Genomic DNA, 226,679 nt, shown 5'->3' on the forward strand with positions numbered 1-226,679 from the left:
GAGTACTTTGCCGAGCGTGGCGACGCGCGCCGGCGCAAGGCCTTTGCCCGCTTTGGCGCGTTGACGGTGGCGCTGCTGTTTGCACTCATTTGCGTGCTCAGCATCCGCGTGGTGGTTGATGACTACCGCTACGAAGAGACCTCGCCGGGCATTGGCGTGCCGCAGTGGTGGTACTCCATCTGGCTGCCGGTGTTCTCGGCGCTGATCACCGTGCGCGCACTGGGCCTGTTCCTGCGCCAGGGCCGGGCCAGCTTCGCCCATGTGTTCTCCGAAGACAGCGACGCTGCCTCCAAGGAGCACGCATGATTGCCACCCTGCTCTTTATCGGCTTTATCGCGCTGATGCTGCTGGGCGTGCCCATTGGCGCTGCGCTGGGCCTGGCCGGCGCCGTCGCCATTGCGCTGGCCAATGCCGACGCGCAATGGTTTGGCCTGCTGGCCATTCCGCAGAACTTCTACGCCGGCCTGGGCAAGTACCCGCTTCTGGCCATTCCGATGTTCGTTCTGGTGGGCTCGATCTTCGACCGCTCCGGCGTGGCGCTGCGGCTGGTCAACTTTGCGATTGCCATCGTTGGACGCGGCCCGGGCATGCTGCCGCTGGTGGCCATTGCCGTGGCCATGTTCCTGGGCGGCATCTCGGGCTCGGGCCCCGCCAATGCGGCAGCAGTAGGCGGCGTGATGATTGCCGCAATGAGCCGCGCCGGCTACCCGGGCAGCTTTTCGGCCAGCGTGGTCGGGGCCGCAGCTGCCACCGATATCCTGATCCCGCCGTCGGTGGCCTTCATCATCTACTCGGTGCTGGTGCCCGGTGCCTCGGTGCCGGCGCTGTTTGCCGCGGGCATGATACCGGGCATTCTGGCGGGCCTGGCGCTGATCGTGCCGGCGGTCTGGATGTCGCGCAAGCACAAGATGGGCGCGCTGGAAGCGAGCCTGCCCCGCCCCGAATTCTGGAAGAGCCTGCGCGAAGCGGCCTGGGGCCTGGCCGCGCCGGTGCTGATCCTGGGCGGCATGCGCATGGGCTGGTTCACGCCGACCGAAGCGGCCGTGGTCGCGGTGTTCTACGGCCTGTTTGTCGGCATGGTCGTGCACCGCACCATCGGTGTGCGCGATCTGTTTCCGATCCTGCGCGAAGCTGGTGAGCTCTCGGCCGTGATCCTGATCGTCGTGTCGCTCGCGGGTATCTTCGCGTTCTCGCTGTCGACCCTGGGCGTGATCGACCCGATCACCAACGCCATCGTCAACTCGGGCCTGGGCGAATGGGGTGTGATGGCCCTGCTGATCCTGATGCTGATCACCGTGGGCATGTTCCTCGACGGCATCTCCATCTTCCTGATCTTTGTGCCGCTGTTGATGCCCATCATGCAGCACTACCACTGGGACCCGGTCTGGTTTGGCGTGATCCTGACCCTGAAGGTGGCGCTGGGCCAGTTCACTCCGCCGCTGGCGGTCAACCTGATGGTCAGCTGCCGCATTGCCGGCGTGCGCATGGAATCGACCGTGCGCTGGGTCGGCTGGATGCTGTTTGCGATGTTCTGCGTGATGGTGCTGGTCATCGCCTTCCCGCAACTCGCACTGTGGCTACCTGCCAAGCTGGGCTACTGATTGGAGCCCGGGTCGGGTACAGGCGCACAGCCCTGCACCCGGCTCCTGGATTTGCAAAAATTTCCCCTTGAACCACCCGGAGACAACACCATGAAAACCCGTCAATTCCTTGCCACTGCCTTGGCTGCTGCTGCGGCGCTGAGCTTTGCCGCGCCCGCCGTGCAAGCCCAGAGCAACTACAAAAGCGAGTACCGCATGTCGCTGGTACTGGGCACGGCCTTCCCCTGGGGCAAGGGCGGCGAGATCTGGGCCAACAAGGTGCGCGAGCGCACGCAGGGCCGAATCAACATCAAGCTCTACCCCGGGGTGTCGCTGGTGCAGGGCGACCAGACGCGCGAGTTTTCGGCACTGCGCCAGGGCGTGATCGACATGGCCGTTGGCTCCACCCTGAACTGGTCGCCTCAGATCAAGGAGCTGAACCTGTTTGCGCTGCCGTTTCTGATGCCCGACTATGCAGCGGCCGACGCGCTGACCCAGGGCGAGCCCGGCAAGCGCCTGTTTGCCCGCCTGGAAAAAGCTGGCGTGGTGCCACTGGCCTGGGGCGAGAACGGCTACCGCGAAATCTCCAACTCCAAGCATGCGATCAAGACCCCTGCCGACATGAAGGGCCTCAAGATCCGCGTAGTCGGCTCGCCGCTGTTTGTCGACACCTTCAGCGCGCTGGGCGCCAACCCCACGCAGATGAGCTGGGCCGATGCGCAGCCGGCGATGGCCAGCGGCGCCGTCGACGGCCAGGAAAACCCGGTGGCTGTCTACCAGGCGGCCAAGCTCAACACTGTGGGCCAGAAGTACCTGACCCTGTGGGGCTACATCAACGACCCGCTGATCTTTGTCGTGAACAAAGACATCTGGGCGAGCTGGAGCAAGGCCGACCAGGACATCGTACGCCAGGCCGCCATCGAAGCCGGCCAGGAAGAGATCGCCATTGCCCGCAAAGGCATGATCGAGGCGGGCAAGCCGCTGGTCAAGGAGCTGAGCGCCAATGGCGTCACCGTCACTGAGCTCAGCGCTGCCGAGCGCGAAGCCTTTGTGAAAGCCACCCGCCCGGTGTATGACAAATGGAAGCAGCAAGTGGGCGCCGACCTGGTGACCGCCGCCGAGAAAGCGATTGCGGCCCGCAAGCAGTAAGAGCAGCACCCTCCAAAAGCAAAACCACCGGGGTTGCGCCGGTGGTTTTTTTGTGGGCGCTGCTACAGAGCACCCCTGCGCACTGGCGCTAACGCCACTGTGTTTATTCGATCTTGAAGCCGGTCGTCTTGACCACCTGCTTCCAGCGGTCGGTCTCGGCCTGGATCTCCTGCGCAAAGCTCTCGGGGCTGGTCTTTACCGGGATGTAGTCGTACTGCTTGAGCTTGGCCAGCACATCGGGCATCTGCATGACCTTGTCGATGTTCTGCGACAGGGCCGCGACGATCTCCTTGGGGGTACCCTTGGGCGCAAGCAAGCCGGCCCAGGAGCTGAACTCCATGTCCTTGATGCCCAGCTCGACCAAGGTCGGCACATCGGGGAAGGACGCGGCGCGCTGGGGCAGCACCACGGCCAAGGCCTTGACCTTGCCGGCCTTGATCATCTCCACGGCAGCAAAGGAGTCGAACGAGAAATCCACCTCGCCGGAGACGACGGCCTGCATCTGCGGACTGGTGCCCTTGTACTGCGCATTGATGATCTGCGGCGCCTTGATCACCTGCTTGAACTGCTCGGTGATCAGGTTAATGATGGCGCTGCCCGACGAGGCCGTCAGCGGCTTGTCCTTGTTTTGCGCCAGCGCGATCAGCTCTTGCAGCGTGTTGGCGGGCAAATCCTTGCGGGCAATGATGATGAAGCCCACCGAGCAGACCTTGGCCACCGGCGCAAAGCTGGCGGCCGCCTCATAGGGCGCCTTGTAGATCACCGGGCTCAGCGTCTGGGCACCCGCGGTATTGAACAGCAAGGTGTATCCATCGGCCTGGGCGCGGGCCACTTCGCCGGTGCCGATCATGCCGTTGGCGCCGCCCCGGTTGTCGATGACAAAGGAGGCCTTCATCAGCTCGCCCATCTTCTGCATCACCAGCCGGGCCACCACATCGGTGGTGCCGCCTGCGGCAAACGGCACAATCACGCGCACGGGCTTGTTGGGATAGGCCGCTTGCGCCTGGGCCCACTGGGGCACGCTGGCGGCGCCCGCAGCGGCGGCGAGGGTGGTGAGGAAATGGCGGCGCGCAATCATGTCCATGCAATGTCTCCTGTGGCTGTCCTATTGTTGTCGGCCCATTGTGGGCAGCACCGCGCGGGCTGTCTAATACTTGCCAGCAATGCCACCATTCGCAGGCGCTATCGCGGCATGGTTGCACAGCGTGGACGGGCTGCTGCCCAGCAGGGGCTCCCGCCTGTCTCCCAGGCGTCTTGGCCAGGGCCCGCGCGGGCCTTGCCACGGCGCCAGCAACTGACGGCCTAACGAGCCGGCCATTAGTGCCGATATCAGCACTGCAACGGAGTCAAGGCATCCGCACGGCAGGGCATCACCGCCCCCCCTGGGTGGCGCCCACCTGGCCGCTCATGCCCAAGGCGCTCTTGATAGATTTTTATAATAGTTTTTCTCTACTTTATCTCAAAAAAACATAGCCAATTTATACCCCTGGTAAATACCCTAATCTAGGGTTAACACCAGGGTTAGCTGTCACATATTTGTAAAAGTTCCAAGCTAATTCACATTGATTTCGGAACAATCAGTTTGATTTTTGGCTATTTATCGAAGATAGATACCAATATAAACTTCATTCCATCGTTAAACAAAAGCGGTATGGCCAGCAAACAAGTTGGCCGATACCGCAAAAGACGACGCGAGTCGACCACCAGGCCGAACGCAATCCCAAAGGAAAGAAAAATGAACGCACGTATTTTCGCTATCGCCGCTACTCTCGCCCTGGGTGCTTCCGTTGCCCAAGCCAATCCTTTTGAAGGCGACCAAGCCATCACCCCCCAAGCGGCTGCGACCAGCGCCGTGAGCCGCGCCGATGTGCAAGCCCAGCTGGCTGAAGCCCGCAAGACCAACACGATGATTGCCCAAGGCAACCAGTCGACCGTGAACGCCTACGAACTGGGCAAGGGCCAACTGAGCCGCGCCGAAGTGACCCAGGCTGCCCGCCAAGCGCTGGCCAACGGCTCGATCCTGGAAGGCGAATAAGCTTTTCCCCCTTGCCGGCAGCCACTGAGCCGGTAGGGCATCCACGGGACGGCGCACACACTCACCGCCCCTTGGGAACAGGCCACTGCGATGCAGTGGCCTTTTTTGCGTCTGTGCGTTGGGGCTGCGGTGCTGGCACCCAGCGGCTTCCAGGCCGCTACCAGCGAGCAAGCCGCTCAGGTTCTATGATGCGGGAACCTCTCCACGTATCTGTCCTCTCACCGCCAGACAAACAGGTACCACGCGATATGCCCCATGCTTTCCTGCGCCGCTCGATAGGAGCGCTTTTTTTTACACTGCTGGCCCTCGTGCTGAGCGGCACGGCGCTGCATGCCCAGGCCCAGATCAAGCTCCAGATCGGCAGCGGCGCCAGCGCTCCCGCGATGGACACGGCCTCCGGCCCCGCGTCGAGCAGCGTGGTGACCACGCCGCGTGTGCGCGCAGAGCTGGTGGCACTGGCGCCGCAGGGCATCGAGCCGGGCAAAAGCATTGAACTGGGCCTGCTGCTGGACCACCAGCCCGACTGGCATACCTACTGGACCAATCCCGGCGACTCGGGCCTGCCCACGCAGTTGCAATGGCAGCTGCCGCCGGGCTGGGATGCCGGCGAAATCGCCTGGCCCACGCCCCACCCGATTCGGGTCGGTACCCTCGTCAACTACGGCTATGAAGGCCAGGTGCTGCTGCCCGTTACCGTGCAGATCCCCAGCCATTTCTCGGCCGATGCGCGCGATGTGACGGTGCGCCTGCACGCGAACTGGCTGATCTGCCGCGTCGAGTGCATTCCTGAAGAAGGCCAGTTCAGCCTGACCATCCCGACCAAGAGCAGCACCGCGCTGCTGGCGGATAGCTTTGCAAAAGCCCATGCCCAGGCGCCGGTCGCACTGCAAGGCAGCAGCCAGGCCACGGTCGATGGCGAGACGCTGCAGCTGCGCGTCTCCGGCCTGCCCGCTGCTCTGCAGGGCCAGAGCCTGCAGGTACTCAGCGAGAGCCCCGACACCTTGCACCATGCGATGCAGGACGGCAAGGATTTCCACCAGCAATGGCAAGGCGCGGACTGGACGGCCGTGGTGCCGCTGTCGGCCAACCGGGGCCAGACGCCGCAAGACATTCCGCTGGTGCTGACCACCGACCAGCACCGCGCCGTCGATGGCGCCATCGGCTGGCGTACCGTGGCGCCCCTCAGCGGCCAATGGCAGGCCGCTGCCGTGGCCCAGGTCTCACCAGAGCTGGCCGCTGCGCTGGCCAAGAATGCCCAGGCATCCGCCCCCGCCGCGCCGGCCTCTTCGGGCAGCCTGTGGCTGGCGCTGCTGGGCGCGCTCATCGGCGGCCTGATCCTGAACCTGATGCCCTGCGTGTTCCCGATCCTCGCGCTCAAGGTGCTGGGCTTTACCGCGCACGGCAGCCAGCTGCGCGAGCAGCGCCATGCCGGCCTGGCCTATACCGCGGGCGTGGTGCTGTCGTTCCTGGCCCTGGGCGCGCTGCTGCTGGCGCTGCGCTCGGCCGGCCAGCAGCTGGGCTGGGGTTTCCAGCTGCAGTCGCCGCTGGTCATTGCGGCGCTGGCGGCGCTCTTCACCGTGATCGGCCTCAACCTGGCGGGCATGTTCGAGTTTGGCAGCTTTGTACCCAGCAGCTTGGCGGGCAAGCAGGCCAAGAGCCCGATCAGCAATGCCTTTTTGAGCGGCGTGCTGGCCGTGGCCATTGCCTCGCCCTGCACCGCCCCGTTCATGGGCGCGTCGATGGGCCTGGCCGTGAGCCTGCCGGCCGCCGAGGCCCTGCTGGTGTTTGCCGCGCTGGGCGTGGGCATGGCCACCCCCTATCTGCTGGCCAGCTGGATCCCTGCGGTGGTGCGCTGGCTGCCGCGCCCGGGCGCCTGGATGGACACCTTCCGCCGTGCGATGGCCTTTCCGATGTTTGCCACCGTGGTCTGGCTGGTCTGGGTGCTGGGCCAGCAAAGCGGTATCGATGGCGCAGCCACCTTGCTGGCGATGCTGGTGCTGCTGGCCGCGCTCGTCTGGGCGCTGGGCCTGCAAGGGCGCGCGCGCTGGGGCTTTGCGGTGCTGTCGCTGGCCGGTGGCCTCTACCTGGCCACCGCCATGGGCCACAACCTGACCACGCCTGCGCCTGCGCCCGGCCAACAGGCCAGCGGCGCGCTGTGGCAGCCCTGGTCGGCGCAGAAGGTGGGCGAGATCAATGCCACCGGCAAGCCGGTGTTTGTCGATTTCACCGCCGCCTGGTGCGTCACCTGCCAGTACAACAAGCGCACTACCCTGAGCGACAGCCAGGTGCTCGCCGCCTTCGAAGGCAAACAGGTGAGCTTGCTGCGCGCCGACTGGACCCGCCAGGACCCTGCCATCACGCAGGCGCTCAATCAGCTGGGCCGCAGCGGCGTGCCGGTCTATGTGCTGTATGCACCGGGCAAGGCGCCGCAGATCCTGTCCGAGGTGCTGAGCGTCAAGGAAGTGGTGGACGCGATCACACAGCTTTAAGACCTCTCCCAATGAGAAAAGCGCCGGTTGTGCCCGGCGCTTTTCGTTTCTGCAACGCAGAACAAGCTGCCGATCAGCGCCGCTGCGCCGCCAGCTTGCGCACCTCGCGCACCAGCTGGTCGACCTCGTCAAAGGTGTTGTAGAAGGCCAGCGAGGGCCGCACGGCGGTCTCGACCCCAAAGCGGCGCAGGATGGGCTGCGCGCAATGGTGGCCGGTGCGCACGGCAATGCCTTCGGCGTTGAGCGCCTGGCCCACCTCGTCGGTGCTGTAGCCCTCCTGCGTAAATGCCAGCACGCTGGCCTTGCCCGGCACGGTGCCGATCAGGCGCAGCCCCGGGACGCGGGCCAGCTGCGCCATGCCATAGTCCACCAGCGCATGCTCGTAGCGGCTGATCTGCGCGATGCCGATGCGCTCCACATATTCGAGCGCCGCGCCCAGGCCCACCGCATCGGCGATGTTGCCGGTGCCCGCTTCAAAGGTATTGGGCAGCGGCTGGTAGACGGTTTTCTCAAAGGTCACATCGGCAATCATGTTGCCGCCGCCCTGCCAGGGCGGCATGGCCTCCAGCACCTCGCGCCGGCCCCAGAGCACACCAATGCCGGTGGGTGCAAAGATCTTGTGGCCTGAGAAGACAAAGAAATCCGCGCCCAGCTCCTGCACATCGACAGGGGTGTGCGCAATCGACTGCGCGCCATCAATCAAGGTCGTGATGCCCCGGCGCTTGGCGATCTCCACCACCTGCTTGACGGGCACCACTGTGCCCAGCACGTTGGAGACATGGCCGATGGCGACGATCTTGGTGCGGTCGTTGATCAGCTTCTGGTACTCATCGAGCCGGATCTGGCCCTGGTCGTCGACCGGTATCACCCGCAGCCGGGCGCCCTTGGCTGCGGCCAGCTGCTGCCAGGGGACGATGTTCGCATGGTGCTCCAGGTGGCTGATGATGATCTCATCGCCCTCGCCCACATTCGCCCCGCCCCAGGCCTTGGCCACCAGGTTGATGGCCTCGGTGGTGCCGCGCACAAAGACCACCTCGCGCGCCTCGGGGGCGTTGATGAAGCGCCGCACCACCTCACGGGCATGCTCATAGGCATCGGTCGCCCGCGCGGCCAGCGTATGGGCTGCGCGATGGATGTTCGAGTTCTCATGCGCATAGAAATGGCTGATGCGCTCGATCACCTGGCGCGGCTTGTGCGTGGTGGCCGCATTGTCCAGCCAGACCAGTGGCTTGCCGTTGATGCGCTCGGCCAGGATCGGAAAGTCGCGCCGCACCGCCTGAATGTCAAAACCGGGATGGCGGTCCTGCTGCGCAGCCACAGGCGCCGCATCGGCATGCGGATGCGGCTTGGCTGGCGTCACAAAGCCACTGGGCAGCGGCACGGCATGCACAAAGTAGTACTGCGGCGCAGCGCCCGGCACCGGAGCGGGGTGGGCCTGGTGGCCCAGAGGCGCCACGTCGGCACCACGTGGCCCACGCAAATCGATGCCGTTCAGATGGCTATCGGGCGCAGTACGGCGGGCCTGGTCGGCCAGCGCCTGCAACGATGCACCACTGCTGTCCGCAGGTGCAGCTGCAGCTGACGGTGGCTCCAGAAAATAATAACCAGCGCCAGGGGTAGAAGCAGAAACGGGTGCTGCCACCGCCTGGGATGCACTGGCTTGCGGTGCAGCCGCATGGGGCACCCCTTGCACCAACCCGCCCAGGCGCGGCTCATAGGCGGGCAGCGTGGCCAGCACGCTATCGGGCACCCCATTGCCGGCTGCGGCATGGGGCAGCAAGGCCGGGGCGCGGTGGGCCAGCGACAGCACCGGTGTGGGCGATGCGGGCAACAAGTTGCTGCCCGGCAGCACGCCCGCAGAGATGGGGGTGCCCGGCACGCTGGGCCCCAGGCCCGCCGGGCTGGCCAGCGGCGAGCCCGGCGGAGCAATGTTCACCGGCGCCTGCACACCCGGCGGCAAGCCGGGCGCGCCGGGCCGCTCGGCAAACAGCGCGGTGGCCAGCTGCGCGAGCAGCTCGGTGGAGATGGGCGCGCCCGATGGCTCGGGCAGGCCGGATACGGCGGAAACCATGGCGGCTCCTTTGCTCACTTGTAGGTATCGGGGTAGTCGTGGTACTTGTTGATCTCCACGTCATCGAGCACAGCCAATGCATCGGGCGTGTGCACCGCCAGCGAGCAGTACAGCGAGATCAGGTACGAGGCAATCGCATGGTTGTTGATGCCCATGAAGCGCACCGACAGGCCCGGGCCCTGCTCGCCGGGCAGGCCGGGCTGGAACAGGCCAACAACGCCCTGGCGCTTGTCACCCACGCGCAGCAGCAGGATCTTGGATTTGCCGTCCGCCACCGGCACCTTGTCCGAGGGGATCAGCGGCACACCACGCCAGGTGATGAACTGCGAGCCAAACAGGCTGACCGTGGGCGGTGGCGTGCCGCGGCGCGTGGCCTCGCGGCCAAAGGCGGCAATGGTGAGCGGGTGGGCCAGGAAAAATGCCGGCTCCTTCCAGACCTTGGTCAGCAGCTCATCGAGGTCATCGGGCGTGGGCGCGCCGGTCAGCGGGAAGATGCGCTGGTCTTCCGCCACCTGGGCCAGCAGGCCGTAGTCGGGGTTGTTGATCAGCTCGCTTTCCTGGTTCTCCTTGATGGTCTCGATGGTCAGGCGCAGTTGCTCCTTGATCTGGTCATGCGGGCTGCTGTAGAGGTCGGAGACCCGGGTGTGCACATCCAGCACGGTGCTGACGGCGTTGAGGAAGAACTCGCGCGGCTGCGCGTCGTACTCGACAAAGGTGCGCGGCAGCTGGTTCTCATGCGTCTTGGCGGTGCAGGCCACCCGGATGTCCTCGGGGTTTTTGACTCGGTTGAGGCGGTAAATACCCGCCTCGACCGGCACCCATTGCAGCAGATGCGTCAGCCAGCGCGGGCTGATCGTGGAAAGCTGGGGAACGGTCTTGGTGGCGTTGGCTAACTGCCGTGCAGCACTGTCGCCCAATGCGGTCGTGCCGCCTACATTCGCTGTCATATTTCTCTCCGGTTGCGCGTGTGAATGAACAGGAAAATCATCGCTGGCGGGCGCTGGCGCCTCAACCGGCTATCGCCGCCAAGCGCCGCATGTGCTGCGCGCGCACCAGGTAGTGCTGGTGCAGCTCCTCGCCGCGCAGTACCAAGGTGGACTGGGGCACCTGCAGCGCCTGGGCCAGCTTGCCGATGGTGGCCAGCGACACTGCCACCTGGCCGCGCTCGACCTCACCGACATAGGAGCGGTTCAGATCGGCCTGCGCAGCCAGCTGCTCCTGCGACCAGCCCATGGCCTCGCGCGAGCGGCGCACGGCCAGACCGAAATGGTGGGAGAAATCATTCATAGCGCAGCCTCCTCGGCGGGCAAGGCGGGCTCGCTCCGGGTGTGCTGTGCGAGGGTCTGCGCAGCGGCCTGCAGCGACGCTTGGGTCACATGGGCACCGGCGGCCACGCTCTGGGTCAGCCAAACATTGCCGCCAATGACGGCGCCAGCGCCCAGCGTGACGCGGCCCAGAATGGTCGCACCCGCGTAGATCACCACGCCGTCTTCGACGATCGGATGGCGCGGCTGGCCCTTTTGCAGATGGCCCTGCTCGGTCTGCACAAAGCGCTTGGCGCCCAGGGTGACGGCCTGGTAGATGCGCACCTTGCGGCCGATCACCGCCGTCTCGCCCACCACCACGCCGGTGCCGTGGTCGATGAAAAAGCCCTCGCCAATCTGCGCGCCGGGGTGGATGTCGATGCCCGTCTCGCTGTGCGCGAGCTCGGCCACGATGCGGGCGAGCAGCGGCAGCTGCAGTGCATAGAGCTGGTGCGCAATGCGGTGGTGGATCAGCGCCAGCACGCCGGGGTAGCACAGCAGCACCTCGTCGACGGTGCGGGCAGCCGGGTCGCCCTCATAGGCGGCCTGCACATCGCTGTCGAGCAGGCGGCGAATGCCGGGCAAGGCGAGGGCAAACTGGCGCGTCAAGGTCTGGGCCTGCTCCTCGGTGCCCGCCGGGCTGCGCTGGGTGTAGCGCAGCTCCAGCGCAATCTGGGTCTGCAGCCGGTGCAAGGCGGCATCGAGCGCATGGGCGACATAAAAGTCCTCGCTCTCCTGCAGCAAATCGTGCGGGCCCAGCCGCATCGGGAACAGCACGCCTTTGAGAAGACCCAGGGTCTGGTCCAGCGCATCGCGCGAGGGAAACTCGCGCCCGCCGGGCTCCTGGCTGCGCTGGTGGGACTCGCGCCACTGGCGTCGCTGCTCGGCCAACTGTGCGGCCACTTCTTGGATGGGAAAAGGGGTGGTCATGGGGTGCCTTCTTAGGGGATCAACGCGCGCTCATGGAGAGGGGCAGGGTTTCAGTCCTGCACCCAGGGCAGCTGGTGGAAGCGCCAGCCATCGCCGTGGCCGCGCTGCTGCAGCGCATCCAGCTCGCCTTCAAAGCCCTCTTGCACGTTGAAGACATGGCGAAAGCCCGCCGCCTCGGCCGCCTGGGCAGCCAGCACCGAGCGCTTGCCGCTGCGGCAAAGCAGCAGCGCCACGGCGTCCTTGCCGCGGTGGGCGGCCAGGCGCGCTTCGAGCTCGCGCACAAAGCGCGGGTTGCGGGTCAGCGCCGTACCCGTCGCCCAGGGGACATGGATGCTGCCGGGCACATGGCCGACAAAATGGCGCTCCTCGGCGGAGCGCACATCGACCAGCACCGCCAGCTGCTGCTGCACCAGTTGCCAGGCCGCCACCGGCGGCACGCTGCCGGCATAGCCCAACGCCTGCTCCTGCGCCGCTCTCCAGGCTGCCTCCAGTACATCGGGCAGGCTGATATCGGTTGTTGTCATAAAACGCCTCTAAGGTCAAATGGATGGGGATAGCCACCAATTTAGGCCGCTGGACGCCGTTGGAACAGGAATATAAATGCGCTTGTACATGCGTTTTTCACATATACGAGGCCCACCGCCTGCGGCCTGCGCCTATAGATCTATGTGCTGAATAAGGCTATATTGAAACCAGGGTTAAGCAGTGGACTGCTGCCATTCAGCCACGGTCTGCTGTGCACCTCTGCTGCCGCAGTGCAACAGGCCAAGTGCTGCGGTCCTTCCTCAAAACAGGGCTGCAATGCCCGCTGTTGGCACCCTGCACGGTGCTGGCAACCGGCAATGACAGCCTCCTATAGGAGACAAAGATGGCTGTCATTACCCATTCCCATGATCTGCATTCGTCCACCCAGGCCGGGAGCCCCCACCGGCGCCATGTCAGCGCCAAACGCGTGTGTCTGGGGATCGTGCTGCTGTGCGTGGCCATCGCCGCGCTGGCCCTGCCGCTGGTGCGCGACGGACTGCAGCTGATCCAGACCCAGCTGCACTGGCCCGCGCTGTCTGGCTGGCTCGCCCAGGCGCCCATGGCCAGCTGGCTGATGATGTTTGTCTGGGGTGCGCTGGTGCCGCTGTCCTTGATCGCGATGCTGCGCCACCACCGCAATGCGCTGGGTGTCGTCGTCGCGCTGGCCTTTGCCGCCGTGGCCGTCGTCTGGTATGTGCACATGCCCGCCCAATCGGGGTGCGCCGCGCAGTACAAGGACAGCATCTGGTGCTCGGTCATCGCCTGGGGCTACAGCCTGAGCCTGGGTATCAGCAACGCCGTCTACCTGTTTGCCCTGGTGATGGCCTTGCTCGGCGGCATCAGTGTGGCCGCGATTCCTGAGGACGATGAAGAAGACACGGGGCCCCAAGCGGGCCGCCCATGACAAGTTGAAGTGAGGGGCTCTCAAGGTCCAGCAAACCGCAGGTTTGCGGAGGAGACCAGGCGCCGCGCCGCAGGCAGTACAAAAGTACGACCAGGCGCCGCAACGGCCTCTCAAGGGCTTTGTGAATCCCTCAGCGCTGGGGCATGTCGGCGTCGGTGTAGCACAGGCTCACCGTCGCATCGCCCGGTATCGGCGGCATGCTGGCGTTCCAGGCTTCCCAGGCGGCCACCATCGCTTGCAGGCGCTCGGGCAGCACGCTGGCCAGGTTGGCGCGCTCGCGCTCATCGGCGTGCAGGTTGAACAAATAGTCCACGCCATCGACCCGCAGGTATTTCCAGTCGCCATCGCGCATCGCGCGCTGGCCCCGGTGGTTCATGCGCCAGAACAGGGGCTGATCCTGGTGCCAGGCCGGGTCCTGCAGCAGCGGCAGCAGCGACTGCCCATCCCAGGGGTAGCCGGTAGCGGGCTGGGCCCCGCCAATGTCCAGCATCGTGGCGCTCCAATCCATCGTCATGCAGGTCTGGCGGCTCTCGCCCGCAGGGGCGATGACGCGTGGCCAATGGGCCACCCAGGGCACGCGGATGCCGCCCTCGGTCAGGTCCATCTTGCCGCCCACCAGCGGCCAGTTGTCCGAGAAGCGCTCGCCGCCGTTGTCGCTGGTGAACACGATCAGCGTGTCGTCTGCCAGCCCATGCGCTTGCAGGCGCTCCACCAGGCGGCCAATGCCTTCGTCCATGTGGTGAATCATGCGCTGGTAGCTCTCGATATTGCCGCCATGCAGGTGGTAGATGGCCTGCTTGTTCTCCACCAGCTCGCGCGACAATGCCTCGTCGTCCCGGGTTTCCCAGGGCCAGTGCGGGGCGGTGTAGTGCACGCTCAAAAAGAAGGGTGTGTCCTGCTGCGCACCGGCTGCCATGCGGTCGATATAGTCCACCGCATAGTCGCTGATCAGGTCGGTCAGGTAGCCCGGCTGCGCGCGCTCGGCCTCGCCAAACCAGAGGTCATGCTGGCCATTGGCACCGCAGTGGCTGAAGTAATCCACGCCGCCCGACATGGGCCCAAAGAACTCCTCATAGCCCGATTGGAGCGGGCTGAAATGCGGCGGGTAGCCCAGGTGCCACTTGCCCATCAAGGCGGTGCGGTAGCCTGCTTCTCGCAGCAGCGATGGCAAGGTCGGGTGGCTGGGCGGCAGGCCCAGGTCAGGGTTGCCGCGCGTGGCGGTGCGGATCGGCTCCTCGGCCGCGCCGCGCAGGCGGTACTGGTAGCGCGCCGTCATCAGCGCAAAGCGCGTGGGCGAGCAGACCGGCGAGTTGGAATAGCCTTGCGTGAGCTTGAGGCCCCCGGCAGCGAGCGCATCGATATGCGGCGACACGGCGCCAAATCGGGCGTTGCGGCCGCCATAGCAGCCCAGATCGGCGTAGCCCAGGTCATCGGCCACGATAAAGATGATGTTCGGTCGTTTCAACACGGGGTCTCACTCACAGTCATGGCGGGCCGGCACCCGGTGGGCGCGCGGCCTGCGTCTGGCATGTCAAGGGGCAACAGATCAGGGCTTGTAGCCCGAGGCCTGGATCACTGGGACCCACTGCTTTTTGTAGGCCTGCAGCGCCTTGGCGGTCCGCTCGGCGGTGCTGGCCACCGGGTCCAGGTAGTTGGTCGCAAACTGTTTGTGCACATCCGGGTCCTGCATCAGCTTGTGGATGGCGGCAGCGTAGCGCTGCACCTGCGCGGCGGGCATGGACTTGGGCGCAAAGAAGGTGTTCCAGCCAGCGGCAGACAGGTTCACGCCGGCCTCCTTCAAGGTCGGCACATCGGGCACGGCGGCGTTGCGGGCATCGCCACTGACGGCCAGCAGGCGCAGCTTGCCCGCCTGGTGCTGCTGCACCAGCGTGTCGAGCGTATCAACGGCGACCGGCACCTGGCCGCCCATCAGATCGGTGAGCAGCGGGGCCGAGCCCTTGTAGCCCACCGCCTCGGCTTCGACGCCGGCTTGCTGGCCAAGCATCAGCGCAAAGAAGTGCGGCAGGCTGCCAGTGGCAGGCACGCCGATATTGGCCTTGGCCGGGTTGGCCTTGAGCCAGGCGAGCAGGTGCTGCATTTCCCTGACCGGCACGGCGCTGGACACCGCCACGCCAAACACATAGCGGTTGACCTCGCTGACCGGCACAAAATCCTGCTCGGCGTCATAGCCCAGATTGCTCACCACCAGCGGCGCCACCACCATGACGGCGGGGTTGGCCAGCATCAGCACCGGCTGGTTGGCCGGCGCATTCTTCACAAACTGCGCAGCCACGCGGCCGCCGGCGCCCACCTTGTTGTCCACAATCACGGTGCTGCCCAGGCTGGCCTGCAGCTTGTCGGCCACGATGCGCGCAACGCGGTCCGTCGCGCCACCGGGCGGGTAGCCCACGATGATGCGCAGCACCCCGTCCTGGGCCTGCGCGGGCAAGGCCCACAGCGACGAGGAGGTGGTCAGCACCGAGGCAGCCATGGCTGCGGACTGGCCGAGAAAATGACGACGTTGAACCATGGGGAGAGTCTCCGATGCTTATGAACAAGGCCGCATGGACGGCCGATGCCCTCTATGTTGCCGCGTTTGATCTAGCCCAAAGGCATAAGCTTTTTCAGCCTCCGCACATGCGCCCGCGCAGCATGCCTGCACTGTAGAAAACCAGGGCACAATTGTTCTAATCAACCATCGCCCGGATTTACCCGCAGTGCCGCCCAACCCCCTTGCCGATCCGCAGCAGCCCAGCGACCTGCTGCTCTACCGCCTGGCCAAGCTCACTGCGTCGGCGGGCCGGCTGGTGACGCGGTTGTGCGAGCGCCACTACGGCATCACCCGGCGCGAATGGGGCGTGCTGATGTGGCTTGCGCGCCAGCCCGGTCTGCAGCCTTCGCAACTGGCCGATCTGCTCGAGCTTGACCGGGCCCGCATCTCGCGCGCGATCGCCTCGATGCAGGCCAAGGGCCTGCTGCACAAATCCACCGAGACAGGCAACCGGCGCCGCGCAGCGCTGCAACTGAGCCCTGCCGGCCAGCGCCTGCATGATGCGCTGCTGCCCCAGGTGCGGCGCATCAACACCGACCTGGTGGCCGCGCTCGATGCCGATGCGCTGGCGCAATTGGACCAGAGCCTGCACCAGCTGCAACAGCAGGCCAACCGGTCCGCGCAGGACGAGGCCAGCGATGCGGCCTTTCCGCCGCGCCAGTCCGGCCACCGCCAAAACCACCTGGGCTGAGCCACCGCCGGGGGGCGATCTGCGCGGACTTTGCTCCATACCCTACCCGGGCAAACCGGCATCGCTGCCCAGGCATCGGCAACTGCGCGACAATCCCTGCCCATGAGCACGACATTTGCACCGCTGAGCAACGACACCTTCTTGCGCGCCTGCCGCCGCCAGGCCACCGACTACACCCCGCTGTGGCTGATGCGCCAAGCCGGGCGCTACCTGCCCGAGTACAAGGCCACGCGCGCGCGCGCCGGCAGCTTCATGGGGCTGGCAACGAATGTGGACTACGCCACCGAGGTGACCTTGCAGCCGCTCGAGCGCTTTGCGCTCGATGCTGCGATCCTCTTTAGCGACATCCTGACGGTGCCCGATGCGATGGGCCTGGGCCTGTCGTTTGCCGAAGGCGAAGGCCCGCGCTTTGCCCAGGTGGTGCGCGACGAGGCCGCCGTGCAGGCGCTGGCCGTGCCCGACATGGACAAGCTGCGCTATGTGTTCGACGCGGTGACCAGCATCCGCCGTGCGCTGGGTGGCCGTGTGCCGCTGATCGGTTTTTCCGGCAGCCCCTGGACCCTCGCCTGCTACATGGTCGAAGGCAAGGGCAGCGATGACTACCGCCAGGTCAAGTCGCTGATGTACAGCCGCCCCGATCTGATGCACCGCATCCTGGAGGTGAATGCCGACAGCGTGGCCGCCTACCTCAACGCCCAGATCGATGCCGGCGCGCAGGCCGTGATGATTTTTGACAGCTGGGGCGGTGTGCTGGCCGATGGCGCCTTCCAGCAGTTCAGCCTGGCCTACACCAGGCGCGTGCTCAGCCAGCTCAAGCGCACCGGCGTGGACGGTACCGATGTGCCCCGCATCGTGTTCACCAAGGGTGGCGGCATCTGGCTGCCCGAGATGCGCGATCTCGACTGCGAGGTGCTGGGCCTCGATTGGACCGCCAACCTCGGCAAGGCCCGTGCCATCGTCGGCGGCGAAGCTGGCGGCCCGGGCAAGGCGCTGCAAGGCAATATCGACCCCAATGTGCTGTTTGCCCCGCCCGAGCGCATTGCCGAGCAGGTGCGCCATGTGCTCGAGAGCTTTGGCACGCCCCATACCGACACCAGCCGCCCCGGCCCCACGCATATCTTCAACCTGGGCCATGGCATCAGCCAGTTCACACCGCCCGAGCATGTGGCCGCGCTGGTCGAAGCGGTGCACAGCCAGTCGCGTGCGATGCGTGCTTGATCGAGGCGGCTGAGCGCTGCGATATCGCCCAAGCAAAAGCCCTGCCGTTTTACATGGCAGGGCTTTTCATGGGGCAGAGCACGTCGCTTCTCAGCCCTGCGGCGGCCGATTCGCGATGGTCTGCAGCAAGTGCTCGATGCACTGGACCATGCTGGCGTGTTGCTGCGCCTCTTCGGAGGGGCACAGCGCCGTCTCGGCATCCGGCCCACCGGGCACGGAGACCCAGTGCAGGCGTGCGCCCAGGCTGGCGGCGGCCTGCAGCAAGCTGGCGCTGCGGGCGATCACCGCGACCTTGCCCGCTTCCATGTTGAAGCGGTCCAGGATCTGGCGCAGCAGCGTGGCCTGGGCATCCAGGCAGTCGCAGTGGTCATCGGGCGGATGGGGACAGAAGAACACCGCATCGACCTTGGCGCCGACGGTGGCCAGCTCCTTGTACATCTGGCGGTGGTAGTCATTGAGTGCGGCGCAGTCGTAGAGACCCCGGCCCAGACCGGGCTGGTTGGCCACCAGCACCACATGCCAGCCAGACAGGTTGAGCCGGGCGATGCTGATCGCCGCATCGGGCATGCTCTGCCAGTCCTGGTGGCCGCTCAGCTGGCCCAGCACCGGCTGGCCAACAATACCGTCACGCTCGAGAATCGCAAGTTTCATCACAGGCTCCCTCCGAAGACAGGCTGGGGCACGCGGCCCTGGCGGGCGGCAGCCATGCACGATGGCTGCGCGCCCATCCAGCTTATCAGGCAGCGACCAGGCGCGACAGATCGGCGATGCGGTTCATCGCCTCATGCAGGGTCGCCAGCAGGCCCAGGCGGTTGGCCTTGAGCGCCGGGTCTTCGGCATTGACCATCACATGCTCAAAGAAGGCATCGACCGACGTGCGCAACGCCGCCAGGGTCTGCAGGCTGGCGGTGTAATCGCCTTCGGCAAACTGGGCATCAGCCTTGGGTGCGACGGTCTGCAGCGCGGCAAACAGGTCCTTCTCGGCCTGTTCTTGCAGCAGGGCTTCGTCCACGCGGGCGCGTACCGGGCCATCGGCCTTCTTCAGGATATTGCCCACGCGCTTGTTGGCAGCGGCCAGCGCCGGTGCCTCGGGCAGCGCGGCAAAGGCACGCACCGCTTCGAGGCGCTTTTGCACATCGGCCAGGCGCTGGGGGCGGTAGGCCAGCACGGCCTCCACTTCCTGGGCGCCAAAGCCTTGCTCACGCAGGCTGCCGGCCAGGCGGTCATAGATGAAGTCGGACAGCGCTGCGCTCGCGTCTTCGATCTTGTCGCCAAAGGCGGGCAAGGTGCTGACCAGCAAGGTGTCCAGGTCCAGCGGCAGGTCCTTTTCGACCAGCATGCGGATGACGCCCAGCGCATGGCGGCGCAGCGCAAACGGGTCGCGGTCGCCGGTGGGCAGGTTGCCGATGCCGAACATGCCCACCAGGGTTTCGAGCTTGTCGGCCAGCGCGACGATCACGCCCACCTCGCCGCGTGGCAGCACATCGCCGGCAAAGCGCGGCTTGTAGTGGTCTTCGATCGCATCGGCCACTGCGGCATCGAGCTGGTCGTTGAGCGCGTAGTAGCGGCCCATCGTGCCCTGCAGTTCTGGGAACTCACCCACCATGTCGGTGATCAGGTCGGTCTTGGCCAGCTGGGCGGCCTGGTCCACCTGCTTGCCCAGTTGGGTGGCGCCCAACTGCTGCGCAATGCTCTTGGCAATGGCACGCACGCGCTGCACGCGCTCACCCTGGGTGCCTAGCTTGTTGTGGTAGACCACCTTGTCCAGCGCCTCGACGCGCGAGGCCAGGGTCTTCTTGCGGTCCTGGTCAAAGAAGAACTTGGCATCGGCCAGGCGCGGGCGCACCACGCGCTCATTGCCACCAGTCACGGCCGATGCGTCAGCGGGGCTGATGTTGCTCACCACCAGGAACTGGTTGGTCAGCGCGCCATCGGCAGCGAGCAGCGGGAAGTACTTCTGGTTGGCCTTCATCGTCAGGATCAGGCACTCCTGCGGCACACCCAGGAATTCCTTCTCGAACGCGCAGACCAGCACATGGGGGCGCTCGACCAGCGCAGTCACTTCATCGAGCAGTGCTTCGTCGTCGATCGGCTTGACGCCGCCGCCCACACGCTCGGCCGCTGCCTGCAGCTGGCGCACGATCTCGGCCTTGCGCTCGTCAAAGCTGGCAATCACCGCGCCCTGCTCGGCCAGGGTCTTGGCGTAGCTGTCGGCATCAGTGATCAGCAGCGGATCGACCAGCGCTTCAAAGCGGTGGCCGTGCGTGGTGTTGCCGGCCTTCAGACCCAGCGCTTCGATCGACAGCAGCACCTCGGTGCCGTGCAAAGCCACCAGGCCATGGGCCGGGCGCACAAACTGCACGCTGCTCCAGCCGGGCAATTCGCAGTTGCCTTCGAGCTGGTAGGTCATGACCTTGGGGATGGGCAGCTTGGCGATGCTCTCGGTCAGCGCCTTTTGCAGGCCCTCGGCCAGGCTGACGCCAGCGGCCGTGCTGTCGTAGAACAGCGCTTCGGCCTTGCCGTCCTGGGCCCGCTTGAGCTGCGGCACCACCGAGGCATCGGCGCCCAGCGCGGCCAGCTTCTTGAGCAGGGCCGGCGTTGGCTGGCCATCGGCCGACAGGCCGACTGCCACGGGCATCAGCTTTTGCGACACCTGCTTGTCAGCGGCGCGCGGCAGCACGTCGGTGATCAGCGCGGCCAGGCGGCGCGGCGAGGCATAGGCCGTCAGCTGCGAGCCGTCACCGGCCAGGCCCTGCGCGCGCAGTTGCTGCAGCAGCACCTGGGCAAAGGCATCGCCCAGCTTTTTGAGCGCCTTGGGAGGCAGCTCTTCAACAAACAGTTCAACCAGAAGATTGGGAGAGGAAGTCATCAGGATTTCCGGGTATGGCGCAGCGCGAAGATGGACAGGCCCAGGGTCAGCAGCGGGAACCATACGTTGTAGAGTTCACTGACCAGGACCTGCACACCGCGCTGCGAGAAAAAGCGGTCTGCAGCAATGGGCGAGACGGCAATCGGTCGCCAAGGGCTGAAAAAACGTTCGGAGCTCAAAGGCCACAGCAGGGCAATGCCGCTGCCGCCGCTGGTCATCATGTCCAGCAAGGGGTGCGACAAGGTGCAGAAAAACACCCAGGCAAAGCCGGCCAGGCGCGGCACCTTCCACCAGCGCGCCAGCCATAGGCCCAGCAGGCCCATCAGCAGTGCAAACAAGGCCGTGTGGGTGATGCCACGGTGGGCCCAGATGCCGCTGCCGGCGCTGCCGAACTGGTAGGGAATGCCGTCGAAATCAGGCGCAATCGCGGCCAGCGCGCCCACCAGCAGCATGCTGGGCGGCACACGGCGGCTGCCCAGCGCCAGCGCTGCGGCGACCGGTACGGCGACATGCGTGAAGATCGTGGGCATGGGCAGCGCGGCGGGGGTGTTTAGGCAGCAGCCTTCGGGGGGATCTGCGCGACCCACTCGCGCGGAGCCATCGGAAAGCCCAGGCGCTCGCGGCTGTCGTAGTAGCTCTGCGCCACGGCGCGCGCGAGGTTGCGGATGCGGCCAATGTAGGCTGCGCGCTCGGTCACGCTGATCGCGCCACGCGCATCGAGCAGGTTGAAGGTGTGGCCGGCCTTGAGCACCTGCTCATAGGCGGGCAAGGCCAGCTGCTGCTCCATCAGGAGCTTGGCCTGCTTTTCATGCGCGCCAAAGGCCTGGAACAGGAACTCCGCATCGGAATGCTCGAAGTTGTAGGTGGACTGCTCGACCTCGTTTTGGTGGTAGACATCGCCATAGGTCAGGCCATCGGTCCACTGCAGGTTGTAGACGTTGTCCACGCCTTGCAGGTACATCGCCAGGCGCTCCAGGCCGTAGGTGATCTCGCCGGTCGCGGGCTTGCAATCGATGCCGCCCACTTGCTGGAAATAGGTGAACTGTGTCACTTCCATGCCGTTGAGCCAGACTTCCCAGCCCAGGCCCCAGGCGCCCAGGGTCGGGTTTTCCCAGTCGTCTTCGACAAAGCGGATGTCGTTTTTCTTCAGGTCAAAGCCCAGCGCTTCGAGCGAGCCCAGGTACAGATCGAGGATGTTGGCAGGCGCTGGCTTGAGCACCACCTGGAACTGGTAGTAGTGCTGCAGGCGGTTGGGGTTCTCGCCATAGCGGCCATCCTTGGGGCGGCGGCTGGGCTGCACATAGGCCGCTTTCCAGGGCTCGGGACCGATGGCGCGCAGGAAGGTGGCGGTGTGCGAGGTACCTGCACCCACCTCCATGTCATAAGGTTGCAATAGCGCGCAGCCCTGGTCGGCCCAGTACTGCTGCAGCTTCAAAATGATTTGTTGGAAATTCAACATGGAGAGTCTGGTGGTGGACGCAGCCTGCTGCTGGCGGCCCGCAATGGGGCGCACAGCGACAAGATCGGACTGCATGCATGCCTTGCTGCCTGTCTGCACCAGCAAAGCGGTCAAAAACATTTGATTTTAGTGCTTTCAGCCGCCCCATGGGTGGCGATAGCCGAGCGCGCCAGCGGCAAGGGCAGGCACGCATGGCTGCCAGCCCGCAACAGCGCGCGTTGGCGCCGCGCCTGCACTGCAACAGCGGTCTCATTTTGATAGCACTCCTGCTGCGGTTACGAGAGCAAAAGAAAAGCGCCCGAAGGCGCTTTGTCAGTGGGAGCGGAGGGTAGTGCCGATCAAGCCGCTTCCCAGCGCTTGAGCACCAGGCAGGCATTGGTGCCGCCAAAGCCAAAGCTGTTGGACAGCACCTGCTTCAACTCCGCCACGCGCGCCTTGGTGACCAGCGGCATATCGCCCACCGCAGGATCGGGATGGTCCACATTGGCCGAGCCGGCGATGAAGCCCTTCATCAGCATGATGAGGCTGTAGATCGCTTCCTGCACGCCGGTGGCGCCTTGCGAGTGGCCGGTCAGCGACTTGGTCGACGAGAACGGCGGAATGCGGTCGCCAAACACCTTGCGGATCGCATGCAGCTCAGGCACATCGCCCACCGGGGTGGAGGTGCCATGGGTGTTGATGTAGTCGATCGGTGCGTCCAGGCCTTCGATAGCCTGGGACATCGCGGCGACCGCGCCTTCGCCCGAAGGCGCGACCATGTCTTCACCGTCCGACGAGATGCCAAAACCGACGATCTCGCCCAGGATGGTGGCGCCGCGCGCCTGGGCATGCTCCAGGCTCTCGAGCACCAGCGCGCCGCCGCCGCCGGCAATGACAAAACCATCGCGGTCCGTGTCATAGGGGCGCGAGGCCTTGGTCGGGTCGTCGTTGTATTTGCTGGACATCGCGCCCATGCCATCGAACAAGATGGCCAGACCCCAGGACAGCTCTTCGCCGCCGCCGGCAAACATCACATCCTGCATGCCCCAGGAGATCTGCTGGGCGGCCGCGCCCACGCAGTGCGCCGAGGTCGAGCAGGCCGAGGTGATCGAGTAGTTGATGCCCTTGATCTTGAAGTTGGTCGCCAGGTTGGCCGACACGGTCGAGCCCATGCAGCGCGTGACCTGGTAGGGTCCCACGCGGCGAATGCCTTTTTCACGCAGCGTGTCGGCAGCTTCAATCTGGTTGGCCGGCGAGCCGCCGCCCGAGCCCATGATCAATCCGGTACGCGGGTGGCTGATTTGTTCGGGTGACAGGCCTGCCTGGGCAATCGCTTGCTGCAGCGAGATCTGCGCGTAAGCGGCAGCATCTCCCATGAAGCGCAGTTGCTTGCGATCAATGAACTCTTCGACATTGATGCGCGGAATGCCAGCGACCTGGCTGCGCAGGCCCATTTCCTTGAACACCGGCATATGGGCGATGCCGGAGCGGCCTTCGCGCAGCGAAGTCTCCACGGCTTCCAGCCCCACACCGATACAGGAGACGATACCGGCCCCTGTAATAACCACCCGACGCTTCATGCTGCGTTTTCCTTGCCATCGCCCTCGCGCAGGAACAACCCCACACGCAGGTCATTGGCGACATAGATTTCCTTGCCGTCAGCGAGCAGTCGCGCATCGCCAATGGCCATGTTCAGTTTGCGCTTGATCACGCGCTTGATGTCGATTTCGTAGGTTACCAGCTTCACGTCGGGGCCGACTTCGCCGGTGAACTTGACCTCACCGGCACCCAGGGCGCGCCCGCGTCCTGGCAGGCGCAGCCAGGTCAGGTAAAAACCGATCAGTTGCCACATGGCGTCCAGCCCCAGGCAGCCGGGCATCACGGGGTCACCCTGGAAGTGGCACTTGAAGAACCACAGATCGGGGTTGACATCGAGCTCAGCGACAATTTTTCCCAGCCCGTGCGAGCCGCCGTTTTCGTCGATTTCGGTGATGCGGTCAAACATCAGCATCGGCGGCAGTGGCAAACGGCCACTTTCAGGGGTAAACAACTTGCCCTCACCGGAGGCGATCAGTTGTTCATAGGAAAAAGATTCAGCCATTGTCAGTCCAACTTCTGGTGGCGGTCACTCCGCCGCATTTCTCTGATGGTGCCCAGGCACCATTACCTGCAGGTACACATTATCCCGCTTCTGGGCCCGAACGTGCGAGACAAAGCCGTGGAGTGCGCTGTGCTTTGTGCGCCAAACCCAGGCTATCTGCGTTTTTTAACAGCAGTTACATTTGCCGATGGTGGACGCTCGCCAAGCAGCCGCATGGGGCGAGCACGGTGCTGCGGCCGTCATCTGCCGGCAATTTGTCCGTTTAAGACGGCATCTGCACCGGCAGCTGCGCCGGGTGGTCAGCGCCGCCGGCCCAGCCAGGCCCCGACCAGTACCAGTGCTCCCAGGCCCCACAGCGGCCAAAGCCCCCAGCGACCAGCCCACTGGGCAAACCAGGTCGGGCCCGCATCCACGCCCTGCACCTGCGCCTGCAGCACCGCGCGGGCTTGGTGCGGCAGGATCTGCTGCACCACACCGTCCCGGTCGATCACCGCGGTGGCGCCGGTATTGGTGGCGCGCAGCATGGGCCGCGCCAGCTCCAGGGTCCGCATGCGGCTGATCTGCAAATGCTGGTCGATCGCAATCGAATCGCCAAACCAGGCGATATTGCTGGCATTGACCATGATCGTCGGCGATTGCGCACTGTCCACAAAGCGGCTGGCCAGTTCTTCGCCAAACAGATCCTCGTAACAGATATTGGGCGCCCAGCGCTCCCCCGCCCAGGCCAGCGAGGGCTGGTTCATGCCGCCGCGGTTGAAATCGCCCAGCGGAATCTGCATCAAATCGGTGAACCAGCGGAACATTGGCGGGATGAACTCGCCAAAGGGCACGAGGTGGTGCTTGTCATAGCGGTAGGCCTCGGCACTGCCGGGCACCAGGCCCACCATCGAGTTGGTATAGCCCTGCTCAAAATCGCCCAGCGGCACGCCGACCAGCGCCGCCTGCTGGCCGCTGGCAAAGCGCTGCTGCAGCTCTTGCCAGTAGCCATGCGGGGTTTGCTGCAGCAGCACGGGGATGGCAGTCTCGGGCGCAATCACCATGTCCGCCTGGCTTTGCTGCAGCTGCTGGGCATACCAGGCCAGCGCCATCGGGATGCCCGAGCTGGCCTGGAACTTCTCGCCCTGCGAGATATTGCCTTGCAGCAAGGCGACGGATACCGGCTTGTTGGGCGCCGCGGCCACCGAGGCCTGGGGCAGGTGCTGGGCCAGCCAGAGCACGGCAGCCACCGCCAGCAGCGCGACATAGCCCGGCCAACGCGCCACATGCGCGCCGCGCAGCCCCGCCAGCCACATCGCAGCGGCCGATGCGACGGCGCCAATGCCGTAGACACCGATCCAGGGTGCCAGGCTTGCGAGCGGCCCATCGACATGGGCGTAGCCGCCTGCGCCCCAGGGGAAACCGGTCCACCACTGGCCACGCGCCAGCTCGGCGAGCAGCCACAGCGCGGCAAACAGCAGCACGGCGCCGCTCAGGCGCTCGCCTCGCCAGGCCACAAACAGGCCGCAGACGACGGCGTAGTACAGCCCCAGAAATGCCGCCAGCCCCAGCACCGCCAAAACCGCCAGCGGCGCGGGCAGTCCGCCATAGGTGTGCATGGAGATAAACAGCCACCAGAAGGTGGCGCAGAGCCAGGCGCAGGCAAAGGCCCAGCCGATCAGCACCCCGTGCCAGGGCCGCTGCACGCGCATGAGTGCCGCGGGCAGCACCGCCAGCGACAGCAGCTGCAGCCACCACAGCGGCTGGCCATAGCTGGCCGGAAAACCATCGCTATGCCAGGGCCAAGCCAGCGACCAGGCTTGCAGAACCCCGGCGACCAGTGCCAGGCAGGCCCACAGCCAGGGAAAGCGGCGGGGTGACTCAAACAGGGAATAAGAAGAATAGGACGCGGGCACAGGTCAATCAGGGTTTGGCAGGGGAAACCACCGCGCGCTCTTTGGGCACGGCCGCTGGGCGCACTATACGCGATCCCCCTCTGGGGCGCTGAGCGGCGCGGGCGGCCCAGCGCAACTGGCAGCTACGTCGGGCAATGGTCGATAGAAAATAACAAATGCAGCAAATTCGCTACAAAAGAGAATGCATTTGAGAACAATTATCGATTGCAATATAAAATTACAAACTAGTTATCCATTCCATTCGTCCCACTTCTCCCCCACCCTCACCATGCAATACGCACGCTACACCCCGGTGGTCCAGGCCGTTGTGCTGGCCATCGGCGCGATCGGCTTTGCTGCCCCTGCGCTGGCACAAACCGCTGACACCAACACCACCGACAAGGCTGAAGCCGCCAGCACGACGCTGGAAACCGTGACGGTGATCGGCTCGGTCAACGATCTGCAGAGGCTGGACTTCTACGCGCCCAACTCCAGCGCCGTGCTGCAAAAGGACCAGATCGACGCGCTGGGCGCGCGCAAGCTGGACCAGGCCCTGCAGTACCAGGCCGGCGTAGTCAGCGAGCCCTTTGGCGCGGACAACAAGGTCGAGTGGTTCAAGATCCGCGGCTTTGATGCCTCCGTGTCGCTGGACGGCACCCCCACCTCGCCCAATGGTTACTTTGTCTGGAAGCCTGAAATCTTTGGCGTGGAAACGGTGGAAGTCGTCAAGGGCGCCAACTCGCTGATCTTTGGCGCCTCGGAATCCGGCGGCGTCGTCAACCTGGTCACCAAGCGCCCCAAGAAGGAGCGCGCACTGCAGCTGAACACCGAGGTCGGCAACCAAAAGCGCCTGGGCGCTGGCATCGACTACAACGACATCGCCAATGCCGATGGCACCGTGTACTACCGCCTGGTGGCGCAGGCACGCCGCGAAGACGGCATGCAGCGCGAAACCAATATGAAGAGCTACTACCTGGCGCCCAGCGTCACGATGGAGTTCACGCCCCAAACCTCGCTGACCCTGCTGGGCAGCGTGCAGCGCGAAGATGGCCGCCCCACCAACGGCTTCCTGCCCGCCTACGGCACGATCACCGATACGCCTTATGGCCGCATCGACCGCCGCTTGAACGCGGGCGAGCCCGGTGTGGACCACCTCAAGCGCACCCAGTCCAGCCTGGGCTGGCTGCTGAGCCACCAGATCAACAGCGACTGGAAGTTCACGCAGAACTACAAGTACACCCACCTCGATCTGGACCAGGTCAACACCTTTGCCTATGGCTCGGACGGTGACCGGACGCTCTCGCGCGGCTACACCTACACCGATGGCACCTCCAAGAGTCATTACCTGGACAACCGCATCACCGGCAAGCTCAAGCTGTCCGACAGCATCCAGCTGCTGCCCACCTTCGGTATCGACTACCTCAAGTCCGACACCGATGGCCTGAACAACGGCTTCGGCTTTGTGCCGGGTCTGGACATGTTCAATCCCGTCTACGGCGCGCCTTTCGACATCACCGGCACGCCTTATGGCCTGCACTCCAAGCAGTGGGGCGCCTATGCCTCCACCCAGCTGCGCGTGGGCAGCCACTGGAACTTCAACGCCGGCATCCGCCATGACAGCGCCAAGAACACGGGCTCGGTCAGCGGCTCCGACGCTGCCTACGATGTGAGCAAGAACAGCGTCAACCTGGGCGCGATGTACATCACCGACTTCGGTGTCTCGCCCTACATCAGCTATTCGGAATCGTTCAAGCCCATCGCCGGCGTGGACAGCACAGGCATGGCCTACAAGCCCTACGAAGGCAAGCAAAGCGAAATCGGTCTGAAGATGGAGCCCACCTGGCTCAACGGCACGCTGACCCTCGCCTACTTTGACATCAAGGAAAAGAACGCGCTGATCTCGGACGCCTCCAACATCCAGACGCAATCGGGCAAGCGCACCAACAAGGGCATCGAGCTGCAGGGCGACTTCAAGCTGGGCGCGGCGACTGCCATCAAGGCAGCCTACACGCACAACAACTCCAAGCAGGACATCTCGACCACGCAGACCGTGCGCACGCCGCTGATCCCGGACAACCAGGTCAGCCTGTGGCTGAGCCACAGCCTGAGCCTGGCCAACAGCCAGAAGCTGACGGTGGCTGCCGGTGCCCGCTACAACGGCCAGACCGAAGACCAGCGCTACAGCCCCGGCAAGCGCATCTCCGGCTACACCTTGCTGGACCTGATGGTGCGCTACGACCTGAGCCGCGAATGGGCGCTGCAACTCAATGCCCGCAACCTGACCGACAAGACCTATGTCAGCGGCTGTGACTTCTACTGCTACTACGGCGGTGGCCGCACGGTGGATGTGCAGCTGCAGTACCAGTGGAAGTAAGCCACTAAGATCGAAAGCCTAGCGCCCATACTGCGGCAGTGTCCGCAGCAGGGGATATGGCTTTTTCTCGGACTGCAATTCCATGACGACTTCTTCCGGCAGTGCCGCCCCCTCTGCCGCAGACACCGGACCGGCGCAGTGGTCCGTGCGCGCTTTGCTGACGGTTGTTTTTCTGGGTCTCACCGCCGGGGTGCAGATGAGCGACTACGGTCTGCAGGCCATCTCGCTGTCGGCCATCCAGAAAAGCTTTGCGATCAGCGATGCCGCCATTGGCGCCTTGCAGGGCCTGGCCGGCGTGCTGGTGGGCAGCGCGCTGGCCATTCCGCTGGCGCGGTTTGCCGATCGCTTCTCGCGTAAGCGCGTGCTGCTGTGCCTGATTGCGGCCTCCACCGCGATGATGGTGCTGAGCGCGCTGGCGCCCAACTTTCCCCTCTTCTTTCTGGGCCGCTCGGCCGCCGGCATCAGCGAGTTTGCAATGGTCCCGCTGGTGTATTCGATGATTCCCGACCTGGCTCCGCAGCGCCACCGCGTGCTGGCCAACCTGGGCTTTGCGGCCCTGGTCTCGAGCGGCGCCAGTGCTGGCTTTTATTTTGCAGGCGATATTCAGAGCACAGCCGTCGCACTGATCCCGGGCGACATGGATGCCTGGCGCAAGGCCTTCTTGCTGCTGTCGGTCGCCGGCCTGCCCTTGCTGCTGGCGGGCCTGTTCACCGCCGATCCACCGCGCTACATTGCCAGCAGCGATGGCGCGAGCGGCGCCTCGCTGCGCCAGTTTCTGCGCGCGCGCTGGCAGCCCATTGCGCTGTTTGTCGGCATCGCCGGCAGCCTGATGGTTGCCGTGCAAGGCTTGAACCAGCTGATCGCCTTGGCGCTGGAGCGCCGCTTTGAGGCCACGCCCGCCCATATTGGCGAGGTGATGGGCCCGATCCTGCTGGTCAGCACGCTGGGCTGCCTGCCGGTGGTGGCCTGGCTCGACCGCTGGCTCGCCCAGCGCCTGGGCCAGGCGGTGCGCCCGCTCATCATGGGCGTCTGCGCACTGCTGGCCATCCCTGCCATCCTGATGCTGTTCTCCACCGCGTCGCTGCCGCAGGCCTTTGTCGTGGTGGGGCTCTTTCTCTTCATCACCTGCACCGCCAATGCGCTGGTGCCAACGATGCTGCAGGACCTCACCCCCGCCGCGTTGCGCGCCCGCATCTTTGCGCTGTGGAGCTTTGTCGTATCGGTGTTCAGCGCACTGGGCCCGCTGCTGGCGGGTTTTATCTCCACCTGGGTGGTGCAGGGCCATTTGCTCAGCGCCATCACCGTGACGGCGGTGCCAGCCCTGCTGGTGTCGGCCTGGTGCGCCTGGGGGCTGTTCCAGCGCAGCCGCCCCCAGGCTGCTCACGCGATTTAAACCGCTGGCGGCTTGCCGGCCGTGGCGCAGTACTGGGCAAAGGCCCACAGGCGCGAGGCCTGGCCCAACACGCTCTCCTGCTGGTCGCTTTCCTGGTGGCCGCTGTCCGGGTTCAGCAGCAACAAGGCGGGCGCGGCGCTGGTGGAGCGGCGGCGCACATTGGCCATCAGTTTGGCCGGCTCCCAGTACGGCACGCGGTCATCCTTCAAGCCGGCCGTGCACAGCAGCGGCGGGTAGGCCGCCTCACGCACATTCTCGTAGGGCGACAGCGCCGCGATGTAGTCGTAGGCGACCGGATCGGCCAGCGGATCGCCCCAGTCCGGGCGCAGCAGCGGCACCAGCGGGTGGTCGGCATCGCTCATGGTGTTGAGCATGTCGACAAAGGGCACCTGCGCGATCACCCCCGCCCAGTGCTGGGGCTGCATGTTCATCGCGCCGCAGACCAGCAGGCCGCCGGCCGATGTGCCGTGGGCCACCGTCTGCTGCGGCGTGCTGTAGCCCAGCTGCTGCAGATGCTGGGCGCAGGCGATGAAGTCGGTCATCGAGTTGCGTTTGTGCTCGCGGCAGCCGCCCTGGTACCAGTCATGGCCCTTTTCCGAGCCCCCGCGCACATGGGCAATCGCATAGCGGTAGCCGGCATCGACCCAGGCGAGAGCCGGCAGCGAGAACGAGGCCTCGTGCGCAATGCCATAGGCGCCATAGCCGGTCAGCAGCAGCGGCTGGGGCTGGCTGCTATCGATGTCCTTGCGCGAGAGCACCGTCAGCGGCACCCACTGGCCATCGGCCGCGCGCGCCTGCAGGCGCTCGATGCGGTAGTTGGCCGGGTCCAGCCCACTCCAGGTCTCGCGCCCCACCTCGGTCATCTGGCCGTCGGCCAGGCGGATGTCCAGCCAGCGCGGCGGCTGGGCCGGCGTCTGGTGTTTCACGCGCACATGGCTGGCATCCCAGTGCTGGCCGGGCAGCAGGTCCAAGGTGTAGGCGGGCTCGTCAAAGCGGATGGTGGTTTGCGCCCCGTCGCGCTGCAGCAGCACCAGCTGGTGCAGGCCATCGACGCGCTCAAGCCGCACCAGCGTGCTGGCAAAGGGCTGCATCTTGATGATGGGCACACCGTGGCGGTGGGCGGCCAGCGTTTGCTGGGGCTGCAGGTCGGGGCCCAGCCGCAGGATCTGGCGGTCGGTGGCACCCCCGGCATTGGTCAGCGCGATCAGGCTGCCATTCCATTCGTTGACTTCGTAGCGGATGCCGCGCTCGCGCGGGCGCAGCAGCCGGGGCGCGGCATCCTCCTGGCCGGCGGCGATCAGGTGCAGCTCGCTGGTGTCGGGCCCGAACAGGCTCAGCACCACAAAGCCATTAGCCGCCGTGCGCGCCACGCGCATAAAAAGCGCCGGGTCGCTCTCCTCATGCACCAGCACCGGCTGCCCGCCCTGCAGCGCACTGCGGTACAGGCGCGAGGGCCGGCTGTGCGCATCGCGCCAGATCCAAAACAGGTCCTGCGACGACGGCGAAAAGGTCAGCCCACCATAGCCAAAGGCGTCGCCCTCCACCAGCACTTGGGTCTGGCCGGTTTCGGTATCAAGCACGCAGATGCGGTGGCGGTCATTGCCGATCAGGTCTTCGGCCCAGGCATAGTAGCGGTCATCGGGGCTGGCCTGGTGGTCGGTGGCGCGGTAGTACCGATGGCCCTGCGATTGCACGGCCTCGTCGACCAGGGTCTGCACCCGGCCATCCGAATGGCTGCGCACAAACACCCGCTGGCCGCCCGCCCCTGGCTGGCTGCTGTAAGCCCAGCCTTGCAGTGCGGCAGGCGGTGCCAGCTCGGTGCTGCAGACATGGGCGGCCATCGCATCGTAGAAGCGCTGCGCCGATGCGGCCTGCGGCGCCAGCATCTGCTGCGCATAGTCGCGCTCAGCCTGCAGCAGGCTGCCCAGGGGCTCGGGCAGGTTGTCCATGCTGCGCGTGCCGGTCTCGGGGATGTATTTGAGCCAGGCAAAGTCATCATTGCGCCGGCGGCCCAGCTGCTCAATCCAGTGGTCCTGGGGGGCCGCATGCGGGGCGGTGATGGCCGGCCAGGCTGGCTGGTGAGCCGTGGTTGCGCTATCAGCGGCAGGTGCCGGGGTCGGGGCTTGTGGAATCGTGGGCATGGAGCAGCATTTTAGGGAGGCTGCGCTACCGCCCTGCCGACAAGGCCAAACGCCAGGCAGGCGCAGCGCGTGCCCATAAAAAAGGCAGCGAACCGCGTGATTCGCTGCCATGGCTTGCCGCTCAGAGGCAGGCGGTATGGGCGCCTATCGGGCGCTGCCTCAAGCGTCTGCTGCCGGGTCCGACACCGGCGCGGCCCGCTGCACGCGGAACCAGCGCACCGCGCCGCCCTTGGTCAGCAGCACCTCAAAGTGCAGGCCACCCAGCATGATGTGGGCGCCGCGCTTGGGCACATGGCCCAGCTCGTGGGCAATCAGGCCACCGATGGTTTCGAACGACTCATCGGGGTCACTGCTCTCGAGCACCACGTTGAACTCGTCGGCCACCCGCTCGACGGGCGTGTCGCCCGAGATGCGGAAGGTGTCATCGGCCAGCGCAAAGATATCGCCCTCGTCTTCGGGCAGATCGAACTCGTCCTCGATCTCGCCGACGATCTGTTCGAGCACATCCTCAATCGTGACCAGGCCCGCCACGCGGCCAAACTCATCGATGACGATGGCCAGGTGGTTGCGGTTGCCCCGGAACTCACGCAGCAGGTCGTTGAGGCCCTTGCTCTCGGGCACAAACACGGCCGGGCGCAGGAGGGCGCGCAGATTGAGTTGGGGGGAGCGTTGCAGCTTGAGCAGGTCCTTGGCCATCAAGATGCCAATGATGTTTTCCTGCTCACCCTGGAACACCGGGAATCGCGAATGGGCGGTGTTGATGACGGTGTGCAGCACCGACTCGTAGTCGGCTTCGATGTCCACCAGGTCCATGCGGGGCGCGGCGACCATCACATCGCCAGCGGTCATGTCTTCCATACGGATGACCCGCTCCAGCATCACGCGGGAGTCCGCGTTGATGACATCGTTGCTTTCGGCTTCCGCCAGGGTTTCGATCAACTCGTCCGCAGAGTCCGGGGCCGGGTGAATCAGTTCAGCGACCTTCTGGAAAAAGGTGCGTTTGTCTTCCTTGTCAGGGAAGCGCGAGGGATGGGGGTCTGACACTGTCTTGGAATGCAGGACGTGCGGTAGTGAAACAAGCGATCAGGATATCAAATTGCGGATTTCCTCCGAAATCGCTGCTGAATTCTTCAGCAACGCCCTGCTGCACATCCACGGCTCATTGGCCCGACTTGTGCCGGCCTTCCTGCACATCACGCCGCACTTCCTGCACGGTGGACAGGAAATCCCAGAACTGGCGCGCCTGCTTCTTGAACTGGTAGTCCATCTCGCCCATCTGGTCCTCGACCAGGTCGGCCATGCGGGTGTCAAAACCTGCGGGCGGCAACTTCAGGTAGGCCTCGGATTCGGAGCCATCGCGCTCGACCGTGGCTCCCGCCTTGCGCGCGATCTTGAGCATCGCGGTGTTCTCGGACAGTGCATGGATGAACAGCATCTGCACGCCTTTGGTGCGCGCGTCCATCGCGGCGCGCTCGAACAGACGGCTGCCCAGGCCCTTGCCCCGGCCGGACTTGAGCACGGACACGCCAAACTCGGCGCAGCTGGCCATGTTCGACGACGGCGGCGCATAGGCCACATGGGCCATCGCAATCAGCTTGAGGCTGCGGTTATAGATACCAAAGATCTCGTCACGCTCGAAATTCAGGCTCTCGACATAGCGCGCGATCTGCGCGTCGCTCGCCTGGTAGCCAAAGCGCAAATAGCGGTCCTGCGCATCGAGCGCCAGCAGATGGGCGAGGATGCGCGGGCGGTGACGCTCACTGAGGGCGCGGATAGGAACCATAGAGGCGGAAGGTCGTGGCTTCTTGCCGTCGGGCTGCTGCGGGCTCTCGCCCAACCGGCCAAAGAAGGGGAAAAACGCCATCATGCCGTTGGCAACGGATGAAGGGAACCATTCTTTCGTCGTGATCATGGGGTAAATATACGGGTTAACCCGCGTATTATCAATCATGCTGCGATGCAGCATATTTCGTGCCTATGGCTTACCCCGCGCTTACAAAGGGTATTCAAAGCCCCCGGCCATGCGGCTTTGCGCCGCAAGTGGGCACTCGGGCGTGCGGTTTGAAGGGCCTGTGAGCGGCCCAGCAATCGCAGGCCGTTTGCGCTGGCGCAACATCGGCTGTGGTTCAGACCCCGGGCAATACCGGCAGCGCTGTGGTGAGCTTGACACGGTCCAGCACAAAGCTGGTCTTGCAGTCCTGCACCGCAGGGTGGCGCAGCAAGGTATCCATCACAAAGCGGCTGTAGTGGGCCATGTCGGCGACGACCACGCGCAGCAGATAATCCATGTCCCCGGTCAGCGCCACGCATTCGACCACCTCGGGCCAGCTTTGCACGCTGGCGCGGAAAAGATCGAGCGGGTTGCGCTTGCTCGCCTCGGTGAACTTCTCCAGCCGCACATTGAGGTAGGCCGTCATCGACAGGCCCACGGCCTCGGGCTTAACTAGGGCCACATAGCGCTCGATCACGCCCACCTCTTCGAGACGCTTGACCCGGCGCAGCACCGCACTGGACGACAGGCCGACCTGCTCGCCCACGACGTCATAGGTTTCGCGGCCGTTGTGCTGCAGGCGCTGCAAGATGGCACGGTCGAGCTTGTCCAGGGGGTAGGCAGAGGTGGTCATGGCAGAGGTCCAGAATATTTTTGCTGCACCGCAGCAGCGCGACACAACAGGATCACGCAATTTTAATGCTTGATTTTTAGCAAGAACACATAAATCAGGCTTTGCCAGCGATTGGAGTGGGATAAATCGCCAAAATGCTGCGCACCAAGATCGGTACAGTGGAGGCACAGCAGCCAGCCGACGCTGGCGCCACCCGAGACGATCCACAGGAGACCTGCGATGACAGCCGCCATTCCCCACCAGACCACCGAATTCACGACCTGGGACAACCCCATGGGCACCGACGGCTTCGAGTTCATCGAATATGCCGCGCCCGATCCGGTCGCCATGGGCAAGGTTTTCACGGCCATGGGCTTCAAGCCCGTCGCGCGCCACCGCCACAAGAACGTCACCCTGTACCGCCAGGGCGAGATCAACTTCATCATCAATGCCGAGCCCGACAGCTTTGCCCAGCGTTTTGCCCGCCTGCACGGCCCCAGCGTCTGCGCCATCGCCTTCCGCGTGCAGGACGCCAAGGCCGCCTACGAGCGTGCCCTGGGCCTGGGCGCCTGGGGCTATGCCGGCCAGGCCGGCCCAGGCGAGCTGAATATCCCCGCGATCAAGGGCATTGGCGACAGCCTGATCTACCTGGTGGACCGCTGGCGCGGCAAGAACGGTGCCCAAGCTGGCGACATCGGCAACATCGGCTTCTTCGATGTGGACTTCGAGCCGCTGCCCGGCGTCAGTGCCGAAGAGGCGCTGAACCCGCACGGCCACGGCCTGACCTATATCGACCACCTGACCCACAACGTGCACCGGGGCCGCATGGACGAATGGGCGGGCTTCTACGAGCGCCTGTTCAACTTCCGCGAGATCAAGTACTTCGACATCGAAGGCCAGGTCACCGGCGTCAAGAGCAAGGCCATGACCAGCCCCTGCGGCAAGATCCGCATCCCCATCAATGAAGAGGGCAAGGAAAAGGCCGGCCAGATCCAGGAGTACCTGGACATGTACAACGGTGAAGGCATCCAGCACATCGCGATGGGCTCGGACAACCTCTACGAAACAGTGGACCAGTTGCGCGCCGGCGGCGTCAAGCTGCTCGACACCATCGACACCTACTACGAGCTGGTGGACAAGCGCCTGCCCGACCATGGCGAGGATGTGGCCGAGCTGAAAAAGCGCAAGATCCTGATCGATGGCACCGGCCAGAAACTGCTGCTGCAGATCTTCAGCGAGAACCAGCTGGGCCCCATCTTCTTCGAGTTCATCCAGCGCAAGGGCGATGATGGTTTTGGCAATGGCAACTTCAAGGCGCTGTTCGAGAGCATTGAGCTCGATCAGATGCGCCGTGGGGTGCTATAGGAAAAATTGAACGGCTGCGGCTTTGATATTCCTCAATTTGCCATGCGGCCTCTCTATACTGCGGAGCGATTTATCAATCTGGAAACAATTGTGAAACGCTCCGTCACCCTCGCCGCCGTTCTGTCTGGTTTCATGTTGGCTGCCAGCGCGCAGAACGCCAGCCAACCGCTGACCTTTGTGGTCCCCTACCCCGCCGGCGGCCCGCTGGACACCTCAGCCCACCTGCTGGCCCAGGGCGCCGAAAAGCAACTGGGCACCATCACGGTGGCCAACAAGCCGGGGGCCGGCGGTGCCACAGGCGCGACCTTGGTGGCCCAGGCCAAGCCCCAGGAGAACATGGTGCTGATGGGCGCGGTGGCCACACACGCGGTGCTGCCCTACCTGGGCACACCACCGCAGTACGATGCACAAAAGGACTTCAAGCCCTTGATCCTGGTGGCGCGCGTGCCCAACGTGCTGGTGATGAAAAAGAGCCGCGCGGACCAATTGGGTATCAAGTCCACCTCGGAGATGGTCAGCTATATCAAGGGCCACCCCGGCAGCTTGAAGATGGGCTCGGGCGGCAACGGCAGTATCGGCCATATCTCGGGCGAGATGCTCAAGTCGCTGGCCAATCTGCAGATGCCCAGCGTGCCCTACGCCGGTGCGGCCCCGGCCCAGAAGGCGCTGCTGAGCGGCGATATCGATGTGGTGTTCGACAACCTGGCCTCGGCCCTGCCGCTGATCAAGTCCGGCGAGCTGCTGGCGCTGGCCGTGACCACATCGGACCGCAATGTGGCCCTGCCCCAGGTGCCGCCGGTGAACGAGTCCGTGCCCGGTTTTGATGTCTCTACCTGGTTTGGCGTGTTTGCGCCCGCCAGCCTGCCCGACCAGGAAGCGCAGAAGTACGCCTACGCCTTCCAGGGCGCGCTGACCGACCCGCGCTTCAAGGCCGAGTACCTGAAGATGGGCATCGCCCCCGAAGACATGCGCCTCAAGGAGCTGTCGCACTTTGTATCGCAGGAAGCACGCAAGTTTCAGTTTCTGATCAACACGATCAAGATCAAGACCAACTGAGCGCCTGCAGCCCATCAACTGCGGGTGCCCGGCTGGTCTTTATAAGAGCCGGTAACACGACCCAGCAAACCGAAGGTTTGCGGTTGAGACTAGGCGTCAAGCCGCAGGCAGTACAGACGTACGACCAGGCTTGGCAACGACGTATCAAGGGTTGTGTTGGCGGCTCCACAATGTAAGGAGCACAGCATGGGACAAGCACCCGTGGTTTATGGACAATCGGACCGGCCGCCCCGCGGCGACTACAGCCGCGCGCAGGACGACTACACCTGCGCGCAGGACTACGCCGCCTACACCGAGGCCGACCACGACACCTACCGGCGCCTGTATGCGCGCCAAAAGGCCTTGCTGCCGGGGCTGGCGAGCCAGGCCTTCATCGATGCGCTGCCATCGCTGGGCGTCGAAGACCGCATCCCCCGCTTTGAAGACATCAACCAGCGCCTGCGCCAGGCCACCGGCTGGGAGATCGTCGCGGTGCCGGGCCTGATCCCGGAGGTGCCTTTTTTCAGCCTGCTGGCCAACCGAAAATTCCCGGTCACCGACTGGATCCGCAAGCCCGAGGAGTTCGACTATGTGGTCGAGCCCGATATCTTCCACGACCTGTTCGGCCATGTGCCGCTGCTGTTCAACCCGGTGATTGCCGACTATGTGCAGCGCTACGGCCAGGGCGGCCTCAAGGCCGAGCGCCTGGGTGCCTGCGAGATGCTCAGCCGCCTCTACTGGTACACGATCGAGTTCGGCCTCATCCGTGAGCAGGGCGAGATCCGTGCCTATGGCGCCGGCATCCTGAGCTCATCGGGCGAGCTGCAGCACGCCGTCACCAGCCCGCTGCCCCAACGCCTGCCGTTGTCCTTGGAGCGCACCATGCGCACCCGCTACAAGATCGACAGCTACCAGCAGACCTACTTCGTCATTGACGATTTCCAGCAGCTGTTTGACATGACCGAGGGCGACTTCACCCCCGTGTATGCCGCATTGCGCGGCCTGCCGGAGCTGGCGGCAGACGCCCAGGATTAAAAGTTGCGCGCAGCGCTCAGCGGTAGCGCTTGCAGGTATGGGAGGGCAGCTCGGCAAACAAAGCCTTGTACTCCTGCGCAAAGCGGCCAAAGTGCCAGAAGCCCCAGGCCAGCGCGGCGTCCGAGACGCTGCTGCCCTGCTTGATCGCGCGGCGTGCACCATTGAGGCGCACGGCGCGCAGATAGCTTTGCGGCGAGATGCCCAGCACTTCCTGGAACGAGTACTGCAAGGCGCGACGGCTCACCGCCAGCGCCTGGCACAGGTCTTCGACCGTCAATGAGCCATCGGCGCCCGTCGCCACCACCCGCTCCCGCGCCATGCTGACGATATGCGCGCGCCGCTGGTAGGACAGCTGCTCATCGGCCTCGCTTCCCACGCCGTCGCGCAGCACCGCAGCAATGGCGGCAAGCACATCGCTGGCCATCTCGTCGAGCTGCTGGGGCGGCAGGGTGTCTGGCGTGGTATCGGCCAGGCACTGCTGCATGTCGGACAGCAGAATCGGCAGGCGCCAGCGCTCATGGGCCGAGACTGGCCGCAGATGCGGCTGCGCCAGCTGGGCCTGCAGCTGCTCGCGTTCGCTGGCCGTCAGATAGGGGTCCAGGCTGCCCCGGTCCACGACAAAATCGATGATCTCCAGGCCGCCGGGCGAGACAAACTCGAACGGGCCATCGCCCGAGAACACAATCGCATGCCCCTCGCTGCAGGAGCGGTTGCAGAACATGGTGTTGCCCGGAATGCTGCTGGGCAGGCCGATGGCCAATTGCCCGGCGCGCAAGGCACCGGTCTGGTGCAGCGCCTGGCTGGAGAACTCGCGCCAGGCCTGGATAGGCCCCAGGTGCAGGCTGGTCACCCGGCCCTCAAAGCTGCCGGCCGACAGCTGCTCATAGCGCTGGTTCCAGCCCTGCAGCAAGGCCGCCTGCTCATCGACATCACAGGTCTGCGCCACCTGCGCAGCCGGGCCGCGCACCGCTGGGCCGCGCACCGCTGGGCCGCGCGCCGCTGCGCCGCGCTCAGCACGGGAGCTGCTCAGCGCGGGCGATGGACAAGGGGCGCTCAGGGACATGGCGGCGCAATGGCGTGGCTAGGCATACAGGCATGGTCATGCAAAAAGCGCACCAAGGTCAACCCAGCCTTCCCCTTAGCCAGATTTGCCGAAATCGGATAGAGCGTGCGCGCCATTCTTGCCACCATCGGGGACACCACAGACAACAAGGCAGGCCATGGCCCATCACCCCAATCCCGCAGGCGCCAGCGCCGCGCACCCAAGCAACTATTTCGAACAGCGCCAGCTCAAGCGCGGTGCCGCCGGCTGGCTGCTGCTGGTCGGCCTGGGCGTGGCCTATGTCATCTCGGGCGACTATGCCGGCTGGAACTTCGGCCTCAAGACTGGTGGCTGGGGCGGTCTGCTGGTCGCCTCGGCGCTGATGGCGACGATGTACACCTGCATGTGCTTTGCGCTCGCTGAACTCGCCACCATCGCGCCCACGGCCGGCGGCGGCTATGGCTTTGCCCGGCGCGCCTTTGGGCCCTGGGGCGGTTTTTTATGTGGCGTCGCCATCCTGATGGAATACGCGATTGCACCGGCGGCGATTGCCACCTTTATCGGCGCCTACTGCCAGTCGCTGTTCGGCATCGATGGCTGGATGGTCTACCTGGGCTTTTATGCCGTGTTTCTGGGCATCCACATCTATGGCGCGGGTGAAGCCCTGCGCCTCATCTTTGCCGTCACCGCGCTGGCAGTCGTTGCGCTCGTGGTCTTCATCGTCGCGATGGTGCCGCATTTCCAGCTCAGCAACCTGTTCGACATTGCGCCTACCGACGCCTGGGGCGCCAGCAGCTTTCTGCCCTTTGGCTACATCGGTATCTGGGCCTGCATCCCCTATGGCATCTGGTTCTTTCTCGCGGTAGAAGGCGTGCCCTTGGCCGCCGAAGAAGCGCAGGACCCACGCCGCGATCTGCCGCGCGGCCTGATTGGCGCCATCGCCGTGCTGGTGCTGTTCTGCGGCCTGATCCTGGTGCTGGCGCCAGGCGGCGCGGGGGCTGCGGCCTTGATGAACTCGGGCAACCCGCTGGTCGAGGCGCTCGAATCCAGCAAGGTGCTGGGTGGCCCCACCTGGATCAGCCGCTTTGTGAACTTTGTCGGCCTGGCCGGCCTCATTGCCAGCTTCTTCTCGATCATCTATGGCTACTCGCGCCTGGTGTTTGCGATGTCGCGCGCCGGCTACCTGCCCCGGGGCCTGTCGTTGACCACGCAGCGCAAGACCCCCTACCTCGCGCTGCTGGTGCCCGGCGCGATCGGCTTTGCGCTGTCGCTGACCGGCCAGGGCGATCTGCTGATCCTGGTCGCCGTGTTTGGCGCCACGATCTCCTACGTGATGATGATGGCCTCGCACATCTGGCTGCGCATCAAGGAGCCGAACCTGCCGCGCGCCTACCGCACGCCGGGCGGCGTCTTCACCTCGGGCATCGCGCTGGTGCTGGCCTGCATCGCGGTAGTGGCCGGCTTTCTGGTGGACCCCCGGGTTCTCATCGGCGCGGTCATCGTTTACGCTGTCTTCGTGGCCTACTTTGCGCTGTACAGCCGCCACCACCTGGTGGCCGACGCCCCCGGCGAGACAACCCCTTGAGGAGGCGCTGCGACCATGCCCTATTCCCATACCGTTGGCGCCGAGCGCCATCTGTTTGCCTCCTTGCGCGAGCTGATGGCCAAGGCCACACCGGCCCGCTCGGGCGACCAACTGGCCGGCGTTGCGGCCCGCCATGACACCGAGCGCGTTGCCGCACAGATGGCGCTGGCCGATCTGCCGCTCGCCCACTTTCTGCAAGAGGCGCTGGTGCCCTATGAGAGCGACGAGGTCACCCGCCTGATCATCGACAGCCATGACCGTGCCGCCTTTGCGCCGGTGGCGCACCTGACGGTGGGCGGCTTTCGCGACTGGCTGCTGTCCGATGCCGCCAACGAGGCGAGCTTGCGCGCGCTGGCGCCCGGCCTGACCCCGGAGATGGTAGCTGCCACCTCCAAGCTCTGCCGCAACCAGGACCTGATTTTGATCGCGCAGAAATGCCGCGTCATCACCCGCTTTCGCAACACCATCGGCCTGCCCGGCCGCATGTCCACCCGGCTGCAGCCCAACCACCCCACCGACGACCCTTCGGGCATTGCTGCCAGCCTGCTCGACGGCCTGATGTACGGCAATGGCGACGCGGTCATCGGCATCAACCCGGCCAGCGACAGCATCGCCGCCGTCAGCACCTTGCTCTTCATGCTCGACGAGGTGATCCAGCAGTACCAGATCCCCACCCAGTCCTGCGTGCTCACCCATGTGACCACCAGCATCGAGGCCATTGGCCGGGGCGTGCCGGTGGACCTGGTGTTCCAGTCCATCGCCGGCACCGAGGCTGCCAACCGCAGTTTTGGCCTGGACCTGGCCCTGCTGCAAGAGGGCTATGACGCGGCGCAGAGCCTCTCTCGCGGCAGCATCGGCAACAACGCCATGTACTTTGAGACCGGCCAGGGCAGCGCGCTGTCGGCCGGCGCCCACCATGGATTGGACCAGCAGACCTGCGAGGCGCGCGCCTATGCGGTGGCGCGCAAGTTCGAGCCACTGCTGGTCAACACCGTGGTCGGCTTTATCGGCCCCGAGTACCTCTACGACGGCAAGCAGATCATCCGCGCCGGGCTCGAAGACCATTTCTGCGGCAAGCTGCTGGGCCTGCCGATGGGCTGCGACATCTGCTACACCAACCATGCGCAGGCCGACCAGAACGACATGGATGTGCTGCTGACCTTGTTTGGCGTGGCTGGCATCAATTTCATCATGGGCATTCCGGGCTCGGACGACATCATGCTGAACTACCAGACCACGTCCTTCCACGATGCGCTCTACCTGCGCAAGACCCTGGGCCTGCGGCCCACGCCGGAGTTCGAGGCCTGGCTGCAGACCATGGGCATTGCCCAGGCCGCAGGCTCGGGCCCGGGCCCGGGCCTGCGCCTGGCCACTGACCTGCCCGCGCCTTTCTCGCAAGCGCTGGCCCAGCTCAACTGAAGCTCCCCATGTCCCCACGCCCTTCTGCTCCAGCCGCCCTGCCCGACCCAGCCGAGCCCGCGAGCGCCGCCGTCACCCCCAACCCCTGGGAGCGCCTGCGCCAGTTCACCAGCGCCCGCATTGCGTTGGGCCGCGCCGGCACCAGCCTGCCCACGCGCGCGCACCTGGACTTTGCCCTCGCCCATGCCCAGGCACGCATGGCCGTGCATACCGAGCTTGACATGGACCCGCTCGCGGGCGAACTACAAGCGCTGCACACCCAGCCGGTGCTGCGCCTGCACAGCGCCGCCCAAGACCGCCCCACCTACCTGCAGCGCCCGGATCTGGGCCGGCGCCTGAGCGCCGAGTCGCGGGCTCTGCTCCAGGGCCTGCCCCCTGCCCAGGCCGATGTGGTGTTTGTCGTCGCCGATGGCCTGTCCTCGTTGGCCATCGAGCGCAATGCCTTGCCTTTTCTGCGCCAGATGCTGCCGGCGCTGGCCGAGCAGTGGCGCGTCGGCCCGATCACTGTGGTGCGCCATGCCCGGGTGGCGCTGGGCGACGAGATTGGTGCGGCACTGGGCGCCTCGCTGGTGGTGGTGCTGATTGGTGAGCGCCCGGGCCTGAGCTCCCCGGACAGCATGGGCCTGTACATGACCTGGCAGCCCCGCCCGGGCATGACCGATGAGTCGCGCAACTGCATCTCGAATGTGCGCGAGCAGGGGCTGAGCTATGCGCAGGCCGTCCACAAGCTGCACTACCTGATGCAGCAGGCGCGCCAGCGCAAGCTCTCGGGCGTGCAGCTCAAGGACGAATCCGACACGCTGGCCGCGCCCCAAGAGGCCCGCCAGGCCTTCATGCTGGGCAGCAGCGGCCCGCAAACGCCCCGCTGACACCTGGGTGCCAGCGCCAGACATGCCGCGTCTGCTAGGCTGGCGGTCTTGCCCCTTCGCCTGCGCCACCATGTCCGCCTCCACCGCTTCGCTGCCCGCCGATCTCCAGTTCATCGAGCGCGGCTGGCTGTCGGCCAACAACACGGTGTTTGTGCGCGGCACCACGGCGGTGGTCGATACCGGCTACTGCAGCCATGCCGCGCAGACCGTGGGCCTCATCGAGGCCAGCCTGCAAGGCGCGCCGCTGCAGCGCATCGTCAACACCCATTTGCACAGCGACCACTGCGGCGGCAATGCCGCTTTGCAGCGGCGCTGGCCCCAGGCCCGCACCAGCATTGCGCCCGGCCATGCGCAGGCGGTCACCGATTGGGACGAGAACCAGCTGAGCTACCGCCCCACCGGCCAGGACTGCCCGCGCTTTCAGATGGACGAGCTGCTGCAGCCGGGCACAGAGATCACGCTCGGTGAGCAGCCTTGGCAGATCCATGCCGCGCCCGGCCATGACCCGCATTCGGTGATTCTGTTTGAGCCCGCCTCCGGCATCCTGATCTCGGCCGACGCGCTCTGGGAAAGCGGCTTTGGCGTGGTCTTTCCGGAGATCGAAGGCACGGCGGCCTTTGACGAGGTGGCCGCCACCCTGGATGTGATCGAGCGCCTGCAGCCGCGCCTGGTGCTGCCCGGCCACGGCAGTGCGTTCAGCGATGTGGGAAGTGCCTTGCACACCGCCCGCCAGCGGCTGGAGCGCTTTGTGCAAAGCCCCGAGCGCCATGCGCTCTATGCCGCCAAGGTACTGCTCAAGTACAAGCTGCTGGAATGGCAGCAGCTGCCCTTGGTGCAAGTGCAGGCCTGGCTGGCCGCCACGCCCTACTACGGCTTGCTGCACCAGCGCTACTTTGCAGGCCAGGACCTGGCGCAGTGGCATGCATCGTTGGTGGCCGACCTGGAGCGCTCGGGCGCCGCGCGGCGTGAGGGCGCGCTGCTGGTTAACCAGTAAGCGCGCTTACGTCACCATCCGCCCGATCAGGGCAGCTCTTTGGAAAGATCCGGCTCGCCCTCGGGCTTGGGCCCCACCGAGCCCAGGCGTGCGCGCAGCGACTGGGGCTGACCGGTCAGAATGGCTGCATAGCTGGTGGTGTTGGAGAGCACCTTTTTGACATAGTCGCGCGTCTCGGCAAAGGGTACGTTCTCGGCCCAGATGGCGCCGTCCAGCACCGGGCCATTGCGCCAGTTGCGCGGCCGGCCGGGGCCGGCGTTGTAGCCGGCAGCCGCCAGCGCCATCGAGCCGTCAAAATCATCCAGCGCGAGTTTGAGGTAGGCGGTGCCCAGGGTGATGTTGGTGTCGCGGTCATTGATGCTGGCCGGTGTGAAATCGGTCATGCCGATCTTGCGGGCGGTCCAGCGGGCGGTGGCCGGCATGATCTGCATCAGGCCCGAGGCGCCGACGCCCGAGCGCGCATCCATGATGAAGCGGCTTTCCTGGCGGATCAGACCATAGACATACGCAGGGTCCAGGCCAATCTCGCGCGAGCGGTTCACCACCGCATCCTTGAACGGCATAGGGTAGCGCTGGCCCACATCGACCACGGTCTTGGTGCGCTCGCTGGTGTTGATGCAGCGGTCCCAGATCTGGCGCTGGCAGGCCAGCTCGGCCGCGGCCAGCAGCTGGGCATCGTCCATGCCGCCGCGCTGGTGCAGGTTGGTCATGTAGTTCCACTCGCGCACCCCTTCGCTGCGCAGCCCCAGCTGGATCGCATAGAGCGCACGTGCCAGGCCCGCACTGCTGCGCACCGCCTGGCGCGCCTGCTCGTCGATGGCCACCGGCTGCGACGGGATGACGATGGGCTGGCCCAGCTCCTCCTGCGCCAGCTGCTCATAAAAGCCCTGTGTGCCGGCAATCTTTTGCAGCAACTGGCGCGACTGCTGAGTCTGCGCCTCGCTGATGCGGCCCGCCTGCAAGGCCTTGGCCTGCCAGTACATCCAGGTCGGGTCTTCGCGCTCCTCGGCGCTCATCGCCTCGATGCTCTTGCGCACCTGCTGCCACTGGCCGGCGCGCAGTGCCGCGCGCGTCTTCCAGGCCAGCAGGTCGTCACTCAGGTGGGAGTCCTTGCTCACCTTGGCAAAGCTGGCCATCGCATCGGGTGACAGGCGCGTGGCCTGCGTCTTGCCGATGACGCCCCAGACCCAGTCGCGGCGCGGCTGGGTCAGCAGCTCGTTCCAACGGCCTTCCATCAAGGTGGCGGCGCCATCGGGGTTGTCTGCGGCGATCTTGATCAGCGCCAAGGTGGCCAGCTCCTGCTGCTCCTTGGAGGACGTCTTGGCCTGGGCCGTCAAAAACTTGCTGGGCGACTGCAGCATGGTCGCAAAGGCGGGCAGCTGCATCGGGGCCACCACCTCCACCGCAGCGCGGGCGGCACGCGGGCGCCCCGCTTCCATGGTCTGGCGCGCTCTGCGCCAGATATCGTCGGCCTGCAGGCCACCGGCCGAGAACAGCTCCGAGGCCGCCAGGTTGCAGCCGTCTTCCGAGTCGCGCTGCGCATACCAGTTGCTCTTGACCGTGCTGGCCAGCGGTTCGCGCTCGCCGCCCTTGGCCAGATCGATCACCGCCGCGTAGCAGCGCAGCTCGCGGTCGTCGCCCATGCGGAATGCCGGGTACATCGCATCGAAATTGCTCCAGTCGCGGCGCTGGCCCAGGAGGCGCAGCCAGTCGTTGCGCAGCCGGTCTTCCTGGTAGGTACCGGCCCAGCGAGTCAAAAAGGCCTGCACTTCGTCCTGCGTGGCCTCGCTCAGGCGCGCGCGCAGCTCCCAGTACGCCGCCCAGGGCTCGAGCACATGGCCGCGCGCGCCGGGCAGCAGCTGGGTGAGTTTGCTTTTCTCGCGCTTGCGAAAGGCCTGCTGCATGTCAACGATCACATCGTCGTTGACCATGCCGCTGCTGACCGAGGGGCTGGACTGCAGCTGCACGGGCGTCTGCACCGAGGCGGGCGCGGCCGTTGCGCCCTGCAAAATCGTCTGGGCGGCCAGCGGCAGCGCGCTACAGGCCAACAAGGCCGCCATCAAGGGGGTGAAAACATTCCAAGGCATAGCCGATCCAGGTTGTGAGACAGCGGCGCTATAGAGCGGCGCCCAGGTGATCCCTAAAATCATACACATCGCCCAGCGTGCCCGCGGTCCCAAAGGCTGCAATACCAGGCTTCCTCTTACATGCCCTTACCGAAACAGCCCCAATATGTAAAAAAGGTACCTGGTTTTCACCGTACCCAATTTGCTGGGAGCGTCACTTTTGGCTGTCAGAATGGTTGACCCAGCGTGTTTCTGTAGGGATATTTGCAATGGATAAAAAAGCCGTGCGCCAAGCGCTCATTGAACAGCGTCTGCATATGCCCGATCGTCTGGAGCGCGCCGAACAGCTCCAGCAAGTCCTGCGTTTTTGGCTGATGGAGCGCCAGGATGCGGTGATCGGCGCCTACTGGCCGATCAAGGGCGAGTTCGACCCGCTGCCAGCGCTGCACCGCTGGAAGGAAGACGGTGCGCTGATGGACGAGCCCAAGCTGCGCCGCATTGCGCTGCCGGTGGTGAACAAGCAGCACAAGACCTTGAGCTTCCACGCCTGGTACCCCGGCTGCCCGATGGAGATGGATGCCTACGACATCCCCAAGCCGCAAAATACCGAGCTGGTCGTGCCCACCTTGCTGTTTGTGCCCTGCGTGGGCTATGGTCCGGGCGGCTACCGCCTGGGTTACGGCGGCGGTTTTTATGACCGCACCCTGGCCGCGCTGGAGCCGCGCCCCTTCACCGTCGGCCTGGGCTTTACGAATGGCTTTGTCGATGATTTCGAGCCCGAAGCGCATGACCTGCCGCTCGACGCCATCCTCAATGACAATGGCGTGGTCTGGCCCCTGGGCGATTCGTAGCCGCTGGCGAGCCCATTTTGGGGCGCGTGCAGACGGTATTAATGACCCGATACCTTCATTCATCAATCGGTTGAGATCATGCTGCAGCTTTATATCGGCAACAAAAATTATTCATCCTGGTCCATGCGCGCCTGGGTGCTGCTGCGCCAGGCGGGCATTCCTTTTGAAGAGAAGTTTGTCCGCTTCGACGGTTTCGACAGCCAGTCCGAGTTCAAGCGCACGATGACCGCCATCAGCCCCACCGGCACGGTGCCGCTGCTGCGCGATGGCGACATCAGCGTCTGGGACAGCCTGGCGATTGCCGAATATGCGGCGGAGCAATTCCCTGACAAGCAGCTGTGGCCCAAGGACAAGGCAGCCCGCGCCAGCGCCCGCAGCATCTGCGCCGAGATGCATGGCGGCTTCACCGCCCTGCGCAGTGCCTGCCCGATGAACATCGAGGCCGACCTGGCCGAGGTGGGCCGCATCGTCTGGCGCGACAACGCCGCTGTGCGCAAGAATGTCGAGCGCCTGTGCAGCATGTGGAGCCACCTGCTGGCCCAGCATGGCGGGCCCATGCTGTTTGACCAGTTCAGCATTGCCGATGCCTACTACGCGCCGGTGTGCTCGCGCCTCAAGACCTACCAGCTGCCCATCCCTGGCGAGATCGCCGCCTATATCGAGCGCGTGCACCAGTTGCCCGGCGTCAAAGCCTGGATCGATGCGGCGCTGGCCGAGCAGGACTTTGTCGCAGTGGACGAGCCCTACCGCGCAGAGCGTTAAGCGCTAAGCTTCGTCGACCTGTCCGCAGCTTCGGGCACCTTGGTGTGCCAGAGCACGGGCATCTGCCGCCTCGCAATCAGAGCGCTTGCGGCCGGTACACCCGCGCATCCAGCGGCGCATCGATGCTGATCAGGTAGACAAAGCGCTCGTCCTCGGGCAGCAGGCCCTGGATCGCTTCAAACAGCTCGGCATGCGCCAGGTTCTGGCGCAGCAGCGCTTCGACCTGGGGCGCATCCGCCGTCCAGGCGCTGCGCCGCAGTGCGCGCTCTGCGACCTCTTCTGCGCCGAGGAGCGCATGCACATAGACCAGCTCATGCGCCATCGCCTGCCACTGCGCGGCAGACACCTGCCCGCTGCGCAGCACATGGTCCTGCAGGGCGTCTTCGGTGGCCGTCTGCTGGCTCTGCCTTTGCGCATCGTAGGCGGCCTGCCATTGCGGCTCGGTCAAGGTCGGCAGGGCACTTCCCAAGGCGGCGGCATCCTGCAAAGCCATGCGCTTCCAGGCCTCCAGGCTGGGCATGGGCTGCGACAGCTGAAAGTCCATCATCTCCGCGTACATGCGCGCATTGAGCTGGCGCAGATTCCTGGGCGTGGCCGCCACCACCGCAGACTGCAAGGGCCGCGCCTCCAGCCACTGGGCCAGGTCCTGCATGGCCGTATCGCGTGGAAATTGGCGGTACTGCACATGGCTGGGGTAGTGCTCGGCATGGAACACCGGGTTGGTGCCCGCGCCCAGCGCTGCACCATTGTCATAAAAACGGACCACATCTGCGGAGAAGTAGCGGTCCGCCAGCTCCAGCACCAGGGCCAGACTGCCGTTTTGCGAATGCGTGCCCGCCCAGATCTTGACACCGGGCATTTCGTCAATCGTGTAGCGCCCGGCCGATGCATAGCCCAGCGCCTTGAACTCCTGCATCACCCGGCGCACCTGCGGGTCGCTGAACTGCAGCTTGTCCAACTGCATCGTGATGCGAGCCGCCACGCCTTGCTGCGCACTACCCAGCGCCTGCACATGCCCAAGCATGCGCGAAAAATACCAGCGAATGCCGAACTTGAGCAGCACAAACAGACCGACAAACGTCAATGCGATGGTCACCAATACCACGCCCATGGTTGTCCACATAAATCCCTCCCTCTTTGTATTATTTCGAATCAGCCCATCGGGCCAACCGAGCAGCATAGCGAGGAAGTGCGGCTGGTGCAAAGCGCTGGGAAGCTGTGGGCGGCCGCTACGCAGCCTTCGCCCGACGTCAGGCCAAGCCTGGAATTGGCTGGCGGGCCCGGTCCAGGCTGGCCTGCAGAGCCTGGCTCAGCTGCTGGGCCACCAGCTTGACCACCGGGCCTGGCGGGCGCGTGGCATCGACGGCCACGCTGATGCTCTGGGGCTCGGCGCCCTGGTCGCGGATGGGGATGAACTCCAGCGTACCGGCCGCCAGCTCAGGGGCCACATCGAGCTGCGAGGTAAAGATCAGGCGCTGCCCGCCCAGCGCCAGCTGTTTGACCAGCTGCAGCGAATTGCTCTCGACAAAGCCGCGCGCATCCTTAAACAGCCAGCTGAACTGCGCCTCCAGCAGGCGGCGGATGGTGATGGCGCGGCTTTGCAGTGCGATCGGATAGGCGGTCGCCTCCTGGAAACTGACGCTCTTGCGACCGGCCAGCGCATGGCCCGGCGCCACAACGCAGCCCAGCGGCAGCTGGGCTTGCCACAGCACCAGCAGCTCACGGCGCGGCGCCAGGTTGAAGATGGCGGCCAGGTCGGCCTTGCCGGTCATCAGCGCCGTCTCGGCATCGTCGGGGGTGCTCAGCTCTACCGACAGGCTGACCAGGGGGTGCTGGGCATTGAGTGCCTCGATCAGCGCGGGCAACACGCCGGTGGCATGGCTGTCCATCGCGACCAGCGACACATGGCCCTGGTGGATGCCCTGGATGCGCCGCACCTCGGCCACCATGCGGGTCTCATCCTGGCGCCAACGCCGGGCCATCGTGATCAGCGCATCGCCCGAGGCCGTCAGCCGCATGCCCCTGGGCATGCGCTCGAACAGCGGCACGCCCAGCTCTTCTTCCAGCGCCAGAATCTGGCGGTTGATCGCCGATGCGGCCACATGCAGCTCGCGCGCGGCTTTCTGGATCGAGCCCGAGCGGGCCACCTGGTCGGCATAGCGCAAAGCGGTAGGGACAAGCGAATGGCGCATCGGGTGGGACCTCCGGAATGCGGCGATTGTACTAATTTTTCGTATGCAGCATTGCCAAACCTATGATGGACGGCAATGGTCTGCAGGCCTAGCATGGCCTGCATGACGCCTGCCCAACGCCTCGACCACCTCAACCATTGCAGCCCTGACGACTTCTGCGCGGCCCTGGCCGACATCTGGGAGCATGCGCCCTGGGTGGCGGCGCAGACCGTGGCGCTGCGCCCCTTTGCCAGCGCCGATGCCCTGCACAGCGCCATGCTGGCCGTAGTCGCCGGGCTTGATGAACCGGCGCGCATCCGTTTTTACGCCGGCCACCCGGAGCTGGGTGGCGCGCTGGCCCGGCAGGGGGCGATGAATGCCGCATCCACCGACGAGCAGGCCAGCCTGGGCCTGGGCCAGCTGCAGGCGGCCGAGGCCCAGCGCTGGGATGACCTCAACCGCGCCTACCGCGAACGCTTTGGCTTTCCCTTCATTCTCTGCATCCGCCAGCACAGCCTGGCATCGGCCTTGCTTGTGTTCGAGCAGCGCCTGGGCCACACGCGGCCGATGGAGCTGCGACTGGCGCTGAACGAGATTGCCGCCATCAGCCGCCTGCGGCTGGCGCGCTACCTGCAGGCCAGCGATCCCGCCCCGGCCCCCAGCCATTGATTTTTCAGGAGTGTTCATCATGCATCGTCGTCACTGCTTTTTCAGCCTGGCCGCCGCGCTGGGTCTCCTGGCCTTCAGTGCCCAGGCGCAGACCGCCAGCTACCCCAACCACCCGGTCAAAGTGATGGTGGCCCTGCCCGCGGGGGGCGGTGTGGACATGATTGCGCGCCTGGTGGGCCAGCAGCTGCAGGCCAGCACCGGCCAGCCGTTCATCGTCGACAACCGCGCCGGCGCCTCCGGCCGCATTGGCCTGCCGGTGGTCGCCAAGGCCAGCCCCGATGGCTACACCTTGATGGCCTCGCCCGCGTCCTTTTTGACCACCAACAAAAGCATCTTCAAGGACCTGCCCTATGACCCGCAGGCCGACTTTGCGCCCATCACCAAGCTCGCCAACCAGGCCATGGTGCTAGTGGTCAAGGACCGCAAGAAATTCCCCAACGCCGCGGCCGTGCTGGCCGCCGCCAAGGCCCAGCCGACCCTCGTGACCTATGCCAGCTCGGGCGAAGGCAGTCCCCAGCACCTGGCAGCGTTGATGTTCGAGACCCGGGGCCATCTGCAGATGACGCATGTGCCCTACAAAGGCGGTGCCCTCGCCATCAACGACATGCTGGGCGGCAATGTGGACCTGCTGTTTGCGCCGCTGCCCGAGGCCCTGCCCCACCTCAAGTCCGGCAAGCTCAGCGCGCTGGCGCTGATGAGCGACAAGCGCTCACCCTTGATTGCCGAGGTGCCGACCATGGCCGAGGCCGGTATCCCCGACATGGTGATGCAGACCTGGATCGGCCTGCTGGCCCCGGCGCGCACACCGCGCCCCATCGTCGATGCGCTCAACCGCCAGGTGCAGGCCATCTTGCTGCGCGACGACATCCGGCAGCAGCTGCAGGACGTGGGCATGGAAGTGGCGCCCACCACGCCGGAGCAGTTCCAGCAAACCATTGCGCAGGAGATCAGCCTGCATGCGCAGCTGGTCAAGGCCGCCGGCCTGGTGCCGCAATAAAGCAAAGACCAGGGGCTGGCCCCTGGTCCTGGTCACTTTGCGGCGTGGCTGCCTGGCTGCCGGTGTTCAGCGGGCTGTGCGCAATCGGCGCTCAGATCCCTTTGGACGAGGGGTTGGCAAAGGCATCGCGCGTTTCGGCGTTCAGCGGGTAGTTGATATTGATGCCCTTGGGCGCAATCGGTGACATGAACCAGCGCTGGTAGAGCTTTTCCATCTCGCCCGATTGCATCAGGCCCGAGACGGTCTCGTCCACCAGCTGCTTGAAGGCCGGGTCGTCATTGCGCAGCATCAGCGCCTGGTTCTCGGTGCGCAGGCTCTCGCCAACGATCTCGTAGTTCTGCGGGTCACGCGCGTTGGCGATCTGGCCGGCCAGCAGGATGTCGTCCAGTACAAAGGCGGCGGCCTTGTCGCCCTGCACCAGCAGGAAGGACTCGGTGTGGTCCTTGCCCGGCACATTGGTGATGTCGAGCTTGCTGGCCCGGTCGGCCTGGCGCAGCAGGCGGAACGAGGTGGTGCCGGTGGTGGTGGCGACCGACTTGCCCTGCAGATCGGCAATGCCCTTGATGCCCGAGCTCTTCTTGACCAGCATGCGCACGTTGTAGCGGAAGATGTCCGGCGAGAAGGCCACCTGCTTTTGGCGCTCCACCAGGTTGGTGGTCGAGCCGCATTCCAGATCGACGGTGCCGTTTTGCACCAGCGGAATGCGGTTGGCCGAGGTGACCGCCTGGTAGTTCACCTTCAGCTCCGGCAACTGCAGCTTGGCTTTGATCGCGTCCAGAATATGCGCGCAGATATCGATGCTGTAGCCGATCGGCTTGAGGTTGGCGTCCAGGTAGGAGAAGCCGAACGAGGCCTCGCGGTAACCCAGCGTGATGGCGCCCGAGCTCTTGATCTTGTCCAGCGTGCTGCTGCTTTGCGCCATCGCGCCCGCAGAGGCACACACCAGGGCAGCCAGAGCCACCGCACGCTTCACATCCATTTTTCCTTGCATATCCATGATCCTCTGGCACCCCGTCGGTACCGGCCAATGCCTTGCGGCGTTTTAGAACTTTTGCTCCTTTTTTATTTTTTTCGGATCATATGATCCATGCCGCACAATGGCTACCCGTGATTTCCCTCAATCTGAAGAAAGACCCGCCGCCATGGGCGTAATCGACCAATTGCGAGACCGCTTTGCCTCCCTGAGCCCGTCGCTGCAGCAAGTGGCGCGCTATGTGCTCGACCACCCCAATGAGGTGGTGACGCAATCGATGCGCAGCGTGGGCCAGCATGCCCAGGTGCCCCCCACCACCTTGGTGCGCTTTGCCCAGACCTGTGGTTTTGAGGGCTGGAACCCGTTCAAGCAGGCGCTGACCGCCGACATGGGCCTGACCGGAGAAGTGGCCAACGCATACGGCGAGCGCGCCCGCAGCCTGCTGGGCCGCGCGCAGGACCAGCAGCTCACCGCCGAGATGTTTGCGATGCAGCGCAGCAACCTGGACCTGACCGAGCAGCACAGCGCAGCGCGCCTGACCGCCGCCGCCCAGCTGCTGGAGACGGCCGACCAGGTGCATGTGATGGGCATGCGCGCCTGCTTTCCGGTGGCCTTCTCGCTGGTCTATGTCTATCGTTTGTTCCGCCGCTCGGTGCACCTGCTCGAAGGCATGGGCGGCGTGCGCGAGATGCAGCTGCGCGCCATCGATGCGGGCGATGCACTGGTCGCCATCAGCTTTGCCCCCTACTCGCAGGAAACCGTGCATGCGGTGGAGCTGGCCCGCGCGCGCGGCTGCAAGGTGCTGGCCTTGACCGACAGCCTGGCCTCGCCCCTGTCGCTGGCGGCCGATGAAACCCTGCTGTTTGCCGTCAACAGCCCGTCCTTCTTCCCCTCGGTCACCGCCGCCCAGGCACTGTCCGAGTCGCTGCTGGAAGTGCTGGTCAGCCGCGCTGGCCCGCAGGCGGTGGCCCGCATCGAGTCGGCCGAAGGCGAACTGCACGACAGCGGCATCTATGTGCAGCCGGTACGCAAGTAAACTCGCACGATGAAAACTTACATGGTCGGCGGCGCAGTGCGGGACCGCCTCTTGGGTTTGCCGGTGAATGACCACGACTGGGTGGTGGTGGGTGCCACGCCCGAGGCCATGCTGGCCCAGGGCTTTGTGCCGGTCGGCAAGGATTTCCCGGTGTTTCTGCACCCGCGCACGCATGAGGAATATGCGCTGGCCCGCACCGAGCGCAAGTCCGGCCGGGGCTACCGGGGTTTCAGCATCGCCACCTCGCCCGATGTGACGCTGGAGCAGGACTTGGCCCGGCGTGACCTGACCATCAATGCCATGGCCGCGCCAGTGAACTGGAATGGCAGCGACCCGGTGACCGACCCCTATGGCGGCCAGGCCGATCTGCAGGCCCGGGTGCTGCGCCATGTGACCGACGCCTTCCGCGAAGACCCGGTGCGCATCCTGCGCCTGGCGCGCTTTGCGGCGCGCTTCCAGGATTTTTCCGTCGCGCCGGAAACGGTTGCGCTGATGCGCCAGATGGTCGCCGATGGCGAGGTCGATGCGCTGGTGCCCGAGCGCGTCTGGCAGGAACTGGCACGCGGCCTGATGGAGGCCCGGCCCTCACGCATGTTCGAGGTGCTGCGCGACTGCGGCGCCCTCGCCCGCCTGCTGCCCGAGCTGGACTGCCTCTGGGGCGTGCCCCAGCGCGCCGACTACCACCCCGAGGTGGATACCGGCATCCACGTGATGATGGTGCTGGACCGCGCCGCCGAGCTGGACGCCGCGCTGCCCGTGCGCTGGGCCTGCCTGGCGCATGACCTGGGCAAGGGCACGACCCCGGCCGATGTGCTGCCCCGCCATATCGGCCATGAGGAGCGCAGTGTGGAGCTGGCCCGCAAGCTGCAGCAGCGCCTGCGCGTGCCCAGCGACTGCGCCGAGCTGGCGTTGGTGGTGGCCGCCGAACACGGCAATATCCACCGCAGCCCGGGCATTGCGCCCGCTGCCGTCGTGCGCCTGCTCGAGCGCTGCGACGCCTTTCGCAAACCCGAACGCTTTGGCCAGGCGCTGCTGGCCTGCCAGTGCGATGCGCAGGGGCGGCTGGGCCTGCAAGACAAGCCCTACCCGCAACGCGCGCAGCTGCTGCGCCTACTGGCCGCCGCGCAGGCCGTCAGCACCAAGGAGGTGGCAGAACGCGCCGCCCGCAGCGGCCGCCAAGGTGCCGAGATTGGCGCGATGGTGCATGATGCGCGCTGCCAGGCGGTGGCACAGATGGTGGCAGCCGACGCCGCCGCAGGCCCTGCTACCGGGCAGCCTTGAGCAGCTGCGGCGCCGGGTCAGGCACCGCCAAGTCAAGCTGGCGGCGCCGCCACCGAATGCAGCAACACCGGCACCGTGCCATCGCCGTTCACACTTTCGAGCTGCACGCCAAAGCCCCAGAGGCGCGCGGCGTGCTTGAGCACCTCCTGCACATCGTCGGACAGCGGGCGGCCCTGGTACTGGGTGTGGCGCAAGGTCAGGCAGCGGTCGCCGCGCAGGTTCACGTTCCAGACCTGGATATTGGGCTCGCGCGCGCCCAGGTCGTACTGCTGTGACAGGGTCTGGCGCAGGTTGCGGTAACCGTCTTCGTTGTGGATGGCGCTGACCAGCAGCTCGCGCTCGCTGGCGTCGTCATGGATGGAGAACAGGCGCATGTCGCGCATCAGCTTGGGGCTCAGGTACTGGCCGATAAAGCTCTCGTCCTTGTAGTTCTGCATCGCATGGTGCAGCGCCGGCAGCCAGGGCGTGCCGGCCAGATCGGGAAACCAGCGCCGGTCTTCGTCAGTGGGGTGCTCGCAGATGCGCTGGATGTCGCGGTACATCGCAAAGCCCAGTGCATAGGGGTTGATGCCGCTGTAGGCACGGTGGCCGGCGGGCGGCTGGTAGATGACATTGGTATGCGATGACAGCCATTCAATCATTACCCCGTCGGTGAGCCAGCCCTCGTCGTACAAGGTGTTGAGCAGGGTGTAGTGCCAGAAGGTGGCCCAGCCCTCGTTCATCACCTGGGTCTGGCGCTGCGGGTAGAAGTACTGGGCAATCTTGCGCACAATGCGCACCACCTCGCGCTGCCAGGGCTCCAGCAGCGGCGCGTTCTTCTCGATGAAGTACAGCAGGTTCTCTTCGGGCTCCTTGGGAAAGCGCTCATGGTGCTGGGCCGGACTGTTCTTGTCGGGGCGCGCCGGCAGGGTGCGCCACAGCTCGTTGACCTGCTGCTGGGCATAGGCCTCGCGCTGCTCGCGCTCGGCGCGCTCGCGCGCCAGCGTCTTCTTGGACGGGCGGCGGTATCGGTCCACCCCCAGGTTGGCCAGCGCGTGGCAGGAATCGAGCCACTGCTCCACGGTATCGATACCGTGCTTCTCTTCGCACTGGGAGATGAAGTCGCGGGCATAGACCAGGTAATCGATGATGCTGCCCGCATCGGTCCACATGCCAAACAGGTAATTGCCTTTGAAAAAGCTGTTGTGCCCGTAGGCCGCATGGGCAATCACCAGCGCCTGCATCGCGGTGGTGTTCTCCTCCATCAGGTAGCTGATGCAGGGGTTGGAGTTGATGACGATCTCGTAGGCCAGGCCCATGTGGCCGCGGCGGTAGCGGCGCTCGGTGGCCAGAAACTCCTTGCCATAGCTCCAGTGCCGGTAGCCCACGGGCATGCCGACGCTGGCATAGGCGTCCATCATCTGCTCGGCCGATATCACCTCGAGCTGGTTGGGGTAGGTGTCCAGTCCGTAGCGCTCGGCCGTCGCGGCAATGGCGGCGTGGTAGCGCTCGATCAGCTCGAAGGTCCAGTCGCTGGGGTCGGGCAAGGGCTGGTTCGGGCGCTGGCCAGCAGGCCGGGGCGTGGCGGGCACGTCGCGCTGGGAACGGTCACCGGAGAAGGGCACTTTCCAATGCGGAGAGCCTTTGCGCCGTGCCAGCACGGGGTATTGCGACGGGTTCATACCGGTACCCCCTCCTTCTTGAACAGATCGCGGAACACCGGGTAGATATCCCCGGGCTCGGCCACCTTGCGCATCGCGAAATGCGAGAACAGCGGCAACAGCTGGCTGTATTCCTGCCAGAGGCTTTGCTCGTCCGGTGCCACCTGCACATAGGCAAAGTAGCGCGCCAGCGGCAGGATCTTGTCAGCGAGCAGGCTGCGGCAGTTGCCGCCGTCGTCGCCAAAGTTGTCGCCATCGCTCGCCTGGGCCACGTAGATGTTCCAGTCGGCTGCCGGGTAGCGTGCGCGGATGACCTGGTCGAGCAGCACCAGCGCGCTGCTCACCACGGTGCCACCGCTTTCGGTGGAATGGAAGAACTCATCCTCGCCCACCTCGGCCGCCTGGGTGTGGTGGCGGATGAAGACGATCTCGATCTTCTCGTAGTGGCGCGTGAGAAACAGGTACAGCAGGATGAAAAAGCGCTTGGCCAGGTCCTTGCGCGACTGGTCCATCGAGCCCGAGACATCCATCACGCAGAACATCACCGCCTGGCTGCTGGGCTCGGGCACCTTGGTGCGGCTGCGAAAGCGCAGGTCCAGCGGATCGAGAAAGGCCACCTTGCCCATGCGCGCCTGCAGCACGGCGATGCGCTGCTGCAGCTCGGCCACTGCTTCGCTGGTGCCGTCATCCTGCGCCATGAGCTCTGCCAGCGCGTCTTCCAGCGCCTTGAGCTCACGGTGCGGCGCCTTGGTCAGCGCAATGCGCCGGCCCAGCGCGCCGCGCATGGTGCGCAGCACGGCCAGATTGTGTGGCGTGCCGTCGTGGCTGTAACCGGCGCGGCGCGTCTTGTACTGCAAGGTGCTGGCGATGTGGGTGCGCAACAGGCGCGGCAGCGCCAGGTCTTCAAAGAACAGCTCCATGAACTCTTCCTTGGTCAACGTGAAGGTGAAGTCGTCCTCACCCTCGCCGCTGTCACTGGCCTGCGAGCCTCCGCCCCCGCCCGAACCACCCTGGGGCCGCGCAATGCGGTCGCCCCGCACATGCTCGGTATTGCCCGGGTGTACGGTGTCGCGCACGCCCCCTTGCCCATGGTGGAAGACGGGCTCCTGGATGTCCTTGCGCGGAATGGTGATGTTCTCGGCCTGCTCGATGTGGCGGATATCGCGCTTGGCCACCGCGCGGCGCACCGCCTCGGCAATCTGCGTCTTGTAGCGGCGCACAAAGCGCTCGCGGTTGCCCACCGACTTGTTCTTGCCGGCGAGCCTGCGGTCGATGATTTGCAATGCCATCTATGCCCCCATCCATGACCCGGCGCGTTCGGTGCCGGCGCGCCGTTATCTTTGCTTCAGCTGCTCTTGCGCACACGCAGGTACCACTCGCACAGCAGGCGCACCTGCTTGGGCGTGTAGCCCTTGGCCTCCATGCGGGTGACAAAGTCCTCGTGCTTGCGTGCATCCTCGGCACTGGCCTTGGCGTTGAAGCTGATGACGGGCAGCAGCTCTTCGGTGTTGGAGAACATCTTCTTCTCGATCACCAGGCGCAGCTTCTCGTAGCTGGTCCAGCTGGGGTTCTTGCCCTGGTTGTTGGCACGCGCACGCAGCACGAAGTTGACGATCTCGTTGCGGAAGTCTTTCGCATTGGCAATGCCGGCGGGCTTTTCTACCTTCTCCAGCTCGGCATTGAGCGCATTGCGGTCGAACACCTCGCCGGTGTCGGTGTCGCGGTACTCGCTGTCCTGGATCCAGTAGTCGGCGTAGGTCACGTAGCGGTCAAAGATGTTCTGGCCGTACTCGCTGTAGCTCTCCAGATACGCGGTCTGGATTTCCTTGCCGATGAACTCGGCGTAGTGCGGCGACAGGTATTCCTTGATGTAGCCGGTGTACTTGGTCTCCAGCTCGGCGGGGAACTGCTCGCGCTCGATCTGCTGCTCCAGCACATACATCAGGTGCACTGGGTTGGCCGCCACCTCGGTGCTGTCGTAGTTGAACACCTTGGACAGGATCTTGAAGGCAAAGCGGGTGGAGATGCCCGACATGCCCTCGTCCACGCCGGCATAGTCGCGGTACTCCTGGTAGCTTTTGGCGCGCGGGTCGGTGTCTTTCAAGCTCTCGCCGTCGTAGACCTGCATCTTGCTGAAGATGCTGGAGTTCTCGGGCTCCTTGAGCCGTGTGAGCACGGCAAACTGCGCCATCATCTTGAGCGTGCCGGGCGCGCAGACCGCGCTGGCGAGCGACGATTCCCGGATCAGCTTTTCGTAGATGCGTACCTCCTCCGAGACCCGCAGGCAGTATGGCACCTTGACGATGTAGACCCGGTCCAAAAATGCCTCGTTGTTGCGGTTGTTGCGGAAGGCCTTCCACTCGCTCTCGTTGCTGTGGGCCAGCACGATGCCATCAAAGGGGATGGCGCCAAAGCCTTCGGTGCCCTTGTAATTGCCCTCCTGCGTTGCGGTCAGCAACGGGTGCAGCACCTTGATGGGCGCCTTGAACATTTCGACAAACTCCAGCAGGCCCTGGTTGGCCAGGCACAGGCCGCCCGAGTAGCTGTAGGCGTCGGTATCGTCCTGGGCGTAGTTCTCCAGCTTGCGGATGTCGACCTTGCCCACCAGGCTGGAAATGTCTTGGTTGTTCTCATCGCCCGGCTCGGTCTTGGCCACGCCCACCTGGCGCGAGATGCTGGGGTAGCGCTTGACAACGCGGAACTGGCGGATATCGCCCCCGTATTCATCGAGGCGCTTGACAGCCCAGGGCGAGAGCACATGGTTGAGGCAGCGACGCGGAATACCGAACTGCTCCTCGAGCACCGGGCCGTCTTCGATGGGGTCGAACAGCGCCAGCGGTGACTCGTTCACCGGCGAGCCCTTGAGCGCGTAGAACGGCACCTTCTGCATCAGGTACTTCAGGCGCTCGGCGATGGAGCTCTTGCCGCCCCCGACGGGGCCAAGCAGGTAGAGGATCTGCTTGCGCTCTTCCAGGCCCTGGGCGGCATGGCGGAAGAAGCTCACCACCTGCTCGATGGAGTCTTCCATGCCATAGAACTCGGCAAACGCCGGGTAGCGGCGGATCATCTTGTTGGCAAACAGACGCGAGAGGTGCGGATCGTTGCGCGTGTCGATCATCTCGGGCTCGCCAATCGCGGCCAGCATGCGGTGTGCCGCTCCCTCGTAGACCATCGGGTCGCGCTGGCACAAAGCAAGAAACTCGTCGAGCGACATTTCCTCTTCGCGCAGGCGCACGTAGCGGGCGGCAGAGTTGCTGATCACATCCATACGACCTCCGTGGCGGCACCCAAGGGGCAGACCGTGCCGCAAACTTGTTAGGACCCCTCTGCAAAACTCCCTGCCATGGCGAAAATGCGGCCATACCATTTGGCGAGGGTTTTGCAGAGCCTCCCTAGGCAACCGTTATCGTGACTTGGTTTTAGCACCTTAGCGGCGCTTTGACCAGATCACATGTCCTACACACGGATGACCACAATGCAGGCAATATTTCTGTTTACCGCGCTAGCCGCCGCGCTGGCCTCGGAAACACGCCCCTCCCCCTCGAAGGGCGGTGCGCCAACGCGTGCCGCACACCGGCGCAGCACCTGACTTGGGTGGCGCAAGACGGCAACACGCCTTGACTTCATCGTCATAAAAACGACACAGCAGCGTCACGCCTCTGCCACGGTCGCCGCCGATACTCCGTGCGCACCACAGAGTATGTTGGCCTGGATCTCTCATGGGCCTCTGTGGTGCATCCAAACACTACATAACACCCCACGGAGTTACCGATATGAGCGCAGTGCTGACCTCGCGTCGCCGTCTTTTGCAATTTCTGGGCAGCGCACCATTGCTGCCCTTGTCCGGCTCCCTGTCTGCAGCAGGCCTGCTGACCGCCTGCGGCGGCGGTGGTGATGACGATGGCCCGACGGCGGCCTTCAAGTCGGTGAGCTTCTCCAACATGGCAGCGCCCAACCTGACCAACCCCGCAGCGATGGCGACCACCTCGACCACCGCGGTGATGACCATCCTCTACGCCGACGACAGCAAGCGCGAAGTGGCGCTAGCCTACCAATCCTTCTTTGTCACCGGCGACATGGTGGCGGACGGCAAGGGCGGCAAGATCCTGGCGGGTGGCTACTACGACATCAACAACCAGCCCATCATGGACAAGTCCGTGGCCGGCAGCGAGCGGCAGTTTTTCTCTGACTGCCCCGATGGCTCCTCGATCATCCAGGTCGCCGATGCCAAGGTCGACGGCGTCAAGGGCAAGCCCGTGTTTGCCGTGGTGCAGTTCGAGTACACCTCCAAGGACCAGTCGGGCGCCGATGCCTATGGCACCCTGCCCTCGCCCATCGCCGTGCTGACCCTGGACCAGGACCAGGACACCGGCAAGCTGAGCCTGGTCAAGTACCACAACGTCGACATGTCCAAGGCCCATGGCCTGTGGATCACCTGCGGCGCCAGCCTCTCGCCGTGGAACACCCATTTGTCCAGCGAAGAGTACGAGCCCGATGCCTTCACCGCTGCCAGCTCGGCCCAGTTCAAGGCCTTCAGCAAGCACGTGTACGGCAACGAGACCACGGCCAACCCTTACCACTACGGCCACCTGCCCGAGATCACCGTCAACAAGGACGGCACCGGCACGGTCAAGAAGCACTACTGCCTGGGTCGCATCTCGCACGAGCTGATCCATGTGATGCCCGACAACCGCACCGCGCTGATGGGCGATGACTACACCAACGGCGGCCTGTTCATGTTCGTGGCCGACAAGGAAAAAGACCTGTCCGCTGGCAACCTGTACGTCGCGCATTACACCGAAGTGCTGACCGACACCTCGACCGCCAAGATGGAGTGGATCCACCTGGGCCACGCCACCAGCGCCGAGATCGAAGCGCTGGCGAACAGCCTCAAGCCGGCCGACATCATGGAGTCGCTGACCACCGACCCGCAGGATGCCAGCTACACCGCGGTGTTCCTGGACGGCAAGGCCGCCTGGCTCAAGCTCAAGCCCGGCATGGAAAAGGCAGCCGCTTTCCTCGAAACCCACCGCTATGCCAACCTGGTGGGCGGCTCGATGGCGTTCACCAAGATGGAAGGCACCACCGTCAACATCAAGGACAAGGTGGCCTACTCGGCACTGGCCAACATCCAGACCTCGATGATCAACGGTGACAAGGCCTGGAATGCCAAGCACAACGTGACCTTCCCCAAGACCGTGAAGGCCGGCGGCGTGCTGGCCCACAACCTGGGCGGCGGCATCAAGGACCGCCAGGGCGCCCCCATCAACAGCGAATGGGTGCCACAGCAATCGCATATGCTGATGATGGGCGAGGACATTGCCGCCGACGCACTGGGCAACACCTCCAACCCCGACAAGATCGCCAGCCCGGACAACCTCAAGTTCTCCGAAAAGATGCGCACCCTGTTCATCGGCGAAGACAGCGGCAACCATGTGAACAACTTCCTGTGGGCCTACAACGCCGACACCAAGCAGCTCTCGCGCATCCTGTCGACCCCTGCCGGCGCGGAATCGACCGGCCTGCACGCGGTGGACGAGGCCAACGGCTGGACCTACATCATGAGCAACTTCCAGCACCCTGGTGACTGGAGCGCGCTGCACGCCAAGATCAAGGACCAGCTCGATCCGCTGATCAATGCGAACTACAAGAACAAGTTTGGCGCCTCGGTGGGTTACCTGACCGGTACGCCGCAAGCTGTGAAGCTGTAAAACGGTTCAGAGAGCGTGTGGCCACTCACGCGCTCGCTTCAAAAAGAAAATGCCATCCCGACGGATGGCATTTTTTCGTGGCGCAGTGCGTTTACAAGACCGACTGCAGCCAGCGCACGATCTCAGCGGGCGGCAACGCGCCGGAGATGCGGGCCGCCTCCTGGCCGCCCTTGAACACCACCATGGTCGGAATGCTGCGGATATTGAAGGGCTGGGCCACATGCGGGTAAGCCTCGGTATCGAGCTTGGCAAAGCGCAGCCGGGGTTCGAGCTGCTTGGCAGCCAGCGCATACCCCGGCGCCATCTGCAGACAGGGGCCGCACCAGGGCGCCCAGAAGTCCACGACCACGGGAATGTGGTTGCGCCCCAGCTGCTTGGCAAAGCTGTCGGCATCCAGCGCGACAGGCTCGCCCGTGAACAAGGGCTGGTGGCAGCTGCCGCAATCGGGCTGCTGGGCCAGCTGCGCGCGCTGCACGCGGTTGGTGGTATGGCAATGGGGGCACACAATGTGCAGGCTGTCTTCGGTCATGGGGCACTCTCCTGCTGCCCATCATAGGCAGCGATGCAAACGCCAGTTGCAGGCCGGTGCCGCATATTTCAAGTCAGCGTGATCAGCACCGGCTGGTGGTCGGACAGCTGCGTGGTGCTGTCGCTGTGCCAGGCCCGCACATGGCTGCGCAGGCTGTCGCTGACCAGCGCAAAATCGCAGGCCACCGGCGTGGGGCCCCAGCTGCGGTCAAACACACAGAAGGTGGCCGGCTGCGGCGCGCTGCCATGCAGCAGCGGCCAGCTGTCATGCCACAGCGGCGTGCCATCGTCCTGCAAGGCCACGAGCGCGGCATAGGCCGCCTCACCGGCGTGCAGGTTGAAATCGCCACACAACACCGCGTGCGGCGTGTGCACCGGCGTGGTGTAGGGCGTGGCAGCCGATGCCGCAGCGGGCAGCGCCTGCAGCTGCGCCAGAGCCTGGGCATGGATCGCCCGCAAGGCCTGCACCTGCGCCAGGCGCTGGCTGGCGCTGTGGTATTCCAGATGCGTGCACATCACGCGCACCAGCCCCAGCGCCGGGTCACGCACCGTCACCACCAAGCAGCCCCGGGGCATGCTCACCACACCCACCTCGGCCAGCCAGGGCAGCCGGTGCTGCGCCACCTCGGCCACCGGCAGGCGGCTGGCCACCAGATTGCCAAAGCTGCGGCGCTGGCCGCTGGCATCAAAGCCATCGGTGGTGGCGGCAAAAAACAGCTGCCACCCCGGCAGCAACGCCTGCAGCTGCGCCACCTGGTCACCCGGCGCGCCCGCCAACGCGCCGTGGCCCACCGCGACCTCCTGCAGGCACAGCACATCGATGCCGCCCTCGCCCATCGCCAACGCATGGCGCACGATGCGCGCCGGATCGGCCAGGCCATCGAGGCCGCAGCACCATTGCACATTCCAGCTCAGTATTTGCATGTGGGAAACTCTGTGGATAGCCGCGCCCGCTGGCGCAGTTGCCGGTGATTGTGCAGCAGCGGCGATGCGTTTGCCATGCCTGCAGCCAAAGCCAGCCCCTGCGCGCTTATAGTCGGGCGATGCGCAACCCCCAGCCAGATTCCTTTCAAATCCGCCCTGCCACCGTGGGCGACGTCGACGCCATGTTCCAGGTGCGCCTGGCGGTCACGGAAAACAGCATGACCAGCGCAGAACTGGCCGCCGCCGGCATCACGCCCGCCTCCATTGCCGAGGCTATTCGCAGCGCCCCTTGCGCCTGGGTCGCCACCATCGATGGCGAGGTCGCCGGCTTTGCGATGGTGGACCTGCGCAGTGCCTGCCTGTTTGCACTGTTTGTGCGCAGCGGCTGCGAAGGCCGGGGTCTGGGCACCGCGCTGTGCCGGGCCGGCGAGCAGGCCTTGTTGGCGCAGCATGAAGCAGCCTGGCTGGAGACAGCCAAAGCCAGCCGCGCCGCGCGCCTCTACCGCCACCTGGGCTGGGGCGATGAGCGCGATGTGGGCGATGGCGATATCCGCCTGACCAAGCGGCGCGCCTGACGCTACGCAGCGCTGCACGCTGTCCGGCCTTCTGTTCTTACTTCTGCTACATTGCGCAGATGGCCCTGTGCACCACCCCCCGAATTATTCGCATCGTCATACCGACGGTGGGATAGCGCGCGGCCAGGTCACCATGCAACCCACCCTGGAGGTGGGTTTTCCGTCTCTGGGGTTTCCTCGAAGGAGACGGAATGAACACTAGCCAAGCGCCTGATACATTTGCCGATAGAGACCCAGATGCCGGCACCCTGCACCTGCTCTGCGGAAAGATCGCCTCCGGCAAGTCCACCCTGGCCCGGCAGCTCGCGGCGCAGCCCCGCACGGTACTGGTCAGCGAAGACGCCTGGCTCGCCCAGCTCTACCCGGATGCGCTGGTCTCGGTCCAGGACTACGTCCGATTGTCTGAACGACTGCGGGGCGCGATGCAGCCCCACATCGTGGCGCTGCTCCAGGCCGGCACCTCGGTGGTGCTGGATTTTCCATCGAACACCCCCGCCACCCGCGCCTGGGCGCGCCGCATTTTTGAGGCAGCCGGTGCCCCGCATGCGCTGCACTGGCTCCAGGTGCCCGAGGAGGAATGCAAGCGCCGCCTGCGGGTGCGCAATGCGTCTGGCGAGCATCCATTTGAAACCAGCGATGCGCAGTTTGAGCTGATCAGCCAGCACTTTGCAGCGCCTTCAGCGTCAGAAGGCTTTCAGCTGGTGCTGCACCGCTGATAGGCGCTGCCGGTGGCCAGAGCTTAAGAACGCTGCGGCAGATAGCTCGGCCGATCCGCCGTCATCCCGCGCTTGACTTGCTGCGTCAGGTCATCGGCCAGCACCTCGTCCAGCCCCGCTTCGAGCGCATCGAGCGTGCGGCTGACAATGTCGGCCGGGCTGGACTTGGGGGCATCCAGCCCCCGTGTCAGGTCGGTATCGACATAGGCCATGTGCAGGCCCAGCACCTGCGTCTTCTGGGCGGCCAGTTCGTAGCGCAGCGAATTGGTCAGCGACCAGGCGGCCGATTTGCTCGCCGAATAGGCGGCCAGTTCGCTGCCATTCACCCAGGAGGCAATCGACAAGACATTGAGCAAGCCACCACCGCCATTGGCCGCCAGCACCGGCGCAAAGGCCTTGCTCATGCGCAGCACCGCGAAGAAATTGGTCTCGAAGATGCGGCGAGCCACCGCTTCGCTGTCTTCGGCGAGAAAGCCTCCCGGCTGGGCGATGCCGGCGTTGTTGATCACCAGGGTCACATCGGGCGCCTGCGCCACGGCCGCCGCCACATCCTCGGGGTTATTGACATCCAGCCGCAGCGGATGCACCCCCGCTTGGGGGCTGATATTGGCGGGATCGCGTGAACCGGCGTAGACCTTGCGGGCACCGCGGGCGAGCAACTCGCGCACAAAGGCCTGGCCGATGCCACGGTTGGCACCTGAGACAAGAACGACAGCGTTAGCAATTTTCATGGGAATCTCCACGTTTACCGAGGTTGAAAGAGCGCTCACGGGCGCTTAATAACGACTTTGCCTTTGGCATGACCGGCCTCGACATAGGCCAGCGCTTCAGGGGTGCATTCGAAGGGAAAAACGCGATCCACCACCGGACGGACCGCGCCCGACTCGATCAGCGCGGCGATCTCGCGCAACTGCTCGCCACTGGCTTGCATGAAGAGGAACGAATAGCCCACACCCCGCTCCTTGGCTTTTGCGCGGATGCCTGCGCTCAGCCACCGCATCACCCACGTCAAAAGACGGGGTGCAGCGATCGCCTTGCCAAAGTCGGGATCGGGGGGGCCTGAGAGGGAGATGAGCTGTCCACCGCTGCGCAGCACGCGCAGCGATGCACCGAGCGCCTGCCGGGGCTGGCTGTGCAGCACCACGTCGTAGCCGTGCAGGACGTCTTCGAACTTCTGGGCTCTGTAGTCGATGACGGTATCCGCACCCAGGCCTTTGACGAACGCTGCATTGGCGGCACTGGCGGTGGTTGCCACTGTGGCGCCCAGGTGCTTGGCCAGCTGGATGGCGAAGCTGCCCACCCCGCCTGCGCCTGCCTGGATGAACACCTTCTGCCCAGGACGCAACGCCGCTTTGTCAACCAAGGCCTGCCATGCCGTCAAACCCACCAAGGGGATGGAAGCCGCTTCCTCCATCGTGATGCCTTGGGGCTTATGGGCCAACGATGCCTCTTTGACGGCAACCCACTGCGCAAAACCGCCGATGTGCAAATCATCGAGCCGCGCATAGACCGCATCGCCGCGCTTGAACTTCTGCACCCGGGATCCCACCTCGACCACCTCCCCAGCGATGTCGTGGCCCAGGATGAGTGGCAGGGGATAAGGCAGGATGCGCTTGAACTCACCGCTTCGGATCTTGGCGTCCAGCGGGTTGACGCCAGCGGCATGCACCTCCACCAGCACCTCATCCTCGCGCGGCTGCGTCTTGTCGACATGCGCCAACCGCAACCGGCTCTTTTTGCCATAGCGATCCAGCACAAACGCTTGCATGGTCTTATCTCGCATGATGTTCATCATATTAAAAATCAAAAAAAAGCAGCGCGCTGCTAGGCGCTGCTGCCGGGTGCGAGGTCTGCCGCCCGATCGGCGGGCAGCAGATGCTGAAGCGCCGCTTCGCGCAAGCTGTCCGACAGCGCCGCGTCGTCCACCGCGCGGGCCAGCAGCAGGCTGCCCACCATCGTGGACAAGGCCACCATAGCGCGCTCATGCGCTTGCGCCTGCCCCCAATCGGGCGATTGGCGGGCGATGAGATCCACCATGCCCTTGATGTGCTGGGTGGTCACGCGGCGCACTTCCGGCGCCTGGCGTGCGGTCTCGGACCCCAAGGCCACCAGCGGGCAGCCTTGCTCGGCATGCTGCACATGGGCTTTCGAGAGGTAAGCGCGCAGCACGGCATCCCAGGCCTGGTCAGGGGTTGCCTGGGTCGCAACCTCGGCCACCGCGGCAGCAGACTCTGCACACGCCAGCTGCGCAGCTTCTGCCAGCATTGCCTCGCGCGAGGCGAAATGCGCGTAGAAGGCCCCATGCGTCAGGCCCGCCTCTTTCATGATGTCGGCCACCCCCGTGCCGCCATAGCCGCTGCGGCGGATGGCGCGGGCAGCAACGGACACAATGCGCTCATGCGTCGCTTGCTTGGCGGCAGCCCGGGTGTTGGAAGTTTCATTTCGCATGATTCTCATCATACATAATTTTCAGACCCTGCGCATCGCAGGGTAAATGCCTCGCACCATTGGCGCAGCACCGGGCACACGGTCACCGTGGTTGGCCTTGCGCGCCCAGCCACTGGAAGACCTGCGCAACCATGTCCGAACGGGCGGGCCCAGACACGCCCGACAGCCACCAGGTGGTGCCCGGCAAGCGCGGGTAGCCTGGCAGCAGCTGCAGCCGCCCGCTTGCCACGCTCCCTTCCACCAACAGGCTGGGCAAGCAAGCGATGCCCTGCGCGGCTAGCACGGCATCGAGCACCAGCCGCGCATCGTCATACATGGCGCGCTTGCGGAACTGCGCCAGCGGCCCCAGGAAAAGCGGCGCCGTGGCTTCGGAAGTAAGGCTTTCTTCCAGGCACACCAGATCGGCATGCAGGTGTTGCTGCTCCTGCGGGATGCGGCCCAGCTTCTGGGCGATACCCGCATCGGCCACCAGCAGCCATTCGTCCTGCAGCAGAGGCCGCTCATCCAAGCCCGGCTGCAACAGCGGCCTGCGGCTGATGGCAATGTCCACATCGATCTCATCGACAAAGCGGGCGCTCTCGTCGGCCGACAGCACCAGGCTCAGCCCGGGCAGCAGCGCATGCAACGCGGGCAGCCGGGGCTGCAGCCAGCCGCGCAACAGCGGCGCGGGGCAGACCAGGGACACCAGGCCCGGATCGAGGTAGGTGCCAATGCGCTCCATGCCGCTGCGCAGCACGGTGAGCGAGCGCTGAACGCTGCGCAGCAGCACCTCGCCTGCGATGGTCAACTCCACACCGCGCCCCGCACGCCGAAACAGCGGCTGCATCAGCTGCGCTTCGAGCTGCTGCACCTGGTGGCTGATCGCAGACTGGGTCACATGCAGCTCATCGGCTGCGCGTGAAAAGCTGCCATGCCGGGCGGCGGCCTCAAACCCCATCAACAGCTTCAACGAAGGGATACGCGGCTCTGACATATGAGAGATATTAATGAATTAGCACAAATCTTATCATTTAATCTCATACCTAACGCGATCCACAATGCGACCTCGTCCGACTATTCGGCAACGCAACGGCTCCGAACAGGAGCCATTGGAAAAGTGATGAAGACAGGTCAAGATGTGATGCGCGATGGCGCGAACGACCCCATGGGAGCCACCACCATGCAACGACGACAATTTCTCTCGGCCGGCGCCACCTTGGTCGCCGGAAGCGCGGTGGGCATGCCAGCGCAGTCGGCGCCCGCTGCAGACCGCCAAGGGCGCATGCCCGATGAAGGCGAGCGCCATGCTGCCACCTGGATGGCCTTTGGTGCCAGTAACGCGATCTGGGGCCGGCGGCTGAAGGCGGGCGCACAGGCCAACCTGGCACTGATTGCCCAGACCATTGCCCAGATGGAGCCGGTGCAGATGCTGGTCAACGCCCAGGACTACGACCTGGCCGCGCGCCTGTGCGGCAGCAAGGTCAAGCTGCTGGTTCAAGACATCGATGACCTGTGGATGCGGGACACCGGCCCGGTATTTGTGAAGACGGCAGGCGGCGGTCTCGCCGGGGTGGATTTCAACTTCAATGGCTGGGGCCGCAAGCAATCCCACCGCCATGACGCCCTGGTCGCGGCCTTTGTGGCCGGTACGGCAGGGGTGCCCTTGCTGAAAAGCAGCCTGGTCCTGGAAGGCGGCGGCATTGAAGTGGATGGCCAGGGCACCGCCATCATCACCGAGAGCTGCGTGCTCAACGCCAACCGCAATCCCGGCGTCAGCAAGGCGCAGTGCGAGCAGGAATTACACCGGGTGCTGGGGATAGACAAGGTGATCTGGCTGCCCGGCATTGCCGGCCACGACATCACCGATGGCCACACCGACTTTTATGCCCGCTTCTGCGCGCCCGGGGTCGTGGTTGCCGGTGTTGACAACGACCGGTCCTCGCCAGAATATGCGGTCACCCAGCGCCACCTGGCCATCTTGCGCAAGGCGGCGGACGCGCGTGGCCGCCCCTTGCAGGTGCTGCGCATGCCGGGGCCTGACGAAGTCCGGCCGCAGTATGAGAGCAAGGATTTTGCGGCAGGCTATATCAACTTCTACGTCTGCAACGGCGCGGTGATCAGCGCGGAGTTTGGCGATACCCGCGCTGACCGCAACAGCCGCGCCCTCTTGCGCGAGCAGTTCCCGGGGCGCGAGATTGTGCAGCTCAATATCGATGCCATCGCGGCGGGCGGCGGCGGCATCCACTGCACCACGCAGCAGCAACCGGCCTGAGCGGAAACTGCGGCTCAGCAGGCCGCGGGGACAGGGTGACCCGTTACTGGGCAGCAGCGCACCGCCCAGGCTTTCTGTCACAGCGCCCGCATCGGCCAGTGAAGGGACAGCCGCAAAGAACTTCAGCGCCACATTCTCGCGGCGCTGTGGTGGCGTGCTGATGCCTTCCGCTATTTGATCCCTGCCCGCATAAAGCTCTGCACAAACTGGCGCTGGAACAGGATAAAGCCGACGAGCAGCGGCGCCGAGGTCATCAAGGTGGCGGCAGTGATGGTGGACCAGTCCACGCCCTGCTCCACGCTGGAGAACACCTGCAGCCCGACGGTGAGCGGGCGCGATTCCACGCTGTTGGTGATGATCAGCGGCCAGAGAAAGTTGTTCCAGTGAAAGCTCACGGAGACCAGCGCAAAGGCGGTGTAGACGGGCCGGGCCAGCGGCACATAGACACGCCAGAGAATCTGCAAGGTGCTGGCCCCTTCGACACGCGCGGCGTCGTCCAGCTCCTTGGGGATGCCCATGAAGGTCTGGCGCAGCAAAAAGATCGCAAAGGCCGAGGCAAAGTACGGCAGGCCAATCGCAAACAAGGTATCGACCAGGCCCAGCCGGGCCATGGTCTGGTAGTTCTCCACCAGCAGGATGTCGGGCATGATCATCAGCTGCACCAGCACCAGCGCGAAGGCGATGTTCTTGCCCCGGAACTGGTAGCGCGCAAAGGCAAAGGCCGCCAGGGTGGACAGCACCAGCTGCGCCGCCAAAATCATGGCCACCAGCAGGCTGGTGTTCAAAAAGTAGCGCGCAAAAGGCGCCGCGTCCCAGGCCTTGCGGAAGTTCTGCAAGGTCCAGGGCGCAGCCAGGTCAAAGCGGATCGCGTAGTCGCTGGGGTGGAAGGCCGTCCAGAACGCATAGGCCAGCGGCAGAATCCACAGCAGCGCCAGCAGCCAGGCGGCAACGGTGTCCAGCCAGGTGTGGCGGTAGATGACGGCAGGGGCTTGGCTGCGGCTCATTGGTAGTGCACCTTCTTGTCCAGCACAAAGAACTGGAACAGCGCCACGCTGGAGAGCACCACCACCAGCACCACGGTGATGGCCGCTGCATAGGCCGTATCCCAGAACTTGAAGCCCACCTCATACAGATGGTAGAGCAGCAAGGTGGTGGCATTGTCCGGCCCGCCCCGGGTCAGGATAAACACATGGTCGACCAGGCGGAAGGCATTGATCACCGCATTGACCAGCACAAACACCGTGGTCGGCATCAGCAGCGGCCACTGCACCCGGCGGAAAAAGTACCAGCGCGATGCGCCCTCAATGGCGGCGGCCTCCTTCAGGCTGGGGTTGAGCGTTTGCAGCGCAGCCAGGTAGAAGATCATGAAAAAGCCCGCTTCCTTCCACACTGCCACCAAGGTGATGGCCCCCAGCGCGGTCGAGGGGCTGCCCAGCCAGTTGTGCGAGGGCAGGCCCAGCGCGCCGGTGACCTGCTCCAGCAGGCCGTACTGCGGCGTATAGAAGAACAACCAGATATTGGCCACCGCAATCATCGGCAGCACCGTGGGCGTGAAATACGCCATGCGCACAAAGGTGCGGCCTGCGATGCGCTCGTTCACCCAGACCGCCATCAAGAGCGCCAGGCCGATGGACGCGGGAATCGTGGCCGCCGCAAACCACAGATTGTTGCGCACCGCCTGCCAGAACACCGGGTCATCGGCCATCGCCTGGTAATTCTCGACACCCACCCACACCGCCGCACGCGCGCCCTTGGGGGTGGAATAAAAACTGTCGATGAAGGTGGCTACGGCCGGCCAATGGGTGAATGCCACCAGCAGCACCAGCGCAGGCAGCAGCAGCAACCAGGCGTGGATGCTGCGCTGGCCGCTGCCGGCAATGGACGAGGAAGAGGCGCTCATGCGTTGGGTTCTCTCAACCGGGCTGGGGCCTTGCCCCAGCCCTGGCCCGGCATGGTCTGCAAGCAGGCCACGCCGGGTACGGCTTTACTGGTAGCTGCGCAGGATGCGGTCCGCTTCCTTCTGCGCATCCTTCATCGCCTGCGCCGAGGTCTTGGTGCCGTTCAGCGCGGCCTGCACGGCATCGTTCAGCACCTTGGTCACGCGCTGGTTGTCATGCGTGGAGAACTCGGCCACCGAGACGGGCAGCTGGTCGCGGGCCACCAGCGCCTGCGGGAAATCCTGGCCGTACTGCTTCAGGATCGGCGTGTCATAGGCGGCAGGCGATACGGCCACATAGCCGCTGTCCATGCTCCACTGCGCAGCGCGCTCGGGCTGGGTCACCCACTTGGCAAATTCGAAGGCGGCCTGCTGCTGCTCTTTGGGTGCCTTCTTGAAGATGTAGAAATTGCCGCCACCGGTGGGCGAGCCCCCCTTGCGCACATGGCCGGCAATCTGGCCGACCCCGAAATCAAACTTGGCGTTGGCCTTGATATTGGTCAGGTTGCCGGTGGTGGTGACGATGATCGCGGCCTTCTTTTCCATGAAGTCCTTGGGCGTCGTGCCCCACTCGACCACGCCCTTGGGGTGCAGGCCTTCCTTGGCCAGGTTGACCCAGAAGTCCAGCGCCTCAATCACCTTGGGGTTGTCGAAATTCACCTTGGTGCCTGCCTCGTTGGCCAGCAGCACATCGTTGGGGGTGGTCAGGGTCTGCAGCATCCAGTAGGCAAAGCCGGTCGACGGGATCTGAATGCCGTACTGGGTCACATTGCCGCTGGCGTCTTTCTTGGTGAGCTTCTTGGCCGCCTCGCTCAGCTCCTTCCAGGTGGCGGGCGCCTTGTTCGGGTCCAGGCCGGCTTCCTTGAAGGCGTCCTTGTTGTAGTACATCACCACTGTGGAGCGCTGGAAAGGCACGCCCCAGGTCTTGCCACCCGTCTGGCTGTTGGCCATGAAGGCGGGGTAGAAGCCCTTGAGCCAGGCCTTGTCGGCATCGGTCTTGGCAAAGTCGTCGATCGGCACGATCGCGTCTTCGTCGATCAGCGTGAACATGTCGGTCGACAGCAGCACCGAAGTGGCCGGCGCCTTGCCCGCCTTGTTGGCGGTGAGCGCCTTGACGATGGTCTCCTGGTAGGTGCCCGCATAGATCGGCGTGATCTTGTACTGCGGATGCGCCTTGTTGAAGTCATTCGCATAGCCGTCGATCACCTTGGTGATCGGGCCGCCCACAGCCACAGGGTAGTAGAACGGCACTTCCAGCGGATCGGCGGCATGCGCGAGGCCCGCACCCAGGCCCAGCATGGCGACGGCCGATACGGCAAGGGTCTTCAAAAAGATATTGCGTTGCACGGAATCACTCCTCGGGTTATGCGCCTGCCTGCAGGCGCTGCACAAACAGTTCAGTCAAAGAAAAAGGGCTTGCATCAGGCCATGCGCCGACCATCGGCATCGAAGAAATGCATGTCTTCCGCGCGCCAGGCCAGGCGCAGCGCCTGGCCCACGGCCACTGCCTGCTGGCCGGGTGCGCGCACGGTGATCTGCTCGCTGCCAATCGCGCAGCGCAGCACCATATCGGCGCCCAGGTATTCCGTGCCGATGACTTGCGCATCCACGCCCTCAGCCCCCAGGCAATGCAGCGCCTCGGGTCGCAGACCCAGCAATGCCGCGCCAGCTGGCACCGGTAGCTGCACCTGGCTGCCGGCAATGGCGCCTTCGCTGAGCCGCAGCAAGTTCATCGCCGGTGTGCCAATAAAGCGCGCCGCAAAGGTGCTGGCCGGACGCGCATACATCTCGCGCGGGGTCGCACATTGCTCGACCCGGCCCTGGTGCAGCAGCACCACCTGGTCGGCCATGCTCATCGCTTCGGTCTGGTCATGGGTGACATAGACCACCGTGAGCCCCAGGCGCTGCTGCAGCTCGCGCAGCTCGGCTCGCATCTCCTGGCGCAGCTGCGCGTCCAGGTTCGACAGCGGCTCATCCATCAGGCAGACATGGGCCTGGGCTACCAGCGCCCGGCCCAGCGCCACGCGCTGCTGCTGGCCGCCCGAGAGCTGGCCTGGCTTGCGCTCCAGCAGCTGCGACAGGCCCAGCAGCTCGGCTGCATCCTTCAAACGTTTGTCGGCCTCGGCCTTGGGCACCTTGCGCACTGCCAGGCCAAAGCTGATGTTCTCGGCCACCGACAGATGCGGAAACAGCGCATAGTTCTGGAACACCATCGCAATGCCGCGCTGTGCTGGCGGCAGCTGCGTCACATCGCGCCCCCCAATCAGCACCTGGCCGGCGCTGGCGGTCTCCAGCCCTGCAATGATGCGCAGGGTCGTCGATTTGCCGCAGCCCGAGGGGCCCAGCAGCACGCAAAAGCTGCCCGGCGCGATCTGCAGATCGACCGCATGCAGCGCCGTGGTGCTGCCCCAGGATTTGGCAACCTGCCGTAACTCAATGCTTGACATCGCGCCAGTGTATGAAAGCACGGTGACAATTTGTTTACAAGCTTTCCCTTAGCTGACAAGGCGCTCCAGGGGCGGCGGGTCTATCCACCCCCGAGATTTGCTTACAACCATGACAGATGCTGCGGTGCAGCAGTGGTCGGCGCTCCCTGGGCTTACAGCCAGCGCGCAATCCCGGCCGCCAGCAGGCTCAGCACCACGGTCGTCGCAATCGGCAGCCACAGGGTTCTGCCAAACAGCCGAATCTCGAAATCCCCCGGCAGCCGCCCCAGCCCCAGTTTGCGCAGCAGCGCGGCAAAGCCGTTGAGCAGCAGCAGCGCGAGGAAAATGACAATCAGCCAGCGGATCATCGCAGCGCCTCCGGCAGGTGAATGGGTCGCGAAGCCATCATGCGGCGCAGTAGACCTGCTCGCCGGCAATCCAGGTGGCTTGCACGCGCAGGCTGCCAATATCGGCAACCGGCACGGTGAAGATATCGCGGTCCAGCACCGCAAAGCTGGCCTCAAAGCCGGGGGCGATCTGGCCCAGTTGGCCCTCAAACGGCGACAGGCTGGCCGCGCGTGCGGTGTAGAGCAGCAGGGCCTGGGGCACCGTCAGCGCCTGGCTGTCCACAATCGGGGCGCCGTTGTAGGCGCGGCGCTGCACGGCAGCCTGGATGGAGACAAAGACATTGTCCGGATCGGCCCAGGTGGTGGCCGGCGCGTCGGACGACAGCGCCACATGGTCGATCTCGTCATAAAAGGTCTTGAGCGCGTAGGACTGGTCAAACTCGGAATCGACCAGGTTCTCGGTATACGCCTCGTACTCGGCAAACATAAAGATGATCTGCGTGGCCACGCCCCACTGCATCGGCATCGCATTCATCTGCGCAATCTGCGCGGGCTTGAGCAAGGTGGCGTGCTCCAAGCGCACCGAAGGCACGCCCGCAGGCAGCCAGGGCTTTTTATCGGCAAAGAAGTCAATCACCAGCTGCAGGGCCGCATCGCCCATCGCATGCACCGCCATTTGCGCGCCATTGGCCACTGACCATGCATAGGCCTGCGCCAGCGCCGCGCTGCTGAGCAAGGACATGCCAAACAGGCTGCCCGTGTGCTTGTAGGCGCAGCTGCACCAGGCCGTCTTGCCAGAGATGGAGCCATCGGCAAACAGCTTGATACCGGCAATCTTGATGCGGCCCTCCTTTTGCGCGGCCTGCAGCCCCGCCAACAAGTCGCCCTTGCAGGGCTCCCAGGAGAAATACAGCGCTGCCTGCTGCTTGAAGCCGGCCTGGGCGGCATCGCGGTAGACATCGAGGTGGTGGAAAGGCTGGGTGAAGGCCATCATGTCGGTCACCGCGACAATGCCGCGCTCGCTAAAGCGCTGCGAGGTGCGCGCGAGGCTCCCCAACGCCTGCGCGTAGTCCAGCACCGCCTTGGCGCGCTGCACCACACTGTTGGCGGCCAGCTCGGTCAGCACGCCATTGGGCGAGCCATCGGCATCGCGGCCAAAGTGGCCGCCGATGGGGTCGGGCGTATCCTTGCCAATGCCCGCCAGCGCCAGCGCGCGGCTGTTGCAAATGCCCGAATGGCAGTCGGAGCGGCCCACATAGACCGGCTGCGTGGTCGATACCAGATCCAGGTCATGGCGCGTGGGCGTGCGCCCTTCCTTCAGCTTGGACTCGTCATAGCCCCAGCCCTCAATCCAGTCGTTGGGCCCCAGCCCCGCCTTGGGGTGGCTCTTCAACGCCGCAATCAGCCCCGGAATGTCTTCAACCAGCGGCACCGTGCAAGGCACTGCATCGACGATCTGCGACAAAAAGGTGGGATGCGTATGCACATCAATAAAGCCCGGCACCACTGTGCGCCCCTGCAAATCCACCTGCTGGTCGGCCGCCGGCTGCGACGCATCGCCCACATGCCCCACCCAGGCAATCTTGCCGTCTGCGACCACAAAAGCCGAGGCGAAATCGCTCTCGCTGCGACCGGTAAAAACATGGGCGTTGGTGAACAGACAAGAAGGCATGACAGAGGCTGCAAAAAGCAAAGGCGGCAAAGAAGCCGCCATTGTCGGCGATTGCAGGAACCACCCAAAGAACCTAACGCGCTGGCTGTTCAAAACAGCCACCCATGCAGCGAGCGCAGCGTCCGAACCACCACCACCAATGGCGAGATGGGCGCGTAGGCGCAACGTCGGGGGCGCAGACAATACGCCTGTATGGCAAGCCCCCGCAACAAAGCCTACGCGCCCATATCGCCACCCCAGTACAAAGACTGCCAACGCTACCAACCAAGTCAAAGACGCCAGGGCGAGGAATGAACCCACCGCGTCGCAGTTCATAACAAGCAATCAGGCAGCAAGCGCAGCGCCTGAACCGCCAACATCCATGGCGAGATGGGCGCGTAGGCGCGGCGTCGGGGGCGCAGACAATACGCCTGTATGGCAAGCCCCCGCAACAAAGCCTACGCGCCCATATCGCCACCCCAATACGAAGACTGCCAGCGCCCCAGCCAAAGTCAGCAGCGCCAGAGCATTCACCCCCCAGCGCATAACCAGACAAGACACAAAAAGAAAAAGCCACCCGAAGGTGGCCACAAAAAACTTACACCGGATCCGTATGCCCTGGTGCCCGGTTCAAGAGTTGCGTTCGCTTGTCTGCGCTGAGGGACAGATAGCGCTCGTACTGGCGCAGGATGTCGGCGATGAGCTCCTCGCTGCGCAAGTACTGCACGTCATAGCCCGAGCGCCCATCTTCGAAGAAAGTCACCGGCTCATACATATAGCGGCGCGCGTTGCTGCCGGCGCTCTCGCGCACGGTGAACGTGGGCATGGTGCGGCGCACGGCGCGCACGCCGTAGACAAAGTCGCGCAGCTGCTCGACCGGCACGACCAGGCGTGCTTCGCTGTCGGCATCGCCCTCCAGGCTGTCTTGCACATGCGCCTGCAAGCCCCGCTTTTGCATTTCTGCAGCCACCTCGTTCATCGCAGGCAGCACGGTGGTGCTGAGGAAGCGCTGCACATCGTCCTTGTGCGGCTGGTGCACGATCTGCTCGAGGCGCTTGCGCCAGTGCTGGCCGCTCCAGAAGTTGGTGGCGGGCGCCAGGTCGGGCGAGTAATGGGCCAGGTCGGCCACCATGCCGCGCCACAGCCCCACGCACAGCACCAGCATGATGAAGGCCACCGGCAAGGCGGTCACCAGGGTCACCGCCTGCAGGGCGCCCAGGCCGCCGGCGAGCAGCAGCACGATGGAGGTCAGGCCCAGCAGCACGCACCAGAACAGGCGCTGCCAGACGGGCGACTCGTGGTTGCCGCGCGAAGCGATGGAGTTGACCACCAGCGCGCCCGAGTCCGCCGAGGTGATGAAGAACACGCCAATCAGCAGCACCGCCAGCCACGAGACCGGCTTGACCCAGGGCAGGTACTCGAAGAAGCGGAACAGCAAGGCGTCCACATTGGTGGCAGTCTGCGCCAGTGCAGCAGCGGCCACATGGCTGTCGGTCCAGATCGCGCTGTTGCCAAAGGCCGTCATCCACAGCAGGTTGAACGCGGTGGGCACCAGCAGCACGCCGATGACGAACTCGCGCACCGTGCGGCCGCGCGAGATGCGCGCGATGAACAGGCCGACAAAGGGCGACCAGCTCACCCACCAGGCCCAGTACAGAATCGTCCAGCCACCAAACCAGCCCTCCTCGCGCGACGGCGCATAGGCGAAGGTGCGCAGCGACATTCCCACCAGGCCCTGCAGGTAGTTGCCGATGTTCTCGCTCAAGGCCTTGAAGATATGCGCGGTGGGGCCGGCGATGATGACAAAGCTCAGCAGCAGCACCGACAGGAGCATGTTGAATTCGCTCAGTCGCCGCACGCCCTTGTCCACGCCCAGCAGCGCAGACAGGCTGGCCAGGGTCACCACCACGACGATGACGGCCACCAGGAACCCGGAGGTCTCGGTTTCCCAGCCGGTCAAGGTGTGGATGCCGGCGGCGATCTGGCGCGCGCCATAGCCCAAGGTGGTGGCAATACCGGCAATGGTGCCCACCAGCGCAAACGCATCGACGCCGTGGCCAATGGGCCCGTTGATGCGCTCGCGCAGCAGCGGATACAGGCCCGAGCGCATCGTCAGCGGCAGGTTGTAGCGAAAGCCGAAATAGGCCAGCACCAGGCCCATGGTGCCGTAGACCGCCCAGGCATGAAAGCCCCAGTGGAAGAACGTGGCCTCCATCGCCTCGCGCGCGGCGGCGGGCGTGCCCGGCTCCTGTGTGGCCGGGTTGAGGAAATGCTGCAGCGGCTCGCCCACGCCAAAGTACATCAGGCCAATGCCCATGCCGGCGGCAAACAGCATCGATGACCAGGAGACAAAGCTGAACTCGGGCTTGGCGTCATCGGGCCCCAGGCGGATATCGCCATAGCGGCTGGCCGCCAGCACCACCAAAAACAGCAAGAAGGCGCTCAGCGCCATCACATAGAACCAGTCAAAACTGGCCACCACCCAGCGCTGCGCGCCAGAGAACAGGCGGTCTGCGGCATCGGGCGCCAGCACGCACACGAGCAGCAGGACGCCGAGCACCAGCAGTGCAGGCACCACCACCGGCAGCGACATGGTCGAGCGCTGGCTGGCCTGCGGCGCCTGCGCAGCCGGCTCCGGGGCCGCGGCGTCGGCCTCGGGCGACACCGCAGTATCTGAAGAAGAATTGGTCATAGGTACACCCCTGTTGGGAGCACGCCCCGTCTGTCACAGGCGAGCCGCAGCAGCCCGCCGGCCCCCAATGGGCACGATCAGGCACCGCAAAACCTATCAGTATGCAATAAATGATTGCAAAAATGCTATGCCCAACATCCAGCAATCTTTAACAATCGCCAATGTCCTACATTTCCAGCGCTGCCGGCGCGCGGCCGTTTGTTGGAGGGCGGCCACAGCAGCCGCATCGCACAAGCCGCGTCAGCGCTGCACACCCCAGCGCTTGACGGTGACCCTCTCCAACGGGTGAAAGCCCAGGTTCTCGACCAAGAGGCCAATGATGATCACCAGGGCCAGCCCGGCAAACACCTGGTCGGTATAGAGCTCGTTGCGGCTTTGGAAGATGTACCAGCCCAGGCCCCCCTTGCCCGACGAGGCGCCAAACACCAGCTCGGCGGCAATCAGGGTGCGCCAGGCAAAGGCCCAGCCAATCTTCAGGCCCGACAGGATGGACGGCAGCGCCGCAGGAACCAGGATTTGCAGCACATAGCGCGCGCCGCGCAGGCCGTAGTTGCGGCCGGCCATGCGCAAGGTCTCGGGCACGCCCTGAAAACCGGCATAGGTGGCCAGCGCCAGCGGCCAGAGCACCGAATGCACCAGCACCGCCAGCAAACTGGCCTGCCCCAGGCCCAGCCACAGCAAGGCCAGGGGCAACAGCGCAATTGCAGGCAGAGGGTTGAACATGCTGGTCAAGGTGGTCAGCACATCGCGCCCCCACTGGCTCGATACCGCCAGCAGCGTCAGCAGCAAGGCCCCGGCCACGCCCAGCAGATAGCCTTGCAGCAAGATGCCCAACGATATCGCCGCCTTGCCCAGCAGCGCGCCATTGCCCAGCTCGCGCAGCAAGGTCGCAGCCGTCTGGCTGAAGGTGGGCAGGAGCAGGTCGTTGTTCTGCCAGCGCGCTGCCAGCTCCCACAGGGTGGCCAGCACCACCAGAATGATGGCCTTGCGCAAGGCCGGATGCTGGAGCAAGCGTTTGGCCAGCGGCAAGCGGCGCACCGCCAGGTGTGCCGGGGCATCGGGCAGCGAGTATTCGGCCTCGGGCCGCAGCGGTGGCAGGGCCTTGGCAGCGCCAGGCCAGGCCGTCAGGGGGGTGGATGCCATAGCGGGTCTCGTTTCTCGTATCAGGCCACGCGGCGCAAGCCAGTGGTTGCGCTGCTGTCCAGGCTAGCGGCGGTGGGCGCGCCAGCACGGTCTTCGTCAAACAGTAGCCGGTGGATGCGCTGGTGCGCGGCCTCGAACTCGGCGCTGCCGCCGCTCGCCAGGCCAAAGGCATGGGCGTTGATCTCGGCCCGCAAGCGCCCGGGGTGGGGCGAGAGAATGGCCACGCGGCTGCCCACGACCAGCGCCTCCTCGATCGAATGGGTGACAAAGACCAGCGTGAAGCGCAGCTCGTCCCACAGCGCCAGCAGCTCTTCCTGCATGCGCCGGCGTGTCAGCGCATCGAGGGCCGCAAAGGGCTCGTCCATCAGCAGCACCTGCGGGTGCATGGCCAGCGCACGGGCAATGGCCACGCGCTGCTTCATGCCACCTGATAGCTGGTGCGGGTGCACATCGGCAAAGCGGCTCAGCCCCACCTTGTCCAGGTAGAGGTCGGCGCGCTCGCGCGCCTCGGCCTTGCTGCAGCGGCGCGAGGCCAGCAGCGGGAACATCACGTTCTCACGCACCGTCTTCCAAGGCGGCAGCTGGTCAAACTCCTGGAACACCATCACCCGGTCTGGCCCGGGGCCCTCGACCGGTTGGCCAGCCAGGCGGATCGCCCCTTCGCTGACCGGCACAAAACCGGCCATGGCCTTGAGCAGGGTTGATTTGCCGCAGCCAGACGCCCCCAGCAGCACAAAGCGCTCGGCCGCATGCACCTGCAGGCTGACCTGGTGGGTGGCACGCAGCACGCGCTCGTTGGTCACATAGTCGATGCTGACCTGGTCGACTTCCAGCAAGGCGCCGCCCGCCTGCGCAGCCTGGCTGTGCAAGGTCTGGCTGGGTGCCGCTGATGGGATGGGGTGGGCACGGCTGACCAGGCGGTCGGCCAGCTCGGCCTCGGCCAGGCTGGCATAGGGCTCGGCAGCGCTGCGCAGCCAACTGCCGCGCGACAGCGCAACATCACCCTCCTGCGCAAAAACGTGGGGCCAGCGCATCTCAGCTCCCCCCGGAGATGCGCGGGTCGTCAAAGAAATAGTCGCGCACCGATTCGGGCTTGGTCTTGATCACCCCCACCCGCTGCAGGAACTGGCCCAGGCCCACGGTGTTCTGCGGCTGGATCGTGAACTGCACCTGCGGGTTCTTGATGATCTGCAGGATCAGGTTGCGATCGACCTTGCCGCCGCCACCGCTCTTCAAAAAAATATCGGCCGCCTGCTCGGGGTTGGCCTGCACGAAGCGGGCCGATTCATCGAGCGCATCGAGGAAGGCCCGGTAGGTCTTGGGGCTTTCCTGGCGGAACTTCTCGGTGGCGTAGAGCACGGTGGACGAGGCCGGCCCACCCAGCACCTCATAGCTGTTGAGCACAATGCGCGCATTGGGGTTGCCAGCCAGCTCCACCTCCTGGAACGGCGGGTTGCCAAAGTGCGCGGTAATCTCGGTGCCGCCCTTGAGGATGGCCGCTGCCGCATCGGGGTGCGGCAAGGCCACCTGCAGCTTGTCAAGCCGCTGGTAGTGCTGCTCGCCCCAGAGCTTGGCCGAGGCATACTGCAGCACGCGCGACTGCACCGAGACGCCGACGGCCGGCGTGGCAATGCGGTCCTTGTCGCTGAAGTCGGCAATCGTCTTGACCTGCGGGTTGTTGCTGACCAGGTAGTAGGGGAAGTTGCCCAGCGACGCCACGCCCTTGACGTTCTGCTTGCCCTTGGTGCGGTCCCAGAGCGTAAAGAGCGGCGCAACGCCGGCGCCGCCAATATCGACATTGCCCGAGAGCAGCGCATCGTTGACCGCCGGGCCGCCGGAGAACTGCAGGTAGCTGACCTTGATGTCCACCCCCTGGGCCTTGCCCTGCTTTTCGATGAACTGCTGGTCCTGCGCCACATTGAGCAGCAGATAGACGATGCCGTACTGCTGCGCAATGCGCAGCTGGCCTTCGGCCGCCTGCGCGCCGCCTAAAGCCACGCCCCAGAGCGCAGCGGTGGCGGCCAGCACGGCTGCCGCATGCTTGCTGGCAGAGCCGAGGCTGGCGCCATGGGCGGCGGCAGCGGGACGACTGGAAGATGTGGTGGACTGTTTGCCGGGCGGCTGGCTGCGCAGCGCCCAAGGATTGCGGATGTTCATAGTGCGTCAAGAGGTATGGCTGGAATCGTTTGGCCGCAGCGCAGCACCACCGCGCTGTGGGAGCGGGTGGGCAGGCACTGGTGATGGGCGTCAATCGCCGTTGTCAGGAGCGGGCAGCGCCGCCGCAATGGCGGGCGCTGGCGATCAACAACAGGCGGCGGCCAGGCGCAGCGACAGCAGAAACAGCGGTTGGTGGCGTTGCGGGCCGGGCAGCCCGGTCGCGCGCAAGGTTTGGGAGGGGGCGTTCATACCGGAACATCCCCTTCGATCGTGGTGCGGTAGAGCTTGCGGCGCTGGCCGGCCGGCACGCCGGTGGCCAGGTGCAGCACCGCGCGGTTGTCCCAGAACACCATATCCCGGTCACGCCAGTGGTGGCGGTAGACAAACTGCGGCTGGGTGCTGTGGGCAAACAGCTCGGCCAGCAGCGCGGCCGAGCGGCCCTCGGGCAGGCCCAGGATGCGGGTAGTGAAATGCTCGCTGACAAACAAGGACTTGCGGCCAGTCTGCGGATCGGTGCGCACCACCGGGTGTACGGCGGGCTTGACCTCGGCCACCTGCGCAGCAGTGAGCGCAGGGCGGAAGGCATTGCGCTCGCGCAGTGCCTCATATTTGAGCAAATAGCTGTGTTCGGCCAGCAAGCCCACCAGCTGCTGCTTGAGGGTATAGGGCAGCGCCTCGTAGGCCGCGACCTGGTCGGCAAACAAGGTGTCACCACCGACCTCGGGCAGCTCTTGCGCATGCAACAGCGACCCCATCGCAGGCTGGGGCTTGTAGGACAGGTCGGAGTGCCAGTAGGCCCCGGCGTCGCCCAAGCCCACGGGCTGGCCGTTTTCGATGATGTTGGAGACGATCAGGATCTCGTCATGGCCCGGCAACTGGTAGTTGCGCAGCACATGGCGCTGCAGCGGCCCAAAGCGGCGGCTGAAGGCAATCTGCTCGGCCGGGCTGATGCGCTGGTTGCGGTAGACCACGACGCTGTGGTCCTGGTGCGCCTGCTGCAGCCGGGCAAAGTCGTCCGGGCCCAGCGGGCGGGACAGGTCCAGGCCTACCACCTCCACTCCCAGGCGGGTCTGGGCGCCAGCGGGCTGCTGGATGGGGCGCAGGCTGAAGGCCTGCGCGGTGCCCGCGCCGCTGCCCACCGGGCTGGCGCTGTCGGGCACCGGGCGGCGGAAGAAGAACGGGTGGGCAGTCAGAACATCGAACAGCGCGGACATGGCAGCTTTCCTTGGCGGACCAGTGATAGGCCCACTGTAGAAGGCGCGCTGCAATCAGAAAACGAATGAAAACGCGTATCTTTATGCGCAAACCGATGAAGGGCGCTACGGCGCTGCTGTGTTGTTGCGCTGTCATCAGGCCGTCATGCAGCGCAGCCATGATGGCAGTCTGTCGGTGCAGCACAAGCCAGCCTGCATGCCCCGTGCCGGGCGCGACCAGATCGGACGCACCGGGCGGCGGGCATGTGTCAGGGCTTGGCACCGGCAGCCATCTTTTGTCGGCCCAGCCGGGCCGGTTCAGCCCACGCCACACTGCGCACCCCTTGCGCCCGCCTTGTGCCCACTGCGCATCTGTCGCCCGCGACGGAGCCTACAGCCGGTGCATGCGGTCACCCTGTACGAAGCCGGCTGGCTCCCAGACAGCCACGCCCTTGCTCAGCAGGATGGCCTTGAAAAACTCGCCCATCTCATGCTCCATCATCAGCTTGGCCGCCTTGCTGCGGGCAATCACTTCGAGCTGGTCCAGCTTGGCACCCAGGCCGCAGTTGATCAGGAAATGGGCCTGGCTGGTGTAGCCCAGCACATCCATGCCGGCTTCCTGCGCGGCCACGGCAATGCCAGTGAAGTTCACATGCGCGGTGATGTCTTTCAGCCCCACCAGCACCAGTGGGTCGCTGTCGACCTGGTGCAGATGGTGGCAGACCAGGGTGCCCATGTGGCGCTGCGGGTGGTAGTACTCGGATTCGCCAAAGCCATAGTCGATCAGCAGCACCGCGCCGCGCGTGATGCGGTCGGCCAGCGTCGCGACAAAGGCTTCGCCCTGCGGGTGGATCTCGGTCAGGTACTCGGCCTCGAGCGGTAGGTCCGGCTCCACCGGCGGGCGCAATGGGGTCGGGCGCTCGGCCCAGCCAAAGCGGATGTCGCCGCCATCGGCCCTGGCCACCACCACGCCGCGCTCCTGCCACACACCCTGCTGGCGCAGCACAAGCTTGACCGGCATGGCGTCAAGCACCTCGTTGCCGACGACCACCCCCTGCATCTGCGCGGGCAGGCTGTCGGCCCACTGCACCTGGTCGCCAAAGCGGGCCAGGCGCTCTTGCTGGCGCAGGCGCAGGCTGCCCGAGACATCGACAATCGTGTAGCGCGTGCAGGCGGGGCCCAGGGTGGAAAGCAGCTGCTCGGCCAGGGCGCCGGTGCCGGCGCCAAACTCCCAGACCTCGCTGGTCTGGGTGTGGGCAAAGGCATCCTGCACCTGGGCGGCGACCAGTTCACCAAACACCGGCGAGAGCTCGGGCGCGGTGACAAAGTCGCTGCCCTCTTCGGGCATGACGCCAAACTTGCTGCGGTCATTGGCGTAGTAGCCCAGGCCGGGCTCGTACAGCGCCATGCGCATGAAGTCATCAAACGGGATCCAACCGCCGGCCTGGGCAATAGCCTCAGCCATGCGCTTGGCCAGCACAGTCGTTAAACTAGAGGGTTCTGTATTCACCCCCCTATTGTCGCCGCTTGCTGAGCGCTTGCCATGCCCCTGCCTTCTTCGACCCCACGCACCGTACTGGTCACCGGCGCTGCCAAGCGCCTGGGCCGGGTGATTGCGCTTGGGCTGGCCCGCCATGGCTGGCAGGTGGCGGTGCACTACCGGGGCTCGGCCGCCGAGGCCGCGCAGACCGCCGCCGAGTGCGCCGCGATGTCGGGCCTGAGCGGCCATTTTGACGCCGATTTCGACGACGAGGCTGCGGTGCGCGGTTTGCTGCCCCGGGTGGTGGCCCATTTCGGCCAGGTCGATGCGGTGGTCAACAGCGCCTCGCTGTTCGAGCACGACGGCGCCGCCGACTTTGGCTATGCCGCGCTGGAGCGCCACCTGCGCAGCAACACGGCCGCGCCCATTGTGCTGGCCCAGCTGCTGCACCAGCATATCTGCCAGCGGGGCGACCCGGCCCAGGGCGTGGTGGTGAACCTGCTCGACCAGAAGCTGTGGAACATGAACCCCGACTTTGTCAGCTACACCTTGAGCAAGGCGGCGCTGGAAGCGGCCAACACCTTGCTGGCCCAGGCGCTGGCGCCGCGTCTGCGGGTGGTCGGTGTGGCGCCGGGTTTGACCCTGACCAGCGACTACCTGAGCGACGAGAAGTTCGAGGCCCTGCACCGCATGAGCCCGCTGGGGCGCTCGTCCACCGCAGACGATGTGGCCGCCACGGTGCGCTTTGCGCTGGACAACAGCTCCATCACAGGCACCAGCCTGCTGGTGGACGGCGGCCAGCACCTGATGCGGTTTGACCGCGATTTTTCGATGATGTAGCGATTCTTCGCTGCCTTGCTGTTTTTATGACGACATTTGACACCGGGTTGCAAACCCTGAGCTTGACGGGCCTGCGTTTTGATGCCAATTTAGGCATCCTCGCCCACGAGAAGACTGCGCCGCAACCCATCTTGGTGGATGCGGAAATCAACATGGGCCAGCAGCCCCTGGCGCCCAGTGATGACGACATCATGCATGTGCTGGATTACCGCAAGGTGCGCCAGATCATCATCGATGAATGCACGGCAGAGCACGTCAACCTGCTCGAGACCCTGATCGGCAAGGTCGCCCAGCGGCTGATGCAGTTGCCCAATGTGCGTGGCGTTCGCGTGAAGATCGCCAAGCTAGAGATTTTTGACGATTGCGAAGTTGCAATCCGCACCGAAACCGGACAATGGTGAACCTATGAACGCCCCCACCGATACCGCACTCCTCCAGCCCCAGCCCGCCGCCGCGAACGGATGGGACTTTGACGACGCCAGCGACGATGCGCAGGCATCGGCCTCCAACGAAAAGCGCCTGAAGATCCAGCGCGAGAACCACAAGCTGGAAAAGCGCCTGTGCCGTGAGGTGGCGCGCGCCATTGGCGACTACAACATGATCGAGGACGGCGACAAGGTGATGGTCTGCATGTCCGGCGGCAAGGACAGCTACACCCTGCTCGACATCCTGATGAAGCTGCGCGCCCGCGCGCCCATCAAGTTCGACCTGGTGGCCGTGAACCTGGACCAGAAGCAGCCCGGCTTTCCCGAGCATGTGCTGCCCGAGTACCTGCAAAGCGTGGGGGTCGACTTCCACATCGAGAACCAGGACACCTACAGCGTCGTCAAGCGTGTGGTGCCCGAGGGCAAGACCACCTGCGGTCTGTGCTCGCGCCTGCGCCGCGCCATTTTGTACAAGGTGGCCGACCAGCTGGGCTGCAACAAGGTGGCGCTGGGCCACCACCGCGATGACATCGTGCAGACCTTGATGCTCAACATGTTCCACGGCGGCATCATGAAGGCCATGCCCCCGAAGCTGGTCAGTGACGACGGCAAGCATGTGGTAATCCGCCCGCTGGCCTATGTGCCCGAGAAGGACACCGAGCGCTGGGCCCAGTACCGCGACTTCCCCATCATCCCCTGCAACCTCTGCGGCAGCCAGGAAAACCTGCAGCGCCAGATGATTGGTGACATGCTGCGCGAGTGGGACCGCAAGCACCCCGGCCGCGTGAACAACATGTTCCGCGCGCTGCAGCATGTGGTGCCCACCCACCTGGCTGACCCCAAGCTGTTCGACTTCCAGAACGCCAAGCCCACCGGCATTGCCGACGAAAACGGTGACAAGGCCTTTGACCACGATGACCTGCCCAGCAACCCCTCGCTGCCCGCGGGCATGCAGGTGGTGCAATTGGGCTGATCCACGTTTGCTTGAGCCATGCAGCCCTGCTTGTCGCCCCTGACTGACAGCCGCTGCCGCTCCAAGCGTTTATCGTTGAGCGCATGCGCTGTGTCCTTATGGCGCAGCGCTTTTTTTTCGGGAGACGGCACCATGTATCGTTCTTTTGACCGGGCAGCCCTGCCTGGCATGCCCCAGTGGCGTCGCATCGCCGGCATGGCCGCGCTGGCCTGCGCCAGCCTCTGGCTGGCCGGTTGCGCCGGCGTGCGCACCATCGACAGCGATGTGCAAAGCTACTCCACCTTGCAGCAAATACCTGCGCCACCCACCTACCGGCTGCAGTTGCTCCCCTCCCAGGTCGCAATGGGTCCACAATTTGATACCGTCGTGCAACAGGCCCAGGCATCCTTGGCCGGTGTGGGTCTGCGCCGCGACGATAGCCAGGGCAGCGTGATCGCGCAGATCGACGTACAAGCTCGTTACATTCCCGACAGCTGGCTGCTGCCCGGCAGCCCCTATAACCCCTATGGCGGTTTGGGCTGGGGACCCGGCTGGGGTTGGGGCTGGCGCGGTGGCATCGCCTGGCGCGACACCGGCCCCTCGCTGCACTACCGCGCCGTGCAGTTGACCTTGCGCGATGTCCAGACCCAGCAGGTGGTCTATGAGACCTCGGCCCGCTACGAGGATGTCTGGGTCGATGACCAGGTGATCTACCGCATCTTGTTCGACTCGGCACTCAACGGGTTTCCCAAGCCGCCGCAAGGCCCGCGCCGCGTCAGCACCACGGTCGGTGCGCCCGCCGCTGCCCAGCCCGCATCCACTCCAGCTGCAACCGCTGCACCTGCCACTGTCAGTCCCGCTACGCCCGCCGCCAAACCCCAATAACAAGGAACGCATGCACAGCACCCAGATCATTGCCATTCGACACGGGGAGACCGATTGGAATCTTGCCGCACGCATCCAGGGACATACCGATATACCGCTGAACGCCACCGGCGAGCGTCAGGCCCGGCAACTGGCCCAGGCGCTGGCCGAGACCCCGCTGGCCCATATCTACAGCAGTGATCTGCAGCGCGCGCTGCGCACCGCCCAGGCGCTGGCGCTGGCCAATGGCGCGCCGCTCGCCACCCACAGTGCCTTGCGCGAGCGCAGCTTTGGCGACTATGAAGGCTCCCGCTTTGCCGACATCGAGGTGTCAGACCCGCCCTCGGCCCTGCGCTGGCGCAAGCGTGACCCGGTCTTTGCCCCGCCCCAGGGCGAGTCACTGCAGACGCTGCAGGCGCGCGTATCCCAAGTGGTGGCCGAACTGGCCGCCAACCACCTGGGCCAGCAGATCGCGCTGGTAGCCCATGGCGGCGTGCTCGACTGCCTCTACCGCCTGGCCACGCGCCAGGACATACAGGCCCCCCGCACCTGGGAGTTGGCCAATACCAGCGTCAACCGGCTGCTGTGGACGCCGGACAGCGGCCTGACCCTGGTGGGCTGGGGCGACACCAGCCACCTGCAGACCATCGGGCTGGACGAAACCATCTAACAGCGGCGGTCAGCGGCCCTCCATCCAGTAGTCAGCCTCGTTCAGCCTGTTCTCTCCACTTTTTGTGACTTTTTTGCATCAGCCCCGTGGCGCCGCCTGGGCCGTGCAGGTCCCCGTCTGCCCGCCCCACCAATGTCGCCCTGGGCCCGCTGCGATGACACAAACAAATGAAACGCAATGCCTCATAGAGCCGATAAAATACCAAGGTATGTCAGCGTTCACTCCGACCCCTCGCGATCAAGTGACATTTAATTACTTTTAGAATTCACTAATTGCTTGATCATTATTGATAGTAGTGAGACCATCTATAGACGAGTTCAATGACTCCTCTGTTTGATTACTAAAAAGGTATTGACCGTTATATGCCAGACGCCGAGCTGACCCGAAAACCCCTGCCGACGCCGTCGCTGCGCCAGCTCAGCTGCTTCAAGGAAGTGGCCACGCACCGCAGCTTCAGCCGTGCCGCGCAGGCGCTGTCCATGAGCCAGCCCGCACTGTCTTCGGCCATCCGTGAGCTGGAGACGCTGCTGGGCACCGCCTTGTTTGACCGCAGCACGCACCATGTCCGCCTGACATCGGCCGGCGAAGCCGTGCGCCCGCAGGTGGAATGGATGATCAACAACTTTGTGCAAGGCGTGCAGGATCTGCAGCAGTTGCTCAAATACCAGGCCGACACCGTGCGCATCAGCTGCATCCCCTCCACCACCCACCTGCTGGCGCCGTGGCTCGCCCTCTGGCAGCAGTCCCACCCGATGGTGGACCTGCAGCTGCACGACATGCGCAATGACGACCTGCTGGCCTCGGTGGCCAACGGCAGCTCGGACATCGGCCTGGGCCTGGAGTTCACCGTGCCCCCGTCGGTGGAGACGCAGTTCGTGACCGAGGACGAGGTCATGGCCGTCATCCCCGCCAAGCACCGCCTGGCACAAAAGACCGATCTGCGATGGTCGGACCTCAGCGATGAACCGCTGGTCGTGCTCTCGCGCGGCAGCACCTACGAGATGATTGTCTCGGTGCTGGAGCAGCAAGGCGTGGGCACCAGCCACACCGAGACGCTGAGCTATACCGAATCGCTCTACGCGCTGGTGCAAAGCGGCCTGCGCATCGGTCTGCTCTCGCGCCTGTACACACAGGGCCACCACAGCGATGACTGGGTGACCGTGCCGCTCAAAGGCCCGTTGCTGTCGCGCCGCATCTGCCTGATGACGCGCGCGGCCAATGGCAGCCGCCGCGCCATCGTGCAGGAATGCTGGGACTACCTGTGCGAGAACATGGGCAACGAATCGCCGCCCACCAAGCGCGCCGCCAAGGCCGCTTGAATGGGAGCCACGCGGGGGGCCACGCGCACCTGTCTGGCACCAAACTCTCAAGCCCCAGCGATGGGGCTTTACGTTTTACACCAATGCCGCCTGCCCAGGCCCACCGCCCACCAGGCCCAAGTGGCGGTAGGCCGCCTGGGTGGCCATCCGGCCGCGCGGCGTGCGCTGCAAAAATCCCTGTTGGATCAGGTACGGCTCGATCACATCCTCGATCGTGCCGGGCTCCTCGCCAATGCTGGCGGCAATATTGTCCAGCCCCACCGGCCCGCCATCAAAGCGGTGCACCACCGCCTCGAGCAGCTTGCGGTCCATGATGTCAAAGCCGAGGGGATCGACATCCAGCATCGCCAGCGCGCGGCTGGCCATCTCCTGCGTGATGCGGCCATTGCCTTTGACATCGGCGTAATCGCGCACCCGGCGCAGCAAGCGGTTGGCAATACGGGGCGTGCCGCGTGAGCGGCGTGCAATCTCCAGCCCGCCTTCATCATCGATGGGCGTGTTCAACAGACCTGCACTGCGCATCACGATCTTGGTCAGCTCTTCGGTCGTGTAGAACTCCAGGCGCGCGACGATGCCAAAGCGGTCGCGCAGCGGGTTGGTGAGCATGCCCGCGCGCGTGGTGGCCCCCACCAGCGTGAAGGGCTGCAAATCCAGCTTGATGGACCTTGCCGCCGGGCCCTCGCCGATCATGATGTCGATTTGGTAGTCCTCCAGCGCCGGGTAGAGGATTTCCTCGACCACCGGCGAGAGGCGGTGGATCTCGTCGATGAAGAGCACATCGTTGCGCTCCAGATTGGTCAGCAGTGCCGCCAGGTCCTTGGGCTTTTCCAGCACCGGACCGCTGGTCTGGCGCAGATTCACGCCCAACTCCGAGGCGATGATGTGCGAGAGCGTCGTTTTGCCCAGCCCGGGGGGACCAAACAGCAGCACATGGTCCAGAGCCTCGCTGCGCTTTTTGGCCGCGCCAATGAAGATCTCCAGCTGCTCGCGCGCCTTGACCTGGCCCACATACTCCTGGAGCTGCTTGGGGCGCAGCGCGCGCTCGAGCACCTCCTCCTGTGGCGAGGACTGGCTGGCGGAAATCACGCGGTTGTCAGGACGGGGGACTGGCGCAGCGGCGAAGGAATCGGTATGGATAGTCATGGATCAGTGCAGGCATGGCCAGGGAGGTGTGCAGCGCATCCCGGGGATCTCTAAGGCGCATCCCACACATAATAAGCCAGTCCGTCATACAAAAGCCCCGCATTGGCCAGCCAGGCATCGCGCGCCTGGACTTGCAGGCTGTAGTGGTGCACCCCCGGCACATACTGGTAGGCTCGGTAGACGGCGCCCACCCCGTCACCGGGCTGCGCGGGCGACCACCAGGCAATGCCGTCGTAGTTCCAGCTGGGGTGGTAGGTCTGCACAAACTGCCGCTCGGCATCGCTGGCCGTGTAGAAATGGGCGACGACCTCGGGGTTGAAATAGCGGTGGACGGGCACCAGGCGGGCATGTGCGCGGCCTGCGGCATAGAACGCAATGCCGTCAAAGACCAGGTCGTTGGGGAAGCTCGCGATCACATGGTCACGCTCAGTGGCAGACAAGGTATAAAACTCCCCGCCCGAGCGCAGCACCAGGAAGCGGTAGACGGGCATGTGCATATCGCTGTTCATCGCCTTGTCGGCCCCCAGCCAAGCCGCAAAGCTGGCGATCGCCTGGTCCAGCCGGCCATAGACGACGCGGCCATCCTTGGCGGCACACCACTGGTCTCCCCCGGTCAAGGTCCCGGCGACACGCCCCCTGAAAAACAATGCCGATCCGCTGGAGCCTCCTTCGATCCCTCCTAGGCTCCAGATGACCCGGTAAAAGCCACCATCGGATTGCGTTTGCGGCGCACAATCCAAGGCGCGGCTGCTGGCATCGACCGAGCAGGCTGTGCGATCTTCCAACACGCCAGAGGCGAGCATCATCAGGTCCCCGTGCGGATGGTGCAGACCGGCCACCGCCCCGCCCGGAGGCAGTGCGCCCGCATCCCAGCCTGCAAACAAGGCTCCCGGCGGAGGCGCCTCATCCAGCAGCAGCAGCGTCATATCAGTCGCCATGCTCGTTGCCAGCCAGCGCGCCGCACTGAAGCGCTCCGCATGGCCGGCATACAGTTGCGCGCTGTCGCAATACTGCGAGTAGTAAAACCAGGACGTTTGCAACGTCGATGCCGTCGCTTGGTCTTTCACACAATGCGCAGCCGTCAACACATAGGGGGTGAGATCCTGGCGTGCGTTATTGAGGAGGGTTCCGGTGCACTGGAAAGTACGGCCCTGGCTCACATAGAACATGCGGATGACGGCATCACGCTGGTCCAGCAAGGTCTGCTGACAATTCACATCCAGCTGGCAAGCGTTATAACGGCGCTTTTCAGACAATGCAGCCATGTCCGCCGCCTTCATGGGCTCCGCCACACTGGGCGGCACGACGATCTGCGAGAGCTGGGGCATGGACCATTGCAGACTGCTGGTCGCCAGCGCTGCGGGCAGCAGGATCTCCAGCACGGGCGTGGGCCCCACATCGGGCGTCCACCAGGTGCGCTGGCCCGTCTGCGCATCGGCAGCCAGGCGCTCAAGCAGTGCAGCACCGGTCACTTCGTAGCTGGCAGCGGCTTGAGGCGATGCATAGAGCCGGAACACCGCCACCGGCGGCAAGGCAGCAAACTCCAGGCCCAGGCGCAGTCCATAGGCATCGTCCGCCCGCCATTGCAAGGCGGCCACCTGCTGGCCCGAGGGCAGGGTCTGCCATTGCAACAGAGGGGCCACTTTGTCGGCAGTGTCCATGGCCTCCAAAGCGCGCGCTACGCCAATCTGGCGGACGCCGCCCTCATCGGGGGCCAGTGCCTTGCTGTCCTGCCAGGGCGGCAGCACGATGGGCACAACAGCCATCGCCGAGAGCCCTACCGCATCCTTGGCCTCCACAGTGCTGGGGCTGGCCGGCATCCTGCGTGCATCGACCTGCCAACTGGCCTGGGCCCAACCACAGCTGCCAGCCACGATGAGCGTGGTGACCCAACGCAGCCCATCACCACCAAGCGCCGAACTCCAGCTGGACACAGTGCGACAAGACATGATGGACTCCTCGCGGTTGCAACAAGAAAAGCGCCGCCGATCAACACAAACTACTGACCGGATACAGGCAATCTAGAGCAAGCACTCACATCAAGCAAGCTTATCGACTAGTACAAATACAAAACATTGGTTAACTGGGCAAAGAAAAGGGCCTGCGAACAGGCCCTGCGAGGGCGGCGGCTGTGCGGCTGCCGATCCGGCTGTGAGCGATCAGTTGCCCAGCCAGTGCGAGGCACCGTCTGCAAAAAACTTGTCAAAGCGGCCGTAGTAGCTCAGGCCCCGTGGCGCCTGGCAGCGGCTGGAGCCGCCATACAAGGTGCCAATGACCCGGCCATCATTGAACAGCGCCGATCCGCTGCTGCCGCCCTCGGTCCTCCCCTGGCTCCAGCTGACGCTGTAGAAGCCACCGTTCGCATCTCCCCCGCTGCAGCTGAAGGTGGAGCTGCCGGTGGACTGGCAGCGGGCATGGTTCGCTACGGCGCCCACGCTGTACTTGAGCAGGTCGCCACCGGGATGGTGCAGGCCGTAGATGGCCTGGCCCTTCGGGGCCAGGTTGCTGGCATCCCAGCCTGCATAGCTCACCCCCGCCGGAGGCATGTCATTGAGCCGGAGCAATGCGGAGTCCGTGGTGGCCGTGGCGTGCAGCAAGGTGGCACCTGCACTGCGCCGGGCGCTTTGGGCACTCGGCACGCCGGAATTGCAACTGCTGGCGTGGTAGAACCAGCGGGTCTGCAGCGTCGAGGCTACCGATTGGGTAGAGATACAGTGGTTGGCCGTCAGAAAGTAAGGCACAAAATCCGCCTTGGGGTTGTTCAGCAAGGTGCCGGTGCACAGGTAGGACTGGCCGTTCTCCCGGGTGTAGACCATTTGGGCCACGGCATTGCGCTCGCTCTGGTAGTTGCTGGTGCAGGACACATTCATGCGGCAACTCTCCAGCGGATTGGCTTGGGTAGTTCCTGCCAGGTCCATGTCAGCCGCTCCCACGGCGGCCGCTTCCACGGTGGCCGCTTCCACATCGGTGGGCAGGGACAGGTTGTAGAAGATGTGCGAAACCAGGGGGATCGAGATGCGCAATGCCTCCGCAGGCATCCCTGCGGGCAGCACGACTTCAACGGTGGTGTCACCCGCACCCACATCGGGCGTCCACCAGGTGCTGGCAGGCGCGCCGCTCTCTCCTGCGCCCTGGTTCTGCGCCAGCACTGCATTGATCTGCGCGCCGCTGCGCTCGACGATCGCATCGGGATGCTCCTGGCTGTAGATACGCAGCAGCGCATCATCGGGCAGGCGCTCCACCAGCACACCGGCACGCAGGCCATAGGCACCCGTCGCCTGGATATTGATGGCGGCCACCTGCTGCCCACTGGGCAGCGCCGTCCACTGCATGGCCAACTGGGTTTGCGCCACCGATGCGGTGGCATCCACGGCGCGTGCGGCGCCAATCTGCAGCGCCGGGCCACTCGTCTCCTCGGCAGCCAAAGACTGTTGCATTTCCAGCTCGGGCAGCACCACAAAATGTGTTTGCACCCGAGTGCCTAAAGGCACGGGCACCAGAGGGGAAGATTTGGTGGCTGACTCCGGCAATACCACCGGGTCCAGGATATAGGTCGTAGGCTGGGCCACTACCATGCCGGTGGTCCATAACAGACCGAACACTGCATATTTTAGGTATCTCATGATGGATTCACTCCAAGTCAAAATGCTATTTAAAAGCCTGCAAATCACCAAATTGCGGTTTGCATTTTTATTTTGAAGATAATCAAGTGAGCAGCCACCTGCAAAAGTAAAGCACATATCGACCGGTAACATCGAGAATGCGATGAATCTCTCCCACACCCTCTACGCCAGATGCCCACAAAAAGAAACTCATCCACTAGTTTTATTTATTATTTCTTTCATTAGATATTAATAAAATCCAGACCCCATTCATTTTGCACAGCAAGCCAAAGAATGCCTATATTTACTCGCTTTCTGACAAAGTGAGTGGTGTTATTAAAATCCTTTTATAAAAGCCGGCAATTTACAAATCCGCTATCGTGCAGCAGCTCAGGTTTCCTCAGCAGAACATCGCATACCGGGAATACAAAGTGAACCTGCGTTGGTATTTATGAATTCCAGACATCGGGACACTTTCCGGTATCGGAGCGATGACCCAGCACTGCAGCAGGGCGGTGGCCGGAACCCACTCCCCCAGACGTAAAAAAACCTGCCGTTTGACGGGCAGGTTTGTCAGCGCTGGAAGGACTGCGGCACAAAAGCCGCAATCAGCGGTGCACCGGTCAGCTGGCCAGCCAGCTCCAGATGCGGTCGCTGAACACCTTGTCAAAACGGCCGTAGTAGTCGGACGCATTGGGCGCCAGGCAGCTAGCGCCGCCGCCGTAGAGGTTGCCGACCACGCGGCCATTGCGGAACAGCGACGAGCCGCTGCTGCCGCCTTCGGTCGTGCCCTGGCTCCAACGCACGCTGTAGAAGCCGCTGTTCGAGTCACCGGTGCTGCAGGTGATGGAAGTGCCACTGCCTGCGGTGCAGTTCATATAGCCCACGACCGCGCCCACGCTGTACTTGAGCAGGTTGCCGCCAGGGTGGTGCAGGCCATAGACCGCATCGCCCACTTGGCCGGCGGTGCGCGCATCCCAGCCTGCCAAGGTCACGCCCACAGGAGGCATTTCGTTGAGCTTGAGCAGCGCCGAATCGGTGTTGCTGGTGGCGTAGAGCAAGGTCGCGCCGGCACTGCGCAGTGCAGCATTGGCGCCAGGTACGCCGGAGTTGCAGCTGCTCGAGCGGTAGAACCAGGACGTCTGCATCGACGAGGCCGAGGACTGGGTCGAGATGCAGTGGTTGCCCGTCAGGAAGTACGGTGCAAAGTCACCCTTGGTGTTGTTCAGCAAGGTGCCGGTACACAGGTAGGACTTGCCGTCCGAGCGGGTGAACACCATGCGCGCCACCGCATTGCGCTCGGTTTGGTAGTTGGTAGTACAAGAGGCATCCAGGTTGCAGGAAGCCGAAGTGTCGGCCTTGGCCGCGTCTGCCAGCTCGGCCTCGGTGGGCAGCGACAGGTTCTGGTAGATGTGCGAGACCACAGGGATCGAGATGCGCAGGGCATCGGCGCCGGTACCGGCTGGCAGCACCACTTCGAGCGTGGTGTCGCCAGCGCCTACATCGGGCGTCCACCAGGTGTTGGCGGCCGCACCGGTCTCACCCGCCTTGCGGTTTTGCGCCAGCAACGCATTCACCTCAGCACCGCTGCGCTCGACGATCGCATTGGGGTGCTCCTGGCTGTAGACGCGTAGCTGCGCGCCATCGGGCAGGCTGTCCACCAGCACGCCAGCACGCAAGCCATAGGCGCCGGTCGATTGGATGTTGATGGCCGCGACCTGCTGGCCATTGGCCAGCGTGCTCCACTGCAGCGCCGCCTGCGTCTGCCCCACCGTGCTGGTGGCCGCCACCGCGCGCTGCGTGCCAATCTGCTGGGCCGGGCCGTTGTCGCTGTCCACGGTCTTTTCCGCCTCCAGCTCGGGCAGCACGACAAAGCGGGTCTGCACCGCAGCGCCCAAGGACACAGGCGCCACTGCGGCCGATTTGATGGCCGATGCGGGCAGCACGACCGAGTCCAGCACATAGGCCGTGGGCTGGGTCACATTGCCGTTGTCGTCGTCGGAACCTGAGCCGCCGCCGCAGCCCGCCAAAGCCAGGGCCGCAGCCACGCCGGTGGTCCACAACAGACCGGGCACTGCATACTTGGGATATTTCATGGATTCGTCCACTCCGTGTTGGTTGGTATAGATGGTGATACCCGGTCGGGCTGCTGCCCGGCCGCCTCTGCGCGGGCTATTTTGCCAGCGCTTTCAGCGCCTGCTTGATACCGTCGGTTACGCTGATGTCGGCAGGTAACAGTTTCAGAGCGGCAGCTGCGTCCTTGTCGCTGTAACCCAGGGCCACCAGCGCTTGCAAAATGTCGACCTGGGCATCGCTGGTGGCAGCGGTTCTGGCACCCATGTCTGCGCCCAGCTTGCCTTTGAGCTCCAGCAGCAGGCGCTCGGCGGTCTTCTTGCCGATGCCCGGCACCTTCACCAGGCGCCCTGCCTCCTGCAAGGACACGGCCTGCGCCAGATCGCTCACGCCCATGCCGCTCAGGATGGACAGCGCCGTACGCGGGCCCACGCCGGTGATCTTGATCAGCTCGCGGAAAGTCTGGCGCTCTTCGGCCGTGCCAAACCCGTACAGCAGCTGCGCATCCTCCCGCACGATAAACTGCGTCAGCAGCGTGATGGTGTCGCCCACGGCAGGCAGGTTGTAGAAGGTGCTCATGGGCACCTGCACCTCATAGCCCACACCATGGCAATCCACCAGTACTTCGGGTGGGTTCTTTTCCACCAGGGTTCCGCTCAATCGGCCTATCATTTGTATCTTTCCTTGTAGCTTGTGTGCGGCCGCCCTGTGTGCGTCGCTTGCCGCCTGCAAGCATACTGAATTTTTCACTGGAATTTACCGCGTGATCCTGCGCCACACCTTTACGCCCCACAACAACAACCGCATTGCCAATTTGTGCGGACCGGCCGACGCGCATCTGCGCCAGATCGAGAACCATCTGGGCGTCAAGATTGCCCACCGCCACGAACAGTTCAAGATCGACGGCCCCAAGGCCGTGGCCAACGACGCGCTGGAGCTGCTCGAGGCGCTGTACGAGATGGCCGATACGCCCATCAGCGAAGACCAGATCCAGCTGATGATGGCCGGCGACAGCGAGCTGATGGCCGCGCCCGAGGACGCCATCGTGCTGAACACGCGCCGCGCCGACCTGCGCGCGCGCACGCCCAACCAGGCCGGCTACCTGGAGAACATCGCCGCGCACGACATCACCTTTGGCATTGGCCCGGCCGGCACCGGCAAGACCTACCTGGCCGTGGCCTGCGCCGTCGATGCGCTCGAGCGCAGCCAGGTGCAGCGCATTGTGCTGACCCGCCCGGCGGTCGAAGCCGGCGAACGCCTGGGCTTTCTGCCCGGCGATCTGTCGCAAAAGGTCGACCCCTATCTGCGCCCGCTCTACGACGCACTCTACGACCTGATGGGCTACGACAAGGTGCAAAAGGCCTTTGAGCGCAATGCCATCGAGATCGCGCCACTGGCCTTCATGCGCGGCCGCACGCTCAACAACGCCTTCATCATCCTCGACGAAGCCCAGAACACCACGCCTGAGCAGATGAAGATGTTCCTCACCCGCATCGGTTTTGGCGCCAAGGCCGTGGTGACCGGCGACGTGAGCCAGATCGACCTGCCCAAGGGCCAGCTGAGCGGCCTGATCGACGCCGAGCGCGTGCTCAAGCGCGTCAAGGGCATTGCGGTCAACCGCTTTACCAGCGCCGATGTGGTGCGCCACCCGCTGGTGGCGCGCATTGTTGACGCTTACGACAAGCAGCGCCGCCCCGCGCGCGAAGACTGAGCCCCGCCCGCACACCCCCACCTGTGCCACCCCGCCGATAAAAACCATATGGCATTGAACCAACTCACGCTCTCGCTGCAATTTGCCCGTTTTGACGGCGTGGCCGAGCACCGTGCCGCCCTGCCCCGCAGCCAGGTGACGCGCTGGATTCGCCACGCGCTGGCCGATGACGCCGAAATCACCGTGCGCATTGTCGATACCGAAGAAGGCCAGGCACTCAACCGCGAGTACCGGCACAAGGACTACGCCACCAATGTGCTGACCTTTGACTACCAGCAGGAGCCCACCGTGCTGGCCGACCTGGTGCTGTGCGCGCCCGTGGTGGCGCGTGAAGCCCAGGAGCAGAACAAGTCGCTGCAGGAGCACTATGCCCACCTGCTGGTGCATGGCACTTTGCACGCCCAGGGCTGGGACCATGAAACCAGCGAGCAGGATGCCCAGGAGATGGAAGCCTACGAGACGGCCATCCTGCAAGAGCTGGGCTTTGCCGACCCATACCAGAAGTAAGGCACGGGGCCCGCAGCCCGCCCATTGGGCGCGCCCGCCTCAAGGCAATGATGACTTTTGAGCGACTAATCGAGCCGCTTCTTTGCGCCATTACTACCTAGAATCCTTCTCATAAAGGCCGTGCTGGCTGCGGCACCCCGCAACCGCCGGCGCATAACAGGAGGAGACATGCTCGACACCGCCATCTTGCTGGCCGCTGCCCTGGTGGCCGGCGCGCTCAATGCCGTCGCCGGAGGCGGCAGCTTTCTGACCCTGCCTGCGCTGGTGTTTACCGGTGTGCCGCCGGTCGTTGCCAATGCCACCGGCACGGTCGCGCTGCTGCCGGGCTATGCGGCTGGCGCCTGGGGTTTCAAGGACGATATGCAGGCCCCGCCCGGCCTGTCGATGAAGGCGGTGATGCTGCTCGCGCTCGTCGGCGGCGCAGCGGGGGCTGCCCTGCTGCTGGTCACGCCCGAGGCGGCCTTCCGCAAGATCGTGCCCTGGCTGCTGCTGGCAGCGACTGCCATGTTTGCCTTTGGCCCGCAGCTGCGCCAGTGGGCCATGGGCGCGCAGCACGGCGCCACGCCCTCACGCGGCAAGGCCGCGCTGGGCATGCTGGCGGTTTCTGTTTATGGCGGCTACTTCAATGGCGGCCTGGGCATCTTGCTGCTCGCACTGCTGGGCTTGCTGGGCCAGACCAACCTGCATGCGATGAATGGCACCAAGAACCTGGTCTCCGCACTGCTGACCGCCATTGCCGTCGCCATCTATGCCGCTGGCGGCGTCGTGCAGTGGCAGCCCGCCTTGCTGATGATGGTCGCTGCCACCTTGGGCGGCTACCTGGGCGCCCGGGTGGCGCGCAAGATTGCGCCGCAGTGGTTGCGTGCCGGCATTGTGCTGACGGGTTTGGTGATGGCGGTGCTGTTTTTCTTGAAAGCCTAGTTGGGGGCGCCCAGCTGGCCGTGCCTAGCCGGGGGCGCCTAGCCGGGGGCGCCTAGCTGGCCGTACCTAGCCGGCTGCACCTAGCCGGCCGCACCTGTCCTCGGCGCCTTGATCACCTCGATCAGCGCATCCAGCGCCGCCGAGCGGCTTTGCGGGTGCCAGACAAAGGCACCGGCGGTCAGCGCCGTCTGGCCATGGTTGCTGTGCAGCGGCACATAGCGCACACCGGCCATGCCGGCCCGCTGCATGCACGAGGGCACCAGCGCCACGCCCTGGCCAATGGCAACCAGCGAAATAACGGCCAGCCACTGGCGCACCGCGTGGCTGGTGCGCGGGTGGATGCCAGCGTTGTGCAGGCAGGCGATCACATTGTCGTAATTGGCCGGGCTGACATCGCGCACAAACATCACAAAGCGCTCATGGGCCAGGCTGCGCAAATCCAGGCTGGCTTGCTGCGCCTGGGGGTGGTTTTCCGGCAGGCAGCAAACGAGGGTATCGGGCGCCAGCGGCCAGAGCGCCAGCCCCGGCGCGGGCGTGATGATGTTGACAAAACCGCCTTGGAGCTGGCCGCGCAGAATGGCCGCCTGCTGCTCGGTGGTGGACATCTCATGCAAGGTGATGTCGATATCGGGCCGCTGCTGGGCAAAGGCCTGCATCACATGGGGCAGGTCGCGGTAGATCATCGAGCCAGTCACGCCAATGTCCAGCTGGCCCTGGCGCCCCTGGGCCACATTGCGCGCCACGTCCGCTGCGCGCTGTATCTGGCTGAGCACCTGGCGCGCCTCGATCAAAAAGGCGGCGCCGGCATCGGTCAGCCGCACCTGCTTGGCATCGCGCTCGAGCAGCCGCACACCCAAATCTTCTTCGAGCGATTTGATGGCCACCGACAGCGGAGGCTGGGTAATGGCCAGGCGCTGGGCGGCGCGGCCAAAATGCAGCTCCTCGGCCAGCACCACAAAATAACGCAGCAAATGGGTCTTCATCTGCGTATCATGCCCCAGCCAGTGCGGGCTGGCCGCACGGCGAGGGGCATGGCCCGGCAGCGCACTGCGCATGGCGCCGCCTAGTAGGACTTGGGCAGGCCCAGCACCTTCTCTGCGATAAAGCACAGAATCAGTTGCGGGCTCACCGGCGCCAGGCGCGGAATCCAGCTCTCGCGCATCAGCCGCTCGACATGGAACTCCTTGGCGTAACCCATGCCGCCATGGGTGAAGATGGCCGTCTCGCAGGCCTTGAAGCCCGCCTCCGCCCCCAGGAACTTGGCCGCATTGGCCTCGGCCGCGCAAGGCTGGTGGCGGTCATACAGCCAGGCCGCCTTCATCGCCAGCAAAAAGGCCGCTTCCAGCTCCATCCAGCGCTCGGCCAGCGGGTGCTGGATGCCCTGGTTCTGCCCAATCGGGCGGTTGAACACCTCGCGCTCGCGGGCGTACTGCGTGGCGCGGCCCAGCGCCGCACGGCCCAGGCCAATCGCTTCGCAGGCAATCAGAATGCGCTCGGGGTTCATGCCATGCAGGATGTATTCAAAGCCCCGGTTCTCCTCGCCAATGCGGTCCTCTACCGGGATGCGCAGCCCATCGATGAACAGCTGGTTGGTGTCCACGCATTTGCGGCCCATCTTGGCGATCTCATGCACCTCGATCTTGCTGCGGTCAAAGTCAGTGTAGAACAGCGACAGGCCTTCGGTGCCCTTGCATTCCTCCACCGGCTTGGTGCGCGCCAGCAGCAAGATCTTGCTGGCCTGCTGCGCAGTCGAGATGAAGACCTTCTGCCCATGCACCACATAGTGGTCGCCATCGCGCACCGCGCGGGTCTTGAGCTTGAGCGTGTTCAGCCCCGTGTTGGGCTCGGTCACGCCAAAGCAGGCCTTGTCCTTGCCGGCAATCAGTGGCGGCAGCATGCGTGCCTTTTGTTCTTCGGTGCCATAGACCACCACCGGGTGCAGGCCAAAGATGTTCATGTGCACCGCAGACGCGCCCGACAGGCCCGCGCCGGTGGCCGAGATCGTGTGCATCATCAAGGCCGCCTCGGTGATGCCCAGGCCGGCCCCGCCATAGGCCTCGGGCATCGCAATGCCCAGCCAGCCGGCATCGGCCAGCGCGCGGTAAAAATCTTCAGGAAAAGCGCCATCGTTGTCACGGGCATGCCAGTAGTCGGCATCAAACGGCGCGCAGACTTTCTCGATGGCATCGATGATCTGTTGCTGCTCTTCGGTCAGGGCGAAATCCATGGTGTTGCGGTCCTCAATACTCAATCAGTGGCGCGGTGCCGTGCACGGCGCAGGGTCACATCGCCGCTCAGGCCGGCCGGCGCACCCGCTCTGGGTTCTCGCCATAAGGCGGGCTGTAGATCACCAGCAGCTTGGCCGGCGTATCGCTGGTGGTCTGGAAGATATGCATCTTGTCGGCCGGAAAAAAGCAGGTATCGCCCGGCAGCATCTCAAAGCTTTCGCCCTCCACCTCCACATGGGCCGTGCCCTCCAGCAGGTAGCAGGCCTGCTCCATGCCGGGGTGGGCATGGGGCAGCGCGCCCCCGCCCTTGGCAATCTCGCCGAGCACCACTTCCATGTGCTGGGCGCCCACATTGGCCTGGCTCACCAGGCGGCGGTTGATGGTTCCGGTATGGTTGGCCGGGCTGTAAGCCTCTACCTCGGAGGCTCGGATCAGGTAGCGCGAAGTCATCGTGGAGCAGTCATTCTGTAAGGGTTAACAAAGACGTCGGGGGCAGAGCCCAGACCTATTGCGCCGGGATATCGGCCTGTTTGACCAGGCGCCCCCAGTACGCCAGCTGCTCGCTCACATACTGCGCAAACTCCTGCGGCGTCTTCGTGGGCCAGACTTCAAAACCGATCTGCTCGAGCTGCTTTTGCACCGCCTCATCGGCCAGCACGGCCTGCAAGGCGCCATTGATCTTGTTGACCACCTCCGGGGGCGTGCCCGCTGGCGCAAAAATGCCGTTCCAGGAGGTGATGTCAAAGCCGGGCAAGGTCTTGCCGATGGGCGGCACATTGGGCAGGATCTTGCTGCCCTTGGCGGCGGTCACAGCCAGGGTGCGCACCCGGTCGGTCTTGAGCATGCTCCAGCCCGAGCCCAGGTCCACCACATACATCTGCACCTGGTTGCCCATCAGGTCGGTCAGCGCCTGCGGGCTGGATTTGTAGGGAACGCCGACGATATCGGTCTTGGACAGAAAACGCAGCGTCTCGGACGCCACCAGCGACGTGCTGTTCGGTGTCGCGTACGAAAGTTTGCCTGGGTTGGCCTTGGCGTAGTCGATCAGCGCCTGCACAGAATCGGCCGGCACGGAAGGGTGCACCGCCAGCGCAAACGGCAGCTCGCCCACGCGGGCGATCGGCGTGAAATCCTTGATCGGGTCGTACTTCAGGCTTTTGACCAGCCAGGGGTTGGCCGAATGCGAGGTGTTGGTGGTCATGAACAAGGTGTAGCCATCGGGCTTGGCCTTCGCCACCAGGCCGGCCGCAATCTGCGCATTGGCGCCTGCGCGGTTGTCCACAATCACCGGCTGCTGCAGGCGCTCGCCCAGCTTCTGGCCCACCGCCCGGGCCACCGCATCGGTGCCGCTGCCTGCGGCAAAGGGCACGATCATCGTGATCGGTGCATTCGGGTAGTTGCCCTGCGCTGTGCTGGCATAAGCAGTGCTTGTTACGGTGGCTATCGCGGTCAGGGCCAGCGTGGCCCACCATTGGCGTCGTTGCATGCTTTTGTCTCCTTTTTTAGTGAAACCTCTATGGGTCCGTAGCTGGCATGGTGCAGCTGTCAACGATTCGCGTCCAATGTTTTATGTGGATGGTTTGATATACAAATCGAATTCTTAAACGCAGGCAATGAGCACTGTGAAAAAAACAGGTATTTAACCCACCAGACCTTCGCCCTCTACTTAGAATTCAAGGCTTGGCCCATGATTTTCACCAGGACATCCCCATGCAATGCAGCAGCTTTATCGCCACCAGCCTGGACGGTTTTATCGCCAAAACCGATGGCAGCCTGGACTGGCTCAATGCCGCCAATGCCACCGTGCCTGAAGGGGAAGACTGCGGCTATGCGCAGTACATGGCCGGTGTCGATGTGATCCTGATGGGGCGCAAAACCTTTGAGACGGTGCTGTCGTTTGGCGCCTGGCCGTATGACAAGCCGGTCTATGTGCTCTCCCGCCAGTGGAACGCCCTGCCCGCTGGCGCGCCCGCCACCGCCCAGCTGTGGAAGGGCAGCCTGCCCGCCCTCAGCGCCCATCTGGCCGCCAGCGGCGTGCGCGCCGCCTATGTCGATGGCGGACAGCTGATCCAGTCCTTTATCAATGCGCAGCTGCTCGACGCGATCACGATCACCCGCATCCCCGTGCTGCTGGGCAGCGGGCTGCCGCTGTTCGGCCCGCTGGCGGATGGCTGCAGCACCGTGGCTGCCCAGCATCTGCAGACGCGCAGCTATGACTTTGGCTTTGTGCAGAGCGATTACCGGCTGCACTATGCGGCAGCCGGTCAGTCACAGGACGAGACGCAAGCGGAAATCTAAGCCGGCACCGCCCGCCGCACAAACCGCCCAGCCCGCGCAGGCAAAGCACCCGCCTCTTCCGTGTAGCTGAGCACGCCATTGACCCAGACGGCTTCCACGCCCACACTGCGCTGCTTGGGGTTTTCAAAGGTGGCCTGGTCCTGGATGCGCGCAGGGTCAAACACGACCACATCGGCGGCCTTGCCGGCGGCCAGCAGGCCGCGGTCGGCCATGCGAAAGCGCTGGGCCGACATGCCCGTCATCTTGTGCACCGCCTGGGAGAGGCTCAGCACACCCTTGTCGCGCCAGTACATGGCCAGCACGCGGGGGAAGGCGCCCCAAAGCCGGGGGTGGGGGCGCTCGTCGTTGGGCAGGCCGTCCGAGCCGATCATGGCCAGCGGGTGGCGGATGACCCGCTCCACATCGTCTTCGCGCATCTGGAAATAGCAGGCATTGCCGGGCTTGAGGCGCACGCAGGCCTCGTACTCGCCGATGCCCCAATCGGCCGCAATATCGCGCAGGTAGCGACCGCCCACCTCGGGGTGGGGCTCGCTGCGGGTGATCAGGATATCGATGACGCCATCGACCAGGTCCTCGCGCAGCACCGTCGACCCTGCGGTGTACGGATAGACGTCCATAGCCAGCTCTTGCTGCTGGGCCAGTTTGTCGACCAGCGGCAAGGTTTGCAGGGTGCGGCCCCAGTTGGCCGAGCCCGCGCATTTGTGGTGCGACAGCACCAGCGGCAGGCCCGATTGCTGGGCCGTGCCAGCCGCTTCCAGCATGGCCTCCAGAATGCCTTCGAGCTCGTCGCGGATATGCGTGGCATAGACGCCGCCATGCCGGGCTGCCACGGTGGCCACGGCCACCAGCTCCTGCATGTCGGCGGCGTAGGCCTCGCGGTAGAAGATGCCGCTGGACAGGCCCAGCGCGCCGGCCTGCATGGCCTCATGCATGTCCTGGGCCATCGCTTCGCGCTCGGTGGCATTGGCCGGGCGGCTCAGATCGGCCATGTGCTTGATGCGCAGCGAGGTGTGGCCCAGCAGCGCCGCAATATTGATCGAGGGCTGCGCCGCATCGACGGCGGCTGCGTAGTCCCGCATGCTGCCAAAGCGGAACTGCTGGTCGCCCAGCAGCGACAACGGCGCGGGCGGGTGCGCCGTGACCACCGGCGCCAGCGAGATGCCGCAGTTGCCGGCGATCACCGTGGTCACCCCTTGCGAGAGCTTGGGCAGCATGGCCGGGCTGTTCAGCGCAGCGGCATCGTCATGGGTGTGTACATCGATAAAGCCCGGGGCGATCACCTTGGCCGTGCAATCGATCTGCAGCGGGTCCTGCGCCTTCCAGCCATCCAACGCGGCCTGCTGGGCGGCATCCACCGCGCCATCGCGGGCAAACACGCCAACGATGCGCCCGCCCTGCAGCCAGACATCCCCGACAAACTCCGACAGGCCGGTGCCATCCACCACCGTGCCATTGCTCAACCACACTCTGCGTTCCATTGTTGTATCTCCAGGCGCTGCTGCCGGCTGCCATCAGCCGGCGGTTTTGCCTTGTTGCTGGCTGGGGGCTGCTGCATCCGGCACGGGGCCCCCTTTGCGCTGCTGCGCGGGCTGCTGAAAGCCCATGTATTCATAACTGTCAAAGCCATGGGTCTCCAGCAGCCGCTTGTACTGCTGCATGCCGGTGACCACGCGTGGCCCCAGAATCTGCGCCAGGCGCACCATCATGATTTCGATCACCACCAGGTGCGCCAGGTAGGCCTCGGTGCCCACGCGCATCACCGCGTCCTGGGGCACGGTCACCGCCAGCACATGGTCGGCCATCTCGGCCAGCGGCGTGTCCGGCTGGGTCAGCGCCACGACGGTGGCGCCCTGCTGCTTGGCAAACTGCGCCGCCTCCAAGGTGTAGGGCATGCGCCCCACATGCGAGATCACAAAGGCCACGCCGTGCTTGCCCAGGGTCGAGGCCGACACCAGCTGCTGGTGCGCATCAAAGATGGCATTGGACGTGAGGCCCAGGCGGAACAAGCGGCTTTGCAGCTCTTGCGCCATAAAGGACGAAGCCGCCCCGACCGAATAGCAATCGATGCGCGAGGCCTTGGCCATCTTGCTGGCCACCTCGTCGATCAGCGCTGCATCCAGGCGCTGGCCCAGGTTGGCAATCGCGCCGGCTGCCGCATGCACGATCTTGCTGACCACCTCGGCGGTGGAGTCGTCCTGCTGCACGCTGCGGTGCAGGTGCGAGCCCGACACCGCCAAGGTCTGCGCCAGCGCCACCATGAACTCGCGCACCGAGGCATAGCCAAAGCGGCGGCACATGCGCACGATCGTCGGCATGGACACATTCGCCTGCAGCGCCAGCTGCTCGACGGTGGCCAGCACCGCAGCGCCGGGGTCGCGCAGGATCACATCGATCACCTGGCGCTGGGCCAGCGGCAGCGCGGCCTGCTGCTGCTGCAGCACCTGCAGGCTCAGCGCTGTTTTCAGGCTGGCCATTTCAGAACCTTGTCTCGATCGCATCGACCAGGTTCCAGGCATCGTCCACCACCGGGATCCAACGCCACTTGTCAAACGTGGTGCAAGGGTGGGAGATGCCCAGCGCAATGCGGTCACCGACGGCCGGCGCGCCCTGCGCCGGGTCAAAGCGCAGATAGGCATGCTGGTCGTTCAGGGCCGAGATGGTCCAGCCGGCAGGGGCGGTCTGCGCCTCTTGGCTGCCGCGCGGCGCATGGCGCTGCACGGAGGGCATCTCCAGGTCGTAGGAGATATCGCGGCGGCCGCAGGTGAGCAAGGCCAGGCCCGGCTCAGGCACAGACTGCACCATGGCCCAGACCTCGAGCGCGGCCTGCAGCGATGTATCCACGCCTTCGCGCTGTTCGACGAGCTTGAGCAGGCGCCGGTAGTTGCCATGGTCATGCGTGATGTAGCAGCCCGAGCGCAGCACGCCGGTAAAAGCACGCGACAAGCCCGCGCCCTGCAGCAGCGGCACCACCAGGTCAAAAATGGCCGAGCCGCCGGCACTCAGAATCGGCGCCTCCTCAGGCAGCAGGCCCTGGGCATCGCAAGCCTTGGCAATCTCGACCACGCGGCGCACCAGCTCGGCCACGGCGGGGATGTCATGCGCGCTGTCGCACTGGGTCAGGCCCCCTTCATAGCATTCGATGCCGCCCAGCTGGGCACTGCTGCTGGCATGGATGGCCTGGGCCAGCGCCAGCGCGTCTTCCTGGCTGCGCACACCGGTGCGCTGGCCAGGAATGCCGACCTCGATCAGCACATCAAAGCGGCGGGCGCTGTTGCGTGCGCGGCTCCAGTCCTCGATGCAGCGCAGCTGGCTGATCGAGTCGACCAGGAACCAGACGCGCAGATCGGCATGCAGGCTCAGCAACGCGTCCAGCCCATCCAGATCAGCAGGCGCCACCACCTGGTTGGCAATGATGGCGCGGCGTGCACCGGCTTCCACGCCGACCGCCAGCTGAAAGATGGTCGCAAAGGTCAGGCCCCAGGCGCCGCCCTTCAGCTGCAGATCAAACAGCTGGGGCGACATGGTGGTCTTGCCGTGCGGCGCAAACTGGATCTGGCGGCGCGCTGCATAGTCCTGCATCCAGCGGGCGTTGTGGGCCAGCGCCGACTGGCGGATGACGGCCAGCGGGTACGGCAGGTCATCGCGCAGCACATTCCAGCCGCGTGCGGCCAGGTTGGAGGCCTGGGTGGGGGCAGCGGCCAGCGGGTAGCTCTTGCTGCGCGCGTCAATCAAAAAATCGGGTTGCATGGTTCACTCTCTCAATCTTGGACTTTCCAGCAGGCCTGCAGATGGCCATCGGCCACGGGGCGCAGCTGCATGTCAGCCTGGGCGCAGCGCGCCTCGGCCTGCGGGCAACGGGTACGAAAGACGCAACCACTGGGCGGGTTCTTGGGGCTGGGCAGGTCTCCCGTCAAGAGCGGGATCGTGCGCCGCTGGGCCGGGTCCGGAATCGGCGCGGCTGCCAGCAAGGCCTGGGTGTAGGGGTGGCGCGGCCGGGCATACAAGGCCTCGGTCGGTGCCACCTCCACCACGCGGCCCAGATACAGGACCACCACGCGATCGCAGAGGTATTCCACCACATCCAAATCGTGCGAGATGAACAGCAAGGTCAAACCAAGGCGGTCTTTGAGGTCGCCCAGCAAATTGACCACCTGCGCCTGGATGGATACGTCGAGCGCCGACAGCGGCTCATCGGCCACGATAAAGCGCGGCTGCACTGCCAGCGCCCGGGCAATGCCGATGCGCTGGCGCTGCCCACCCGAGAACTCATGCGGAAAGCGCTCGGCATGCTCAGGGCGCAGACCCACCTGGTCCAGCAGCTCGGCAATGCGCGGCTGGCGGGCTGCGCCCGGTGCCAGCCCGTGGGTGGACAGCGCCTCGCCCAGCACGTCGCGGATGCGCATGCGCGGGTTCAGGCTCGCATACGGGTCCTGAAAGATGATCTGGATATCGGCGCGCAGCGGCCGCATCGCGCTCGCGCCCAGGTGCGCCAGGTCCACGGTCTCGCCGCCCTGCTTGCGAAAATGCAGCTGGCCGCCCGTCGGCTCGATCAAGCGCGTCAGCAGCCGGCCGATGGTGCTTTTGCCCGAGCCGGACTCGCCCACCAGGCCCAGGGTCTCGCCCGGGAAGATATCAAACGAGACATCCTGCACCGCGCGCACCGGGTGGGCGCCGCTGCCAAACTGCTTGCTCAAATGCTGGATGCGCACCAGCGGCTCGGCCGCTGCGGTGGCGCCAGTCGCTGCCGTGGCCCGCTCGGCCGGGCGCTCCAGGGTGTCGGTCGTGCTCATGCGGCTTCTCCTGCGCGAATGCAGCGCACCTGGCGCTCGCTGTGTGGGGCCTCGTTGCCGCTGCGCCATGTCTCCAGGCCGGGCATGGCCTGCTCGCACGCGTTCAGGCGCTTGCTGCAGCGCGGCGCAAAGGCGCAGCCGGGCGGCGGGCTCAAGGGGCTGGAGACCTGGCCGGGGATGGCATCCAGGCGGCGCCGGCCCACAAAGGCGGGTTTGCCACCGGCGCGCAGCTCGGCGGCCTCGGCCAGCTCGCGCTGGCGCGCCATGCCGGGCAGGCAGCCCAGCAGGCCCTGGGTGTAGGGGTGCTGGGGTGCGGCAAACAGCGCATGCACACTGGCGGTTTCCACAATGCGGCCGGCATACATCACGGCAATCGCATCGGCGTACTGCGCCACCACGCCCAGGTTGTGGGTCACAAACAGAATGCTCATGCCCGTCTCCTTTTGCAGCCGGCCCATCAAGGCCAGGATCTGCGCCTGGATGGTCACATCCAATGCGGTGGTGGGCTCATCGGCTATCAGCAGGCTCGGGTCGCAGGCCATGGCCAGCGCAATCATCACCCGCTGGCGCATGCCGCCAGACAGCTGGTGCGGGTACTCATGCACGCGCTGGGCGGCTGCTGGTATTTCCACCAGCTCGAGCATGCGCTGGGCATGGGCCAAGGCTGCGGCCTTGCCCAGGCCCTTGTGCAGGCGCACCGATTCGGCAATCTGCTCGCCCACGGTCAGCACCGGGTTCAGGCTGGTCATCGGCTCCTGGAACACCATCGCCAGCTCATTGCCGCGCAACGCACGCAAAGCCTTGGCGTCGAGCGAGAGCAGATCGACGGTGCAGCCATCGCGCTGCACAAACCGGGCCTGACCCTGCACCTGGGCCTGCGAGGTCTTGGCATGCAGGCCCATCAGCGACAGGCTGGTGACTGACTTGCCCGAGCCCGACTCGCCCACCAGGGCCAGGGTCTGGCCCGGCAGAATCTGAAAGCTCACATCGGAGACGCTCTGGATGCGCCCGCCTTCGGTGGCGAACGAGGTGGACAGCGAGCGCACATCCAGGCGAGGCGCGGCCATGTCGGCAGCCGCTGCAGGGGTGGCGGTGTTCATCATGATTTGTTCTTCAGCTTGGGGTCGAGCAGATCGCGCACACCGTCGCCCAGGAGCTGCAGCGACAGCGCCGTCAGCACAATGGCCACGCCCGGGGTCAGAATGGTCCAGAAGGCCTTGTCGGCATACTCCAGGCTGCCGGCAATCATCGTGCCCCAGGTGGGGATATCGGGCGGCACGCCCACACCAAGAAAGGACAGGCCCGCCTCGGCCAGGATGGCATAGGCAAAGATAAAGGTGACCTGCACCAGCACCGGCGAGAGCAGGTTGGGCAGGATATGGCGCCACAGAATCAGCGGCGTGCGCACGCCCAGCGCCTTGGCGGCATCGACAAACAGCAGCTCGCGCAGCACCAGGGTGGAGGCGCGCACCACACGGGCCACGCGCGGCGTGTAGACAATGGTCAGCGCCAGAATCACATTCCACAGCGAAGCCCCCAGGATCGACACCAGCGCAATGCCCAGCAGGATGTCGGGGAAGGCCATCATCGCGTCCACCAGGCGCATCAGCGGCGCATCGAGCCGGCGAAAGTAACCGGCCAGCATGCCCAGCAAGGTGCCCAGCACCACGGCGCCCAGCGCGGTGAAAAAGCCGATCATCAGCGAGTAGCGTGCGCCGTAGATGATGCGCGCCATCACGTCGCGCCCCAGCTCATCGTTGCCGGCCCAGTGCGCCCAGGAAGGCGCATGCAGACGCATGCTGATGTTCATGCCATTGGGGTCGGAGTCGGTCAGCAGCGGGTAGAGCAAGGCGGTCGCTGCAATCAACAGCAGCACCACGGCGCTCGCCAGAACCACCTTGCGCGCAAACAGCCGGCGCAGGATTTTGAACCAGGGGGACTGGCCCCAGCCGCCGCGCGCGGGCAGCGGCAATGCTGTTGGGGCGGCGTTCATCATTGGCCCTCCAGACGAATGCGGGGATCGACCACCGTGTAGAGCAGGTCGATCGCGAGGTTGATGAAAACGTAGATGGCGGCAATGACGAGCAAGGTGCCCTGGATGACGGGATAGTCGCGCCGCAGCACGGCCCGCACCACCAGGTTGCCCACGCCGGGCAGGTTGAACACGGTCTCGGTCACGACGGTGCCGCCAATCATCAAGGCCAGGGTCAGGCCCAGCACGGTGACGACGGGCACCAGCGCATTGCGCAGCACATGCTTGACGAGCACCACCGACTCGCCCAGGCCCTTGGCCCGGGCCGTGCGCACATAGTCCTCGCCCAGAATGTCGAGCACCGAGGCGCGCGTGAAGCGGATGATCAGCGCCGAGTTGAGCACGCCCAGCACCAAGGCGGGCAGCAGCAGATGCTGCAGGCGGTCGCCAAAGCTCGCGTCCGGATCGCCATAGCCCGAAGCCGGAAACCAGCCCAGGTGCACGGCAAACACCTGGATCAGGATCAGACCAAACCAGAAGCTGGGAATGCTGGCGCCCAGCATCGCAATGGTGCTGAGCACCTGGTCGATCCAGCTGCCGCGCCACACGGCCGCTGCCATGCCGCAGGGCACGCCGATCAAGGCGGCAATCGACACGGCGAACAGCGCCAGAAACATGGTGGGCTCAGCGCGCTCCAGCAGCGCATGGGTGACCGGCATCTGCAAGAACAGCGACTGGCCCAGGTTGCCTTGCAGCACCTGGCCAATCCACAGCACAAACTGGGTGGCCAAGGGCTTGTCCAGCCCGTACTGCACGCGCGCGGCAGCAATATCGGCGGCAGTGGCCTGGTCACCCAGCAGCAGCGCCACCGGATCGCCCGAGGCCAGGCGCGTGAGCAGGAACACCAGCACGGCCACCAGGGCGAGCACCACCACTGCGCCGCCCAGGCGCTTGACTAAAAAATGCAGCATGGCTGAACTCGAGAAACGCTGGGGCTTACTGGCTCAGCGAGGTGTTCCAGAAGAAGGGCCAGGGCATGGGCTGGTAGCCCTGCAGCTTGGACGAACGCGCCGACAGGGCATTGAACTTGCCCACTTCGACAAAAGGCACCTCGTCATAGACGAGCGCCTGCACCTGGCCCCAGAGCGGGCCGCGCTTGGCCACATCGGGCTCGCCATTGAAGGCGGCAAGCGCGGCCTTCTTGGTCTCGGTCTCCCACCAGCCGGGGGCGCCGCTGCCCATCTGCGGTGGCGACAGCATCGGCTCAGGGAACAGGCCCGAGTGGGTCATATAGACATCCCAGAGCTTGGCATCGTTGCGGCGCTGCACCAGCGTGGCCCAGTCCACCACCTGCAGCTCGGTCTTGAAGCCGGCGCGCTTGAGGTGCTCGGCCATCACCAGCGCCATGTTGTAGTGGAACTCATACTGGCGGCTGGCCATGATGCGGATGGGCTCGGACTTGTAGCCGGCCTTGGCCGCCTGGTCCTTGGCCAGCTGCGGGTTCTTCTGGTTGTAGAGCTTGGCGCCGGCATCCGAGTAGTACGGCGTGCCCTTGGCAAAGAAGTTGGGCTCGGCAGCAAAAAAGCGCTTGTCGCCAAAGCCGGCCTGCAGCATCTCGGCCGGGCCCATGGCCGTCTGCACCGCCTGGCGCAGTTCCTTCTTGGCCAGCACGCCTTCCTTGGTGTTGAAGACGATATAGGGGAAGCCAAAGTTCTGCGTGACGATCGGCACGACATGGGGCGCGGCCTTTTCCAGGCGGCCTACCGATTCGACCTGCAGCAGATCGGCGTACTGGAACTGGCCCGAGAGCACGCCCTCGACCCGCGTCGTCGCATTGGGCACCGGCACAAAGCGCAGCTCATCGAGCTGGGCCTCGCGCTTGCCGGCATAGCCACTGGCGGGCTCGCTGCGCGCGGCGTACTGGTCAAAACGTGCCAGCACGGTGAACTGGTCGGGCTTGCGCTCCTTGAGCTGGTAGGGGCCGGTGCCGATGAAATCCTTGAGCACCGGTGCCACCACCTCCTTGGGCATGATGCCGGCCATGCCGCTGGGCATCGCCAGGTGGGCCAGCAGCGGTGCATACACCGCCTTGAGCTTGATCTCCACCGTCTGCGGGTTCTTGGCGCTCATGCTGGCAATCTCCTGGCCCACGGCCTTGCCGCGTGCCGACACGTCCATCCAGCGCTGCAGCGAGGCGACCACGTCATCGGCCACCATCTCCTTGCCGTTGTGGAACTTGACGCCCTTGCGCAGGCTGATGGTGTAGGTCAGGCCATCGGCAGAGATGACCGGCATGGCCTGGGCCAGCATCGGCTGGATGCGCCACTGCGCATCAAAGGTGAAGAGCGGCTCGTAGACATGCTGCATGATGGTGCCCACCAGGTCGGTGGAGCTGACCATCGGGTCCAGGCTCTGGGGCTCGCCAATCATGGCCAGGTTGGCCGCCCCGCCCTTGTGGGCCGCCTGGGCCCAGGCACTGCCCGCTGGCAGGCCTACGCAACCGGCAGCCAACAGGGCTGCGGCAAGCAGTTGGCGACGGGAGGTGCGGACACGCAAGGCAAGGGCGTTCATGGGGCAGGCTTTCATCGAAGGGGGTGAAGAAATTTTTTTACACCACAACCGCTAAAAACTGCCTTCAAATCGTCTTATTGACAGATTTATGGGTTGTTGATGTAATATCTTTACATACAGGAGCCCACCCCCATGACAGTAATTACCCTAGGCCAACCCCCTCTCGCATCGGACCGTCTGGCCCGTCCGCTCTCGCCCGCCGTGCGCGCTGGCGACTTTGTTTTTGTCTCGGGCACCGTGCCCACCGATGACCAGGGCCAGGTAGTGCCCGGCGGCATCGAGGCGCAGACGCGCGCCGTGTTCAAGCGCCTGGAAGAGGCCTTGGCCCTGGGCGGCTGCACCCTGGCCGATGTTGCCAAGGTCAATGTCTGGCTGGATGACCCACGTGATTTCGGCAGCTTCAACCGCGTCTACATGGAGTGCTTTGGTGAGCACCGCCCGGCCCGCTCGACCGTGGAATCGCGCCTGATGATCGACGCCAAGGTCGAGATCGACGTGACGGCCTACAAGCCGCTGTAAACCATAGTCGCTCGGCGCAACGGGCGCGTGCAACAGGCGCGTGCAACAGGCGCGTGCAACAGGCGCGCGCAGCAGGCGCGACAGTTGCCCGCTGCAGGCGCTTCTACAATGGCCCGCGCAGACTTGGTCTGCGCTTTTTTTCGCCCTTCTCACCGCCATGCCCAAGCCTCCGATCTTTTCCGCCCGCGCGCCGTCAGACCCGCGCCCCCGCATGCTCGCCATCGACTGGGGCACCACCTCGCTCAGGGGCGTGCGCATCGATGCGCAGGGCCAGATCAGCGAGCGGCGCGCCCTGCCCCAAGGCATCTTGCAAGTGGCGCCCGGCGGCTTTGCCGATGCGTTTGCACAGCACTTTGGAGACTGGCTGGCCGAAGGGCCCCAGCTGTGCCTGCTGTCGGGCATGGTGGGCAGCCGCCAGGGCTGGCAGGAAGCGCCTTACTGCCCCTGCCCGGCCGATTTTTCTGCGCTCTGCCAGCAGCTGCTCTGGCTCGATCTTCCCCAGGGCGTGCCCACGGCCATCGTGCCGGGCATGAGCAGCCTGGCGCAGAGCCAGGTCGATGCCGTCCACGGCGTGCCCGATGTGATGCGTGGCGAAGAAATCCAGGTGATTGGCGCGCTGCGGCTGATGGACAGCCGCGACGGCCTGCTGGTGCTGCCGGGCACGCACAGCAAATGGGTGCAGGCGCAAAACAGCACCATCACCGGCTTCAAGACCTTCATGACCGGCGAGCTGTTTGCACTGCTGGCCCAGCACTCCATCCTGGGCAAGACCTTGGACAGCAGCGCCGCGCTGGACGAGGCTGCCTTCATACAAGGGCTGGAGCGGGCGCAGAGCCCCGACAGCCTGAGCCACCTGCTGTTTGGCACGCGTGCGCTGTCGCTGTTTGGCGCGCTCGACCCGGCCCAGTCGGCCAGCTACCTGTCTGGCCTGCTGATTGGCCAGGAGCTGCGCGCGATGCCGACGGCAGCGGGCAGCCGCGTCGCCGTCATCGGCTCCAGCACCCTGGTGCAGCGCTACAGCCTGGCACTGCGCCATGCAGGCGGCGAGCCCATTGCCTTTGGCGACGAAGCCACCTGGGCCGGCCACCAGGCCATTTACGAACACCTGACCCAAGGCTGAACACGCCATCCAATCCGCGCCACCCCCTGCCCTCTTCGTACCGCCCTCCATCCAGAACACCGCCATGAACCTGCTCCAACAATTCCAGGCCCTGCAGGCCAAGCTGCCGCTGATCGCCATCCTGCGTGGCCTCACCCCCAGCGAGGCCGTGCCCGTGGGTGCTGCCTTGCAATCGGCCGGTTTTGGCCTGTGGGAAGTACCGCTGAACTCGCCCGAGCCACTGGAGAGCATTGCCGCGATGCGCGAGGCCTACCCGCATGTGCTGGTGGGCGCGGGCACGGTGCTGATGCCCCAGCAGGTGCGCGATGTGCATGCCGCCGGCGGCCAGCTGATCATCTCGCCCAACTGCAACCCGGCCGTGATCGATGAGGCCGTCAAGCTCGGCCTCATCAGCCTGCCCGGCGTCTTCACCCCCACCGAGGCATTCATGGCGCTGGAGCATGGCGCCCATGGCCTCAAGATCTTCCCAGCGGAGCTGGCCTCGCCCGCCGTCATCAAGGCCCTGCTGGCCGTGCTGCCCAAGGGCAGCAACATCTACCCCGTGGGCGGCATTGCCCCCGACAACATGGCCCCCTGGCTGCAAGCGGGCGCAGCCGGCTTTGGCATTGGCTCGGCACTGTTCAAACCCGGCAAGACGGCGGCGCAGGTGCGTGTGGATGCACTGGCGTTTGCGGAGAACTTTCAGGCGGCAAAAGCGGGCTGAGCAAGACATCGCCACGCCGTAAAAAAAGGCCTGCCCCCGTCTTGGGAGCAGGCCTTTTGCTTGGGGCCAAAGCCTGGTGCTTATTGCATCTGTTGCAGGTTGCCGATGCGCACCAGCATCTCGGTAAACATCTGCATATCGGCCTGCAGGTCCGGCACTTCCTTGTACTCCAGCGCGTTGTGCGCGGTGTACTTCTTGCCCGGCATCGCGGGGCCAAAGTTGATGGCATTGGGCATCAGCTTGGCGGTGGTGCTGCCGGCAGTCGGCACGGGCTTGGCATCGAGGCCCGTGGTGTCGCCAAAGATGTTCAGCAAGGTCGAGAGCCAGGCGCCCTTGGGGTCGCGGGCCATCCAGTTGCCTTGGCTGTAGTCGATCTTGACGGGCACCTTGGCGGCAGCGCTCCAGTTGGCTATGCCCTTTTCCACCTCGGCCTTGAGCTGCTCGGGCGATTTGCCGCGCGGCATGCGGGCATTGGCGGTCACTTCCAGCTGGCCATTGCCGGGCTTGATCAGGTTGGGCGAGATGGTCAGCGGGCCCATGAAGTCATCGGCGTAGGCGACGTTCAGGCCCTTGCCAAAATAGTCCATGCCAAACACGCCATTGATGTAGCGCACCGCTTCGCTGTACTGGTTCTGTTGCACCAGCGGCTGGCCCTGGGCGGGCATCAGCGCCGATTGCAGCAGCAGGGCCAGGCGCGGCACGGGGTTCACGCCTTCTTCAGGGCGCGAGCCGTGGGCAGAGGTGCCGGTTACCTTGATATCGATCTTGTTGGCGCTGGTCACCAGGTCCACGCTGAATTGGCCAAACTGCTGGTTGCTGGCCACAAAGCCATCCTTGGCGGCCTGCAGTTTTTCGGCCACGGCGGCCAGCGCAGCGGCATTGCCGGCCTCGATGGTGGCAGTGGCCGTCTGGGCAATGGCGTTGGCCGATGCGGCACCCGCCATCGCGGTGATCGCCGGTTGCTGCGGGTCGTTCTTCATATCAGCAAAGCTGGCCTTGATGGCGCCCGTGCCTTTTTCGGCCACCACGGCCGGGTACTTGCTGTCGAGCACGATGTTGTAGTCGGGCAGCTTGGTCTTGTCGCGGTAGTACTTCATCGCGTCGCCACCGGTCTCTTCGGTGGTCTCGATCATCAGGCGAATGCTGCGCTGCAGCGGCAGCTTGGATTGCTTGACGGCCTTCATCGCATACAGCACCGTGGCGATCGAGCCCTTGTCGTCGATGGTGCCGCGACCGTAGAGCTTGTCGCCCACGCGGGTGACCTTGAAGGGGTCGAGCTGCTGGCCATCCACCACCCATTCGGCGGGCACCACCGGCACCACATCCGCATGGGTCAGAATGCCGAACTCTTCTGCGCTCGTGCCCGGCAAGGTCACTTCAAAAATGCGGTTGTCCACATTGCGGTACTGCAGGCCAAAGTCCTGGGCCATCTTTTCCACCATGCGGCCAAAGTCGATGATGGCGGGGCTCTCATGCGGCGGCACCTTGGGGTCGCGCACCGTTGGCAGCGCCACCATCTGGGTGATGCTGCTGAGCACCTGGTGCTCTTGCGTCAGACGGGTATAGAGGCCCAGCAGGCGGGCCACATTGGCCAGGTCATCGCCTTGCAGTTGCTGGCCTTGCGTGTAGCGCTGCACGGCAGGCGCCAGGCGCGCATCCTGCTTGGCGGCGTTTTGCAGAAACTGCGCAAAGGTCGCAGGCGCCTTCACGGCCTCGGCGGCAATCGCATCGAGCGCCGGCTTTTGCAGCAGCTGGGCCTGGGCGCTGGCTGCCGCCAGGGCAATACCCAGGGCGATGGCGGTGTGGCGGAATACGGTCTTCATGGCAAACCTCGGTGTCATATTTTTGGAAAGACAAAAGAATAGCCGTTTTCCGCCTCGTCCAGCGCCAGATAACTTCGCCAGCGCCACACAGGACATGCCGAACCTGCCCGCTTGGTATCGGATGCAGACAGCGTGTGGGCATACCTGCTGTCAAACGCTGTGCTGCGCCTGGATCAGGCGTACTTCTTGGCCCCCGCCACGCAGACCACCGCCACCAGGGTCACCACCAGCATCGACCCGCTGACCTGCTCATGCAGCAGCACAGCCGCCAGTGCCAAACCCATAAAGGGCTGCAGCAACTGCAGCTGGCCGACGGCAGCAATGCCGCCTTGTGCCAACCCCCGGTACCAAAACACAAAACCGATGAGCTGGCTAAAAACCGCCACATAGACAAAGCTGAGCCAGGTGGCGTTGCTGACATGCGCCAAGGCCGCAGGGGCCAGCCACAGCGCCAACGGCAGCATCAGCGGCAGCGCCAAAACCAACGCCCAGCTGATGACCTGCCAGCCGCCCAGCTTGCGCGACAGGCGCGCGCCCTCGGCGTAGCCCATGCCGCAGACCAGCACGGCGGCCAGCATCAGCACATCGCCGCTCAGCGAGCCTTGCCCGCCGCCCAGGGCGGCATAGCCCGCCACCACGGCAGCCCCCGCCAACGAGAAGACCCAGAACAGCCCCTGGGGCCGCTCACCTCCGCGCAACACCGCAAACAGGGCGGTGGACAGCGGCAGCAAGCCTATAAAGACAATGGAATAGGCCGAAGTCATGCGCTGCAGCGCCAAGGCCGTCAGCAGCGGAAAACCCACCACCACGCCCAAGGCCGCCACCGCGAGCGACGGCACATCGGCCGCGGCAGGCCGGCGCGCACGCTGGGCCAGCAAAAAGGCCCCCCCCAGCAGCGCCGCCACTACAGCACGGGCACAGGTCAGAAAACTGGGGTTCAAATCTGCCACCGCCACCCGCGTGGCCGGCAGCGAACCGGCAAAAATCGCCACCCCCACCAGGCCATTGAGCCACCCGCCCGTACTTTTCTCCATGCCAGACTCCTTGATCGAGCCCGCAGTACAGCATGCCGCCTGCCCTCTGCACCAGACACAGTGCAGTACAGTTCAAAGAAACTGTTATCAATAAAAGACCATACAGTGGGCAGCCAAGCGGGCCGCAGATCCTGCAGTTAGCGGCCTTGTGTCCCGGCAGTAGCTTGCCTCAAGGCCCGGTCCAGCACCGCAAACACCCGCTCATCGGCGCACTGCGACACGTTGAAGCGCAAAAAGTCGCCCGCCGACTGCGACTGGCTGAATGAGTTGCCGGGCGCCAGCACCACCCCTTCTTGCAGACAAGCCCGCGCCACCGCTGCCGCATCGGCGCCTTGCGGCAGGCGGCACCACAAAAACATGCCGGCCTGCGGCACCAAGGCGGGCTCCACCCGCAGCTTGCGCAGCCGCTGGGCCACTTTGTCCATGTTCTTGGCCAGGCGCTGGCGCACCAGGTCCATGTGCTTGCGGTAGCCGCTGTCGGTCAGGGTTTTCAGGATGATGTCCTGCGCCAGCCGCCCGGCGCCAAAGGTGGTGGCCAGCTTCAGGTCGACCAGGCCCTCGATCCAGTCGGGGCGGGCCGCCAGGTAGCCGCAGCGCACGGAGGCCGAGACGGTCTTGGAAAAGCTGCCGATCTGGATCACACGCGCCAGCCCGTCAAACGCGGCCAGCCGGGGCGCATGCTGGTTCTCGAAGTCGGCAAAGATATCGTCCTCCACAATCACCAGGTCCGAGCCCTCCACCAGCTTGAGCAGCCGGTGCGCCACCAGCGGCGACAGCGCGGCACCCGTGGGGTTGTGGATGCCGGCATTGGTGATGTAGAGCCGGGGCTGGTGCGCTTGCAGGGCCTTCTCAAACTGCTGCACATCGGGGCCCTGCGGCGTGTAGCGCACGCCCACGGCCTGCACCTGGTGTGCCTTGAGCAGCGCATGGAAGTTGAAATAGCAGGGGTCATCGACCAGCACCGTGTCGCCGGGCTTGAGCAAGAAGCGGCACACCAGGTCAATGGCCTGGGTGCCCGACTCGGTCAGCATCACCTGCTCGGGCGATACCTCAATGCCAGTGGCCGCCATGCGCCTGGCCAGCAACTGGCGCAGTCCCGGGCTGCCCAGCGGCGTGGCGTATTCCGTCAACCCATCCAGCGGCCCGCGCGCCTGCGCGCGCAAAGCTCGACGAATGCCCTCTTCAAACATCCACTCTGGCGGCAGCCAGCCACAGCCCGGGCGCAGCGTGGCGTGGTCGCTCTCCAGCGACTGGCGCGACACCCAGAGCGGATCGACGACCCGGTCCAGCTTGGGCCCCAGCTTCAGCAGCGCCAGCGGTGCCACCGGCCCGTTGACATAAAAACCCGCCCCCGGCCGCGCCACCACCAGGCCCTCTGCGGCCAGCCTTTCATAGGCCTCCACCACCGTCGAGACCGACATGCCCAGCAGCCCCGCCTGCTGCCGCACCGATGGCAGCCGCGTGCCCGGCAAATAGCTGCGCGATGCCATGCCGGCACGCACATGGGCCATCACCTGCTGAATAAGGGTACCGTTGCGCGCCATCATCAGCTCCACTGTTCTGCTAAAAATTCCATAACGGTTGAGCTTAATTGTTATTGGATGCGGATGCCAGTCATGGGCTATCTGAAGCCCCTCCGCACCCGCACCGTGCGCGCCTGGCTGCCCCGCACAGCAGGCCTGTGCATAATTCCGCGATGACCACCATTCGCCCCTCCCGCCCCAAAGATGGCCCACGCGCCGTCGAGATCTGGCGCCAGGCCGTGGACGCCACCCACCACTTTCTGCTGCCAGAAGACCGCGCGGCCCTTGATGCGCTGGTCAGCAGCTTCCTGCCCCAGGCGCCGCTCTGGCTGGCCGTTGATGCGCAGGACCACCCACTCGCCTTCATGCTTATCGACAACGGCCACATGAAAGCCCTGTTTGTAGACCCCGCCGCCCGAGGCCAAGGCCTGGGCGCCGCACTGGTGCGCCATGGGCTGTCAATGCATGCGGAGATGCGCACCGATGTCAACGAGCAGAATGCGCAGGCGGTCGGCTTTTACGAAAAGATGGGATTTCGGCGCACCGGGCGTTCGGAGGTGGATGGGCAGGGGCGACCTTATCCGCTGATCCATTTGACGTACGGCGGTGCTGGATAACACAGGCAAGCCCCAGCGTAGCGCGCATCGTTAGGGCGCTTCGCTGGACATAATCTGCGCCAACGCCGGATGCCCCGGCAGCACCTCCAGCAAATAGTCCACAAAGCTGCGCACCTTGGCTGGCACATACTGCCGGTCGCGGAAGCAGGCAAAAAAGTCCAGGGTCACATCCTCCAGCAGCAGCGGGCCCGGTGCGGCTTTGCGGCCCTTGCGCGCGGGCTCCAGCACCAGCGGCACCAACCGTCCCTCCTGCACATGGCGCTGGGTGATAAAGCTGCCGGCCCAGACAATGCCGCCACCGGCAACTGCCAGCTCCACCAGCGCATCGATATCGGTGCCAATGGCGGCAACACGCAGACCAGGGTCGACCCGCCGGCCATCGCGCACAAAGGGCCAGCGCATAAAGCGCCCGTCCCGCTCGCGGCGGTACAGCAAGCAGGCATGCTGCAGCAGATCCTCGGCCACCTGCGGGCGGCCATGCTTTTCCAGGTATGCAGGCGAGGCATACAAAAAGCGCGGCATGGCTGCGAGTGGCCGCACGGACATGCCGGGCTCCAGCACATCGCGGTAGCGGATGCTTACGTCCACATCCTCCTTGAGCACATCGACATCGCGGTCGGTTACGAGCAATTCCAGCTCCAGCTGCGGGTGGCGCGCCTGAAAAGCCGGCAGCAAGGGTGCCAGCACATGGCGGCCAAAGGCAGCCATGCAGGCCACCCGCAGCCGCCCCTGCACAACCCCATGCACCAGCGACACATCGGCCTGCGCCCGCGCCAGTGCATCCAGCACCGGCGCCACCCGGGCCAGGTAGCGCTCGCCCGCTTCGGTCAACGCCATCGAGCGCGTGGTGCGCGTGAGCAAGCGCGTGCCCAGCTCGCGCTCCAAGCGCGCAATGTTCTGGCTGGCCGCAGCCGGAGAAATACCCAGCTGGCGTGCAGCCGAGGCGATGGAGCCACCTTCCAGGGCTTTGACAAAGATATCGATAGCGCGCAGATTCGTCATGAATGTGAATGTATCCCCAAACCCATTCGTAAATCTGGATTACGAGTTCTGCAAGCCGGCGCCCTCTACCGCAGCGGCTGCCGCATGCGTACAGTGCCCCCTAAGGCAGCGGGCCAAGGGGCCCGGCCACGATGGATTTGGAGCCAGCGATGCAGAATGTGATCGAAGCGGTGACGCCCCAGGGCGATGTGGTTTTTAGGGCAGCGGATGGGAGCTATATCGTCGCCCAGCAGATTGATGCCAAGCCTTTGAAGCAGGCGCAGATCCTGGAGGGCGCGTTGGAGACCATCGGCATCGAGACTGCGACGGATGTGGCTACGGGGCTGAGCTACGAGTTCTTTATCGCCGGCTATGGGCTGTCGCGAGAAGGGGCGTTTGGGGCGCCGGAGTGAGCAGAGCATTCCAGGCATCCCTGGGAACGTACCCACGCTGCCCTTTTCCTCAGGCGTGTTGAAACCTCATGCCACCCTTTACGTCCTTGACGCCCAATGACCGATTGAAGGATGGAAAGGGTGGATTGATTCCCGTTGCGGTCTTAGAACCTGTTCAAAGTCTCTACGCAGCCGCGCTGGAGTGCAATCGGGATGAGTTCGAAGGGCTGGTTCGCAGCTTGCACCGGGGTGCAAGCAAGAGCCAGCGCGAAGAAATCGCCCGATTTCACTCCAACCCTTCGGGACAGTGGCTTTACGGGCGGTCTGCGTCGTTGCCAATCCTCGCAATAGCTGGGCTATTGCTGCGGTATGGCGCCTAGCATCCCATCCCGCAAAGACACTGTCGCGGCGCGAGGAGACTTTGAACAGGTTCTTAGGTCGAAGATGCCGTGGAGCTCGTCATTCGCCTACTGCTGCAGGCGGTTTACAGCGCCATCTTGAAAACTATCATTCGTCGCCTGCCGGCGCCAACTTCTCCCGCAATGTAGCCAAAATCTCCTCCGACAGCCCCGGATTGCCCGCCGCCGTAGCGCGGGCCAGCACCAGAGCCCCCACCATGCTGCTGAGCGTCCCGATGGTCTGGGCGCGCTTGGCAGGCCCATCGCCCGGCACGACTTCCATAAAGCGCTGGATATTGCGCTCCACCCCCAGCGCAAATACCTCGGACATCTCCGGCCCGGCGCGGGCCGCATCGGTGGCCAAGGCGGCGGCGGGACAGCCTTCGCCCGGATGGTCGCGGTGGTTGGCCGACAGGTAGCCATGCACCAAGGCGCGCAGCCGGGCGGGCGGCGCATCATCGGCAGCAGCGGCATCCAGACCTTCGAGCGGCGTGATGGTCCAGTCAAAGGCGCGCAGGCAGGCCTCTCTGGCGAGGGCATCCTTGGACGCAAAGTGGCGGTAGAGCCCGCCATGCGTCAGGCCCGCATCACGCGTGATCTCGGCCACGCCCACGCCCTCCAGGCCCTTTTCACGGTAGAGGCGCGCAGCGGCATCCACGATGCCTTCGCGGTTTTCGGCGGCTTGTGCTTTGCTGACTTTCATTCGTTAGATGATACCCATCATCAAAACTCATTTATGATGACGCCCATCATCAATAAGGGTGGGCGCCCGTTTTTCCGCGACGGCGTCCAACCGCGAAAGCTGCCATATGGATCGTCGCGTCGTCATCACCGGCCTGGGCCTGGTGTCTCCCCTGGGTTGCAATGTGGAGCTGGCCTGGCAGCGCTTGCTGGCAGGCCAGTCGGGCGTGCGTGCGCTGGCTGCCGAGGTCGGTGCAGGCACTGGCGTCACGGTGGCTGGCCGCGTGCCCAGTATGGAAGAGGACCCGCAAGCCGGCTGGAGCGCCGAGGCCATCATCGCCGCCAAAGAGCTGCGCCGCATGGACCGCTTTATCGCCTTTGCGCTGGGCGCCGCAGACCAGGCGCTGGCGCATGCGCAGTGGGGCCAAGCCAGCGCCGAACAGTTGGAGCGTGCAGCCACCGTCATCGGCTCCGGGGTCGGCGGCTTCGGCACCATCACCGACGCGGTACGCACCACCGATGGCAAGGGCCCGCAGCGCCTCTCGCCTTTCACCGTACCGGCTTTTCTGGCCAATCTGGCTGCCGGCCAGGTGTCTATTCGCCACCAGCTCAAGGGCCCGCTGGGCGCGCCGGTCACCGCCTGCGCCGCCAGCATCCAGGCGATTGGCGATGCGGCACGCTTGATCCGCAACAACGAGGCGGACATGGCGCTGTGCGGCGGCAGCGAGGCCACCATTGACCGGGTGGCGCTGGGCAGCTTTGCAGCAGCCAAGGCCGTCGCCACCGGCGGCGAGGACCATCCCGGCCAGGTGTCCCGGCCTTTTGACATGGCGCGCGAAGGCTTTGTGATGGCCGAAGGCGCAGGCCTTCTGGTGCTTGAGGCTTTGGACCATGCGCTGGCGCGCGGCGCCACACCGCTGGCTGAAGTTGTGGGCTATGGCACCTCGGCCGATGCCTACCATGTCACCTCCGGCCCCGAGGACGGATCGGGCGCCGCCCGCTCCATGCGCGCCGCCTTGCGCCAGGCGCAACTCCAGCCCGGCGATATCCAGCACCTCAATGCCCATGCCACCTCTACCCCGGTCGGCGATCGCGGCGAGCTCGCTGCCATCCGCCAGGTGTTTGGCGCCGGCACGGGCCCCTCCATCACCGCCACCAAGTCAGCCCTGGGGCATATGCTGGGCGCCGCCGGCGGGGCTGCTGCGATCTTTACCGTCTTGGCTTTGCGCGACCAGATGGCGCCGCCTGTGCTCAATCTGGACAACCCGGACCCTTTAGCCGACGGTCTGGATCTGATTCGCGGCAGTGCGCGGGCGCATGCGATCGAGCATGCGATGCTCAACGGGTTTGGGTTTGGGGGGGTGAATGCTTCGTTGGTGTTGAAGCGGTATGGGGGCTGATCGGCACTTCAGCCATGTCAAGCAGCCACCCACCGGGTCGTTTGCTCAAATTTCATAGGCATAGCTACACCGAAGCTCAGCCGCTTTCAGCGCGGCTTGAAAGGGCTCCGGAGCCTCTTGGATTGTGGCCACAAAGCTGGCCTTGAGTTTGCCGCCCCCCATGCTGCCCTTGTACTTGATGCTCTTGGGTTGGGCCTGAAGCTGCAGCCGGTTGGCCCCCGACAGGGCCACATCCAACTTGAAGATGCCACGGCGAAAATCCGTGCGCTCAGTGGCCTCTGCCTGCGGCGACGCCAAGCCCAGGGTTTGCGCACCGTAGGAAAGCTGCAGATCGATATCCACGATGGAGGCGGGAATAGCGCCCACCAGGCTTACCGCCTGCCCGGCACGGCTGCCAGTGCAATTCAGTTGCGCAGTATTGGCACCGGCGATGGCCTGGCCGGTGAGAGCGAATGGCAACACCAGGGCGCAGAGCGGCAAGAATTTTTTCATCGGTTTTCCTTCAGCAGCAGGACAGGGGTTGCGCAGCATGGGCTGCATCAGATCGGCGGCATCGATAGGACCATCTGGGCCCGGTTCATGGCGGTGTCCCCCAACTGGTCATAGATTGTCGTCGGCCTATGTTCATGGATGCAACTGGCGTCCAGCCAGCCGATAACGGCACCATGCGCGCTGTTGGATTCGTTTGCTGGTAGCCTCCCATGCCAGGCAGAATCTCTGCCAGCCCCACCACGGCCATCTTGCCATTTCAAAAAAGTGAACCCTCTATGACCAGCCCGCTGTACACCGCCTCCATTCCCGTCATGCAGCAGATGTTGCATGCCCTGTCAGAGGTGCTCAAGAAGGCCGAAGACCATGCGGCGCAACGCAACATCGATCCCAACGCGCTGCTGCAGGCACGGCTGTTTCCCGACATGTTTCCGCTGGTTCGCCAGGTGCAGATCGCCTCGGACTTTTCCAAGGGCATCGCCTCCCGCCTGGCCGGTGCCGAAGTGCCATCCTGGCCCGACACAGAGACCAGCTTCGCTGACCTGCAAGCCTTGATCGCCAAGGCGCTGGCCCATCTCGAATCCTTCCCAGCCGCGCAGTTTGATCTGAGCGAAAGCCGCGACATCGTATTGCGCCCCGGCACGCCCAAGGAAAAGAAGCTGACCGCCAGTGCCTATCTGCTGCACTATGGTCTGCCGCAGTTCTTCTTCCATGTGACCACCGCCTATGCCATCCTGCGCCACAACGGTGTGGAGGTTGGCAAGCGCGACTATATGGGCACCTATTAACAGGGGGGGGCGCCATCCGCTCATGGCGATCAGCGCCTCAATGACTACCCATTTTTCACTTGGCGATTCGGAAGAACGCGTGCAGCGTGTGGAGCGTTGACCGCTCGGAACATCGTAATAGCTCAGTGGGGCCTCTGCGCCGCAAGCAGAAATACCTTGGTGGAGCTTGCCAATTGGTCACTTCAAGCGACAATCTACGAACTGTGTAGCTGACTATTCCCGCGCAAACGCAGCATACGAATGGCTCGCCGAACCTCATCAGGTACCTGGTGATAGATTCGCTGAGTCTTCCGGTCCGGGGCATATCTAGCAAACTCGGAATGAATACGCTCAAGCGCAGCCAGAAGCTGATCTCGAATTTCCCTGCTATCCCAACCTGTTTCCATGATTTCATGTGCGATGCGGGTCAAGCCCGAGGCCGCATCGGTATCACCTCGGGAGTCCTCCGAAGCCAGATACTGCAAATAGGCCGGCAAATAGAAAACACGTGCCTTGGGGCCCATATCGGCTAGCGCTTCGGCGCATTGGATGGAATGCGTCCGGAACATCGCTGAAACCTCGGCGATGCTCTTCCCCAAGAACATCTGGGCGGCGAAACGCTCATCCAGCGAATCATGGATGTTGATTTCTTCTAGGGTAGGAAGGCACATGGCTGCCAAGTCTATCAATCTTGCATCCTGACTGATTGGAGCCTCGCCACGAGAGAACCGCAGTCCCATTCTTGGGAATCGATGCTCAGGAAGCGGCGGCCATCTCACGAAGAACCTGGATCGCCAGCGCCCCGTAGCCTGCACCAAAGCCGGGGTTTCTGATGCTGATGTTTTGTGCAGATGTGACGTCTTCCCACTTCAGCATTGTTTCCACCGAAGTGTGGTGCTCATTCGTTTCAATCTCGAAAGCAATGAACCGTGCTTCAACGGTGAGCAACATGCCGAAGTGGCCTGGCATTCCTGGCTCATCAATGCCCAGTTTCAGAACGATGGCGGTGCTCCAATCAATGCCTCGGGCTAAGGCGCAGTCCTTGAGCGCTTGTGGCCAAGGATGCTCTCTCCAGTAACGCGCGCTTCTGCGAATCATGTCTACAGACACATCGTTTTGCTGACGAACATCTCTTTGTTTCATGTGGTTCAAGAGTCTGCATCCAATCAATGTCGCAGGCTTGGGAGTCAGTCACCCCAAAAGCCACGGTTAAAGGGCTGAAAGTCGAGCGCGTCAGCCTTGCTAATGCCGATACAAGACATAACCTCAACATAGGTCATTTCAACGGTCTCAAGATTGGAGTCGTCAATAGGACCAAATGGTTGGCCTTGGAATGAGCCGAAGGCGTACACCGCGTCAATACCTCCCCAGGTTACATAGTCGATGTACAGCCATGAATCTGCAACAGCGATTCCCAACTGCTCGGCAAGTGCCAACAGCTCTTGCGCGGATGGATGTTTTCCACCCAAAGATGGCAAAGCTATTCCAGTGCCTGAGAACGGTACATGAATGGCCCGAACTATGGCATCGGCTGGCAGCTCCGCTGACTTCTCAAATGTGCTCAACAAAGGTACTAGAAAGCCGGTAAATCGATAGGCCATAAATCACGACGCCTGAATTGTTGAAGGCTTGAAAGAAACGGGCATTGTGCAGGGTAAAACCAGGGTCTGCAGACCCAGAGAATATGTTGTGATGCGGCTGAAACTCTGGATATGCCGACCCTGGCAGGCAAGCTTGCCAGCTAGCCAGCTGCCCAGAAGTGCCCTATTTCCCACCACGCAACAACCGCAGCCCATTGAACACCACCAACAAGCTCGCTCCCATATCGGCAAACACCGCCATCCACATGGAGGCATTGCCAAACACGGCCAGCGCGAAGAACACCACTTTGATGCCCAGCGCGAAGATGATGTTCTGCCACAGGATGGCGTAGGTGCGTTTGGAGAGTTGCACGGTTTCCGGCACGCGGCGCAGGTCGTCGTTCATGATGAGGATGTCGGCGGCTTCCTTGGCGATGTCGGTGCCGGCGCCGCCCATCGAGAAGCCGATGGAGGCGGCGGCCAGGCTGGGCGAGTCGTTGACGCCGTCGCCCACCATGCCGGTGGGCTGCTGGGCCACGAGGCCGTTGATGACCTGGAGCTTGTCCTCGGGCAGCAGGTTGGCCTTGACCTCGTCGATGCCCACCTGCGCGGCAATGGCGCGGGCGGTGGCTTCGTTGTCTCCCGTCAGCATCACGGTGCGGATGCCCAGGGCCTTCAGCTCGGCAATGGCCTGCTTGCTCGATTCCTTGGTGGTGTCGGCCACCGCAAACAGCCCCAGCACGCCTTGTTCACTGGCCAGCACCGAGACGGTCTGGCCCTGCTCCTCCATCGCCAGCATCAGCGCCTCCACCTCGGCAGAGCACTGGCCGCGCTCATGGATCCAGCGGTGGTTGCCCAGCACATAGCTGAGGCCGCCGATATCGCCCTTGACGCCACGGCCCAGCTCGGCGGCAAAGTTGCCCACCTCCAGCACCTCACCATCGATACCGGCGGCCACCGCCTTCGATACCGGATGGTCCGAGCGCGCGGCCAGGCTTTTAGCAATGCGCTCGATCTGCACGGCATCGGTACTGGTCGACAGCATGCGGGTCTGCACCAGCTGGGGGGTGCCAGCGGTGATGGTGCCGGTTTTGTCCAGGGCGACGACGCGCAGCTTGCGCGCCTCTTCCAGGTAGGCGCCGCCCTTGACCAGAATGCCCCGGCGGGCGGCGGCCGACAGGCCGCTGACAACGGTCACTGGCGTGGAGATCACCAGCGCGCAAGGGCAGGCGATGACCAGCAGCACCAAGGCCTTGTAGATCGCAGTCAGCCAGGGCCAGTCCAGCATCAGCGGCGGCAGCACGGCGACTGCCACAGCCAGCACAAATACCGCGGGGGTGTAGATGCGGGCAAAGCGGTCCACAAAACGCTGCGTTGGTGCGCGCTGGCCCTGGGCCTGCTCCACCGCATGGATGATGCGGGCCAGCACGGTGTCGGTCGACAGCTTGCTGACCTCGAACTCCAGCGAGCCACTTTGGTTGATGGTGCCGGCAAACACCGGGTCGCCCGGTGCCTTGTCCACCGGAATGCTCTCGCCGGTCACGGAGGACTGGTCCACCGCGCTTTGGCCGCTGGTCACCACACCATCCAGCGCAAAGCGCTCGCCGGGCTTGACCCGCGCCAGCGTGCCGACCGCCACCGTCTTGGCGTCCTGGATCTGCCAGCTGCCATCGGCCTGCCTGGCTTCGATCTGCGGTGGTGACAGCGCCAGCAACTGGGCAATCGCATTGCGCGCGCGGTCCACCGAGCGCGCCTCAATCAGCTCGGCCAGCGAGTACAGCGCCATCACCATGGCCGCCTCAGGCCACTGGCCAATGACAAAGGCGCCGATCACCGCCACGCTCATCAGCGCATTGATACCCAGCTGGCCGCGCAGCAAGGCCGACAGGCCTTTCTTGAACACGCCCAGGCCGGACAGCGCAATGGCCAGTGCGGCGACCGCCATCCCGACCATGCGCCAGACCGAGGTCTCGGGTGTCAGCAGGTGCAGCAGCTCGGCCGTCGCGGCCACCACCAGCGCGGCGATCAGGCGGTAGAGCTCCCGGCGTTGCGCCTTTTGCACATCGGCCGCAGCCGGCGGGGCGGACAGCGTCTCGGTGCGAAAGCCTGCAGCCTGGATTTTTTCCGTCACGGCCGTCCATTGCTGTGGGTCGGCTTCGACCCGCAAGGTGCGGGCAGGCAGGTCAAACTGCAGCAGCTTGACCCCTGCAGCCCCTTCCAGAATCTGGCGAATCTGCCCCTCTTCCACGGGGCAGTCCATCGCGGGAATGCGCAGCAGCAAGGCGCCGTCATCGGCCTTCAAGGCCGAGCTGGCCTGGGCAGCAGCGCCCAGGTCGGGGCTGCAGCAGTCACTATGCGCATGCGCGGCAGCCGTTGCGGCTGGGGCATGGGAATGTGAATGCGCATGGTCGTGGCCATGGCTGTGATCGTGACCCTTGTCGTGGCTATGGCCGTGGTCGTGCGTATGGTCGTGCGTTTGGCCGTGCCCCTTGGCGGCCACGGCAGCGGACTGGTGGTCTTTGCCGGCGCAGCAGGATGCCGCTGCATGGCCATGGGAATGGCGCTGCGCGGTGTCGGAATGGGCGGTGACTGGGTTGGAATTCGTTTGGGTCATAAAGCGTGCTCCCTGTTGCTTCGATTAAAAACCCTGTAGTAACTACAATGTCAAGCCTAAATCGCTAGACTCCGTATGGACATGGGGGCAATGACATGAAAATCGGTGAACTGGCCACGGCCTCGGCGACGCCCGTGGAAACCATCCGCTACTACGAGCGCGAAGGCCTGCTGCCGCAGCCCACGCGCACCGCCAGCAACTACCGCATCTATGAAGAGCAACACCTGGAGCGCCTGCAGTTCATCCGCAACTGCCGAGGGCTGCAGATGTCGCTGGACGAAGTGCGCGAGCTGCTGCGTTACAAGGACGAACCCGCCCAGGACTGCGCCGAAACGGTGGACAAGCTGCTTGAAGCGCATATCGGCCATGTCGCCCTGCGCATCCAGGAGCTGCGCGGGCTGGAGGCCCAGCTGATCGCGTTGCGTGACCGCTGCCGGGGCACCCAGGATGTGGAGCACTGCGGCATTCTGGCGGGCCTGGCCGAGACGCCTGTGGCGCCGGCCGTCAAACAGCATCTGCATGTGCGCTAGGCATAAGGCGCCGAGTGGTTGGAAAGTCAAACGGCGCAAAAAAGGTGGCGCACTGCGCCACCTTCTAGAGCCACGCCGCGTTTAGCCACGGAACATTTGCAAGCGCGCCTTTCTCTGCGCCGGCGTCTCGCTGGTGTAGGCATCGATCACCTGCTGGCGCGTCTTGCCTGGACCGGAAGCAACAGGCGCGGGCGGGTAGTTGCTGCTGCGCAAGGCGTTCGGCCCGCGCTTTTGCAGCGCCTCGATGGTCTCCGCCTGCACCTGGGCGCGGCTCTTGCCCGGCTGGGCATGTTCGGGATAGAGCTCGTAGCCCTTTTCCGTCGGTGCCGAGTGCAAGGTGGCGCTGGCCGATGCGTTGCCCAGCATGCCCAGCGACAGGGCTGCGAACGCCAGGGACAACAAGGTGGAGGTGCGTGTCTTTTGCATGGTTGCAATGCCTTTCATAGGAGTGGAAATACTCTCGCTGCAGGTGCATTCGAGATGGCTCCATTGTTGAAAAAACACGCTGACCAAAGCCCCACAGCAAGATGACATTGCTGCAATGCGCGCTGCGCGCCTGGGGCAGAAGCCACAAAGCCATGGCAGCGGGCCATGGCTTTGTGTTCAGTGCCTGCCGGCCCCCTTAGGCCGGGTGCGGCACAGCGCCCTCGGAGGTCTTGCGCTCCTCCAGCTCGTCCTCGGAGAGATCACGCCGGTGCACCAGCCGGTATAACAGCGGCAGCACCAGCAAGGTGAGCACCGTCGACGACAGAATGCCGCCAATCACCACGGTGGCCAAGGGGCGCTGCACCTCGGCACCGGTGCCCGTCGCAATGGCCATAGGCACAAAGCCCAGCGATGCGACCAGCGCCGTCATCAGCACGGGCCGCAGGCGCGACAGCGCTCCGGTGTGCACGGCATCGGGCACAGCCAGCCCACCCTCGCGCAGCGCGCGGATCGACGAGATCATCACCAAGCCGTTCAGCACGGCCACGCCGGACAGCGCAATAAAGCCAATGGCCGCCGAGATGGACAGCGGGATACCGCGCAGCCACAGTGCCAGAATGCCGCCGGTCAGCGCAAACGGGATGCCGGTAAAGACGATCAGGCCATCGCGCACGTTGTTGAACATCGCAAACAGCAGGGTGAACACCAGCAGCAGCGCGACGGGCACGACTATCTGCAGCCGCTGCTGGGCCGATTGCAAGTTCTCGAAGGTGCCGCCCCAGCGCGTCCAGTAGCCGCTGGGCAGGGCCATCGCGCCCAGGTCCTGCTGCGCCTGCTCGACAAAGGAGCCGATATCGCGGCCCCGCACATTGGCGCTCACCACAATGCGGCGCTTGCCATCCTCACGGCTGACCTGGTTGGGCCCGGGCGACAGCGCAAAGCTGGCCACCGCTGACAAGGGCACAAAGCCCAGGCGGCTGCCCTCCTGCTGCGGCAGCGCAATGGGCAGGCGCTCCAGCGCGGCCAGGTCGCTGCGCACCGCCTCAGGCAAGCGCACCTGTATGTCAAAGCGCCGGTCGCCTTCAAACACCGTGCCTGCCTCCTGTCCGCCCACGGCCGTGGCAATGGTCTGCTGCACATCGCCCATGTTCAGGCCATAGCGCGATGCCTTTTCCCGGTCCACCTGCACCGTCAGCATCGGCAGGCCGGTAGTCTGCTCCACCTTCACTTCGGAGGCGCCGGGCACCTTCTGCAGCATCGCGGCAATCGACTGCGCGGTGCGTTCGAGCACCTGCATATCGTCGCCAAACACCTTGACCGCCACATCGCTGCGCACGCCCGAGATCAGCTCGTTAAAGCGCAGTTGGATCGGTTGCGAAAACTCGTAGTTGCTGCCCGGTATCGCCTCGACCACCTCCTGCACCTGGGCGAGCAAGTCCTCGCGACTGCGCTGCGGATCCGGCCATTGCGCACGCGGCTTGAGCATGATGTAGCCATCCGAGATATTGGGCGGCATCGGGTCCGAGGCAATCTCGGCCGTGCCGGTGCGGGCAAACACGCGCTCGATCTCGGGCACCTGGTCCTTGAGCGCGCGCTCGATCTGCATCTGCATCTCCAGCGATTGCGTCAGACTCGTGCCCGGCACCCGCAGCGCCTGGATCGCGAAGTCGCCCTCGTTCAGGTTGGGCGCAAACTCGCTGCCCAGGCGTGATGCGAGCAGCAGGCTCAGGGCCACCGAAACGACAGCCGCCGTCAGAACCACCACCGGCATGCGCATCACCCGCGCCAGCAAGGGCTCATAGGCCTGGCGCGCCCAGGTCATCAGGCGGTTTTCCTTCTCGCCCACCTTGCTGCCAATGAACAAGGCAATGGCCGCCGGGATAAAGGTGATGGACAGAACCATCGCGCCCACCAAGGCCAGCACCACGGTCAGCGCCATCGGGTGGAACATCTTGCCCTCCACCCCCGTCAGCGCAAAGATCGGCAGGTAGACCACCATGATGATCAGCTGGCCAAACAGCAGCGGACGGCGCGATTCCTTGGCGGCGGCAAACACCTCATGGAAGCGCTCGCTGCGCGACAGCGGGCTGCCCTTGCGCTCCTGCGCATGCGCCAGGCGCCGCACGCAGTTCTCCACAATCACCACCGCCCCGTCGATGATGATGCCAAAGTCCAGCGCGCCCAGGCTCATCAGGTTGGCGCTGATGCCCCACTTGACCATGCCGCTGAAGGTGAACAGCATCGACAGCGGAATGATCAGCGCCGTGATCAGCGCAGCGCGGATATTGCCGAGGAACAGAAACAGCACCACCACCACCAGCGCCGCGCCTTCGACCAGGTTTTTCTTCACTGTCGCAATGGCTTTTTCCACCAAGGTCGTGCGGTCGTAGACGGTCACGATCTTCACGCCCTCGGGCAAGGTCTTGCGGATCGACTCCATGCGCGCATCCACTGCCTTGGAGACGATGCGGCTGTTCTCGCCGATCAGCATGAACACGGTGCCCAGCACCACCTCGCGGCCGTTGTCGGTGGCTGCACCCGTGCGCAGCTCGCGGCCCAGGCTCACCTCAGCCAGGTCGCGCACGCGCACCGGCTGGCCTTGGGTGCTGCCCACAATCACTTCCTGGATGTCCGCAATGCCCTTGACCTGGCCGGGCGCGCGGATCAGGTATTGCTCGCCTTCGCGCTCGATATAGCCCGCCCCCACATTGGTGTTGTTGCTCTGCAGTGCTGCAACCAGCTTGTCCATCGAGATGCCATAGGACGCGAGCTTGTCCGGCCGGGGCGCCACCAGGTATTCCTTGGCAAAGCCGCCGATGGAGTTGATCTCGGTCACGCCGGGCACGTTGCGCAGCTGGGGTTTGATGACCCAGTCCTGGATCTCGCGCAGGTCCATGGGGGTGTAGGGCGTGCCATCAGGCTTTTTGGCGCTATCTTCCGCCTCCACCGTCCACAGGTAGATTTCGCCCAGGCCCGTGGAGATGGGGCCGATGCTCGGTGCAATACCGGGCGGCAGCTTCTCACGCGCTTCCTGGATACGCTCATTGACCAACTGGCGGGCAAAGTAGATGTCGGTGCCGTCCTTGAAGATCACCGTCACCTGCGACAGCCCGTAGCGTGACAGCGAACGGGTCTGCTCCAGGTGCGGCAGGCCGGCCATCACGGTCTCGATGGGGTAGGTGATGCGCTGCTCGGTCTCCAGCGGCGAGTAGCCCGGCGCCTGGGTGTTGATCTGTACCTGCACATTGGTGATGTCGGGCACGGCATCGATGGACAGGCGCTGGTAGCTGAATACGCCCAGCGCAGCCATGGCGAACACCGCCAGGATGACCAGCCAGCGCTGCTCGATGGAAAAACGGATGATGCGTTCAAACATGCGGGCTCCCGATCAATGCGCGTGCTCGGCAGAGGCCTTGCCCAGCTCGGCCCGCAGCATGAAGGAGCCCTGCTTGACATAGCGCTGCCCGGCCTGCAGGCCCGATGTGACTTCGGTGGTTTTGCCATCCGTCGCACCCAGCTCAACCACCTGGGCCCGGTAGCCGCCCTCGGCCGGCACAAACACCACGCTCTCTTTGCCATCGGGCCGCTGGATGGCCTTGGCGTCCACCGCAATGGGGACAGGCGATTCACCGGCCAGCACCGCCACATCGACAAACAGGCCCGGGCGCCACACCCCTTGCGGATTGGCCAGCGCCACGCGGGCCGGTGCCGTGCGGGTTTGCGCGCCAATCAACGCACCCACGTAGGCGATCCGGCCTTCGGCCTCGGAATCAAACGCCGTGGCGCGCACGACGACCGGCGCGCCCATGCGCACATCGGGCAGCTGCGGGGCGGCCACGCTGATCTCCGCCCAGACCGAGCGCAGATCGGAGACGGTGAACGAGGCCGTGCTGTCGGTCACCGATTCGCCCACGGTCAGGTGCTTCTCCACCACCATGCCAGCCAGCGGCGCACGCAGCTCATAGCGGCTGGCACCAGCCACGCCCGCCCCAATGGCGGACAGCTTTTGCGCGGCATTGGCCACGGCAATCTCGGCCTCCTGCAGCGCTTGGCGCGCTGCCTGGTAATCCTGCTCGGCAGAGATCCGCTCCTGCCACAGCTGCTTTTCGCGCTCGTAGCTGCTCTTGGCAAAGGCCAGCCGCCGCTGCGCCGTTTGCAGCTCGCTGCGCTGGTCCGACACCGCCGGGCTCTGGATGACAGCCAGCAGCTGCCCCTTGGCCACCTGCTCACCGAGCTGGGCGTGGACCGAGGCCACCACACCGGCCACCCTGGGCACCACGTGCGCCGTGCGGTCTTCGTCAAAACGGATCTCGCCGGGCAGCAGCACCTGCTTTTGGATGGACGCCGGCCCCGCCTGGTCCACCACCACACCGGCCGCCTTGGCCTGCGCTGCGCTCAGCTTGACGAGGCCCTCGCCCGCTTCTTCGCCTTCGGCATGGCCGCCGGCGGCATTGCCGTGCGCGTCCTTGCTGCTGGCATCGGTTTTGTTGTCATGGTGCTCACCATCGCCATGCTGGTCGGCTTCCTGGTGCGCATCGGCGCCCGCCTTGGCACCGGTTTTGGCAGCAGCTTCGCCATGGTGCTCGCCATCCTGGTGGGATGGCGCATCGCCATGGCCTGCTGCCGCTGCAGCGGGGGCTGCGGCCACCGTGCCTGGGCCGCGCAACAAATAGGCGCCGCCGGCCACACCGGCAGCGGCCATCACCGCCGCGGCGATCCACTGTTTGGATGAGCTCAGCGAAGTATCAAATGGGGTTTTCTCGGACATGGGATCAGGTTCCTGTAGCGGCCGCCAGCGCTGGCGTGCCAAAGATGCGTTCAATCTCCGCACGGGCGCGGTGCGAGGCCATCAGCTGGTCCAGCAGTTGGCGCTGGCTGTCAAACAGGCTGCGCTGGGCGTCGAGCACATCCAGAAAGCTGAACTTGCCCAGCGAGAAGCCGCGCACGGCCAGGTCATAGGCCGATTGCGCCGTGGGGATCACTTGGCTTTGCAGCAGCGCCACCTGCTGGTTGCTGCTGAGCCACTGCTGGCGGGCGGCAAACACCTGGGCCTGCAGTTGCAGCCGTTGGTCCTGCAGCTGCTGCTCGGCCTGGTCCACCTTGCGCAGTGCCTGCAGCTGGTTGCCGGCATTGCTGTCAAACAGAGGCAGGGGAATGCTCACCCCGACAAACACCTGGTTGCGCCCTACATCCCGGGCGCGCTTGACGCCCAGGCTCAACGTCGGGTCCTGCACGCGCTTGGCGCGCTCCACCGCAGAGACGGCGTGGCTTTGCTCCAGCGCGCGCCGTGCCAGCAGCATCGCAGGCGCATCGTCCAGGCGCTGGTCCAGCTGCTCGGCCGTGGGGGCCTGCACGGTGGCCGAGAAATCACCACTGGCCAGCCCCAGCTCTGCACCGCGCCCGCCCCAGAGCGAGGCCAGGTTCTGCTGCGCCACGCCGGTCAATGAGCGGGCCTGCGCCAGCTCCAGGGCCGCATTGGCCTGCGCCACTTGCGCACGGCTGGCCTCCAGCGGCGGCACCTTGCCTGCCTGCACGCGCTTGTTGGCGGCATCCAGCGCCTGCGTGGCCAGCGCATGGGTCTTGGTCGCAAAGTCCACCCGCTGCTGCGCCAGCAGCAACTCGTTGAAGTTGACCAGCACCTGGTAGCGCAATGCCGCCTGGGTGGCCACGACGCTCGCCTGCGCTGCCGCCTTCTCGCTGTCGGCCAGCTGCATGCGCGCCTCGCGCTTGCCGCCCAGCTCAATCAGCTGGCTGATCTGCACGGTGTTGGTACGCGTCTCGGGGCGGGTGTCTTCGACGTTGAGAGAGACCTCGGGATTGGGGCGTGCCTGGCTTTGCATGACCAGGCCGTCGGCCGCAGCCGCGCCGAAGCGGGCGGCCTGCAAACCGGGGTTGGCCGCCAGGGCCTTGTCCCAAGCGGCGGCCAGCGTGATAGAGGGAGTCACCCCTGCAGGCAGGGTGGCGGTCGCCGTAGCAGGGTCTTGCACAGGTATCGGCTCTGCATGAGCCAGCGGCCCCAAGGCGCTGGCCAAGGCAGCCCCCAGCAACCATGCGGGCCAGGCAGGCCCTAGCGGCCGTGGAGGATGGGTGCCTGCCCGCATGGGGCTCGGCAACGGGGTGGTCATAGCTACTTCTCCTGTGGTGGCAGATAGCGCCCAGGACGGCCTTGGCAGTGCCGGGCCAAACAGGGGCGGCAGCACCGCAGCGGCCCCCATGCAGGCGGTATCCATATGCGATGCAACGGACTGTAGAAAGCAGCAACGAACACAATGCCGTCGGGAAAATGACAAATTTGTAATCGCCGCCAGCCGGCACCATCAGGGACAATGGCGGCCATGAGACTGCTGCTGATTGAAGACGAAGCCAAGCTCGGCGAGTACCTGCGCAAAGGTCTGGCCGAGGAGAGCTACACGGTCGATGTCGCCACCAACGGCATCGATGGCCTGCACCTGGCCATGGAGCTGGACTACGACCTGATCGTGCTCGATGGCATGCTCCCGGGCATCGATGGCTTTGCGGTGCTGGCCGCGCTGCGCCAGGCCAAGTCCACCCCGGTGCTGATGCTGACCGCCCGCAGCGATGTGCAGGACCGGGTGCGCGGCCTGCAAAGCGGCGCCGATGACTACCTGATCAAGCCCTTTGCGTTTTCCGAGCTGGTGGCCCGCATCCAGGTGCTGCTGCGCCGCGCGCAGGCCCACCCGGCGTCGCCCGAGCCCACAGTGCTGCGCCAGGCTGATCTGGAGCTTGACCTGATCCGGCGCAAGGCGGTGCGCGCTGGCGTGCGGCTCGATCTGACGGCCAAGGAGTTCAACCTGCTCGCCTTGCTGCTGCGCCGCCAGGGTGAGGTGCTCTCGCGCACCGAGCTGGCCTCGCAGGTCTGGGACATGAACTTTGACAGCGAGACCAATGTGGTCGAAGTGGCCGTGCGGCGCCTGCGCATGAAGGTGGACCAGCCTTTTGCCGCGCCCTTGATCCACACCGTGCGCGGCATGGGCTATGTGCTGGAGAGCCGGGCCCAGCCATGAACCCGACTACCGCCGTACCGCATCTGGGGCGCCGGCTCTCACGCTGGATGGCGCTGCTGTCGATGCTGGGCCTGGGCGCCGTCAGCCTGGTGGTGTTTCTGGTGTTCGACAACACCTTGTCGGCCCGCCAAAAGGAGATGCTCGACCAAAAGCAGCAGTCGCTGATGCATGTGCTGCGCGATGACAGCACGGCCCACCGCGACAAGGCGCTGGACCACCTGCTGACCGATTTTCTGGCCGGCCACGGCGACTACGCGATCCGCGTGGTGGACGACCAGGGCCATGTGCTGTTCGACAGCATCCCGCCCGACTGGAGCGGCCACCACACCCTGCAGCGCAGTTTTGCCGTTGGCATCACCGCGCCCCAGTACCACCAGGCGCGCGCAGCCACCGCCACCTTGGTGATGGACCTGCGCCCCGACGAGGCCTTGCTGCGCGGCCTGGGCTGGACCTTGTTTGCAGCCATGGTGGCCGGCTCCTTGCTGCTGGCGCTGTTTGGCGGCCTGCTGGTGCAGCGCAGCCTGCAGCCCATCGCCTCACTGGTCTCGCAGATCAGCCTGCTGTCGGCCCGCGACTTTGAGCGCCGGCTCGACGGCAGCGGCCTGCCCCAGGAACTGCAGCCCATCGTCACGCAGTTCAATGCCCTGCTCGACCGCCTGGCCGATGCCTACCGCCAGCTCGAAGCCTTCAACGCCGACGTGGCGCACGAGCTCAACACGCCGCTGGCCACCCTGATCTCCAGCACCGAAGTGGTCTTGCGCAAGCCCCGCTCGGTGGATGAGCTGCGCGATGTGCTGGAGTCCAACCTGGAGGACCTGCGCCGCATCGCCGCGATGGTGGGCGACATGCTGTTCCTCTCGCGTGCCGACCAGGGCGTGGGCGCGCGCGAGACCGGGGTCGTCAGCCTGGCCGCCGTTGCCCAGGATGTGGTCGAGTTCTATGAAGCGGTCGCGCTCGATGCCGACCTGCGCCTGGAAGTGCTGGGTGACGCGCAGGCCCAGGTCGATGCGCCGCTGATGCGGCGCGCGCTGTCCAACCTGCTGAGCAATGCCACCCGCTATGCGCTGGCGGGCTCTGCGATCCGCATCGACATACGCTCGCGCTGGCAGCACGAGCATGCCCATGCGGTCATCTCCGTGACCAACACCGGGCCCGACATTGCGCCCGAACACCTGCGCCACCTGTTTGACCGCTTCTACCGCGCCGATGCCTCGCGCCACAACGCCGAGCGCCACCATGGCCTGGGCCTGGCCATTGTCAAAGCCATCGCCAAGATGCATGGCGGCTCGGTGTTTGCCCAGTCGCAGGGCGGCGAGACGACGTTTGGGCTGATTCTGCCGGTGGCGCCCGTCCTGTGACGGAGCGCTGCTTCTAGCCACGCAGTGCGTTCGCCAACCGCCATCCCCATGGCATGCCACCAGGCAGCATGCTTTGTGCATATAATTAGCCACCTCACTATAAGCCGCCATCATGCAACTCGCCCAAAAATACAACGCCCTGCTGGACGAAGCCCAGCGGCGCGGCATGCCCGATGTGGCAGGGATTCGCCTTTGCTTCCAGACGCTCACGCTGGCAGCAGATATTGACCGCGACTGCGCCCGCTTGCTGGCCCCGAATGGCCTGTCGGAAGGGCGCTTTGTGCTGCTGTTCCTGCTGGACGCCGCGGCCGATGGCCTGGCGCCCAATACCTTGGCCGAGCGTGCGGGCGTGACCCGGGCCACCGTCACCGGTCTGCTCGATGGCCTGGAGCGCGAAGGCCTGGTCGCCCGCCATGCCGAGGCCAGCGACCGCCGCGCGCTGCGCATACGGCTCACCGGCAAAGGCCGGCAGCTGGCCCAACAGGTGTTTGCCCAGCACAGCCACTGGATCGCCGGGTTGTACGGCGGGCTGTCGGCCAGCGAGCGCCAGCAGCTGGCCCAACTGCTGGATAAGGTGGCCCGCAACCTGGGCGAAGCAGCGCTATGAACAGCCCACGCAAAGGCGCCAGCCGCGCGGCCGATATCCCTGCCGATGTGCTGCAAGCGCTGTCCAGAGGCGAGATCGCCACCGCCACGCTGGCTGAATGCACGGCGCTGGACCAGGCGCAGCTGCTGCGCACCGTCTTTCCCGGTCTCTCTGCCCAGACCTTGCAGCAAGCCGATGCCGCTTGCACGCTGGGTATTCTGGGGCGCATGGGCCGCATCGGCGAGCTGCTGCTGAATGCCCTGGGCGCCGAGGGCATCGCGCAGTGCCGCAACCACCCGGCAGACACCGTGCGCGGCTGGGCCTGCTTTATGGTTGGCGCCCAGCCCGGGCTGGCACTGCCGGTGCGTCTTTCCGCGATCCGCAGCCTGGCCGACGATGGGCATTTTGGCGTGCGCGAATGGGCCTGGATGGCCTTGCGCCCGCATCTGGCCAGCGCTCTGCACGAGGCCATCGCACAGCTGCTGCCCTGGACGGCATCGCCGTCCGACAAGCTGCGCCGCTTTGCCTGCGAGGCACTGCGCCCACGTGGCGTCTGGTGTGCGCACATCGCCGCGCTCAAAAAGACGCCCGCGCAGGCCCTGCCGCTGCTGCAAGCGCTGCGTGCTGACCCCTCCATCTATGTGCAGGATTCCGTCGCCAACTGGCTCAACGACGCCGCCAAGGACCAGCCCGACTGGGTGCGCGAGATCTGCAGCCAGTGGCTGGGCGATACACCATCGCCCAACACCGCACGTATCTGTCAACGCGCGCTGCGCAGTATTCGCTGAAAGAAGCCCCAGCCATGTTTTGCTACCTTGTCGAGCTCTATACCCCGAATGCCGCCTGGCAGGCGCTGCCCGCCGCGCAGCGCCTGTCGTTTCTGTCCGCCATCGGCCAGGGCCTGGGCCAGCTCTCCAGCCAGGGCATCGAGCTGCTCTCTCTGGCAGAGACCGATACCGCCATTGCACAAGCCAGCCAGCACCAGTTTCTAGGCATTTGGCGCTTTCCCAACCCGCAGGCACGCGATGCCTTGCTGGCCGCGATAGAGGCCAGCGGCTGGTACCAGTACTTTGCGCATATGAATGCAGCCAGCGGCGCGGGGACGGTGGACACCCACCTGGCAGCGCTGGCGGCGGTCTGAGCGCGACGCGACACCTCAGGCGTAGGCCTGCGCATCCTTGTCGGTGATGGCCCGCAGCACACGCGCCGGGTTGCCGGCACTCACCACGCCTTCGGGCACATCCTTGGTGACGATGGCACCGGCCGCAATCACGCTGCCGGCACCGATGTTGACGCCAGGCAGCACCTGCACGCCCGCCCCGATCCAGACGTTGTCGCCAATGGTGATGGGCAGGGCGAATTCCAGCCCCTGGTTGCGCCGCGCGGCATCGAGCGGGTGGCCGGAGGTGTAGAGGCCGACATTGGGCGCGATAAAGACGTTGTTGCCGATGCGGACCTTGGCGGCATCGAGGATGACCAGGTTCACATTGGTGTAGAAGTGGTCGCCAATCTCGATGTTGAAGCCGTAGTCACACAGGAAGGGGCCATCGAACACCGGGTTGCGGCCCAGCTTGCCCAGCAGGCCGCGCAGAATCACTTCGCGCTCGGCACGCAGGTGCGCGCCGATCTGCTGGAAGGCAAACAGCTTTTCCTTGGCGGCATCGCGCAGCTGCAGCACGCTGGGGTCATGGTTGGCGTCGTACAGCAGGCCGGCAGCGGCTTTTTCCATCTCGGTCATCGGTGTCTCTCGTCCTCTCGGTGGCAAAAGGACTGAGTCTAGCTGCTGCTTGTCGAGCTCCAGATGACGTGGCTGGGTGGATAGGCTTCAGGCCCCCGTCGCAGCAACGGGCGCAATGCGCAGCGGAATCGTCACCGGCCCGTCATTCATCAGGTAGACCTTCATGTCGGCGCCAAAACGGCCAGTCGCCACCTCGGGGTGCAGCGCGCGCGCCTGCGCCACGACATAGTCGTACAGGCGCTCGCCATCGGCCGGGGGCGCGGCCTGGGTAAAGCTGGGGCGGTTGCCACCGCTGGTGTCTGCGGCCAGGGTGAACTGGCTCACGATCAGCAGGCCGCCGGCCACATCGACGACGCTCTTGTTCATCTTGCCGGCCTCGTCCTGGAAGATGCGCAGCTTGAGCATCTTGGCCAGCCACTTGTCGGCTTCTGCCTGGCTGTCGCCGCGCTCGGCGCAGACGAGGGCCAGCAGGCCATGGCCAATCTGGCCAATCACTTGGCCATCCACTTCAACTCGTGCTTCGCGCACCCGTTGCAATACGCTGATCATCGGAGATTCTTGCTTCCGGAAAGGCGGCAGGCCAGGGCGCTGCAGCCGGGGTTCATGGTTCAGGGGCTGGGTGCATCGCCGTGCAGCTGCACGGCCTCGGTCTGGGTTTGTACGCCCAGCGGCAGTACTTCCATGCTGATGCGCGCCTGCGGCAGCTCCTGCAGCAAAGCGGCCTCCAGCTGCATGCGCAGTTGGGTGGCATGGGCCAGGGTCCAGTCGCCGGGCATGTGCAGGTGCATGTCGATAAAGTGCAGCGCGCCGGCGCGCCGGGTGCTGAGCTTGTCGCAATGCACGGCGCCGCCGGTTTGCGCCTCAAAGCTGCGCACGCAGTGCTCGATCTTGGCAAGGGTCTCGGCATCGATGGACTCGTCCATCAGGCCCTGCGAAGAGCGCCAGACCAGCTGGCCACCTTCTTTGAAGATATGCAGCGCCACCGCAATGCCCAGCACCGCATCGAGCCAATGCCAGCCGGTCAGCATCGCCAGCAGCAAGCCGCCGACCACGCCGACCGAGGTCCAGACATCGGTCATCAGGTGGCGGCCATCGCCTTCCAGCGCCATCGAATGGTGCGCGCGTGCCGCCCGCAGCATGACAAACGCCAGCCCGCCGTTGAGCGCCGTGCTGAGCATGGACAGCGCAATGCCCCAGCCCAGCTGCTCGAGCGGCTGGGGGTGTAGGAGGCGGTCCACCGAGGCCCAGACAATGGCCATGGCCGCGCCAAAGATCAGCAGGCCCTCAAAGCCGGCAGAGAAGTACTCCGCCTTGGTGTGGCCATAGGGGTGGCCCTCGTCAGCCGGGCGCTTGGCAATGGTGACCATGCCCAGCGCAAACAGCGCGCCCACCAGGTTGACCAGCGATTCCAGCGCATCGGACAGCAGGCCCACCGAGCCGCTGACGGCCCAGGCACTGGTCTTGAGGGCAATGGTGGCAATGGCCACCACCACCGAGATGCGCAGCAGGTTCTCGGGCGTAGTCCAGCGGCTGTGCGCTGCGGCGGGTAAGGCAGGTTTCATGGCGGGCGGGGTGCGGCGGGGCTTAGAGCAGGCGCGCCTTCACGGTTTTGCCCTTGACCCGGCCGCTGTTGAGCCGGTCCACCGCCTGGTGGGCGATATCGCGGCTGACGGCCACATAGGTCGAGAAGTCGTTCACATTGATCTTGCCGATCTGCTCCTTGCTGTAGCCAAAGTCGCGCGTCATTGCGCCCAGCACATCGCCAGCGCGGATCTTTTCCTTGCGCCCGCCAATGATCTGGATGGTGCGCATCGCCGGCACCATCGGCTGGTCGGATGCCGGGGTCAACTCGCTCAGCGGATGCCATTGCGACTCGCGCCCTTGCAGCAGCTCGATCTTGCCGACCGAGCCCATCTCGTCCATGCTGGCCAGGCTCAGCGCCAGGCCTTCGGCATCGCCCCGGCCGGTGCGGCCAATGCGGTGGATATGCACTTCAGCGTCGGGCGTGGTGTCCACGTTGATGACGGCGGCCAGGTTGGCGATATCGAGGCCGCGCGCGGCCACATCGGTGGCCACCAGCACGCTGCAGCTGCGGTTGGCAAACTGCACCAGCACCTCGTCGCGCTCGCGCTGTTCCAGCTCGCCAAACAGCGCCAGCGCGCTCACGCCCTGGGCCTGCAGCACCTCGACCAGGTCGCGGCATTGCTGCTTGGTGTTGCAAAAGGCGATGGACGACTCGGGCCGGAAATGCGCCAGCAGCTGCGACACGGCATGCAGGCGCTCGGACTCCTTGACCTCGTACCAGCGCTGCGCGATCTTGTGCGCGCTGTGCTGCGAGGCAACCTTGACGGTCTGCGGATCGCGCATGAAGCGCTCGGCCAGCTGGGCAATGCCCTCGGGGTAGGTGGCCGAGAACAGCAGGGTCTGGCGCTCGGCCGGGCACTGGCTGGCGACGGTGACGATGTCGCCATAAAAGCCCATGTCCAGCATGCGGTCGGCCTCGTCCAGCACCAGGGTGTTGAGGGCGGCCAGGTCGATCACCCCGCGCTCCATCAGGTCCATCACCCGGCCCGGGGTGCCAACGATGATGTGGGCACCGTTTTCCAGGCTGGCGATCTGGTTGCGCGAGGGCACACCGCCATAGACGGTGACGACCTTGATGTTCTCCTCGGCGCGCGCGAGGCGGCGGATTTCGGTGGCGACCTGGTCGGCCAGCTCACGGGTGGGGCACAGCACCAGCGATTGCACGGCAAACCAGCGCGGGTTCAGGCGGGCGAGCAGGGCCAGGCCAAAGGCGGCGGTCTTGCCGCTGCCGGTGCTGGCCTGGGCAATGACATCCTTGCCTTGCAGCGCAAAGGGCAGGCTGGCCGCCTGGATCGCCGTCATCTGCGTGTAGCCCAGCTGCTGCAGATTGGCCTGCATGGTCTGGCCCAGAGGCAGTTGGCTGAAAGAGCTGGCGTCCGCTGCGTTGGCGGTGGTGGTGGTTGCGTTCATGGCGCAATTATCCCGCGCCCGGCCTGGCAGCCGCTGGCGGCCCTGCGGGTACCCCTGAATCCGGCCTTGGCGCCGCCGGCCACCGGTGCTGACAGCCAGCAACACCGGGCCCTGATTTGTCATGCCAGGGCCCAAAAGCAGATGCACAATGGTGCATGACCTTTACCAAACCTGCCTTTACCGCACCGACCAGCCACCGCACGGCTTCCTCCGCGCTGGCGCAGGTCCAGGCCATCTATGCCGAGCAAATCGGCTTTCTGCGCCAGGCCATGCAACGCTTTGTCGCGGGCGAAACCCCGGCCGCCCCCTACCGCGCCTGCTATCCCTTTGTGCGCCTGCACACGCGCACCGTGGCCCGGGCCGACAGCAAGCTCGCCTATGGCTTTGTCGAGGGCCCCGGCCACTACGAGACCACGCTGACCCGCCCCGACCTGTTTGCCAACTACTATGCCGAGCAGTTCCGGCTGCTGATCGAGAACCACGGCGTGGAGCTGGAAGTGGGCACCAGCAGCCAGCCCATCCCCATCCATTTCTCGTTTGCCGACAACGACCATATCGAAGGCCAGCTGAGCGCCGAGCGCCGCATGCTGATGCGCGATGTGTTTGACCTGCCCGACCTGCATGCGATGGACGATGGCATCGCCAACGGCACCTGGGAGCCCAAGCCGGGCGAGGCGCATCCGCTGTCGCTGTTCACCGCGCCGCGCATGGACTACTCGCTCCAGCGCCTGCGCCACTACACCGGCACCCTGCCCGAGTGGTTCCAGAACTTTGTGCTGTTCACCAACTACCAGTTCTATATCGACGAGTTCATCCGCCTGGGCCGCGCCGAGATGGCCAACCCGGACAGCGAGTACATCGCCTTTATCGAGCCGGGCAATGTCGTCACCCGCCGCCAGGGCTTGGCGCCCGAAGCGGTGGACGCGCTGGGCAACCCGCCCCCGCGCCTGCCGCAGATGCCCGCCTACCACCTGGTGCGCGCTGACCAGTCGGGCACGACCATGGTCAATATCGGCGTGGGCCCGGCCAATGCCAAGACCATCACCGACCATATCGCCGTGCTGCGGCCCCATGCCTGGATGATGCTGGGCCACTGCGCCGGCCTGCGCAACAGCCAGCAGCTGGGCGACTATGTGCTGGCCCATGCCTATGTGCGCGAGGACCATGTGCTCGACGAAGAGCTGCCGCTGTGGGTGCCCATCCCCGCGCTGGCCGAGATCCAGGTCGCGCTGCAGCAGGCGGTGGCCGATGTCACCCAGGTGCCCGAGGACGACCTCAAGCGCTTCATGCGCACGGGCACCGTGGCCAGCACCGACAACCGCAACTGGGAGCTGCTGCCCGACAACACACCCCAGCGCCGCTTCAGCCAGAGCCGGGCCGTGGCGCTCGATATGGAAAGCGCCACCATTGCCGCCAATGGCTTCCGCTTTCGCGTGCCCTACGGCACCTTGCTGTGCGTGAGCGACAAACCGCTGCACGGCGAGATCAAGCTGCCCGGCATGGCCAACCACTTCTACCGCGAGCGGGTGGACCAGCATCTGCGCATCGGCATGCGGGCGGTCAACATCCTGCGCGAAGGCGGTGTGGACCGCTTGCACAGCCGCAAGCTGCGCAGCTTTGCCGAGGTGGCTTTCCAGTAAGCAGCGCGCCAAGCGGGCCCTTGCCAGCGGGGGCCCTACTCCAATGCCAGCACGACCGTGCTGGCTTTTTTACTTATGGGGAACTACCTAACTGCAAACCCTGTGGATAACTGTGGGCGTCACTTCCACAATGGTCGGCGGGCCGTAAAGAAGCCTTTGCGCCCGCACCATAACAACCAGGAGACACCGTGACCACAACCATCCTCCCACCCCTGCGGCGCTTTATCCCTCTGACGGCCGTCGCCAGCGCAGTCCTTGCGCTGTCCGCTTGCGGCAGCGGCGGCTCCCACAGCTTCAACTTTGACGAGGCCAGCCTGGCGCTGGCCAAGCAGCAGGTGGCGGCCAGCCAGATCGGCCTGCCCACCAGCGGTGCCACGGTGACCTCGACCGAAACGCCAACGGCCGCCAGCGGCGCGCAGCCGCCCGCCTCGGTACGGGCCAATATCTTGATCGCCCCGGTCGACCCCGGCGCCCCGGCCATCAAGATGGGCCTGCTGCTGCCCAAGGAGTGGAACGGCAAGGTGGTGATGGTGGGCGGTGGCGGCTACAACGGCGTGATGCCCAGCCTCTACACCTACCCGGCCGCCCCCGCCAGCCAGGGTGCCTACCCGCTGCTCAACCAGGGCTATGCGGTGTTTGGCAGCGACTCGGGCCACCAGGCAGGGGCAGCCGGCAGCCGCGATGGCAGCTTTGGCACCAATGACGAAGCGGTCGCCAACTTCTCGGGCGCTGCGCTGAAAAAGGTCAGCGACGTGGCCGATGTGCTGGTGACGCGCTTTTACGGCAAAAAGCCGGACAAGCGCTACTTCATGGGCGGCTCCACCGGCGGGCGCGAGGCGCTGGCCGTGGCGCAGAAATGGCCGTCCGACTGGGATGGCGTGGTGGCCTGGTACCCGGCCTGGAACGCCGCCAGCCTGGATCTGCAGTTTGGCCGCATCAGCCGCGCCTTTGCCCAGCCTGGCGCCTACCCGAGCCTGGGCCAGCGCAAGCTGCTGCGCCAGGCGGCGCTGGAGAAGTGCGATGCGCTCGACGGCGTGCAGGACGGCGTGGTCAGCAATGTGGCCGCCTGCAACAGCCAGTTTGACCCGGCTACCGCTACGCTCAATGGCCAGCCGCTGCGCTGCGCCGGCGGCGCGAGCCAGGAAGGCTGCCTGTCCGATGCAATGATCAGCGCGCTCAAGACCTACAACAGCGAAATCCGCTTCAGCGCGCCGCTGGGCAGCGGCGAGACGCAGTACCCCGGCTTCAACGTCTGGGGTTCGGAGCTGGGCGAGGAAGGCAGCAGCCCGCTGCAGCCCACGGTCAACCTGCTGGCGATGAACACCACCGCGCCGGCCAGCCCCGCGCCGCTCACCGCCCCGTACTGGGCCGTGTTCTGGGACCAGTGGGTGCGCTATTTTGTGACCCGCGATGCCAACTTTGATGCGCTGTCGCTGAACCCACAAAACCCCGGCGCCTGGACCGACCGCATCAACCAGCTCACCAAGTTGCAGGACATCAACAGCACCGACCTGTCGGCCTTCAACAAGCGCGGCGGCAAGCTGCTGATGGCCCATGGCACGGCCGACGTGCTCGTCAGCACCCGCGCTACCGCGCAGTACTGGCAGCGCCTGGAGCAGACCATGGGCGCCAGCGCCGTCAAGAGCTTTGCGCGCTATTACGAGGTACCCGGTTACGGCCATGCGGCCAGCACCGCCTTCAATGCCAACTGGGATTCGCTCAAAGCGTTGGACCAGTGGGTGACCGCTGGCACTGCCCCAGGCGCCCAGGTAGTCAGCGACACCGCTGGCGTGCCTGGGCGCACCCGGCCGCTGTGCGAGTACCCGACCTGGCCACGTTACAAGGGCAGTGGTGATGTAAACCTGGCCGACAGCTATAGCTGCCAAGCCAACTAAGAGCAACGTAACCAAGCCAGCAAAACAAAAGCATCTGGACGCCCTTCTCAAGGGCAGCCAGATGCTTTTTTATCGAATGAATCCAACGCGGTGCTGAGCGTTCGCTCAGCAGCCGCTTACTCCGCCACGCGGGGCTTGACCAGCGCTGCCGCCTTTTTGGCATTGTCGCGTGCAGCATCGGTACCGGCAGCGCGGGCCAGCGCCACGCCCATGCGGCGGCGGCTAAAGCTCTCGGGCTTGCCAAACAGGCGCACCTCGGTGCCGGGGATCTGCAGGGCGGCATCGACGCCGTCAAACACAATGCCCTGGGCATCCACACCGCCGTAGATCACGGCGCTGGCGCCAGCGGTCTTCAGGCTGGTGTCCACCGGCAGGCCCAGGATGGCGCGGGCATGCAGCTCGAACTCGTTTTGCCACTGGGTGATCATCGTCACCATGCCGGTGTCATGCGGGCGCGGGCTCACTTCGCTGAACCAGACCTGGTCGCCCTTGACGAACAGCTCCACGCCAAACAGGCCCAGGCCGGCGGGCTCGCCGTTCAGGCCGGTGCCCAGGTCGCTGGTGATGGCGCGGGCAATGTCCTGCGCCAAGGTCAGCGCAGCGGGCGCCATGCGCGCGGGCTGCCAGCTTTCCACATAGTCGCCCTGCACCTGCACATGGCCGATGGGCTCGCAGAAATGGGTTTCGATCTGGCCAGCGGCATTCTTGGCGCGCACGGTCAGCAAGGTGATTTCGTAGTCAAAGTCGATAAAGCCTTCGACGATGATGCGGCCGCCCTGTACCCGGCCGCCTGCCATCGCATAGTTCCAGGCCTTTTCCACATCGCCCGGGCCATCGATCTTGCTCTGGCCCTTGCCCGAGCTGCTCATCACCGGCTTGACCACGCAGGGGTAGCCAATGCCGCCATCGATGGCCGCCTGCAGCTCGGCCAGGCTGTCGCAAAACTGGTAGGGGCTGGTGGGCAGGCCCAGGGTCTCAGCCGCCAGGCGGCGGATGCCTTCGCGGTCCATCGTCAAGCGGGTAGCGCGTGCGGTGGGCACCACGCGCACGGTGCCGGCCGCTTCCAGCGCCTGCAGTGCGGGCGTGGCAATGGCCTCGATCTCGGGCACCACCAGGTCGGGCTTTTCGGCCTCGATCAGCGCCGTCAGCTGGGCCGGGTCGCTCATCGTGATGGTGCGCGCGTGGTGCGCCACCTGATGGCCCGGGGCGTTGTCATAGCGGTCCACCGCCACCGTCTCCACGCCCAGGCGCTGCAAGGCGATCAGCACCTCCTTGCCCAGCTCGCCGCTGCCCAGCAGCATGACTTTGGTTGCGTTCTTGGTGAGCGGGGTGCCGAAGGTGGTCATATCAGGTCGTGTCAACAAAGGGGCTGCGGCGCAGCGATGGGGGGCATTTTAGAACCCCCGCCTATCCCCGCGCTCTGTCGCCCAGTTTGTGCCGCACTGCAACACCACCCGCTATGATCTTGGCACCGGGCTTGCCGCAGGCACTGCAGGGCGGGCCCCTCTCCCAGCAACAGGACCCAAGGAAGACAGATGACGATCCAGACCGTAGGCGTAATTGGTGCAGGCACCATGGGCAACGGCATTGCGCAGACCTGCGCGGTGGCCGGGCTGAATGTGGTGATGGTGGACATTTCAGACGCCGCCGTGCAAAAGGGCTTGGCAACGGTGGGCAGCAGCCTGGACCGCCTGATCAAGAAGGAAAAGATCAGCGAAGCCGACAAGGCCGCCGCCCTCGCGCGCATCCAGGGCAGCACCCGCTATGAAGACCTGCAAAAGGCCCAGTTGGTGATCGAGGCAGCCACCGAGAACTACGAGCTCAAGCTCAAGATCCTGCAACAGGTCGATGCGCTGCTGGACCCCTCGGTGCTGCTGGCCTCGAACACCTCATCGATCTCGATCACCCAGCTGGCCGCAGCCACCAAGCGCGCGGACAAGTTCATCGGCATGCACTTCTTCAATCCCGTGCCGATGATGGCACTGGTCGAAGTGATCCGGGGCCTGCAAACCAGCGATGCCACGCACGATGCGGTCAAGGCACTGGCCGAGAGCCTGGGCAAGTCGCCGATCAGCGTGAAGAACTCACCTGGCTTTGTCGTCAACCGCATTCTGGTGCCGATGATCAACGAGGCCTTCTATGTGCTGGCCGAAGGCATTGCGTCAGCCCAGGACATCGATGACGGCATGAAGCTCGGCTGCAGCCACCCGATTGGCCCGCTGGCTCTGGCCGACATGATCGGCCTGGATGTCTGCCTGGCCGTGATGGAGGTCTACCTGAAAGACTTTGGCGACAGCAAATACCGCCCCTGCCCGCTGCTCAAGGAAATGGTCGCCGCTGGCCAACTGGGCCGCAAAACCGGCAAGGGCGTCTACAGCTACGCCTGATCGCGCGCGCCCGCGCTGCCCTGCGATTCCTCCCCATGCCCGCGCCACGCAGCACCCCGATCTGGAAAAAGGCCCTGCCCGTGGCCGCGCTGGTGCTGGCCCTGGTGGCCTGCCTGGCCGGCTTTCGCCTCTGGAAGCAGCAGCTCGAAGAGGCGCCGGTCGATGCGCTCTACCGCGACTACCTGGCCTATGTGGCCGCCAGGGTGCCGGCCGCCGATCTGCACCTCAAGCGCTACTACCAGCGCTATGGGCGCGACACGGTGGCCGCCAAGCACTTCAAGCCCATCTGCCGCAGCGTGACAGCCATGGCAGACCAGCAGGCGCTGGACCTGGGCGCCAGCGAGTGGCACACGCTGGCCGGGAGCTGCCGCACGCGAATGAGCAGCGACGAGATCCACCTTCTGCCCTGAGCAAACACCTCATCACATACAACAGAGACAAGCATGCCCACCCCCAACCTCTTCAAAAAAGCCATGGCCGCCGGCCAGGCGCAGATCGGCCTGTGGTCGGCCTTTCCCTCGCCCTACATCACCGAGCTGCTGGCCGGCAGCGGCTACGACTGGATCATGCTCGACACCGAGCATTCGCCCAACGATGTGCCCCAGGTGCTGCAGCAGCTCCAGGCGGTGGAGGCGGCCCTGCAGCCCCGCCCGACCAGCGCCGTGGTGCGCCCGGCCTGGAACGATCCGGTTCTCATCAAGCGCTACCTGGACATTGGCGCCCAGACCATTCTGATCCCCTTTGTGCAAAACGCCGACGAGGCCCGCGCCGCTGTGCAGGCCATGCGCTATGCGCCCCAGGGCATTCGCGGCATGGGCGGCTCGATGCGCGCCAGCAACTTTGGCCGTGACCTGCAGTACGTTGACGATGCTGACAAGGAGCTGTGCCTGCTGGTGCAGGTGGAAACCGCGCAGGCACTGGACCAGATCGAGGCCATCGCCGCCGTCGATGGCGTGGATGGCATCTTTATCGGCCCGGCCGATCTGTCGGCCAGCATGGGCTACCCTGGCCAGCCGCGCCACCCAGTGGTCAATGCCGCGATTGACAACGCCATCACCCGCATCCGCGCTGCCGGCAAGGCCCCCGGCATCCTGATGGTGGACGAGGCCCGCGCCCACGAATGCCTGGCCCTGGGCGCGCAGTTTGTCGCGGTCTCGATGGACCTGATCCTGCTGCGCAGCGCTGCCGATGCGGTGGCGGCCAAGTTCAAGGACAGCAGCGGCCAGGTGGTGCAGACCGGTTATTAAAGAGCACGGAGGCAACCCAGCGTCCATCCGACGCGCGGCTTGCCTGCCTTTAGGACGAATCCCGGGGCCATGCACCGGCCCTGCCCAAACACCCTGCTGCCTGCAGGTTTTTACTCAATTAAATTGCGCGCAATTTAATTGAGTACGATAATTCAACCCATGCCCAACGCCAACCCCGCCACTGCCCACAACGCGCTGCTGCTCGACCAGCAGCTGTGTTTTGCGCTGTACTCCAGCTCGCTGGCGATGACCAAGCTGTACAAGCCCTTGCTCGAACCATTGGGTTTGACCTACCCGCAGTACCTGGTGCTCTTGGTACTGTGGGAGGGCGATGGCTGCATGGTCTCCGAGCTGGGCGAGCGTCTGTACCTCGATTCGGGGACCTTGACGCCGCTGCTCAAGCGCATGCAGACGGCAGGCTGGCTGCAGCGCCAGCGCGACAGCGACGATGAGCGCCGTGTGCGCGTGTACCTGACGGAGGCCGGTCGCCAGCTGCGCGAGCAAGCCGCGGCCATCCCCGCCTGTGTGCTCGCGCACAGCCAATGCACGGTGCAGGAGCTGCAGGCATTGACCCACCAGATCCAACAGCTGCGCAGCCGACTGGCCGCGCCGCTTCCCGCCGCTTCTTGATGAAGCATGTTTTTTCGTTCCACCCTTGACCAGGAGTTCACCATGGCTACTCTCGAAAAAGTTCTGTACACCGCCCACGCACACACCACCGGCGGCCGCGACGGCGCATCGCGCACCAATGATGGCCGCCTGGATGTGCAGCTGTCCTCGCCCGGCACCAGCGGCCAGGGCACCAACCCCGAGCAGCTGTTTGCTGCCGGCTACTCCGCCTGCTTTATCGGCGCGATGAAGGCGGTGGCCGGCAAGCAAAAGCTCGCCCTGCCCGATGGCCTGTCGATCGACGCCGAAGTGGACCTGGGCCCCATCCCCAACGCCTACGGCATCGCTGCCCGCCTGACGGTGAACCTGCCCGGCATGGACAAGGCCGTGGCCGAAAAGCTGGTGCATGACGCCGACCTGGTCTGCCCTTACTCCAACGCCACCCGCGGCAATATCGACAAGACCCTGACCGTGGTGGTCTAAGTCGCGCAGTTCAACGATTGACGCTCTCCAGTACAGCCGGTGCATGCCTTGCATGCCCGGCTTTTTTTGCGTCCCTGTGGTCAGGATGGCCGTCACAAGAAGGGCGCACAATGGCGGTATGCACGATACCGATGACTACCCGCCCAGCAGCCCCGCGCAGGAGCATGCCTATGCCGCACTCACCCCCGATGTGGTGCTCGACGCGCTGGCGTCGGTGGGCCTGTGGGGCGATGGCCGCCTGAACCCGCTGTCTTCCTACGAAAACCGCGTCTACCAGGTCTGGCTGGAAGACGGCAGCAAGGTGGTCTGCAAGTTCTACCGCCCGGGCCGCTGGAGCGATGCAGCCATTGCCGAGGAGCACCAGTTCTCCCAGCAGCTGGCCGACGCCGAAGTGCCGGTGGTCGCGCCCCTGCAGCTGGGCGGCCACAGCCTGCTGCAGCATGGCGGTTTTCGCTTTTCCGTATCGCCCTGGCGGGGCGGGCGCCAGCCCGATCTGGACGACTGGGAGGTGCTCGAATGGGTGGGGCGTTTTCTGGCCCGCATCCACACCGTGGGTGAGGCCCGGCCCTTTGTACACCGCCCCAGCATCAATGCCCAGGACTTTGCCCGCGAGCCCCACGACTGGCTGATGGCCCAGGGCGCCATTCCGCCCGGCCAGCGCAGCGCCTGGAGCGATGCCTGCCGCCGCGCCACCGACAAGATCTGCGAGATCATCGACCCGGGCAACGGCAGCGGCCACTTTGCCGCGGGCAGCTACCGCAGCCTGCGCCTGCATGGCGACTGCCACCCGGGCAATGTGCTATGGGTGCCGCCCGAGCACCAGGGCGGCGGCCCGCATTTTGTCGACCTCGATGACACGCGCAGCGGCCCGGCCGTGCAGGACCTGTGGATGCTGCTGTCGGGCGACCGCCAGCAGCAAAGCGCGCAGCTGTCGACGCTGGTCGAAGGCTATGAACAGTTCCGCCCCTTTGACCGGCGCGAGCTGGCACTGATCGAGCCGCTGCGCACGCTGCGCCTGATCCACTACAGCGCCTGGCTGGCGCGGCGCTTTGACGACCCAATCTTTCCGATCCACTTCCCCTGGTTTGGCAGCGAGGCCTACTGGCAGGAGCAAACCCAGATGCTGCAGGCCCAGCTCATCGCGATGGATGAGCCGCCGCTGTACGTTTAAGGAACCGGTTAACAGCGGTTATTCAAGCGGCAGTCGGGAAGCAGTTGCCCATCCGCACCGCGCCACTGCAGGTTGGGATCATGCTCGCCCGTGGGTGGGTTGACCACCCCAGGCACGACCACGCCGGGCTGCACCGGCTGGGCATAGTCCGGTGCAGCGGCGGGGCCAGACGCTGGTGCTGCCGGGTCATACAACACCGTGCCGGTGCCCACCCCTACACCCACCTGGGCGCCGCCGACGGAGGTGCCGACCCCGACACCTGCATTGCCCGTCACCTGGCCGCGCTGGTTGACCCCCACGCCGACACCGACAGGGCCCAGGCCCGTGCCCACCCCGGCGCTGACCCCGCCACTGCCCACTCCCACGCCGACCGAGAACGGCCCCACCGGCACGCCCACCCCCACATAGGGCGAGCAGGCGGACAGCGCAGCCACCGACAAGGCGGCAGTGGCGACGGCGGCCGCTGCACGGCGGCGGTGGGGGAGAAAGAAAGGCATGGCGGGCATTCGGATCATGGCTATTTTTAACAGCGATTGCTACACCAGCCTCTGCCGCAAGGACATTGCATGCAGATGTCCTACGCCCAGCGATGGGCACCCCGACAGCGCGGGGACATGCCGGGCCCGACTCCCTACAATCCAGGCCAACGTCCTTCCCGGGCCAGCCGCTACCCGCCGCTGGCCTGCTGCTGCCACCGCAGCCCAGCCCCAAGTTCTGATCATGAAATACCAATGGCCGCCCTATTTCTGGGTGTGCTTCTCGATGTGTGTCGGCGTCATGGGCACGGCGCTGGCCAGCCCGCTCTACCCGCTCTACCAGGCCCAGTGGCAGCTGCCGCCAAGCGCGATCACCCAGGTGTTTGTGCACTATATGGCCGCAGCGCTCACCAGCCTGATGCTACTGGGCGCGATCACGACCCGCTATGGTTTTTTCAAGGTGCTGCGCGCGGGGGTGGTGCTGATAAGCGCAGGCGTGCTGCTGTCGGCACTGGCCTGGAACATGCAGGTGTTTGGCTTGAGCCGCATCATCATTGGCCTGGCCTCGGGGATGATCACCACCTCGGCCTCACTGGGCCTGACCCAGCTCAACACCAGCGGTGACACGCAGCGGGCCGCTGCCACCACCAGCTTGACGATTGCCTTTGGCTTTGGCCTGGGGCCCATTGTCGGTGGCCTGGTCGCGCAATGGGCGCCTTTTCCGCTGCGCAGCGCCTATCTGCCCTCGCTGCTGCTGAGCGCCTTGGCGATTTATTCGCTGTTCCAGGTGCAGCTGCCGGCCCACCTGCAGCCGGCGCCTGCCAGCAGCAGTTTTGGCCTGCGCCAGCTGATGCCGCGCCTCACCTTCCCCGAACGCACGGCGCTGCGCCGCTACGGCCTGGCGTCGATGGGCGCCTTCTGTGCCTTTGGCATGTTCAGCCTGTTTGCCTCGCTCGCGCCCAGCTTTATGCAAAGCATGCTGCCCTGGCACGGGCCGGCCATCAGCGGGCCGTCGATCGGCCTCATTCTGCTGCTGTCGGCCGCCTCGCAGTATGCCGCCAAGGGCTTTGTCACCCGCAAGGTGCTGATCACCGGCTATGCCGCACTGGCGCTGTGCAATCTGCTGCTGATCGCCAATGTGTTTGCCAGCTCGGCGGCGGTGTTTCTGCTCTGCGTGCTGAGCGCTGCGCTCGGCCATGGCCTGTGCAACCTGGGCGGTATCTCGGTGGTCAACCGGGTGGCGCGGGCTGACAACCGCGCCGGCCTGCTGGCCACCTACCTGGTCATCGGCTATGTGGGCACGATCTTGCCGATTCTGGGGATTGGCTGGCTGTCCGACCAGGTGGGCCTGTCGCGCGCGCTGCTCGTGTTTTGCGCAGTGTTTGCGCTGCTGGCCACGGCGCTGGCGCTGGCCACCTGGCGCACCCCAGTGCCGGTGCCCGCTGCCAAGCACTAGCCTTATTTGCGCGGCGGCAAGGTGATGCTGATCTCGTGCGAGATCTCGGGGCCGCTCTCGGCCGGGCGGATCACCTGCTCAGGCGGCGGTGGGGGGGGCGGCCGCAGCACAGTGGGGCGCGGCGCCAGCTTGGGCTGGATGTTTTTCTTCCAGGCCTCGACCAGCACCTCGTTGACAAACTGGCGGTCCAGCCACAGCCACAGCAAAAACGGCACCAGGGTGGGCAGCACCAGGCTGCCCAGCTGGTAGCCATAGGCGAGCAAGTCCAGCTGGGTCTGCGAGATCTTGAGCAGGCGCAGGTCGAGATTGGTGGCCAGCACCATCTGCATCAGCAAGCTGGTGGAGATGCTGAACGCCTGGAACGGCAGCAAGATCACATAGCCCAGCACCGCGCGCCAGATGCGGCCCTTGCGCCAGGCCGCCAGCAGCAGCGCCAGGAAGATCGGAAAGCCGTAGGCATAGCGGCCCGGGTCGCCATCGACCGAGATCTCGGCCCAGCGGCCACCGGTGTTGGCATTGGCCACGCCCACCGAGGTATCCACCTCGATCTTTCCGGGCGCAATATGCACCTGCTTGACCCAGCCCGCGGCCAGGTCCAGCATGCCTTCCTTGGAGATCACCGCCACCGGATAGCTCATCCAGGGCGACAGCTGCACCCACAAGGTGGTCAGCACGATGATGCCGGCAAAGGCCAGCAGCGCAAATCGCTGTATCGGGTTCAAGCGCTTCATCCCTCTTCCTCTGTATCCGCCCTCCTGGGGGCCCTGTGCTTCTTCTCGTGCCTATGGAAAAAAGCCAGCAGTGCTTGCACTGCTGGCCGGTTCAAATCAGGCGGCTGCCAGCGTGGGCTCGGCCCCCGAGCCCGAGGGAGGCGGTTGGTCCGAGCCATCCTCGGCTCGCTTGGCGCGCTGGCCGGCACGCACCCAGACCAGCCAGACGACCAGCACGTCCAGCATGATCAGCGCCTGCCACAGGTACTCATGGGCAAAGTTGAAGGCCGTCATGTTCCACTGGCCCAGGTAGAACAGGCTGATCACGCGCACGATATTGACCGCTTGCACCGCGATGAAGCCCAGCACCAGGCCGATGAGCTTGTGGCGCCAGCTCGAGGGGAAGGCCATGATGGCGGCAAACAACACAATGCAGGCCTCGATGCCATTGCAGCCGGCCTCGATCGACACGCCAAAATTGGTGGCATGGTTCCACAGCACCTTGCCTTCGGCGACAGCAGACTTGTCAAACCAGGTCACCAAAAAGGCGCAGATCTGCGCCAACATCGCCGTCCAGGGCTCGACCAGGTGCTTTTGCACCCAGCTGAGCATATTGAGACCAAACAAAGTGAGCTGCAGCCCCAGAAATACAAAAAAGAAGCGAACCATGGTACGTGCCTGCTGTCGTCGAAGTGGACGTAGGAGCAAATATAGCCGTTAAAGTTCTGGCCGGGGGAAATGCCTCTGTCAACAACTGCTGTTCCTGCGGCAAATCCCCACGCAAAAAAAGCCGCGCATGGCTATGCGCGGCTGGGGTGCTGGAGGCAAATCCTATGGCATAGCCTTCTCAGCTGCGGCGTCCCAGTCGCAGTGCGGCCAGGCCAGCCATGGCCAGCGCCATCAGCAGCAGCGCCCCAGGGACCAAGGCAGGCACGGGCACTGCGGTCTGGTCACCGGGCCGGCCTTCGCCGCCGCCATTGTCCTTGCCAGCAATGGTTGTGGTCGCCGAGCTTTCGTTGTTGCTCGGGTCGCTATCGCCGTGCAGGTCCACCACGGCGGTATTGACCAGGCTGGCCGGGCCTTGCAGCGCGGCATCCACGGTGGTCTCCACCGTCAAGCTCACCGATGCACCCACGGCCAGCGGCTCCAGCACGCAGCCCAGCGTGCGGCTGCCTGCGTCAAAACGGCAGGCCGGCGAGGCTTGCACAAAGACCAGGCCTTCGGGCAAGACATCGGTCACGCTGGCTTCGCGGCTGTCGGCCGGACCGTTGTTCACAACGGTCAAGGTGTAGGTCAGCGCATCGCCTGCGGCGGCCTGGGCCTTGTCCACCGATTTGGTCAACGCCAGATCCACCAGCGCCAGCGGCGTCTCGCTGTGGCTGTCGTTGTTGGACTCGTCGGTATCGCCGGGGCTCGTCAGGCGGGCGCTGTTGACCACACGGGTCTGTCCTTCCGTACGCGACAGCAGCTTGGCGCTGAAGGGGAGAGCCACTTGCTCACCGGCGTTGAGCGTGGTGATCTCGCAGCGCAAGGCGCGCGTGGCCTCGTCATAGCTGCAGCCGGCAGGGGCCGCGCCTTCCAGCGCCAGGCCTTCGGGCAGCACATCGCTGACGACCGCCTGGCCGTTCACCAGGTCATTGCGCGGGCTGGCTGCCGGGTCTTCCTCGTTCTTCACCGTCAAGGTGTAGGCGATCAGATCGCCCACATCAACGGCACTGGTGGCCGAGGTGGTCTTGGTCAGCGACAGATCCACATAGCGCAGCTTGTCCAGCTCTTCGGGCGAGATTTGCGCCGGGTCATAGGTGGAGGTACGGTCCGTGGTCTGGTTGTTCTTGCTGACATCCATGCCGCCCAGCACTTCCACATCGGCCGCCACCGTCGCGCGGTGGTTGACGGTGCCTACGGCGCGGCCATCGAGCAGCGCAGCGGGCTCCATCGTGAACTTGATCGCCACCGATTCATTGGGCGCCAACCAGGGGAAATCACAGACCAGACTGCCCGCCAGCGCACCGGCGGCCGGCACGGTACAGCTGTCCAGGCCAATGCGGCTATCCCCATTGGCCAGTTGCACGCTGTCGAGCGAGACAAAGCGGAAGTCGGCCGTCGATCCCGCTGCCGGGAACTGGTCCACCATCTGCACGCCCGTCGCATAGGACTGCGATGCACCGCTGTTGGTCACCGTGATCGTGTACTGGGTCTTGCCGGTGTCCAGCGGGATGCCGTCATGGGTATGGCGCATGTTCACCAGCACATCGACCTGGGGCTTGTCCAGCGGCACCGTTTCGTTGGCGCTGTTGTTGCCCAGGTCCGTCTCCGGCGTGACCGAGGCCACGAGGACGCTGTTGTCCAGCTGAGGCGAGTAGTCCTTGGCGCGTGAGCGCAGCTGGTAGCTGACCGTCTTTTGCGCGTTCTCGGCGACCGCATCGGTCCAGACGCAGGTCATCGTGCGGTTGGCTTCGGTGATCTCCAGGCCGGCGGCAAACGTGGCGCCGCCGCTCAAGCTGCAGCTGCCACCGCTGATGCTGGGCGCAGAGCCCACCAAGATGGTGTCGAGCGGCAGGCGATCGGTCACGCGAACCTGGCGCGCCTGCGAGGGGCCGCTGTTCTTGGCCGTCAAGGTGTAGGTGATCGCCTGGCCGGCGGCAGCGCTCTCGGGTGCGGCCTGCTTGGTCACGGTCAGATCGGTCAGTGCTTCGAGCACTACCGAGGCCTGCGCACGGTTGTTGGCGGTGTTGAACTCCGCCGTATCGGGCGAGCTCACATCGGCCACATTGACGATGGTGTTGGTCTGCGTGGCATCGTCCTGGGGGTCCACATACTGGCGCGCCTTGATGACGACCAGATACTCAACATCCGGGTCGGCAGGCAGGTTGCGCAGGGTGCAGCTGACGGTCGCAGACTTCTGGTGGTTGTCACCCGAAATGCTGCAGCCATCGGAGGCGGCAGTGCTGCCCGCCTTCAAACCCAGCATCTGGGCCTGCGGCACCTCAGGCATTTGCACCTCGGCCGTCAGATAGCGGCTGTTGTCATAGGTTTTCACCCCCAGTACGCCGGCGCTGACGTCGGTCAGCAGGTTGCCGATGACATCGGTCACCGTGACGGTTTGCGCAGCCTGCAGGTCTAGATTGCGCCCATTCTCAGGTACATCGTTTTTCACGCGCAGGGTGTAGACCACCTCGGCACCCGAGGCCTTCGCGCCACCGGTGATCACCGCAGACTTGCTGATCGACAGGTCGGCCTGGCGCTCCGATATGTTGACTTTGTTGCTGCTCACGATCTGGCCCAGCGGCGCACCGTCACGCCCCTGCATACCCTCCAGTGCAGCGCCGTTGGCGATGGAGGCAAACTGGCCGTTTGCCGCATCGATGTGGGCCACCACATTGAGCAGGAGCTCCGAGGTGCTGCCAGCCGCAATGCCGCCGCTGAAGGTGCAGGTCAGCAATTTCCCCAGTTCGGTGGCCGTGCTGCTTGCGGGGCTGCAGACCCAGGGAGACCCAGCGGCAACGCCCAGAAACTGCAGTTGGCCGTCGAGCTGGTCGGTCACCGTCATGGTCTGGCCGGGCAGCACATCCAGCGGCCCATTGTTCTTGATCTTGATCGCGTACTGGTATTGCTGGCCGGAGGCAATCACCGACGCCGTCGTGCTTTTGCTCAGCGCCAGATTGACCTTGTTGCTGACCAGCACGCTCGCCTGCGCCTGGTTGTTGGCGCCCACATTGGCGGGCGGCTCATTGCTGGCCGAGACCTCGGCCGAGTTGTTGATGACGCTCTCTGCCGCCACCGAAGACACATCCACCAAGGCCTTGACCGTGATTTGCGGCAGGTTCGGGGTAAAAGCACCGCTGTACTGGCAGCGAACGATTTGCGCGTTGTTGCTGCACACCCAGTCGTTGCCAGTCGCACCGACGAACGTGACACCGGCAGGCAGGGTGTCGGTGACGACAATGTCCTGCGGCACCAGCTCTCCGGCGACCCGCTTTGCGCTGAGCGTATAGGTCACCGGCACAGGCGCGCTGGCCTGCTTGTCCAGCACCTTGGGATTGACGACCTTGGTGAGCGCCATGTCCAGGTTCACATTGGGCTGCACCTGGATCTGCACATCATCGGTGTTGTTGTCAGGGTCGGCATCCAGAAACAGCTGACCGGTGGCGGTCTCCCCCGACACCGACACCGCACTGGCCACCTGGCCGCCGCTGGTCTTGACCAGCAAGGGCACGCTCAGCAGCGGCAAATCCTGGCCACGGCCGACCGACTGGCCAGCGGGCACGGTGTAGCTGCAGCTCCATACCGGCACGGGCTGGTTGGCGCTGGTGTCATCGGCCAGCTTGCACACCCAGCCATTGCCGCCAGGGCTGCCCTGGAACTCGGTGCCCTCGGGCTGTGGAAAACGCAGTTGGGCCTTTTCACCCGCCTTGAGCGCAAAGGCATAGGGCGAGTCGGCATTGCGCACCTGCAGCTGGTAGTCGACCTTGTCGCCCTGGGTGTGGCTTGCGCCATTCACCGGCGCGAGGATCTGCACAGCCAGATCGGCGCGTTCGTAGGTGGTGATGGTGCGCTCGATGCGGCTGTGGTTCGGAGCCGCCTCGCCCGCATCCGGATCCGCGTTGTCGGGGCTGGAGGCAGACGCCTGCGCCGTCCAGTCCGTCCCCGCGCTGGGCAGCTTGACGCGGAAGTCCACCGCGACAAAATCGGTCGCCGTCACCAACGCAAGATTGCATGTCAGCGCAGCGCCTGCCTCGATGGTGTCGCCGGCCTGGGGCAGCGGCTGGGCACATTGCACGCCGGCGGGCGCGACGATTTCCTGAAAAATGGCGCCCGCAGGCAGCTGCTGAAGCAGCGACACATTGGCGACCTCGCCGCTGCCGCCATTGAGCTTGACCTTGGCGCGGTAGACAAAGTCGGCGCCCACCGGGCCATCGACCGAACCGCTCTCGGCAACGGCCCCGGTCTGGGCGACAAAGGCGTCATGGTTCACAAAGATGTCGTAGCGGGTCGACTGCGCAGCGGCCATCGCCGGCAGCAGACCAGAGACCAAGGCAAAGGCAACGCTGCACCGCAGGGGGCTGCGTAGCGGCGGCGATCGATACGGGAGTAACACTTTCAATGTCCTGTTTAAAAAGGCAAAGCTCCGCCCTCTCCTGAAAAACAGAGATAACGGCTTGCGTGTTCAGTGAAATAAAAGATTTCCGCTAAATACCAAAGATTTTCTGAGCGATCACAGCGATAACACCCAGTGGTAGTAACGGATTCTTAAGACCCTGCTGTACCTGACAACAAGGGCTGCGAATGTAGCACCGACCATTCACCTATATATGCAATAAACTTTTAATAAATTAATTGAATATATAAAAATGATGCACCAAAACGATGCAGACCGGGCCATAGCATTTCCGGTCCAGCGTTGGACCGCTGGTATGCGCTGCTGCCTCTGCGCTCCCGCAGGCATACCGTGGGCGTTGAAGGCATGCGCTGCCCAGTGCTGCACACGCAGCGCCGCTGTGCATGCAGCCGCGCCGAAGAGATAAAACCGCAATAAATTGATTTATCTATCAAATAACAGATCTAGAGCAGACGGTGGCGGCTCGAAGAGACAACCAGAGCCAAAGCGATGTGCGCAGCATCAAGGTCCGCGATGGGGCACAAGTTTTCTTGCGGTAGCGTTTTTTGAACTCTCTTGGCATGCAGGCACTCAGGATAAAAACAATTTGACACAGAATTAAAACACCCCGATGCGGCAGCTGCTGGTCCTCAAGATGCATCGCCGCCGATATGTCAACAATTCTTAACTTTGATTTTGTCGGGTATTATGGAATTATTTACCACTGAAAGTTAGCACTTCCCTCGTGATAAAAAGCAAATAATCCATCGATATTCACAAAAAAGAATAAAAACCACACACCATTGCCAGCAATGGCTGGCATGAAATTCCCACCCCGTTTCTGCAGGGGCCAACCCGCTGCCAGGCCTCAGATAAAAAAATCCCCGCCCGGCTTTTCAACCGGCGGGGATTTTCATTCGGTGGGTGCGGCTTTATGCCAGCAGTGCATTGACCCGTTTGACATAGGCGGCAGGGTCGTCGGGCAAACCGCCTTCGGCCAGTACCGCCTGGTCAAACAGGATCTGGGCCAGGTCGTGGAAGTGCACCGAGCCGTCCAGCTTCTTGACCAGCGGGTGCTCCGGATTAACCTCCAGCACCGGCTTGGACTCGGGCGCTGGCTGGCCCGCCTGCTTGAGCAGGCGCGCCAGTTGCAAGCTCATGCCGCTGTCCGAGACCACGAGGCAAGCGGGCGAGTCCACCAGGCGGCTGGTGGCACGCACGTCGTCTGCCCGGTCCTTCAAGGCTTCCTTGAGCTGGGCCAGCACCGGCTTGAAGGCTTCGGCGGCTTCTTCGGCCGCTTTCTTCTCTTCCTCGTTTTGCAGCTTGCCCAGATCGACAGCGCCCTTGGCCACCGATTGCAGCGGCGTGCCGTCAAAGTCCTGCAGGAAGTTCAGCGCCCACTCGTCGACCCGGTCGGTCATCAGCAGCACCTCGATGCCCTTTTTCTTGAACACTTCAAGCTGCGGGCTGCTCTTGGCGGCGGCCAAGGTGTCGGCGGTGATGTAGTAGATGGCGTCCTGCCCCTCTTTCATGCGCGCCTTGTAGTCGGCAAACGAGGTGTTCAGGCCGTCGTGGGTGGTCGATGCAAAGCGCAGCAGCTTGGCGATGCGCTCCTTGTTGCCCATGTCCTCGCCCAGGCCTTCCTTGAGCACCGCGCCAAACTCGCTATAGAAGCGGCTGTATTTGCCTTCCTTGGCCTTGTCGTCTTCGCTGACCACATCCACCACGCCATCGCTGCCTTCGGCATCGGCCTGGGGCTTGTCGTGGCGGGCCAGGTCTTCGAGCATAGCCAGCACGCGCTTGACCGAGCCATCGCGGATCAGGCGCACATCGCGGCTTTCCTGCAGCAGCTCGCGGCTCACGTTCAGCGGCAAGTCGGCCGAGTCGATCACGCCTTTGACAAAGCGCAGGTACTGCGGCATCAGCGCCTGGGCATCGTCCATGATGAAGACGCGCTTGACGTAGAGCTTGATGCCCGCGTGCTTGCCCTGCTGGTACAGGTCAAACGGCGCCTTGGCGGGGATGTAGAGCAGCTGCGTGTACTCGGTATTGCCTTCGACCCGGTTGTGGCTCCAGGTCAGCGGGTCTTCGTAGTCGTGGCTGATGGCCTTGTAGAAGTCCTGGTACTGCTCGGGCGTGATGTCCTTCTTGGCACGGGTCCACAAGGCGCTGGCCTTGTTCACGGTTTCCCACTCGCCGGTCTTAGCCATCTCGCCGGGCTGGTCGTTCTCACCCTCTTTCCATTCTTCCTTTTCCATCAGGATGGGCAGGCTGATGTGGTCGGAGTATTTGGCAATCACTTCCTTGAGCTTGTAGCCGTTCAAGAAGTCCTGCGCGTCCTCGCGCAGGTGCAAGATGATGCTGGTGCCGCGCTGGGCACGGTCGATCTGCTCGACCTCGAAGTCGCCCATGCCGCCGCTGGTCCAGCGCACGCCTTCCGAAGCCTGGGTCCCCGCGCGGCGCGACTCGACGGTGATCTTGTCGGCCACGATGAAGCCCGAGTAAAAGCCCACGCCGAACTGGCCGATCAGCTGCGAATCGGCCTTCTGGTCGCCACTGAGCTTGTCCATGAAGGCCTTGGTGCCGCTCTTGGCAATCGTGCCCAGGTTGTCGATGGCCTCTTGCGTGGTCATGCCGATGCCGGTGTCGGTGATGGTCAAGGTCTTGGCCTTGCTGTCATAGGACACGCGCACTTCTAGATCGGGCTGGTCGCCGTACAGACCGCTGTCATTGAGCGCTTCAAACCGCAGCTTGTCGCATGCATCCGACGCATTGGAGATCAGCTCGCGCAAAAAAATCTCCTGGTTCGAATACAGCGAATGCGTCACCAGGTGGAGCAATTGGGCCACTTCGGCCTGGAAGGAATGGGTTTTTTTGGTCATGGGAGGTCAATCTTCATCAACACAGATCAAGGGCCTATATGGGTGCGGGCCGCGCCGTTTCAAGCTATACCGTCATTTTAGGAATTGTTTATCCAAACAATCTATATCAAGCAAAGATTTATGACATAGATCGCTGATAAATGATCATGATCACCCGTAGAGCAGATATTCAATTTCCTTTATGCACACCATCACATCTCATTGTTATTTCCCCTGACACACTTAACGTTGTGTATCAAATTTTGACATTTGATTGGTGGCATCCACGCAAAATAAATCCAACGTTAGTTAACACCTAATTACAAATGAATGTTGTTGAGCGGCATCCCTTGTGCAGCGGCACTGGATTCTTCCAGGCGTTTACAGGGCTTGCCGCTTGGGGGATGTTGGTGCTGGTGCTTGGTGGGCATGTGCCCCTAGCCCAAGCACAGAGCGATCAGGCAGTCAGTGCCCAGGTGGAGTCACTGAGCGCTGCCCAGGCCGAACAAGCCCGGCTGCGCGCCCTCGTGGAGGCGGCGCCCGCCGCCTACGAGGACAACTTCATGAGCGCCGATGAACTGACGGCCCTGCGGGCCGGTGAAGCCGACGAGCTAGACCCCAGCACTTTGCCGCTGGGGCTGCGCAGCTGGGTGCTGGAGAGCCGCCTGGGCGTCGCCCAGTCCGACAATGGGGAGCTGGGCAGCAAGCGCGGCATCGAGCTGGGCCAGCGCATCCAGTACCGCCAGCAGACGCTGAACTATGGCGAGTGGCTGCTGCAGGCCGATGTGCGCAGCATGCATGGCGGCCAAGACGCCTTCAATGGCATTGGCGCCCTGGGCTATGCCCGCCAATCCAGCAGCCAGCGCATCACCGTGCAGAACCTGGCTATCCCCCTGACACCGGGCATCCGCATGGATACCACCATCGGTGACGGCTACAGCGAGCTGACCCGGGGCCTGGGCCAGAACTACCGCCTGATGCTGGGCACCAGCACCTTGCGCGGCCTCTCGACCCGAATCTATGGCGCGGACTTTGACATCAGCGCCGGCATGGGCCAGCGCGGCGACCTGCTTGGCGGCCCCTACCCCGGCTTCGAAAAAAGCCAGGGCACGCTCGCCTGGGTGGGCGCCACCCAGCGCCTGGGCGGCGCCTGGTATGCCGCTGGCCAACTGAACCAGGCCAATAACGTTGCAGCGGTGGACTATGGCCTCTGGAGCGACCAGGACAGTGGCAGCAAGCGGGTCAGCAGCTGGGCTGCAGCACTGGGCTATGGATCGCCCACGCAGCAGGACGGCGCATTGCGCGGCCGACTGACCGCGCTGGGCAGCAGCACAAGCAGCGATTCGGCACAAACCCCATCTGGCAGTGCACAAGGCCTGTATCTGGAGGCAGACACCAAGCTGGGCCGCTACCGCCATACCTGGGGTGCCTATGTGACCCGCCCCAATCTGCATTTTGGTGACTACCTGCTGCCCTCGGGCACGCAGGGCGCCTACTGGCGCATGGACCACAGCACCAGCCGCATGAGCTGGGGCACGGGGGTGGATGTGGAGCGCATGCGCGCCAGCAGTTGGCCGGCCCAGCAGGGCCAGACCCGCGTGGGGCTGAGCGGCAATCTGCACTACCAGCTGGACCGCCGAACCGCGCTGGGCGGCAACCTTAACGTCTACCAAACCCGCTATGCAGGAGACGGCCAGGGTGGCGGCCTCGATGGCAAGATGCGCAGCCTTTATGCCTATGCCTTCTACCAGACCCGCTTTGGCGAACTGCCACGCTCGCGCTTCAGCCTGAGCCTGCGCAGCAATGAGCAGATTGTGCTGGGTGACGGCACCGCCACCGGCCGCGAGCTGCAGTGGGAGCAGGACTGGATCAGCGCCCAGCGCGAGACCATGCGCCCCGAGCTGGTCACCACCTTGGGCTGGGCCGATGACCGCAGCAACGGCAGCCACCAGCGCTACCCCACGGCCGGGGTACAGGGCCGCTACTGGGCCAGCAACAGCCTGAGCTTTTTCGGCAACCTGCGCTACACCTCGCAAAGCGGCGGGCTTTTCACCAGCCGGGGCCTGTCGGGCAACTTTTCGGCCGAAAAGCAGTGGGGCAACGGCTGGAGCATGGGCCTGGGCGTGCTGCTCAACCAGGCGCGCCTGGCCACCACCCAGGTGCTCAGTTGGACCAGCCCGCAAATCTACCGCAGCAACGACAAGACCGCCTATGCCTATCTGCGCTGGGAAGGCGGCACCGGCCGGCCCTTTGCCGTCGCTGGCGGCATGCCCGGCAATGGCAGCGGCAGCGTCAGTGGACGCGTGTTTTATGACGCCAACAAGGATGGCCGTGTCCAGGCCGATGAATCCGGCGCGCAGGGTATCGAGGTCGTGCTCGATGGGCGCTACCGCACCACCACCGATGCCGAAGGGCGTTTCTTTTTCCCGATGGTTGGCGTAGGCCGCCATCAGCTCAGCCTCACGCTCGACAGCGTGCCCCTGCCCTGGGGCGCAGCCGACGGCACGGTACTGAGCGTTGATGTTCCGCTGCGTGGCGAAGCCAACGCCGAGATCCCCATCACCAAGGTGGAGGAATAACCATGCAGCAGAACCCAGGCCCCCGATTGCGCACCCCGTGCACGGTGTGGGCCAAACCCCGGCGCCCAGGCGCTTGCTCTCTTGAAAGACTCGAACCATGAAACACCCAAAATTGAAAGCATTGGCGCTGGGATCTGCCCTGGCGCTGGCCTACGCCGGCCATGCCTTGGCAGAAAGCCAATACGGCTTCTCCTCGGCCGGTACGGGCACCGTGACCGCCACCGCCAAGGTCAACCTGAGCGTGGTGATCCCCAAGCTGATCCTGCTCAAGGTGGGTTCCAGCAATGCCGTCCAGGACACCGTCACCTGGAACGCAACGCTGACCATTCCGCCCACCCCCGGCACCACGCCCACGGCCACCGCCAACAACGTCCAGGTGCCCTGGGATGGCACCGCGCCCACCGTGGCCGTCACCCCTACAGGCAACGTGCTGTCGGTGGCTGCCTGGACCAATGCCGGCACTGCCAACATCAATTGCGCCGTGGGTGCCTGGAGCCCGGCCGCTGGCGGCCCACCCAATGCCAACTTCACCGTGACAGCAGCAGGTGCAACGCCGGTGCCCCATCCCGGCGCCAACCTGGGCGCATGCGCATCCACCACGCTCACCCCCAACACCTTGTTGAGTGGCACCTGGACCTATGCGCTGACCGGCACGGCCACCGCCTGGAGCGCCGGCACCTACACCGGCTCCGTCACCTATACGGCGACAGGCGTCTGATGCGCAAGCGCGATGCAACCACCGCCGCGCGTGCCGCCCGGCGGGCAGCACGCGCACCGCTGAGTGCGGGGCTGGTACTGCTCGCCTGCGGCATCACGGTGCCCGCCAACGCCGTCATCATCACGGTCAGCGACAGCGCAAGCACCGCCAACTACGCGCTGTCGCTGCAGGTGGGATCTGCTGCCGGTACCGATACGGTGCAGTTCAATGTCTCAGGCAACAATGCGGGCCTTACACCCACCGCCGTCACCGGCTCACCCGCCATTGATATCTCGGTCACGCCGGTTCGCCCGATCATTGCTTCGGAAGTCGCCCGACCCGTCACCTTGCGGGTGGACTCCAGCGCCGGCCTGGTCTGCCAAAGCGGCGCCTGTGGCAGCACCGTCATCCCGTTCAGCAAGATCAGCTGGACGGTCAGCAACAGCAGTGGCTCGGCAGCCGGAGATATTCAGAGCGGTCAGTTCAACGGTGCGACCAACCAACAGATCGCCAGCTTCAACGCCAATGCCAACATCTGCTCGATTCCGATCATCATTCTTTGTCTGGGCACCTGGACGTATCAGACGCGCAACATGAATGCCACGCGCATGACATTCAGCTATGCCAACGACACGTTCTACCCGGCAGGGACCTACCGGGGCACGGTGTATTTCACCGCGTCGATGGAATAAGGAGACGGGTCCATGCCCAGCTTTCGCCTTCGCTGTTGTGCTGCTCTATTGGCCATGGCCGGCGCCTGCGGCCAAGGCGCCCATGCCCAGGCCACCCGGCTGGACGACTCCAGCTCCCCACGTCCCCAGATCAACTCGGATTTTCGCAATGCGCAGATGCTGGATCCGAACACCATCAGCCTGCCTTTCGGACATGTGGAATACCGCTTGGCCACCGCCGCCTATGTGGGCAAGCAGGCCCGCATTTACTACGTCATCCCGTTGGCGGTAGCTGGCCTGCGCTCGCCCATGGGCATGCAGGTGCAATGGCGCAGCAGCGGGCTGTTCCAGGGCGGCATGGGCCGGCCCGGCGACCGCGTGCTGGTCTGGAGCGGCGTGGTGCGTGCGCCCTGGATCACCGAGAGTTTTGACTTGCAGTTGCGCCTAGACCAACGCCAGTTGCAGATGGGCCTGGGCGGCAGCCTGCGCTTTGAATCCTATTTTGAAATCGAGACCCAGCCATGAGCTTTTCCTCCTTCGTGCGCCGTTCTCTGGCCCTGACCCTGCCGCTTGTCGCCTGCCTGGCGCAGGCAGCACCGTTCGAGATGGCGGTCTCCCCATCGCGCTTTGAGCTCACCGCCAAGAGCGGCGAGCGCCTGGGCCAGTCCATCGATCTGCACAACCTGGGCTCGGCCGCCACCGCTCTGTCGGTGCGTACCCTGGACTGGAGCTATTCGGCCGACGGCCAGATTACCTACCATGACGAGCTGCTGCCCGGCAGCTGCCGCCCCTGGGTGGCGCTGGAGCGCCGCACCGTCAAGGTCCCCGCGCAGACCAAGCAGGCCTTTCGCTTCCAGATCACGCCGCCGGCCGATGCGCCGCGTGGTGAATGCCGCTTCATGATCGCCATCGAAGGGGTGGAGCCCGCCCAGCAGACCATCATCCAGAGCGGGGGCGCCAGCCTGAGTCTGCCGGTCACCGGCCGCATTGCCGTGGCCGTCTATGTGATGCTGGGCGGCGCCGAGCCCAAGCTCGAAGTCGAGCAGATCGGCATGCGCGACATTGCCGGCAAGCGCAGCCCTGCCATCACCGTGCGCAACAGCGGTGATGCCCATGGCCGCCTCGAAGGCACGGTGGACGCCAAGGATGCCAAAGGCCGCGACTTTATGCTGGCCGTGGAAGGCACCCCCATCATGCCCGGCCAGACCCGCCACCTGGCCCTGGTACCCAAGGGCGAAGATGGACAGCCTGCCATTCAGCCCAGCTACCCGATCAAGGCCAGAGGCCTGCTGGACTGGGACAAGGGCAGCTTCAAGCTGAACGCGGATTTCCAATGAACACGCAGCGCTGCCCGCTGAAGCTGTTGCGCCATGCGCTGCTGCCATTGGTGCTGACTGCCCTGTGCCCAGCGGCGCAGGCAGGCAGTGCCACCTCCGGCACCGGCAACCTGCCACGCAACACCCCGGCTGTGGCGCTGAACTTTTCCATCCAGATCGACAAGTATGTGTTTTTCCGCATCGGCGATGGCGCCTGGCCCACACCCGGCGGCACCACCTCGCAGGTCGGCTTCAGTTTGAGCCCGTCCATCCCTGCGGTGCCCACCACCCCGACCACGGGCAACAACACGGCCGTCAACTGGAATGGCACCGCGCCCACCTTTGCGGTCGCCGCCAGCGGCAATGTGTTGCCCGTGGAGGTGCGCAGCAATGGCGGACAGGTCAGCGTGTTCGCCACCGTCACCACCGCGCTGACTAGCGGCGCCAACACCATTCCGATGAATATGGTCAGTATCACCAGCAGCGACGCGGCCCTGCCGGCGCCCACCCTTCCGGCCAGCGGCACCGGCACCAGCGTCAATGTCACCGGGGGCGGCACCGGCACAGTCAACAGCCTGGTCACCATCCGGACGGCCAACTGGACCTTTGGCTACAACAGCGCCATCAGTCGCACAGCCGGCAATTACAGTGGGCAGCTGAGCTTTACCGCGTCCGTGCCTTGAGACTACTGCAGCGCCTGCGATAGACGCTGCAAGCCCTGGTGTCGGTCAAGGACCTGCTCGATGTGGCTGGTCAGGTGACCACCGCCGGCGTGGTGATCGTCGGCAAGACGAATATGACGGAGTTCGCGTTCTCGGGCGTGGGCATCCCCCCATTTCGGCACACTGGGCAATGCAGCCGATGTGCTGCACATCCCCGGCGGCTCCTCCTCGGGTGCCAGTGTCAGCTTCGGCCGGGGCCTGGTCGATATCGTCATTCGTTCGGACACCGGCGGCTCGGTGCGCATCCCCGCCGCCTTAAGTCGCCCATGCCGCCGCTGGTCCAGCGCACGCCTTACGATGCCTCTGCACCTGCGCGGCGCGACTCGACGGTGATCTTGTTGGCCACGATTAAGCCGCAGCAAAAGCCCACGCCAAACTGGCCGATCAGCTGCGAATCAGCCTTCTGGTCGCCGCTCAGCTTGTCCATGAAGGCCTGGGTGCCGCTCTTGGCGATCGTGCCCAAGTTGTCGATGGCCTCTTGCGTTGTCATGCCGATGCCGAAGCCGGTGTCGGTGATGGTCAAGGTCTTGGCCTTGCTGTCATAGGACACGCGCACTTCCAGATCGGGCTGGTCGCCGTACAGACCGCTGTCATTGAGCGCTTCAAACCGCAGCTTGTCGCATGCATCAGACGCATTGGAGATCAGCTCGCGCAAAAAGATCTCTTGGTTCGAATACAGCGAATGCGTCACCAGGTGGAGCAGCTGGGCCACTTCGGCCTGGAAGGAATGGGTTTTTTGGTCATGGGAGCTCAGTCTTCATCAACACAGATCAAGGGCGTATATGGGTGCGGGCCGCGCCGCTTCAAAGCGTGCTGCTATTTAATAAATTGTTATATGAATTATCTATAGCAAAAATAGATTTATGACATGGCGTGCTCATAACTGATCACAATCACCGCGCCTGGAACGCTTCAAACTTCTTTACATAGAGTGGATCTCCACTTTGTCATCTCCTCTGACACACTTAACGTTAAGTATCAGAATCTGACAATTGATTGATTCCACCCAAGCAGAATATTTGCAACGAAAGTTAACTCCTAATTACAAATGAAAGTTGTTCTGCGGCACCCCCTTCACAGTGGCACGTGCCCCCGCCCGTCGCTGGCGGGGCATGCCGCATGGGCAATGCTGCTGGCAGCCGGCCTGCAAACCACCGCTCGTGCACAAACCCAGAGTGAGACAGCCTCCGGTGCCCGCGCCGGTGCCCACGCCGGTGCCCAGGTAGAGTCATTGAGCCCCGCCCAGGCCGAACAAGCCCGGCTGCGCGCCCTCGTGGAGGCGGCGCCCGCCGCCTACGAGGACAACTTCATGAGCGCCGATGAACTGACGGCCCTGCGGGCCGCTGAAGCCGACGAGCTAGACCCCAGCACTTTGCCGCTGGGGCTGCGCAGCTGGGTGCTGGAGAGCCGCCTGGGCGTCGCCCAGTCCGACAATGGGGAGCTGGGCAGCAAGCGCGGCATCGAGCTGGGCCAGCGCATCCAGTACCGCCAGCAGACGCTGAACTATGGCGAGTGGCTGCTGCAGGCCGATGTGCGCAGCATGCATGGCGGCCAAGACGCCTTCAATGGCATTGGCGCCCTGGGCTATGCCCGCCAATCCAGCAGCCAGCGCATCACCGTGCAGAACCTGGCTATCCCCCTGACACCGGGCATCCGCATGGATACCACCATCGGTGACGGCTACAGCGAGCTGACCCGGGGCCTGGGCCAGAACTACCGCCTGATGCTGGGCACCAGCACCTTGCGCGGCCTCTCGACCCGAATCTATGGCGCGGACTTTGACATCAGCGCCGGCATGGGCCAGCGCGGCGACCTGCTTGGCGGCCCCTACCCCGGCTTCGAAAAAAGCCAGGGCACGCTCGCCTGGGTGGGCGCCACCCAGCGCCTGGGCGGCGCCTGGTATGCCGCTGGCCAACTGAACCAGGCCAATAACGTTGCAGCGGTGGACTATGGCCTCTGGAGCGACCAGGACAGTGGCAGCAAGCGGGTCAGCAGCTGGGCTGCAGCACTGGGCTATGGATCGCCCACGCAGCAGGACGGCGCATTGCGCGGCCGACTGACCGCGCTGGGCAGCAGCACAAGCAGCGATTCGGCACAAACCCCATCTGGCAGTGCACAAGGCCTGTATCTGGAGGCAGACACCAAGCTGGGCCGCTACCGCCATACCTGGGGTGCCTATGTGACCCGCCCCAATCTGCATTTTGGTGACTACCTGCTGCCCTCGGGCACGCAGGGCGCCTACTGGCGCATGGACCACAGCACCAGCCGCATGAGCTGGGGCACGGGGGTGGATGTGGAGCGCATGCGCGCCAGCAGTTGGCCGGCCCAGCAGGGCCAGACCCGCGTGGGGCTGAGCGGCAATCTGCACTACCAGCTGGACCGCCGAACCGCGCTGGGCGGCAACCTTAACGTCTACCAAACCCGCTATGCAGGAGACGGCCAGGGTGGCGGCCTCGATGGCAAGATGCGCAGCCTTTATGCCTATGCCTTCTACCAGACCCGCTTTGGCGAACTGCCACGCTCGCGCTTCAGCCTGAGCCTGCGCAGCAATGAGCAGATTGTGCTGGGTGACGGCACCGCCACCGGCCGCGAGCTGCAGTGGGAGCAGGACTGGATCAGCGCCCAGCGCGAGACCATGCGCCCCGAGCTGGTCACCACCTTGGGCTGGGCCGATGACCGCAGCAACGGCAGCCACCAGCGCTACCCCACGGCCGGGGTACAGGGCCGCTACTGGGCCAGCAACAGCCTGAGCTTTTTCGGCAACCTGCGCTACACCTCGCAAAGCGGCGGGCTTTTCACCAGCCGGGGCCTGTCGGGCAACTTTTCGGCCGAAAAGCAGTGGGGCAACGGCTGGAGCATGGGCCTGGGCGTGCTGCTCAACCAGGCGCGCCTGGCCACCACCCAGGTGCTCAGTTGGACCAGCCCGCAAATCTACCGCAGCAACGACAAGACCGCCTATGCCTATCTGCGCTGGGAAGGCGGCACCGGCCGGCCCTTTGCCGTCGCTGGCGGCATGCCCGGCAATGGCAGCGGCAGCGTCAGTGGACGCGTGTTTTATGACGCCAACAAGGATGGCCGTGTCCAGGCCGATGAATCCGGCGCGCAGGGTATCGAGGTCGTGCTCGATGGGCGCTACCGCACCACCACCGATGCCGAAGGGCGTTTCTTTTTCCCGATGGTTGGCGTAGGCCGCCATCAGCTCAGCCTCACGCTCGACAGCGTGCCCCTGCCCTGGGGCGCAGCCGACGGCACGGTACTGAGCGTTGATGTTCCGTTGCGTGGCGAAGCCAACGCCGAGATCCCCATCACCAAGGTGGAGGAATAACCATGCAGCAGATCCCAGGTCCGACGCGCGTTATTTGCGATGCACGGCATGGACCGAACTTGTGCGCCAACATGCGCTTCTTTCTTCGAGGACTTTGATATGAAACACCCAAAATTGAATGCACTGGCCCTGGGCACCGCTCTGGCTCTGGCCTGCACCGGCCATGCCCTGGCTGAGAGCCAGTACGGTTTCGCCGCCACCGGTAGCGGCACCGTGACCGCCACCGCCAAGGTCAACCTGAGCGTGGTCATCCCCAAGCTGATCTTGCTCAAGGTCGGCACCACCAATGCCACGCAGGACACCGTCTCCTGGGCCGCCTCGCTGACCATTCCCGGCACACCGGCAACCACGCCCACGGCCACGGCCAACAATGTCCAGGTGCCCTGGGATGGCACCGCCCCGACGGTGACGACGACCGCCTCCGGCAATGTGCTGAATGTGGCCGCCTGGACCAATGCCGGCTCGGCCACCATCAACTGCGCCATGGGCACCTGGAGCGCCACCGGCGGCCCAGCCAATGCCAGCTTTACGGTCACCTCCGGCGGCACCACGCCGCTGCCCCACCCCGGCGCCAACCTGGGCTCCTGCGCTTCCACCACCATCTCGACCAACACCTTGATGAGCGGCACCTGGACCTATGCACTGACCGGCACGGCCAGCAGCTGGACGGCGGGCACCTACACCAACGCCGTCACCTACACGGCCACGGGCGTCTGATGCGCAAGCGCGATGCAACCACCACCGCGCGCGCCGCCTTGCAGGCAGTGCGCGCACCGCTAAGCGCGGGGCTGGTGCTGCTCGCCTGCGGCATCAGCGTGCCTGCCAACGCCGTGATCACCACCGTCAGCGACAGTGGCAGCAGCTATGCGCTGTCGCTGCAGGTGGGGTCTGCTTCCGGGGTGGACACCGTGCAGTTCAATGTCACCGGGAACAACGTGGGCCTCACGCCCACGCCTGTGACGGGTACGCCGGCGATTGATATCTCGGTCACGCCGATGCGGCCTGTTTCCACCTCATCCACCGCCAGACCGGTGACAGTGCGGGTGGACTCCAGCGTTGCACTGGCCTGTGTCAGCGGCCCCTGCGGCGGCACCAACATACCGTTCAGCAAAATCAGCTGGACCAGCACTGGCAACGGCAGTGGTGGCGATATCCAGAACGGTCAGTTCAGCGGCGTGGCTAACCAGCAGCTAGCCAGCTTCAACGCCAATGCCACCTTCTGCTCGTTCCCGCTCATTATTTTTTGCTTGGGCTGGACCTACCAGTCCAATGCGATAAGCGCCACGCGTTTGACGTTCAGCTATGCCAACGACACGATCTACCCGGCAGGCACCTACCAGGGCACGGTGTACTTCACCGCGTCGATGGAATAAAGGAGGCTCGCGCATGCCACGTTTTCGCTTTCCGTGCTTCAGCGTCTTGCTGGCAGCCGCATGCGCCTGGGCCCCAGGCGCGTATGCACAGGCCATCCGGCTGGATGATTCCACCTCCCCCCGGGCCCAGGTCAACGCTGATTTCCGCCAGGCGCAGATGCTGGACAACCAGAACATCAGCCTGCCCTTTGGGCATGTGGAATACCGCCTGGCCACCGCCGCCTATGTAGGCAAGCAGGCGCGCATTTACTACGTCATTCCGCTTGCCGTGGCGGGTCTGCGCTCGCCCGCGGGCATGCAGGTGCAGTGGCGCAGCAGCGGCCGTTTCCAGCCCGGCATGGGCCGCCCCGGTGACCGGGTTCAGGTCTGGACCGGTGTGGTGCGCACCCCCTGGATCACCGAAAACTTTGACCTGCAGCTGCGCATTGACCGCCGCGAGCTGCAAATCGGCCAAGGCGGCAGCCTGCGCTTTGAATCCTATTTTGAAATCGAGACCCAGCCATGAGCTTTTCCTCCTTCGTGCGCCGTTCTCTGGCCCTGACCCTGCCGCTTGTCGCCTGCCTGGCGCAGGCAGCACCGTTCGAGATGGCGGTCTCCCCATCGCGCTTTGAGCTCACCGCCAAGAGCGGCGAGCGCCTGGGCCAGTCCATCGATCTGCACAACCTGGGCTCGGCCGCCACCGCTCTGTCGGTGCGTACCCTGGACTGGAGCTATTCGGCCGACGGCCAGATTACCTACCATGACGAGCTGCTGCCCGGCAGCTGCCGCCCCTGGGTGGCGCTGGAGCGCCGCACCGTCAAGGTCCCCGCGCAGACCAAGCAGGCCTTTCGCTTCCAGATCACGCCGCCGGCCGATGCGCCGCGTGGTGAATGCCGCTTCATGATCGCCATCGAAGGGGTGGAGCCCGCCCAGCAGACCATCATCCAGAGCGGGGGCGCCAGCCTGAGTCTGCCGGTCACCGGCCGCATTGCCGTGGCCGTCTATGTGATGCTGGGCGGCGCCGAGCCCAAGCTCGAAGTCCAGCAGATCGGCATGCGCGACATTGCCGGCAAGCGCAGCCCTGCCATCACCGTGCGCAACAGCGGCGACGCCCATGGCCGGCTCGATGGCACGGTCGATGCCAAGGATGCGCAGGGCCGCAGCTTTATGCTGGCCGTGGAAGGCACGCCCATCATGCCCGGCCAGACCCGCCATTTGGCCCTGGTGCCCAAGGCCGAGGATGACCAGGCGGCCCTGCAACCGAGCTACCCCATCAAGGCCAGCGGCCTGCTGGACTGGGACAAGGGCAGCTTCAAGCTGAATGCGGATTTCCAATGAGCACGCAGCGCTGCCCGATCCACCGGCTGTGCCTGGCGCTGTGGCCCCTGGCGCTGGCCGCTGCCAGCAGCAGCGCGCAGGCAGCCAGTGCGACCTCGGGCACTGGCAACCTGCCGCGCACTACACCCGCGGTAGCGCTAAACTTCTCCATCCAGGTCGACAAGTTTCTGTTCTTCCGCATCGGCGACGGCGCCTGGCCCACGCCGGGCGGCACCACCTCGCAGGTCGGCTTCAGTTTGAGCCCGTCCATCCCTGCGGTGCCCACCACCCCGACCACGGGCAACAACACGGCCGTCAACTGGAATGGCACCGCGCCCACCTTTGCGGTCGCCGCCAGCGGCAATGTGTTGCCCGTGGAGGTGCGCAGCAATGGCGGACAGGTCAGCGTGTTCGCCACCGTCACCACCGCGCTGACCAGCGGCGCCAACACCATTCCGATGAATATGGTCAGTATCACCAGCAGCGACGCAGCCCTGCCGGCGCCCACCATTCCAGCCAGCGGCACCGGCACCAGCGTCAATGTCACAGGCGGCGGCACGGGCACGGTCAATAGCCTGGTCACCATCCGCAATGCGAACTGGACCTTTGCCTACAACAGCGCCATCAGCCGCACCGCCGGTAATTACAGCGGGCAGCTGAGCTTTACCGCGGCCGTGCCTTGAGGGATTCCCAGCGCCGCCATACGGATCGGCGCGCAGTTATTGGTTACGATGGCAATCCCATCAGATTTTTGAACGATTTCGCCATGCCTACCAGCGCCGAACGCCTTGCCCAAAGCCTGCAGACCCTGACCGCGCTGGGCGACGAGGCGCAGCGCATCTTCACCCAGCTCTACCCCGAGTCCGCCCAGGAAGCGGCGCAGGCCGCAGACCAGCGCGCCGCGCGCGGCCTGTCGCTGGGCCCGCTGGACGGCAAGCTCGTGTCCATCAAGGACCTGCTCGATGTCGCAGGCCAGGTGACCACCGCCGGCGCCGCCATGCGCCGCCGCAGCGCCCCGGCCGCGCAGGATGCGCCGGTGGTGCGGCGCCTGCGCGCCGCAGGTGCAGTGATCGTGGGCAAAACCAATATGACGGAGTTTGCGTTCTCGGGCGTGGGCATCAATCCCCATTTCGGCACGCCGGGCAATGCCGCCGACGCGCTGCACATCCCCGGCGGTTCGTCCTCCGGTGCCGGGGTCAGCGTGGGCCGGGGACTGGTCGATATCGCCATTGGCTCGGACACCGGCGGCTCGGTGCGCATTCCGGCCGCCTTCAATGGGGTCACCGGCTTCAAGCCCACGCAGGCGCGGGTCTCGCGTGACGGGGCATTTGCGCTGTCCTACACGCTCGATGCGCTGGGCCCGCTGGCCCGCACGGTGGCCGATTGCGCGGCCGCCGACGCCACCATGGCCGGCGCCACCCCCCAGCCGCTGCCCCAGCGCAGCCTGCGAGGCCTGCGCATTGGCCTGCCCCAGGGCCTGCCCTGGACCGACTGCAGCGACGAGGTGCTGGCCCAGACCGACAATGCCATCGCTGTGCTGCAGGCGCAGGGCGCCGCCTTCCGCAAGCTGCCCTGGCAAGATTTGATGGCCGCCCCTGCACAGCTGCAAAGCGAAGGCACCCTCATTGCGGCCGAGGCCGCCGCCATCCACCAGCAGGCGCTGGTGAGCGCGCGCGATGCCTTTGACCCGCGCGTGCTCTCACGCATGGACAAGGGCCGAGCCTTGAGCGCGCCCTACTACATCCAGCTGCTGCAACAGCGCCAGCAATGGATGGCGCAGATGGATGCCGCCATGCAGGAGGTGGACCTGCTGCTGCTGCCCACCATCGCCATCACCGCACCGCGCATTGCGCCGCTGCTGGACGACGACAGCGCCTTCTTCGCGGCCAATGCGCTGATTTTGCGCAACACCTCGATCTTCAATTTCTACGACCTGCCGGCCATCTCGCTGCCGCTGCCCCGCTCTGCGCGCAGCCTGCCGGTCGGCCTGATGCTGGTGGGCGCGCGCATGCAGGATGCCCACTTGCTGGCCCTGGCCGCCGCTGCCGAGCAGGCGCTGGCGCAGTAAGGCCGCAGCATGGGACGCGCAAGCCTGCAATGGACCGATGAGATGCTGGCCGCGCTAGGGACGGACAAGGATGCGGTACTGGCCGAGCGCTGGGGCACCAGCGCCAAAACCGTGAACCTCAAGCGCAACAGCCTGGGCATTGCCGCCTTTGGCCATGTGGCATGGACGCCGGAGATGCTGGCCGCGCTGGGCCAGGAAAGCGATGCCAGCCTGGCCACGCAATGGGGCATCAGCAAGGCCAGCGTCGTGGCCAAGCGTGGATCCCTAGGCATTGCCCCGCTGGACAGCAGCCGGGGCAAGCACAGCCAGCACAGCTGGCAGCCCAACGAAGTGATGCTGCTGGGCACCGCATCCGATGCCGATGTGGCCACGCAGCTGGGTCTGACGGTGGCGGCGGTACGCAATGCCCGCATGGCCCGAGGTATCGCACCGGCCCGCCCCCAAAAACCACCCATCGCAAAAAGCTAACCCCTCCAAGGCCCGTGAAGGCCACAGAGGGGTTCATGCAGCGCTGCAAACCCAAGGCTTGCGGCGGCGGATCAGTGCTTAAAACTCTTCGTTTTCGCCCAGGTAACGCCACTGCCCCACGGGCAGATTGCCCAGCACCACCTTGCCAATGCGGATGCGCTTCAAGCCCACGACAAACAGGCCCACGGCCTCGCACATGCGGCGGATCTGGCGCTTCTTGCCCTCGCGCAGCACAAAGCGCAGCTGCTCGGGGTTCTGCCATTCCACACCCGCGGGCAGCAAGGCCTCACCGTCCAGCGACAGGCCGTGGCGCAGCAGCGCGAGCTTGTCGTCGGGGAAATGCCGCTGCACATCCTGGTCCACCGCACCATAGGTCACGCGCACCAGGTATTCCTTCTCGACCTCGGAGTCCTCGCCAATCAGGTGCTTGGCAATGCGGCCGTCCTGGGTCAGCACCAAGAGGCCGACCGAATCGATATCCAGGCGGCCGCAAGGGGCCAGGCCCTTGAGCTGGCTGAAGTTGAAACGGGTCTTGCTGTGGTCCTCGCGCCAGTGGTTGGGCGGATTGAGCAGCACCATCGCCGGCTCATGGCCATCTTCGGCCTGGCCGCTGACATAGCCCATGGGCTTGTTGATCAGGATCGTCACCTGCTGGGCCTGCAAGTCCTGCGCCTCGCGCTGGATCTCGATCTTGTCGGTCAACTCGACCATCTGGCCCATCGTCGCGATGTCGCCATTGACCAGCACCCAGCCATTCTCGATCCAGGCATCGCCCTCGCGGCGCGAGCATAGACCCAGGTCGGACAGGCGCTTGTTCACGCGCACCTGGCCTTCGGCCTTCAACTGCTCATTCTGGGCCTGGGCCTTGGCGGTCTGCATCGTGCGCTGGGGCGCATCGGCACGCCAGACGTTGGACGGCATCTCGCGGCGCGGGGCATCCCGGCGTGGTGGGCCGTCCCGGTGTGGCGCTTCGTCGCGTGGGCGCTCCGAGCGGAAGCCATCCTGGCGTGGGCCGGCGCCAAAGGAACGGGGTCCGCCCATGCGGGGGCCGTCCGAGCGGGGGCCAAAGCCACGGGGGCCTTCGTTGCGGCGGTCATCCTGGCGGGGGCCAAAGCCACGGGGGCCTTCGTTGCGGCGGTCGTCCTGGCGTGGGCCTGCGGGTCGGCGGCCATCCTGCCGCGGGTCGCGCGATCCAGCACCTACGGAGACAAAGTCACCGCGCCCGGCATAGGGGCGCCCGGCATAGGGGCGCCCGGCGTAGGGGCGCCCAGCATCCGGGCGACCTGCATAAGGGCGCGCATCGTCACGGCGGCCACCGTCAGCGCGGTCGCCAAAACGACGGTCCTGGCCATAGCCACCACCGCGTGCCTCACCACGGCCAAAACCGCCATCGCGGCCCGACCTATCGCGGTCCGGCCAGCTGTCTCTGCTGCCACGCTCACCCCGGTTGTCGCGCGCATCGCGGCTATCACGACCATCACGGCTGTCCCTGCCGCCTCGGTTGTCGCTGAATCGGCTGTCGCCGCCAGGACGGGGCCCTGTGGGGCGCGGGCCACCAGCTGAACGCGGACGGTCCGCACCCGGCCCTCCGTCACGGCCACGCGCAACAGGTGCAGGCGCGGGTTTGCGGGTCAGGGTAAGTTTTTTGCGGCCTTCGCCATCGTCGGCGGCAGGCGTATCAGCAGGAGAGCGGGGATTTGACATAGCCCGCCATTGTCGCGTGTCTGGCCATTCCAAGCTGCGCGCACGGCTATGAAGCCTGTGGACAAGTCTGTGCAGAACTGCCAGCGCGCGGCATTGGCCCCGGCCGGTGCGTTTACAACTTGCACCGGTTTTTACGGAAAACCCCGGCCAGGGGCTCGATCGCCTCCGCCCAGCCCTGCTGGTGTGAACGCCGTAGCCCCAGCCTGCGAGGGCGCAGCCGATATGCATCCGAATGCATACAGATGTGAGCACTGCAAACCAGCCAGAAAAACTTCAATTATTGGGGCGTAGCATGGGCTTATCTATTTTTAGGAGATTCCCATGGCACAAGCACCGTCCTCTCTTTCATCGCAAAAGGCGCTGCGCTGGCTGCCCGCGCTGGCCCTGGTGCTGGGCGCCGCGGCGCTGAGCGGCTGCGACAAGGGCGCCTCGACCGCGCCGATGCCGCGCGCCACCCCGGATAACACCACGCCCGGTGGCTCCATGCCCGCACCGCCACCAGCAGGGGCGACGCCCGAGACGCCAGCGGCCCCGGCCACCAAGCCATAAAAGCACTACAAGTCAAAATCCGCCCGCTGCGGTTTGACCAGCCAGCCCTGTCCGCGCAGGGCCTGCAGGTCGAGCACACGCAGGCCACCGTATTCGATGCGGATAAAGCCCTGGTGCTGCAAGGCGGCAAGGGCTTCGTTCACCCGCTGGCGCGACAGGCCCACCAGGTAGGCGAGTTCTTGCTGGGTGATGCGCAGCACGTCGCTCACCCCCGGGCAGAGCACGGGATTGAACAGCGCAGCCAGTGTGCGCGCCACCCGCTCCTCGGGGCGGTTCAAGCGGTCGATCTCGCGGGCGCTGATGAACTGCGCCAGCCGCTCGTTGAGCTGGTGCATCACAAAGCGGTTAAATCCCAGCGAATGGTCCAGCAGCCAATGGAAGGCATCGACCGGAATGCCGCAGACGGAGCTTTTGCGCAGCGCCTGGATGTCATAGCGGTAGATCTCGCGCTTGAGCGCCGTGCCCTCGCCAAACCACCCGGTGCGGGGCAGCCCGGCAAAGGTCATCGTGCGGCCCTCGCTGTCTTCGGCGCTCATCTTCAAGAGGCCTTCGATCACGCCAAACCAGTAGGTCACCGGCTTGCCTACGCGGCAGACATACTCGCCCGGCTCGGCCTCGGTCACCATCAGCTGGCGCACCGCGTACTCACGCTCGGCGGGTTGCAGAACGGGAATCCAGGGGATGTCGGCCACTTCCGCAGCATGCGGGGCACGGCGGCGTTGGTAGAGAGAGGCATGCGGGCTCATGGCGGCCAAGAATGCACCAGCTTGATGCGGCTGCAAAGGGGGTGGCTACCAACGCCAGTCCTGCATTTGTCACCTGCGCAGCAAGCCAGCGCTGCGGGCGGTCGCAGCCGTAAGACATCAGAAAAATGCCAGCGCTTGCGCGCGCTGCTGCAAGCTACACTGGCAGCCCTGCTCCATCATCCCCACACCATGAGGTCCCCATGTCCGATCTGAATACCGCCTTTGAAGCCGCCAAGGAAGCCGCCCTGAACATGAGCGAGCGCCCCGACAACCAGACCCTGCTCAAGCTCTATGGCCTGTACAAGCAAGGCGCGCATGGCGACAACAACGAGCCCAAGCCCGGCTTTACCGACTTTGTTGCCTCGGCCAAGTGGAACGCCTGGAACCAGTGCAAGGGCATGGCGCAAGATGATGCGAAGCAGCAGTACATCGACATGATCCAAGAGCTGCTCTAAGAGGGACTAACACGACCCTTGATACTTCGTTGCCGAGCCTTGCCGTACTAAAGTACTGTCTGCGGCTTGGCGCCTTGTCGGGGGCGCCTAGTCTCAACCGCAAACCTTCGGATTGCTGGGCCGTCTTAGTCCCTACGGAAAATGCTCAGAGTTTTTGGCGAAAGAACGCCAGCACCTCGGCCGCCCAGCGCGGTTGAAAAGCGCGGCGGTCAAAGCCTGCCGGGTCGCTGCAGATCTGCGGCGCGGCAGCCGCCAGCTGCGCACTGCAGGGCGCCAAAAACGCAAAGTGCGCGGCACCTGCCACCACATGCAGGGGCGGCTTGTCAGCCTTGCCGGCAGGCAGCAGCGCGGCCAGCGCCTGCACCGAGCCCGCAGGCACCCCGTCCCCACCTTGTTCTGAAGCCCACAGCTGCAGCGGCAGCTTCAGCTTTTTCAAACCACTGCTGGCACCAAAGGCCGCCAGCGGATCGGCCAGCACCATGGCTTTGATGCGTGGCTCCGGCTGGGGCTTCAGCGCAGGGATCTGTCCTTGCGCGATCGCCTGGCACAGGGGCGATGGCGGCTCGGGGCAATGGCCCGCCAACTGCGCAAAATCCGGCCTAGCACCGGCGAGCACCAGGCCGGTATAGGCCCCGCGTGAAAAGCCCAAAAAGCCGATGCGCTGCGCATCCAGCACGGCGCGCCAGCGGCTGTCTGCCAGCACGCCATCGATCGCGCGGCGCACATCGGCGGGCCGGGCCTCCAGCGCCGCAAAACTGCCGCCTTGCGCCAGGTTCAGCGCAGAGTCCAGGCTGTGGTTCAGGCTCAGCACGGCGATGCCGCCATCGGCCAAAGCGGCGGCCATGTTCCAGTGGCTGAGCGCACTGCCGCCATAGCCATGCGAGATAACCACCCAGGGCAGCTTGCCGCTGGCAGCCACCGGGCAATCTTCGGTGGCCATCACCTCAAAAGGCCCGCGTTTCAACAACGCCGGCGGCTGGGCGCAAGGCGTCCAGAGCAAGGCCTGCAGCGGCGGCTCGCCCGCGACCGTGAACCGGTGCAGGCCCGCGCCTTGCGCCAGCATGGCGATGCTGGCCAACAGTGCCGCCAACAGCGCAGATCGACAACGCTTCATCCACTTCCTTCCTGTCTCCAGCCCAAGCGCTGGAATATTTGCCAGCCGCAGGAAAGTACTTACAGCGTTTTCCCGCAGATTGTCGTCATAAAGACAAAACAACGTCAAAGCTGAACCTACATTCGGTTTCAACAGGACGCAAGGCATGGCACTTGCGATCTACAAAAAACGGCATAGGAGACAACCATGTCAACGACATTTCCCAAGCTATTGCTGCAGCACGCGGCCCAGCGGCCCGAGGCCGCCGCATTGCGTGAAAAGGAATACGGCATTTGGCAAAGCTATAGCTGGTCCGAGCTGGCCGTGATGGTGGCCAAAATAGCAGCTGGTCTGTCGCAAGCGGGCCTGGCGCGCGGCGAGCACCTGGTGCTGATGGGCGCCAACCGCCCGCGCCTGTATGCTAGCATGCTGGCGGCCCAGTCGATTGGCGCCATTCCTGTGCCGCTGTACCAGGATGCGGTGGCGGCCGAATGCGTTTTCCCGCTCAACAATGCCGAGGTGCGCTTTTGCCTGGTCGAAGACCAGGAGCAGGTCGACAAGCTGCTGGAGCTGCGCGAGCAATGCCCGCAGATCAGCCATCTCTACTACGACGACCCGCGCGGCCTGCGCAACTACGAAGAGCCCGGCCTGGCCTCGCTCGACAGCCTGATCGCCAGCGGCGAGACCTTTGTGGCGGCCAACCCCGGCTGGTTCCAGCAGCAGGTCGAGGCCACCCACAACGGCGATGTGGCGGCGATGTTCTTCACCTCGGGCACCACCGGCAACCCCAAGGGCGTGGTGCACACCCACCGCTCGCTGCTGGAGAGCGCCTCGGCCGGCGCCGAGTTTGAAAAGCTCGGCCATGGCGAGGAAGTGCTGGCCTACCTGCCCCCGGCCTGGATCGGCCAGAACATCTTCAGCTACTCGCAATGGCTGGCCTGCGGCTATGTGGTGAACTGCCCCGAATCCAATGCCACCGTGCAGATCGACCTCAAGGAAGTCGGCCCCACCTACTACTTTGCGCCGCCGCGCGTGTTCGAAGGCATTCTGACCAGCGTGATGATCCGCATGGAAGACGCCGGCCTCATCAAGCGCAAGATGTTTCAGCACTTCATGGCGGTGGCCAAGCGCGTGGGCCCGGCGCTGCGCGACGGCCAACCGGTGAGCCTGCTCGACAAGATCAGCTACAAGTTGGGCGACCTGATGGTGTTTGGCCCGCTGCGCAACAACATGGGCTTTAGCCGCGTGCGCGTGGCCTATACGGCCGGTGAAGCGATTGGCCCCGACCTGTTCAGCTTTTTCCGCTCCATCGGCATCAACTTGAAGCAGCTCTACGGCTCGACCGAGACCGCCGTGTTCGTCTGCATCCAGCCGGACAACCAGGTGTTTGCCGATACCGTGGGCAACCCGATTCGCGGCGTCGAGATCAAGATGGCCGACAACGGCGAGATCCTGGTCAAGTCGCCGGGCTTGCTCAAAGAGTACTACAAGAACCCCAAGGCAACGGCCGAGGTGCTGAGCGAAGACGGCTGGTACCACACCAGCGATGCCGGCTTTCTGGACAAGAGCGGCCAGCTCAAGATCATCGACCGCGTCAAGGATGTCGGGCGCCTCAAAGGCGGCAGCAACGACGGCGCGATGTTTGCCCCCAAGTATGTCGAGAACAAGCTCAAGTTCTTCCCCTTCATCAAGGAGGCTGTGGCCCTGGGTGATGGGCGCGAGAAGGTCTGCGCGATGATCAATATCGACTTCGAGGCCGTGGGCAACTGGGCCGAACGCCAGAACCTGCCCTACGCCGGCTACACCGACCTGGCGCAGAAGCCGCAGGTCTACACGCTGATCCAGAACTGTGTCGAGAAGGTCAATGCCGACCTGGCCACTGATGCGATGCTGGCGGGCAGCCAGGTGACGCGCTTTTTGATTCTGCACAAGGAGCTCGATGCCGACGACGGCGAGCTGACCCGTACCAACAAGGTCCGCCGTGGCTTTATCGCCGACAAGTACGGCGTGCTCGTCGATGCGCTCTACGCGGGGCGCAGCGAGCAGTTCATCGAGACCCAGGTGAAGTTCGAGGACGGCCGCAGCGGCAGCGTCAGCGCCACCTTGAAGATCGCCGACAGCAAGACCTTCGCGCCGCTGAAGTCGGTTGCCTGAGCGCCCAGCCAAGAGAAAGCCACCCATGAGCAAAAAAATCGGTGACGTCATTCTTGACATCAAGAACATCAGCCTGCGCTTTGGCGGCGTCAAGGCGCTGACGGATATCTCCTTCAACGTCAAGGAGCATGAGATCCGCTCCATCATCGGCCCCAACGGCGCCGGCAAGAGCTCCATGCTCAACTGCATCAACGGCGTCTACACGCCTTCGGAAGGCGCGATCAGCTTTCGCGGCCAGACCTTTGCGCACATGAACAGCCGCCAGGTCGCCGAGATGGGCGTGGCCCGCACCTTCCAGAACCTGGCGCTGTTCAAGGGCATGAGCGTGATCGACAACATCATGACCGGCCGCAACCTGCAGATCAAAAGCAACCTGCTGCTGCAGGCGCTGCGCCTGGGCCCGGCCCAGCGCGAGGAGATCCAGCAGCGCGAGTTTGTCGAGCACATCATCGACTTTCTGGAGATCCAGGCCTTTCGCAAGACACCCGTGGGCCAGCTGCCCTACGGCCTGCAAAAGCGGGTCGACCTGGGCCGCGCGCTGGCGATGGAGCCCAAGGTGCTGCTGCTCGACGAGCCGATGGCCGGCATGAACGTCGAGGAAAAGCAGGACATGTGCCGCTTCATCCTCGATGTGAACGACGAGTTCGGCACCACCATCGTGCTGATCGAGCACGACATGGGCGTGGTGATGGATATCTCCGACCGGGTGGTGGTGCTGGATTACGGCAAGAAGATCGGCGACGGCACACCCGAAGAAGTCCGCAATAACGAAGATGTGATCCGCGCCTATCTGGGCGCAGGCCACTGAGAACACACCCCAGGGGACCGCAATGGCATTTTTTCTTGAAACTTTGTTTGGTGGCCTGATGGTGGGCATGCTCTACGCGCTCATCGCGCTGGGCTTTGTGCTGATCTTCAAGGCCTCAGGCGTCTTCAACTTCGCCATGGGGGCAATGGTGCTGTTTGCCGCGCTGGCGATGGCACGCTTTTCCGAATGGATTCCAAAATGGCTGGGCATGGAGCCCGGCGTGCTCAGCATCGCGCTGGCGCTTGTTGTGGCGATGGTCATCATGGTCGGCGTGGCCTGGGCGATCGAGCGCTTTGCGCTGCGCTACCTCGTCAACCAGGAGCCCATCGCGCTGCTGATGGCCACGCTGGGCATTGCCTACTTCCTCGACGGCCTGGGCCCGATGATCTTTGGCTCGGCCGTCTACAGCATCAATGTGGGCATGCCCAAGGACCCCATGTTCGTCCTGGAAAACATGTTCCAGGGCGGCGTGCTGATCAGCCAGGAAGACCTGTATGCCGCCGGCATTGCCGCCGTGCTGGTGCTGGTGCTGAGCGTCTTCTTCCAAAAGACCAAGACCGGCCGGGCGCTGCGCGCCGTGGCCGACGACCACCAGGCGGCCCAGTCCATCGGCATTCCACTCTCGCGCATCTGGGTCATCGTCTGGTCGGTGGCCGGCTGCGTGGCGCTGGTGGTGGGCATCATCTGGGGCTCCAAGCTGGGCGTGCAGTATTCGCTGTCGCTGGTGGCGCTCAAAGCCTTGCCAGTCGTGATTCTGGGCGGCCTCACCTCGGTGCCTGGCGCCATCGTCGGCGGCCTGATCATCGGCGTGGGCGAGAAGCTCTCCGAGGTCTACCTGGGCCCCTATGTGGGCGGCGGTATCGAGACCTGGTTTGCCTACGGCCTGGCGCTGTGCTTCCTGCTGTTTCGCCCTCAAGGTCTCTTCGGGGACAAAATTATTGATCGTGTATGAAATACATCTACAAGAATTTTGCGAAATCGGCACCGCATTCGCTGTGCGAATGCGGTGGCTGCAGCAAGCTGCTGCAGCAGGCAGCCGCAGGCTGCGCCCATGTGTACAAAATTATCGACCGCGTGTAATTGGAGAACTGACCTATGTTTTATCGTGAAAATGGCCAGTTCAAGACCAGCTACGCGGCCGACCAGCAGATCTTCCCGGTGCTGCAGGACAAGTGGGCCATGCTGGCCTTCCTGCTGGTGGCCTTTGTGCTGGTGCCCTTTGGCTTCAGCGACTACACCTTCAAGGCAGTGCTGATCCCCTTTCTGATCATGTCGCTGGGCGCCATCGGGCTCAACATCCTGGTGGGCTACTGCGGGCAGATCTCACTGGGTACTGGCGCCTTCATGGCAGCTGGCGCCTATGCGGCCTACAACTTTCATGTGCGCTTTGAAGGCATGCCGCTGATCCTGTCGCTGATCGGTGGCGGCCTGGTGTCCATGCTGGTTGGCGTGCTGTTTGGCCTGCCCAGCCTGCGCATTCGCGGTCTGTACCTCGCGGTGGCCACCCTGGCGGCCCAGTTCTTCATGGACTGGCTCACCAGCCGCGCCGCCTGGGTCAGCAACTACTCCTCGTCCGGCTCGGTCAGCGCCGGCAAGCTGTCAGTGTTCGGCATGCCGATCGAGACGCCGGTGCAGAAGTACCTGTTCTGCCTGGTCATCCTCTGCGTGCTGGGCCTGATGGCCAAGAACCTGGTGCGCAGCGCCGTGGGCCGCGAGTGGATGGCCATGCGCGACATGGATGTGGCCGCCAGCGTGATCGGCATCCGCCCCATGTATGCCAAGCTCTCGGCCTTCGCGGTCAGCAGCTTCATCGTCGGCATTGCCGGCGCGCTCTGGGGCTTTGTGCACCTGGGCGCATGGGAGCCTGCGGCCTTCAGCCTGGACCGGTCCTTCCAGCTGCTGTTCATGATCATCATCGGCGGCCTGGGCTCCATCGTGGGCAGCATCTTTGGCGCGGCCTTCTTTGTGCTGCTGCCGATCTTTCTGACCCAGGTGCCGCATTGGCTGGGGCTGCCGATCTCGACGGCGACCGCCACCTACCTGGAACATATGGTGTTTGGCGCGCTGATCGTGTTTTTCCTGATTGTCGAACCCCATGGATTGGCCAAGCTGTGGGCCACGGCCCGCCAGAAGCTGCGTCTGTGGCCGTTCCCGCATTGAGTGTTTTTTACCGAGAGCAACGCAGAGTGTTCGCAAGTGGGGGTCACCCGCCCCAACAACCCTAAGGAGATAGAACCATGTCTTTCAAGAAAGCTGTGATCGCCGCTGCTACGGCAGCCCTGGGTATGGGGGCCATGATGGCTGCCCCGGCCGCGCAAGCCCAGGAGCAATTCGTTCCGCTGCTGGTCTACCGCACCGGCCAGTTCGCGCCGCTGGGCATCCCATGGGGTGACGGCAAGCAGGACTACCTCAAGCTCGTCAATGCCAAGGGCGGCATCAACGGCGTGAAGATCAAGTTCGAAGAGTGCGAAACCGCCTACGACACCGCCAAGGGCGTGGAATGCTATGAGCGCCTCAAGGGCCGCGACGGCGGCGCTTCCGGCTTTGACACGCAATCGACCGGCATCACCTTTGCCGTGACCGACAAGGCCGCGGGCGACAAGATGCCCGTCATCACCCCCGGCTATGGCCTGTCGCAATCGGCCGATGGCAAGGTGTTCGAGTGGAACTTCCCGCTGCTGGGCAACTACTGGACCGCTGCCGATTCCATCGTGCAGGACATCCTGAAGAAGGAAAAGGGCAGCCTCAAGGGCAAGAAGATCGCGCTGGTCTACCACGACTCGCCTTATGGCAAGGAACCCATCCCGCTGCTGCAAAAGCGTGCGGCCAAGGAAGGCTTTGACCTGATGCTGCTGCCCGTCACTGCCCCCGGCGTGGAGCAGAAATCCACCTGGCTGCAGATCCGCCAGAACCGCCCCGACTATGTGCTGCTGTGGTCGGCCGGCGTGATGACGCCGACTGCCGTGCGCGAAGCCCAGGCCACCGGCTACCCACGCGAGAAGATGTACGCCATCTGGTGGGGCGGCTCCGACCATGATGTCAAGGACATCGGTGCCGGCGCCAAGGGCTACAACACCGTCACCATCCACAACACCGCCGAGCGCGACAAGGTGCATGACGACGTGAAGGCCTCGCTGTACGACAAGGGCCAGGGCACCGCGTCCGATCCCAAGGAGCTGGGCCAGCTGGCACACACGCGCGGCATGGTGATCGCGATGCTGCAGGTCGAAGCCATCCGCACTGCGCAAGAGAAGTACGGCAAGGGCAAGGTCATGACCTCCGAGCAGGTGCGCTGGGGCCTGGAGAACATGAACATGACCCAGGAGCGCCTGAACGAGCTGGGCTTTGGCAAGATCATCCGCCCCTTCAAGACCAGCTGTGACAACCACCTGGGCGCCGACTGGGCCCGTATCGCCACCTGGGACGGCAGCAAGTTCAACGTCACCTCGGACTGGTACCAATCGGACAAGACCTTGATCGACCCACTGGTCAAGGAATACGCCGACAAGTACGCCAAGGAAAAGAACGTGACGCCGCGTTCCTGCAGCTAAGGCTGCGTGGTCCCTGGGCCTGGTGGCCCGGGGCCTCTCGTGGCTGGCCCCTGGCGCGCTTCCCTTGCGGAAGGCGCCCGCTCCCCCGGGGCCGCCCGCCATCCATTTTGTTGAGAGATCAGGTGACGGCATGACCGATTCCCCGCAAACAGCTTCCACCCCATCCGCAGCAGCGCCGCTTTTGGTCGTCAACGGCATCGAGGTGATCTACAACCATGTGATCCTGGTGCTCAAAGGCGTCTCGCTGTCGGTGCCGCGCGAATCGATCGTGGCCATCCTGGGCGGCAATGGCGCCGGCAAGACCACCACCTTGCGCGCCATCTCCAACCTGCTCAAGGGCGAGCGCGGCGAGGTCACCAAGGGCAGCATCGAGCTCGAAGGCGAACGCATCGAGGCGCTGACCCCGTCGGACCTGGTCAAGCGCGGCGTCGTGCAGGTGATGGAGGGGCGCCACTGCTTTGCCCACCTGACCATCGAAGAGAACCTGCTGACCGGCAGCTACACCCGCACCAGCAAGGGCGAGATTGCCGCCAACCTGGACAAGGTCTACAACTATTTCCCCCGCCTCAAGACGCGCCGAACCAGCCAGGCGGCCTACACCTCGGGCGGCGAGCAGCAGATGTGCGCCATTGGCCGCGCGCTGATGAGCAACCCGCGTCTGGTGCTGCTCGATGAGCCCTCGATGGGCCTGGCGCCGCAGATCGTTGAAGAAGTCTTCAACATCGTGCAGGACCTGAACCAGAAGGAAAAGGTCACCTTCGTGCTGGCCGAGCAGAACACCAACATGGCGCTGAAGTACGCCGACTACGGCTACATCATGGAGAGCGGCCGCATCATGATGGACGGCGCCGCCAAGGACCTCGCCAACAACGAGGACGTCAAGGAGTTCTACCTGGGCATGGGAGGCGGCGAGCGCAAGAGCTTCAAGGACGTCAAGAGCTACAAGCGCAGAAAACGCTGGCTGGCCTAAGCCCCTGCAACGATCCGATTACCGCGCCGGCCGATGCCCAGATGCCGGCGTCTGCGGCAGATTCGCCCCAAAAAAATACCGATTACCCGTCCCGGAGAAACCGCATGAGCCCGCACTACGACGATCTGGAGTCCCGCGCCCCCGCTGCCCGCGAAGCCGATCTGATGGCCCGCCTGCCCGCCCAGATTCGGCACGCCCAGCAACACTCCCCCGCCTTTGCCAGCATCCTGCAAGGCGTCGATGCCGCCAGCATCAACAGCCGCGCCGCGCTGGCGCAGCTGCCCGTCACCCGCAAGCATGAGCTGCTCGAGCGCCAGAAGGCCGAGCGCGCCCAGCACCCGGGCCGCGCCATCTTTGGCGGCTTCAACACCGCGCCGTTTGGCAGCGCCATGCCGCGCATGTTTGCCAGCCCCGGCCCCATCTATGAACCCGAAGGCCAGCGCAGTGACTACTGGCGCATGGCCCGCGCCATCTATGCGGCCGGCTTTCGTGCCGGCGAGCTGGTGCACAACAGCTTCAGCTACCACTTTGTGCCCGCCGGCTCGATGATGGAATCGGGCGCCCAGGCCTTGGGCGCCACCGTCTTCCCCGCCGGCACCGGCCAGACCGAGCAGCAGGTGCAGGCCATGGCCGATCTGCACCCCCATGGCTACATCGGCACGCCCAGCTTTTTGAAGATCATCCTGGAAAAAGCCGAGGCCCAGGGCCAGCGCATTGCCTCGCTGACCAAGGCCCTGGTCTCCGGCGAAGCCTGCCCACCCTCGCTGCGCGACTGGTTCAGCGCCCGTGGTGTGGCCGCCTACCAGTGCTATGCCACCGCCGACCTGGGCCTGATCGCCTACGAGACCGAGGCCCGTGAAGGCCTGGTACTGGACGAGAACGTGATTGTCGAGATCGTGCGCCCCGGCACCGGCGACCCGGTGGCCGAAGGCGAGGTCGGCGAGCTGGTCGTCACCACGCTCAACACCGACTACCCGCTGATCCGCTTTGGCACCGGCGACCTCTCGGCCATCCTCCCCGGCCAATGCCCCAGCGGCCGCACCAACACCCGCATCAAGGGCTGGATGGGCCGCGCCGACCAAACCACCAAGGTGCGCGGCATGTTTGTACACCCCGGCCAGATCGCCGAGGTCGTCAAGCGCTTCCCCCAGGTGCAAAAGGCCCGTCTGGTCGTCAGCGGCGCCATGGCCCAGGACCAGATGAGCCTGCAGGTGGAAACCACCGAGCTGGGCGCGGGCCTGGCCGAACAGATTGCCGACGCCGTGCGCGAAGTCACCAAGCTGCGCGCCGATATCGCGCTGCTGCGCCCGGGCGAGTTGCCCAATGATGGCAAGGTGATTGAGGATGCGCGGAGTTATGACTGAGTGGGCTGTCAGGCATTGGGTGGGGGAGCAGAAGCCATTGAGGTGACTGCCTCTCGCCCCATTCGATGCTTTGTTTGATTTATTAACCGCAATATATGCGGTGAATAGCACTTTTAATCGCCGCATGGACTGCCTGGGAGGCCGCTGCTGTGCTGATTCGCGCCTAGACATCACGCTACGCTAGGCATGCGCCAGACTCGCAACCCATGGCGCGACAATGCCCCAACCGATCAAAATGTCGTGTTCGTTGCAGCAGGGCAAATAGCGCGTTTCGTCATCGCACACCTAGAAGTCCAGTGCCACTGCCAAATTGCTGCCGCATTCGGCAGGAACATGATGCAGCGCGCGGGGCCAACATACTGAGAAATGAGCTCTCAGCCATCGGCTCGAGGACACCCCCTCAGGCGCGGAACGGCTATCCCAAGGTGGGGGATGCTCCGCATCAACACCAAGCCGCTCTCGCAATTGCGCAACGACGGTCGCCCGCTTGACCAAGCTCAAAGCCGCTATCTGGATGTCTGCGCTTCTGGCGGCCACAGAAACAGAGTCGGTGTTTAAGCAGTTCTCAGTCGTGCAGTGCGCTCCAAACGCTGCTTGCGCCTATGCGTCTTCCCTACGATCTGCTTGCAACCTGCCATGCCGAAGCAGACGTGATGTGATACCACCACGAGTTCGCTCATGTGCCTTTGCCAGCGCTGACACATCCGATCCCGCATCAAAAGCTGAAAGCAGTTGCTCATCCTCTTCCGGCGACCAGGACTGCCCAGCCTTGCTTGCGCCCTCCATCTTGGGCCGCAACGGCTTTTCAACGGTCTTGTCCAGCGCCATGACCGCCATATTCAGCGCCCGAATGACATCGGGGCTATGAACGGGGTTGTCCTCAGGCAGCAGATGCCCAGTTTTGGGGTCCAATCCTTGCGCCAACAACCCGAGCACATGTTTTGCATCAGCCAATGTCATTTTTCCTCCTCGCCGTCGGAGAGACCACACAGACGGCCAAACTCTATTTATGAAACTAACAAAATCGATGCCCAGAGCCGTATGTGCCAATACCGTTTTGCCCGCTATCTCAAACGACCGGATTCAAGCAGATAGCCCACAAAGCCATCGTGCAGACTTTCACCTAAGTTATTGCCGTCCTCATCCACTAGATGCACGCGGCCCTTCTCAGCCAAGGCAGTTCCTCCATCGATGGAAGTCAAAATGGAGACAGCAAAACCTCTCAGACACTCTGCAAATACCTTTTTGACATCGTCCCCATCGACTCCTGCTGCGGCAAGAGCTCGTTGCAGATTTTGGTAGGGCTCTTGCTCCTCCACCCATACCAAGTCAGTTTCAGGTTTCGTCAAGGCATCTCCCGCTGCCTTGACCCAAGAGTCCATTGATACCGCTATGTCCTCAAAAAAATCTGATTCGTGCATACTTCCATCAAACAAATGACAAGTGCCATGATTTTAAACATGAAGACTGAATTCAATACTTCTGCAATTCACTAACAAGCGCCATATTAAAATCATCTACACTTGGAGTCATCCCTTTACCCTCAGGCTTGAAAAAAAACCCCAGGCAATACCCCATCTTTTTTTAGTTTAGGGAATAAATCATCCATCAACTCTGCAAGCGTAATAAGACGTGGCTCATAACCCTCCCATTCACAGACTGCACATAACTGCGCATAGTCTTTGGCTGGCCAAAGTGGAAATACCGTAACACCATCATTTGTAGCGGCAAGAGCCCATCCACCTTGATAAAGACCCCAGACTTCTTGCCTATCGGCAACAACTTTGACAAAGTGATCAAAACGCTTCTTATCAGGCAGCGCGAGAACAGACTCGAGCTGCTTGAATATTATTGTCATGGTCTTGGATATGCTTTAGCTATCCAAGACCATGTACCGGCTTGCAATTTGACCACAGACATAAAGCGCAATGTGTCCTGCATTTTTCACATTATCAAAGTCATCCAAAAATGCGGCCAATTCAATTGAAAAAAAATAGTCTACATCCCAACGCTTCTCGCCTTCCTCAGTCAGAGGCAGATTGTGGATCAAATTTAAAATCCTCCCAGCACTTATGTATTCCGAGCCTTTAATTTGATCTATCGCTTCCTTTACACAGTGCACCAAGATGTGCTTAGTACTTGAAACATTTATCAAATCAACTGCCGCAATCACATTTTCCAGACAAGGCAAAATATGCTCATTAGTACGTCCTGCCATCAAAATATTTCGACTTGAAATTATTTCTGCTTTAATCGAACCAACCGTAGTCATCAGTAACCTCCGGGTGTAAAATCCAAATCTGCTGGAGTTTTATATGCCCCATGCGGCAGTTCTACACGAGTAATCGGAACATCAATAATACCAGCTCGGGGGGCAGCTAAAGCACGATGATGTCCATCAAGGATATACAATCTACCTTCGTGAGAAGTAACTGTCAAAGGTTCGAGGATTCCCTCCGCTCTTATCCTCTTTGTCAACCTATCAAATTCTTTACCGCCCATAGTTTTACCATGAGTCGCAATCAAAGTCCCGACTTTTGCGGTTTCCTGCACCACGCTTTTTACTGCTGTAGCGCCTGCCAAAACGGCGCCCCCCGCCAAAGCCGCACCACCTAACGCATCCCCTGCCGCAATCTCACCAGCTACGATGCCAACCCTTGAGGCATTCACAGTTGCAGTGACGGCAAACCTCAAAGCTACTGTTCTAGCAGCATGCGCCGTTGCAGTCAGCGCAAAGGGGATTAGAAAGGCAATGCGCCCATCTGGATCTAGATATTTAGTGGGATTATTGTTCCCATACGCATAACGGTTGAAGCTGTGCAGATTCCCATCTTGGTAATCAACCGGGTCTATGCCAAGAAACCGCCCAATCCCAGGATCGTAGTAGCGCGCTCCAAAATACTGCATGGTGGTGTCGGCATCTTGCTCCTTGCCGTGAAACCACTGGGTCTGCGCTTCGCTCTCCGGCTGCCACTCCGTCTTTTGGCCGTAGGCGAAATATGATTCCTTCCAGAGCACATTGCCGGCAGCATCGGTTGCGGCAAGCGGGCTGCCGCTGATGTCACTATGGATGTAGGTGACGGTCTCCTTGGCGGTGGCCAATCCCCCTGTGGCTAAAAGCATGCTGCTAATGGCGACGGTTAACATCGCTCTCAACCACACACTAGGTTTGCGCCGTGTGGTCCTTGTCTGCCAGAAGGTGGAGATCAACCGGAGGAATAAACCGAACGGGGACGATTGCTTCAAGTGCTGTTCCATGGTTCTCCTCCATTCAGTTGTCTTGCGTGCAAAGCACTTGGTTGTCGTCTGTCAGCTGCCGCGCCTCTTCTTGGGTGACGGCTCTGGTGGTGCAGGTCTCAGGGGTACTTACCGTGCTACCGACCAGTTTTGGGATGCCCTGGAGCTTGCGGGCCTCATATTTCAGCTGCCCTGCGTTGACTGCGGTTTTGGCTGTCTCCATGCCACGCGGTGTTGCCCATACCGGCAAGGGAATCGATTCAGGAGTCGCCTTCAGATCGCTGGTTTGCAAAGGAGCAGAGGGCTTGTTGTCTGGTAGCTCGATCGTTATGCCGCTGCCAGCAGGAACTACCACGGCCTGGGCGTGGACAGCACCAGCAAACAGGCTCAAGGACAGCAACAAGACCAGGTTTCCAAAGCGTGTGTAGGTGGGAGAGCACATAGGCCGCGATGTATGCGAGTTATTCATGGCGTAGATCCTTGGTGGTTTAGTTCAACTCGATGCTGCGTTCCGCCACTTGGCGCCGCCCCAGATAGATAAGCTCTTTGCGCAGACTCGAATCCATGGTCTGCATGAGCAGGCCTTGCGAGTCATGCAAATACTGGGTGGTGCCCTGCGCAGCTACAGTCTGAGCCCGCATGTTGGAGCCGTCGTAGTCATGCAGCTTTTGCACTGCGGTCCCACAATCGGTGCAGCGCAGGTTGTTGGCACGATCGTGACCAAAGGTGTTGTATCCGTTGGCACTCACATTACCCGCCTGGTCGTATTCAAAGCTTCGAGAGAAACCACCTGCTACCCCTGTGAGCAGTCCTGTTGCAGTGTCGTAGGTGTAGGTGTTGAGACCCGTAGGTGTACGCAAATACGTTAGATTGCCGGTCCTGTCGTACCCGTACTGACGGTTAACTGTGGTCGTTGCCTCCGTGATAAGGCGGTCCAGCTTGTCGTATGCGAATGCCCTTGCGTACACGCCATCGGCCAGTTCGTTGATGTTGACCATGTTCCCTACGGGATCATAGACATAGGTGCTATTCACAAATCGGCTGGAGCCTTGGCCATATGTCAAATCTGAGGGCCACTGCCGGCTATTGATGCCCATAGTGGAGACCACGCCATTGGCATAGCTGATTTGGCTGGGCATTCCATTCGGGTGGTAGTCCACACTATGTATATAAGGCAGTACTGCACGTGCTCGCCCAAATGCATCAGGCTCGTAGCTGACCTGATTGCCTGATGGGTAGGTGATAGACGCCAGCGCTTCATTGCTGTCGTAGGCATAACCCAATGTTTGGGTGCTTGCACCGACGCTCAGGCTTTCTTTGGTGATCTTGTTGTTTTCGTCATAGCTGAAGCTGCGCGAAATATCGCCGCTTAGTGAGACAACCAGATTGCCGTTGGCATCATAGGTATTCTTCACTGCAGGGGCATTTGGCACCGCCGCATCTTCCGAGCTGGGATAGCTGATATCTGTCAGCCGATTGCGACTGTCGTAAGCGTATATGGTTGCTGGGCCTGCTCCGATCCTCTGGCTTATCAGGTTCCCAATAGCATCCCTCTCAAAAGTTGTTGTGCCTATTTCAGGATCAGTTTTTGAAGTCAGGAAATATCGAATGTCATAACCATAGCCGCGGGTTTTCCCATCCATGCTCACCGTCGTTAGCTGCCCAAGAATATTCCTGGTCTGGCGCACATCGGCAAGCGCGAACAAACTTCCATTTACCGTTTCACCTGACGCGAGCCTAACTCGTTCACGCTTATCAGGATCAGAGTAAGCCCTGTAATAGTCGATCGATGCACGCCCCGTGGAATCTTGGTTCACCACATATAGATTGCCATAGCTGGTGTAGTTGATATGTTGGGCATTTGTCGTGCCTACCGGATTACCATTGAGAGTAGCGACAACCCTGCTTAACCCATCGTAGACATAGCCCGTCCCCATCGTACTGTTGGGATAGGATTGATGGATGAGCTCACCCATCACGTTGTGACTGTAGTTAACCCAGACAGGTACCTGTCCTGGAGCACTTGCCTCCCGACGGAGGGTACGACCGAACCCATCGAAGGAGGTGGCCTCAGTCATATCACCTCTTTCCACAACACGGGTATTTGGAGTCCAAGCCACGGATATTACTGCCCCACTTGGCTTTGCAACCGAAGTGACACGATTCAGCAAATCGTGTGTGAACCTTGTGATATTTCCACGGGCATCTGTTTCAGCAATTACATTACCAGCATCATTGACAGATCTACCGACAGTGGAGCCATCAGCATATGTTTCTTTTCTGGGAATACCCCGGTGATAATCAGAAAAGCTTTCTACCTGCCCTAGCGCATTAACCTTAGTCGCGATATCGCCTGTTGGATGGTATGTTGCTGAGCTCACGACCCCAGCGATACTCTCCAACACCACATTCCCATTCGCATCAAACTGGCGTTTGGTTTCATGCTGCTCCCCCTCACTGACCACAACAGCACTTGCAACGCGATTTATTATCCACTTATCCGTATCAACATGGTGTTTCAGTGCGGTTTCTCGGATATAAGTCCGGTCTGCGACATTTGTCGCCATCTCTACCACCTTACGCGCATTTCCATAACCATCGAAATCAGAATTCGTTAGCGTAAAGCGCTCACCAATACGATTGTAGTTCTCAATCCGGGGAACGCGCGCAACCGGATTGAAGCTGTTGCTTGTATAGTTTTGGGCTACAACATCTATTTGACTAGAAATTATAAAGTCCTGATAGGCCAGTAATACGTTTTCATGGTCACTGGTACGCCCAAGGTAGATACCAACAGATGTGGGAGCCTGACGTACAGAGTGGTAGCCTGCATGATAATGTTCTACAACTTTTCCAGCTGGATCTGTAATCTGGGTAATATTAACCTGACTTCTGTCATCCGGAAGCATGCTGTACGAATGTGTTATTGAGTTGCCAACACGACTCACGGGCAGCTCGTTAGTAGCGACTCCATAAACGTAATTCCAATTTCCGGACTGACTCTCTTCTGGGCCAGCATGCAGTTTTCCCTACCACTACAGTGCTTTGGCGACTACGCGGTGTCCCAGCCAAGAAGTCAACATGACCGTAGCGATAGTCAATAGTCCCACCACTCGGATAACCCACCTTGCTGAGTGATCCCACACCAGGAGTGGCTTCATAGCTGTAATTCCAGGAATGACCATCTGGTCTTTTTACGGCTGTTAAGTAATTGCGAGACCCTGCGCCTGGAGTGACGGTGTATTCCCACTCACGCGAGTTGCCCGCATCAACCACCTTTGAAAGCTTGGAATCGACATAATTAAAATCCAAGCCACGCCCGTCACTTGTTGCGACCTTGGTCATTGCCATGACGCCATTGTCCAGAAATTGATAACTGATGTTGAACCAGTTGCCATTTCTATCGGTGATTCTTTCAGGATAGTAAGCCGTTTGCTTGCTGCTCACTGCCCCAAATGAATTCCCTTTTTTAGTCATCCGAAAGCTATGACCATCAGGAGACTGGACAATAAAAACGCCCTCAATACACTTGGCACGCCAAAAATCTTTGGTCATCCAAGTTAAATCGCCATCAAACGCTTGCTCGTAGAATATTTGCCGGCTTCCATCTGACTTTTCGAATACGGGATTGGCCGAAGCGACTGTCCATGAAGAAGAACACAAAGCTTTATTGGACCCTCGCAGCACGCGCCCCATATGCATGGTCCATCCCAGCCCAACAGGGCTGTATTCAAAGTCAGCCCATGTGGAAGTAGTGGCGAAGGGATCATCGATACTATTATAGCTACGTTGGATGGCAAGATCCATTCCACCATTTCCAGGAATTACCAAGTCGGTAACTGTATAACTTAATTTCCCGGTAAAAGTACTTATCATCTCATTGGGAGAGTGCGATACAGACCCACCTAATGATGCAGCTTTTTCTTCGAAAAAATCAGGAATACTAGGAAGGCTTGATTCGTCCGATTGGGCATAGGCGCCCTGAACAACCATTAATGCTGCAGCATAAATGACTGAGTGACCAACTTTTTTTTGGCGATACCCAGGTGTTTTTTTAATTATCCTTTGAGAGCCCCGATCAAATATCCCTGACATAGTTTCTCCTCTTGAGGCAGCCAAGACCATAACCACTCCCACTCGCTTGGGAGTGGGATATACGGTTGGCGCACTCGTGTTTGGTGTAAAGAAGCAGTTCGATTTTTGCCAAAAACTATCAGTCTCTAGCAATCGTTAACCACTATTTACTTAGGAGAAGTGTCAGATTGATGTCCGTCTACGAGACAGCTATGGACTTAAGTTGCAAGCGGGAGTGCGCTCCCACGCGACACGCATCGAAGTAAACGCAAACAAACATTTCTTGAATTTTCATTTATTTCACCGCACGAATGAATTAGAAAAACTGCAACTCAATGCAAATTTAGGTGCCACATCAATTAATCAAAATAATATAGAATTTTTTTATCCAACTTGATAACTTCATATTAACAATAAGTCATCTTGCTCACCACGCAATGCGCCCCGCAGCGCCCTGTGACAGCAACCATATTGCGCAATATTCAATATAGTTATTCAGATAAACTATCAGAATAAAGTTACAAATTGGTTTGCAGCTGTAAGTGCATTGCTAAGTGGCATTGGGCACCTCAGTAGCTCAGTTCTGCCTCCAGAAAAAATGGGTTACAAAAAACTTGATTCGTTGATGTATCGCTCCGCGTATATCGCCCCCTGTTTGCGATTAGCCCAGTAAAAGTGTTCAATGGCTGATCATCCAATGCCGGTTCCCCACCTGGCTTTTGAGCTCCGGCTGCGCCGCAGCCGCAGCGCTACTGCCTTTAGCGCCCCCCACTGCAACAACCACACCCACTGGGATGCCGCGGCCGCCCATAGTTGCCCGCAGCAGGGTCGTTGTCACGCGACATGCGCGGCGCATCGCGGCCGCGTTCGTTGACCTCGGCGGTGCGACGCTGCTGCGGCGATGTGCAGGCCAGGCGCGGGGCCTGGGTGATGACGCGCTCGGCGGCGGCGCCGCAGTGCGGGCAGGCGCAGGCTAGGTTGCGGTCAGACAGGCGACGCAGCTAGTCGAACTCACCGCATTGCTGGCAGGCATAGTCATAGGTGGGCATAGATGGGTCTCTCCTGCAGATAAAAGCGGGCTGGCGCTGCGGCGCGGGCAATCGCCAGCTGCTGCTGCCCGCCCGAGAGACTGCCGCCCTTGCGTCGGCGCATGTCCCACAGCACCGGGAGCAGCGTGATGGCGCTACACCGCGCTCAGCAAATAGCTTGTGCTACGCCCACCAGCCGCCTCTTTGTCCAATACCCCCAGCGCCAACAGCTCGTTGATATCCCGCAGTGCCGTGTCGCTGGAACACTTGGCAATGGCCGCCCATTTTCCGGTGGTGAGCTTTCCGTCAAAGCCATCGAGCAAGCGGTTCAGCACCTTGATATGGCGCTCATTCATCGGCGTCATCGCCCAATGGCGCCAAAACTGCGCCTTGTACAGGACGACCTCCAAGCCCTCGTTCGCTTGCAGGACCGCCTGGTGCAAAGTCTGCAAAAACCACAGCAGCCATGGCGTCACATCCATGCCGCCTTTTTGCGTGCGCTGCAACACCTCGTAATAGGCCTTGCGCTCCCGCTGTATCTGGGCAGACAGGCTGTAAAAGCGTTGCGCACTGCCATCCGCACGCGCCAACAGCAGATCACCAATGGCCCGCGCCATACGACCATTGCCGTCATCAAATGGGTGGATGGTCACAAACCACAGATGGCCCAAACCGGATTTGAGCAATGCCGGAAGGGTGGAAGGCGCCGGGTCATTGATCCAGGCCAGCAGCTTGGCCATCTCCGCTGGTACTTGGGGCGCCGGAGGCGCTTCGTAATGCACTTTCTGGCGGCCGATCGGGCCGGATACTACCTGCATAGGGCCCGCTGCGTCATCGCGCCACGTGCCCACCGCTATCTTGCTCATGCCCGAATAGCCGGTCGGGAACAAGGCGGCATGCCAGCCATAGATGCGCTGCTCGGTGACGGCTTGCTGGTGGTTTGCCGTCGCGTCGAGCACCATCTCCACCACCCCTTCCACATGGCGGTCTACCGGTGCAAGCGCCCCAATATCCAGCCCCAACCGCCGGGCGATGGAAGAGCGCACGGATGCCACATTGAGCAACTCCCCTTCGATCTCGGAGGTCTTGAGCACATCCTGCGTCAGCGCAGCCAGGCTCGCCTGGTCCCGCAGGCCCATGCCGACATCCGCCAAGCGGCCCAGCAGCATGCCTTGTGCCTGGCTGACCTGCGCCAGCGGAGCAGCCAGGGCATCGCTATCGAACTGCCACTGAGGCCAGTGCGGGGATTTCCAGATATATTCACCGCTAAACATGCGGTGAATAATAGGCCTAAACGCCGCAAATGTCTATGGCGTCTCCAAAACTGGCCTGGCTGTGCGCTGACGCATCTCTGATCCCAGCCCCTCAGTGGCTGATCATCCAAGGCCGATTCCCCACCTGGCTTTTGAGCGCCGGCTGCGCCGCTGCAGCAGCCGCGCCAGTTTTAGTGCCCCCACTGCAGCAACCACACCCACTGGGATGCCGCAGCCGCCCATAGTTGCCCGCAGCAGGGTCATTATCACGCGACATGCGCGGCGCATGACGGGCGCGTTCGTTGACCTCGGCGGCGCGGCGCTGCTGGGGGGAGGTGCAGGCCAGGCGCGGGGCCTGGGTGATGACGCGCTCGGAGGCCGCGCCACATTGCGGGCAGACGCAGGCCAGGTTGCGGTCGGACAGGCGGCGCAGCGCGTCGAATTGGCCGCAGCGCTGGCAGACGTAGTCATAAGTTGGCATCAAAGTCTCCTGCACTCAAAGATAAAAGCGGGCCGGCACAGCGGCCCGCGCAAGCCAGCGTCTTACTTGTCGTACGAGATCGGCATATCGATGCTGCCATCCAGGTACTTGACCGGGCCGGCGGCATTGGGGTTGATGTCGAACTCAAAGATCTGCGTGGGCAGCCACAGGGTGGCGCAGGCATTGGGCACGTCCACCACGCCGCTGATATGGCCCTGCACGGGGGCGGTGCCGAGGATGGAATAGGCCTGCGCGCCCGAGTAACCAAACTTCTTCAGGTACTCGATGGCGTTGAGACAGGCCTGCTTGTAGGCCACGTTCACATCCAGGTAGTACTGCTTGCCCGATTCGTCGACGCTGATGCCTTCAAAGATCACATAGTCGTTGTAGGTCGGCACGATGGGGCTGGGCTTGAAGATGGGGTTCTTGATGCCGTACTTGGCCATGCCGCCCTTGATGATGGAGACCTTCATGTGCACCCAGCCGGCCATCTCGATGGCGCCGCAGAAGGTGATTTCGCCATCGCCCTGGCTGAAGTGCAGATCGCCCACCGACAGGCCGGCGCCATCGACATAGACCGGGAAGAAGATCTTGGAGCCGCGCGAGAGGTCCTTGATATCGCAGTTGCCGCCATGCTCGCGCGGGGGCACGGTGCGCGCACCGGTGGCAGCGGCCTTGTCGCGCGCCTCGCCCTTGAGCTGGCCCATGTGCGCCGTCGCCATGAAGGGCGGGTTGGCCAGGTTGCCGTCCGGGTTGGTGTCGATCAGCGCCTGCTCGCGCGCATTCCAGGTCTCGAGCATCTTGGGGTCGGGCAAGGTGCCGATCAGGCCCGGGTGGATCAAACCGGCATAGCGCACGCCAGGGATATGGCGCGAGGTGGTGAACATGCCCTGGAAATCCCAGATCGACTTCTGCGCCGACGGGAAGTGGTCGGTCAGGAACCCGCCGCCGTTCTTCTGCGAGAAAAAGCCGTTGAAGCCCCACTGGCTCTCGTCCTTGGCACCGATGTCGAGCAGGTCCACGACCAAGAGGTCACCGGGCTCGGCGCCTTTGACACCGACCGGGCCCGAGAGGTAGTGCACCGTGGTCAGGTCCACATCGCGCACATCGTCGGCGCTGTCGTTGTTCTTAATGAAGCCCCCCGTCCAGTCGTAGGTCTCCAGCACAAAGTCATCGCCGGGGTTGACCCAGCAGGCCATCGGAATATCGGGGTGCCAGCGGTTGTGCACCTTCTCGTTGGAAGGGGCCGGTTGGGACAGATCAACCTTGATCAGGGTTTCGGGCATGTGCAACTCCTGTGATGCAGTCAATGGAACAAGAAACGCGCGGGCGGCCCGCGCAAGCGGTGTCAAACCGACAGGTACGACTTGATGTGGGCCTCGTTGGTGTTGGCGCGGTCGGTCTCGTGCACGATGCGGCCGCCCTCGATCACGAACAGACGGTCGGCCACATCCATCGCAAAATGCAGCACCTGCTCGGAGACCACGATGGTGATCTCGCGCATCTTGCGGATCTCATTGAGCGCCTTGGCGATGTCCTTGATGATGGACGGCTGGATGCCCTCGGTGGGCTCGTCGAGCAGCAGCACCTTGGGGTTGGTGACCAGCGCACGCGCAATGGCCAGCTGCTGCTGCTGCCCGCCCGAGAGGTTGCCGCCCTTGCGCCGGCGCATATCCCACAGCACCGGGAAGAGTGCATAGATCTCGTCGGGGATCTTGCGGTCGCGGGAATTTTCCAGACCGGTCTCGATGTTCTCCTCGACGCTCAGGGTCGGGAAAATCATGCGGCCCTGGGGCACATAGGCAATGCCCTTGGCCACGCGCAGATAGCTCTCGTCGCGCGACACATCCTGCCCCGCCACCTGCACCGCCCCGCTCTTGAGCGGCAGCACACCCATCAGCGCCTTGAACAAGGTGGTCTTGCCCATGCCGTTGCGGCCCATGATGGCCAGGGTTTCGTTGGGCCGGCCTTCGAAGGAGATGCCGTGCAGCGCCTCGCTCTGTCCGTAGGCCACGTGGATATCGTTGACTTTCAGCATATGCGGCTCCTCAGTGGCCCAGGTAGACATCGATGACTTTGGGGTCGGACTGCACGGCCTCCATCGAGCCCTCGGCCAGAATCTTGCCCTGGTGCATGACGGTGACCTTGTGCGCAATGCGGGCCACAAACTCCATGTCGTGCTCGATCACGATCACCGAGCGGCCCACGCAGATGCGCTTGAGCAGATCGGCCGTCAACTCGCGCTCGCGCGCGCTCATGCCGGCAATCGGTTCGTCCAGCATCAGCAGCTCGGGCTCCTGCATCAGCAGCATGCCAATCTCCAGCCACTGCTTTTGCCCGTGCGACAGCAGGCCCGATTCCATCTCCAGCACATGGTCCAGGCCAATCTCCTGGGCCACCGCCTGCACGCGCTGCTGCACAGCGGGCGTGCACTGAAAGCGCAGCGCGCCAAACACCGAGCGTCCCTCAGGGTAGGACACCTCCAGGTTCTTGAAGACCGAGAGGTTCTCGTAGATCGAGGGCGTCTGGAACTTGCGGCCTATGCCCTTGCGCACACGCAGGTACTCGTCCATGCCCGTCAGCTCCTGGTTCTGGAACTTGATGCTGCCGCTGCTGGCCTTGGTCTTGCCGCAGATCAGGTCGAGCAAGGTGGTCTTGCCCGCGCCGTTGGGGCCGATGATCACGCGCAGCTCGTTCTTGTCGACATAGAGGGTCAGGTCCTCGATGGCCTTGAAGCCGTCAAAGGAGACCGTCAAGCCCTCCACCGCCAGTGCGAAATCGGTATTGCTCATTGCGTGCTCCTGGTTCAGACGCCTTCGGCCGCAGGCTTGCCGGCGACGGGCTCCTGCGCCTTGCTGCTGGTGGTTGCGGGCTTGGTGCTGGCAGGGCCTGCGCCGTGGCTCGGTGTACTGGCGGGTTTGGCTGCGCGCCGGGCCAGCAGCGGCTTGACCTTGCTGGCATACAGGCCCGCCAGACCATTGGGGAAGAACATGGTCACGACGATGAACAGGCCTGCCATGCAGAACATCCAGAGATCGGGGAAGGTCTCGGAGAAATAGGTCTTGCCAAAGTTGACCAGCAGCGCGCCGTAGACGGCCCCCACCAGGCTCATGCGGCCACCGACGGCGGCAAAAATCACCATCTCGATGGAAGGCACAATGCCCACGATCGATGGCGACATAAAGCCCACCTGCAGCGCAAACATCGCGCCACCAATGCCCGATATCGCAGCGGCCAGGCAGAACACAAAGACCTTGAACATCGACACGTCGTAGCCCGAGAAGCGCACGCGGTCTTCCTTGTCGCGCATCGCCAGCAGCAAGGTGCCCAGCTTGCTTTTCTGGATACAGAGGCAGGCCACCACCGACAGCAGCAGCAGGCCGCAGCAGACGTAGTAGAGGATGTACTTGGCGCTGTCGGTGCGGATGTCCCAGCCCAGCATGGTGCGCAGATCGGTCATGCCGTTGACGCCGCCGGTGTAGCCCTGCTGGCCGATGATCAGCACCGTCAGGATCAGCGCCACCGCCTGGGTGATGATGGCAAAGTAGACATCGCCCACGCGGCGGCGGAACATCGCAAAGCCGATGATGAAGGCCAGCAGTGCGGGCACTGCCACCACCGCAAACAACGCAAACGGCAGGTACTCGAACGGCGTCCACCACAGCGGCAGCGCGGTGAGCTGGTTCCAGTCCATGAAGTCGGGGATGCCCGGCGTGGACTGGATCGCGGTGCTGACCTTGTCCGAGGCTTCGAGCTTGAGGAACATGGCCATCGCGTAGCCGCCCAAGCCAAAGAACACGCCCTGCCCCAGGCTCAGCACACCGCCCCAGCCCCAGAGCATCACCAGGCCCACGGCCACAAAGGCGTAGCACAGGTACTTGCCCACCAGGTTCAGGCGGAAGATGTCCAGCCCCAGCGGCAGCAGCGCCAGCAGCACGACGGCCAGGATGGCCACATGGCCCAGGCCGGTTCGCTCCAGCCACACACGCATATCTTTCATGGTTGTCATCCTTTGCACCGGCTTTAGCGGCGCACCTTGCTGGCAAACAGACCTTGGGGCCGCAGCATCAAGACCACGACGATGAAGGACAAGGTCAGCACCTTGGCCATGGAGCCACTCAGGAAGAACTCCGTGATCGACTGCACCTGGGCAATGCCAAAGGCCGATGCCACAGTGCCCAGCAGGCTGGCGGCGCCGCCAAAGGTGACGACCAGGAACGAATCCACGATGTAGAGCGAGCCGGAGGTGGGCCCGGTCGAGCCGATGGTGGTGAAGGCCGCCCCGGCAATGCCCGCCACCCCGCAGCCAATGGCAAAGGTGAGGCGGTCGGTCTTCTTGGTATTGATGCCGATGGCGTTGGCCATCACGCGGTTGCTGACCGTGGCGCGCACCCGCAGGCCCCAGCGGCTGCGGTAGAGCGCGATCAGCACGCCGGCTGTGACCAGCAGCGCCAGCGCCAGCACAAACATGCCGTTGATCGGAATGTCCAGCCCCTCACTGGGCGACCAGGAACCCATCAGCCAGTCAGGCAAGGTGGGGCTCACCTCTTTGGGGCCGATCACCGTGCGGAACACCTGCTGCAGCCCCAGGCTCAGGCCCCAGGTGGCCAGCAGGGTATCGAGCGGGCGCTTGTACAGATGCCGTATCAACGCCCACTCGGCCAGCCAGCCCAGCACAAACGCAAACACAAAGGCCGCCACGATCGACAAGGGAAAGTAGTAGGGCATCCAGGCCGGGGCATGGGCTTCCACCAAGGTGGAGGCCATGAACACGGTGTAGGCACCGATGGTCATGAACTCGCCATGCGCCATGTTGATGACACCCATCTGGCCAAAAATAATCGCCAGGCCCAGGCCCATCAGCAGCAGTACCGCAAACAGGCTGAGGCCTGCAAAGCCCTGCATCAGCCCGATATTCATCATTTCAGAAAAAGTCATGGCGCTCTCTTGTCGGGTGGTGGTCGGCGGCAGCGCGGGCCAGAGGGTGTTTGCCTATGGCCCGCGCCGGAGGGGCAGCGTTATTGGTAGCCTTTAGGGAACGGATCAGGTTTGATCAACTCGGGCGACTCGGACACCACCTTGAAGGTCCCGTCCGGCAGGCCCTGCGCAATGCGCGACTTGCTCCAGAGGTGGTGGTTGGCGTCGATCTTCACGTAGCCTTCCGGGGCAGTGTTGAGCTCGATGCCCGGCGAGGCGGCCACGACCTTGTCGACATCGAAGCTGCCGGCCTTCTCGACAGCGGCCTTCCACAACCAGGGGCCCAGGTAACCGGCCTGGGTCACATCGCCGATGACCGACTTGGGGCCGTACTTGGCCTTGAAGGCCTCGACAAACTTCTTGTTGTTGGGGTTGTCCAGCGTCTGGAAGTACTTCATGCTCGAGTAGAAGCCGGCAAAGTTCTCGCCGCCAATGCCCAGCATTTCGTCCTCGGTCACCGACAGGGTCACCAGGAACTGCTTGTCACCGGTGATGCCTGCGGCCTTGAGCTGCTTGTAGAAGGCCACGTTGGAGCCGCCCACGACAGCGGCAAAGATCAGATCGGGCTTGGCCACCTTGATCTTGTTGATCAGCGAGTTGAAGTTGGTGTTGCTGAGCGGGTAGTACTCCTCGCCGACGACCTTGCCTTTCTGGAAGGTCTCGATGTGCTTGCGCGCAATCTTCATCGAGGTACGTGGCCAGATGTAGTCCGAGCCCACCAGGAACACCTTGGAGGCGTTCTTTTCCTTCTTGGCCCAGTCGAGGCTGTACAGAATCTGCTGGGTCGCTTCCTGGCCGGTGTAGATGACGTTCTTGCTCTGCTCCAGGCCTTCGTAGAAGGTGGGGTAGTAGAGCAGGCCGTTTTCCTTCTCGAAGACCGGCAGCACGGCCTTGCGCGAGGCCGAGGTCCAGCAGCCAAACACGGTGGCCACATGGTCGCTGATGAGCAGCTTCTTGGCCTTTTCAGCAAAGGTGGGCCAGTCGGAGGCGCCGTCTTCCTTGATCACGCGGATCTTGCGGCCCAGCACACCGCCCATCGCGTTGATCTGGTCAATGGCCAGTTGCTCGGCCTGGATGGAGCCGGTCTCGGAGATCGCCATCGTGCCGGTCGACGAGTGCAGCTGCCCGACCACCACCTCGGTGTCGGTCACCGCCAGCTTGGTGGTGTTGACCTGGGCGGTCGGCGGGGTCTGGGCGCGGGCCAGCATGGGCAGACCCGCCACACTGATGGCACCCAGGCCTTGCAAGAGACGGCGGCGGCGAAGCGACTGATGGAAATCCTGAGACATGCTTTTCTCCTCAAGTGGTTCAGCGGGCTGAACTGGTAACGGGTTGAAACCTGTAGCCACTCTAAAAGTGCGGCCGCCAAACACCCATACGTCATTTGACGTAGCCCCTGCGTAGCCACCGCAGGCTAAGCTTGCTCGCCCAACACACCTTGGGGTGCACCTCACCGGCCGCACCTCACCGGCCACGTCTCGGCGACCACACCTGGCCGGCTGCACTTGGCCGGCCACACCTCGCCGGCCGCACCAGCCTTGCCGTGGCCTGAATATTGCTTGGTCTGCGGATCCCTTGCCCCCAGCGCCTGTGCGCTGCCTGTGATGACCAAACCGTCCCAAAAGATCTTCCCGATCCGCCGCGAATACAACGCCTGGGTGGCCGACGAGACCATGGAGGACTACGCACTGCGCTATACGCCGCAAAAGGCCCGGCGCTGGAGCGAGTGGCAGCTGCTGAACACGGCGATGGGCGGGCTGTCCTTTCTGGCGCTGGAGGCCATTGGCGCGACCATCACCTTGGCCTATGGCTTTAGCAGCGCCGCCTGGGCCATTGCGGTGATGGGCATCGTCATTTTTCTGACAGCCTGGCCCATCTCGGTCTGCGCGGCGCGCTATGGGCTGGACATGGACCTGCTCACCCGGGGCGCCGGCTTTGGCTACCTGGGCTCGACCATCACCTCGCTGGTCTACGCCACCTTCACCTTTATCTTCTTTGCGCTGGAGGCGGCCATCATGGCGCTGGCGGTGCAGATGGCGCTGGGCTGGCCGCTGGTGGTCTGCTATGTGCTGTGCGCGCTGGTGGTGATCCCGATGGTGCTCTATGGCGTCACCTTCATCTCCAAGCTGCAGGCCTGGACCCAGCCGCTGTGGGCCGTGATGCTGCTGACCCCCTACCTGTGGCTGGCCTTCCAGCAGCCGCAGTTTGTGCAGGAGCTGCCGGGCCTGTCGGGCCTGACCTCGGGCAGCGCCGATTTCAACTGGCTGTATTTCGGCTCGGCCAGCACGGTGATCTTCGCGCTGATCGTGCAGGTGGGCGAGCAGGTCGATTACCTGCGCTTCATGCCGCGCAAGACGGCCTCCAACCGGGGCCGCTGGTGGTTTTGTGTGCTGATGGGCGGGCCCGGCTGGATTCTGCTGGGTGCGGCGCGCATGTTGGGCGGCGCCTACCTGGCCTATGTGGCGCTGCAGTTTGGCTCGACCGTGGCCGAGGCCTCGGACCCCACCCACCTCTACCTCACCGCCTTTGGCAAGATCGTGCAGGACCCGGGCGTCGCCCTCTGGATTACGCTGGTCTTCGTCATCATGGCGCAGATCAAGATCAATGTGACCAATGCCTATGCCGGGTCGCTCGCCTGGTCGAATGTGTTCTCGCGCCTCACCCGCAGCCACCCCGGCCGCGTCGTGTGGCTGGTCTTCAACGTGATGATTGCGATGCTGATCATGACCCTGGGCGTGTTCAGTGCGCTGGAGAAGGTGCTGGGCATCTACAGCAATATCGCAGTCGCCTGGGTTGGCGCGCTGGTGGCCGATCTGGTCATCAACAAGCCGCTGGGCCTGAGCCCGACGGGCACCGAGTTCCGCCGCGCCTACCTGCACGACCTCAACCCGGTCGGCCTGGGCGCCATGGGCATTGCCGCGCTGGCCGCCGGCATTGCCTATAGTGGCCTGCTGGGCGAGCTGGCCAGCGCCTTTGCGCCCTATATTGCGCTGGCCATTGCGCTTTTGGTATCGCCGCTGCTGGCCTGGGCCACCGGCGGGCGCTGGTATATCGCCCGCCAGCCCGAGCAGTTCGAGGCTGCGCAGCTGCAGTGCGCTGTCTGCCAGAACCAGTTCGAGCGCGCCGACATGGCCGGCTGCCCCGCCTATGGCGCGCCGATCTGCTCGCTGTGCTGCTCGCTCGATTCGCGCTGCCACGACCGCTGCAAGCCCAGCACGGCGCGGGCCCAGGTGCAGTGGCGCAGCCTCTACGAGAGCCTGCTGCCCCAGCGCATCCAGCGCAGCATCAACTTTCGGCTCGCGTCCTATGCGGGCACGGTGCTGCTGCTGACCAGCCCCATGGCGCTGGCCTTGTTCGTGGTCTATATGCAGCAAAGCCTCTCGCCCGGGCAGACGGATTTGCGCTGGGCCTTTGTGCGCGCGTTCTCGCTGCTGGCGCTGCTGTGCGCGCTCTACGCCTGGTGGCTGGTGCTGGCCAAGGACAGCCGGCGCATGGCGCGCGAGGAGTCCGAGCGCCAGACGCAGATGCTGATGCAGGAGATCGAGGCCCACCAGCGCACCGATGCCCAGCTGCAGGCCGCCAAGGAGCATGCCGAGGCGGCCAACCAGGCCAAGTCACGCTATGTGGCCGGCATGGCCCATGAGCTGCGCACGCCGCTGACCAGCATCCTGGGCTATGCCCAGCTGCTGCTGCGGCGCAGCGACCTGCCCGGCCCCGCGCACGAAAACATCAGCACCATGCTGCACAGCGGCCAGCACATGCATTCGCTGATCGACGAGTTGCTGGACCTGGCACGCATCGAGGCCGGGCGCCTGCGGCTGGACCCGGCGCCGCTGCAGTTCCCCGAGTTTCTCGAAGCGGTCAACCGCATGGTGCGGCCGCAGGCCCAGGCCAAGGGCCTGCAGTTCGAGCTGCAGACGCAAGGCCGCATTCCCGCCTGGGTGCGGGCGGATGCCAAGCGCCTGCGCCAGATTCTGATCAACCTGCTGGGCAATGCCATCCGCTTTACCGACAGTGGCAGCATCCGCCTGCAGGTGGACTGCCACAGCGATGTGGTGCGCTTTGACATCCGCGACACGGGCATCGGCATCGCGCCGCAGGACCATGAGCGCATCTTCATGCCCTTTGAGCGGGGCAGTGCCGGGCGCCGCGCCGCCAGCACCGGCACCGGCCTGGGCCTGACCATCACCCGCATGCTGACCTTGCTGATGGGCGGGGAGCTGAGCCTGCAAAGCACGCCCGGCCAGGGCAGCACGTTCTCGGTGCGCCTGTACCTGAGCGAGGTGCACAACCCGCCGCGCGCACTGGCCGGCCAGCCCCAGGCCCGCCCCTTTATCGGCGGCTACCTGGGCCCGCGCAGAACCCTGCTGCTGGTCGATGACCAGCCCATCCACCGCCAGCTGATCGCCGGCGTGCTGATCCCGCTGGGCTTTACCGTGCTGGAGGCGGCCAGCGGCCAGGAATGCCTGGAGGTCATCCGCGACACGCCACCCGACGCCCTGTTGCTGGACCTGAGCATGGACGACCTGAGCGGCTGGCAGACCGCTGCGCTGGTGCGCCAGCAGTACAGCGCCATGCACCTGCCCATCGTCATTGTCTCGGCCGACCTGTTCGAGAACCAGCCCGAGCAGCTCGAGCGCGCCGGCTGCCAGGCCTTTGTCGGCAAACCGGTGTTGGAGTCCGAGCTGATGGACACGCTGGCCTGGCTGCTGAAGCTCGAATGGATAGAAGACATGGCCGCTGGCTCGGCTGGCTCGGCTGGCTCTGCGACCACGGCCCCCGCAGCGCCGCCACCGGCGCCGCAGGAGCCGCCCCTGCCGCCGGATCTGCAGTCGGACATCACGCGCCTGGCGCGCTTTGGCGATGGCGCCGGCCTGCGCAAACTGCTGGCGGACGCCCAGGCCAGCCACCCCCAATCGCGCGGCACGCTGCAGGCCCTCGATGCCGCTGCCCAGCGTTTTGACTTTCCCCTCATTCTGGAGAGCCTCGGGCCTGCAGGGCCTGCGGACCACTGACCATGCCCACTTTCACGCCCCATGCCGGTGTTGTTCTCGTCGTGGACGATGCCGTCGAGACCCTGGGATTTCTCTGCGACGCGCTCAGTCAGCAGGACTACACCGTGCTGGTCGCCCGCAATGCAGCCGAGGCGCTGGAGCGCCTGGAGATCGCCACGCCGGACGCCGTACTGCTCGACTGCGTGATGCCCGGCGAGAGCGGCTTTTCGCTGTGCCGCAAGATCAAGGCCCACCCGGCCTGGGCCCATGTGCCGGTCATTTTCATGACCGGGCTGTCGGAGACCGACCATATCGTCGAAGGCTTTGCCTGCGGCGGCGTGGACTATGTCGTCAAACCGCTAAAGCTGCCCGAGGTGCTCGCGCGCCTGGCCCGCCATATGCACAACGCCCATGTGGGCCGCATGGCCCAGGCCGCGGTCGATGTGGCCGGCATGGGCGTGGTGGTGCTCGACCGCCAGGGGCGCCTGGCCTGGCGCTCGCCGCAAGCAGCGCTGTGGCTGGAACAGGCCTTTGGCGCCAGCGCGGCAGCGGCAACGGCCTGGTTGCAGTCAGCCTGGGAAACCGCCGCCCAGCACCCGCTGGGCAGCGGCAGCCTGCTGGCCCAGTCGGTGGGCGAGGTGGGCATTGGCGAGCGCATGCTGGTGCTGCGCCTGGGCCATGAGGGCCTGCGCGCCAGCACCCAGCGCCTGCAGGATGCAGCGCTGACGCCGCGCGAGACGGAGGTACTGGGCTGGCTGGCCAAGGGCAAGACCAACCGCGACATTGCGCAGATCCTGGGCATGAGCCCGCGCACCGTCAACAAGCACCTGGAGCATGTGTTTGAAAAGCTGGGCGTGGAGACCCGCGCGGCGGCGGCAGCCATCGTCAGCGGGTCGCTGAGCGCGTAAGCGGGGTGAAAGCCATAGGAAGGCTACGGATATTGCTTGGCTTGGAAGCCCCTGGTTGCGGGCCAAACGGCTTGCGCCAGCGCAAATAAATGTCCATCACTGCCTCTGGTCGCACGACATTTCGCCCAAGGCTTACGACATTTCAACTATCAATATTGATAGCATCTATCACAAACCGTGGTTGAGCCGGGCGGCCATTTGGCTTTAAGTTCGCAAAAAAAACCTTTGTCAAAAACTCGAAACACTCAGGAAAAACAAGGGTTTACCTTAGAAAAAACCCCAGTCTGTTCTCGTTAGGATGGCAGTCTTTTTCCCCTCAAGAGAGACAAGCCGTTATGAACAAGATGATGCAATGGACTGCACTGGCCCTGGCGGCCGCTACCGCCACCGGCGCCTATGCTGACGCCTCCTACCCCAACAAGCCCATCACCATCGTCGTGCCGTTCACCGCTGGCGGCCCGACCGACCGCGTGGCACGCGACCTGGCCGAGGCGCTGCGCAAGCCCCTCAATGGCGTGACCGTGGTCATCGACAATGCCGACGGCGCAGGCAGCACCATCGGCATGGCCAAGGCCGCACGTGCCAAACCAGACGGCTACACCCTGCTGCTCAACCACATCGGCGTGGCCACGGCCCCCATCCTCTACCGCAAGCTGTCCTTCGATGTGACCAAGGACTTCGAATACCTGGGCATCATCAACGACGTGCCGATGACGCTGATCGGCAAGCCCACCCTGACGCCGAACAACTACAAGGAACTGGCCGCCTACCTGAACAAGGAAAAGGACAAGGTCAACCTGGCCAATGCCGGTATCGGTTCTGCCTCGCACCTGTGCGGCCTGCTGCTGCAAAGCACCTTGAAGATCCCGCTGACCGCCGTGCCGTACAAGGGCGCCGCACCGGCCATTGCCGACCTGATGGGAAACCAGGTCGATGTGCTGTGCGACCAGACCACCAACACCACCGGCCAGATCGAGGGCAAGAAGGTCAAGGCCTATGCGGTGACGACTTCCAAGCGCCTGACCACGCCATCGCTCAAGGACCTGCCGACCTTGCAGGAAGAAGGCCTCAAGGGCTTTGAAGTGACGATCTGGCACGGCCTGTACGCGCCCAAGGGCACGCCGGCCGACATCCTGAAGAAGGTCAACGACGCGCTGAAGGTGGCCCTGAAGGACCCCGAGTTCATCAAGAAGTCCGAGAACCTGAGCGCCGTGGTCGCTACCGACCAGCGCATCACACCCGAAGGCCACAAGGCCTTTGTGCAGGCCGAGATCGCCAAGTGGACGCCTATCATCAAGGCTGCTGGCACCTTCGCCGACTGATCTTCAGCCTCCATGCAAAAAGACTGCCTCGGCAGTCTTTTTTTCGTTGGACGCGGCGCGTTGCTACTGTGCGTATCAACCGCCCCAGACCACATCGGCCTGCTCAGCCGCGCTGCGGCGCAGCATCTCGATAAAGGGCACCGCCCGCTGCTTGAGGCCGACGCTTGCCTTCACATCCTGGCCATCGGCGTCTTCGGGGTCCTGGTCCAGATCCTGGGTTTTGGCCGCCTGCGCGCGCTCGTCTTCAGCCGCCACGGCGGCCTGCAGCGCCGCAATGGCCTGCGGAATCTGGTCGGTGGTGATGATGCCGCGTGGCGAGGCGTCCTTGCCGATGATCTGCAGCACCTTGCGGGCATCGGGCTCGAGCATGATCATGTCTGCAGTGGCCTGCGATTTGAATTTGAATAGCACGGTGCGCTCCTTATCGATACATATAGTCCCGGGTGAACGGGTATTGTGATTGTGCACCAGGCATGGTCCCTGTCGTCATCGATCTATCGGGCATGACAGCCAGCATCTGGTGCAGCGCCACCCAGCTGTGCTCAAAACCGGTGGCGCAACCGGCCAGGTAGAGGCGGTAGGCGCGCAAGGTCTTGGCCGCCTGCGCGGGGTTGCCCTTGTGCGAGAGGATGGCCAGCGCCTCATCGAGCTGCGCCTCCAGCGCATCGGACCAGGCCCACAAGGTCTTGGCGTAATGGGGGCGCAGGTTGTCGGTGTCCACCATCTCCCAGCCGGCATGGGCCATCTCTTCGAGCACGGCGCTGACATGGATCAGCTCGCCGCCAGGGAAGATGTATTTCTCGATGAAATCGCCCATGCCCGCGCCCAGCTGTTCGTTGTCGGTGCCGCCAGCGGTGATGCCGTGGTTCATCAGCAAACCGCCGGGCTTGATCAGGCGCTTGAGCACGCTGAAGTACTCCTGCATATGCGCGCGGCCCACATGCTCGAACATGCCCACCGAAGCGATCTTGTCAAAGGGCTGGTCCACCTGCAGTTGGCGGTAGTCGGTCAGCAGCATCCGGACCCGGCCCTGCAGGCCTTTTTGTTCGATCAGCCGGTTGACATAGGCATGCTGGTTCTTCGACAAGGTGATGCCCGTGCCCTCGATGCCGTAGTGCTCGGCTGCCCACAAGAGCAGACCGCCCCAGCCGGCGCCCACATCCAGAAAACGTTCGCCGGGCTGCAGCCGCAGCTTGCGGCAGATCAGATCGAGCTTGGCCTCCTGCGCCTGCGCCAGGCTGTAGCCGGGCTCGGCATAGTAGGCGCAGGAGTAGACGCGGCGCGGGTCCAGCCACAGGCCGTAGAAGTCGTCCGAGACGTCGTAGTGGAACTGGATCTGCTCGGAATCCTTGGTCAAGGTATGGAGCGCTGCCGAGCGGGAGCGCGCCAGCAGCCGGCTCCACCAGGTCGAGCGCGCGGCCACCGGGTCGGCGGGCATCAAGGCCACCGCTGCGGCCATGGCATCGCGCATCGTGCCTTCGATCTCGACATGGCCCTCGACGATGGCCGCGCCGACCACCCCCACATCGCCCGCCGCCAGCGAGGCCAGCGCCGCCGCATTGTGGCAGCGGATACGCACTTGCGCCTGGTCCGGTGGACCGATCCATCCGCCCTGGGGCATGGAGATGGCAACCGACACTGGCAAACCCGCCAGCTTCTCTTCGAGCTTGGACTGCAGGATATTCATGGCACTTATTGTGTGGCGCCGCTTCGCGCCGTCAATGGCATTTGTCTGACACACCTACTGACAGCATATGTATAAAAGATACAGCGAGCAGCGCCGATCAAGCGCGCTTAGCATTGCCCAGCGACCATGTCCACATCCCTGCCCTCCGACCCGACCATCCCTTCAAACCCCGCGATTTTGCAGGGTTTGGCCGCGCTGCAAGCGCGCTTTCCAGACCAGGAATGGGTGGTGCTGCAAGCCGACCCGGATGCCTGCCATGTCTGGCGCCTGGCGCCGCAAAACGCGTCACCTATCCGACACGATCTGCCACTGGGCTATGGCCAATTGGCAACACAGTACCTGAGCCGCCCACCCGTGGGCGCCGGCCAGGTGGAGCAGGTGATTGAGCTGGTCGAGGACCAGATCATGCCGCTGACCCGCAGCTGGCCAGCGCCGGGGCCCCAGCTGGCTTTGCTGTGCCGCGCGCCGGACATGGCAGCCCTCGCGGCGCAGCTGCCCGAGCCGCAAGCTGCCCTGCAGACGACCGACGCCATCGAGCAGCTGTTCAACCGCTATGCCCACCAGATGATGGGCGGCAGCCGCAGCGGCCTGCAGCTGGCGCCGGCGCAGGCGGCGCTGTTGGTCTTGCTGCGCGAATGCCTGCACCACTGGGGCTGCCAGCAGGTCGCGGTGCAGGACGCTCAGCTGGAGATCAGCGCGCCTCGCGGCTGAGCCCATCGACGGTCTGGAACAGCGCCTGCCGCGCCTGGCTGATGATCTGCCCCTTCCAGGCCACGCTCTCGTCGTAGAACGCTTCGCGCATCTGCTGGTGGATAGCGGCTTGCTGGTCTGCCGGCGCCTCGGGGTGCTGGTGCAGCCAGTGGTCGGCACGCAAGGCATCCAAGGTGGCATGCACCGGCAGCACGCCGTACTCCAGGGCCATGCCGGTAAAGGCCGCCTGCGGGCATTCCTGCGCCACGCTGTTCCACAGCAAGCCGGTCAGCGGCGGCGACGAGGAGCTGCCGTCATCGATCGAGGTAACTGGCGTGGCGCCGGCGCCATCCCACCAGCGGCGCGCCCGCGCCAGCATGACCGCATCGCCGGGCGGGCCGGTAAAGATACGCTCGCCATAGCCATTAGGGCCCAGGCCGGTGTGCACATCGATCCAGGCAATCTGGCGTGCCGCTTGGCCGTGCTGGCGCAGCACCTGGCGCAGGGTCTGGTTGCTCCAGGTGGGGGCCTGGCCGCCAAAGAACACGCCCTGCGGATGGCGGTACTGGCCCTGGGCCACAGCGGCCTGCCAGGCCTTGAGGCCATGTGCGTCGATAAAGTCCTGCATCGCCTGCTGCACCTGGGCCGTGGGCGGCCACTGGGCCGGCACGATCACGTCGTGCAGCTGGTCATAGGCCGGGTTGCCCGGCAGCGGCTGGGAGAAATCGACAAAGTTGCGGTTCAGGTCGACGTTCTCCTGCGTCACACGCCGGCCGTAGGAAAAGCCATGGGGATTGAGCGCATGCACATAGAGCACGGCCACGCCGGCACTGCGCGCCTTGTCCAGCCACTCGGCATCGCGCAGCGCATAGACCTGCACGCCGCTGCCGCAATAGCCTTCGATGCCATGGCAGGCACTGCTGAGGATCAGCAGCTGGTCGGCATCGGCCGGGCCATCGCGGGCCACATCCATGGCCAGCGCTTCGCCCTCTACCCCGGTCAACGGATGGGACTGAGACTGCAGCGCCATTCCGGCCGAGGCGGCAGCCTCGAGAAACTGCTGGCGTGCTGCAGCATAGCTGGCTGAAAAGGCTTGTTCTACGGCGCTCATGCGGCGATTCCTTCATGGCTGATGTCGGCATTGACCATGCGCTCGACCTGCACCGCACAGTCATAAAAGGACGGTGCGCGTCCGATATCGGTCAGTTGCTGGTGGGTCAGCTCATTGACGTTGGTGCCATTGGGCCCATCCTTGCGCCACCAGATGCCCAGCCCCACCACGACGCCGGGCCGGGCGCGGCCGTTGATGTTGGCATGGCAGACATGCTCGCCCCGGTCGTTAAACACGCGCACCAGATCGCCATCGGCAATCTCTCGGCTTTGCGCATCGCTGGGGTGCATCTCCAGCATCGGGCGCACTTCGGCACTGCGCAGCTGGCGCACGTTGACGAAGGTGGAGTTGAGAAAATTGCGCGCCGGCGGCGAGATCATCGCCAGCGGGTGGCTGGCCGTGGGCAGCTCATGGTTGGGCAGGTAGTCGGGCAAGGGGTTGATGCCCATGGCCTCCAGCGCCGCGCTGTGGAACTCGCACTTGCCCGAGGGCGTCGCAAAGCCGCCCTCGGCAAAAGGGGCGTCGGGCAGGTCCTGCGCGACAAAGCCCTGGTCCAGCAGCTGCTCGAACGGGATGCGCGTGGGATCGACCGCCTGGCGGCACAGCTCCTCGTCGCTGTCGGCAAAATGCGGCGCGGCAAAGGCGCTGTCGTAGCGCGCCATTTGGGCTGCCAGGTCGCGGAAGATCTGGGCATTGCTGCGCGCCTGGCCCAGCGGCGCAATGGCCGGGCGGTTGAGCAGCACATCGGTGTGGCCGTAGCTGGTGTGGATGTCCCAGTGCTCGAGCTGGCTGGTGGCGGGCAGCACATAGTCGGCATAGTCGGCCGTGTCGGTCATGAAGTGCTCCAGCACCACGGTGAACAGGTCCTCACGCGCAAAGCCCTGGACCACCTTGGCCGAATCGGGGGCGACGGCTACCGGGTTGCTGTTGTAGCAGAGGAGCGCTGCAATCTGCGGGCCGAACTCAGCACTGGCGGGCTTGAGCAACGCATCGCCAATCGTGCTCATGTTGATGGTGCGGGGCTGGCGCGCGCCCAAGAGCGCCGGCATCTGCAGCGCCCCCCGGCGTGCCGGGGCTGACGAGGAGCTCGACAGCAGCAGGCCGCCTGCGCGGTGGCGCCAGGCGCCCACGAGCGCTGGCAGGCAGGCGACCGCGCGCACGGCATTGCCGCCGCCGCGCGTGCGCTGCATGCCGTAGTTGAGGCGAATGGCCGCCAGCTCGGTCGTGCCGTAGTCGCGCGCCAGGCTGCGGATCTGCGCGGCATCAATGCCGCAGACCTGGGCGGCACGCTCGGGTGGCCACTGCAAGGCACGCTCCTTCAGCGCATCCCAGCCCAGCGTGTGCTGGGCGATGTAGTCGTGGTCCAGCCAGTCGTGGGTGATCAGCTCATGCATCAGTGCCAGCGCCAGCGCCGCGTCGGTGCCGGGCAGCAGCTGCAGGTGCTCATGGCATTTGTCGGCGGTCTCGCTCTTGCGCGGATCGATGCAGACCAGCTTGGCGCCATGGCGCTTGGCCTCCATCGCATAGCGCCAGAAATGCAGGTTGCTGCCAATGCTGTTGCTGCCCCAAATCAGGATCAGCCGGCTCTCGGCAAAGAACTGCACCCGCATGCCCAGCTTGCCGCCATAGGTGTGCAGCAAGGCCTCGGACCCCGCGCTGGCGCAGATGGTGCGGTCCAGCAGCGAGGCGCCCAGCTGGTGGAAAAAGCGCCGGTCCATGCTCTCGCCCTGCACCAGGCCCATGGTGCCGGCATAGCTGTAGGGCAGGATGGCCTGCGGATCGGTTTGCGCAATGCGGTGCAGCCGTTCGCTGATATCGGCCAGCGCCTCGTCCCAGCCCACCGGCTGGAACTGGCCGCTGCCCTTGGGCCCCACCCGCTTCATCGGCTGCAGCACCCGGTCGGCATGGTAGCTGCGCTCGGTGTATTTGCTCACCTTGGCGCAGAGCACGCCGCCGGTATGCCCATGCGCGGGGTTGCCGCTGACCTTGGTGGCCACGCCATCGACCACCGTGGTGACCAGCGAGCAGGTGTCGGGGCAGTCATGGGGGCAGGCCCCCAAAACGGTAGTGGTGGCAGCGGAAGTGGTCATGGCAGTGGCGGCGCCCAGAAGGGCGCAAAATCGGGGGGAGAGTTGTGCTGCACATGGTAGCGCCAGATGGCAGGGGCTGGGGTCGCGTGCAGCACGTTTTTGAGCGGGGCCCAGGCCCAGGCCCAGGGTTATTCCCAAGACATTTCAGCGCAGGGGCGCCCGGCTTTGCTGCACCATAGAGGGCTTGGCACGCCGCCCGCCAACACCTTGGCCCCCCAGGCGCCGCCAGACAGATACACCCCCATGTAGCCAACAGGATTTTCCATGAAGCTGATTGATTCCATCGTGGCCGAAGCGGCCAGCATCGCCCAGATCCGCAAAGACATCCACGCCCACCCGGAGCTGTGCTTTGAAGAGGTGCGCACGGCCGATCTGGTGGCAGCCAAGCTGACGGAATGGGGCATTCCGATCCACCGCGGCCTGGGAACCACCGGCGTGGTCGGCATCGTGCACGGCAAGGACGGCGGCGCCAGCGGCCAGGCCGTGGGCCTGCGCGCCGATATCGATGCGCTGCCGATGCAGGAGTCCAACACCTTTGACCACGCCAGCCGCCATGCCGGCAAGATGCACGCCTGCGGCCATGACGGCCACACCGCCATGCTGCTGGCCGCTGCCAAGCATTTCTCCAAGTTCCGCGATTTTGACGGCACGGTCTACCTGATCTTCCAGCCCGCCGAAGAAGGCGGTGGCGGCGCGCGCGAGATGATCAAGGACGGCCTGTTCGAGAAATTCCCGATGCAGGCGGTGTTTGGCATGCACAACTGGCCCGGCATGGCTGCCGGCAATATGGCCGTGAGCCCCGGCCCGGTGATGGCCTCCAGCAACGACTTCAAGATCACCATCACCGGCAAGGGCGGCCACGGCGCGATGCCGCACATGGGCAACGACCCCGTGCCCATCGCCTGCCAGATTGTGACCGCCTTCCAGACCATCATCACCCGCAACAAGAAGCCGCTCGATACCGGCGTGATCTCCGTGACCATGATCCACGGCGGTGAAGCCAACAACGTCATCCCCGACCGCGTGGAGCTGCAAGGCACGGTGCGCACCTTCCGCACCGAAGTGCTGGACCTGATCGAGTCACGCATGCGCCAGGTGGCCGAAGGCTGCTGCGCGATGAACAACGCCCAGTGCGAGTTCCACTTCAACCGCAACTACCCCGCCACCGTCAACAGCGCTCCCGAAGCCGAGTTCGCCCGCCAGGTGATGGTCGACATCATCGGCGCCGATAAGGTGAAAGCGCAAGAGCCCACGATGGGCGCCGAAGACTTCTCCTTCATGCTGCAAGCCAAGCCCGGCGCCTACTGCTTTATCGCCAACGGCGAAGGCGACCACCGCGCCATCGGCCACGGCGGCGGCCCCTGCACCCTGCACAACCCCAGCTACGACTTCAACGACGACCTGATCCCCCTGGGCGCCACCTACTGGGTAGAGCTGGCCACCAAGTGGCTGGCCCAAGCGAAGAAATAAGCGAAGCAAAGCAAGCAAAAAGCGCCCGAGGACACCCCGGGCGCTTTTTGCATTCGACACCCCATGTGCAACAGCCAACTCCAAAATCTGCACACCCGCCCCGGTATGCCGGAGCGGGCCCAAGAAGCAAGCGCAGCGCCCACGCCACCACCCCAACGCCGAGATAGGGCTTGAGACGAGGCGTCGCAGGCGCAGACAGTACGCCTGTACGGCAAGCCTGCGCAACGAAGGATCAGGCCCTATATCGGCGCCTCCGCAGGACTAACAGCCCAAAACTCAAAAACTCAGAACAGCGCCAGCCCAAGCATCAGATGAAATGAAACAGTCCGCCGGAGCGGGCTCAAGAAGCAAGCGCAACGCCCAACCCCACCACCCCAACGCCGAGATAGGGCTTGAGACGAGGCGTCGCAGGCGCAGACAGTACGTCTGTACGGCAAGCCTGCGCAACGAAGGATCAGGCCCTATATCGGCGCCCCCGCACGATTAACAGTCCAAACTCCAAAACAGCACAAGAACTCAACACCCCAACTGATCCGCCAGATCCAACAAATCACGACAGTGGTAGGTGTTGTCGGGTTGGGGGGTCACATCTTTGGGCTGGTTGGCTCCATACTCCAGCGGCCGTTCAACATAAGCCGTCTGCAACCCACACTGACGCGCCGCCGCCAAATCACTGTGATGCGCAGCGACCAGCATCACGGAAGCAGCCTCCACCCCAAAAACATCCGCCACACCCAGATAAGCCCGGGGATCGGGCTTGTAAGCCTGAAACACTTCGGCCGACAACACGCAATCCCAAGGCAGCCCGGCGTTTTTGGCCATGTGGGTGAGCAAGGCAATATTGCCGTTGGACAGCGGCGTAATGACAAAGCGGCTTTTGAGCCGCTGCAGGCCGGCAACGGCATCCGGCCAGGGCGCCAGCCGGTGCCAGACCCGGTTCAGGTCGGCACGCTCGGCCTCGGGCATGTCGCCCAGCCCAAACTGCGGCAGGATGCCGTCCAGAATGCGGCGGTGCAGCGCATCCATGCGCGTCCAGCCCAGCTGGCCCTGGCGCACCAGGTCCATCGCGGGCTGGTAGCCCTTGCGCCAGGCCAGTGCAAAGGCATCGCCATCCACCTGGGGGTAGCGGGCGGCCATTTCGCGCGCGATGCTGCCGTGCCAGTCCACCACGGTGCCAAATACGTCAAACGCCAGAATCTGGGGGTGCGCTACAGCCATGGGTGGGTTTCCAACAAAGAAAAAACACGGCCGAGCATGCGCCAGCACGGGCAGGCGCCCTATCGCGAAGGTGTCAGCCGAGGGTTCTTTGAGAGCGCAGGCACAAAAAAAGCGCGATGTCTAGGACATCGCGCTTGGTGACTTAACTTTTTTAACCCGAATGGTTAACCAACTGGCGCTTCGATTTTAACGCAATTCGACAATTTTTAACTAATCTAATTGAATATTGTTGGTTTTTATCACGGGGCCGAGTTTGTTACGCTCGGACACGAGGAATTTGTCCATCTCGCTGCGGCTCGTCGGCGTCACTTCCAGTCCCATGTCTTCGAGGCGCTTGACGACGGCCGGGTCCTTCAACGTGGCCTGCAGCTGCTCGCTCAAGCGGTTCACCCGGTCCTCAGGCGTAGCCTTGGGGACGACCAGGCCCTGCCAGGCATAGGCCTCAAAGCCCTTGACACCCTGCTCGTCGAGGGTAGGCACGTCCGGAAACACCTTGGAGCGCTGCGGCGTCGCAATGCCGATGGCGCGCAGCTTGCCCGCCTGGATGTTCTGGAAGCCGGCGACCGAGTCGACAAACATGAAGGGCACCTGGCCGCCCAGGACGTCCTGCACCGCAGGCGCCGCGCCCTTGTAAGGCACATGCACCAGGCTCAGCTTGACCTGCTCCTTGAAAATCTCGGTCGCCAGGTGGTGGGGCGAGCCGGCGCCGGGCGTTGCATAGCTGACGCCACCCTGCTGCGCCTTGGCCCAGGCAGTGAATTCGGCCAGGTTCTTGATCGGCAGCTTGGGGTTGACGACGAGGATCAGCGGAAAGCGCACCAGCATGCCCACCGCCGCAAAGTCCTTCTCAGCGCTGTAACTGAGCTTTTGGTACAGGTAGGCATTGGCCGCCAAGGTGCCGGTGTCGCCCGTCAGCAAGGTGTAACCATCGGGCTTGGCACGGGCGGCGTAATCGGCACCAATGTTGGTGGCCGCGCCAGGCTTGTTGAGGATGATGATCGACTGGCCCAGGGCCTTGGCCATTGGCTCGGCCACCACGCGGGCGACCACATCGGAGCCGCCGCCTGCCGCATAGGGCACGACCCATTCAATGGGACGCTCGGGGTAGGCGGCATGGCCAAGAGCGGGCAAGGCCAGCGCGGCGGCAGCCAGTAGCTGGCGCAGGGAAAAAGGGGTGGGCATGGTGTTGTCTCCTGTCAGTAATCTTTGTTGTCTCAGCTGCGCGGGGCTACGGGCGCCAGCCGGGGCCTGATGGCATTGTCCACCTGCCCCCAGCCCCTCACCTGTCGCTTACAGCGTACGCGCCGGCAGCATCTGGCCTTCGCAAGGGCCAAATCCGATGCGGGCAGCACCGGGCCGTTCGCACCAGCCGCGCAGCACCACGGCGTCGCCGTCTTCCAGCCAGGTGCGGGTCTCGCCAGTGGGGAGGGTCAGCGGCTGCTTGCCGCCCACGGTCAGCTCGATCAGCGCGGCGGCCTGGTCCAGGCTCGGGCCGGACAAGGTGCCGGTGCCCAGCAGGTCACCGGGCTGCAGGTTGCAGCCGTTGACGGTGTGGTGGGCGACCAGCTGCGCCACGGTCCAGTAGGCATGGCGGTAGTTGGACTGGGTGATCTGCACCGCTGGCTGGCCGGCGGCGCGCATCTTGGACGTCTGCAGGTCCACGGCCAGCGCGATGTCGAAAGCGCCGGCATCGCGGTTGTGGGCGCTGTCCATATAGGGCAGCGGCTGCGGATCGCCTTCGGGGCGCGCAAAGGCGACGCGGTAAGGGGCCAGCGCCTCCAGGGTCACCACCCAGGGGGAGAGGGTCGAGGCAAAGTTCTTCGACAGAAACGGGCCCAGCGGCTGGTATTCCCAGGGCTGGATGTCGCGCGCCGACCAGTCATTGAGCAGGCACAGGCCAAACACATGGTCCTCGGCCTCGCCGATGCTGACGGGCTCGCCCAGCGCATTGGCTTGGCCCATGAAGATGCCCATTTCCAGCTCGATGTCCATGCGCGCGCTGGCCTTGACCGTCGGCACCGCGGCATCGGGCGCCTTGGTCTGGCCCACCGGGCGCTTGAACGGCGTGCCCGAGACCACGATGCTCGACGAGCGGCCATGGTAGCCAATGGGCACCCACTGGTAGTTGGGCAGCAAGGGGTTGTCCGGGCGGAACTGCTTGCCGATATTGGTCGCGTGGTGGATGGAGGTGTAGAAGTCGGTGTAGTCGCCAATCCGCGCGGGCAGGTTGTACTCGGCCTGCGCTTGCGGCACCAGGAAGCCCTGCCACTGCGCCTGCTCGGCAGCGCCCACGCGCAGGCCGCGCGACAGCGCCAGGCGCAGTGCGCTCCAGGCCTGGGGGCCCAGCGCCATCAAGGCGTTGAGCGAAGCCTGCGCACCCGCCTCGGCGGCGCGCTGCGCATCACCCGTCAGACTGCCGCTGGCGGCCAGCGCCTGCAGGTCGACAATCTGGTCGCCAATGGCGACGCCGCCGCGCCAGGCCTCTTGGCTGCCTTGGCGGCGAAAGCTGGCAAAGGGCAGGTTCTGCAGCGGAAAATCGCTGCCAGCGGCCTGAGCGCTAGGAACCCAGCTTTGCAGCGCGGGGTCATGGGTTTCGTTGAGCAGGGTCATGCTTGATGTCTCCAAGTGGGGAATCGCCTCAGGCTTTGCGCTGGGGCTTGAAATGCTTTTGCAGCCCTTGCCAGCAGCGGTAGTACTCGTGCTGCAGCTGCACTGTCTCCAGTGCATAGGCAGTGGGCTGGATGACGGCCGGGGTCTCGAACATAAAGGCCATCGTGTTGTCGATGTAGTGCGGCTTGTGCGTGTCGGCCTGGCTGGCTTTGTCGAAGGTATCGGCATCGGGACCGTGGCCGCTCATGCAGTTGTGCAAGGAGGCGCCGCCGGGCACAAAGCCCTCGGCCTTGGCGTCGTAGGCGCCCTCGATCAGGCCCATGAACTCGCTGGCGAAATTGCGGTGGAACCAGGGCGGACGGAAGGTGTCCTGCGCCACCAGCACGCGCGGCGGGAAGATGACAAAGTCCAGCGCATCCACGCCGGGCAGCGCGGTGGGCGATTGCAGCACCAGAAAGATCGACGGATCGGGGTGGTCGTAGCTGATCGAGCCGATCGTGTTGAAGCGGCGCAGATCGTATTTGTAGGGCGCGTAGTTGCCATGCCAGGCCACCACATCGAGGGGCGAGTGGCCGATGTGCGCCGACCAGAAGTGGCCGCGCAGCTTGGCCACCAGCTCGAAGTCGCCCTCCTTGTCCTCGTAGGCGGCGACCGGCGTCTGGAAATCACGCGGGTTGGCCAGGCCGTTGGAGCCGATCACGCCCAGGTCGGGCAGCTTGAGCAGCTCGCCGTAGTTCTCGCAGATATAGCCGCGCGCCGTACCGTCGAGCAGGGTGACGGCAAAACGCACCCCCCGGGGAACCACGCAGATCTCTTGCGGCTCCACCTCCAAGGTTCCCAGCTCGGTGGCAATCTGCAGCCGCCCTTGCTGGGGCACGATCAGCAGCTCGCCATCGGCGTTGTAGAAGTAGCGCCCCTCCATGCTGCGGTTGGCCGCATACAGGTGGATGCCGCAGGCGGCATTGCCGGCCATGCTGACGATGCCCTGCAGAAAATCGCAGGGCGCATCGGGCAGTGGCAGCGGATCCCAACGCAGCTGGTTGGGCGGCGTGGGCACCTCGTCAAAGCCGCCAGTGACATGGCTTTGCCAGCGCGGCAGGGCCAGCGGCGCAAAGGGCTCATGCATGGCGCCGGGGCGGATGCGGTAGAGCCAGCTGCGGCGGTTGCTGTGGCGCGGCGCAGTAAAGGCCGTGCCCGA

General features: G+C 64.2%; 201 protein-coding genes and 4 pseudogenes (2 of these 205 only partly in view). 89 read left to right on the forward strand and 116 right to left on the reverse strand.

What is annotated here, in order from left to right; genetic code table 11:
• The 3 genes from ACPEE1_RS20290 to ACPEE1_RS20300 form a co-directional block, all read left to right on the forward strand.
• On the forward strand, positions 1 to 306 hold the 3' portion of the coding sequence (locus ACPEE1_RS20290) for a TRAP transporter small permease (protein ID WP_116926609.1). The gene continues 279 nt to the left of window position 1, outside the view; 306 of the gene's 585 nt are visible here — the last part of the coding sequence; the start codon falls outside the window, past its left edge; its stop codon occupies positions 304 to 306.
• A complete protein-coding gene (locus tag ACPEE1_RS20295) occupies positions 303 to 1,601 on the forward strand; it encodes a TRAP transporter large permease (RefSeq protein ID WP_021026662.1) in 1,299 nt (432 codons plus the stop codon). Before ACPEE1_RS20290 ends, ACPEE1_RS20295 begins: the two co-directional genes overlap by 4 nt.
• Before the next feature lie 90 nt (positions 1,602 to 1,691).
• The gene (locus ACPEE1_RS20300; RefSeq protein ID WP_116926610.1) at positions 1,692 to 2,729 is read left to right on the forward strand and encodes a DctP family TRAP transporter solute-binding subunit; all 1,038 of its coding nucleotides are present in this window, start codon (positions 1,692 to 1,694) and stop codon (positions 2,727 to 2,729) included.
• Positions 2,730 to 2,832: 103 nt separating this feature from the next.
• Here ACPEE1_RS20300 and ACPEE1_RS20305 read toward each other — a convergent pair whose 3' ends face one another.
• Positions 2,833 to 3,813, reverse strand: coding sequence for a Bug family tripartite tricarboxylate transporter substrate binding protein (locus tag ACPEE1_RS20305; RefSeq protein WP_116926611.1), 981 nt, complete (start codon positions 3,811 to 3,813; stop codon positions 2,833 to 2,835).
• 651 nt (positions 3,814 to 4,464) lie between these two features.
• Between ACPEE1_RS20305 and ACPEE1_RS20310 the strand changes: the two genes are divergently transcribed.
• A complete protein-coding gene (locus tag ACPEE1_RS20310) occupies positions 4,465 to 4,764 on the forward strand; it encodes a hypothetical protein (protein ID WP_116926612.1) in 300 nt (99 codons plus the stop codon).
• A 248-nt stretch (positions 4,765 to 5,012) separates the two neighbouring features.
• Positions 5,013 to 7,253, forward strand: coding sequence for a protein-disulfide reductase DsbD family protein (locus ACPEE1_RS20315; RefSeq protein WP_423934679.1), 2,241 nt, complete (start codon positions 5,013 to 5,015; stop codon positions 7,251 to 7,253).
• 73 nt (positions 7,254 to 7,326) lie between these two features.
• Here ACPEE1_RS20315 and ACPEE1_RS20320 read toward each other — a convergent pair whose 3' ends face one another.
• From ACPEE1_RS20320 to ACPEE1_RS20340, 5 genes are all read right to left on the reverse strand, one after another.
• On the reverse strand, positions 7,327 to 9,324 hold the full coding sequence (locus tag ACPEE1_RS20320; RefSeq protein ID WP_423934681.1) for a family 2A encapsulin nanocompartment cargo protein cysteine desulfurase: 1,998 nt from the start codon (positions 9,322 to 9,324) through the stop codon (positions 7,327 to 7,329).
• A 14-nt stretch (positions 9,325 to 9,338) separates the two neighbouring features.
• Positions 9,339 to 10,271: a family 2A encapsulin nanocompartment shell protein gene (locus ACPEE1_RS20325; protein ID WP_182344903.1), complete on the reverse strand. Its 933-nt coding sequence runs from the start codon at positions 10,269 to 10,271 to the stop codon at positions 9,339 to 9,341.
• A 61-nt stretch (positions 10,272 to 10,332) separates the two neighbouring features.
• Complete coding sequence (locus ACPEE1_RS20330) at positions 10,333 to 10,611, reverse strand: helix-turn-helix domain-containing protein (RefSeq protein WP_021028780.1); 279 nt, start codon at positions 10,609 to 10,611, stop codon at positions 10,333 to 10,335.
• The gene (epsC, locus tag ACPEE1_RS20335; protein WP_423934683.1) at positions 10,608 to 11,558 is read right to left on the reverse strand and encodes a serine O-acetyltransferase EpsC; all 951 of its coding nucleotides are present in this window, start codon (positions 11,556 to 11,558) and stop codon (positions 10,608 to 10,610) included. The genes ACPEE1_RS20330 and epsC overlap by 4 nt, the downstream gene beginning before the upstream one ends.
• Before the next feature lie 50 nt (positions 11,559 to 11,608).
• Positions 11,609 to 12,082, reverse strand: coding sequence for a rhodanese-like domain-containing protein (locus tag ACPEE1_RS20340; protein ID WP_423934685.1), 474 nt, complete (start codon positions 12,080 to 12,082; stop codon positions 11,609 to 11,611).
• 344 nt (positions 12,083 to 12,426) lie between these two features.
• Here ACPEE1_RS20340 and ACPEE1_RS20345 point away from each other — a divergent pair, with 344 nt between their 5' ends.
• Entirely contained in the window at positions 12,427 to 12,987 is a 561-nt protein-coding gene (locus tag ACPEE1_RS20345) for a hypothetical protein (RefSeq protein ID WP_182344899.1), read from the forward strand.
• A 130-nt stretch (positions 12,988 to 13,117) separates the two neighbouring features.
• On the opposite strand, the gene ACPEE1_RS20350 is transcribed toward ACPEE1_RS20345, so the two are convergent.
• The gene (locus ACPEE1_RS20350) at positions 13,118 to 14,455 is read right to left on the reverse strand and encodes a sulfatase family protein (protein WP_182344898.1); all 1,338 of its coding nucleotides are present in this window, start codon (positions 14,453 to 14,455) and stop codon (positions 13,118 to 13,120) included.
• Between the two features lie 78 nt (positions 14,456 to 14,533).
• Entirely contained in the window at positions 14,534 to 15,517 is a 984-nt protein-coding gene (locus ACPEE1_RS20355; RefSeq protein WP_423934687.1) for a Bug family tripartite tricarboxylate transporter substrate binding protein, read from the reverse strand.
• A gap of 187 nt (positions 15,518 to 15,704) precedes the next feature.
• Here ACPEE1_RS20355 and ACPEE1_RS20360 point away from each other — a divergent pair, with 187 nt between their 5' ends.
• Positions 15,705 to 16,229: a MarR family winged helix-turn-helix transcriptional regulator gene (locus ACPEE1_RS20360; protein WP_260718805.1), complete on the forward strand. Its 525-nt coding sequence runs from the start codon at positions 15,705 to 15,707 to the stop codon at positions 16,227 to 16,229.
• A gap of 102 nt (positions 16,230 to 16,331) precedes the next feature.
• Positions 16,332 to 17,447, forward strand: coding sequence for a uroporphyrinogen decarboxylase (hemE, locus tag ACPEE1_RS20365; protein ID WP_423934689.1), 1,116 nt, complete (start codon positions 16,332 to 16,334; stop codon positions 17,445 to 17,447).
• Between the two features lie 90 nt (positions 17,448 to 17,537).
• On the opposite strand, the gene ACPEE1_RS20370 is transcribed toward hemE, so the two are convergent.
• From ACPEE1_RS20370 to lnt, 7 genes are all read right to left on the reverse strand, one after another.
• Entirely contained in the window at positions 17,538 to 18,098 is a 561-nt protein-coding gene (locus tag ACPEE1_RS20370) for a histidinol phosphate phosphatase (protein WP_116926621.1), read from the reverse strand.
• 85 nt (positions 18,099 to 18,183) lie between these two features.
• On the reverse strand, positions 18,184 to 20,316 hold the full coding sequence (gene glyS, locus ACPEE1_RS20375; RefSeq protein WP_423934690.1) for a glycine--tRNA ligase subunit beta: 2,133 nt from the start codon (positions 20,314 to 20,316) through the stop codon (positions 18,184 to 18,186).
• Complete coding sequence (locus ACPEE1_RS20380; protein ID WP_116926623.1) at positions 20,316 to 20,846, reverse strand: metal-dependent hydrolase; 531 nt, start codon at positions 20,844 to 20,846, stop codon at positions 20,316 to 20,318. Before ACPEE1_RS20380 ends, glyS begins: the two co-directional genes overlap by 1 nt.
• A 20-nt stretch (positions 20,847 to 20,866) precedes the next feature.
• The gene (gene glyQ, locus ACPEE1_RS20385) at positions 20,867 to 21,775 is read right to left on the reverse strand and encodes a glycine--tRNA ligase subunit alpha (RefSeq protein ID WP_116926715.1); all 909 of its coding nucleotides are present in this window, start codon (positions 21,773 to 21,775) and stop codon (positions 20,867 to 20,869) included.
• A gap of 338 nt (positions 21,776 to 22,113) precedes the next feature.
• Entirely contained in the window at positions 22,114 to 23,334 is a 1,221-nt protein-coding gene (gene fabB / locus ACPEE1_RS20390; RefSeq protein ID WP_116926624.1) for a beta-ketoacyl-ACP synthase I, read from the reverse strand.
• A complete protein-coding gene (gene fabA, locus ACPEE1_RS20395) occupies positions 23,331 to 23,855 on the reverse strand; it encodes a bifunctional 3-hydroxydecanoyl-ACP dehydratase/trans-2-decenoyl-ACP isomerase (protein WP_116926625.1) in 525 nt (174 codons plus the stop codon). The genes fabB and fabA overlap by 4 nt, the downstream gene beginning before the upstream one ends.
• Positions 23,856 to 24,154: 299 nt before the next feature.
• Positions 24,155 to 25,747 carry an apolipoprotein N-acyltransferase gene (gene lnt / locus ACPEE1_RS20400; RefSeq protein ID WP_409935129.1) on the reverse strand — a complete coding sequence of 531 codons (1,593 nt, stop codon included), beginning with the start codon at positions 25,745 to 25,747 and terminating at the stop codon, positions 24,155 to 24,157.
• A 268-nt stretch (positions 25,748 to 26,015) separates the two neighbouring features.
• On the opposite strand from lnt, the gene ACPEE1_RS20405 reads away from it, so the two are divergent.
• Positions 26,016 to 28,100, forward strand: coding sequence for a TonB-dependent siderophore receptor (locus tag ACPEE1_RS20405; protein ID WP_232539518.1), 2,085 nt, complete (start codon positions 26,016 to 26,018; stop codon positions 28,098 to 28,100).
• Between the two features lie 82 nt (positions 28,101 to 28,182).
• Entirely contained in the window at positions 28,183 to 29,493 is a 1,311-nt protein-coding gene (locus tag ACPEE1_RS20410) for an MFS transporter (RefSeq protein ID WP_423934692.1), read from the forward strand.
• Here ACPEE1_RS20410 and ACPEE1_RS20415 read toward each other — a convergent pair.
• The 5 genes from ACPEE1_RS20415 to ACPEE1_RS20435 form a co-directional block, all read right to left on the reverse strand.
• Positions 29,490 to 31,634 (reverse strand): prolyl oligopeptidase family serine peptidase, encoded by a 2,145-nt coding sequence (locus ACPEE1_RS20415; protein ID WP_423934694.1) that lies wholly within the window; start codon positions 31,632 to 31,634, stop codon positions 29,490 to 29,492. The genes ACPEE1_RS20410 and ACPEE1_RS20415 overlap by 4 nt on opposite strands.
• A gap of 159 nt (positions 31,635 to 31,793) precedes the next feature.
• A complete protein-coding gene (locus tag ACPEE1_RS20420; RefSeq protein ID WP_116926628.1) occupies positions 31,794 to 32,678 on the reverse strand; it encodes an HlyC/CorC family transporter in 885 nt (294 codons plus the stop codon).
• Positions 32,679 to 32,793: 115 nt separating this feature from the next.
• Positions 32,794 to 33,546, reverse strand: coding sequence for a GNAT family N-acetyltransferase (locus tag ACPEE1_RS20425; RefSeq protein ID WP_423934697.1), 753 nt, complete (start codon positions 33,544 to 33,546; stop codon positions 32,794 to 32,796).
• 214 nt (positions 33,547 to 33,760) lie between these two features.
• Complete coding sequence (locus ACPEE1_RS20430) at positions 33,761 to 34,258, reverse strand: Lrp/AsnC family transcriptional regulator (protein WP_021028762.1); 498 nt, start codon at positions 34,256 to 34,258, stop codon at positions 33,761 to 33,763.
• 62 nt (positions 34,259 to 34,320) lie between these two features.
• Complete coding sequence (locus tag ACPEE1_RS20435) at positions 34,321 to 34,491, reverse strand: hypothetical protein (RefSeq protein WP_165841208.1); 171 nt, start codon at positions 34,489 to 34,491, stop codon at positions 34,321 to 34,323.
• Here ACPEE1_RS20435 and hppD point away from each other — a divergent pair.
• The 3 genes from hppD (at position 34,478) to phhA (ending at position 37,672) form a co-directional block, all read left to right on the forward strand.
• Positions 34,478 to 35,602, forward strand: a complete 1,125-nt coding sequence (gene hppD, locus ACPEE1_RS20440; RefSeq protein WP_116926630.1) for a 4-hydroxyphenylpyruvate dioxygenase — start codon at positions 34,478 to 34,480, stop codon at positions 35,600 to 35,602. The genes ACPEE1_RS20435 and hppD overlap by 14 nt on opposite strands.
• A gap of 90 nt (positions 35,603 to 35,692) precedes the next feature.
• Positions 35,693 to 36,658: a Bug family tripartite tricarboxylate transporter substrate binding protein gene (locus tag ACPEE1_RS20445; RefSeq protein WP_313900072.1), complete on the forward strand. Its 966-nt coding sequence runs from the start codon at positions 35,693 to 35,695 to the stop codon at positions 36,656 to 36,658.
• Between the two features lie 186 nt (positions 36,659 to 36,844).
• Positions 36,845 to 37,672 carry a phenylalanine 4-monooxygenase gene (gene phhA, locus ACPEE1_RS20450; protein ID WP_027011337.1) on the forward strand — a complete coding sequence of 276 codons (828 nt, stop codon included), beginning with the start codon at positions 36,845 to 36,847 and terminating at the stop codon, positions 37,670 to 37,672.
• Between the two features lie 16 nt (positions 37,673 to 37,688).
• On the opposite strand, the gene ACPEE1_RS20455 is transcribed toward phhA, so the two are convergent.
• Positions 37,689 to 38,735, reverse strand: coding sequence for a helix-turn-helix domain-containing protein (locus ACPEE1_RS20455; RefSeq protein WP_423934699.1), 1,047 nt, complete (start codon positions 38,733 to 38,735; stop codon positions 37,689 to 37,691).
• 157 nt (positions 38,736 to 38,892) lie between these two features.
• Here ACPEE1_RS20455 and eat point away from each other — a divergent pair, with 157 nt between their 5' ends.
• The 4 genes from eat (at position 38,893) to ACPEE1_RS20475 (ending at position 43,581) form a co-directional block, all read left to right on the forward strand.
• On the forward strand, positions 38,893 to 40,299 hold the full coding sequence (gene eat / locus ACPEE1_RS20460; protein ID WP_116926634.1) for an ethanolamine permease: 1,407 nt from the start codon (positions 38,893 to 38,895) through the stop codon (positions 40,297 to 40,299).
• Positions 40,300 to 40,314: 15 nt separating this feature from the next.
• The gene (locus ACPEE1_RS20465; protein WP_182344887.1) at positions 40,315 to 41,718 is read left to right on the forward strand and encodes an ethanolamine ammonia-lyase subunit EutB; all 1,404 of its coding nucleotides are present in this window, start codon (positions 40,315 to 40,317) and stop codon (positions 41,716 to 41,718) included.
• A gap of 8 nt (positions 41,719 to 41,726) precedes the next feature.
• Positions 41,727 to 42,587, forward strand: a complete 861-nt coding sequence (gene eutC / locus ACPEE1_RS20470; RefSeq protein ID WP_423934701.1) for an ethanolamine ammonia-lyase subunit EutC — start codon at positions 41,727 to 41,729, stop codon at positions 42,585 to 42,587.
• 70 nt (positions 42,588 to 42,657) lie between these two features.
• The gene (locus ACPEE1_RS20475; protein ID WP_116926637.1) at positions 42,658 to 43,581 is read left to right on the forward strand and encodes an MBL fold metallo-hydrolase; all 924 of its coding nucleotides are present in this window, start codon (positions 42,658 to 42,660) and stop codon (positions 43,579 to 43,581) included.
• Positions 43,582 to 43,607: 26 nt separating this feature from the next.
• Here the strand turns inward: ACPEE1_RS20475 and ACPEE1_RS20480 are convergent, their stop codons facing one another.
• Positions 43,608 to 45,668 (reverse strand): transglycosylase SLT domain-containing protein, encoded by a 2,061-nt coding sequence (locus ACPEE1_RS20480; RefSeq protein ID WP_423934703.1) that lies wholly within the window; start codon positions 45,666 to 45,668, stop codon positions 43,608 to 43,610.
• Positions 45,669 to 45,916: 248 nt separating this feature from the next.
• Between ACPEE1_RS20480 and ACPEE1_RS20485 the strand changes: the two genes are divergently transcribed.
• Together ACPEE1_RS20485 and ACPEE1_RS20490 are read left to right on the forward strand one after the other, a co-directional pair.
• On the forward strand, positions 45,917 to 46,498 hold the full coding sequence (locus tag ACPEE1_RS20485) for a 5-formyltetrahydrofolate cyclo-ligase (RefSeq protein ID WP_021028751.1): 582 nt from the start codon (positions 45,917 to 45,919) through the stop codon (positions 46,496 to 46,498).
• 78 nt (positions 46,499 to 46,576) lie between these two features.
• Positions 46,577 to 47,260: a glutathione S-transferase family protein gene (locus tag ACPEE1_RS20490; protein WP_182344884.1), complete on the forward strand. Its 684-nt coding sequence runs from the start codon at positions 46,577 to 46,579 to the stop codon at positions 47,258 to 47,260.
• A 76-nt stretch (positions 47,261 to 47,336) separates the two neighbouring features.
• On the opposite strand, the gene ACPEE1_RS20495 is transcribed toward ACPEE1_RS20490, so the two are convergent.
• Both ACPEE1_RS20495 and ACPEE1_RS20500 read right to left on the reverse strand, forming a co-directional pair.
• Positions 47,337 to 48,383: a hypothetical protein gene (locus tag ACPEE1_RS20495; RefSeq protein WP_260718796.1), complete on the reverse strand. Its 1,047-nt coding sequence runs from the start codon at positions 48,381 to 48,383 to the stop codon at positions 47,337 to 47,339.
• Positions 48,384 to 48,510: 127 nt separating this feature from the next.
• Positions 48,511 to 49,452, reverse strand: a complete 942-nt coding sequence (locus ACPEE1_RS20500; protein WP_423934705.1) for a LysR family transcriptional regulator — start codon at positions 49,450 to 49,452, stop codon at positions 48,511 to 48,513.
• Positions 49,453 to 49,554: 102 nt separating this feature from the next.
• Here ACPEE1_RS20500 and uraD point away from each other — a divergent pair, with 102 nt between their 5' ends.
• Complete coding sequence (gene uraD / locus ACPEE1_RS20505) at positions 49,555 to 50,100, forward strand: 2-oxo-4-hydroxy-4-carboxy-5-ureidoimidazoline decarboxylase (protein WP_260718795.1); 546 nt, start codon at positions 49,555 to 49,557, stop codon at positions 50,098 to 50,100.
• A 19-nt stretch (positions 50,101 to 50,119) separates the two neighbouring features.
• Positions 50,120 to 51,097 (forward strand): Bug family tripartite tricarboxylate transporter substrate binding protein, encoded by a 978-nt coding sequence (locus tag ACPEE1_RS20510; RefSeq protein ID WP_182344881.1) that lies wholly within the window; start codon positions 50,120 to 50,122, stop codon positions 51,095 to 51,097.
• 91 nt (positions 51,098 to 51,188) lie between these two features.
• On the opposite strand, the gene ACPEE1_RS20515 is transcribed toward ACPEE1_RS20510, so the two are convergent.
• Complete coding sequence (locus ACPEE1_RS20515) at positions 51,189 to 52,076, reverse strand: amino acid ABC transporter substrate-binding protein (RefSeq protein WP_165841213.1); 888 nt, start codon at positions 52,074 to 52,076, stop codon at positions 51,189 to 51,191.
• Between the two features lie 163 nt (positions 52,077 to 52,239).
• On the opposite strand from ACPEE1_RS20515, the gene ACPEE1_RS20520 reads away from it, so the two are divergent.
• Together ACPEE1_RS20520 and ACPEE1_RS20525 are read left to right on the forward strand one after the other, a co-directional pair.
• Entirely contained in the window at positions 52,240 to 53,106 is an 867-nt protein-coding gene (locus ACPEE1_RS20520; RefSeq protein ID WP_116926644.1) for a MurR/RpiR family transcriptional regulator, read from the forward strand.
• Positions 53,107 to 53,115: 9 nt separating this feature from the next.
• Positions 53,116 to 54,387 (forward strand): multifunctional CCA addition/repair protein, encoded by a 1,272-nt coding sequence (locus ACPEE1_RS20525; protein WP_423934707.1) that lies wholly within the window; start codon positions 53,116 to 53,118, stop codon positions 54,385 to 54,387.
• A 32-nt stretch (positions 54,388 to 54,419) separates the two neighbouring features.
• Here ACPEE1_RS20525 and ACPEE1_RS20530 read toward each other — a convergent pair whose 3' ends face one another.
• The 3 genes from ACPEE1_RS20530 to ACPEE1_RS20540 are packed head-to-tail and all read right to left on the reverse strand — an operon-like array spanning position 54,420 to position 59,295.
• Positions 54,420 to 56,048 (reverse strand): SpoVR family protein, encoded by a 1,629-nt coding sequence (locus ACPEE1_RS20530; protein ID WP_182344879.1) that lies wholly within the window; start codon positions 56,046 to 56,048, stop codon positions 54,420 to 54,422.
• Positions 56,045 to 57,316 carry a YeaH/YhbH family protein gene (locus ACPEE1_RS20535; RefSeq protein ID WP_260718794.1) on the reverse strand — a complete coding sequence of 424 codons (1,272 nt, stop codon included), beginning with the start codon at positions 57,314 to 57,316 and terminating at the stop codon, positions 56,045 to 56,047. Before ACPEE1_RS20535 ends, ACPEE1_RS20530 begins: the two co-directional genes overlap by 4 nt.
• 56 nt (positions 57,317 to 57,372) lie before the next feature.
• The gene (locus ACPEE1_RS20540; RefSeq protein ID WP_116926648.1) at positions 57,373 to 59,295 is read right to left on the reverse strand and encodes a PrkA family serine protein kinase; all 1,923 of its coding nucleotides are present in this window, start codon (positions 59,293 to 59,295) and stop codon (positions 57,373 to 57,375) included.
• 505 nt (positions 59,296 to 59,800) lie between these two features.
• Between ACPEE1_RS20540 and ACPEE1_RS20545 the strand changes: the two genes are divergently transcribed.
• Positions 59,801 to 61,738, forward strand: coding sequence for a PhoX family protein (locus ACPEE1_RS20545; RefSeq protein ID WP_423934710.1), 1,938 nt, complete (start codon positions 59,801 to 59,803; stop codon positions 61,736 to 61,738).
• 91 nt (positions 61,739 to 61,829) lie between these two features.
• Here the strand turns inward: ACPEE1_RS20545 and trxC are convergent, their stop codons facing one another.
• Positions 61,830 to 62,267, reverse strand: coding sequence for a thioredoxin TrxC (trxC, locus tag ACPEE1_RS20550; protein ID WP_116926650.1), 438 nt, complete (start codon positions 62,265 to 62,267; stop codon positions 61,830 to 61,832).
• Between the two features lie 68 nt (positions 62,268 to 62,335).
• Positions 62,336 to 63,190: an endonuclease/exonuclease/phosphatase family protein gene (locus tag ACPEE1_RS20555; RefSeq protein ID WP_423934712.1), complete on the reverse strand. Its 855-nt coding sequence runs from the start codon at positions 63,188 to 63,190 to the stop codon at positions 62,336 to 62,338.
• A gap of 164 nt (positions 63,191 to 63,354) precedes the next feature.
• Between ACPEE1_RS20555 and ACPEE1_RS20560 the strand changes: the two genes are divergently transcribed.
• Both ACPEE1_RS20560 and ACPEE1_RS20565 read left to right on the forward strand, forming a co-directional pair.
• A complete protein-coding gene (locus tag ACPEE1_RS20560; protein ID WP_243419373.1) occupies positions 63,355 to 63,765 on the forward strand; it encodes a GNAT family N-acetyltransferase in 411 nt (136 codons plus the stop codon).
• Positions 63,766 to 63,956: 191 nt separating this feature from the next.
• Positions 63,957 to 64,481, forward strand: coding sequence for an AAA family ATPase (locus ACPEE1_RS20565; protein ID WP_423934714.1), 525 nt, complete (start codon positions 63,957 to 63,959; stop codon positions 64,479 to 64,481).
• 23 nt (positions 64,482 to 64,504) lie between these two features.
• Here ACPEE1_RS20565 and ACPEE1_RS20570 read toward each other — a convergent pair whose 3' ends face one another.
• The 4 genes from ACPEE1_RS20570 to ACPEE1_RS20585 all read right to left on the reverse strand — a co-directional run bounded on the left by ACPEE1_RS20570 (position 64,505) and on the right by ACPEE1_RS20585 (position 67,902).
• Entirely contained in the window at positions 64,505 to 65,212 is a 708-nt protein-coding gene (locus ACPEE1_RS20570; protein WP_116926654.1) for an SDR family oxidoreductase, read from the reverse strand.
• Positions 65,213 to 65,247: 35 nt separating this feature from the next.
• Complete coding sequence (locus ACPEE1_RS20575; RefSeq protein WP_116926719.1) at positions 65,248 to 66,249, reverse strand: NADP-dependent oxidoreductase; 1,002 nt, start codon at positions 66,247 to 66,249, stop codon at positions 65,248 to 65,250.
• A gap of 56 nt (positions 66,250 to 66,305) precedes the next feature.
• Positions 66,306 to 66,941 carry a TetR/AcrR family transcriptional regulator gene (locus ACPEE1_RS20580; RefSeq protein ID WP_423934716.1) on the reverse strand — a complete coding sequence of 212 codons (636 nt, stop codon included), beginning with the start codon at positions 66,939 to 66,941 and terminating at the stop codon, positions 66,306 to 66,308.
• Positions 66,942 to 67,011: 70 nt separating this feature from the next.
• Positions 67,012 to 67,902 carry a LysR family transcriptional regulator gene (locus tag ACPEE1_RS20585; protein WP_116926656.1) on the reverse strand — a complete coding sequence of 297 codons (891 nt, stop codon included), beginning with the start codon at positions 67,900 to 67,902 and terminating at the stop codon, positions 67,012 to 67,014.
• Between the two features lie 126 nt (positions 67,903 to 68,028).
• On the opposite strand from ACPEE1_RS20585, the gene ACPEE1_RS20590 reads away from it, so the two are divergent.
• The gene (locus ACPEE1_RS20590; protein ID WP_423934717.1) at positions 68,029 to 69,180 is read left to right on the forward strand and encodes an agmatine deiminase family protein; all 1,152 of its coding nucleotides are present in this window, start codon (positions 68,029 to 68,031) and stop codon (positions 69,178 to 69,180) included.
• A 170-nt stretch (positions 69,181 to 69,350) separates the two neighbouring features.
• On the opposite strand, the gene ACPEE1_RS20595 is transcribed toward ACPEE1_RS20590, so the two are convergent.
• The 12 genes from ACPEE1_RS20595 to ACPEE1_RS20650 form a co-directional block, all read right to left on the reverse strand.
• A complete protein-coding gene (locus tag ACPEE1_RS20595) occupies positions 69,351 to 70,184 on the reverse strand; it encodes a carbohydrate ABC transporter permease (RefSeq protein WP_116926657.1) in 834 nt (277 codons plus the stop codon).
• Entirely contained in the window at positions 70,181 to 71,080 is a 900-nt protein-coding gene (locus tag ACPEE1_RS20600) for a carbohydrate ABC transporter permease (RefSeq protein ID WP_116926658.1), read from the reverse strand. The genes ACPEE1_RS20595 and ACPEE1_RS20600 overlap by 4 nt, the downstream gene beginning before the upstream one ends.
• Before the next feature lie 84 nt (positions 71,081 to 71,164).
• Complete coding sequence (locus tag ACPEE1_RS20605) at positions 71,165 to 72,463, reverse strand: ABC transporter substrate-binding protein (protein ID WP_116926659.1); 1,299 nt, start codon at positions 72,461 to 72,463, stop codon at positions 71,165 to 71,167.
• 74 nt (positions 72,464 to 72,537) lie between these two features.
• A complete protein-coding gene (locus tag ACPEE1_RS20610; RefSeq protein ID WP_116926660.1) occupies positions 72,538 to 73,563 on the reverse strand; it encodes an ABC transporter ATP-binding protein in 1,026 nt (341 codons plus the stop codon).
• A 152-nt stretch (positions 73,564 to 73,715) separates the two neighbouring features.
• Positions 73,716 to 73,910: a DUF2905 family protein gene (locus tag ACPEE1_RS20615; RefSeq protein ID WP_021028510.1), complete on the reverse strand. Its 195-nt coding sequence runs from the start codon at positions 73,908 to 73,910 to the stop codon at positions 73,716 to 73,718.
• 37 nt (positions 73,911 to 73,947) lie between these two features.
• Entirely contained in the window at positions 73,948 to 75,561 is a 1,614-nt protein-coding gene (locus tag ACPEE1_RS20620; protein WP_423934720.1) for an amidohydrolase, read from the reverse strand.
• 577 nt (positions 75,562 to 76,138) lie between these two features.
• Positions 76,139 to 78,232: a BCCT family transporter gene (locus tag ACPEE1_RS20625; RefSeq protein ID WP_423934722.1), complete on the reverse strand. Its 2,094-nt coding sequence runs from the start codon at positions 78,230 to 78,232 to the stop codon at positions 76,139 to 76,141.
• A 240-nt stretch (positions 78,233 to 78,472) separates the two neighbouring features.
• Positions 78,473 to 79,375, reverse strand: coding sequence for an ABC transporter permease (locus tag ACPEE1_RS20630; RefSeq protein ID WP_182344868.1), 903 nt, complete (start codon positions 79,373 to 79,375; stop codon positions 78,473 to 78,475).
• 20 nt (positions 79,376 to 79,395) lie between these two features.
• Entirely contained in the window at positions 79,396 to 80,409 is a 1,014-nt protein-coding gene (locus ACPEE1_RS20635) for an ABC transporter ATP-binding protein (protein WP_116926664.1), read from the reverse strand.
• Between the two features lies 1 nt (position 80,410).
• Positions 80,411 to 81,532 carry an ABC transporter substrate-binding protein gene (locus ACPEE1_RS20640; protein ID WP_116926665.1) on the reverse strand — a complete coding sequence of 374 codons (1,122 nt, stop codon included), beginning with the start codon at positions 81,530 to 81,532 and terminating at the stop codon, positions 80,411 to 80,413.
• Positions 81,533 to 81,777: 245 nt separating this feature from the next.
• The gene (locus ACPEE1_RS20645) at positions 81,778 to 82,746 is read right to left on the reverse strand and encodes a TauD/TfdA dioxygenase family protein (RefSeq protein WP_116926666.1); all 969 of its coding nucleotides are present in this window, start codon (positions 82,744 to 82,746) and stop codon (positions 81,778 to 81,780) included.
• Between the two features lie 370 nt (positions 82,747 to 83,116).
• Positions 83,117 to 84,190 (reverse strand): class I SAM-dependent methyltransferase, encoded by a 1,074-nt coding sequence (locus ACPEE1_RS20650; RefSeq protein ID WP_232539515.1) that lies wholly within the window; start codon positions 84,188 to 84,190, stop codon positions 83,117 to 83,119.
• A 78-nt stretch (positions 84,191 to 84,268) separates the two neighbouring features.
• Here ACPEE1_RS20650 and ACPEE1_RS20655 point away from each other — a divergent pair, with 78 nt between their 5' ends.
• The 6 genes from ACPEE1_RS20655 (at position 84,269) to ACPEE1_RS20680 (ending at position 89,275) form a co-directional block, all read left to right on the forward strand.
• Complete coding sequence (locus ACPEE1_RS20655; RefSeq protein ID WP_182344865.1) at positions 84,269 to 85,045, forward strand: SDR family oxidoreductase; 777 nt, start codon at positions 84,269 to 84,271, stop codon at positions 85,043 to 85,045.
• A gap of 26 nt (positions 85,046 to 85,071) precedes the next feature.
• Positions 85,072 to 85,446 carry a dihydroneopterin aldolase gene (locus ACPEE1_RS20660; RefSeq protein ID WP_116926667.1) on the forward strand — a complete coding sequence of 125 codons (375 nt, stop codon included), beginning with the start codon at positions 85,072 to 85,074 and terminating at the stop codon, positions 85,444 to 85,446.
• Between the two features lie 4 nt (positions 85,447 to 85,450).
• Positions 85,451 to 86,443, forward strand: a complete 993-nt coding sequence (gene ttcA / locus ACPEE1_RS20665; RefSeq protein WP_116926668.1) for a tRNA 2-thiocytidine(32) synthetase TtcA — start codon at positions 85,451 to 85,453, stop codon at positions 86,441 to 86,443.
• Positions 86,444 to 86,575: 132 nt separating this feature from the next.
• Positions 86,576 to 87,307, forward strand: coding sequence for a hypothetical protein (locus tag ACPEE1_RS20670; RefSeq protein ID WP_420093975.1), 732 nt, complete (start codon positions 86,576 to 86,578; stop codon positions 87,305 to 87,307).
• 10 nt (positions 87,308 to 87,317) lie between these two features.
• The gene (locus tag ACPEE1_RS20675; protein ID WP_116926670.1) at positions 87,318 to 87,956 is read left to right on the forward strand and encodes a histidine phosphatase family protein; all 639 of its coding nucleotides are present in this window, start codon (positions 87,318 to 87,320) and stop codon (positions 87,954 to 87,956) included.
• Between the two features lie 362 nt (positions 87,957 to 88,318).
• The gene (locus ACPEE1_RS20680) at positions 88,319 to 89,275 is read left to right on the forward strand and encodes a LysR family transcriptional regulator (protein WP_116926671.1); all 957 of its coding nucleotides are present in this window, start codon (positions 88,319 to 88,321) and stop codon (positions 89,273 to 89,275) included.
• Between the two features lie 75 nt (positions 89,276 to 89,350).
• Here the strand turns inward: ACPEE1_RS20680 and ruvB are convergent, their stop codons facing one another.
• From ruvB to ruvA, 5 genes are all read right to left on the reverse strand, one after another.
• Entirely contained in the window at positions 89,351 to 90,418 is a 1,068-nt protein-coding gene (gene ruvB / locus ACPEE1_RS20685) for a Holliday junction branch migration DNA helicase RuvB (RefSeq protein WP_116926672.1), read from the reverse strand.
• Between the two features lie 50 nt (positions 90,419 to 90,468).
• The gene (locus ACPEE1_RS20690; protein ID WP_423934726.1) at positions 90,469 to 92,367 is read right to left on the reverse strand and encodes a trypsin-like peptidase domain-containing protein; all 1,899 of its coding nucleotides are present in this window, start codon (positions 92,365 to 92,367) and stop codon (positions 90,469 to 90,471) included.
• 210 nt (positions 92,368 to 92,577) lie between these two features.
• Complete coding sequence (locus ACPEE1_RS20695) at positions 92,578 to 94,041, reverse strand: trypsin-like serine peptidase (protein WP_423934728.1); 1,464 nt, start codon at positions 94,039 to 94,041, stop codon at positions 92,578 to 92,580.
• A gap of 602 nt (positions 94,042 to 94,643) precedes the next feature.
• Positions 94,644 to 96,116 (reverse strand): trypsin-like serine peptidase, encoded by a 1,473-nt coding sequence (locus ACPEE1_RS20700; protein WP_260718781.1) that lies wholly within the window; start codon positions 96,114 to 96,116, stop codon positions 94,644 to 94,646.
• A 76-nt stretch (positions 96,117 to 96,192) separates the two neighbouring features.
• Positions 96,193 to 96,765, reverse strand: a complete 573-nt coding sequence (ruvA, locus tag ACPEE1_RS20705) for a Holliday junction branch migration protein RuvA (protein ID WP_116926676.1) — start codon at positions 96,763 to 96,765, stop codon at positions 96,193 to 96,195.
• A gap of 91 nt (positions 96,766 to 96,856) precedes the next feature.
• Here ruvA and ACPEE1_RS20710 point away from each other — a divergent pair, with 91 nt between their 5' ends.
• From ACPEE1_RS20710 to ACPEE1_RS20720, 3 genes are all read left to right on the forward strand, one after another.
• Positions 96,857 to 97,804, forward strand: coding sequence for a PhoH family protein (locus ACPEE1_RS20710; protein ID WP_116926677.1), 948 nt, complete (start codon positions 96,857 to 96,859; stop codon positions 97,802 to 97,804).
• Between the two features lie 48 nt (positions 97,805 to 97,852).
• Positions 97,853 to 98,311: an rRNA maturation RNase YbeY gene (gene ybeY / locus ACPEE1_RS20715; RefSeq protein WP_116926678.1), complete on the forward strand. Its 459-nt coding sequence runs from the start codon at positions 97,853 to 97,855 to the stop codon at positions 98,309 to 98,311.
• A 168-nt stretch (positions 98,312 to 98,479) separates the two neighbouring features.
• Positions 98,480 to 99,232 carry a sulfite exporter TauE/SafE family protein gene (locus ACPEE1_RS20720; protein WP_116926679.1) on the forward strand — a complete coding sequence of 251 codons (753 nt, stop codon included), beginning with the start codon at positions 98,480 to 98,482 and terminating at the stop codon, positions 99,230 to 99,232.
• An 80-nt stretch (positions 99,233 to 99,312) separates the two neighbouring features.
• Here the strand turns inward: ACPEE1_RS20720 and ACPEE1_RS20725 are convergent, their stop codons facing one another.
• The 4 genes from ACPEE1_RS20725 to ACPEE1_RS20740 form a co-directional block, all read right to left on the reverse strand.
• Positions 99,313 to 100,215 (reverse strand): LysR family transcriptional regulator, encoded by a 903-nt coding sequence (locus ACPEE1_RS20725; RefSeq protein ID WP_182344858.1) that lies wholly within the window; start codon positions 100,213 to 100,215, stop codon positions 99,313 to 99,315.
• 80 nt (positions 100,216 to 100,295) lie between these two features.
• Positions 100,296 to 101,459, reverse strand: coding sequence for an acyl-CoA dehydrogenase family protein (locus ACPEE1_RS20730; RefSeq protein WP_027011285.1), 1,164 nt, complete (start codon positions 101,457 to 101,459; stop codon positions 100,296 to 100,298).
• A 67-nt stretch (positions 101,460 to 101,526) separates the two neighbouring features.
• The gene (locus ACPEE1_RS20735) at positions 101,527 to 101,910 is read right to left on the reverse strand and encodes a cupin domain-containing protein (RefSeq protein ID WP_116926680.1); all 384 of its coding nucleotides are present in this window, start codon (positions 101,908 to 101,910) and stop codon (positions 101,527 to 101,529) included.
• Positions 101,911 to 101,965: 55 nt separating this feature from the next.
• On the reverse strand, positions 101,966 to 102,946 hold the full coding sequence (locus ACPEE1_RS20740) for a Bug family tripartite tricarboxylate transporter substrate binding protein (RefSeq protein ID WP_182344857.1): 981 nt from the start codon (positions 102,944 to 102,946) through the stop codon (positions 101,966 to 101,968).
• A 224-nt stretch (positions 102,947 to 103,170) separates the two neighbouring features.
• Here ACPEE1_RS20740 and ACPEE1_RS20745 point away from each other — a divergent pair, with 224 nt between their 5' ends.
• Positions 103,171 to 103,758 (forward strand): dihydrofolate reductase family protein, encoded by a 588-nt coding sequence (locus ACPEE1_RS20745; protein ID WP_243419376.1) that lies wholly within the window; start codon positions 103,171 to 103,173, stop codon positions 103,756 to 103,758.
• On the opposite strand, the gene ACPEE1_RS20750 is transcribed toward ACPEE1_RS20745, so the two are convergent.
• The 8 genes from ACPEE1_RS20750 to ACPEE1_RS20785 are packed head-to-tail and all read right to left on the reverse strand — an operon-like array spanning position 103,755 to position 113,091.
• Positions 103,755 to 105,236 (reverse strand): N-acyl-D-amino-acid deacylase family protein, encoded by a 1,482-nt coding sequence (locus ACPEE1_RS20750; protein WP_116926682.1) that lies wholly within the window; start codon positions 105,234 to 105,236, stop codon positions 103,755 to 103,757. The genes ACPEE1_RS20745 and ACPEE1_RS20750 overlap by 4 nt on opposite strands.
• 33 nt (positions 105,237 to 105,269) lie before the next feature.
• Positions 105,270 to 106,232, reverse strand: coding sequence for a MurR/RpiR family transcriptional regulator (locus tag ACPEE1_RS20755; RefSeq protein WP_423934732.1), 963 nt, complete (start codon positions 106,230 to 106,232; stop codon positions 105,270 to 105,272).
• Between the two features lies 1 nt (position 106,233).
• Entirely contained in the window at positions 106,234 to 107,505 is a 1,272-nt protein-coding gene (locus tag ACPEE1_RS20760) for an amino acid deaminase (RefSeq protein WP_116926684.1), read from the reverse strand.
• An 11-nt stretch (positions 107,506 to 107,516) separates the two neighbouring features.
• Positions 107,517 to 108,548, reverse strand: coding sequence for an ABC transporter ATP-binding protein (locus ACPEE1_RS20765; RefSeq protein ID WP_116926685.1), 1,032 nt, complete (start codon positions 108,546 to 108,548; stop codon positions 107,517 to 107,519).
• A complete protein-coding gene (locus tag ACPEE1_RS20770) occupies positions 108,545 to 109,648 on the reverse strand; it encodes an ABC transporter ATP-binding protein (RefSeq protein ID WP_423936480.1) in 1,104 nt (367 codons plus the stop codon). Before ACPEE1_RS20770 ends, ACPEE1_RS20765 begins: the two co-directional genes overlap by 4 nt.
• Positions 109,648 to 110,541 carry an ABC transporter permease gene (locus ACPEE1_RS20775; protein ID WP_423934734.1) on the reverse strand — a complete coding sequence of 298 codons (894 nt, stop codon included), beginning with the start codon at positions 110,539 to 110,541 and terminating at the stop codon, positions 109,648 to 109,650. The genes ACPEE1_RS20770 and ACPEE1_RS20775 overlap by 1 nt, the downstream gene beginning before the upstream one ends.
• Positions 110,541 to 111,491: an ABC transporter permease gene (locus ACPEE1_RS20780; RefSeq protein ID WP_116926688.1), complete on the reverse strand. Its 951-nt coding sequence runs from the start codon at positions 111,489 to 111,491 to the stop codon at positions 110,541 to 110,543. Before ACPEE1_RS20780 ends, ACPEE1_RS20775 begins: the two co-directional genes overlap by 1 nt.
• Positions 111,492 to 111,516: 25 nt before the next feature.
• Positions 111,517 to 113,091: an ABC transporter substrate-binding protein gene (locus ACPEE1_RS20785; protein WP_232539513.1), complete on the reverse strand. Its 1,575-nt coding sequence runs from the start codon at positions 113,089 to 113,091 to the stop codon at positions 111,517 to 111,519.
• Positions 113,092 to 113,223: 132 nt separating this feature from the next.
• Here ACPEE1_RS20785 and ACPEE1_RS20790 point away from each other — a divergent pair, with 132 nt between their 5' ends.
• From ACPEE1_RS20790 to ACPEE1_RS20800, 3 genes are all read left to right on the forward strand, one after another.
• Complete coding sequence (locus ACPEE1_RS20790; protein ID WP_259170352.1) at positions 113,224 to 113,610, forward strand: RidA family protein; 387 nt, start codon at positions 113,224 to 113,226, stop codon at positions 113,608 to 113,610.
• A 157-nt stretch (positions 113,611 to 113,767) separates the two neighbouring features.
• Entirely contained in the window at positions 113,768 to 114,730 is a 963-nt protein-coding gene (locus ACPEE1_RS20795; RefSeq protein ID WP_260718780.1) for a 2-dehydro-3-deoxygalactonokinase, read from the forward strand.
• A gap of 64 nt (positions 114,731 to 114,794) precedes the next feature.
• Entirely contained in the window at positions 114,795 to 115,433 is a 639-nt protein-coding gene (locus ACPEE1_RS20800) for a 2-dehydro-3-deoxy-6-phosphogalactonate aldolase (protein ID WP_182344847.1), read from the forward strand.
• An 80-nt stretch (positions 115,434 to 115,513) separates the two neighbouring features.
• On the opposite strand, the gene ACPEE1_RS20805 is transcribed toward ACPEE1_RS20800, so the two are convergent.
• From ACPEE1_RS20805 to ACPEE1_RS20815, 3 genes are all read right to left on the reverse strand, one after another.
• Positions 115,514 to 117,256, reverse strand: coding sequence for a dipeptidase (locus ACPEE1_RS20805; RefSeq protein WP_423934736.1), 1,743 nt, complete (start codon positions 117,254 to 117,256; stop codon positions 115,514 to 115,516).
• A 173-nt stretch (positions 117,257 to 117,429) separates the two neighbouring features.
• On the reverse strand, positions 117,430 to 118,290 hold the full coding sequence (locus ACPEE1_RS20810) for a DMT family transporter (RefSeq protein WP_423934738.1): 861 nt from the start codon (positions 118,288 to 118,290) through the stop codon (positions 117,430 to 117,432).
• A 137-nt stretch (positions 118,291 to 118,427) separates the two neighbouring features.
• Complete coding sequence (locus ACPEE1_RS20815) at positions 118,428 to 119,834, reverse strand: PLP-dependent aminotransferase family protein (protein WP_260718778.1); 1,407 nt, start codon at positions 119,832 to 119,834, stop codon at positions 118,428 to 118,430.
• Positions 119,835 to 119,986: 152 nt separating this feature from the next.
• On the opposite strand from ACPEE1_RS20815, the gene ACPEE1_RS20820 reads away from it, so the two are divergent.
• Positions 119,987 to 120,430: an acetyltransferase gene (locus ACPEE1_RS20820; RefSeq protein ID WP_423934739.1), complete on the forward strand. Its 444-nt coding sequence runs from the start codon at positions 119,987 to 119,989 to the stop codon at positions 120,428 to 120,430.
• Between the two features lie 30 nt (positions 120,431 to 120,460).
• Here ACPEE1_RS20820 and ACPEE1_RS20825 read toward each other — a convergent pair whose 3' ends face one another.
• A complete protein-coding gene (locus ACPEE1_RS20825) occupies positions 120,461 to 121,432 on the reverse strand; it encodes a LysR family transcriptional regulator (protein ID WP_423934741.1) in 972 nt (323 codons plus the stop codon).
• Positions 121,433 to 121,581: 149 nt separating this feature from the next.
• Here ACPEE1_RS20825 and ACPEE1_RS20830 point away from each other — a divergent pair, with 149 nt between their 5' ends.
• Positions 121,582 to 121,824, forward strand: a complete 243-nt coding sequence (locus ACPEE1_RS20830) for a hypothetical protein (protein ID WP_133248169.1) — start codon at positions 121,582 to 121,584, stop codon at positions 121,822 to 121,824.
• Positions 121,825 to 122,310: 486 nt separating this feature from the next.
• Here the strand turns inward: ACPEE1_RS20830 and ACPEE1_RS20835 are convergent, their stop codons facing one another.
• Positions 122,311 to 122,904, reverse strand: a complete 594-nt coding sequence (locus ACPEE1_RS20835) for a TetR/AcrR family transcriptional regulator (protein ID WP_423934743.1) — start codon at positions 122,902 to 122,904, stop codon at positions 122,311 to 122,313.
• Between the two features lie 106 nt (positions 122,905 to 123,010).
• Between ACPEE1_RS20835 and ACPEE1_RS20840 the strand changes: the two genes are divergently transcribed.
• Positions 123,011 to 124,282 (forward strand): beta-ketoacyl-[acyl-carrier-protein] synthase II, encoded by a 1,272-nt coding sequence (locus tag ACPEE1_RS20840; protein WP_116926699.1) that lies wholly within the window; start codon positions 123,011 to 123,013, stop codon positions 124,280 to 124,282.
• Positions 124,283 to 124,327: 45 nt separating this feature from the next.
• Here ACPEE1_RS20840 and ACPEE1_RS20845 read toward each other — a convergent pair whose 3' ends face one another.
• A complete protein-coding gene (locus tag ACPEE1_RS20845; protein WP_182344838.1) occupies positions 124,328 to 124,813 on the reverse strand; it encodes a hypothetical protein in 486 nt (161 codons plus the stop codon).
• 236 nt (positions 124,814 to 125,049) lie between these two features.
• Here ACPEE1_RS20845 and ACPEE1_RS20850 point away from each other — a divergent pair, with 236 nt between their 5' ends.
• On the forward strand, positions 125,050 to 125,559 hold the full coding sequence (locus tag ACPEE1_RS20850; protein WP_116926701.1) for a DUF1993 domain-containing protein: 510 nt from the start codon (positions 125,050 to 125,052) through the stop codon (positions 125,557 to 125,559).
• Between the two features lie 194 nt (positions 125,560 to 125,753).
• On the opposite strand, the gene ACPEE1_RS20855 is transcribed toward ACPEE1_RS20850, so the two are convergent.
• From ACPEE1_RS20855 to ACPEE1_RS20870, 4 genes are all read right to left on the reverse strand, one after another.
• Positions 125,754 to 126,209, reverse strand: a complete 456-nt coding sequence (locus ACPEE1_RS20855; protein WP_133248171.1) for a hypothetical protein — start codon at positions 126,207 to 126,209, stop codon at positions 125,754 to 125,756.
• An 85-nt stretch (positions 126,210 to 126,294) separates the two neighbouring features.
• Positions 126,295 to 126,681 (reverse strand): hypothetical protein, encoded by a 387-nt coding sequence (locus ACPEE1_RS20860; protein ID WP_423934745.1) that lies wholly within the window; start codon positions 126,679 to 126,681, stop codon positions 126,295 to 126,297.
• Positions 126,682 to 126,725: 44 nt separating this feature from the next.
• Positions 126,726 to 127,139, reverse strand: a complete 414-nt coding sequence (locus tag ACPEE1_RS20865) for a hypothetical protein (RefSeq protein WP_133248173.1) — start codon at positions 127,137 to 127,139, stop codon at positions 126,726 to 126,728.
• Positions 127,140 to 127,302: 163 nt separating this feature from the next.
• A complete protein-coding gene (locus tag ACPEE1_RS20870; RefSeq protein WP_423934746.1) occupies positions 127,303 to 129,732 on the reverse strand; it encodes a heavy metal translocating P-type ATPase in 2,430 nt (809 codons plus the stop codon).
• A gap of 95 nt (positions 129,733 to 129,827) precedes the next feature.
• Between ACPEE1_RS20870 and cadR the strand changes: the two genes are divergently transcribed.
• The gene (gene cadR, locus ACPEE1_RS20875; protein WP_116926706.1) at positions 129,828 to 130,262 is read left to right on the forward strand and encodes a Cd(II)/Pb(II)-responsive transcriptional regulator; all 435 of its coding nucleotides are present in this window, start codon (positions 129,828 to 129,830) and stop codon (positions 130,260 to 130,262) included.
• A gap of 81 nt (positions 130,263 to 130,343) precedes the next feature.
• On the opposite strand, the gene ACPEE1_RS20880 is transcribed toward cadR, so the two are convergent.
• The 4 genes from ACPEE1_RS20880 to ACPEE1_RS20895 all read right to left on the reverse strand — a co-directional run bounded on the left by ACPEE1_RS20880 (position 130,344) and on the right by ACPEE1_RS20895 (position 136,675).
• Positions 130,344 to 130,688 (reverse strand): DUF4148 domain-containing protein, encoded by a 345-nt coding sequence (locus ACPEE1_RS20880; RefSeq protein ID WP_165841252.1) that lies wholly within the window; start codon positions 130,686 to 130,688, stop codon positions 130,344 to 130,346.
• A gap of 196 nt (positions 130,689 to 130,884) precedes the next feature.
• Positions 130,885 to 134,064 carry an efflux RND transporter permease subunit gene (locus tag ACPEE1_RS20885; RefSeq protein ID WP_423934749.1) on the reverse strand — a complete coding sequence of 1,060 codons (3,180 nt, stop codon included), beginning with the start codon at positions 134,062 to 134,064 and terminating at the stop codon, positions 130,885 to 130,887.
• A gap of 12 nt (positions 134,065 to 134,076) precedes the next feature.
• Positions 134,077 to 135,456, reverse strand: coding sequence for an efflux RND transporter periplasmic adaptor subunit (locus ACPEE1_RS20890; RefSeq protein ID WP_260718774.1), 1,380 nt, complete (start codon positions 135,454 to 135,456; stop codon positions 134,077 to 134,079).
• A 4-nt stretch (positions 135,457 to 135,460) separates the two neighbouring features.
• Entirely contained in the window at positions 135,461 to 136,675 is a 1,215-nt protein-coding gene (locus ACPEE1_RS20895; protein ID WP_260718773.1) for a TolC family protein, read from the reverse strand.
• A gap of 348 nt (positions 136,676 to 137,023) precedes the next feature.
• Between ACPEE1_RS20895 and ACPEE1_RS20900 the strand changes: the two genes are divergently transcribed.
• The 5 genes from ACPEE1_RS20900 (at position 137,024) to ACPEE1_RS20920 (ending at position 140,798) form a co-directional block, all read left to right on the forward strand.
• The gene (locus ACPEE1_RS20900; RefSeq protein WP_133248233.1) at positions 137,024 to 137,713 is read left to right on the forward strand and encodes a heavy metal response regulator transcription factor; all 690 of its coding nucleotides are present in this window, start codon (positions 137,024 to 137,026) and stop codon (positions 137,711 to 137,713) included.
• Entirely contained in the window at positions 137,710 to 139,071 is a 1,362-nt protein-coding gene (locus ACPEE1_RS20905; protein ID WP_116927765.1) for a heavy metal sensor histidine kinase, read from the forward strand. Before ACPEE1_RS20900 ends, ACPEE1_RS20905 begins: the two co-directional genes overlap by 4 nt.
• A gap of 112 nt (positions 139,072 to 139,183) precedes the next feature.
• A complete protein-coding gene (locus ACPEE1_RS20910; RefSeq protein ID WP_182344832.1) occupies positions 139,184 to 139,678 on the forward strand; it encodes a MarR family winged helix-turn-helix transcriptional regulator in 495 nt (164 codons plus the stop codon).
• On the forward strand, positions 139,675 to 140,445 hold the full coding sequence (locus tag ACPEE1_RS20915; RefSeq protein WP_116927763.1) for a DNA alkylation repair protein: 771 nt from the start codon (positions 139,675 to 139,677) through the stop codon (positions 140,443 to 140,445). Before ACPEE1_RS20910 ends, ACPEE1_RS20915 begins: the two co-directional genes overlap by 4 nt.
• A gap of 14 nt (positions 140,446 to 140,459) precedes the next feature.
• A complete protein-coding gene (locus tag ACPEE1_RS20920; RefSeq protein ID WP_423934753.1) occupies positions 140,460 to 140,798 on the forward strand; it encodes a DUF6616 family protein in 339 nt (112 codons plus the stop codon).
• A 15-nt stretch (positions 140,799 to 140,813) separates the two neighbouring features.
• Here the strand turns inward: ACPEE1_RS20920 and ACPEE1_RS20925 are convergent, their stop codons facing one another.
• The 4 genes from ACPEE1_RS20925 to dbpA all read right to left on the reverse strand — a co-directional run bounded on the left by ACPEE1_RS20925 (position 140,814) and on the right by dbpA (position 144,389).
• On the reverse strand, positions 140,814 to 141,395 hold the full coding sequence (locus ACPEE1_RS20925; protein ID WP_116927761.1) for a sugar O-acetyltransferase: 582 nt from the start codon (positions 141,393 to 141,395) through the stop codon (positions 140,814 to 140,816).
• A gap of 87 nt (positions 141,396 to 141,482) precedes the next feature.
• Entirely contained in the window at positions 141,483 to 141,944 is a 462-nt protein-coding gene (gene dtd, locus ACPEE1_RS20930; protein WP_423934754.1) for a D-aminoacyl-tRNA deacylase, read from the reverse strand.
• 59 nt (positions 141,945 to 142,003) lie between these two features.
• Positions 142,004 to 142,957, reverse strand: coding sequence for a cation diffusion facilitator family transporter (locus ACPEE1_RS20935; protein ID WP_423934756.1), 954 nt, complete (start codon positions 142,955 to 142,957; stop codon positions 142,004 to 142,006).
• A gap of 22 nt (positions 142,958 to 142,979) precedes the next feature.
• Entirely contained in the window at positions 142,980 to 144,389 is a 1,410-nt protein-coding gene (gene dbpA, locus ACPEE1_RS20940; RefSeq protein WP_182344828.1) for an ATP-dependent RNA helicase DbpA, read from the reverse strand.
• 155 nt (positions 144,390 to 144,544) lie between these two features.
• Here dbpA and ACPEE1_RS20945 point away from each other — a divergent pair, with 155 nt between their 5' ends.
• Positions 144,545 to 146,029, forward strand: coding sequence for an AMP nucleosidase (locus tag ACPEE1_RS20945; protein WP_116927757.1), 1,485 nt, complete (start codon positions 144,545 to 144,547; stop codon positions 146,027 to 146,029).
• A gap of 188 nt (positions 146,030 to 146,217) precedes the next feature.
• Positions 146,218 to 147,924: a tannase/feruloyl esterase family alpha/beta hydrolase gene (locus ACPEE1_RS20950; protein ID WP_423934758.1), complete on the forward strand. Its 1,707-nt coding sequence runs from the start codon at positions 146,218 to 146,220 to the stop codon at positions 147,922 to 147,924.
• Positions 147,925 to 148,040: 116 nt separating this feature from the next.
• Here the strand turns inward: ACPEE1_RS20950 and purT are convergent, their stop codons facing one another.
• Positions 148,041 to 149,270 (reverse strand): formate-dependent phosphoribosylglycinamide formyltransferase, encoded by a 1,230-nt coding sequence (purT, locus tag ACPEE1_RS20955; RefSeq protein WP_116927755.1) that lies wholly within the window; start codon positions 149,268 to 149,270, stop codon positions 148,041 to 148,043.
• A gap of 153 nt (positions 149,271 to 149,423) precedes the next feature.
• Between purT and ACPEE1_RS20960 the strand changes: the two are divergent.
• The 6 genes and pseudogenes from ACPEE1_RS20960 to ACPEE1_RS20985 all read left to right on the forward strand — a co-directional run.
• Positions 149,424 to 150,311 (forward strand): annotated as a pseudogene (locus ACPEE1_RS20960) (3-hydroxybutyryl-CoA dehydrogenase); the annotation flags it as partial.
• Between the two features lie 35 nt (positions 150,312 to 150,346).
• Positions 150,347 to 150,721 (forward strand): hypothetical protein, encoded by a 375-nt coding sequence (locus ACPEE1_RS20965; RefSeq protein WP_116927753.1) that lies wholly within the window; start codon positions 150,347 to 150,349, stop codon positions 150,719 to 150,721.
• A 33-nt stretch (positions 150,722 to 150,754) separates the two neighbouring features.
• Positions 150,755 to 151,558: an HpcH/HpaI aldolase family protein gene (locus ACPEE1_RS20970; RefSeq protein ID WP_423934760.1), complete on the forward strand. Its 804-nt coding sequence runs from the start codon at positions 150,755 to 150,757 to the stop codon at positions 151,556 to 151,558.
• 159 nt (positions 151,559 to 151,717) lie between these two features.
• Positions 151,718 to 152,188 (forward strand): MarR family winged helix-turn-helix transcriptional regulator, encoded by a 471-nt coding sequence (locus ACPEE1_RS20975; protein WP_423934762.1) that lies wholly within the window; start codon positions 151,718 to 151,720, stop codon positions 152,186 to 152,188.
• A 42-nt stretch (positions 152,189 to 152,230) separates the two neighbouring features.
• Complete coding sequence (locus ACPEE1_RS20980; RefSeq protein ID WP_027010425.1) at positions 152,231 to 152,650, forward strand: organic hydroperoxide resistance protein; 420 nt, start codon at positions 152,231 to 152,233, stop codon at positions 152,648 to 152,650.
• A gap of 118 nt (positions 152,651 to 152,768) precedes the next feature.
• Positions 152,769 to 153,821, forward strand: a complete 1,053-nt coding sequence (locus tag ACPEE1_RS20985) for a serine/threonine protein kinase (protein ID WP_423934764.1) — start codon at positions 152,769 to 152,771, stop codon at positions 153,819 to 153,821.
• An 8-nt stretch (positions 153,822 to 153,829) separates the two neighbouring features.
• On the opposite strand, the gene ACPEE1_RS20990 is transcribed toward ACPEE1_RS20985, so the two are convergent.
• On the reverse strand, positions 153,830 to 154,327 hold the full coding sequence (locus ACPEE1_RS20990) for a hypothetical protein (protein WP_423936482.1): 498 nt from the start codon (positions 154,325 to 154,327) through the stop codon (positions 153,830 to 153,832).
• A 214-nt stretch (positions 154,328 to 154,541) separates the two neighbouring features.
• On the opposite strand from ACPEE1_RS20990, the gene ACPEE1_RS20995 reads away from it, so the two are divergent.
• Positions 154,542 to 155,753: an MFS transporter gene (locus ACPEE1_RS20995; protein WP_423934765.1), complete on the forward strand. Its 1,212-nt coding sequence runs from the start codon at positions 154,542 to 154,544 to the stop codon at positions 155,751 to 155,753.
• Between the two features lie 2 nt (positions 155,754 to 155,755).
• Here ACPEE1_RS20995 and ACPEE1_RS21000 read toward each other — a convergent pair whose 3' ends face one another.
• From ACPEE1_RS21000 to htpG, 4 genes are all read right to left on the reverse strand, one after another.
• Positions 155,756 to 156,484 carry an exosortase H-associated membrane protein gene (locus tag ACPEE1_RS21000; protein ID WP_021024941.1) on the reverse strand — a complete coding sequence of 243 codons (729 nt, stop codon included), beginning with the start codon at positions 156,482 to 156,484 and terminating at the stop codon, positions 155,756 to 155,758.
• A gap of 96 nt (positions 156,485 to 156,580) precedes the next feature.
• Positions 156,581 to 157,132: an exosortase H gene (gene xrtH, locus ACPEE1_RS21005; RefSeq protein WP_116927747.1), complete on the reverse strand. Its 552-nt coding sequence runs from the start codon at positions 157,130 to 157,132 to the stop codon at positions 156,581 to 156,583.
• 178 nt (positions 157,133 to 157,310) lie between these two features.
• Positions 157,311 to 161,498 (reverse strand): hypothetical protein, encoded by a 4,188-nt coding sequence (locus ACPEE1_RS21010; protein WP_423934767.1) that lies wholly within the window; start codon positions 161,496 to 161,498, stop codon positions 157,311 to 157,313.
• A 995-nt stretch (positions 161,499 to 162,493) separates the two neighbouring features.
• Complete coding sequence (gene htpG / locus ACPEE1_RS21015; protein ID WP_116927745.1) at positions 162,494 to 164,443, reverse strand: molecular chaperone HtpG; 1,950 nt, start codon at positions 164,441 to 164,443, stop codon at positions 162,494 to 162,496.
• Positions 164,444 to 164,853: 410 nt separating this feature from the next.
• On the opposite strand from htpG, the gene ACPEE1_RS21020 reads away from it, so the two are divergent.
• The 7 genes and pseudogenes from ACPEE1_RS21020 to ACPEE1_RS21050 form a co-directional block, all read left to right on the forward strand.
• Positions 164,854 to 167,001, forward strand: a complete 2,148-nt coding sequence (locus ACPEE1_RS21020; protein WP_423934769.1) for a hypothetical protein — start codon at positions 164,854 to 164,856, stop codon at positions 166,999 to 167,001.
• 97 nt (positions 167,002 to 167,098) lie between these two features.
• The gene (locus ACPEE1_RS21025) at positions 167,099 to 167,719 is read left to right on the forward strand and encodes a hypothetical protein (protein WP_232539510.1); all 621 of its coding nucleotides are present in this window, start codon (positions 167,099 to 167,101) and stop codon (positions 167,717 to 167,719) included.
• Positions 167,719 to 168,390 (forward strand): hypothetical protein, encoded by a 672-nt coding sequence (locus ACPEE1_RS21030; RefSeq protein WP_260718764.1) that lies wholly within the window; start codon positions 167,719 to 167,721, stop codon positions 168,388 to 168,390. Before ACPEE1_RS21025 ends, ACPEE1_RS21030 begins: the two co-directional genes overlap by 1 nt.
• Before the next feature lie 12 nt (positions 168,391 to 168,402).
• Positions 168,403 to 168,894 (forward strand): hypothetical protein, encoded by a 492-nt coding sequence (locus tag ACPEE1_RS21035; RefSeq protein ID WP_243419463.1) that lies wholly within the window; start codon positions 168,403 to 168,405, stop codon positions 168,892 to 168,894.
• Entirely contained in the window at positions 168,891 to 169,706 is an 816-nt protein-coding gene (locus tag ACPEE1_RS21040; protein ID WP_423934772.1) for a hypothetical protein, read from the forward strand. The genes ACPEE1_RS21035 and ACPEE1_RS21040 overlap by 4 nt, the downstream gene beginning before the upstream one ends.
• Positions 169,703 to 170,368 (forward strand): hypothetical protein, encoded by a 666-nt coding sequence (locus tag ACPEE1_RS21045; protein ID WP_423934774.1) that lies wholly within the window; start codon positions 169,703 to 169,705, stop codon positions 170,366 to 170,368. Before ACPEE1_RS21040 ends, ACPEE1_RS21045 begins: the two co-directional genes overlap by 4 nt.
• A gap of 38 nt (positions 170,369 to 170,406) precedes the next feature.
• Positions 170,407 to 170,665, forward strand: a pseudogene (locus tag ACPEE1_RS21050) (amidase family protein); the annotation flags it as partial.
• Between the two features lie 37 nt (positions 170,666 to 170,702).
• Here the strand turns inward: ACPEE1_RS21050 and ACPEE1_RS21055 are convergent.
• Positions 170,703 to 171,161, reverse strand: a pseudogene (locus tag ACPEE1_RS21055) (molecular chaperone HtpG); the annotation flags it as partial.
• A gap of 372 nt (positions 171,162 to 171,533) precedes the next feature.
• Here ACPEE1_RS21055 and ACPEE1_RS21060 point away from each other — a divergent pair.
• From ACPEE1_RS21060 to ACPEE1_RS21095, 8 genes are all read left to right on the forward strand, one after another.
• Positions 171,534 to 173,732 carry a hypothetical protein gene (locus ACPEE1_RS21060; RefSeq protein ID WP_423934776.1) on the forward strand — a complete coding sequence of 733 codons (2,199 nt, stop codon included), beginning with the start codon at positions 171,534 to 171,536 and terminating at the stop codon, positions 173,730 to 173,732.
• 99 nt (positions 173,733 to 173,831) lie between these two features.
• Positions 173,832 to 174,449, forward strand: coding sequence for a hypothetical protein (locus ACPEE1_RS21065; RefSeq protein ID WP_116926192.1), 618 nt, complete (start codon positions 173,832 to 173,834; stop codon positions 174,447 to 174,449).
• On the forward strand, positions 174,449 to 175,105 hold the full coding sequence (locus ACPEE1_RS21070; protein WP_423934777.1) for a hypothetical protein: 657 nt from the start codon (positions 174,449 to 174,451) through the stop codon (positions 175,103 to 175,105). The genes ACPEE1_RS21065 and ACPEE1_RS21070 overlap by 1 nt, the downstream gene beginning before the upstream one ends.
• A 13-nt stretch (positions 175,106 to 175,118) precedes the next feature.
• Positions 175,119 to 175,610, forward strand: coding sequence for a hypothetical protein (locus tag ACPEE1_RS21075; RefSeq protein ID WP_423934779.1), 492 nt, complete (start codon positions 175,119 to 175,121; stop codon positions 175,608 to 175,610).
• Positions 175,607 to 176,422, forward strand: coding sequence for a hypothetical protein (locus ACPEE1_RS21080; protein ID WP_423934780.1), 816 nt, complete (start codon positions 175,607 to 175,609; stop codon positions 176,420 to 176,422). Before ACPEE1_RS21075 ends, ACPEE1_RS21080 begins: the two co-directional genes overlap by 4 nt.
• On the forward strand, positions 176,419 to 177,084 hold the full coding sequence (locus ACPEE1_RS21085) for a hypothetical protein (RefSeq protein WP_423934782.1): 666 nt from the start codon (positions 176,419 to 176,421) through the stop codon (positions 177,082 to 177,084). The genes ACPEE1_RS21080 and ACPEE1_RS21085 overlap by 4 nt, the downstream gene beginning before the upstream one ends.
• An 83-nt stretch (positions 177,085 to 177,167) precedes the next feature.
• A complete protein-coding gene (locus ACPEE1_RS21090; protein ID WP_260718761.1) occupies positions 177,168 to 178,469 on the forward strand; it encodes an amidase in 1,302 nt (433 codons plus the stop codon).
• Between the two features lie 9 nt (positions 178,470 to 178,478).
• Complete coding sequence (locus ACPEE1_RS21095) at positions 178,479 to 178,937, forward strand: hypothetical protein (protein WP_116926189.1); 459 nt, start codon at positions 178,479 to 178,481, stop codon at positions 178,935 to 178,937.
• Between the two features lie 78 nt (positions 178,938 to 179,015).
• On the opposite strand, the gene ACPEE1_RS21100 is transcribed toward ACPEE1_RS21095, so the two are convergent.
• Complete coding sequence (locus ACPEE1_RS21100; RefSeq protein WP_423934784.1) at positions 179,016 to 180,641, reverse strand: pseudouridine synthase; 1,626 nt, start codon at positions 180,639 to 180,641, stop codon at positions 179,016 to 179,018.
• Positions 180,642 to 180,962: 321 nt separating this feature from the next.
• On the opposite strand from ACPEE1_RS21100, the gene ACPEE1_RS21105 reads away from it, so the two are divergent.
• On the forward strand, positions 180,963 to 181,190 hold the full coding sequence (locus ACPEE1_RS21105) for a hypothetical protein (RefSeq protein WP_116926187.1): 228 nt from the start codon (positions 180,963 to 180,965) through the stop codon (positions 181,188 to 181,190).
• A gap of 5 nt (positions 181,191 to 181,195) precedes the next feature.
• On the opposite strand, the gene ACPEE1_RS21110 is transcribed toward ACPEE1_RS21105, so the two are convergent.
• Positions 181,196 to 181,936: a Crp/Fnr family transcriptional regulator gene (locus ACPEE1_RS21110; RefSeq protein ID WP_116926186.1), complete on the reverse strand. Its 741-nt coding sequence runs from the start codon at positions 181,934 to 181,936 to the stop codon at positions 181,196 to 181,198.
• Between the two features lie 200 nt (positions 181,937 to 182,136).
• Between ACPEE1_RS21110 and ACPEE1_RS21115 the strand changes: the two genes are divergently transcribed.
• The gene (locus ACPEE1_RS21115) at positions 182,137 to 182,391 is read left to right on the forward strand and encodes an acyl-CoA-binding protein (protein WP_021028674.1); all 255 of its coding nucleotides are present in this window, start codon (positions 182,137 to 182,139) and stop codon (positions 182,389 to 182,391) included.
• A 145-nt stretch (positions 182,392 to 182,536) separates the two neighbouring features.
• On the opposite strand, the gene ACPEE1_RS21120 is transcribed toward ACPEE1_RS21115, so the two are convergent.
• Positions 182,537 to 183,505 (reverse strand): alpha/beta hydrolase family protein, encoded by a 969-nt coding sequence (locus ACPEE1_RS21120; RefSeq protein WP_260718759.1) that lies wholly within the window; start codon positions 183,503 to 183,505, stop codon positions 182,537 to 182,539.
• Between the two features lie 186 nt (positions 183,506 to 183,691).
• Between ACPEE1_RS21120 and ACPEE1_RS21125 the strand changes: the two genes are divergently transcribed.
• From ACPEE1_RS21125 to ACPEE1_RS21160, 8 genes are all read left to right on the forward strand, one after another.
• A complete protein-coding gene (locus ACPEE1_RS21125) occupies positions 183,692 to 185,638 on the forward strand; it encodes an AMP-dependent synthetase/ligase (RefSeq protein ID WP_116926184.1) in 1,947 nt (648 codons plus the stop codon).
• 25 nt (positions 185,639 to 185,663) lie between these two features.
• The gene (locus ACPEE1_RS21130) at positions 185,664 to 186,446 is read left to right on the forward strand and encodes an ABC transporter ATP-binding protein (protein WP_021028671.1); all 783 of its coding nucleotides are present in this window, start codon (positions 185,664 to 185,666) and stop codon (positions 186,444 to 186,446) included.
• Positions 186,447 to 186,468: 22 nt separating this feature from the next.
• Positions 186,469 to 187,398: a branched-chain amino acid ABC transporter permease gene (locus tag ACPEE1_RS21135; RefSeq protein WP_021028670.1), complete on the forward strand. Its 930-nt coding sequence runs from the start codon at positions 186,469 to 186,471 to the stop codon at positions 187,396 to 187,398.
• Complete coding sequence (locus ACPEE1_RS21140) at positions 187,395 to 187,526, forward strand: hypothetical protein (protein WP_260718758.1); 132 nt, start codon at positions 187,395 to 187,397, stop codon at positions 187,524 to 187,526. Before ACPEE1_RS21135 ends, ACPEE1_RS21140 begins: the two co-directional genes overlap by 4 nt.
• Before the next feature lie 15 nt (positions 187,527 to 187,541).
• Positions 187,542 to 188,606, forward strand: coding sequence for a branched-chain amino acid ABC transporter permease (locus ACPEE1_RS21145; RefSeq protein ID WP_116926183.1), 1,065 nt, complete (start codon positions 187,542 to 187,544; stop codon positions 188,604 to 188,606).
• A gap of 77 nt (positions 188,607 to 188,683) precedes the next feature.
• Positions 188,684 to 189,997, forward strand: coding sequence for an ABC transporter substrate-binding protein (locus tag ACPEE1_RS21150; protein ID WP_021028667.1), 1,314 nt, complete (start codon positions 188,684 to 188,686; stop codon positions 189,995 to 189,997).
• A gap of 130 nt (positions 189,998 to 190,127) precedes the next feature.
• Positions 190,128 to 190,967: an ABC transporter ATP-binding protein gene (locus ACPEE1_RS21155; RefSeq protein WP_021028666.1), complete on the forward strand. Its 840-nt coding sequence runs from the start codon at positions 190,128 to 190,130 to the stop codon at positions 190,965 to 190,967.
• Between the two features lie 104 nt (positions 190,968 to 191,071).
• On the forward strand, positions 191,072 to 192,331 hold the full coding sequence (locus ACPEE1_RS21160; RefSeq protein WP_182344804.1) for a phenylacetate--CoA ligase family protein: 1,260 nt from the start codon (positions 191,072 to 191,074) through the stop codon (positions 192,329 to 192,331).
• Positions 192,332 to 192,931: 600 nt separating this feature from the next.
• Here the strand turns inward: ACPEE1_RS21160 and ACPEE1_RS21165 are convergent.
• The 17 genes and pseudogenes from ACPEE1_RS21165 to urtA all read right to left on the reverse strand — a co-directional run bounded on the left by ACPEE1_RS21165 (position 192,932) and on the right by urtA (position 208,670).
• Positions 192,932 to 193,291, reverse strand: coding sequence for a hypothetical protein (locus ACPEE1_RS21165; RefSeq protein WP_182344803.1), 360 nt, complete (start codon positions 193,289 to 193,291; stop codon positions 192,932 to 192,934).
• A gap of 104 nt (positions 193,292 to 193,395) precedes the next feature.
• Positions 193,396 to 193,752, reverse strand: coding sequence for a hypothetical protein (locus tag ACPEE1_RS21170; protein ID WP_133248154.1), 357 nt, complete (start codon positions 193,750 to 193,752; stop codon positions 193,396 to 193,398).
• Positions 193,753 to 193,874: 122 nt separating this feature from the next.
• On the reverse strand, positions 193,875 to 194,189 hold the full coding sequence (locus ACPEE1_RS21175; protein ID WP_232539503.1) for a DUF2750 domain-containing protein: 315 nt from the start codon (positions 194,187 to 194,189) through the stop codon (positions 193,875 to 193,877).
• A 15-nt stretch (positions 194,190 to 194,204) separates the two neighbouring features.
• Positions 194,205 to 194,603 (reverse strand): hypothetical protein, encoded by a 399-nt coding sequence (locus ACPEE1_RS21180; protein ID WP_182344801.1) that lies wholly within the window; start codon positions 194,601 to 194,603, stop codon positions 194,205 to 194,207.
• Positions 194,603 to 195,589, reverse strand: a complete 987-nt coding sequence (locus ACPEE1_RS21185) for an RHS repeat-associated core domain-containing protein (protein ID WP_260718755.1) — start codon at positions 195,587 to 195,589, stop codon at positions 194,603 to 194,605. The genes ACPEE1_RS21180 and ACPEE1_RS21185 overlap by 1 nt, the downstream gene beginning before the upstream one ends.
• Before the next feature lie 13 nt (positions 195,590 to 195,602).
• On the reverse strand, positions 195,603 to 196,037 hold the full coding sequence (locus ACPEE1_RS21190) for a hypothetical protein (protein WP_133248153.1): 435 nt from the start codon (positions 196,035 to 196,037) through the stop codon (positions 195,603 to 195,605).
• A gap of 19 nt (positions 196,038 to 196,056) precedes the next feature.
• Positions 196,057 to 198,516, reverse strand: a complete 2,460-nt coding sequence (locus tag ACPEE1_RS21195; RefSeq protein WP_423934789.1) for a hypothetical protein — start codon at positions 198,514 to 198,516, stop codon at positions 196,057 to 196,059.
• A 10-nt stretch (positions 198,517 to 198,526) separates the two neighbouring features.
• A complete protein-coding gene (locus ACPEE1_RS21200; RefSeq protein ID WP_423934791.1) occupies positions 198,527 to 199,663 on the reverse strand; it encodes a DUF6531 domain-containing protein in 1,137 nt (378 codons plus the stop codon).
• Positions 199,664 to 200,731: 1,068 nt separating this feature from the next.
• A pseudogene (locus ACPEE1_RS21205) lies at positions 200,732 to 200,815 on the reverse strand (ABC transporter ATP-binding protein); the annotation flags it as partial.
• Between the two features lie 10 nt (positions 200,816 to 200,825).
• Positions 200,826 to 201,944, reverse strand: coding sequence for a Fic family protein (locus ACPEE1_RS21210; protein WP_182344793.1), 1,119 nt, complete (start codon positions 201,942 to 201,944; stop codon positions 200,826 to 200,828).
• Positions 201,945 to 202,035: 91 nt separating this feature from the next.
• Positions 202,036 to 202,404, reverse strand: coding sequence for an FmdB family zinc ribbon protein (locus tag ACPEE1_RS21215; protein WP_182344791.1), 369 nt, complete (start codon positions 202,402 to 202,404; stop codon positions 202,036 to 202,038).
• 62 nt (positions 202,405 to 202,466) lie between these two features.
• Positions 202,467 to 203,690 carry a formamidase gene (gene fmdA, locus ACPEE1_RS21220; RefSeq protein ID WP_182344789.1) on the reverse strand — a complete coding sequence of 408 codons (1,224 nt, stop codon included), beginning with the start codon at positions 203,688 to 203,690 and terminating at the stop codon, positions 202,467 to 202,469.
• A gap of 62 nt (positions 203,691 to 203,752) precedes the next feature.
• Complete coding sequence (urtE, locus tag ACPEE1_RS21225; protein ID WP_116926172.1) at positions 203,753 to 204,442, reverse strand: urea ABC transporter ATP-binding subunit UrtE; 690 nt, start codon at positions 204,440 to 204,442, stop codon at positions 203,753 to 203,755.
• A gap of 10 nt (positions 204,443 to 204,452) precedes the next feature.
• Positions 204,453 to 205,196, reverse strand: a complete 744-nt coding sequence (gene urtD, locus ACPEE1_RS21230; protein WP_021028661.1) for an urea ABC transporter ATP-binding protein UrtD — start codon at positions 205,194 to 205,196, stop codon at positions 204,453 to 204,455.
• Between the two features lie 14 nt (positions 205,197 to 205,210).
• The gene (gene urtC, locus ACPEE1_RS21235) at positions 205,211 to 206,404 is read right to left on the reverse strand and encodes an urea ABC transporter permease subunit UrtC (protein WP_423934793.1); all 1,194 of its coding nucleotides are present in this window, start codon (positions 206,402 to 206,404) and stop codon (positions 205,211 to 205,213) included.
• 23 nt (positions 206,405 to 206,427) lie between these two features.
• A complete protein-coding gene (urtB, locus tag ACPEE1_RS21240; RefSeq protein WP_182344788.1) occupies positions 206,428 to 207,342 on the reverse strand; it encodes an urea ABC transporter permease subunit UrtB in 915 nt (304 codons plus the stop codon).
• An 80-nt stretch (positions 207,343 to 207,422) separates the two neighbouring features.
• The gene (gene urtA, locus ACPEE1_RS21245) at positions 207,423 to 208,670 is read right to left on the reverse strand and encodes an urea ABC transporter substrate-binding protein (RefSeq protein WP_021028658.1); all 1,248 of its coding nucleotides are present in this window, start codon (positions 208,668 to 208,670) and stop codon (positions 207,423 to 207,425) included.
• 315 nt (positions 208,671 to 208,985) lie between these two features.
• Between urtA and ACPEE1_RS21250 the strand changes: the two genes are divergently transcribed.
• From ACPEE1_RS21250 to ACPEE1_RS21260, 3 genes are all read left to right on the forward strand, one after another.
• On the forward strand, positions 208,986 to 212,396 hold the full coding sequence (locus tag ACPEE1_RS21250) for a hybrid sensor histidine kinase/response regulator (protein WP_182344787.1): 3,411 nt from the start codon (positions 208,986 to 208,988) through the stop codon (positions 212,394 to 212,396).
• Between the two features lie 2 nt (positions 212,397 to 212,398).
• The gene (locus ACPEE1_RS21255) at positions 212,399 to 213,283 is read left to right on the forward strand and encodes a response regulator (RefSeq protein ID WP_116926169.1); all 885 of its coding nucleotides are present in this window, start codon (positions 212,399 to 212,401) and stop codon (positions 213,281 to 213,283) included.
• Positions 213,284 to 213,618: 335 nt separating this feature from the next.
• Positions 213,619 to 214,605 carry a tripartite tricarboxylate transporter substrate-binding protein gene (locus ACPEE1_RS21260; protein WP_423934796.1) on the forward strand — a complete coding sequence of 329 codons (987 nt, stop codon included), beginning with the start codon at positions 213,619 to 213,621 and terminating at the stop codon, positions 214,603 to 214,605.
• Positions 214,606 to 214,680: 75 nt separating this feature from the next.
• On the opposite strand, the gene ACPEE1_RS21265 is transcribed toward ACPEE1_RS21260, so the two are convergent.
• Positions 214,681 to 215,016: a DUF1840 domain-containing protein gene (locus ACPEE1_RS21265; protein WP_116926167.1), complete on the reverse strand. Its 336-nt coding sequence runs from the start codon at positions 215,014 to 215,016 to the stop codon at positions 214,681 to 214,683.
• A gap of 10 nt (positions 215,017 to 215,026) precedes the next feature.
• Positions 215,027 to 216,292, reverse strand: a complete 1,266-nt coding sequence (locus tag ACPEE1_RS21270; protein ID WP_182344786.1) for a class I SAM-dependent methyltransferase — start codon at positions 216,290 to 216,292, stop codon at positions 215,027 to 215,029.
• 126 nt (positions 216,293 to 216,418) lie between these two features.
• Between ACPEE1_RS21270 and ACPEE1_RS21275 the strand changes: the two genes are divergently transcribed.
• Positions 216,419 to 217,003 carry a hypothetical protein gene (locus tag ACPEE1_RS21275; RefSeq protein ID WP_182344785.1) on the forward strand — a complete coding sequence of 195 codons (585 nt, stop codon included), beginning with the start codon at positions 216,419 to 216,421 and terminating at the stop codon, positions 217,001 to 217,003.
• On the opposite strand, the gene ACPEE1_RS21280 is transcribed toward ACPEE1_RS21275, so the two are convergent.
• Both ACPEE1_RS21280 and ACPEE1_RS21285 read right to left on the reverse strand, forming a co-directional pair.
• The gene (locus tag ACPEE1_RS21280) at positions 216,984 to 218,093 is read right to left on the reverse strand and encodes a M14 family metallopeptidase (protein ID WP_182344784.1); all 1,110 of its coding nucleotides are present in this window, start codon (positions 218,091 to 218,093) and stop codon (positions 216,984 to 216,986) included. The two genes, ACPEE1_RS21275 and ACPEE1_RS21280, sit on opposite strands and share 20 nt — an antisense overlap.
• The gene (locus tag ACPEE1_RS21285) at positions 218,090 to 220,183 is read right to left on the reverse strand and encodes a molybdopterin-containing oxidoreductase family protein (protein WP_423934799.1); all 2,094 of its coding nucleotides are present in this window, start codon (positions 220,181 to 220,183) and stop codon (positions 218,090 to 218,092) included. The genes ACPEE1_RS21280 and ACPEE1_RS21285 overlap by 4 nt, the downstream gene beginning before the upstream one ends.
• 264 nt (positions 220,184 to 220,447) lie before the next feature.
• On the opposite strand from ACPEE1_RS21285, the gene ACPEE1_RS21290 reads away from it, so the two are divergent.
• Entirely contained in the window at positions 220,448 to 221,653 is a 1,206-nt protein-coding gene (locus ACPEE1_RS21290; RefSeq protein ID WP_021028679.1) for a M20 aminoacylase family protein, read from the forward strand.
• Between the two features lie 516 nt (positions 221,654 to 222,169).
• On the opposite strand, the gene ACPEE1_RS21295 is transcribed toward ACPEE1_RS21290, so the two are convergent.
• From ACPEE1_RS21295 to hmgA, 4 genes are all read right to left on the reverse strand, one after another.
• The gene (locus ACPEE1_RS21295) at positions 222,170 to 222,871 is read right to left on the reverse strand and encodes a haloacid dehalogenase type II (RefSeq protein WP_116926162.1); all 702 of its coding nucleotides are present in this window, start codon (positions 222,869 to 222,871) and stop codon (positions 222,170 to 222,172) included.
• 210 nt (positions 222,872 to 223,081) lie between these two features.
• Complete coding sequence (locus tag ACPEE1_RS21300; protein ID WP_182344779.1) at positions 223,082 to 224,053, reverse strand: Bug family tripartite tricarboxylate transporter substrate binding protein; 972 nt, start codon at positions 224,051 to 224,053, stop codon at positions 223,082 to 223,084.
• A 108-nt stretch (positions 224,054 to 224,161) separates the two neighbouring features.
• Positions 224,162 to 225,481, reverse strand: a complete 1,320-nt coding sequence (gene fahA, locus ACPEE1_RS21305) for a fumarylacetoacetase (RefSeq protein ID WP_423934801.1) — start codon at positions 225,479 to 225,481, stop codon at positions 224,162 to 224,164.
• A gap of 28 nt (positions 225,482 to 225,509) precedes the next feature.
• Positions 225,510 to 226,679, reverse strand: partial view of a homogentisate 1,2-dioxygenase gene (gene hmgA / locus ACPEE1_RS21310; RefSeq protein WP_116926159.1) — the 3' portion only. It continues 141 nt past the right edge of the window; 1,170 of the gene's 1,311 nt are visible here — the last part of the coding sequence; the start codon falls outside the window, past its right edge; the stop codon is at positions 225,510 to 225,512.

Origin of the sequence: Comamonas sp. 23 (genome assembly GCF_049601575.1) — a bacterium.
Lineage (GTDB): Bacteria > Pseudomonadota > Gammaproteobacteria > Burkholderiales > Burkholderiaceae_C > Comamonas > Comamonas squillarum.

Bases quoted from the DNA above. Each gene is read 5' to 3' on its own strand.
- ACPEE1_RS20295 (WP_021026662.1), top strand. From the start codon at position 303: ATGATTGCCACCCTGCTCTTTATCGGCTTTATCGCGCTGATGCTGCTG.
- ACPEE1_RS20300 (WP_116926610.1), top strand. From the start codon at position 1,692: ATGAAAACCCGTCAATTCCTTGCCACTGCCTTGGCTGCTGCTGCGGCG.
- ACPEE1_RS20305 (WP_116926611.1), bottom strand. From the start codon at position 3,813: ATGGACATGATTGCGCGCCGCCATTTCCTCACCACCCTCGCCGCCGCT.
- ACPEE1_RS20310 (WP_116926612.1), top strand. From the start codon at position 4,465: ATGAACGCACGTATTTTCGCTATCGCCGCTACTCTCGCCCTGGGTGCT.
- ACPEE1_RS20315 (WP_423934679.1), top strand. From the start codon at position 5,013: ATGCCCCATGCTTTCCTGCGCCGCTCGATAGGAGCGCTTTTTTTTACA.
- ACPEE1_RS20320 (WP_423934681.1), bottom strand. From the start codon at position 9,324: ATGGTTTCCGCCGTATCCGGCCTGCCCGAGCCATCGGGCGCGCCCATC.
- ACPEE1_RS20325 (WP_182344903.1), bottom strand. From the start codon at position 10,271: ATGACAGCGAATGTAGGCGGCACGACCGCATTGGGCGACAGTGCTGCA.
- ACPEE1_RS20330 (WP_021028780.1), bottom strand. From the start codon at position 10,611: ATGAATGATTTCTCCCACCATTTCGGTCTGGCCGTGCGCCGCTCGCGC.
- epsC (WP_423934683.1), bottom strand. From the start codon at position 11,558: ATGACCACCCCTTTTCCCATCCAAGAAGTGGCCGCACAGTTGGCCGAG.
- ACPEE1_RS20340 (WP_423934685.1), bottom strand. From the start codon at position 12,082: ATGACAACAACCGATATCAGCCTGCCCGATGTACTGGAGGCAGCCTGG.
- ACPEE1_RS20345 (WP_182344899.1), top strand. From the start codon at position 12,427: ATGGCTGTCATTACCCATTCCCATGATCTGCATTCGTCCACCCAGGCC.
- ACPEE1_RS20355 (WP_423934687.1), bottom strand. From the start codon at position 15,517: ATGGTTCAACGTCGTCATTTTCTCGGCCAGTCCGCAGCCATGGCTGCC.
- hemE (WP_423934689.1), top strand. From the start codon at position 16,332: ATGAGCACGACATTTGCACCGCTGAGCAACGACACCTTCTTGCGCGCC.
- ACPEE1_RS20370 (WP_116926621.1), bottom strand. From the start codon at position 18,098: ATGAAACTTGCGATTCTCGAGCGTGACGGTATTGTTGGCCAGCCGGTG.
- glyS (WP_423934690.1), bottom strand. From the start codon at position 20,316: ATGACTTCCTCTCCCAATCTTCTGGTTGAACTGTTTGTTGAAGAGCTG.
- ACPEE1_RS20380 (WP_116926623.1), bottom strand. From the start codon at position 20,846: ATGCCCACGATCTTCACGCATGTCGCCGTACCGGTCGCCGCAGCGCTG.
- glyQ (WP_116926715.1), bottom strand. From the start codon at position 21,775: ATGTTGAATTTCCAACAAATCATTTTGAAGCTGCAGCAGTACTGGGCC.
- fabB (WP_116926624.1), bottom strand. From the start codon at position 23,334: ATGAAGCGTCGGGTGGTTATTACAGGGGCCGGTATCGTCTCCTGTATC.
- fabA (WP_116926625.1), bottom strand. From the start codon at position 23,855: ATGGCTGAATCTTTTTCCTATGAACAACTGATCGCCTCCGGTGAGGGC.
- ACPEE1_RS20405 (WP_232539518.1), top strand. From the start codon at position 26,016: ATGCAATACGCACGCTACACCCCGGTGGTCCAGGCCGTTGTGCTGGCC.
- ACPEE1_RS20410 (WP_423934692.1), top strand. From the start codon at position 28,183: ATGACGACTTCTTCCGGCAGTGCCGCCCCCTCTGCCGCAGACACCGGA.
- ACPEE1_RS20415 (WP_423934694.1), bottom strand. From the start codon at position 31,634: ATGCCCACGATTCCACAAGCCCCGACCCCGGCACCTGCCGCTGATAGC.
- ACPEE1_RS20425 (WP_423934697.1), bottom strand. From the start codon at position 33,546: ATGATCACGACGAAAGAATGGTTCCCTTCATCCGTTGCCAACGGCATG.
- ACPEE1_RS20430 (WP_021028762.1), bottom strand. From the start codon at position 34,258: ATGACCACCTCTGCCTACCCCCTGGACAAGCTCGACCGTGCCATCTTG.
- hppD (WP_116926630.1), top strand. From the start codon at position 34,478: ATGACAGCCGCCATTCCCCACCAGACCACCGAATTCACGACCTGGGAC.
- ACPEE1_RS20435 (WP_165841208.1), bottom strand. From the start codon at position 34,491: ATGGCGGCTGTCATCGCAGGTCTCCTGTGGATCGTCTCGGGTGGCGCC.
- phhA (WP_027011337.1), top strand. From the start codon at position 36,845: ATGGGACAAGCACCCGTGGTTTATGGACAATCGGACCGGCCGCCCCGC.
- ACPEE1_RS20455 (WP_423934699.1), bottom strand. From the start codon at position 38,735: ATGTCCCTGAGCGCCCCTTGTCCATCGCCCGCGCTGAGCAGCTCCCGT.
- eat (WP_116926634.1), top strand. From the start codon at position 38,893: ATGGCCCATCACCCCAATCCCGCAGGCGCCAGCGCCGCGCACCCAAGC.
- ACPEE1_RS20465 (WP_182344887.1), top strand. From the start codon at position 40,315: ATGCCCTATTCCCATACCGTTGGCGCCGAGCGCCATCTGTTTGCCTCC.
- eutC (WP_423934701.1), top strand. From the start codon at position 41,727: ATGTCCCCACGCCCTTCTGCTCCAGCCGCCCTGCCCGACCCAGCCGAG.
- ACPEE1_RS20475 (WP_116926637.1), top strand. From the start codon at position 42,658: ATGTCCGCCTCCACCGCTTCGCTGCCCGCCGATCTCCAGTTCATCGAG.
- ACPEE1_RS20480 (WP_423934703.1), bottom strand. From the start codon at position 45,668: ATGCCTTGGAATGTTTTCACCCCCTTGATGGCGGCCTTGTTGGCCTGT.
- ACPEE1_RS20485 (WP_021028751.1), top strand. From the start codon at position 45,917: ATGGATAAAAAAGCCGTGCGCCAAGCGCTCATTGAACAGCGTCTGCAT.
- ACPEE1_RS20490 (WP_182344884.1), top strand. From the start codon at position 46,577: ATGCTGCAGCTTTATATCGGCAACAAAAATTATTCATCCTGGTCCATG.
- ACPEE1_RS20495 (WP_260718796.1), bottom strand. From the start codon at position 48,383: ATGTGGACAACCATGGGCGTGGTATTGGTGACCATCGCATTGACGTTT.
- ACPEE1_RS20500 (WP_423934705.1), bottom strand. From the start codon at position 49,452: ATGCGCCATTCGCTTGTCCCTACCGCTTTGCGCTATGCCGACCAGGTG.
- uraD (WP_260718795.1), top strand. From the start codon at position 49,555: ATGACGCCTGCCCAACGCCTCGACCACCTCAACCATTGCAGCCCTGAC.
- ACPEE1_RS20510 (WP_182344881.1), top strand. From the start codon at position 50,120: ATGCATCGTCGTCACTGCTTTTTCAGCCTGGCCGCCGCGCTGGGTCTC.
- ACPEE1_RS20515 (WP_165841213.1), bottom strand. From the start codon at position 52,076: ATGGATGTGAAGCGTGCGGTGGCTCTGGCTGCCCTGGTGTGTGCCTCT.
- ACPEE1_RS20520 (WP_116926644.1), top strand. From the start codon at position 52,240: ATGGGCGTAATCGACCAATTGCGAGACCGCTTTGCCTCCCTGAGCCCG.
- ACPEE1_RS20525 (WP_423934707.1), top strand. From the start codon at position 53,116: ATGAAAACTTACATGGTCGGCGGCGCAGTGCGGGACCGCCTCTTGGGT.
- ACPEE1_RS20530 (WP_182344879.1), bottom strand. From the start codon at position 56,048: ATGAACCCGTCGCAATACCCCGTGCTGGCACGGCGCAAAGGCTCTCCG.
- ACPEE1_RS20535 (WP_260718794.1), bottom strand. From the start codon at position 57,316: ATGGCATTGCAAATCATCGACCGCAGGCTCGCCGGCAAGAACAAGTCG.
- ACPEE1_RS20540 (WP_116926648.1), bottom strand. From the start codon at position 59,295: ATGGATGTGATCAGCAACTCTGCCGCCCGCTACGTGCGCCTGCGCGAA.
- ACPEE1_RS20545 (WP_423934710.1), top strand. From the start codon at position 59,801: ATGAGCGCAGTGCTGACCTCGCGTCGCCGTCTTTTGCAATTTCTGGGC.
- trxC (WP_116926650.1), bottom strand. From the start codon at position 62,267: ATGACCGAAGACAGCCTGCACATTGTGTGCCCCCATTGCCATACCACC.
- ACPEE1_RS20555 (WP_423934712.1), bottom strand. From the start codon at position 63,190: ATGCAAATACTGAGCTGGAATGTGCAATGGTGCTGCGGCCTCGATGGC.
- ACPEE1_RS20565 (WP_423934714.1), top strand. From the start codon at position 63,957: ATGAACACTAGCCAAGCGCCTGATACATTTGCCGATAGAGACCCAGAT.
- ACPEE1_RS20570 (WP_116926654.1), bottom strand. From the start codon at position 65,212: ATGAAAATTGCTAACGCTGTCGTTCTTGTCTCAGGTGCCAACCGTGGC.
- ACPEE1_RS20575 (WP_116926719.1), bottom strand. From the start codon at position 66,249: ATGCAAGCGTTTGTGCTGGATCGCTATGGCAAAAAGAGCCGGTTGCGG.
- ACPEE1_RS20580 (WP_423934716.1), bottom strand. From the start codon at position 66,941: ATGATGAGAATCATGCGAAATGAAACTTCCAACACCCGGGCTGCCGCC.
- ACPEE1_RS20585 (WP_116926656.1), bottom strand. From the start codon at position 67,902: ATGTCAGAGCCGCGTATCCCTTCGTTGAAGCTGTTGATGGGGTTTGAG.
- ACPEE1_RS20590 (WP_423934717.1), top strand. From the start codon at position 68,029: ATGAAGACAGGTCAAGATGTGATGCGCGATGGCGCGAACGACCCCATG.
- ACPEE1_RS20595 (WP_116926657.1), bottom strand. From the start codon at position 70,184: ATGAGCCGCAGCCAAGCCCCTGCCGTCATCTACCGCCACACCTGGCTG.
- ACPEE1_RS20600 (WP_116926658.1), bottom strand. From the start codon at position 71,080: ATGAGCGCCTCTTCCTCGTCCATTGCCGGCAGCGGCCAGCGCAGCATC.
- ACPEE1_RS20610 (WP_116926660.1), bottom strand. From the start codon at position 73,563: ATGTCAAGCATTGAGTTACGGCAGGTTGCCAAATCCTGGGGCAGCACC.
- ACPEE1_RS20615 (WP_021028510.1), bottom strand. From the start codon at position 73,910: ATGATCCGCTGGCTGATTGTCATTTTCCTCGCGCTGCTGCTGCTCAAC.
- ACPEE1_RS20620 (WP_423934720.1), bottom strand. From the start codon at position 75,561: ATGCCTTCTTGTCTGTTCACCAACGCCCATGTTTTTACCGGTCGCAGC.
- ACPEE1_RS20625 (WP_423934722.1), bottom strand. From the start codon at position 78,232: ATGACCAATTCTTCTTCAGATACTGCGGTGTCGCCCGAGGCCGACGCC.
- ACPEE1_RS20630 (WP_182344868.1), bottom strand. From the start codon at position 79,375: ATGGCATCCACCCCCCTGACGGCCTGGCCTGGCGCTGCCAAGGCCCTG.
- ACPEE1_RS20635 (WP_116926664.1), bottom strand. From the start codon at position 80,409: ATGCGCTGGCCCCACGTTTTTGCGCAGGAGGGTGATGTTGCGCTGTCG.
- ACPEE1_RS20640 (WP_116926665.1), bottom strand. From the start codon at position 81,532: ATGAACATCCGCAATCCTTGGGCGCTGCGCAGCCAGCCGCCCGGCAAA.
- ACPEE1_RS20645 (WP_116926666.1), bottom strand. From the start codon at position 82,746: ATGTCCGCGCTGTTCGATGTTCTGACTGCCCACCCGTTCTTCTTCCGC.
- ACPEE1_RS20650 (WP_232539515.1), bottom strand. From the start codon at position 84,190: ATGGCTGAGGCTATTGCCCAGGCCGGCGGTTGGATCCCGTTTGATGAC.
- ACPEE1_RS20655 (WP_182344865.1), top strand. From the start codon at position 84,269: ATGCCCCTGCCTTCTTCGACCCCACGCACCGTACTGGTCACCGGCGCT.
- ACPEE1_RS20660 (WP_116926667.1), top strand. From the start codon at position 85,072: ATGACGACATTTGACACCGGGTTGCAAACCCTGAGCTTGACGGGCCTG.
- ttcA (WP_116926668.1), top strand. From the start codon at position 85,451: ATGAACGCCCCCACCGATACCGCACTCCTCCAGCCCCAGCCCGCCGCC.
- ACPEE1_RS20670 (WP_420093975.1), top strand. From the start codon at position 86,576: ATGTATCGTTCTTTTGACCGGGCAGCCCTGCCTGGCATGCCCCAGTGG.
- ACPEE1_RS20675 (WP_116926670.1), top strand. From the start codon at position 87,318: ATGCACAGCACCCAGATCATTGCCATTCGACACGGGGAGACCGATTGG.
- ACPEE1_RS20680 (WP_116926671.1), top strand. From the start codon at position 88,319: ATGCCAGACGCCGAGCTGACCCGAAAACCCCTGCCGACGCCGTCGCTG.
- ruvB (WP_116926672.1), bottom strand. From the start codon at position 90,418: ATGACTATCCATACCGATTCCTTCGCCGCTGCGCCAGTCCCCCGTCCT.
- ACPEE1_RS20690 (WP_423934726.1), bottom strand. From the start codon at position 92,367: ATGTCTTGTCGCACTGTGTCCAGCTGGAGTTCGGCGCTTGGTGGTGAT.
- ACPEE1_RS20695 (WP_423934728.1), bottom strand. From the start codon at position 94,041: ATGAGATACCTAAAATATGCAGTGTTCGGTCTGTTATGGACCACCGGC.
- ACPEE1_RS20700 (WP_260718781.1), bottom strand. From the start codon at position 96,116: ATGAAATATCCCAAGTATGCAGTGCCCGGTCTGTTGTGGACCACCGGC.
- ruvA (WP_116926676.1), bottom strand. From the start codon at position 96,765: ATGATAGGCCGATTGAGCGGAACCCTGGTGGAAAAGAACCCACCCGAA.
- ybeY (WP_116926678.1), top strand. From the start codon at position 97,853: ATGGCATTGAACCAACTCACGCTCTCGCTGCAATTTGCCCGTTTTGAC.
- ACPEE1_RS20720 (WP_116926679.1), top strand. From the start codon at position 98,480: ATGCTCGACACCGCCATCTTGCTGGCCGCTGCCCTGGTGGCCGGCGCG.
- ACPEE1_RS20725 (WP_182344858.1), bottom strand. From the start codon at position 100,215: ATGAAGACCCATTTGCTGCGTTATTTTGTGGTGCTGGCCGAGGAGCTG.
- ACPEE1_RS20730 (WP_027011285.1), bottom strand. From the start codon at position 101,459: ATGGATTTCGCCCTGACCGAAGAGCAGCAACAGATCATCGATGCCATC.
- ACPEE1_RS20735 (WP_116926680.1), bottom strand. From the start codon at position 101,910: ATGACTTCGCGCTACCTGATCCGAGCCTCCGAGGTAGAGGCTTACAGC.
- ACPEE1_RS20740 (WP_182344857.1), bottom strand. From the start codon at position 102,946: ATGCAACGACGCCAATGGTGGGCCACGCTGGCCCTGACCGCGATAGCC.
- ACPEE1_RS20745 (WP_243419376.1), top strand. From the start codon at position 103,171: ATGCAATGCAGCAGCTTTATCGCCACCAGCCTGGACGGTTTTATCGCC.
- ACPEE1_RS20750 (WP_116926682.1), bottom strand. From the start codon at position 105,236: ATGGAACGCAGAGTGTGGTTGAGCAATGGCACGGTGGTGGATGGCACC.
- ACPEE1_RS20755 (WP_423934732.1), bottom strand. From the start codon at position 106,232: ATGGCCAGCCTGAAAACAGCGCTGAGCCTGCAGGTGCTGCAGCAGCAG.
- ACPEE1_RS20760 (WP_116926684.1), bottom strand. From the start codon at position 107,505: ATGCAACCCGATTTTTTGATTGACGCGCGCAGCAAGAGCTACCCGCTG.
- ACPEE1_RS20765 (WP_116926685.1), bottom strand. From the start codon at position 108,548: ATGAGCACGACCGACACCCTGGAGCGCCCGGCCGAGCGGGCCACGGCA.
- ACPEE1_RS20770 (WP_423936480.1), bottom strand. From the start codon at position 109,648: ATGAACACCGCCACCCCTGCAGCGGCTGCCGACATGGCCGCGCCTCGC.
- ACPEE1_RS20775 (WP_423934734.1), bottom strand. From the start codon at position 110,541: ATGAACGCCGCCCCAACAGCATTGCCGCTGCCCGCGCGCGGCGGCTGG.
- ACPEE1_RS20780 (WP_116926688.1), bottom strand. From the start codon at position 111,491: ATGCTGCATTTTTTAGTCAAGCGCCTGGGCGGCGCAGTGGTGGTGCTC.
- ACPEE1_RS20785 (WP_232539513.1), bottom strand. From the start codon at position 113,091: ATGAACGCCCTTGCCTTGCGTGTCCGCACCTCCCGTCGCCAACTGCTT.
- ACPEE1_RS20790 (WP_259170352.1), top strand. From the start codon at position 113,224: ATGACAGTAATTACCCTAGGCCAACCCCCTCTCGCATCGGACCGTCTG.
- ACPEE1_RS20795 (WP_260718780.1), top strand. From the start codon at position 113,768: ATGCCCAAGCCTCCGATCTTTTCCGCCCGCGCGCCGTCAGACCCGCGC.
- ACPEE1_RS20800 (WP_182344847.1), top strand. From the start codon at position 114,795: ATGAACCTGCTCCAACAATTCCAGGCCCTGCAGGCCAAGCTGCCGCTG.
- ACPEE1_RS20805 (WP_423934736.1), bottom strand. From the start codon at position 117,256: ATGAAGACCGTATTCCGCCACACCGCCATCGCCCTGGGTATTGCCCTG.
- ACPEE1_RS20810 (WP_423934738.1), bottom strand. From the start codon at position 118,290: ATGGAGAAAAGTACGGGCGGGTGGCTCAATGGCCTGGTGGGGGTGGCG.
- ACPEE1_RS20815 (WP_260718778.1), bottom strand. From the start codon at position 119,834: ATGGCGCGCAACGGTACCCTTATTCAGCAGGTGATGGCCCATGTGCGT.
- ACPEE1_RS20820 (WP_423934739.1), top strand. From the start codon at position 119,987: ATGACCACCATTCGCCCCTCCCGCCCCAAAGATGGCCCACGCGCCGTC.
- ACPEE1_RS20825 (WP_423934741.1), bottom strand. From the start codon at position 121,432: ATGACGAATCTGCGCGCTATCGATATCTTTGTCAAAGCCCTGGAAGGT.
- ACPEE1_RS20830 (WP_133248169.1), top strand. From the start codon at position 121,582: ATGCAGAATGTGATCGAAGCGGTGACGCCCCAGGGCGATGTGGTTTTT.
- ACPEE1_RS20835 (WP_423934743.1), bottom strand. From the start codon at position 122,904: ATGAAAGTCAGCAAAGCACAAGCCGCCGAAAACCGCGAAGGCATCGTG.
- ACPEE1_RS20840 (WP_116926699.1), top strand. From the start codon at position 123,011: ATGGATCGTCGCGTCGTCATCACCGGCCTGGGCCTGGTGTCTCCCCTG.
- ACPEE1_RS20845 (WP_182344838.1), bottom strand. From the start codon at position 124,813: ATGCTGCGCAACCCCTGTCCTGCTGCTGAAGGAAAACCGATGAAAAAA.
- ACPEE1_RS20850 (WP_116926701.1), top strand. From the start codon at position 125,050: ATGACCAGCCCGCTGTACACCGCCTCCATTCCCGTCATGCAGCAGATG.
- ACPEE1_RS20855 (WP_133248171.1), bottom strand. From the start codon at position 126,209: ATGTGCCTTCCTACCCTAGAAGAAATCAACATCCATGATTCGCTGGAT.
- ACPEE1_RS20860 (WP_423934745.1), bottom strand. From the start codon at position 126,681: ATGAAACAAAGAGATGTTCGTCAGCAAAACGATGTGTCTGTAGACATG.
- ACPEE1_RS20865 (WP_133248173.1), bottom strand. From the start codon at position 127,139: ATGGCCTATCGATTTACCGGCTTTCTAGTACCTTTGTTGAGCACATTT.
- ACPEE1_RS20870 (WP_423934746.1), bottom strand. From the start codon at position 129,732: ATGACCCAAACGAATTCCAACCCAGTCACCGCCCATTCCGACACCGCG.
- cadR (WP_116926706.1), top strand. From the start codon at position 129,828: ATGAAAATCGGTGAACTGGCCACGGCCTCGGCGACGCCCGTGGAAACC.
- ACPEE1_RS20880 (WP_165841252.1), bottom strand. From the start codon at position 130,688: ATGCAAAAGACACGCACCTCCACCTTGTTGTCCCTGGCGTTCGCAGCC.
- ACPEE1_RS20885 (WP_423934749.1), bottom strand. From the start codon at position 134,064: ATGTTTGAACGCATCATCCGTTTTTCCATCGAGCAGCGCTGGCTGGTC.
- ACPEE1_RS20890 (WP_260718774.1), bottom strand. From the start codon at position 135,456: ATGTCCGAGAAAACCCCATTTGATACTTCGCTGAGCTCATCCAAACAG.
- ACPEE1_RS20900 (WP_133248233.1), top strand. From the start codon at position 137,024: ATGAGACTGCTGCTGATTGAAGACGAAGCCAAGCTCGGCGAGTACCTG.
- ACPEE1_RS20905 (WP_116927765.1), top strand. From the start codon at position 137,710: ATGAACCCGACTACCGCCGTACCGCATCTGGGGCGCCGGCTCTCACGC.
- ACPEE1_RS20910 (WP_182344832.1), top strand. From the start codon at position 139,184: ATGCAACTCGCCCAAAAATACAACGCCCTGCTGGACGAAGCCCAGCGG.
- ACPEE1_RS20915 (WP_116927763.1), top strand. From the start codon at position 139,675: ATGAACAGCCCACGCAAAGGCGCCAGCCGCGCGGCCGATATCCCTGCC.
- ACPEE1_RS20920 (WP_423934753.1), top strand. From the start codon at position 140,460: ATGTTTTGCTACCTTGTCGAGCTCTATACCCCGAATGCCGCCTGGCAG.
- ACPEE1_RS20925 (WP_116927761.1), bottom strand. From the start codon at position 141,395: ATGACCGAGATGGAAAAAGCCGCTGCCGGCCTGCTGTACGACGCCAAC.
- dtd (WP_423934754.1), bottom strand. From the start codon at position 141,944: ATGATCAGCGTATTGCAACGGGTGCGCGAAGCACGAGTTGAAGTGGAT.
- ACPEE1_RS20935 (WP_423934756.1), bottom strand. From the start codon at position 142,957: ATGAAACCTGCCTTACCCGCCGCAGCGCACAGCCGCTGGACTACGCCC.
- dbpA (WP_182344828.1), bottom strand. From the start codon at position 144,389: ATGAACGCAACCACCACCACCGCCAACGCAGCGGACGCCAGCTCTTTC.
- ACPEE1_RS20945 (WP_116927757.1), top strand. From the start codon at position 144,545: ATGACCTTTACCAAACCTGCCTTTACCGCACCGACCAGCCACCGCACG.
- purT (WP_116927755.1), bottom strand. From the start codon at position 149,270: ATGACCACCTTCGGCACCCCGCTCACCAAGAACGCAACCAAAGTCATG.
- ACPEE1_RS20965 (WP_116927753.1), top strand. From the start codon at position 150,347: ATGCCCGCGCCACGCAGCACCCCGATCTGGAAAAAGGCCCTGCCCGTG.
- ACPEE1_RS20970 (WP_423934760.1), top strand. From the start codon at position 150,755: ATGCCCACCCCCAACCTCTTCAAAAAAGCCATGGCCGCCGGCCAGGCG.
- ACPEE1_RS20975 (WP_423934762.1), top strand. From the start codon at position 151,718: ATGCCCAACGCCAACCCCGCCACTGCCCACAACGCGCTGCTGCTCGAC.
- ACPEE1_RS20980 (WP_027010425.1), top strand. From the start codon at position 152,231: ATGGCTACTCTCGAAAAAGTTCTGTACACCGCCCACGCACACACCACC.
- ACPEE1_RS20985 (WP_423934764.1), top strand. From the start codon at position 152,769: ATGCACGATACCGATGACTACCCGCCCAGCAGCCCCGCGCAGGAGCAT.
- ACPEE1_RS20990 (WP_423936482.1), bottom strand. From the start codon at position 154,327: ATGCCCGCCATGCCTTTCTTTCTCCCCCACCGCCGCCGTGCAGCGGCC.
- ACPEE1_RS20995 (WP_423934765.1), top strand. From the start codon at position 154,542: ATGAAATACCAATGGCCGCCCTATTTCTGGGTGTGCTTCTCGATGTGT.
- ACPEE1_RS21000 (WP_021024941.1), bottom strand. From the start codon at position 156,484: ATGAAGCGCTTGAACCCGATACAGCGATTTGCGCTGCTGGCCTTTGCC.
- xrtH (WP_116927747.1), bottom strand. From the start codon at position 157,132: ATGGTTCGCTTCTTTTTTGTATTTCTGGGGCTGCAGCTCACTTTGTTT.
- htpG (WP_116927745.1), bottom strand. From the start codon at position 164,443: ATGACCAAAAAAACCCATTCCTTCCAGGCCGAAGTGGCCCAATTGCTC.
- ACPEE1_RS21025 (WP_232539510.1), top strand. From the start codon at position 167,099: ATGAAACACCCAAAATTGAAAGCATTGGCGCTGGGATCTGCCCTGGCG.
- ACPEE1_RS21030 (WP_260718764.1), top strand. From the start codon at position 167,719: ATGCGCAAGCGCGATGCAACCACCGCCGCGCGTGCCGCCCGGCGGGCA.
- ACPEE1_RS21035 (WP_243419463.1), top strand. From the start codon at position 168,403: ATGCCCAGCTTTCGCCTTCGCTGTTGTGCTGCTCTATTGGCCATGGCC.
- ACPEE1_RS21040 (WP_423934772.1), top strand. From the start codon at position 168,891: ATGAGCTTTTCCTCCTTCGTGCGCCGTTCTCTGGCCCTGACCCTGCCG.
- ACPEE1_RS21045 (WP_423934774.1), top strand. From the start codon at position 169,703: ATGAACACGCAGCGCTGCCCGCTGAAGCTGTTGCGCCATGCGCTGCTG.
- ACPEE1_RS21060 (WP_423934776.1), top strand. From the start codon at position 171,534: ATGCTGCTGGCAGCCGGCCTGCAAACCACCGCTCGTGCACAAACCCAG.
- ACPEE1_RS21065 (WP_116926192.1), top strand. From the start codon at position 173,832: ATGAAACACCCAAAATTGAATGCACTGGCCCTGGGCACCGCTCTGGCT.
- ACPEE1_RS21070 (WP_423934777.1), top strand. From the start codon at position 174,449: ATGCGCAAGCGCGATGCAACCACCACCGCGCGCGCCGCCTTGCAGGCA.
- ACPEE1_RS21075 (WP_423934779.1), top strand. From the start codon at position 175,119: ATGCCACGTTTTCGCTTTCCGTGCTTCAGCGTCTTGCTGGCAGCCGCA.
- ACPEE1_RS21080 (WP_423934780.1), top strand. From the start codon at position 175,607: ATGAGCTTTTCCTCCTTCGTGCGCCGTTCTCTGGCCCTGACCCTGCCG.
- ACPEE1_RS21085 (WP_423934782.1), top strand. From the start codon at position 176,419: ATGAGCACGCAGCGCTGCCCGATCCACCGGCTGTGCCTGGCGCTGTGG.
- ACPEE1_RS21090 (WP_260718761.1), top strand. From the start codon at position 177,168: ATGCCTACCAGCGCCGAACGCCTTGCCCAAAGCCTGCAGACCCTGACC.
- ACPEE1_RS21095 (WP_116926189.1), top strand. From the start codon at position 178,479: ATGGGACGCGCAAGCCTGCAATGGACCGATGAGATGCTGGCCGCGCTA.
- ACPEE1_RS21100 (WP_423934784.1), bottom strand. From the start codon at position 180,641: ATGTCAAATCCCCGCTCTCCTGCTGATACGCCTGCCGCCGACGATGGC.
- ACPEE1_RS21105 (WP_116926187.1), top strand. From the start codon at position 180,963: ATGGCACAAGCACCGTCCTCTCTTTCATCGCAAAAGGCGCTGCGCTGG.
- ACPEE1_RS21110 (WP_116926186.1), bottom strand. From the start codon at position 181,936: ATGAGCCCGCATGCCTCTCTCTACCAACGCCGCCGTGCCCCGCATGCT.
- ACPEE1_RS21115 (WP_021028674.1), top strand. From the start codon at position 182,137: ATGTCCGATCTGAATACCGCCTTTGAAGCCGCCAAGGAAGCCGCCCTG.
- ACPEE1_RS21120 (WP_260718759.1), bottom strand. From the start codon at position 183,505: ATGAAGCGTTGTCGATCTGCGCTGTTGGCGGCACTGTTGGCCAGCATC.
- ACPEE1_RS21125 (WP_116926184.1), top strand. From the start codon at position 183,692: ATGTCAACGACATTTCCCAAGCTATTGCTGCAGCACGCGGCCCAGCGG.
- ACPEE1_RS21130 (WP_021028671.1), top strand. From the start codon at position 185,664: ATGAGCAAAAAAATCGGTGACGTCATTCTTGACATCAAGAACATCAGC.
- ACPEE1_RS21135 (WP_021028670.1), top strand. From the start codon at position 186,469: ATGGCATTTTTTCTTGAAACTTTGTTTGGTGGCCTGATGGTGGGCATG.
- ACPEE1_RS21140 (WP_260718758.1), top strand. From the start codon at position 187,395: ATGAAATACATCTACAAGAATTTTGCGAAATCGGCACCGCATTCGCTG.
- ACPEE1_RS21145 (WP_116926183.1), top strand. From the start codon at position 187,542: ATGTTTTATCGTGAAAATGGCCAGTTCAAGACCAGCTACGCGGCCGAC.
- ACPEE1_RS21150 (WP_021028667.1), top strand. From the start codon at position 188,684: ATGTCTTTCAAGAAAGCTGTGATCGCCGCTGCTACGGCAGCCCTGGGT.
- ACPEE1_RS21155 (WP_021028666.1), top strand. From the start codon at position 190,128: ATGACCGATTCCCCGCAAACAGCTTCCACCCCATCCGCAGCAGCGCCG.
- ACPEE1_RS21160 (WP_182344804.1), top strand. From the start codon at position 191,072: ATGAGCCCGCACTACGACGATCTGGAGTCCCGCGCCCCCGCTGCCCGC.
- ACPEE1_RS21165 (WP_182344803.1), bottom strand. From the start codon at position 193,291: ATGACATTGGCTGATGCAAAACATGTGCTCGGGTTGTTGGCGCAAGGA.
- ACPEE1_RS21170 (WP_133248154.1), bottom strand. From the start codon at position 193,752: ATGCACGAATCAGATTTTTTTGAGGACATAGCGGTATCAATGGACTCT.
- ACPEE1_RS21175 (WP_232539503.1), bottom strand. From the start codon at position 194,189: ATGACAATAATATTCAAGCAGCTCGAGTCTGTTCTCGCGCTGCCTGAT.
- ACPEE1_RS21180 (WP_182344801.1), bottom strand. From the start codon at position 194,603: ATGACTACGGTTGGTTCGATTAAAGCAGAAATAATTTCAAGTCGAAAT.
- ACPEE1_RS21185 (WP_260718755.1), bottom strand. From the start codon at position 195,589: ATGGAACAGCACTTGAAGCAATCGTCCCCGTTCGGTTTATTCCTCCGG.
- ACPEE1_RS21190 (WP_133248153.1), bottom strand. From the start codon at position 196,037: ATGAATAACTCGCATACATCGCGGCCTATGTGCTCTCCCACCTACACA.
- ACPEE1_RS21200 (WP_423934791.1), bottom strand. From the start codon at position 199,663: ATGTCAGGGATATTTGATCGGGGCTCTCAAAGGATAATTAAAAAAACA.
- ACPEE1_RS21210 (WP_182344793.1), bottom strand. From the start codon at position 201,944: ATGTTTAGCGGTGAATATATCTGGAAATCCCCGCACTGGCCTCAGTGG.
- ACPEE1_RS21215 (WP_182344791.1), bottom strand. From the start codon at position 202,404: ATGCCAACTTATGACTACGTCTGCCAGCGCTGCGGCCAATTCGACGCG.
- fmdA (WP_182344789.1), bottom strand. From the start codon at position 203,690: ATGCCCGAAACCCTGATCAAGGTTGATCTGTCCCAACCGGCCCCTTCC.
- urtE (WP_116926172.1), bottom strand. From the start codon at position 204,442: ATGCTGAAAGTCAACGATATCCACGTGGCCTACGGACAGAGCGAGGCG.
- urtD (WP_021028661.1), bottom strand. From the start codon at position 205,196: ATGAGCAATACCGATTTCGCACTGGCGGTGGAGGGCTTGACGGTCTCC.
- urtC (WP_423934793.1), bottom strand. From the start codon at position 206,404: ATGAAAGATATGCGTGTGTGGCTGGAGCGAACCGGCCTGGGCCATGTG.
- urtB (WP_182344788.1), bottom strand. From the start codon at position 207,342: ATGACTTTTTCTGAAATGATGAATATCGGGCTGATGCAGGGCTTTGCA.
- urtA (WP_021028658.1), bottom strand. From the start codon at position 208,670: ATGTCTCAGGATTTCCATCAGTCGCTTCGCCGCCGCCGTCTCTTGCAA.
- ACPEE1_RS21250 (WP_182344787.1), top strand. From the start codon at position 208,986: ATGACCAAACCGTCCCAAAAGATCTTCCCGATCCGCCGCGAATACAAC.
- ACPEE1_RS21255 (WP_116926169.1), top strand. From the start codon at position 212,399: ATGCCCACTTTCACGCCCCATGCCGGTGTTGTTCTCGTCGTGGACGAT.
- ACPEE1_RS21260 (WP_423934796.1), top strand. From the start codon at position 213,619: ATGAACAAGATGATGCAATGGACTGCACTGGCCCTGGCGGCCGCTACC.
- ACPEE1_RS21270 (WP_182344786.1), bottom strand. From the start codon at position 216,292: ATGAATATCCTGCAGTCCAAGCTCGAAGAGAAGCTGGCGGGTTTGCCA.
- ACPEE1_RS21275 (WP_182344785.1), top strand. From the start codon at position 216,419: ATGTCCACATCCCTGCCCTCCGACCCGACCATCCCTTCAAACCCCGCG.
- ACPEE1_RS21280 (WP_182344784.1), bottom strand. From the start codon at position 218,093: ATGAGCGCCGTAGAACAAGCCTTTTCAGCCAGCTATGCTGCAGCACGC.
- ACPEE1_RS21285 (WP_423934799.1), bottom strand. From the start codon at position 220,183: ATGACCACTTCCGCTGCCACCACTACCGTTTTGGGGGCCTGCCCCCAT.
- ACPEE1_RS21290 (WP_021028679.1), top strand. From the start codon at position 220,448: ATGAAGCTGATTGATTCCATCGTGGCCGAAGCGGCCAGCATCGCCCAG.
- ACPEE1_RS21295 (WP_116926162.1), bottom strand. From the start codon at position 222,871: ATGGCTGTAGCGCACCCCCAGATTCTGGCGTTTGACGTATTTGGCACC.
- ACPEE1_RS21300 (WP_182344779.1), bottom strand. From the start codon at position 224,053: ATGCCCACCCCTTTTTCCCTGCGCCAGCTACTGGCTGCCGCCGCGCTG.
- fahA (WP_423934801.1), bottom strand. From the start codon at position 225,481: ATGACCCTGCTCAACGAAACCCATGACCCCGCGCTGCAAAGCTGGGTT.